The sequence below is a fragment of the Chitinophaga sp. OAE865 genome (genome assembly GCF_040546735.1).
Taxonomy (GTDB): domain Bacteria; phylum Bacteroidota; class Bacteroidia; order Chitinophagales; family Chitinophagaceae; genus Chitinophaga; species Chitinophaga polysaccharea_A.
Window position 1 is genome coordinate 3417612 of sequence record NZ_JBEPOF010000001.1, and the last position, 230686, is coordinate 3648297.

Annotated in this window: 182 protein-coding genes and 1 pseudogene (1 of these 183 running past the window's edge); 106 read left to right on the plus strand and 77 right to left on the minus strand. The window is 47.6% G+C overall.

Translation table 11 applies throughout. The features are described from left to right. Positions 1-227 precede the first annotated feature (227 nt). The 4 genes from ABIE50_RS13945 to ABIE50_RS13960 all read right to left on the minus strand — a co-directional run bounded on the left by ABIE50_RS13945 (position 228) and on the right by ABIE50_RS13960 (position 7685). A complete protein-coding gene (locus tag ABIE50_RS13945) occupies positions 228-1694 on the minus strand; it encodes a RagB/SusD family nutrient uptake outer membrane protein (RefSeq protein ID WP_209860553.1) in 1467 nt (488 codons plus the stop codon). 26 nt (positions 1695-1720) lie between these two features. Beyond that, positions 1721-4774, minus strand: a complete 3054-nt coding sequence (locus tag ABIE50_RS13950) for a SusC/RagA family TonB-linked outer membrane protein (protein ID WP_209860551.1) — start codon at positions 4772-4774, stop codon at positions 1721-1723. Between the two features lie 475 nt (positions 4775-5249). Continuing rightward, positions 5250-6695, minus strand: a complete 1446-nt coding sequence (locus ABIE50_RS13955; RefSeq protein ID WP_209860549.1) for an APC family permease — start codon at positions 6693-6695, stop codon at positions 5250-5252. Positions 6696-6785: 90 nt separating this feature from the next. Then, positions 6786-7685, minus strand: coding sequence for an AraC family transcriptional regulator (locus ABIE50_RS13960; RefSeq protein ID WP_209860548.1), 900 nt, complete (start codon positions 7683-7685; stop codon positions 6786-6788). Positions 7686-7875: 190 nt separating this feature from the next. Here ABIE50_RS13960 and ABIE50_RS13965 point away from each other — a divergent pair, with 190 nt between their 5' ends. From ABIE50_RS13965 to ABIE50_RS14000, 8 genes are all read left to right on the plus strand, one after another. Continuing rightward, positions 7876-10014: a S9 family peptidase gene (locus ABIE50_RS13965; protein WP_209860546.1), complete on the plus strand. Its 2139-nt coding sequence runs from the start codon at positions 7876-7878 to the stop codon at positions 10012-10014. Between the two features lie 3 nt (positions 10015-10017). Next, positions 10018-11748, plus strand: a complete 1731-nt coding sequence (locus ABIE50_RS13970; RefSeq protein WP_209860544.1) for a DUF885 family protein — start codon at positions 10018-10020, stop codon at positions 11746-11748. 252 nt (positions 11749-12000) lie between these two features. After that, positions 12001-15186: a SusC/RagA family TonB-linked outer membrane protein gene (locus ABIE50_RS13975; RefSeq protein WP_209860543.1), complete on the plus strand. Its 3186-nt coding sequence runs from the start codon at positions 12001-12003 to the stop codon at positions 15184-15186. A 19-nt stretch (positions 15187-15205) separates the two neighbouring features. Continuing rightward, entirely contained in the window at positions 15206-16777 is a 1572-nt protein-coding gene (locus tag ABIE50_RS13980; RefSeq protein ID WP_209860538.1) for a RagB/SusD family nutrient uptake outer membrane protein, read from the plus strand. Between the two features lie 21 nt (positions 16778-16798). After that, positions 16799-17470 carry a fasciclin domain-containing protein gene (locus ABIE50_RS13985; protein ID WP_209860533.1) on the plus strand — a complete coding sequence of 224 codons (672 nt, stop codon included), beginning with the start codon at positions 16799-16801 and terminating at the stop codon, positions 17468-17470. A 15-nt stretch (positions 17471-17485) separates the two neighbouring features. Next, on the plus strand, positions 17486-18445 hold the full coding sequence (locus tag ABIE50_RS13990) for a DUF5007 domain-containing protein (RefSeq protein ID WP_209860531.1): 960 nt from the start codon (positions 17486-17488) through the stop codon (positions 18443-18445). Between the two features lie 144 nt (positions 18446-18589). Further along, positions 18590-21004 (plus strand): glycoside hydrolase family 127 protein, encoded by a 2415-nt coding sequence (locus ABIE50_RS13995; RefSeq protein WP_354028006.1) that lies wholly within the window; start codon positions 18590-18592, stop codon positions 21002-21004. Positions 21005-21006: 2 nt separating this feature from the next. Next, positions 21007-23550, plus strand: coding sequence for an alpha-L-arabinofuranosidase family protein (locus ABIE50_RS14000; protein WP_209860524.1), 2544 nt, complete (start codon positions 21007-21009; stop codon positions 23548-23550). 68 nt (positions 23551-23618) lie between these two features. Here ABIE50_RS14000 and ABIE50_RS14005 read toward each other — a convergent pair whose 3' ends face one another. Beyond that, a complete protein-coding gene (locus ABIE50_RS14005) occupies positions 23619-24035 on the minus strand; it encodes a hypothetical protein (RefSeq protein ID WP_260607409.1) in 417 nt (138 codons plus the stop codon). An 84-nt stretch (positions 24036-24119) separates the two neighbouring features. Between ABIE50_RS14005 and ABIE50_RS14010 the strand changes: the two genes are divergently transcribed. Continuing rightward, positions 24120-24938 carry an alpha/beta hydrolase gene (locus ABIE50_RS14010; RefSeq protein WP_209860522.1) on the plus strand — a complete coding sequence of 273 codons (819 nt, stop codon included), beginning with the start codon at positions 24120-24122 and terminating at the stop codon, positions 24936-24938. Between the two features lie 29 nt (positions 24939-24967). Next, positions 24968-25753 carry a porin family protein gene (locus tag ABIE50_RS14015; RefSeq protein WP_209860520.1) on the plus strand — a complete coding sequence of 262 codons (786 nt, stop codon included), beginning with the start codon at positions 24968-24970 and terminating at the stop codon, positions 25751-25753. A 51-nt stretch (positions 25754-25804) separates the two neighbouring features. Here the strand turns inward: ABIE50_RS14015 and ABIE50_RS14020 are convergent, their stop codons facing one another. Further along, positions 25805-26521 carry a 3-ketoacyl-ACP reductase gene (locus tag ABIE50_RS14020; protein WP_209860515.1) on the minus strand — a complete coding sequence of 239 codons (717 nt, stop codon included), beginning with the start codon at positions 26519-26521 and terminating at the stop codon, positions 25805-25807. Between the two features lie 104 nt (positions 26522-26625). On the opposite strand from ABIE50_RS14020, the gene ABIE50_RS14025 reads away from it, so the two are divergent. Then, on the plus strand, positions 26626-27495 hold the full coding sequence (locus ABIE50_RS14025; RefSeq protein ID WP_209860514.1) for an aldose 1-epimerase family protein: 870 nt from the start codon (positions 26626-26628) through the stop codon (positions 27493-27495). Positions 27496-27539: 44 nt separating this feature from the next. On the opposite strand, the gene ABIE50_RS14030 is transcribed toward ABIE50_RS14025, so the two are convergent. From ABIE50_RS14030 to ABIE50_RS14055, 6 genes are all read right to left on the minus strand, one after another. After that, complete coding sequence (locus ABIE50_RS14030) at positions 27540-28055, minus strand: hypothetical protein (RefSeq protein WP_142685036.1); 516 nt, start codon at positions 28053-28055, stop codon at positions 27540-27542. A gap of 66 nt (positions 28056-28121) precedes the next feature. Further along, the gene (locus tag ABIE50_RS14035; RefSeq protein ID WP_209860512.1) at positions 28122-31256 is read right to left on the minus strand and encodes an efflux RND transporter permease subunit; all 3135 of its coding nucleotides are present in this window, start codon (positions 31254-31256) and stop codon (positions 28122-28124) included. An 11-nt stretch (positions 31257-31267) separates the two neighbouring features. Beyond that, positions 31268-32311 (minus strand): efflux RND transporter periplasmic adaptor subunit, encoded by a 1044-nt coding sequence (locus ABIE50_RS14040; RefSeq protein ID WP_209860511.1) that lies wholly within the window; start codon positions 32309-32311, stop codon positions 31268-31270. Positions 32312-32321: 10 nt separating this feature from the next. Further along, entirely contained in the window at positions 32322-33692 is a 1371-nt protein-coding gene (locus tag ABIE50_RS14045; RefSeq protein ID WP_209860509.1) for a TolC family protein, read from the minus strand. A 121-nt stretch (positions 33693-33813) separates the two neighbouring features. Further along, positions 33814-34425 (minus strand): TetR/AcrR family transcriptional regulator, encoded by a 612-nt coding sequence (locus ABIE50_RS14050; RefSeq protein WP_209860508.1) that lies wholly within the window; start codon positions 34423-34425, stop codon positions 33814-33816. 49 nt (positions 34426-34474) lie between these two features. Next, positions 34475-35347: a hypothetical protein gene (locus tag ABIE50_RS14055; protein ID WP_209860506.1), complete on the minus strand. Its 873-nt coding sequence runs from the start codon at positions 35345-35347 to the stop codon at positions 34475-34477. Between the two features lie 325 nt (positions 35348-35672). Here ABIE50_RS14055 and ABIE50_RS14060 point away from each other — a divergent pair, with 325 nt between their 5' ends. Then, positions 35673-36335 (plus strand): HAD family hydrolase, encoded by a 663-nt coding sequence (locus tag ABIE50_RS14060; protein WP_209860504.1) that lies wholly within the window; start codon positions 35673-35675, stop codon positions 36333-36335. Between the two features lie 77 nt (positions 36336-36412). Then, entirely contained in the window at positions 36413-37117 is a 705-nt protein-coding gene (locus ABIE50_RS14065) for an NUDIX hydrolase (protein WP_209860503.1), read from the plus strand. On the opposite strand, the gene ABIE50_RS14070 is transcribed toward ABIE50_RS14065, so the two are convergent. The 8 genes from ABIE50_RS14070 to ABIE50_RS14105 form a co-directional block, all read right to left on the minus strand. Beyond that, positions 37109-39862 carry a glycoside hydrolase family 2 protein gene (locus ABIE50_RS14070; protein WP_209860501.1) on the minus strand — a complete coding sequence of 918 codons (2754 nt, stop codon included), beginning with the start codon at positions 39860-39862 and terminating at the stop codon, positions 37109-37111. The genes ABIE50_RS14065 and ABIE50_RS14070 overlap by 9 nt on opposite strands. A gap of 262 nt (positions 39863-40124) precedes the next feature. Then, on the minus strand, positions 40125-41954 hold the full coding sequence (locus ABIE50_RS14075; protein WP_209860499.1) for an alkaline phosphatase: 1830 nt from the start codon (positions 41952-41954) through the stop codon (positions 40125-40127). A gap of 239 nt (positions 41955-42193) precedes the next feature. Beyond that, the gene (locus tag ABIE50_RS14080; protein WP_209860497.1) at positions 42194-42874 is read right to left on the minus strand and encodes an RBBP9/YdeN family alpha/beta hydrolase; all 681 of its coding nucleotides are present in this window, start codon (positions 42872-42874) and stop codon (positions 42194-42196) included. Positions 42875-42994: 120 nt separating this feature from the next. Continuing rightward, positions 42995-43753, minus strand: a complete 759-nt coding sequence (locus ABIE50_RS14085) for a hypothetical protein (RefSeq protein ID WP_209860495.1) — start codon at positions 43751-43753, stop codon at positions 42995-42997. A gap of 26 nt (positions 43754-43779) precedes the next feature. Further along, on the minus strand, positions 43780-45339 hold the full coding sequence (locus ABIE50_RS14090) for a RagB/SusD family nutrient uptake outer membrane protein (RefSeq protein WP_209860493.1): 1560 nt from the start codon (positions 45337-45339) through the stop codon (positions 43780-43782). 12 nt (positions 45340-45351) lie between these two features. Continuing rightward, complete coding sequence (locus tag ABIE50_RS14095) at positions 45352-48480, minus strand: SusC/RagA family TonB-linked outer membrane protein (protein WP_209860491.1); 3129 nt, start codon at positions 48478-48480, stop codon at positions 45352-45354. A 59-nt stretch (positions 48481-48539) separates the two neighbouring features. Beyond that, positions 48540-51389 carry a TIM-barrel domain-containing protein gene (locus ABIE50_RS14100; protein WP_209860489.1) on the minus strand — a complete coding sequence of 950 codons (2850 nt, stop codon included), beginning with the start codon at positions 51387-51389 and terminating at the stop codon, positions 48540-48542. Between the two features lie 487 nt (positions 51390-51876). Next, positions 51877-55890, minus strand: a complete 4014-nt coding sequence (locus ABIE50_RS14105; RefSeq protein ID WP_209860487.1) for a hybrid sensor histidine kinase/response regulator — start codon at positions 55888-55890, stop codon at positions 51877-51879. A gap of 455 nt (positions 55891-56345) precedes the next feature. Here ABIE50_RS14105 and ABIE50_RS14110 point away from each other — a divergent pair, with 455 nt between their 5' ends. Continuing rightward, positions 56346-57146: a DUF4350 domain-containing protein gene (locus ABIE50_RS14110; protein WP_209860485.1), complete on the plus strand. Its 801-nt coding sequence runs from the start codon at positions 56346-56348 to the stop codon at positions 57144-57146. Here the strand turns inward: ABIE50_RS14110 and queG are convergent. Beyond that, positions 57143-58057: a tRNA epoxyqueuosine(34) reductase QueG gene (queG, locus tag ABIE50_RS14115; protein ID WP_209860482.1), complete on the minus strand. Its 915-nt coding sequence runs from the start codon at positions 58055-58057 to the stop codon at positions 57143-57145. The two genes, ABIE50_RS14110 and queG, sit on opposite strands and share 4 nt — an antisense overlap. A 52-nt stretch (positions 58058-58109) precedes the next feature. Between queG and ABIE50_RS14120 the strand changes: the two genes are divergently transcribed. The 3 genes and pseudogenes from ABIE50_RS14120 to ABIE50_RS32235 all read left to right on the plus strand — a co-directional run bounded on the left by ABIE50_RS14120 (position 58110) and on the right by ABIE50_RS32235 (position 62054). Then, positions 58110-60140 (plus strand): transglutaminase family protein, encoded by a 2031-nt coding sequence (locus ABIE50_RS14120; protein ID WP_209860480.1) that lies wholly within the window; start codon positions 58110-58112, stop codon positions 60138-60140. Between the two features lie 3 nt (positions 60141-60143). After that, positions 60144-60782, plus strand: a pseudogene (locus tag ABIE50_RS32230) (DUF3857 domain-containing protein); the annotation flags it as partial. A gap of 924 nt (positions 60783-61706) precedes the next feature. Then, entirely contained in the window at positions 61707-62054 is a 348-nt protein-coding gene (locus ABIE50_RS32235; protein WP_502913960.1) for a DUF3858 domain-containing protein, read from the plus strand. Positions 62055-62150: 96 nt separating this feature from the next. Here the strand turns inward: ABIE50_RS32235 and ABIE50_RS14130 are convergent, their stop codons facing one another. After that, on the minus strand, positions 62151-63431 hold the full coding sequence (locus ABIE50_RS14130) for a DUF937 domain-containing protein (RefSeq protein WP_209860476.1): 1281 nt from the start codon (positions 63429-63431) through the stop codon (positions 62151-62153). A 276-nt stretch (positions 63432-63707) separates the two neighbouring features. Here ABIE50_RS14130 and ABIE50_RS14135 point away from each other — a divergent pair, with 276 nt between their 5' ends. The 3 genes from ABIE50_RS14135 to ABIE50_RS14145 all read left to right on the plus strand — a co-directional run bounded on the left by ABIE50_RS14135 (position 63708) and on the right by ABIE50_RS14145 (position 67347). Continuing rightward, on the plus strand, positions 63708-63845 hold the full coding sequence (locus tag ABIE50_RS14135) for a glycine betaine ABC transporter substrate-binding protein (RefSeq protein ID WP_209860475.1): 138 nt from the start codon (positions 63708-63710) through the stop codon (positions 63843-63845). Positions 63846-64158: 313 nt separating this feature from the next. Further along, on the plus strand, positions 64159-66759 hold the full coding sequence (gene clpB / locus ABIE50_RS14140) for an ATP-dependent chaperone ClpB (protein WP_209860473.1): 2601 nt from the start codon (positions 64159-64161) through the stop codon (positions 66757-66759). Between the two features lie 108 nt (positions 66760-66867). After that, positions 66868-67347, plus strand: a complete 480-nt coding sequence (locus tag ABIE50_RS14145) for a nucleoside deaminase (protein ID WP_142685057.1) — start codon at positions 66868-66870, stop codon at positions 67345-67347. A 31-nt stretch (positions 67348-67378) separates the two neighbouring features. Here the strand turns inward: ABIE50_RS14145 and ABIE50_RS14150 are convergent, their stop codons facing one another. The 4 genes from ABIE50_RS14150 to ABIE50_RS14165 form a co-directional block, all read right to left on the minus strand. Beyond that, entirely contained in the window at positions 67379-67732 is a 354-nt protein-coding gene (locus ABIE50_RS14150; protein ID WP_209860471.1) for an anti-sigma factor family protein, read from the minus strand. A gap of 17 nt (positions 67733-67749) precedes the next feature. Then, positions 67750-68331: an RNA polymerase sigma factor gene (locus tag ABIE50_RS14155; RefSeq protein WP_209860469.1), complete on the minus strand. Its 582-nt coding sequence runs from the start codon at positions 68329-68331 to the stop codon at positions 67750-67752. Between the two features lie 74 nt (positions 68332-68405). After that, entirely contained in the window at positions 68406-69479 is a 1074-nt protein-coding gene (locus tag ABIE50_RS14160; protein WP_209860467.1) for a zf-HC2 domain-containing protein, read from the minus strand. Next, complete coding sequence (locus ABIE50_RS14165; RefSeq protein WP_209860466.1) at positions 69469-70044, minus strand: RNA polymerase sigma factor; 576 nt, start codon at positions 70042-70044, stop codon at positions 69469-69471. The genes ABIE50_RS14160 and ABIE50_RS14165 overlap by 11 nt, the downstream gene beginning before the upstream one ends. A 92-nt stretch (positions 70045-70136) precedes the next feature. Between ABIE50_RS14165 and ABIE50_RS14170 the strand changes: the two genes are divergently transcribed. Then, positions 70137-70910 (plus strand): C40 family peptidase, encoded by a 774-nt coding sequence (locus tag ABIE50_RS14170; protein WP_209860464.1) that lies wholly within the window; start codon positions 70137-70139, stop codon positions 70908-70910. Positions 70911-71134: 224 nt separating this feature from the next. Here ABIE50_RS14170 and ABIE50_RS14175 read toward each other — a convergent pair whose 3' ends face one another. The 4 genes from ABIE50_RS14175 to ABIE50_RS14190 all read right to left on the minus strand — a co-directional run bounded on the left by ABIE50_RS14175 (position 71135) and on the right by ABIE50_RS14190 (position 74036). Then, the gene (locus ABIE50_RS14175) at positions 71135-71674 is read right to left on the minus strand and encodes an inorganic diphosphatase (RefSeq protein WP_209860462.1); all 540 of its coding nucleotides are present in this window, start codon (positions 71672-71674) and stop codon (positions 71135-71137) included. Between the two features lie 232 nt (positions 71675-71906). Next, entirely contained in the window at positions 71907-72389 is a 483-nt protein-coding gene (locus ABIE50_RS14180; RefSeq protein ID WP_142685063.1) for a DUF4878 domain-containing protein, read from the minus strand. A gap of 263 nt (positions 72390-72652) precedes the next feature. Beyond that, on the minus strand, positions 72653-73609 hold the full coding sequence (locus ABIE50_RS14185; RefSeq protein ID WP_142685064.1) for a PhoH family protein: 957 nt from the start codon (positions 73607-73609) through the stop codon (positions 72653-72655). Positions 73610-73796: 187 nt separating this feature from the next. Then, a complete protein-coding gene (locus ABIE50_RS14190) occupies positions 73797-74036 on the minus strand; it encodes an AIR carboxylase family protein (protein WP_354028287.1) in 240 nt (79 codons plus the stop codon). Positions 74037-74286: 250 nt separating this feature from the next. Here ABIE50_RS14190 and ABIE50_RS14195 point away from each other — a divergent pair, with 250 nt between their 5' ends. Beyond that, positions 74287-76938 (plus strand): PAS domain S-box protein, encoded by a 2652-nt coding sequence (locus ABIE50_RS14195; protein ID WP_209860458.1) that lies wholly within the window; start codon positions 74287-74289, stop codon positions 76936-76938. Positions 76939-76947: 9 nt separating this feature from the next. Then, positions 76948-77337 (plus strand): response regulator, encoded by a 390-nt coding sequence (locus ABIE50_RS14200; RefSeq protein ID WP_209860456.1) that lies wholly within the window; start codon positions 76948-76950, stop codon positions 77335-77337. Here the strand turns inward: ABIE50_RS14200 and rpe are convergent. From rpe to thrA, 5 genes are all read right to left on the minus strand, one after another. Beyond that, positions 77318-77983: a ribulose-phosphate 3-epimerase gene (rpe, locus tag ABIE50_RS14205; RefSeq protein WP_209860454.1), complete on the minus strand. Its 666-nt coding sequence runs from the start codon at positions 77981-77983 to the stop codon at positions 77318-77320. The genes ABIE50_RS14200 and rpe overlap by 20 nt on opposite strands. 34 nt (positions 77984-78017) lie before the next feature. After that, positions 78018-79028 (minus strand): tetratricopeptide repeat protein, encoded by a 1011-nt coding sequence (locus tag ABIE50_RS14210; RefSeq protein ID WP_209860452.1) that lies wholly within the window; start codon positions 79026-79028, stop codon positions 78018-78020. Positions 79029-79052: 24 nt separating this feature from the next. After that, positions 79053-80348 (minus strand): threonine synthase, encoded by a 1296-nt coding sequence (gene thrC, locus ABIE50_RS14215; protein ID WP_209860450.1) that lies wholly within the window; start codon positions 80346-80348, stop codon positions 79053-79055. Positions 80349-80369: 21 nt separating this feature from the next. After that, entirely contained in the window at positions 80370-81296 is a 927-nt protein-coding gene (locus tag ABIE50_RS14220) for a homoserine kinase (protein WP_142685071.1), read from the minus strand. 65 nt (positions 81297-81361) lie between these two features. Continuing rightward, the gene (gene thrA / locus ABIE50_RS14225) at positions 81362-83806 is read right to left on the minus strand and encodes a bifunctional aspartate kinase/homoserine dehydrogenase I (RefSeq protein ID WP_209860448.1); all 2445 of its coding nucleotides are present in this window, start codon (positions 83804-83806) and stop codon (positions 81362-81364) included. A gap of 882 nt (positions 83807-84688) precedes the next feature. Between thrA and ABIE50_RS14230 the strand changes: the two genes are divergently transcribed. The 29 genes from ABIE50_RS14230 to ABIE50_RS14370 all read left to right on the plus strand — a co-directional run bounded on the left by ABIE50_RS14230 (position 84689) and on the right by ABIE50_RS14370 (position 120075). After that, positions 84689-85846: a homogentisate 1,2-dioxygenase gene (locus ABIE50_RS14230; RefSeq protein ID WP_209860446.1), complete on the plus strand. Its 1158-nt coding sequence runs from the start codon at positions 84689-84691 to the stop codon at positions 85844-85846. Between the two features lie 49 nt (positions 85847-85895). After that, the gene (gene hppD / locus ABIE50_RS14235) at positions 85896-87026 is read left to right on the plus strand and encodes a 4-hydroxyphenylpyruvate dioxygenase (RefSeq protein ID WP_209860444.1); all 1131 of its coding nucleotides are present in this window, start codon (positions 85896-85898) and stop codon (positions 87024-87026) included. 551 nt (positions 87027-87577) lie between these two features. Further along, the gene (locus tag ABIE50_RS14240; RefSeq protein ID WP_209860442.1) at positions 87578-88411 is read left to right on the plus strand and encodes a hypothetical protein; all 834 of its coding nucleotides are present in this window, start codon (positions 87578-87580) and stop codon (positions 88409-88411) included. 48 nt (positions 88412-88459) lie between these two features. Beyond that, positions 88460-88648, plus strand: coding sequence for a hypothetical protein (locus tag ABIE50_RS14245; RefSeq protein ID WP_142685076.1), 189 nt, complete (start codon positions 88460-88462; stop codon positions 88646-88648). 25 nt (positions 88649-88673) lie between these two features. Next, complete coding sequence (locus ABIE50_RS14250; protein WP_209860440.1) at positions 88674-89423, plus strand: L,D-transpeptidase family protein; 750 nt, start codon at positions 88674-88676, stop codon at positions 89421-89423. Between the two features lie 176 nt (positions 89424-89599). Continuing rightward, a complete protein-coding gene (locus ABIE50_RS14255) occupies positions 89600-90175 on the plus strand; it encodes a gluconate 2-dehydrogenase subunit 3 family protein (protein ID WP_142685078.1) in 576 nt (191 codons plus the stop codon). A 31-nt stretch (positions 90176-90206) separates the two neighbouring features. After that, positions 90207-91904 (plus strand): GMC oxidoreductase, encoded by a 1698-nt coding sequence (locus tag ABIE50_RS14260; protein WP_142685079.1) that lies wholly within the window; start codon positions 90207-90209, stop codon positions 91902-91904. Positions 91905-91985: 81 nt separating this feature from the next. Next, entirely contained in the window at positions 91986-93683 is a 1698-nt protein-coding gene (locus tag ABIE50_RS14265) for a GMC oxidoreductase (protein ID WP_209860438.1), read from the plus strand. A gap of 255 nt (positions 93684-93938) precedes the next feature. Beyond that, positions 93939-94523, plus strand: coding sequence for an RNA polymerase sigma-70 factor (locus tag ABIE50_RS14270; protein WP_209860435.1), 585 nt, complete (start codon positions 93939-93941; stop codon positions 94521-94523). Between the two features lie 67 nt (positions 94524-94590). Beyond that, on the plus strand, positions 94591-95541 hold the full coding sequence (locus tag ABIE50_RS14275; RefSeq protein ID WP_209860433.1) for a FecR family protein: 951 nt from the start codon (positions 94591-94593) through the stop codon (positions 95539-95541). A gap of 48 nt (positions 95542-95589) precedes the next feature. Continuing rightward, complete coding sequence (locus ABIE50_RS14280; protein WP_209860431.1) at positions 95590-98937, plus strand: SusC/RagA family TonB-linked outer membrane protein; 3348 nt, start codon at positions 95590-95592, stop codon at positions 98935-98937. Between the two features lie 38 nt (positions 98938-98975). Next, positions 98976-100781, plus strand: coding sequence for a RagB/SusD family nutrient uptake outer membrane protein (locus tag ABIE50_RS14285; RefSeq protein ID WP_209860429.1), 1806 nt, complete (start codon positions 98976-98978; stop codon positions 100779-100781). Positions 100782-100810: 29 nt separating this feature from the next. After that, a complete protein-coding gene (locus ABIE50_RS14290; protein ID WP_209860427.1) occupies positions 100811-101776 on the plus strand; it encodes a BT_3987 domain-containing protein in 966 nt (321 codons plus the stop codon). A gap of 16 nt (positions 101777-101792) precedes the next feature. Further along, the gene (locus tag ABIE50_RS14295; protein WP_209860425.1) at positions 101793-102632 is read left to right on the plus strand and encodes an endonuclease/exonuclease/phosphatase family protein; all 840 of its coding nucleotides are present in this window, start codon (positions 101793-101795) and stop codon (positions 102630-102632) included. Positions 102633-102712: 80 nt separating this feature from the next. Continuing rightward, positions 102713-104527 carry a glycoside hydrolase family 35 protein gene (locus tag ABIE50_RS14300; protein ID WP_354028007.1) on the plus strand — a complete coding sequence of 605 codons (1815 nt, stop codon included), beginning with the start codon at positions 102713-102715 and terminating at the stop codon, positions 104525-104527. Between the two features lie 306 nt (positions 104528-104833). Continuing rightward, positions 104834-105277, plus strand: a complete 444-nt coding sequence (locus ABIE50_RS14305; protein ID WP_209860414.1) for a CBS domain-containing protein — start codon at positions 104834-104836, stop codon at positions 105275-105277. A 249-nt stretch (positions 105278-105526) separates the two neighbouring features. After that, a complete protein-coding gene (locus ABIE50_RS14310) occupies positions 105527-106009 on the plus strand; it encodes an NADH-quinone oxidoreductase subunit A (RefSeq protein ID WP_209860412.1) in 483 nt (160 codons plus the stop codon). 42 nt (positions 106010-106051) lie between these two features. After that, on the plus strand, positions 106052-106690 hold the full coding sequence (locus tag ABIE50_RS14315) for an NADH-quinone oxidoreductase subunit B (RefSeq protein ID WP_209860410.1): 639 nt from the start codon (positions 106052-106054) through the stop codon (positions 106688-106690). Positions 106691-106779: 89 nt separating this feature from the next. After that, positions 106780-108525 (plus strand): NADH-quinone oxidoreductase subunit C/D, encoded by a 1746-nt coding sequence (nuoC, locus tag ABIE50_RS14320; protein WP_209860408.1) that lies wholly within the window; start codon positions 106780-106782, stop codon positions 108523-108525. Between the two features lie 11 nt (positions 108526-108536). Then, on the plus strand, positions 108537-109001 hold the full coding sequence (gene nuoE / locus ABIE50_RS14325) for an NADH-quinone oxidoreductase subunit NuoE (protein ID WP_209860406.1): 465 nt from the start codon (positions 108537-108539) through the stop codon (positions 108999-109001). A gap of 2 nt (positions 109002-109003) precedes the next feature. Continuing rightward, the gene (gene nuoF, locus ABIE50_RS14330) at positions 109004-110284 is read left to right on the plus strand and encodes an NADH-quinone oxidoreductase subunit NuoF (protein WP_209860404.1); all 1281 of its coding nucleotides are present in this window, start codon (positions 109004-109006) and stop codon (positions 110282-110284) included. Further along, the gene (nuoG, locus tag ABIE50_RS14335; protein ID WP_209860402.1) at positions 110265-112958 is read left to right on the plus strand and encodes an NADH-quinone oxidoreductase subunit NuoG; all 2694 of its coding nucleotides are present in this window, start codon (positions 110265-110267) and stop codon (positions 112956-112958) included. The genes nuoF and nuoG overlap by 20 nt, the downstream gene beginning before the upstream one ends. Positions 112959-112962: 4 nt before the next feature. Then, positions 112963-113913 carry an NADH-quinone oxidoreductase subunit NuoH gene (gene nuoH, locus ABIE50_RS14340; RefSeq protein WP_209860400.1) on the plus strand — a complete coding sequence of 317 codons (951 nt, stop codon included), beginning with the start codon at positions 112963-112965 and terminating at the stop codon, positions 113911-113913. Positions 113914-113923: 10 nt separating this feature from the next. After that, positions 113924-114439: an NADH-quinone oxidoreductase subunit NuoI gene (nuoI, locus tag ABIE50_RS14345; protein ID WP_142685095.1), complete on the plus strand. Its 516-nt coding sequence runs from the start codon at positions 113924-113926 to the stop codon at positions 114437-114439. Beyond that, entirely contained in the window at positions 114436-114966 is a 531-nt protein-coding gene (gene nuoJ / locus ABIE50_RS14350; RefSeq protein WP_502913908.1) for an NADH-quinone oxidoreductase subunit J, read from the plus strand. Before nuoI ends, nuoJ begins: the two co-directional genes overlap by 4 nt. Then, positions 114963-115271, plus strand: coding sequence for an NADH-quinone oxidoreductase subunit NuoK (gene nuoK, locus ABIE50_RS14355; RefSeq protein ID WP_354028008.1), 309 nt, complete (start codon positions 114963-114965; stop codon positions 115269-115271). The genes nuoJ and nuoK overlap by 4 nt, the downstream gene beginning before the upstream one ends. A gap of 13 nt (positions 115272-115284) precedes the next feature. Continuing rightward, complete coding sequence (gene nuoL, locus ABIE50_RS14360) at positions 115285-117174, plus strand: NADH-quinone oxidoreductase subunit L (protein ID WP_209860398.1); 1890 nt, start codon at positions 115285-115287, stop codon at positions 117172-117174. 23 nt (positions 117175-117197) lie between these two features. Next, complete coding sequence (gene nuoM / locus ABIE50_RS14365) at positions 117198-118649, plus strand: NADH-quinone oxidoreductase subunit M (RefSeq protein ID WP_209860396.1); 1452 nt, start codon at positions 117198-117200, stop codon at positions 118647-118649. After that, the gene (locus ABIE50_RS14370; RefSeq protein WP_209860394.1) at positions 118636-120075 is read left to right on the plus strand and encodes an NADH-quinone oxidoreductase subunit N; all 1440 of its coding nucleotides are present in this window, start codon (positions 118636-118638) and stop codon (positions 120073-120075) included. Before nuoM ends, ABIE50_RS14370 begins: the two co-directional genes overlap by 14 nt. Here the strand turns inward: ABIE50_RS14370 and ABIE50_RS14375 are convergent. The 3 genes from ABIE50_RS14375 to ABIE50_RS14385 form a co-directional block, all read right to left on the minus strand. Next, positions 120072-122516, minus strand: coding sequence for an outer membrane beta-barrel protein (locus ABIE50_RS14375; protein WP_209860386.1), 2445 nt, complete (start codon positions 122514-122516; stop codon positions 120072-120074). The genes ABIE50_RS14370 and ABIE50_RS14375 overlap by 4 nt on opposite strands. A 53-nt stretch (positions 122517-122569) precedes the next feature. Next, the gene (locus ABIE50_RS14380; RefSeq protein WP_209860384.1) at positions 122570-122848 is read right to left on the minus strand and encodes a hypothetical protein; all 279 of its coding nucleotides are present in this window, start codon (positions 122846-122848) and stop codon (positions 122570-122572) included. A gap of 74 nt (positions 122849-122922) precedes the next feature. Next, on the minus strand, positions 122923-124191 hold the full coding sequence (locus ABIE50_RS14385) for an aspartate kinase (RefSeq protein ID WP_142685101.1): 1269 nt from the start codon (positions 124189-124191) through the stop codon (positions 122923-122925). A 139-nt stretch (positions 124192-124330) separates the two neighbouring features. Here ABIE50_RS14385 and fbp point away from each other — a divergent pair, with 139 nt between their 5' ends. The 5 genes from fbp to ABIE50_RS14410 all read left to right on the plus strand — a co-directional run bounded on the left by fbp (position 124331) and on the right by ABIE50_RS14410 (position 127924). Beyond that, complete coding sequence (gene fbp, locus ABIE50_RS14390) at positions 124331-125341, plus strand: class 1 fructose-bisphosphatase (protein WP_209860377.1); 1011 nt, start codon at positions 124331-124333, stop codon at positions 125339-125341. A 157-nt stretch (positions 125342-125498) separates the two neighbouring features. Further along, a complete protein-coding gene (locus ABIE50_RS14395; protein WP_209860375.1) occupies positions 125499-125987 on the plus strand; it encodes a CAP domain-containing protein in 489 nt (162 codons plus the stop codon). A gap of 71 nt (positions 125988-126058) precedes the next feature. Further along, entirely contained in the window at positions 126059-126823 is a 765-nt protein-coding gene (locus tag ABIE50_RS14400; protein WP_209860373.1) for an ABC transporter ATP-binding protein, read from the plus strand. A 3-nt stretch (positions 126824-126826) separates the two neighbouring features. Next, positions 126827-127354: a YfiT family bacillithiol transferase gene (locus tag ABIE50_RS14405; protein WP_209860371.1), complete on the plus strand. Its 528-nt coding sequence runs from the start codon at positions 126827-126829 to the stop codon at positions 127352-127354. A gap of 12 nt (positions 127355-127366) precedes the next feature. Next, a complete protein-coding gene (locus tag ABIE50_RS14410; RefSeq protein WP_354028009.1) occupies positions 127367-127924 on the plus strand; it encodes an NUDIX hydrolase in 558 nt (185 codons plus the stop codon). On the opposite strand, the gene ABIE50_RS14415 is transcribed toward ABIE50_RS14410, so the two are convergent. The 3 genes from ABIE50_RS14415 to ABIE50_RS14425 all read right to left on the minus strand — a co-directional run bounded on the left by ABIE50_RS14415 (position 127925) and on the right by ABIE50_RS14425 (position 131744). After that, entirely contained in the window at positions 127925-129214 is a 1290-nt protein-coding gene (locus tag ABIE50_RS14415; RefSeq protein ID WP_354028010.1) for a bifunctional folylpolyglutamate synthase/dihydrofolate synthase, read from the minus strand. It lies immediately after the preceding gene. 1 nt (position 129215) lies between these two features. Next, positions 129216-130754, minus strand: a complete 1539-nt coding sequence (locus ABIE50_RS14420; RefSeq protein WP_209860369.1) for a DUF5723 family protein — start codon at positions 130752-130754, stop codon at positions 129216-129218. A gap of 102 nt (positions 130755-130856) precedes the next feature. Then, entirely contained in the window at positions 130857-131744 is an 888-nt protein-coding gene (locus tag ABIE50_RS14425) for a hypothetical protein (protein ID WP_209860366.1), read from the minus strand. A 142-nt stretch (positions 131745-131886) separates the two neighbouring features. Between ABIE50_RS14425 and ABIE50_RS14430 the strand changes: the two genes are divergently transcribed. Together ABIE50_RS14430 and ABIE50_RS14435 are read left to right on the plus strand one after the other, a co-directional pair. Continuing rightward, positions 131887-133125 (plus strand): MFS transporter, encoded by a 1239-nt coding sequence (locus ABIE50_RS14430; RefSeq protein ID WP_209860364.1) that lies wholly within the window; start codon positions 131887-131889, stop codon positions 133123-133125. An 87-nt stretch (positions 133126-133212) separates the two neighbouring features. Then, the gene (locus ABIE50_RS14435; RefSeq protein WP_142685109.1) at positions 133213-134100 is read left to right on the plus strand and encodes an AraC family transcriptional regulator; all 888 of its coding nucleotides are present in this window, start codon (positions 133213-133215) and stop codon (positions 134098-134100) included. Between the two features lie 85 nt (positions 134101-134185). Here ABIE50_RS14435 and ABIE50_RS14440 read toward each other — a convergent pair whose 3' ends face one another. The 4 genes from ABIE50_RS14440 to ABIE50_RS14455 all read right to left on the minus strand — a co-directional run bounded on the left by ABIE50_RS14440 (position 134186) and on the right by ABIE50_RS14455 (position 138050). Next, a complete protein-coding gene (locus tag ABIE50_RS14440; protein WP_209860362.1) occupies positions 134186-134953 on the minus strand; it encodes a hypothetical protein in 768 nt (255 codons plus the stop codon). A 134-nt stretch (positions 134954-135087) separates the two neighbouring features. Beyond that, positions 135088-136383, minus strand: coding sequence for a radical SAM family protein (locus ABIE50_RS14445; RefSeq protein WP_142685111.1), 1296 nt, complete (start codon positions 136381-136383; stop codon positions 135088-135090). 19 nt (positions 136384-136402) lie between these two features. Then, positions 136403-136990, minus strand: coding sequence for a hypothetical protein (locus ABIE50_RS14450; protein WP_209860361.1), 588 nt, complete (start codon positions 136988-136990; stop codon positions 136403-136405). 16 nt (positions 136991-137006) lie between these two features. Then, a complete protein-coding gene (locus tag ABIE50_RS14455) occupies positions 137007-138050 on the minus strand; it encodes an agmatinase family protein (protein ID WP_209860359.1) in 1044 nt (347 codons plus the stop codon). Between the two features lie 239 nt (positions 138051-138289). On the opposite strand from ABIE50_RS14455, the gene ABIE50_RS14460 reads away from it, so the two are divergent. The 18 genes from ABIE50_RS14460 to ABIE50_RS14545 all read left to right on the plus strand — a co-directional run bounded on the left by ABIE50_RS14460 (position 138290) and on the right by ABIE50_RS14545 (position 157643). Beyond that, positions 138290-138688: a cytochrome c maturation protein CcmE domain-containing protein gene (locus tag ABIE50_RS14460; RefSeq protein WP_142685114.1), complete on the plus strand. Its 399-nt coding sequence runs from the start codon at positions 138290-138292 to the stop codon at positions 138686-138688. A 71-nt stretch (positions 138689-138759) separates the two neighbouring features. Beyond that, positions 138760-141243, plus strand: a complete 2484-nt coding sequence (gene ccsA / locus ABIE50_RS14465) for a cytochrome c biogenesis protein CcsA (RefSeq protein ID WP_209860358.1) — start codon at positions 138760-138762, stop codon at positions 141241-141243. 133 nt (positions 141244-141376) lie between these two features. Then, positions 141377-142378 (plus strand): alpha/beta hydrolase, encoded by a 1002-nt coding sequence (locus ABIE50_RS14470; RefSeq protein WP_354028011.1) that lies wholly within the window; start codon positions 141377-141379, stop codon positions 142376-142378. 79 nt (positions 142379-142457) lie between these two features. After that, positions 142458-143081 carry a DUF4294 domain-containing protein gene (locus tag ABIE50_RS14475; RefSeq protein WP_354028012.1) on the plus strand — a complete coding sequence of 208 codons (624 nt, stop codon included), beginning with the start codon at positions 142458-142460 and terminating at the stop codon, positions 143079-143081. A 45-nt stretch (positions 143082-143126) separates the two neighbouring features. Next, entirely contained in the window at positions 143127-143621 is a 495-nt protein-coding gene (locus ABIE50_RS14480; RefSeq protein WP_209860354.1) for a hypothetical protein, read from the plus strand. A gap of 35 nt (positions 143622-143656) precedes the next feature. Then, entirely contained in the window at positions 143657-144385 is a 729-nt protein-coding gene (bshB1, locus tag ABIE50_RS14485; RefSeq protein ID WP_209860352.1) for a bacillithiol biosynthesis deacetylase BshB1, read from the plus strand. A 775-nt stretch (positions 144386-145160) separates the two neighbouring features. Then, positions 145161-145715: a peroxiredoxin gene (locus ABIE50_RS14490; protein WP_142685120.1), complete on the plus strand. Its 555-nt coding sequence runs from the start codon at positions 145161-145163 to the stop codon at positions 145713-145715. Positions 145716-145811: 96 nt separating this feature from the next. After that, positions 145812-146399: a carboxymuconolactone decarboxylase family protein gene (locus tag ABIE50_RS14495; protein WP_209860351.1), complete on the plus strand. Its 588-nt coding sequence runs from the start codon at positions 145812-145814 to the stop codon at positions 146397-146399. 192 nt (positions 146400-146591) lie between these two features. Next, the gene (gene rpmB, locus ABIE50_RS14500) at positions 146592-146828 is read left to right on the plus strand and encodes a 50S ribosomal protein L28 (RefSeq protein ID WP_089759466.1); all 237 of its coding nucleotides are present in this window, start codon (positions 146592-146594) and stop codon (positions 146826-146828) included. Positions 146829-146858: 30 nt separating this feature from the next. Then, positions 146859-147041, plus strand: coding sequence for a 50S ribosomal protein L33 (gene rpmG / locus ABIE50_RS14505; protein WP_079468086.1), 183 nt, complete (start codon positions 146859-146861; stop codon positions 147039-147041). A 72-nt stretch (positions 147042-147113) separates the two neighbouring features. Further along, positions 147114-147287, plus strand: a complete 174-nt coding sequence (locus tag ABIE50_RS14510; protein WP_142685122.1) for a DUF4295 domain-containing protein — start codon at positions 147114-147116, stop codon at positions 147285-147287. Positions 147288-147690: 403 nt separating this feature from the next. After that, the gene (gene ftsY, locus ABIE50_RS14515) at positions 147691-148653 is read left to right on the plus strand and encodes a signal recognition particle-docking protein FtsY (protein WP_209860350.1); all 963 of its coding nucleotides are present in this window, start codon (positions 147691-147693) and stop codon (positions 148651-148653) included. A gap of 205 nt (positions 148654-148858) precedes the next feature. Then, positions 148859-149740, plus strand: coding sequence for a cupin-like domain-containing protein (locus tag ABIE50_RS14520; RefSeq protein ID WP_209860349.1), 882 nt, complete (start codon positions 148859-148861; stop codon positions 149738-149740). A gap of 214 nt (positions 149741-149954) precedes the next feature. Then, complete coding sequence (gene rimO / locus ABIE50_RS14525; RefSeq protein ID WP_209860347.1) at positions 149955-151268, plus strand: 30S ribosomal protein S12 methylthiotransferase RimO; 1314 nt, start codon at positions 149955-149957, stop codon at positions 151266-151268. 127 nt (positions 151269-151395) lie between these two features. Further along, on the plus strand, positions 151396-153162 hold the full coding sequence (locus ABIE50_RS14530; protein WP_142685126.1) for a DEAD/DEAH box helicase: 1767 nt from the start codon (positions 151396-151398) through the stop codon (positions 153160-153162). Positions 153163-153309: 147 nt separating this feature from the next. Continuing rightward, positions 153310-155280 carry a 1,4-alpha-glucan branching protein GlgB gene (gene glgB, locus ABIE50_RS14535; RefSeq protein ID WP_209860345.1) on the plus strand — a complete coding sequence of 657 codons (1971 nt, stop codon included), beginning with the start codon at positions 153310-153312 and terminating at the stop codon, positions 155278-155280. Positions 155281-155886: 606 nt separating this feature from the next. Beyond that, positions 155887-156795: a DUF4382 domain-containing protein gene (locus ABIE50_RS14540; RefSeq protein WP_209860343.1), complete on the plus strand. Its 909-nt coding sequence runs from the start codon at positions 155887-155889 to the stop codon at positions 156793-156795. A gap of 248 nt (positions 156796-157043) precedes the next feature. Continuing rightward, positions 157044-157643 (plus strand): toxin-antitoxin system YwqK family antitoxin, encoded by a 600-nt coding sequence (locus ABIE50_RS14545; protein WP_142685129.1) that lies wholly within the window; start codon positions 157044-157046, stop codon positions 157641-157643. Positions 157644-158284: 641 nt separating this feature from the next. On the opposite strand, the gene ABIE50_RS14550 is transcribed toward ABIE50_RS14545, so the two are convergent. Together ABIE50_RS14550 and ABIE50_RS14555 are read right to left on the minus strand one after the other, a co-directional pair. Beyond that, positions 158285-160681: a glycoside hydrolase family 31 protein gene (locus tag ABIE50_RS14550; RefSeq protein ID WP_209860341.1), complete on the minus strand. Its 2397-nt coding sequence runs from the start codon at positions 160679-160681 to the stop codon at positions 158285-158287. Between the two features lie 265 nt (positions 160682-160946). Continuing rightward, complete coding sequence (locus ABIE50_RS14555; RefSeq protein WP_209860339.1) at positions 160947-162047, minus strand: WD40/YVTN/BNR-like repeat-containing protein; 1101 nt, start codon at positions 162045-162047, stop codon at positions 160947-160949. A gap of 187 nt (positions 162048-162234) precedes the next feature. Here ABIE50_RS14555 and ABIE50_RS14560 point away from each other — a divergent pair, with 187 nt between their 5' ends. Both ABIE50_RS14560 and ABIE50_RS14565 read left to right on the plus strand, forming a co-directional pair. Next, positions 162235-165297, plus strand: coding sequence for a sensor histidine kinase (locus ABIE50_RS14560; RefSeq protein WP_209860337.1), 3063 nt, complete (start codon positions 162235-162237; stop codon positions 165295-165297). Between the two features lie 47 nt (positions 165298-165344). Next, a complete protein-coding gene (locus tag ABIE50_RS14565) occupies positions 165345-166013 on the plus strand; it encodes a response regulator transcription factor (protein ID WP_079468073.1) in 669 nt (222 codons plus the stop codon). A gap of 298 nt (positions 166014-166311) precedes the next feature. Here the strand turns inward: ABIE50_RS14565 and ABIE50_RS14570 are convergent, their stop codons facing one another. Next, on the minus strand, positions 166312-166461 hold the full coding sequence (locus ABIE50_RS14570; RefSeq protein ID WP_185937183.1) for a hypothetical protein: 150 nt from the start codon (positions 166459-166461) through the stop codon (positions 166312-166314). A gap of 338 nt (positions 166462-166799) precedes the next feature. Here ABIE50_RS14570 and ABIE50_RS14575 point away from each other — a divergent pair, with 338 nt between their 5' ends. Genes ABIE50_RS14575 through ABIE50_RS14590 form a run of 4 tightly spaced genes read left to right on the plus strand, consistent with a single transcriptional unit; the run spans position 166800 to position 172538 of the window. Then, positions 166800-168707, plus strand: coding sequence for a DNA topoisomerase IV subunit B (locus ABIE50_RS14575; RefSeq protein ID WP_209860335.1), 1908 nt, complete (start codon positions 166800-166802; stop codon positions 168705-168707). Positions 168708-168715: 8 nt separating this feature from the next. Further along, positions 168716-169582, plus strand: a complete 867-nt coding sequence (locus tag ABIE50_RS14580; protein ID WP_209860333.1) for a DUF1835 domain-containing protein — start codon at positions 168716-168718, stop codon at positions 169580-169582. Next, on the plus strand, positions 169579-169983 hold the full coding sequence (locus ABIE50_RS14585; protein WP_209860331.1) for a hypothetical protein: 405 nt from the start codon (positions 169579-169581) through the stop codon (positions 169981-169983). The genes ABIE50_RS14580 and ABIE50_RS14585 overlap by 4 nt, the downstream gene beginning before the upstream one ends. 17 nt (positions 169984-170000) lie before the next feature. Further along, positions 170001-172538 (plus strand): DNA gyrase/topoisomerase IV subunit A, encoded by a 2538-nt coding sequence (locus ABIE50_RS14590; protein WP_354028013.1) that lies wholly within the window; start codon positions 170001-170003, stop codon positions 172536-172538. Positions 172539-172603: 65 nt separating this feature from the next. Here ABIE50_RS14590 and ABIE50_RS14595 read toward each other — a convergent pair whose 3' ends face one another. The 12 genes from ABIE50_RS14595 to ABIE50_RS14650 form a co-directional block, all read right to left on the minus strand. Beyond that, the gene (locus ABIE50_RS14595) at positions 172604-173029 is read right to left on the minus strand and encodes a MarR family winged helix-turn-helix transcriptional regulator (protein ID WP_209860327.1); all 426 of its coding nucleotides are present in this window, start codon (positions 173027-173029) and stop codon (positions 172604-172606) included. A 12-nt stretch (positions 173030-173041) separates the two neighbouring features. Beyond that, positions 173042-173413 (minus strand): VOC family protein, encoded by a 372-nt coding sequence (locus ABIE50_RS14600; RefSeq protein WP_209860325.1) that lies wholly within the window; start codon positions 173411-173413, stop codon positions 173042-173044. Between the two features lie 401 nt (positions 173414-173814). Next, on the minus strand, positions 173815-174204 hold the full coding sequence (locus ABIE50_RS14605; protein ID WP_209860324.1) for a cupin domain-containing protein: 390 nt from the start codon (positions 174202-174204) through the stop codon (positions 173815-173817). Positions 174205-174213: 9 nt separating this feature from the next. Further along, entirely contained in the window at positions 174214-175185 is a 972-nt protein-coding gene (locus tag ABIE50_RS14610; protein ID WP_209860323.1) for a hypothetical protein, read from the minus strand. A gap of 26 nt (positions 175186-175211) precedes the next feature. After that, positions 175212-175733 carry a D-glycero-alpha-D-manno-heptose-1,7-bisphosphate 7-phosphatase gene (locus ABIE50_RS14615; RefSeq protein ID WP_209860322.1) on the minus strand — a complete coding sequence of 174 codons (522 nt, stop codon included), beginning with the start codon at positions 175731-175733 and terminating at the stop codon, positions 175212-175214. Beyond that, complete coding sequence (locus tag ABIE50_RS14620) at positions 175730-176425, minus strand: nucleotidyltransferase family protein (RefSeq protein ID WP_209860321.1); 696 nt, start codon at positions 176423-176425, stop codon at positions 175730-175732. Before ABIE50_RS14620 ends, ABIE50_RS14615 begins: the two co-directional genes overlap by 4 nt. Beyond that, the gene (locus tag ABIE50_RS14625) at positions 176422-177000 is read right to left on the minus strand and encodes a D-sedoheptulose-7-phosphate isomerase (protein WP_142685143.1); all 579 of its coding nucleotides are present in this window, start codon (positions 176998-177000) and stop codon (positions 176422-176424) included. Before ABIE50_RS14625 ends, ABIE50_RS14620 begins: the two co-directional genes overlap by 4 nt. A 27-nt stretch (positions 177001-177027) precedes the next feature. Next, positions 177028-178053: a GHMP family kinase ATP-binding protein gene (locus tag ABIE50_RS14630; RefSeq protein ID WP_142685144.1), complete on the minus strand. Its 1026-nt coding sequence runs from the start codon at positions 178051-178053 to the stop codon at positions 177028-177030. 111 nt (positions 178054-178164) lie between these two features. Continuing rightward, positions 178165-179301 (minus strand): glycosyltransferase, encoded by a 1137-nt coding sequence (locus ABIE50_RS14635; protein ID WP_209860320.1) that lies wholly within the window; start codon positions 179299-179301, stop codon positions 178165-178167. A gap of 29 nt (positions 179302-179330) precedes the next feature. Next, complete coding sequence (locus ABIE50_RS14640) at positions 179331-180329, minus strand: glycosyltransferase family 2 protein (protein WP_209860319.1); 999 nt, start codon at positions 180327-180329, stop codon at positions 179331-179333. Positions 180330-180344: 15 nt separating this feature from the next. Then, entirely contained in the window at positions 180345-180881 is a 537-nt protein-coding gene (locus tag ABIE50_RS14645; protein WP_209860318.1) for a DUF4199 domain-containing protein, read from the minus strand. Positions 180882-180886: 5 nt separating this feature from the next. Then, on the minus strand, positions 180887-182152 hold the full coding sequence (locus tag ABIE50_RS14650; RefSeq protein ID WP_209860317.1) for a dihydroorotase: 1266 nt from the start codon (positions 182150-182152) through the stop codon (positions 180887-180889). Between the two features lie 153 nt (positions 182153-182305). On the opposite strand from ABIE50_RS14650, the gene ABIE50_RS14655 reads away from it, so the two are divergent. From ABIE50_RS14655 to ABIE50_RS14665, 3 genes are read left to right on the plus strand one after another with little or no spacing between them, the layout of a single operon-like run. After that, positions 182306-183253: a hypothetical protein gene (locus ABIE50_RS14655; RefSeq protein WP_209860316.1), complete on the plus strand. Its 948-nt coding sequence runs from the start codon at positions 182306-182308 to the stop codon at positions 183251-183253. Between the two features lie 36 nt (positions 183254-183289). Continuing rightward, positions 183290-184813: a DPP IV N-terminal domain-containing protein gene (locus ABIE50_RS14660; protein WP_354028014.1), complete on the plus strand. Its 1524-nt coding sequence runs from the start codon at positions 183290-183292 to the stop codon at positions 184811-184813. Continuing rightward, a complete protein-coding gene (locus tag ABIE50_RS14665) occupies positions 184794-185459 on the plus strand; it encodes an alpha/beta hydrolase family protein (RefSeq protein ID WP_354028015.1) in 666 nt (221 codons plus the stop codon). Before ABIE50_RS14660 ends, ABIE50_RS14665 begins: the two co-directional genes overlap by 20 nt. 314 nt (positions 185460-185773) lie before the next feature. Here the strand turns inward: ABIE50_RS14665 and ABIE50_RS14670 are convergent, their stop codons facing one another. Further along, the gene (locus ABIE50_RS14670; protein WP_142685151.1) at positions 185774-186799 is read right to left on the minus strand and encodes a LacI family DNA-binding transcriptional regulator; all 1026 of its coding nucleotides are present in this window, start codon (positions 186797-186799) and stop codon (positions 185774-185776) included. A gap of 283 nt (positions 186800-187082) precedes the next feature. Here ABIE50_RS14670 and ABIE50_RS14675 point away from each other — a divergent pair, with 283 nt between their 5' ends. Beyond that, positions 187083-187943, plus strand: coding sequence for an OmpA/MotB family protein (locus tag ABIE50_RS14675; RefSeq protein WP_142685152.1), 861 nt, complete (start codon positions 187083-187085; stop codon positions 187941-187943). A 217-nt stretch (positions 187944-188160) separates the two neighbouring features. Here the strand turns inward: ABIE50_RS14675 and ABIE50_RS14680 are convergent, their stop codons facing one another. Next, on the minus strand, positions 188161-190851 hold the full coding sequence (locus ABIE50_RS14680; protein ID WP_209860314.1) for an outer membrane beta-barrel protein: 2691 nt from the start codon (positions 190849-190851) through the stop codon (positions 188161-188163). Between the two features lie 217 nt (positions 190852-191068). Between ABIE50_RS14680 and ABIE50_RS14685 the strand changes: the two genes are divergently transcribed. Both ABIE50_RS14685 and ABIE50_RS14690 read left to right on the plus strand, forming a co-directional pair. Then, entirely contained in the window at positions 191069-191287 is a 219-nt protein-coding gene (locus ABIE50_RS14685) for a hypothetical protein (protein WP_354028016.1), read from the plus strand. After that, on the plus strand, positions 191250-191540 hold the full coding sequence (locus ABIE50_RS14690) for a DinB family protein (protein ID WP_354028017.1): 291 nt from the start codon (positions 191250-191252) through the stop codon (positions 191538-191540). Before ABIE50_RS14685 ends, ABIE50_RS14690 begins: the two co-directional genes overlap by 38 nt. Positions 191541-191589: 49 nt before the next feature. Here ABIE50_RS14690 and egtD read toward each other — a convergent pair whose 3' ends face one another. From egtD to ABIE50_RS14715, 5 genes are all read right to left on the minus strand, one after another. Further along, positions 191590-192579, minus strand: a complete 990-nt coding sequence (egtD, locus tag ABIE50_RS14695; RefSeq protein WP_209860312.1) for an L-histidine N(alpha)-methyltransferase — start codon at positions 192577-192579, stop codon at positions 191590-191592. Positions 192580-192646: 67 nt separating this feature from the next. After that, on the minus strand, positions 192647-193798 hold the full coding sequence (gene egtB, locus ABIE50_RS14700; protein WP_209860311.1) for an ergothioneine biosynthesis protein EgtB: 1152 nt from the start codon (positions 193796-193798) through the stop codon (positions 192647-192649). A gap of 12 nt (positions 193799-193810) precedes the next feature. Further along, complete coding sequence (locus tag ABIE50_RS14705; protein ID WP_209860310.1) at positions 193811-195379, minus strand: ABC transporter permease/substrate-binding protein; 1569 nt, start codon at positions 195377-195379, stop codon at positions 193811-193813. A gap of 9 nt (positions 195380-195388) precedes the next feature. After that, complete coding sequence (locus tag ABIE50_RS14710; RefSeq protein WP_209860308.1) at positions 195389-196324, minus strand: ABC transporter ATP-binding protein; 936 nt, start codon at positions 196322-196324, stop codon at positions 195389-195391. 34 nt (positions 196325-196358) lie between these two features. Then, positions 196359-197747 (minus strand): mercuric reductase, encoded by a 1389-nt coding sequence (locus ABIE50_RS14715; protein ID WP_209860307.1) that lies wholly within the window; start codon positions 197745-197747, stop codon positions 196359-196361. Positions 197748-198074: 327 nt separating this feature from the next. Here ABIE50_RS14715 and dusB point away from each other — a divergent pair, with 327 nt between their 5' ends. Both dusB and ABIE50_RS14725 read left to right on the plus strand, forming a co-directional pair. Further along, positions 198075-199112, plus strand: coding sequence for a tRNA dihydrouridine synthase DusB (gene dusB / locus ABIE50_RS14720; protein WP_209860305.1), 1038 nt, complete (start codon positions 198075-198077; stop codon positions 199110-199112). A 66-nt stretch (positions 199113-199178) separates the two neighbouring features. Beyond that, positions 199179-199772, plus strand: a complete 594-nt coding sequence (locus tag ABIE50_RS14725; protein WP_209860303.1) for a nuclear transport factor 2 family protein — start codon at positions 199179-199181, stop codon at positions 199770-199772. A gap of 58 nt (positions 199773-199830) precedes the next feature. Here the strand turns inward: ABIE50_RS14725 and fusA are convergent, their stop codons facing one another. Beyond that, positions 199831-201870, minus strand: a complete 2040-nt coding sequence (fusA, locus tag ABIE50_RS14730; protein WP_354028018.1) for an elongation factor G — start codon at positions 201868-201870, stop codon at positions 199831-199833. Between fusA and ABIE50_RS14735 the strand changes: the two genes are divergently transcribed. Together ABIE50_RS14735 and ABIE50_RS14740 are read left to right on the plus strand one after the other, a co-directional pair. Next, positions 201869-202153, plus strand: a complete 285-nt coding sequence (locus ABIE50_RS14735; RefSeq protein WP_209861619.1) for a hypothetical protein — start codon at positions 201869-201871, stop codon at positions 202151-202153. The genes fusA and ABIE50_RS14735 overlap by 2 nt on opposite strands. 409 nt (positions 202154-202562) lie before the next feature. Further along, positions 202563-203396: an aldo/keto reductase gene (locus ABIE50_RS14740; RefSeq protein ID WP_209860293.1), complete on the plus strand. Its 834-nt coding sequence runs from the start codon at positions 202563-202565 to the stop codon at positions 203394-203396. A 283-nt stretch (positions 203397-203679) separates the two neighbouring features. On the opposite strand, the gene ABIE50_RS14745 is transcribed toward ABIE50_RS14740, so the two are convergent. After that, a complete protein-coding gene (locus ABIE50_RS14745) occupies positions 203680-204798 on the minus strand; it encodes an aminotransferase class V-fold PLP-dependent enzyme (protein WP_209860291.1) in 1119 nt (372 codons plus the stop codon). Between the two features lie 127 nt (positions 204799-204925). On the opposite strand from ABIE50_RS14745, the gene ABIE50_RS14750 reads away from it, so the two are divergent. Next, the gene (locus ABIE50_RS14750; protein WP_354028019.1) at positions 204926-207082 is read left to right on the plus strand and encodes a glycoside hydrolase family 3 N-terminal domain-containing protein; all 2157 of its coding nucleotides are present in this window, start codon (positions 204926-204928) and stop codon (positions 207080-207082) included. A gap of 206 nt (positions 207083-207288) precedes the next feature. On the opposite strand, the gene ABIE50_RS14755 is transcribed toward ABIE50_RS14750, so the two are convergent. Both ABIE50_RS14755 and ABIE50_RS14760 read right to left on the minus strand, forming a co-directional pair. Beyond that, a complete protein-coding gene (locus ABIE50_RS14755; protein ID WP_209860289.1) occupies positions 207289-208521 on the minus strand; it encodes a cation:proton antiporter in 1233 nt (410 codons plus the stop codon). A gap of 106 nt (positions 208522-208627) precedes the next feature. Further along, a complete protein-coding gene (locus tag ABIE50_RS14760; RefSeq protein ID WP_209860287.1) occupies positions 208628-208972 on the minus strand; it encodes a TfoX/Sxy family protein in 345 nt (114 codons plus the stop codon). Between the two features lie 18 nt (positions 208973-208990). Between ABIE50_RS14760 and ABIE50_RS14765 the strand changes: the two genes are divergently transcribed. Both ABIE50_RS14765 and ABIE50_RS14770 read left to right on the plus strand, forming a co-directional pair. Further along, positions 208991-209650: a Crp/Fnr family transcriptional regulator gene (locus ABIE50_RS14765; RefSeq protein WP_209860285.1), complete on the plus strand. Its 660-nt coding sequence runs from the start codon at positions 208991-208993 to the stop codon at positions 209648-209650. A gap of 71 nt (positions 209651-209721) precedes the next feature. Continuing rightward, the gene (locus tag ABIE50_RS14770) at positions 209722-210447 is read left to right on the plus strand and encodes an SDR family oxidoreductase (RefSeq protein WP_209860283.1); all 726 of its coding nucleotides are present in this window, start codon (positions 209722-209724) and stop codon (positions 210445-210447) included. Here ABIE50_RS14770 and ABIE50_RS14775 read toward each other — a convergent pair. Then, positions 210444-211682: a multidrug effflux MFS transporter gene (locus ABIE50_RS14775; RefSeq protein WP_209860281.1), complete on the minus strand. Its 1239-nt coding sequence runs from the start codon at positions 211680-211682 to the stop codon at positions 210444-210446. The genes ABIE50_RS14770 and ABIE50_RS14775 overlap by 4 nt on opposite strands. Positions 211683-211784: 102 nt before the next feature. Beyond that, positions 211785-214637 (minus strand): triple tyrosine motif-containing protein, encoded by a 2853-nt coding sequence (locus tag ABIE50_RS14780; RefSeq protein ID WP_209860279.1) that lies wholly within the window; start codon positions 214635-214637, stop codon positions 211785-211787. A 182-nt stretch (positions 214638-214819) separates the two neighbouring features. Between ABIE50_RS14780 and ABIE50_RS14785 the strand changes: the two genes are divergently transcribed. Both ABIE50_RS14785 and ABIE50_RS14790 read left to right on the plus strand, forming a co-directional pair. Continuing rightward, positions 214820-216559, plus strand: coding sequence for a cellulase family glycosylhydrolase (locus ABIE50_RS14785; protein ID WP_209860277.1), 1740 nt, complete (start codon positions 214820-214822; stop codon positions 216557-216559). 177 nt (positions 216560-216736) lie between these two features. Continuing rightward, positions 216737-217954 carry a family 16 glycosylhydrolase gene (locus tag ABIE50_RS14790; RefSeq protein ID WP_209860275.1) on the plus strand — a complete coding sequence of 406 codons (1218 nt, stop codon included), beginning with the start codon at positions 216737-216739 and terminating at the stop codon, positions 217952-217954. A 58-nt stretch (positions 217955-218012) separates the two neighbouring features. Here the strand turns inward: ABIE50_RS14790 and ABIE50_RS14795 are convergent, their stop codons facing one another. Next, a complete protein-coding gene (locus tag ABIE50_RS14795; RefSeq protein ID WP_209860272.1) occupies positions 218013-218684 on the minus strand; it encodes an MgtC/SapB family protein in 672 nt (223 codons plus the stop codon). A gap of 107 nt (positions 218685-218791) precedes the next feature. Between ABIE50_RS14795 and ABIE50_RS14800 the strand changes: the two genes are divergently transcribed. The 4 genes from ABIE50_RS14800 to ABIE50_RS14815 all read left to right on the plus strand — a co-directional run bounded on the left by ABIE50_RS14800 (position 218792) and on the right by ABIE50_RS14815 (position 222728). Continuing rightward, a complete protein-coding gene (locus ABIE50_RS14800) occupies positions 218792-219694 on the plus strand; it encodes a BPSS1187 family protein (RefSeq protein WP_209860270.1) in 903 nt (300 codons plus the stop codon). A 397-nt stretch (positions 219695-220091) separates the two neighbouring features. Beyond that, complete coding sequence (locus tag ABIE50_RS14805; RefSeq protein ID WP_354028020.1) at positions 220092-220802, plus strand: hypothetical protein; 711 nt, start codon at positions 220092-220094, stop codon at positions 220800-220802. After that, entirely contained in the window at positions 220768-221532 is a 765-nt protein-coding gene (locus tag ABIE50_RS14810; RefSeq protein WP_354028021.1) for a DNA/RNA non-specific endonuclease, read from the plus strand. The genes ABIE50_RS14805 and ABIE50_RS14810 overlap by 35 nt, the downstream gene beginning before the upstream one ends. A gap of 386 nt (positions 221533-221918) precedes the next feature. Then, positions 221919-222728, plus strand: coding sequence for a glycosyltransferase family 2 protein (locus tag ABIE50_RS14815; protein ID WP_142685177.1), 810 nt, complete (start codon positions 221919-221921; stop codon positions 222726-222728). Between the two features lie 54 nt (positions 222729-222782). Here ABIE50_RS14815 and ABIE50_RS14820 read toward each other — a convergent pair whose 3' ends face one another. The 3 genes from ABIE50_RS14820 to ABIE50_RS14830 all read right to left on the minus strand — a co-directional run bounded on the left by ABIE50_RS14820 (position 222783) and on the right by ABIE50_RS14830 (position 227019). Next, the gene (locus tag ABIE50_RS14820) at positions 222783-224603 is read right to left on the minus strand and encodes an ABC transporter ATP-binding protein (RefSeq protein ID WP_209860266.1); all 1821 of its coding nucleotides are present in this window, start codon (positions 224601-224603) and stop codon (positions 222783-222785) included. Positions 224604-224840: 237 nt separating this feature from the next. Beyond that, positions 224841-226376: a sulfatase family protein gene (locus tag ABIE50_RS14825; protein WP_209860264.1), complete on the minus strand. Its 1536-nt coding sequence runs from the start codon at positions 226374-226376 to the stop codon at positions 224841-224843. A gap of 40 nt (positions 226377-226416) precedes the next feature. Then, positions 226417-227019 carry a DUF1349 domain-containing protein gene (locus tag ABIE50_RS14830; RefSeq protein WP_354028022.1) on the minus strand — a complete coding sequence of 201 codons (603 nt, stop codon included), beginning with the start codon at positions 227017-227019 and terminating at the stop codon, positions 226417-226419. Between the two features lie 120 nt (positions 227020-227139). Between ABIE50_RS14830 and ABIE50_RS14835 the strand changes: the two genes are divergently transcribed. The 4 genes from ABIE50_RS14835 to ABIE50_RS14850 form a co-directional block, all read left to right on the plus strand. Continuing rightward, positions 227140-227799, plus strand: a complete 660-nt coding sequence (locus ABIE50_RS14835) for a PIG-L deacetylase family protein (protein WP_209860256.1) — start codon at positions 227140-227142, stop codon at positions 227797-227799. Further along, positions 227796-228941: a glycosyltransferase family 4 protein gene (locus ABIE50_RS14840; protein WP_209860254.1), complete on the plus strand. Its 1146-nt coding sequence runs from the start codon at positions 227796-227798 to the stop codon at positions 228939-228941. Before ABIE50_RS14835 ends, ABIE50_RS14840 begins: the two co-directional genes overlap by 4 nt. Positions 228942-228943: 2 nt before the next feature. After that, positions 228944-230128 (plus strand): glycoside hydrolase 100 family protein, encoded by a 1185-nt coding sequence (locus tag ABIE50_RS14845; protein WP_209860251.1) that lies wholly within the window; start codon positions 228944-228946, stop codon positions 230126-230128. Between the two features lie 82 nt (positions 230129-230210). Next, positions 230211-230686, plus strand: the 5' portion of a protein-coding gene (locus tag ABIE50_RS14850) for a hypothetical protein (RefSeq protein WP_209860249.1). The gene runs 148 nt beyond the window's last position; the window shows 476 of its 624 coding nt (coding positions 1-476); the start codon lies at positions 230211-230213; its stop codon lies off the right edge, out of view.

Here is a 230686-nt window from a genome sequence, read left to right on the forward strand (position 1 = left end):
GAAGTTTGTCTGACTCGGGATTAAACTGATTACGCTGATTACACTGATTTTATTTTTGAGATTTAGTAAATGATTAAGGGAGATAAAAGCGGGTATTGCTTTTATCTCCCTTAATTTTTTATTAATTCAATCCTTTAAAAATCCAAAAGATAAAATCAGTGTAATCAGCGTAATCAGTTTAATCCTGAGTCAGACAAACTCCGCGCGCCGCCGAAGGCGGCCCACCACTAATAGTTAGGGTTCTGCACGAGGATGCCTTTACTTCGATCGATCTCCTGCTGAGGCATCGGGAAGTAGTAGTTTTTGGGTTTGTTGAATTTCCGTGGCGCCCCGCCCCTGGTGATCACGGTACCGTTATACGCCAGCTTGGGTTTTTTGTACAGCTCCACGATATCCACCAGGTTGGCTTTGTCCCAGCGCAGCAGATCCTGGTGCCTTTCATTTTCCCCGCATAGTTCCACCCTGCGTTCATGCATCAGTGCGGCCATACCGGCATTGGTAACAGCAGGCAAAGTAGCTGAAGCACGTTTGCGGATGGCATTGATCTCCGCATCACCGGCGCCTGGTCCGTTTAGGCGGATCTTTGCTTCTGCTACCAGCAGGTAAATATCTGCTGCGCGCATCAGCGGTGTTTTAAGAGAGTAATCCAATCCGCCGGAGGGTTTCCAGCTGCAGAATTTCTTGTAGTGATAGCCACTCCAGGAAGCCGCCGCGTCATAGGTGGCAATGCCGGTACCGATGTTGATCTTATCGCCGGGCTGCATGATACAGATGTTTTTACGGGGATCGCCGGCTTCAAATTCATCTACCAGTCCTTTGGTAGGGTAGAAGAAACTCCATCCGTTCCAGTTGCGCGGAGCATGATAGGTAATGAAATCGGAGTAGCCATTTCCATCTACTGTTTGAACGGCCAGTAACATTTCCGGGTTATTGCCGGTGGCTACGCTGAAATTATCCGCATAGTTAGTCGCCAGTTTATAGTTAGCATTGCTAATTACTTTGTTGCCGTATTCAATGGCTTTGTCCAGCTTGGCCCAGTTCATATACAGTTTACAAAGCAGGCCCCATGCAGTGCCTTTGCTTACGCGGCCTTTATTGGCATCATCATAGCTTTCGGGCAGCTGATCGGCAGCCGCCAGCAGGTCGCTTTCAATCTGGGCGCGCAGCTCATCTGCCGTTACTTTGGGTTTGTTGTAGGAAGATTTGAGTACATCATCTTCCGTGATAATAGGAGCTTCGCCATAGATCAGCAGCAGGCGCCAGTAAGCGAATGCGCGGAAGAAGTGTGCCTCTCCCAGGCAGCGGTTCTTAATGTCGGCATCCATGCCTGCAATTTTAGGTACATAGATCAGTACATTGTTGGAGCGGTTAATGGTTTCATATTTCCATCTCCAGCCTACTCTTACGCTGTAGGTGGATGCATCATAGGTGAAATCCTCTATCACCCCATCGTAATCATGATCACCGCCGCGCACCTGGTCGTCCGAGCAGTTATCGAACACAAATTCATTAAAGCCGGTATAATCTTCTTCCAGTAAAATATTATAGATACCGGTTACGCCGTCCACAGCATCGCTTTGGTTACGCCAGTAGTTACCGGTACTGTACAATCCCTGGGGAGTTACATCCAGTACGCTTTTACAGCCGGTGAAAAGTAACGTCGTGAGTGCTAATATATATTTGATCCGTTGCATAGTAATTGATTTAAAGTTCCCGTGAATTAAAAGTTGAGGGTAGCGCCAAATGTAAAGGTCCGTGCCTGTGGATAGGCGGCTACGTCTACGCCTCTCTGCCTGTTCCCGTCGGAGGTACCTTTGCTGCCGTCTGAAGAGCCGCTATAGCCCAGTTGCGGGGTCAGGCCGGAATAGCTGGTAAGCATGAACAGGTTTTGTGCGGCTACATATACATGGATATCTGAAATGCCGCTGCGTCCCCATACTTTGGATGGGATGGTGTAGCCAAGTGCTGCATTTCTCAGGGAAAAGTAATCGCCGCTTTCCACGAAACGGTCGGAAGCGCGGTTGTTCTGGTTGGCATTGCCAAGGGTCATTCTGGGCACCGTGTTGCTGGTACCGGCGCCATGCCAGCGGTTCAGCGCATCTGCATAGAGGTTGTATGGATAGTTGGCATCCATTCCCTGCATTTTATCGGCGTTGTAAAGTTTTACGCCGCCTACACCGGCAAAGGAGAGGCTCAGGTCAAAGCCTTTATAGCCTGCGCTGGCCTGTATGCCATATACCACTTTAGGATTGGGGCTGCCCAGGTTTACGCGGTCTTTATCATTTACCATGTTATCGCCATTGGTATCCAGGAAGCGTACATCGCCTGGTTGGATATTGTCTTTGTTGGGATCTTTACTGATGTTGGGATCGTTATTGATCTCGTCCATCGTTTGGTAAATACCGCCTGTTTTCCAGCCATAGAAAGAAGCCAGTGGCTGACCCACATAGGTGCGGGAAATTTCCTGTCCCTGCCTGCCATAGGGGGTAGAGCCGATATAGGAAGAAGGGTCGTATAATTTAGTGACTTCATTTTTGATGAAGGAAGCGTTGGCGCTTACATTATAATGGAACTTATCGTTGCCGCCCTGGTAGCCTACTTCTATTTCCCAGCCCTTGTTGTTTAACTGGCCGAGGTTCCGGTCGGGGATAGCGGAGGTGCCATGCAGATCCATTTCAGGAGCTGGAACCAGCATATCGTTGGTATTTTTATTAAACCAGGTGATGGTGGCATTCAGTTTATCATGGAAGAACCCTGCTTCCAGGCTGATGTTGGTCATTTCGGCTTTTTCCCAGGTGATATCCGGGTTGGCCAGCCTGGAGTTCCAGATGCCGGTGTACGAGGTTTCCCCGAAATTATAGCGGCGGTCTTTATTGATCTGTGCGAGGTACTGGAATTCGGTAACATTCTGGTTACCCAGTTGTCCCCAGCCACCTGTTATTTTGAGGTTGCTGATTGCTTTGACATTGTCTTTGAAGAAGCTTTCATCGGAGATACGCCAGCCTGCGGAGAAGGCGGGGAAATAGCCCCAGCGCTGGTCTGGTGCAAACCTGGAGGATCCGTCGGCGCGGAAGGTAACGGTGAGCAGGTATTTATCTTTAAAGCCGTAGAAACCCCTGATAAACCCGGAGGCGATGGCATTGGCATTAAAGTAATTACCTTTTGCATCGTGGATGTCGTTACCATTGCTTAGTACCAGCTGGTCTTTTGATTCATCATTATATCCCCATCTTTCCGCCTGGTTCCAGGACCCGTTATAGGTTTGCTGGGAGTAGCCTCCGGTAACGGTGATGTGATGTATGTTCGACAGCACTTTGTTATAGGTGAGGAATATTTCACTCAGCTGGCTGTTGTAGCTTTCATTGCGGGTAAAAAGTTCAGCATGATCGCGGGCCCTGGTTTGGTCAAGGACTTTCGGGTTGAAGCCGAACTGGTTTACCAGGCTGCCATCGAAACCATAATTAGCGCGGAGGGAAAGTCCATCCATGATCTCCACTTCGGCATATACGCTGGCCAGCATGCGGTAGTTTTTGGTCCAGGTGTCGGTGGTTTCAGCAGTATATACGGGGTTATTGATATCGCCCAGTTCATTGCTGGCTTTAGAGCTGCCCCAGCTGCCATCGGGGTTGTGAACGGGGATAGCGGGGTTAAAGCGCAGCGCGCTGAAAATAAGACCGGTTTGCGAAGAATAGGTATCGGGTCCGCTGTTTTGTTTATAGGTAAGCTGCAGGTTTTCGCCCACTTTTACACGCTTGCCCAGTTTATGTTCTGAGTTGATGCGTACGGAATATCTTTTGAAGTAGGAGTTGGTGATGATGCCATCTTCATTATAGTAACCTGCGCTGAACATATAATTGGAAGTATTGTTACCGCCCCGCAGGTTCACATCTGCATTGGTGATATGCCCGGTGCCAAACAGTGCGCGTTGCCAGTCGGTGCGCTGGGTAGCATAGTACGGATCCTGCCATACAGCCTCTATAGGTACTCCATCGTTGGTATAGCGTTCCTGTTTCAGTTTTACCAGATCGGGAGCGGTGAGCAGCGACACATAGTGTGAGACGTTGGAAATGCCGCGGTATACATTCACCGATGCCTTCAGTTTTTCGCCATAATTACCCTTCTTGGTGGTAATGATCACCACGCCGTTAGCGGCGCGGGTGCCATAGATAGCAGAAGAGGAGGCGTCTTTAAGTATTTCCATGGAGGCGATGTCGTTGGGGCTTACATCGGCCAGGCCGCCTGCGGGCACGCCGTCAATAATGATCAGCGGGTCGGCATTATTAATGGTGCCGGTACCGCGTATACGGATAGAGGGCGTGCTGCCGGGAGAGGCGTCGGACCGGACTATATCCACGCCTGTAACGCGGCCCTGAATGGCCTGTGCGGCGTCTGATACAGGGAGGTTCTTAATATCTGATCCTTTTACGGAGGCGATGGTACCGGTTACATCGCGGCGGCTCTGCACACCGTAACCTACTACCACTACTTCTCCCAATCCTTTGGTGGCGGCGGCCAGGGCTACATTGATAACTGTTTTGTCGCCGATAGTAACTGTTTGGGGTTCGTACCCTATAAACGAGAACAAAACCGATTTAGCACCCGGTGGTAAAGAAAGGGTATAGTTCCCTTTTGCATCGGTACTGGCGCCGGCAGAGGTGCCGGTTACGATAACATTTACACCAGGCAGACCAGCACCATCTGCCGCCCCGGTAACTTTTCCGGTGAGGGTCTTTTGCGCAAAAGCCACGCTGCTGGCTGCGCATAGAAAGACCATCAGAAAGCATAATTTTCCAATTAATGAGTACCTCATAACAAATGAATAAGACGTGAATTTGAATAAACGTAAATGGAACAGATATACGGCCTGTCTTTATTGTTTTGTAGCCTAATGTTTTTTGGTTGTGATTAAATAAATTTGCTAAATCGTTATTGCACATCTGCCTGCTGCAGGGATCTTATATAATTTACTGCGTCCCTCAAAAAGAGATGAAACAAAGTTGGCTTTTCACATGATCAATATGGCACGTCGTATTGCTTAGTCAGAAAAGGAATTACATATCTACATCACATTGCATTGCATCATTTTCTGCTGGTAAGGTAACGAATTTTGTAAAAGTACGTGTATAGTTTTTTGCCCGGGTATGGTACTGGATTAATTATGTATTAATACTTTGAAAGGCGTAAGGGATACGCTTATGGGGAAAGTAAAGGAGGGGGACTTTTAATAGTCCCCCTGGTTGACATATCATTTAGTAAGAAGGATCGGTGGTGGTTATATTTTCCTTTTGGGAAACAGCAGGACGGTTACTGTTGGCTAAAAAGTACACGGGTATACCAGACAGGGTAATGAATAATCCCGGCCATGTAAATCTTGGTTTATATACAAACAGCAGTCCGCAGAAAGCAATGCCCATTAATATGTATAGCACAGGCAATACGGGGTATCCGAAAGCTTTGTAGGGCCTGTCGGCATCCGGGCGTTTCTTGCGGAGAATAAAGATACCTGCAATGGTAAGCATATAAAAAGCCACCACCACAAAAGAGATCATATCCAGCAGATCGCCGTAACGGCCGCTCAGGCACCATAAGCAGGCCACCACGCATTGGATCCATAATGCAAAAGAAGGCACCGAAGCGTGGTTTAGATGGCCGGCCTTTTTAAAGAACAGGCCATCCTTTGCCATGGTATGATATACGCGGGCCCCGGCCAGTATCAGCCCGTTATTGCAGCCAAATGTGGAGATCATGATCATAACGGCAATAATTATAGTGCCGGTATTTCCAAGTACCGCCTGTGACACGGACACGGCTACACGGTCTTTCGGCGCATGTGCAATCTCTGGTAAAGGGAGTACCGCCAGGTAAGTGATGTTGGTAAGCAGGTAGATAACAGTTACAATGGCTGTTCCCAGGAAAAGACTCAGCCCGATATTCCTTTTAGGGTTTTTTATTTCCCCGCCCACAAAGGCCACATTGTGCCAGGAGTCGCTGCTGAACACCGATCCAACCATGGCCGCCGCAATAGCGCCGAAAGCGGCAATGGTGGTGTAGGATGAAATGCTGCCGTCTGCAGTAAGCGGGTGCAGTTGCCATGCCTGTTGCCAGTTGGCCCGCCATACTTCGGGCTTCACAGCCAGCAGTCCGCAAATGATCAACGCGGCGAGGCTCACCAGCTTCGTAAGTGTAAAGGTGGTTTGAATAGTTTTACCTCCTTCAATTCCACGTGTATTCATATAGGTTAGTAAAACGATCACCCCAATGGAAAGCAGTTGTGCCGCAGTGATATTTAACGCGCCCACAGAAAGCAGCACATTTTCTTCACTGAATGCGGGCAGGAGATAGGCGGTGAATTTTGCAAAGGCCACGCCTACAGCGGCAATGGTAGCTGTTTGTATAACGGTAAAAAAGCTCCAGCCATACAGGAAGGCCGTCATAGGATTATATGCCTCCTTCAGGTATATGTATTGTCCTCCTGCCCTTGGAAACATCCCGCTCAGCTCCCCGTAGCTCAATGCGGCAGTAAGCGTCATGAAGCCGGTGATCAGCCATACCAGCAGCAGCCAGCCTGCGCTTCCGGTATGACGGGTAATATCTGCACTGACAATAAAGATCCCGGAACCGATCATACTGCCGGCCACGATCATCGTAGCATCCAGCAATTTAATGGATGGCTTAAAGGTAGGAGCGTCTGACATAGTAACTATCGTAGTTTGGTTGATTACAGGTTTATCTCCCCTAAAACTACAGTTACTTTGCTGGCAATTCTATTCGCTTTTTGATCAATACTATGCAGATTTTGTTGTAGCCCCGTTTTCGAGCTGTTCATACTCCCGCAGGTAACTGCGGGGCGATTTACGGGTAATGCTTTTAAACACCCGGTTAAAATTTGCAATACTGTTAAAGCCACAGTTATAGGCCACGGTAGCGATACTGTCGTACGAGCCCCCTGCCAGTTTCTTACAGGCTTCATTGATCCGCACCTCGTTCAGGAAGGAAACAAACGTAAGCCGCGTATGCTTTTTGAAATACCGGCAAAATGCCTGCGGCGTCATATGCGCTTCCCGGGCAATATCTTCCAGTTTTATTTCCGCATCATAATGCTGCATAATATAATTGTAGATATACCCGATACGGATACCTTCCTGCTCATTTACTGCAGATAACCTGGATCCTGTGATCAGCGGTTCCAGGTTTTTGATAGTGAGAAAGAAATTGATCAGCTCTACAAATGCGAGGAACTGTGCAATACCCTGCGACTGGTGTATCTTCAACAGCCGGCTGGATATATCCACCACATGCGCCTCCGGGATCTTGAACCCGTTCTGCGACTGATCAATAAAAGATTTTATCTTTTTAAATTCCGGTAAGCCAAACAAGGGCGCCAGCTTGCCTTCAGGGTTGAAGAAAAGCGTGAGGGCCTGCACATTTTTCTTGTTCTTACTCCCGAATGGGGATTCTTCACTTTTTAACACATGCGGCTGGTTGCTCCCGATCCAGTATATTTCATTGGACCAGAAAGTATGCATATTATTCTCCACTATCAATGTGCCATGGCCGTGCTGGATCCAGGTAAGCTGGATTTCTTCATGGCGGTGAAGATGCGGATAGAAAGCCGGCAACCGGTCTTGTTGTGTGATAATGGTTTTATCGTGCGCTACAGGTATTGTAAACTGCAATACTTTCATGTAATTACATTATTCTTTTTTTAACACCTTTAAAGAGATTGTAACCAAATTTAGGTGAAGATATGAGAACAAGTTATTAAAAAACGTTTAAAAACTAACCAATGCCTGGTGTACTTTTAAAAAATATCCGGTGAGCCGGATTATATTAATTGTCCATATTACATTTAATTATAGCGGATCAACACAACTTATGAAATATCAACGATTTCTTTACCTGCTGATTCTATGGAGCCTGCCAACGGGGCTGCTGCTCGCACAGCAAAACAAGCCAACGCCTTACCTGCCTTCACATGCGGAGATATTGCAGCGATACAGGAAAGTACAGCTGCTGGATAGTATTACCCGGAAAACTATTTCCCGGCATAATGTGGACGCCAACTGGCTGCCCGACGGGAAGTCGTTCTGGTACACGGTTACAGGAAAGGACAGTGTTAAAACAGCTTATCTTGTAACAGCTGCCACCGGGAAAAAAGAGCTGATCACTGATACCGCAAAAATTGCGCAACTGGCAAAGAACGAGACCAGGCTGTTGCCGCTGAGACAGCATGAGCCCAGTCGCTGGGAAGGATTTGCCACCGACAGTATTTCGCCGGATAAGCAATGGATAGCCACTACCATAGGCGGCAATGTATATATACGCTCGGCAGCCACCGGAGCGCTTACGCCATTCACAACAGACGGGAAAGCCGATGGCGATTTCTATGGGGCCTTTGCCTGGTCGCCCGACAGCAAATACCTTGTCGGGTACCGCATCCACCCCGTGGAAGATTCCGCGGTGTATTATGTGCTCACTGATGTGCCCGGCACTACCCGCGGGCAATTGCGCTCCCATCCCTACAAACAGCCGGGCGACCCTTTTACCACTTTTGATATGTACCTGTTTACCATGGAAGGGAAAACCACTACCCGGGTGAAAACAGACAGGATCGATTTCTTTGATGCACCGGTGCTGCACTGGCGCAACAAGGACCCGCGCTATTTTCTCTATGAAAAAGTGGACCGTGGCCATCAGCGCTTCCGCGTAATAGAAGTGGATGCCGCCAATGGCAACACCCGCACCATACTGGATGAACAAACACCGACTTTCATTTACGAATCCCGTCTCTATACCCATTACCTCCCGGAAACCGATGAACTGCTCTGGACCTCTGAAAAGGATGGATGGCGGCACATCTACCTGGTGAACACCCTCACCGGTGAGATTAAGAACCAGGTAACAAAAGGCGATTGGGTAGTGAGGGAAATAGACAGTATAGACGCGAAGAAAAGAGAGATATGGTTCAGGGCCGGCGGCAGGAACGCCGGGGAAGACCCTTACTTTGTTCACTACTACCGTACAGACTTTGCAGGAAAGCACCTGCTTGACCTGACACCTGCTGCGGGAAATCACCAGGTATTCTTTTCTCCCGACAGGAAATATTTCATTGACAAATACTCACAGGTAAATGTACCACCCGTGAATGAACTGCGCCGTACGGCCGACGGGAAACTGATCGCCGTGCTGGAAAGGGCAGACGTAAGCGGCTGGAAAGCCACCGGCGTGCCTTTCCCGGTTCCGTTCAGCGCAAAAGGCCGTGATGGCAAAACAGATATCTGGGGTATAATGTGCAGGCCAACAGATTATGATTCCACAAAAATGTACCCGGTAGTGGAAAACATTTATGCCGGTCCGCAGGATGCTTTTGTGCCCAAAAGCTTCATGAGCTATTATAATGATATGCAAAGCCTGGCGGATCTCGGATTTATTGTAGTGCAGATAGATGGTATGGGCACCGCCAACCGTTCAAAGGCATTCCATGATGTATGCTGGAAAAATCTTGCTGATGCAGGGTTCCCCGACCGTATCCTCTGGATCAGGGCGTTGGCTGAAAAATACCCGTTTGTGGATACCTCACGGGTAGGGCTATACGGAACTTCTGCCGGTGGCCAGAACGCCCTGGGCGGCCTGCTTTTCCACCCGGAGTTTTATAAAGCGGCAGTGGCTTCCTGCGGTTGCCACGATAACCGGGTAGATAAACAATGGTGGAATGAACAGTGGATGGGTTACCCCGTGGGCAAGGAGTATGAAGAACAATCCAATGTAACAAACGCCGGTAAATTACAGGGCCGCCTGCTCCTGATAGTAGGGGAGGCCGATACTAATGTGCCGCCTGAATCTACTTACCGGGTGATCAACGCGCTGATCAAAAAAGGAAAGTCTTTTGAATTCCTGCCGGTGCCCGGCATGGGGCATAGCGACGGTGGTCCTTACGGGCGCATTAAACGCCGTGATTTCTTTGTAAAAAATCTCCTGAATACCAATCCGCCAGACAGAAATATAAACGAGTAAATTATGCCTCTTTTGAAGAAATTATACCCGCTGCTCACCTGCCTGCTGTTGCAGCAGGGCGCAACTATCGCCCAATCGGCAGATAATGACCTGTATCTCCAATCCAGCGAAGTGAATAATATCATGGTGCAGTATGATGCAGATGCCGGTAACCTGCACCGTTTTTATTTTGTAGATAATTCACCGGAGCAGCTTTCCCGCATGACAGCCCTGGTGAAAAGTTACCAGCAACGGCTGGAAGAGCTGAACTATACCAGGCTGAATGTAGGTGCACAGGTAGATTATACGCTCTTCAAACGCCGGCTGTTGCAGGCACAGGAAGAGTTAACACTGGCACAACAGGAAAGTGCGCAGTTAAAAAAGTGGTTTCCCTTTGCAGAGAAGATCTACCAGGTGGAGCAGCACCGGCGCCGCGGGGAAAAACCGGATGCACCGGCGCTGGCTTCACAGCTGAGCGATATGGCAAAGGAAATTGCCCGGAGCAGGCAGCAACTGGAAACAGACAGCTCGCTCACCCTGCCACAGATCCGCAGGGGCATTTCCACTATCAAAGGTTTACGGGAAGCATTAAGCAGCGTGTTCACTTTTTATAATGGGTATGACCCGCTTTTTTCCTGGTGGGTGCCGGCCCCGTACAAACAGGTAGACAGCCTGCTGAAAACCTACAGCGCTACTTTCTACAATAAAGAAAAAAGTACTGCCCGCATGCCGGACGACGGAAGTGGCATTGCTGGCCACCCTATCGGAAGAACGGCGCTGATCAAAGGATTACAGGAGGAAATGATCCCTTACACGCCGGAAGAATTGCTCGCTATTGCCAATAAGGAATTTGCCTGGTGTGATGCTGAAATGGAAAAAGCCACCCGTGAAATGGGATTGGGGACCGACTGGAAGGCCGCTATGGAAAAAGTGAAGAACAGTTATGTGCCCCCGGCAGACCAGCCGGCGGCGATGATGAAACTTTATAATGAGTCAGTGGATTTTATAAAGCAGCACAACCTCATCACCCTGCCGCCACTGGCAGAAGAAACCTGGCGTATGATCATGATGACGCCGGAACGGCAGCTGGTAAATCCCTTCTTCACCGGCGGGGAGGAATTCAGTGTATCCTATCCCGTTAGCAGTATGAGCCACGAAGATAAAATGATGAGTATGCGTGGTAATAACCCGCATTTCTCCAGGGCCACGGTGCATCATGAACTGCTGGCAGGGCATGCCTTGCAGGAATTTATGCAGAACCGTTATAAAACATACCGGCATTTTGAAACCCCGTTCTGGATTGAAGGCTGGGCCCTGTACTGGGAGCGGCTGTTGTGGGACCAGGGATTTGCACAGTCGCCCGAAGACCGTATAGGTATGTTGTTCTGGCGCAAGCACCGCTGCGCACGTATTATCTTCTCTATTAATTATCATACCGGTAAATGGACGCCGCAGCAATGCATTGATTTCCTGGTAGACCGTGTAGGGCATGAGCGGGCCAATGCGGAAGGAGAGGTGCGCCGTTCTTTTGTTGGCGGGTATAGCCCCCTGTACCAGATTGCCTATATGATTGGCGGATTACAGTTTGAAGCCCTGAAGAAGGAGCTGGTAGACAGCGGTAAAATGTCTTTTAAACAATATCATGATGCAGTGCTCAGGGAAAATATGATGCCTATAGAAATGCTCCGGGCTATCCTGTTGAACAAGCCGGTGCCAAAGGATTTTACATCCAGCTGGCGCTTTTATAAGTTATAATCTTACGGGCCGTTGCCATTATAAACGGCGATGGCCCTTTTCTTTTTCTACCTGTTAAAATCAGCAACCTATCTGTTAATTTCCGGGAAGTAATATCCGGCCCTTTTAGATAGATTTGTAATAACAATTGTCAACAATACAATTAAAATAAGTCAACCGGAGTAAGATCTAATATCGCGTCAACGCACGGTGTGCGGGCCTGTAATAGCATATATCAACCAGAATTTTTCAACATTTCTTAAACCTAATCCCATGCAGAAAATTGTCATGGCCTTTATCGCCTTGTTGGCGGTCTTACCATCTGTTGCCCAGAACGTAAAAGTGACCGGCAAAATTACAGATGAAAGAAGCGGGCCACTTCCCGGCGCCTCGGTCAAGATCAAAGGGAACTCCCAGGGGGTAGTTACGGATGATAAAGGGGAATTTTCCCTGGCGGCACCACCCGATGCCACGTTAGAGATCAGTTTTATCGGCTACCTTAAACAGGAACAGAAACTGAAAGGCCGTACCCACCTGAATATTGTGCTTACCGCGCAGAGCGGCGCTCTGGGCGATGTGGTGGTGATCGGCTACCAGGCCGTAAACCGGCGTAAGGCCACTGCGGCTGTTTCCAGCATTAAAGGAAAAGACATTGAGAACATTCCCGCCGGTAGTTTTGAACAACTCCTGCAGGGGCGCATGTCCGGCGTGAATGTGCAGAACTTCACCGGTGAGCCCGGCGCTGCTCCTACTATTTCCGTAAGAGGCAATACGGCCATTGGTACATCTTACCAAAACAATCAGTATAAGATACTGAACAAACCACTGTATGTAATTGACGATGTGCCGCAGTTCAATGATGATATGGTAGGACCTGACATTGGTACGGGCACCAACAATATCGCTGGTTTAAATCCCAATGAAATTGAGTCGGTGGATGTACTGAAAGATGCGGCTGCAGCCGCCGTATACGGTTCCCGCGGCGCCAATGGGGTGATCATCATCAAAACAAAAAGGGCCCGCACCGGCGCGCCGCGCTTCAGCGTATCGGCTTATGGGGGACTAACGGAGATCCCTAAACTCCGCCAGGTGCTGGTAGGAGCAGCGGAACGCCGCGAGAAGATCCGCCTGTATGATGACAACTTTGAAGGGAACTACGACCGGCTTACACATAAGAACCTGATCATGACGGATAGCCTGAACCCGGACCTGGATAAGGCTACCGACTGGCAACGCCTGTTTTACCGCAAGGGAATGATCAGGAATGTAGACTTTAACGTATACGGGGGTACGGAGTATAACACGTATCGTTTGTCTGCCGGCCTGTATATGGAAGATGGTATCGTAAAAGCCTCCGGGTTTAAACGTTATACGCTCAACTATTCTTCTTCGATACGTACCAGGAACGGCGCGCTGGAAGTAGTGCCCAATATCAGGTTGGCCCGTATGGAAAGAGGGCGTGGCTCCGGTAGCGCCGACCTGTTTGGCGCAGTAGGGCAAAGCATGCCGTCGTCGTTGTTCGCAGCTGATGAGAACAGCCTGCAACGTGTGCTGGGGCGGTATTCCAGCAATATGGACATCAACGTGGATAACCAGGTGAACGGCGATATTTCCCTGCAGCTGAGGTTATCTCCCCAGTTGTCTTTCCGCTCCCGCAACTCCGTGTCCATGGTGATGAGCCGCCGCGACGTATCAGTGCCCGGTGAGCTGAATGCCGATCTTGGCAACTCTGCTTCTTCTACGAGTGGGCTGCAGCAAAGCTATACCACTTCCAACGACCTGAACTGGAACGCTGTATTCGGAAAAGGGAAAGAGCATACCATTAACGCTATCGTAGGCCAGGAAGTGCAGTACAGTACCTACCAGAACACCTATGCGCAGGGTTCCCGCGGCGCCAGCGACCAGATACAGGTAGTGAACGGTTTCCCGCAGGGGCCTTACCTGTATGGTAGTTCCGCTTACTCAGCCTTTGGTATCCTTTCGTTGTTTTCGCGGGTGAACTATGATTATAAAAGTACTTACCTTTTTTCTGCTTCCCTCCGCGGAGATGCAGCATCCAGCTTTGGCCCTGATAATAAATGGGGATATTTTCCCGCTATCTCCGCCGGCTGGATGATCAGTAATGAGCCTTTCATGCGGCGCTATGCCAGCTGGTTATCCATGTTGAAACTACGCGGCAGTTATGGTGTGCTGGGGAACCTGCCTGGTGATTACTACCTGCAGTACAGTCTTTATAACATTGGCGGCGCCGGCTATAACGGCAGCGGTTTGAATCCGAATACCTACAACGGCACCGTTACCATTACCCCGCAATTTGGTTCCGGTGGCGTGGCGCAGAAAGACATCAGCTGGGAGAAAACCGCCAGCTGGAATGGAGGTATAGAAGCAGAGCTGATGAATGGTAAATATTACTTCAGCGCCGATGTGTATGTAAAGAACAGTAAAGCGGGGTTAATAGATATGAACCTGCAAAGCACTACCGGTATCGCTACCGCCAAAACCAACGGTGCACAGTTACGCAATTCCGGTATTGACATCAACTTCCAGTTCAGGAATGTAATGCCGGAGAAAAGCGCCCTGCGCTGGGAAATACTCTGGAATGTGAGCATGAACAAGAATATAGTGGTTAGCATGCCTAATAATAATCGGGATCTTACTTTTGGTAATCTCTTTAACACCACGCATATCCTTACCCGCGGAAAAGCGGTGAATACTTTTTACCTGCTGAAAACACTGGGCGTATATAGTACCGATGATGATGTGCCGACAGATAAATATACCGGTAAGAAATTCCAGGTAGGGGCAGTGAATGACCCGAATTCCAACAATCCTTTCCGGGCAGGCGAGTTTATTTTTGCAGACCTGGATGGCGATGGTATCATAGATGCTTTTAACGGTGGTATTACCGGGGATAAAATCCCTTATGGCAATCCTAATCCTTTCCTCACTGGTGGTATCACGCAAAATTTTTACTGGAAGAATTTCACTTTCGGGTTCCTTTGCACATTTACATTTAAAAGGGATGTGCTGAACCTGTATGAATCTGATACCTATGGCCGTTATGGCTGGGATGCAAGTGGTAATGAATTTTCCAAGTATGCGGTGTCTGATCTTTCGTCTATGAACATCTGGCGTAAGCCGGGCGACAAGGCACAGTACGCAAGAATGGATATTGGTACTTATCGTTACTACTACCGTGCAGATCAGACCTTCTTCCTGGAGAAAGGAGATTATTTCAGGATCAAGAATATTTCATTTGGTTATACCCTCCGCGAAAAGGCATTGAAACCGCTTCACCTGAACCGCTTACGGTTCTATGGGCTGATGGACAACGTATACATCTTCCAGGCCTCCAAAAGATTACCGGATGCAGAGAATGTAAACCCTTACGGGGAGTATAACGGTGTAGGCTATCCGAGCCCGCATAAATACACATTGGGCATTGATGTAGGATTTTAAAACCAGCTAAACACTTTTTATGAAACGGACTTTAATTATCATCATCATAGTGGCGGCATCTTTATCAGGGTGTAAGAAGATGCTGAACCAGGAGCCAAAAGATACTACTTACGAAGAGAAGTTCTGGAAGTCGGAAAACGATATGAAGAAAGCATTGGCCGGCGCTTATGCATCGCTGCGCTCCAACATGCTGCAACAGGATTACCTGCATAACCTGGGCGATATGACGCTGGGCGACCAGTTTATCATTATCCGCGGCGCGCCTTATTTTTCAAACTCCGACTGGAACATCCAGGTGGGCAAGTTTGAAATGAACTACCTGGATGTATTCCGTAACTGGTCGAGGTTTTACAGCACTATCCTGCAAACCAACCTTATACTGGAAAAGCTGCCGCTGGTGCCGGACAATACTTTCCTGGACGACCCGGAAAAAGGACGGAAGAATATTGCAGGGCAAACCCTTTTTATCCGCTCCTATGTGTACTTCCAGCTGCTTCGCACTTTTGGTGATGTACCGCTGGTACTTACCCCGGACCCGGACCCTATTGGCAATAAGCCATTGGCCCGCACCGATAAGAACGTGGTGGTACAGCAGATACTGAACGATCTTGATTCTGCAGCCAACTGCCTGGATATGACGTACGAAGTAGATGCAAGCAGGGGTACGGTTCCCAATAAGGCCGTAGTGATGGCGCTGCAGGCGCAGGTGTATCTGTGGCGTGCCTGTGTGATCAGGAAACCGGCCTTTGAAGCCACCCCTGATATGGCAGATGTAGCCAAAGCATCCGCCCTGGTGGAAAGTATTGTAAGCAGTGGCTTGTATGGCCTGCCTGCGGCTGGGGGTAAGATAGACAGCATCCAGTATGCAAAGGTATTTATCGGTAACACCCGTGAGAGTATTTTTGAGCTGTATACCCGTTATGCATATAATGAAGGATCTAATAACCTGATGCCCATCAAGTTCCTGAGAATACCGGTGCTGGCAAAAACAGATTGGAGCGACCTGCTGCTGGGCAACAGTTTTGTGAGCAACCTGTACCCGCGGATTATTCAGACAGGACCCAATCCTGAAGACACTATACCGAATACGGATATACGAAGAGGATTATTTCTTTATGACGCAGACGGCGCCCAACCCATCTTTACAAAATACAGCAACATCATTTATAACAACCCTAATCAACAGGCAGAACCTTATCTCGATAATAATGTTTCCCTGATCCGTTATGCAGATGTATTGCTGAACCGCATGGAGATAGCCGTGTATAAAGGACAACTGGGTGAAGCCTATGCGCAGCTGCGGAGCTTCCGCCGTTCGCGTAACCTCCCGCAGATGGATTCAGCGCTGTATGTGAGCGAATCGCCGCTTACCTACAACAGCCTGCTGGATGAGATCATGACCGAGCGCTCGCGGGAGCTGTTTATGGAAGGACAGCTTTATTTCGACGATGTGAGAATGAAACGCTCTGTAGTCCCCTGGCTAACGCCCGCAAGGTACAACCAGGAAGGTTACCTGATGCCGCTGGATCCTGCATTGTTTAACAATAACAGGCTGCTGGTGCAGAATAAATACTGGGCAGGTAAAATTTAGTTTCCATCCAAATCATTTATCATGAAGATCATTCATCTGCTTCTCGGATCACTGCTGATCCTGGCTGCATGTAAAAAAGATAATTACCTCGTGAACGAGGGCGGTACCGACCGCGAAAGGATCAGGAAAATGTCGAGCTACGATTTCCTGAAAGAAAGCAGAGTGCTGGATACCGTGGTTATGCTGATAGATCGTGCAGGTATGAAAGAAGAGATCAATGGCGACATTACTTTTTTCCCGCCTACCAATGCCGGTGTCAACAATTTCCTGGCACAGCAAACACGTGCCTTGCAACGGAAATACAATAATGAGAACCTCAAATTTACGTTGGATAGCCTGACTGCCGACAGTATTAAGTTCTTTATGCGCCGGCATATCTTCAAGGGGGTGATAGATAAAAGCGCGCTGGGTTATACAAAGAAAAGTTTTGTCAATATTAACAGTGAAGGGAATTATTTCCTGTTGCTGGAAAAGTATTATATCGATGTAAGCGGTATCCGCTCTACCACCAACAGGATACAGATCCGGCGTGTATTCGGTTTGGCCGATGAAGATGTACCGGATGGCACAGAGAACAAAGAGCCGGATTTTTACGCCTATGTCCAAACCTCTGAAGTGCGTACTGCCACGGGGATGGTGCATGTGCTGGAGGCCAACGCCAACCTCGGATTTTACATTTACAGGGAAAACTAAAAAAATAAGATGACCATGAAATATATCTTATTCGTTGCTGCCGCATTGATGGGTATGACTGCCGCGTGTACCAAAGTGGAAGAAGGCTTTCTGAGCGATGGTATCCGCTATAAAAGTCCTGAAATATTTATTCCCAAAGGGATTACCGCCCGTTATCCCGGTATTTTATTTGATGGCTCCACGCCGCCGGTAACATTTGAAATGCTTGAAATACGCCCTGTGGGCGGGGGAAAGCTGCCGGGAGCATTTACAACCAGGTACCCGGTATGGGTATTTAAAGATAAGATGTCTTTTGACCCTGATACCGATACCACCGTTAAATTATTGCGGGCGAAGCAGGATAGTTTGCAGGAACTGCCTTTTGAGTTTAACCCGGTGAATGGTGGTTTCCTCTTTAAATCGCCTTCCGCCAATATTCCCAATGGCGTGTATGAGTTTGATGTGAAGGCCACAAATGTGAACGGCAGCAAGGTGTATAAGAACATTGCCCGTTTGCATATTGAAGACCCGGAATATATCCGGATGACGGAGATACCCGTGATACCCGGTTATGATTCTGTTACCAATACTTTTCCCGGTGAAGCTAAGGGAACGATGGAGTTAAAACGTATATCCACTACCGGTACTACGGTGATGTTAAAGATCATGGATAAGAACGGTAAGTTATTTAATCCGAAGAATGGGGAAGTGATCACGCGGGGCGATCGTCCTTCATTTACTTCGTATGCAAAATTTAACCCGGTGATCGTAACAGACACGGCGTTGATCACGGATTATGCCATTGCGCCCTATCCTGCGAAGCTGATCCCCGGCTATGTAAATTACCTGATCTATTACAGGATCCCGGCCTGGTTTATCAAAATGGACGGAGCCCCGGCCAAGGCCTGGGCTGCCAACCCGCGGTTCGGTTTCCAGATTTTGTTTGAAGGTACTTATGAAGTGACTATAAGATTGCCGAATGTGACGAAATTGTAGGTATAGAGAAGAGTTGAATGACCGGCCGGTTCACAGGGACGAAATCAGTAAAATCCGCTGCCGGACCAGAATCCTGGTTGTAACAAATAATTGTTATTTAGACAATTATAAAACATTATATTAGAAGGTAATAAAAAAAAGGGTATGAGATCATTTTGGGGAAAAGCGGCGCTGGCAGGCGCGTGGATGCTGATGGCCGGCTCTGCAGTGCAGGCGCAGCTGCAGAAAGATTATCCGATCAAACCGGTAGCCTTTACACAGGTAAGGGTGAACGATCATTTCTGGGCGCCGAAAATAAGGACCAATGCCACGGTAACAATTCCGTATACCCTGGAGCAATGTAAGAAAACAGGGCGCATTGATAACTTTCTGCGGGCGGCAGGAAAGCTGCCGGGCGATAAGCTTACAGAGTACACCTTTGATGATACCGACCTGTATAAAATAATAGAAGGGGCTTCCTATGGGCTACAGATGCAGCCCAATCCCGGGCTGGAGAAGTACCTGGATACGCTGATCAGCATTATAGGCGCCGCACAGGAAAAAGACGGGTATCTCTATACTTTCCGTACCGTAAAAGCGGCAAAGCCGCATCAATGGATCGGGAGTAAACGATGGGAGAAAGAAGAGGACCTGAGTCATGAGCTGTATAACTCCGGTCACCTTTTTGAAGCTGCCGTGGCGCATTACCAGGCCACCGGCAAAAGAACGTTGCTCGATATTGCTATCCGCAATGCGGATTTATTGGTGAAGGATTTCGGCTGGGGCAAAGAAGAAAAGTTCCCGGGTCACCAGATAGTGGAAACAGGGCTTACCCGTCTTTACAGGGTAACCGGCAACAAAGCCTACCTGGACCTGGCCAAATTTTTCCTGGATGTTCGCGGGCCGGGTACTCCATACAGCCAGGAATACAGCCAGTCGCACAAAAAAGTGACCGACCAGCATGAAGCCGTAGGGCATGCAGTACGCGCAACTTACATGTACACCGGCATGGCCGATGTAGCTGCCTTAACAGGCGACCGCAAATACCTGGCGGCCATCGACGATATCTGGGATGATGTGGTAGACCGGAAATTATATATTACCGGTGGCATTGGCGCTACCGGCGCAGGTGAGGCATTCGGCGCTGCGTATGAACTGCCGAATATGTCGGCTTATGCAGAAACCTGTGCAGCTATTGCCAATGTATACTGGAACAGCCGTATGTTCCTCCTGCATGGCGACGCTAAATATATTGATGTACTGGAACGCACCCTGTATAATGGTTTGCTCTCCGGCGTATCTATCAGCGGCGACCGTTTCTTTTATCCCAACCCGCTGGCCTCAATGGGACAGCACCAGCGAAGCGCCTGGTTTGGCTGCGCGTGTTGTATTTCCAATATGACCCGCTTCCTGCCTTCCATGCCTGGCTATGTGTATGCGCAGAAAGATAATGACCTGTACGTGAACCTGTTTGTGGGAGATTCTGCCACCATACAGCTGAAGGCAGGGAAAATACATCTTGTACAGCAAACGGATTATCCCTGGAATGGGAAAGACGAGATTACCATGAATCCGGTGAAGCCTACCTCCTTTGCCCTGCGGGTGCGTATTCCGGGTTGGGTGGAGAACAGGCCCGTACCAGGCAACCTGTATTTTGAAGAAGACAGTGCTGCTGTAAAGATACCCATCCTGCTGAATGGTAACCCCATCGACTATACGATGGAAAAAGGTTATGCTGTGATTAAGCGATCCTGGAAAAAAGGAGATAAGGTGACACTGGATTTCCCGATGGAGGTAAAGAAGGTGCTGGCTACTGCCGAAGTAAAGGATGATCATTCCCGCTTTGCGCTTGAGCGTGGCCCTATCATGTATTGCCTGGAGGGACCGGATAATAAAGACGCCACCGTACAGAATATCGTAGTGGATAAAGCGGCATTGATCTCTCCCGTATACCGTCCTGATCTGCTCAGTGGTGTAATGACCCTGCAAATGACCGGTACCGCCGCCAGCAGGCAGCTGAATTCCGATTCACTTATCAGCAGCCGGCAAACGGTAACGGCTATACCTTATTTTTCCTGGGCCAACCGGGGACCCGCTGAAATGACCGTATGGATCCCTTATGAAGCTTCTGCGGCCCGTCCCAAACCGGCGCCCACCATTGCCTCCAAAAGCAAGGTAACGGCTTCTGTGAAAAACCAGCGGATGTACATGGCGCTGAACGACCAGTATGAACCAAAGGACTCTAAAGATAACAGCGCGCTTTACCTGCACTGGTGGCCAGCCAAAGGCACTACAGAATGGGTGCAGTACACGTTCGATACTGCTCATACGGTAAGCAGCTCCAAAGTATACTGGTACGATGATGGCCCCTTTGGTGGCTGCAGGGTACCTGCTTCATGGAAACTGTATTACAAGGAGGGAACCGAGTGGAAGCCGGTGAATGCTAAAACGCCATACACCATAGCAAAAGATAAATACAACACCATCACCTTTGACCCGGTGACAACCACGGCGCTGAAACTGGAAGTGCAATTGCCGGCCGATAATGCCACCGGAATACATGAATGGATAGTTGAATAATTATGGATCGCATAAAACAGGGCTTTTGGGCCATCATCTGCCTGCTGGCGGGCAGTGGCCAGGCAATTGCCCAGAACAGGGCGGAGATCAGGGTAAATACCGCAGAAAGAGGGCCTCTTATTCCGTCTACCCTGCATGGTATTTTCTTCGAGGAGATCAGTCATGCCGGTGAAGGCGGGCTATATGCAGAAATGGTCCAGAACCGCGGATTTGAGGATCACCGTCTTCCTCCTGGTACCAGGCTGGAAAACGGGTGGCTGGTGCCTTTCCCGCGTAAGCCGCATTTCATGTTGAACGGGCAGGTATCCGACTGGAAAATGGAATGGCCCCTGAAGAGTCGGTGGCCGGCCTGGCATGCAGAAAATAATGCACAGCTTTCCCTGGTAACAGACCACCCGCTGAATACCATTACACCGCATGCCATACAGGTGAAAGCGGTAGAGAAAGGCGGGGCGCTTGTCAATGAAGGGTTCTGGGGAATGAACGTGGAAAAGAACGCCCGCTACCGTCTTTCTTTTTTTGCCAATAACGTGAAAGGTTATACGGGAAAAGTAACAGTTTCACTGCAAACAGCCAGCGGGCAGATATTGGCAGACACTATATTCCATGTAAGCGGGGCCGCTGCATGGAAGAAATACAATGCTGTGCTCACTGCAAAGGCAGGCGACTCTACCGCCCGCCTGGTGATTACCCTTCAGCAGCCCGGCACCCTCTTGCTGGACATGGTATCGTTATTCCCTATGCATACTTTCAGGGACCGCCCCAATGGAATGCGTGCAGACCTGGCCATGCTCATTCAGCAAATGAAGCCGGCCTTTATGCGCTGGCCGGGGGGCTGTTATGTGGAAGGGATTACGGTAGAAAGTGCGCCCGACTGGAAAACCACGCTGGGCCCGCTGGAGCAGCGCACGCCTACGTATAGCCCCTGGGGTTACTGGAGCAGCAATGGCTTTGGCTATCACGAATACCTGCAGTTCTGTGAGGATATCAATGCCGCAGCATTGTACGTTTTCAACGTGGGGATTTCCTGCGAATACCGCAGCGGCACATTTGTGCCGGACGACAGCGTAGCGCCCTATATACAAAGCGCGCTGGATGCCATTGAATATGCTATTGGCCCCATTACCTCAAAGTGGGGAAAACAACGCGCAGCCAACGGCCACCCGGCGCCGTTTCCACTCAAATACGTGGAAGTAGGCAACGAACAACATGGCCCGGATTATGCCAAACGCTATAACCGTTTTTATGATGCTATTCATAAAAAATATCCGCAGATAGGCATTATCGCCAGCATGGGTATCGGCGATGTAAACCGGCATACGCTCGACAGTATGCAACATACAGACATCGTGGATGAACATGCCTATAAAGCGGCAGGATGGAGCCAGCGCAATTTTGACCACTTCGATAAGTATAAGCGGGGACATTGGGATATGTATGTGGGAGAGTATGCCACGAATGCAGGCGTAGGAGCCGGCAACCTTCAGGCAGCCCTCAATGATGCGGTGTATGTAATGAGTATGGAAAAGAATGCAGACCTGGTGAAGATGAGCAGTTATGCGCCGCTGCTGGTAAATGAACATGATGTAGACTGGCCCGTGAATCTCATCCACTTCAATGCAGGCGCCAGTTTTGCCAGGCTCTCCTATTATGCGATTAACATGCTGAATGATCATAAGGCTACTTTTAATTACCCGGTAACCACTACCTTGTTCCCCGAAGAAAAGCCGGCGCCAAAGTTCGGGGGAGGTATTGGCCTTGCTACCTGGGACACAGAAGCGGAGTATAAAGACATCACCGTGATACAACGGGGCGATACCGTTTATAACAGCCGCCGTGATCCACAGCTGGCAGACTGGCACCCTGTAAGAGGCAGTTGGAAAAAACAGGCCGGTTTGCTTGCACAAACAGCAGAAGGCGCACAGCAACTGGCCATCCTGAAAGGGCATCACTTTAATGCCTATACGCTTTCGCTGAAAGCCAGGAAAACAGGCGGTGTAAACGCATTTATTATTCCTTTTGCGGTAAAGGATACCAATGCCTGCCTGCGTGCCCATATCGGTTCCTGGCTGAATTCCAATGCCATGTTTGAAAGTCTTACCAACGGGTATGATGTTGCCGGGATCAGCAACCCGGTGCGATTGAAAGCGCCGCTGGAATCAGGCCGCTGGTATAGTATCCGTTTGGAAGTGGATAATGAAGAAGTAAGATGTTATATAGATGATTCCCTGTTGATGACCTACCGTGAGCCGCCTTCATTATTTTCCATTGCCGGGAAAGATGAAAAGACGGGAGATATTATCCTTAAGATCGTGAATGCCGGAAACACTCCTGTAAAAGCAGACATCAGTCTTAATGGTATAGCAGTTAGCCCGGTAGCGGAAGTGATCACTTTAACAGCCGACAAGCCGGAAGCTGAAAACTCTTTTACAGCACCGGAAGCCTGCATTCCGCACAGCTCCGCTATTCATCATGCAGCAGCACAGTTCAGCTGGGAAGTACCTGCGCAGTCGGTAAACGTTATCCGTCTTAAACCGGGTGTATAACGCCGCCAATGATACATTGCCGTGGCAACGGTTAAACGCGGAAATACAGCGGTTACTGCATGCGCATCTTATTCAGTGATCACTTCAGTTTCTTCCTTATGCCTTGGTTGGTAATACAGGTAGTAATAAGCCAGTATCAGTATCCCGGTAACAAAAGGGATCAGCGCAAGATGTTTGTAAGTAATATCGCCGGTGATCACCATGGTATCAAAGTGGAAGAATTCGCTGATCATCCAGTAGGAATTGGCCGCAATCCATACGGTAATAGCTACATTGTGGCACAGCTCCGACATAAACTGGCGGGTGCGCCATGCAATGACGATGGATATGATCAGTGTAGGAAAGATCATCGCAAAGCCCAGCGGTTTCCATATCATACACCAGCTGATATCTTTCAACAGCCAGAAAACAATATGAAGGTTTTCCATCTTACGGTAACTTAAAGGAATGCTGTATACCGGCGAAGTGGTGGCTTGTTTGCTCATGTGTGTTGTTCAGTTAATTTTACCTGGTTGAAATCGGGCGTAAAGATATTCTTTATCTTCGTTTCTGCACCAGCACTTCCGGCTATGAATGAATTTTACTGGTTTTACCAGCGCACCAGGTTTCATGGTATTAACTGGATCCCCGCCAGTTTCGGGCGGGTTATGATCATTGTACATGGGATAGGGGAACATACGGGCCGTTATGATCATGTAGCTTCCTTTTTTATGAAGGAGGGATATGCCGTGATAGGCATCGATCATTATGGCCACGGCCGGAGCGATGGTGCGAAAGGCGCTTCCAGGGGCTTTGAGTTTATGTTTGATTACCTGCAGAGCTTTGTCCGCTATGTGGAAGACACTTACCGGAAGCCCGTGGTAATGTACGGTCATAGTATGGGTGGAGGCGTGCTCACAGGATTCCTGCTCCGCCGGCAGCCGGTGATCCTGGCGGCTGTTATTTCTGCGCCGGCGCTCATCATCGGTATGCGTCCCGGGGGCTTCCTGAAGGGAGTGCTGAAAGTGGCCAGTGCCATAGCCCCCAATCTCCGGATCAACCAGGGGCTGGACATCAATAAAATTTCACATGATAAGTCGGAGGTAGAGAAATTCAGGGCCGACCCGTTGCGTCATGGTAAGCTGAGCCTGCGGCTGGCCAATGATATGATCAGCAACGGCGCCTGGTGCCTGGAACATGCTGCTGAACTGTGTGTGCCCTGCCTGCTTATCCACGGGAACGCCGATGAATTTACGGCTGTGGAAGGTTCCCGCCTGTTTGCCGGAAGAGCGCCCTCCGCCTTGCTTACGTACCGGGAGTGGGAAGGGATGTATCATGAAATGCATAATGAGCCCGCAAAGAGGGACGTATTGCTGTTTATTGCAGGTTGGCTGAGTAATGTGAGATAATCAGTAAATTCGTTTTACAATTAATCACTATGAAATTCCACTGTTCTTACAAATGGTTGTTGCCTGCCATGCTGCTTTTGAGTTGTTTGCAGGCAAATGCCCAGGTTGACCTGGGCGCCCGCGGAGGCATCAGTATCCCCAATCTTACTGCCGGCGGCAGTGAGAGCAACCCGCTTAATACCGGCTACAGCTCGAGGCAGGGACCCGACTTCGGCATCTTTGGTGAATACCACATCAGCAAGCTCTTTTCTATTGAAGCCATGCTCTCCTATTCCTCGCAGGGGGGTAAGAAAAAAGGATTGCAGGCATTCCCTTTCCCGCCGGAAATGGCGCCCGCGTTGCCTCCCGGTATGCCCGCGCCTACCTACCTGTATGCAAATTTCGAAAGCCAGGCAAAAATGAATTACCTGATGTTGCCCATCCTGGCCAAGTTTGGCTGGAACCTGGGGGCCACTTCACCTTTACGCCTCTACGTAGATGCAGGACCGTTCCTGGGCTTCCTGGTAAGCGCCAAACAGGTGACCAGCGGCAGCAGCATACTTTACCTGGATGAAGAGGGGAAACAACCTATCACGCAGCAGCCGCAATCTTTCGATAAAACAACAGACATTAAGGACCAGCTGCATACTTTCAATGTGGGGGTAAGCGGAAACGTAGGACTGGCCTATATCTTTGGCCGCAACCAGGTATTTGTGGAAGGAGGAGGGAACTATGGCTTCCTTAACATCCAGAAAGGATCTGCCAACGGTAAAAATAATATTGGCGCTGCCACTGCTTCTATCGGGTACGCCTACCGTATCTGTAATAAAAAATAAAAAGGGCATTTGTTTCAGCAGGAACTTCCTGCTGAAACAAATAGCTGTCACTTACGGGTTGGTAGACCATAACCCGGCTGATTTCACCAGCACTCTTCTGTTCAGCTTCAGCTGCGCCACTACAAATTCCGCCAGGTCTTCCGGCTGCAATACTTTGTCGGGGTTGCCATCTGTCAGGTTCAGGTCCCTGGCCATATCCGTTGCAATGGTGCTCGGCGTTAAGGCGCTTACCCGGATATTATGTTTTCTTACTTCCAGCATCAGCGATTCGGTTAAGCCAAGCAGGCCGAACTTGGAAGCACTGTAAGCGCTGGTGAGCGGCGCGCCTCTTTGGCCCGCAGTAGAAGATATATTGATGATATCGCCTGTTTTTCTGGCTATCATACCCGGTAATACGGCCCGGGTTACATAATATACCCCCAGCAGGTTTACCCGGATGATCTGCTCCCATTGGGCAGGCTCCAGTTCCATGAAACCGCCAAAGGCAGCAATACCCGCATTGTTGATCAGGATATCCGGCTCACCCAGTTCTTTTGTCAGCAGGGTCACTGCCTCATTCACCGCCTGCATATCGCTTACATCAGCGGTGGCATAGGCCACTTTTACGCCTGTACTGCCAATCTCTTTTGCCACTGCCTCCAGCGAACCGGCACTACGCCCCAGCAGGGCAATATCTACGCCTTCCTGGGCCAGCGCCATTGCCAGCGCACGACCTATACCTTTGCCACCACCGGTGATCAGGGCCTTTTTTCCTTTTAATGATTCCATTATGCCTTCGGTTTATAAGTTTAAAAATACCTGGCAAAGGTACAAAGCTTTGTTCCATTTACGGGTTATCTTCGCATTGTTCTAGTTTATAAGACCCTCATATTATGATACAGATTTCCAATGAAAAACTCACCGTACTGGTGAGCCCCCAGGGAGCCGAACTACAAAGCATTGTCCGCAACGATACCGGCCTTGAATATTTATGGAGCGGCGACCCCGCCTTCTGGGGCAAGAAAAGCCCCGTGTTATTCCCTATCGTCGGCGGGCTGAAAGATAATACCTATCAATACCGCGGCGATCACTACACGCTGGGGCGCCATGGCTTCGCCAGGGAACAGCTGTTTGCCGTAACGGAGCAGGGAGCGGAACATGTAAGCCTCCGTCTTTCAGACAATGAGGCTACCCGCAAAGCATATCCCTTCCGCTTCGATTTTACCATCCAGTACCTGCTGCAGGACGACCAGCTCCAGGTGACTTACCAGGTGCTCAACCGGGACGACAAAACCCTGTTCTTTTCCGTAGGGGCGCACCCCGCCTTTAAACTGCCGCTGGTACCGGATACAACGTATGAAGATTATTACCTGTATTTTAATAAAGAAGAGGATGCAGGGATCTGGCCTTTGTCCGCCGGCGGGCAGGTGGAAACAGCTCCCGTGCCTTATCTTCAACACACACACGAACTGCCCCTGAAGAAATCCCTGTTTTACAATGATGCCCTGGTATTCAAACAGCTGGCATCCACCGCTATCAGTATTAAAAGCAACCGTACGCCGCATGGTTTAACACTGGCCTTTGAAGGCTTTCCCTATATGGGCATATGGGCGGCTAAGGATGCGGATTTTGTATGTATTGAGCCCTGGTGCGGGATTGCCGACAGCGTGGATACTAACGGGGAGCTGGAAGAGAAAGAGGGGATCAACCGGCTGGCGCCGGATGGATTGTTTGAAAGAACATGGACAGCAACGATATTTTAAAGAGATAAAAAAGCTGGTAGTTATTACTACCAGCTTTTTATTTGTTAGAAATTATATCCGGCTTTCAGGCCAAAGAACCCTCTTGTGCCGTCTTTAAACCATGCTTCATACTTGCCTTCCACGTCGAGGCCCAGGATACGGATACCGATACCGGGAGCTACCAGCCCGCCTATACCATTGTAGTTTTTACCGGTATACTGCACAGTACCGCCTTCTACTTTCACATACAGGATAGAGATCAGGTTGTACCGTAGTCCCAAACGGATAGGCACTACATTGTAATCCGCGTAGTCGCCGCTTACACCGTTTGTGTTAAAGCTTTTACCGCCAAAATGAAAGTAGCTTACAGAACCTACGGCTGTTAAACCTGCTACCAGTTTTACATCGGCGCCTAAACCAATGCCATAGCCGGTTTCGTGGGTGTCGCTGAACTTGCCCACAGGAAAGCCCGCTTCAACAAAAGGGCCGATACTGAATCGTTTCAATTGTGCCTGCGACGACTGTGAACTGATACAGATCATCAGCAGCATGGTTGCAAATGCCAGGAAGATTTTTTTCATAAGAACTAATTTTCAAAGGATTGGTGACTAGCTAATTAGCCGTAAAAGTAAGGAACTAATTGCTAATTACGAATTGTGAATTACCGCATGATGAGATAATACCTCTTCCTCTTCGTCCTGGCTTTGCCGTTTATGTGAGCCATACCCGTTGCTGTTAATGGCTTCAATCCGCGGAGGGATCAGTTTATATACCACCGGCGTAACGATCCTCGACAGCAGGGTGGAGCTGATAAGGCCACCGATCAGCACAATGGCCAGCGGTGCAATCAATGGGTTGGTGGAAACAGCCACCGGTATTAACCCGCCAATAGCCGTGAGGGAAGTAAGCACAATAGGCAGGAACCTTACTTCGCCGGCTTCCCGGATAGCGGCTTCCAGTGGTTTGCCCTGCATACGTAGCTGGTTGGTAAAATCTACCAGCAGGATCGTGTTCTTCACTTCAATACCTGCCAGGGCAATCAATCCTATGATCGCTACAAACGACAAGGAGTTGCCGGTGAGCCACAAAGCAGTAGCAGCGCCTACTATGCCCAACGGGATCACTGATAATACAATGAGCATGCTCTTGAACGTTTTGAACTGCAGTATCAGTACAGCTACAAAAAGGAAGACGGTAACAATGATCACGCTCATAAAACCACCAAAGGAATTTTTCCTGCTTTCTACTTCACCACCCATTTCGTAAGTATATCCGGCAGGGAGCTTCAGGGCATCCATCTGTTTTACTACGTCTGCTATTACCTGGTCGGTGAGGAATCCTTTCTTTATGAAAGCGCCTACTGCTACCACCCGGTTTTTCTCCTGGTGATTTATAGTCAGGGGAGATGTTTCCAGTTGCAGCTGTGCCACCTGTGAAAGCGGGATCGCGGTTCCCTGGCTGTTGTTCACGTACAGGTCCCTGAATACATCCAGTGTGGGTTTAGCCGTCTTCTGCTTGGTAAGCAGGATATCATAATCATTATCATTCTGATCGTTGTACTTTCCAAGGTTTATACCTGCTACGGCTAAACGTACCACCCTGTCGATATTGGCGGTAGGGATGCCCAGCTGTTGCGCTTTTTCACGGTCTATCCGTACACGGATATCCGATTTCAGGTTGCTCACAGGGTTGTTGATATAGATAGTACCCTGTGTTTTCTCCAGCATTTTTTCCACGTTGGCAGCCAGGGTCCGTAAGGTGTCCAGGTTATCCCCGAACAGCCGCACTTCTACCGGTGCTACCATGGGAGGGCCCTGTTCGAAGTTCTTTACTTCCACTTTGGCGCCGGGATAAGGCGTCCACTTTTTACGGAGCGATTCAATGAGCTTGTTCTTATCAGCCGGACTGGTATGCGGATCCAGCTGTACAAACAGTTGTGCATAATCGCTTTTTTCATTCTCCTGCGCCTCGTTGTAGTAGATGCGGGGATTGCCTTTGCCGATGTTGCTGGCGTAGGAAGCCACCATTTTTTCCTGCTTCAGTTCTTTTTCAATCTGCTGTACAATGCTGTTGGTGTAATTCAGGTTCGACTGTGGCGGTGTAAATACATTGATAAGGAACTGCGGTTTTTCTGAAGCAGGGAACAGGCTGAAACCGATCACTTTAAACAACCCGATGGAGGCGCCGAATATTACCAGTGAAACCAGGATGGTGATTACCGGGCGATGCAGGGCTTTATCAAGCAGCTTTGCATAACTGCCATGGATAAGCCTTTTGAGCAAACGCATAAACAGGTTGCCTTCCGGGTTGCCGGTATGCTCTTTCAGCAAACGGCTGGAGAGGAACGGGATGATAGTAAGTGATACCGCCATAGAAGCCAGCACACTAAAGATCACTGCCAGGGGCAAGCTCCGGATAAAGTCGCCGCTGCCTTCCGGCATAAACACCAGTGGCATAAACGAGATCACCAATGCAGCTGTACAGCCTATTACTGCCAGGCCTATCTGTGAAGTGGCTTTGAGCGTGGCCTCCATACGGCTATGCCCTTCCAGCATCCATCTTTCTATATTCTCTACTACCACAATACTATCATCTACCAGTAGCCCCAATGCCACTACCAGTCCTACGATGCTCAGCTGGTTCAGGTTGTAGCCAAACAGTTGCAGCAATACGATGCCAATAGAAAGCGACAACGGGATAGAGATCATCACGATGAGCGCCGGTCGCTGACCCAATGGGAGCAGGGTAAAGGCGACCAGCAGGATGGCAATGATAAAATCTTTCCCCAGGCCGCTCAGGCGGTTGTTCACTGCATCGGCCTGGTCGAAGTACTGCACCATATCGATGTTGGCAGGCAATGTTTTTTTGAACTTATCAATTACGGGTTTATAGGCAAGTTGCGTTTTAGTGATGTTCTCGCCGGATTTTTGCGCAGCGGATACTACTACGCAGCGGTGACCGTTCAACCGCACAAAGTATTTCTCATCTTCAAAGCCATAATATACACGGGCAATATCTTTCAGGAAAATATTTTTGCCGTTGCCGGCAGATACAATGGTGTTGCTGATTTCATCGAGATGCTGATAGTTGCCGCTGGTTTTGATGTTGAAGCTTTTTTCGCCGGCGTCAATGCTGCCGCCCGGGATATTGGCCATTTCGCTTTGCATGGCCGCCATCACGGTGCTTACCGGCAGGTGCAGCTGCGCCATTTTATCCAGCTGCAGTTCCACTCTTACCTGTTGTTCCGGCAAGCCATGCAGTTTTACATTTTTCAGAGAAGGTACTTTCTCCAGTTCGTCCTGCAGCTTATCGGCATAATAGCGGAGCTTGTCGCGGGAAGCGTTTTCAGAGATCAGCGCTATCTGCATAATGTTCACATCAGAGGGTTCCTGTCTTTGTACTTCTATGCTGTATATGTCGGCAGGCAGCTCCTGACGTTTATTGTTAACTTCCCTCACGAGCTCCTGGTATTTCTGGTCTACATTGGAGCTGTATTTATATTCCACGCGCATGACGGCCACGCCGTCGCTGATGGAGGTACGTACCCGTTTGATATCATCAAGTCCGTATATCTCCTTTTCCATAGGATCCACTACCAGGTCTTCCATATCCTTTGGACTGGTGCCGGGGTATACCACGATAACGGTATACTGCGGGGCTTTCATTTCCGGATCTTCCGAGCGGGGCATATTGAGTATGGTAGTAATACCCAGCACAATGATCATTATAAATATCACCAGGGTGAACTGGTAATTTTTTACGGCATATCTGGCTATTTTCATGATTACAGTTGTTATTGGATGATACGGATAGGTGATTGATCTTTCAGGTAAGCGCTGCCTGAAATAATGAGTGCTTTTGCCTGTTCCATGCCGGTGCTGATGATCACATTTTCTTTTTCCATACCTGCAATGGTAACAGGTATTTTCTGCGCGGTTTTATTGTCGTTGGTAACGAACACAAACCCGCTGCTGCCATTGCCATCCAGCAGGGAGGCGTAGGGGATGCTCCAGGCAGTGCTGCCGGTAACGGCGCCTGCGTGAATATGGCAACGGCCAAACATGCCGGCTGCGATAGCGGCGGGCTTGCTGCCGGTGAGCTGTACATCAATGAGAAAGGTGCCGCTTTGTGCATCAATACCTTCTGATTTACGTGTAACCATGCCAGTGAGCGTGTCGCCAGGAACGCCTGATATTTCAATGCTGGCTTTGTCGCCATTCTTTACCTGTGCCCATTCCCTGTCGCTTACGCCTACACGAAGCAGCCAGTGGGAGCTGCTGGCGCCGTTGGTTTGCAGCACCGGCGTGCCTGCGTTCACCATTTGCCCGCTGCTTACCAGTTTATGCAATACATAGCCATCCTGTGTGGCATGAATGGTGGAGTAGCTGCGGTTAAACTGGGTAGTGCTCAGTTGCTGCCGCGCCTGGTCCATGATGGTTTTACTGTTTTCCAGTTGTTCCTGTGTGGCTACGCTGTCGTTATGCAGCCTCACAATGCGCTGGTAATCGCGCTGGGCTTTTTCAAAGGCCAGCTGGTCTTTCTGCACCTGTGCATTTATTTCAGTGAGATTGAGCGTTGCCAGTAATTGTCCTTTATGTACTTTATCCCCTTCCTTTACCAGGATGCTGCTGATGATGCCATTGGTTTTGAAAGAGAGATATACTTCATCATCGGTAGTAAACTGCCCGGAGGCATTGATGGTAACGGCGGTGCCCTGTTTTTCCAGCGGCATGATCTTTACCGGGATAGTATCGGAAACAGTGATGGTAGCTGCCGGTTTACTGCCACAGGAGAACAGCAGTACAGAAAGAGGCAGCAGGAGCAATGTATTTTTCATGAGTATATATTTATTGGTTGTTGTGATTATCAGTGATATTGTAAGATGCCTGTGCACGTTCTACCGAAGCGTAGGCCGTTTGCACGGCGGCCTGTGCTACTGCGGTTTGCAGCTGTGCCTGTGTGAGCTGGTTCTGTGCATCCAGTAATTCTATATAAAGCAGTTGTCCTTCTTTGTATACTTTCATCTGGTCGCGGTAATACCTTTCCGCAAAGGATAGCTGGCTTTGTGCTGTTTTAAAGTTCAGTACGGATGTCTGGTAATTGTTTACCGCTTCGTATAGCTGTAGCTGTAGTTGCTGTGTTGTCTGGTCGGCGACATTGGTAATGGTAGCTACTTCATTGGCTGCCTGTTTTATTTTATACCTGTATTTATGTGAAGCAAAGAGGTTCCATTCCAGGTTTACGCCAAAAAGATAGTAGCGGGTATCTTTATCAAAGCGCGCGCCTGTACCCTGGGAGCCAAGGTCAATAAAGGTACTGAGCCTGGGTACCAGGTAGGAGCGCTGCAGTTGTTCGTTTAAGCGGTATACGTTAGTTGCGCTTTTATATTGCGCCAGTTCTTCCCGGTCGTTGATATCCCTGCCAGGCAGTTGTGCAGGCACCCGGAGGAGGGTACTGTCGAGTGTAATATTCTCATCCAGTCCGCGGTTGAGCAGGAAGTTAAAATAGGCTTTTGAGTTTTCCCTGGCGTTGATGGCTTTATTGATATCGGCATCCGTTTTCTGTTTCTCTGTTTGCGCGCGGTACAGGGCGGTATTGTTGCGAACGCCATTGCGTACCATGCTTTCATTGATCCGTATGTTTTCATTGATGAGCGAGAGCGCATTGTTGTAAATAGCTACTGCCTGAGACGCCTGGTAATACTGGTAGTAGGCTGTTTTTATATCGCGCACCAGTTCCCGTTTGTATACGTTCAGCGCGGCCTGTTGTTGTGTGATCTGTTCTTTGCGGATCTTCTGGTTGTAATAGATCTCTGCATTGATCAGCGGCAGGCTGGCCCTTACTTTTGCATCATAAAAATTGTCGGGGTTCAGCTGTACGGATACGTTGTCGATGTTTTTAAAATTGTGGCTGTTGGTAAGCTGGTTTAGACTATTGTACACCGGGTTCATAATATCACCGATGGGGAAGTCGATGGTACGGCCCCCGGCTGATTTGGTATAACTGCCGAGTACGGAAACATTTGGCCCGAACAGGCTTTTGGCTTCCTGTAAAGCCAGCATCGATTTAGTAAGCTGGAAGTTTTGATCCTTCAATCCTTTATTATTATCAAAGGCGGATTGTATGTATTGATCCAGTACGGAGCTTTGTGCAAAGGAGCTGAAGCCCGCTGCCAGTAATGCTATTAACAATGCTCCTTTTGTGATTGACGTGTACATAATGAACGGTGTTTATTAATGTCGAAAAAAATAAAGCCAAAGGCTTCTGTTAATCGATGTTGAGATACTGAACAGTGTTTAATTCTGGTCTTAAAAAAAAGCCGCAATGGCTTTTAGTAGTTTATGCTTTGATCATCCGCAGGTATTCGTCCACTGCTTTATCTATTACCTCGGGCATTTCTTCCTGTGACACAGCGGCTACTTTGCATCGTCCTCTCAGGTAGAGACTGATGAAGCCATGTGCAAAAGCCCAGACAGATAGCGTAGCAATGGTGGGGTCCTTAAATTTCACCAGTTTCTTTGCTATACATTCCTCCATCAGGTGAAACAACCCATCATATGAAGGATCCCCGTTCTTCCATTCTTCCTCATGTGTGGCATTCATCGGCGCTTTTATAATAAACATCAGGTCATACAGTTCAGGATGATCCCTTGAAAACTCTATGTATGCTTTTGCCAGTTGCTGCAACCGTTTAAATGGCTCCTTATGCGTAATTTTTTTCGCAAATTCACCGGCCAGCGTGGCAAAGGCCTCTGTCTGTACATCATACAGCAGCTGGTCTTTGTCTTTGTAATACAGGTAAATAGTTGCAGGACTATATTCTATTTTGTCGGCAATATTGCGGATGGATACTTTTTCATATCCTTCTTCCACAAACATTTTTATTGCCACGTCTACAATACGCCTGCGCATTTCTGCCTTTTCCCGCTCTTTTCTTTCTGTTATGCCCACGTTGAATTGTTTACAGTGCAAATATACTGAACGGTGTTAATTTTCCAAATTAATTTTTGAGAGGAGGGACGGATTGCTCCTGATCGCTGTCTTCAAAGATCCATAACCTGCCGCTTACCTGTTGGGTGTTAACAGGTAAACACGATACCATCAATGTTTTATGTTCCATCTCCCAGGTCCAGTTGCGGATGGAATTTTCCGGAGAAGAGAACAATTGCATCGCTTCCCTGTCGATTGCCACTATGTTAGCCGCTTTATTCCGCAACTGCATCATGGCGTCTGAAAGCACAGCCGGCAGCTGTTCTCCCGGACCGGCCAGCCCGAGAAGGGTAGCGCCTTCCTGGTTTATCCAACCGGAAAACCCATCGTTGTTGATGAACACCAGTGCATGGGGAATAGTATGCAGGATAGCGGCAAACCGGATGGCTACCCGCTGAAAATAGATCTGCTGCTGGGATTGCACCAGTATCTCTTTCAAACGTAAACGGATCGTTTCTATACACTCCAGGAAGCCGGCATCAAAGGATGGTGGTTCAGTCCAGCCTAAAATAAGGAGGCTGTTATTGGGACTGGTATTTACGGGCATGATAACGGCCGACGACAACGCAGGCATTATTTCACTGAACACATTTTCTTCTGGTGGCGGGACTACACGCCAGTAGATGGTTTTAAAGCCATTGGCGTACAATAGCTTTTTGATGGGTTCAGGGTTGAGCACAATTTCGTTCAGATGGAGCGGGGAAGCGCATTTTACCCTGGCTGTTTCTTCGTCTTCAAACTCCAGTTGCAGTGCGATATCTGCTTCCATCAGGTTTTTTACCAGGGAAATACTGAAGGCAAGAAAGGAGGAGATATGTTTTTCTTTATCCCATCTGCCGGTTTGATTGATAAAATTTAAAGCTTTACGATCCCAGTTGCTCACAAGTATGCAATTAAAAAGATGAATTAAAGAAACACTTGGATGGCAGCTACTGCTTCCTGCGGACTGTCAGGGTTACCGGTAACATGGATATTATTTCTTTGAATGATATCCATACTGCAACTAATATTTGAGATAATGAACTATAGCTGGTAAAAAGGTTATCCTGAGAAGCCGGGTCCATCCGGGTAATTTAAATGCCTGAAGCCACTGGCCGGAATGTCACAATTTTCAAATATAAGTAATTCCTTTCGAACTACGCGGTGGTTGTCTGACTCCCGAGTCAGACAAAATTCGTGTATCTTTGCGCCTTACAAAAAAAGGCATTATGACCCTGCAGCAAAAAGCATTTCTGTTTGACCTGAATGGTACTATGATCAACGACATGGAATATCACCTGGAAGGCTGGTATAACATGTTGAACAAGCTGGGCGCCAATCTTCCCAGGGAAATTGTAAGAAGCCATATGTACGGCAAAAATGAAGAGTTGCTGGTACGTGTGTTCGGGAAGGATCGTTTCACCGCCCAACAAATGGAGGAAATTGCCCATGAAAAAGAGGTATTGTACCAGGAAGCTTTCAGACCTCACCTGGAGCTGATTGCCGGGCTGCCCGCATTCCTTGAGAAAGCTGCCGCTGCAGGTATTCCCATGGCAATAGGATCTGCAGCCAACACTTTCAACATCAATTATGTGCTCGACAACCTGGATATCCGCCGCTACCTGAAGGCTATTGTAAGCGCCGATGATGTTGCCACCAGCAAGCCGGATCCGGAAGTTTTCCTCAAATGCGCAGCAGAACTGGGCGTATCGCCCAACAGCTGCATAGTATTTGAAGATGCGCCCAAAGGAGTGGAAGCCGCGCTGAATGCGGGTATGGAGGCAATTGTATTAACCACCATGCATACACGCGAAGAGTTTGCCGCCTACAGCAATATCAGGGCTTTTGTGGCGGACTATACCGATCCGGTGTTACAACAATTGTTCGTATAGACAAGGAATATTGCAATATAATTTCCAAATGTCGGCAGTGTACCATAAATTGCCGGGTTATATAAATAATTGCTGGTATGACACGTTATTCAGGGCAATCAAGAATGCTGGTAGCAGTTGATTGCATCATTTTCGGTTTCGATGGGGAAGAACTAAAGCTGTTGCTGATCAAGCGCGGGTTTGAACCGCAGAAAAATAAGTGGAGCCTGATGGGCGGATTTGTGCAGGCCGACGAAAGCTTTGAAGCGGCTGCTGCACGGGTGTTGCATAAGCTCACAGGCCTGGAAGGGGTATATATGGAGCAGCTCTTTGCCTTTGGTGAACCTACCCGCGACCCGGTAGAGCGCACTGTTTCCATCACCTACTTCGCCCTTATTGATATCAACCAGTACAAGCTGCAGATCAATGACGAGTACCATGCCGAATGGATCGCACTCGGTAAGCTGCCCGACCTCATCTTTGACCATACTGAAATGGTGAAGATGGCCCAGGAGAAGCTCCGTTATAAAGCAGCTATACATCCTATCCTTTTTGAACTGCTGCCGCAGAAGTTCACTATTCCACAGTTACAGCTGCTCTATGAAGCAGTATATGACGTTACTTTCGATAAACGTAATTTCAGCCGCAAGGTATTGTCCACCGGTCTGCTGATCAAACAAAAGGATAAAGACCGGCTCAGCTCCAAACGCGGCGCCTTTTACTTCAAGCTCGACAAGCGCAAGTACAACGCCAAATTCAATGCTTTCCTGAATTTTGTTACAGACCCCGGCAACCTACGGTAAGTCTATCCAGATAGTGCCCTTCACCGGCGTATAGTTCAGCATTATATTCTCCTGGCTTTCAGGCCCCATCTGTGCGGCATCCTGGAACTTGGTACCTATGGGCGCAATGGCGCTCAGGAAGCCTATATCACCGTCCGGGAAGGCTGGCGCAGTATAGTTGTTGGCTGCTCCTGCCGGCGCCTGTGGCCGGAATACCTGTAAAAACGTACCTTCCTGCCCGGTATAAAAGGTAAATGCCTGTTCCTTTGTATGGAAAGTGGCATGGTATACATTGGCATGATAACCCTTAAACTCCGGGTATTCCCAGCTTTCCCCCGTTACTGTATTGTTGTAGGCTTTATACCAGCTGCCAAATAATTGTCCCTGTAACCTGTTCTTCCACACGCGGTAAGGTCCTTCACCGGTCCATGACAGTCCGGTTACCTTTTCCTCCGGGTAGCGGAAAGTAATGCCGCTATAGGGTGTAGCGCCTTTAATGCTATAGCTGTAATCCAGTTGTACCGGCAGGCCAGGCTTAAAAGTCCATTTAACGTGAAGAAAGCCGCTGCCTTCGTACCTGGCAACGATAAAATAACCGCTGGAGTCGGTACCGGAGCTGAAAGCTTTCAATTCCTGGGAAATGCCTGCCAATACCGGGCCTCCGCTTAATGATATGTTGCCTTTGGGGGTGCGGATATGTAACAGCTGCCCGGTGGTGCGACTGAAATAATAGGTGCCTGCGCCATTGCTGACGGAAAGTGTATCATGATCCGTTACTACATCCAGCCGGCCCTTTGTTCCCTGAAACTGCCGCACTACACGGGAAGGCGGTTGCAGCGGCCAGCTGCGGGTAATGATACTGCGCCCGTAGCTGTCCTGCACATTCACATATAAAGCGTCTGCATCCTGCCAGCCATTGGGAAGGGATAGCTCCAGGAATCCTTTGGTATGAGGCGCCAGGCCGGGAGGAGTGATCCTGCCGGAGGCGATAGTATCTGTTTTATTATTTTTTCCGGGAGATGCAAACCGCAGCAGCTGCCATGTAAACCGGCACCTGGACAATGGCGTATAGTCGTAACGGTTCTCCACCGGGATACGGCCATCGAAGGTGTTGGGGTTTATAAGGGGCAGGGACATATGTACCGGCGACCAGATCTGGCGGATAGTATAGAAACTGCCCTCTTTTTCGCGGTGGGGCCCTACAATGCCGTCAGGAGCGTGGTTGCCATCGGTGTCGATGATGCCGTTTTTATCGGTACGTACCAGTCCTTCGTCACCGAATGCCCACAGGAACCCTCCCGCGCAGCGGGGATGTTGCAGCATGCGGTCCCAGAAATCGGCCAGGCCGGCGCCCATACCGCCGTCGTAAAGCCCATGCATAAATTCGGTAGGCATGTAAATATCCTGGTCGTAGAGACTTGAATTAACGATATAGTTGAAGTTGGGATAATGTTTGGTGTCTACACCACCGTATCTTTCCCAGGGATGCAGTACCGGGCGCAGCTGCGGATCGTACAGGTGATAGTCGCCATCCAGGGCGCGGTTAAACCCTCCTTCATTGCCATTGTCCCATGCAATGATGGATGGATGGTTCACATCGCGCTCCACCAGTTCTTTCACCAGTTTGCGGCCTACTACAGTATCGTATGCCGCCTGCCAGCCGGTGAGCTCATCCAGTACAAACAGGCCCAGGGAATCGCATACGTCCAGGAAGTGTTCATCCGGCGGATAGTGCGACATGCGCACAGCGTTCATGTTCATATCTTTCATCAGGTTCACATCCAGTATGCTGATATCCTTACTGAGCGTACGTCCTGTTTCAGGCCATGCACTATGGCGGTTTACGCCTTTCAGTATTACTTTGGTATCATTTACGTATATGCCATCCCGTGGTCTTATTTCAATGGTTCTGAAACCAAAGGGCTGGGATATGCGGTGTATGGTTTGGTTATCTTTTTTAATTTCCACCACTGCCAGGTAGCGGTTTGGAAACTCCGCACTCCAGGTAGCCGGGTGATCAATCTGTTGCTGCAACGTATAGGCGGCAGGGTGATTGGCAGTGGCAGGCAGGGTTACAGCAGGCTGCAGTGGCTGGCCGGTCATAGTTACCACCTGTGTACTGAGGGAATATCCTTCCGGCAAAGGGGAAGTGAATACCTGCGCTGTGAAAAGCCCTTTGGCAGTGGCATTAATGGCTACATGGTTAATATGGATCAGCGGTTTCACTTCCAGGAACACAGGTCTGTAAATACCGCCCAGGATCCAGAAGTCACCATTCCTTTCTGCACGGTTTACCCCTGCATTAGCCGACATTTTGCTCACCTTTACTTCCAGGAGGTTGCTGCCATTCCGTAACAATCTGCTGATATCATACCTGAACCGGTAGAAGCCACCCTGGTGTATTTCACCGGCAAGGTGGCCGTTTATTTTTACTTCGGCATCGGTCATCACGCCATCAAAAACAATATTCACCTGTCGCTCGCGCCAGTTGGCCGGAGCTGTAAAGCGATAACGGTAAAACCCCTGTTCATCGGCTTTAACTTTGTCGTGGCCGTAGTTATAGCTGCCGAATCCCTGTTGTTCCCAATTGGATGGAACGGGAATAGTGGTCCATTTTCCACTGCGCTGTCCACCGGAACAGCGGAAATCCCAGTTAACGGTATGGTCTTTATCTGTACCTGAAAGGTAGATGTATCGGGTTTCCTGTGCGAATGCTACGTGCAGGCATAACATGCCCGTGAGCAGCAATATCATTCTTGCTGGCATAACCGGAATTTTAAAATGCCTTTAAAAGTATAAAAAAGATGCGAATTTTGTCTGACTCAGGATTAAACTGATTACGCTGATTACGCTGATTTGATCTATTTGATTTTAAAAGATTCGGGGAGATAAAAGCGATATCCGCTTATATCTCCCCGAATCTTTTAAAATCAATTATAAAATCCCAAAAAATAAAATCAGCGTAATCAGCGTAATCAGTTTAATCCTGAGTCAGACAAAATCCGCGTGCGCCGAAGGCGCACCAACGCTACTCGCCGAAGCATGTCAGCATCTTGCGGAAGATCTCGTTGTTTTCATATACACCACGGAACAGCTGGGAGTTAGGGCCATAGGCGAATACCATCACAGGAATACCGGTATGATCGTTGGTGGCAAAATGGCCACGTAAAGTACCTTGTGAAATATCTCCATCCATCAGGGCAAGACCACCGGTTTCATGATCGGCGGTAACGATCACCGTGGTTTGTTTGTCGTGGTCGGCGAAACGAAGGGCTTCTCCTACGGCTTCATCAAAGTCGAGCATTTCCCGTACCAGGTAGTCCAGGTCGTTCATGTGGCCGCCGTGATCTATGCGGGAGCCTTCCACCATAAGGAAAAATCCTTTGCCGGAAGCGTTGAGTTGCTGTAACGCTTTTTTCAGTGCGGTTTTCAGATAATTGCCCCGGCCATTGCGCATCGAGCTAACTACTTTGTTGCTCAGGATCACGAGCGTACGGTTTTTCGTAGTGGCGTCCCAGTTATCCAGGTTATCGTAGATGCGGATGCCAGAGGAGGCGAGCTGCCGGCCGAAATCTTTATCCAGTTGTTCCCTGCCGCCGCCTACTGCAAGATCCAGCTTGCTGCCCAGCAATTGCTTTTCCAGTGTGTAGGTGCTGTCGCGATCGGCAGTATGGCCATAGAAAGAAGCCGGTGTGGCGCCGGTAATTTCTTCCGTAACTATAACGCCGCTACGGATGCCTTTGGGAGCGAGTATCTCAGGGATTACGGGGATGGACACATAAGTGTTATCCAGCCCGATGGCGCGGTTATGTGTTTTGACACCGGTGCCCATGGCAGAGCCACCTGCGGCAGAGTCGGTGTGGTAGTTATCGGTCGATTGGGTTTTGGATAAGCCCAGTTGTTTCATCTGGAAGATATTCAGTGCGCCCTTATTGGCGGTATAGCCTGAAAACATTTCCGCAAGACCGGTGCCATCACCTATCATCAGTATCACGTTCTTTGAGCGTACCTGTGTGGCATCTGATGCAAAGGAGGGAGTATATACTTCATGCACCGGCATGTTGGAGGCGGTAGTGCGGCTGGTGTTGTGGAGCACATCATACAATTCTTCCGGGTGGTCTGTACCGATCCAGTCGGCGCCCAGGTCCATCAGTTTGTAGTAGGTAGACCTGGTTGAGGGCGCGCCCCAAAAACGGAAGGGATGCCCCTGCCCGTGTACTTTGCTGATCACCGCCTTTACTTTTTCCAATTCATCCGGCACCAGTGTGCCCTTGCCGTTCCAGTGGCTGTAGGAGTGAAAATCCACGCTTACCATGGCAATGCGTTGTTGTAACGCTGCCGGGTATACGCTGTCGGGACGGCCATCAAAAAAGAAGATGGGATCATACTTTTGCCATTCTTCCATTGGCGGCACATTGCCGGATATCACCAGTTTTACGGCAGATGGATTGGTATTGCGGTCAAAATAATTCCGGTAAGGGAGCAATAGTTCCTGTAATGTCCGGAGGGTAGGAGTACCGGCTGTTTTCAGGTCGATGAGCAACTGCATGGGTGCATTGCCTTCGTATGGCTTGCCGTTGTAAAGAGAAAACTGGCGGAGCACCGGTTGCAGGTACATTTCCTTAAACGTGCGGAACGGTTGTATGGCAGTGGCATCGTGCGCTACGTATAAAACGCCGTTTTTAAGGTGTACATCCGCCTCGATAGACCCGAACTGCAGGGCCGCTGCTGCATAAAAAGGAGTGGCCCGCTCATAGTCGTTATGTGAGTGCGCCTGGGCCATGGTATACTGCTTTATTTGGGCAGATGCCCCGGCGGCCATCATTACACCGGATAAAAAGAACAGTGCTTTTTTCATTGTATGGTAAAAGATAGTTTTCAAAAGTTTCAGCGGGCAAAGGTGGTATAATCCTGTTAGCATGCAGTACCGCCTGAGTTTATCTTTATGTTAATTTCCGGCAGAAAAAATCGATTTAGTCAATACTTCCGGCGTTATATCTTATTTGCGCGGTAAGAAAAGTGGAATAAAGAAAAATGAAATAACAGGTTAAACGTTGCCGGCAGGCAATAAAATTTGATGAGATAAGCCCTGTGGCATCAGAGCGTTGGCCAGTTCTGCACCAGTTCTTTCAGCTGGTTCTGTCCTTCAGGCCAGTCACCCAGCCGGGATTCGCTGTTAATATGGCCTTTGGCGCCAGCGTTTACAAAGCGGCTTCCCCAGTGCCGGGCAAAGAAAGCAGCCCTTTCCAGTGAACAGAAAGGATCATTGGTGCTGGCAACAATGATACTTTCGAAGGGCAGTTTAACCAAAGGGATCGGCGTAAAGCCGGTCGCTTCCGGTGGGAAGCCTGGTCTTTCTGCATCTGCAGGCGCTACCAGTAATGCGCCGCGGATCTTCCTGGTGGTTTGCCCTGCCCAGTGCGCCAGCGCAATACAAGCCAGGCTGTGTGCAGCTATTACTACCTGCGGCCCGGCTTCGGTCACCGCTTTCTCTATCTGCGCTACCCAGTTGGCACATACCGGTGCATTCCAATCTGTTTGCTCAATCCGTTTTGTTCCTGGTATAGACTGTTCCCATAGTGTTTGCCAGTGTAATTCACCGGAGCTGCCCAGCCCCGGCGCGGTCAGTACTTTAATTTCCATGACATAGAGGCGTTGTGTCTTGAAAGGTAATAAAGAATCATCAAATAAGAAATTAAGTGAATGATGAAAGCCGGACAACAAAAAAAATAGCCGATGCTGAAAAGCACCGGCAACAGGTAACAACCAAAACAGCATTGATTAATACTGAGTATCTTAGTTATTTATGATATATGTTATCGCTTTTATCATCTTCTAAAAAATAATTTTTAAAAGGCCCGGCAGGGAGATCCCCGCCGGGGGCCATAATGTGGATTTTTAAAATACAAACCCTTTGCGCTTGAACAGCCAGAGATTACGCCAGCCATCGCCCTGCTGTACCAGCGTCAGTTCATTGTTGTTCAGCTTAATAATATTGTAAGTAACGTTATTGCCCCAGCTGATATCTGCTCCGTTGATCTTAATCGCCTTGTTCAGCGTGTCCAGTGCAAATGATCCTTTCGTAGTTACTCCTTTATGCAGGATAGTAAAATTTGCATTTTTGTTCAGATCAAATGTCATCTCATCATCCAGTACGCCCTGGTCTCTTAAGCCAGCTGTGCCTACAGTCCACCATGCCGGTTTATCTGCATTACCGGGGCCGTTGCCAAAGCAGTAGCCACCGGGAACATCAGTTGCCCATACCCAGGTTTTTCCGTCGGCGCCATTGGTGAGCAGGTTATATAATTCGCTGGCGAAAAATTTCGGATCGTTTTCACTCACGGTTACTTTTACGGAATCTGTTTTAGGGCCACCGGCGCCATAAGCAGAATATTTTATGAAGAAGTCGCCCGCAAAAGGAAGGATCACCACCGCTTTTGCGTTCTTAGTGGTGCCAAAGCCATAATCCCAGAAAGGGATCACATCTTTGGTTTTGCTTTCCAGCGTTACCTGGTTATCGTAACCAGGCGTTTGTGTAACAGAGAAATCGAGTTGAATGCCGGCAGGATCTGCGGGAGTGATCCTGTCTTCATAAGGACTGCATGCATAAAATAATGCAACAGTTAATCCCAGGAAATATATATGCAGACGTTTCATTTTCTTGGTTTTTAAAGTGAGCAATATCACCAGCCGGTGTTTTGTTTGAGTGTACCGTTAGATAAATTGATCTGTGTTTCAGGGATAGAGAATAAACCGTTTGTTTCTGTACGGAACACTACATTAAAGGCTGCCTGGGAAGACGGATTATCTATTGCCTGTTTGGCAACGGTCATGCCCTGCCGGAGCAGATCCCAGTACCGGTGTCCTTCCAGTGCCAGTTCCCATTTACGTTCCTGCATGATCTGCGTTTTGCTGCTAAGGGTAACGCGGTGGGTCTGATCGCCAAATGCGCGGTCGCGCACACGATCCAGGTATTCCTGTGCTTTGGCAGCGTTGGTTGTAAGGTTTAATTCAGCTCCCATCAGCAGTACATCTGCAAAGCGGATCACCACGTAGTTATCAAAATTGTCCCATTGGAAATTACCACCAAGGTCATCAGGATTCTTATCTTTCAGCGGTGTATATTTTTTTATAAAGAAGCCGGTGTATTGCGCCTGATCGCCCAGTGTATAGGTATCGGCAAATCCTTCCCCGTTAATGGAAATGATAGAAGCGGTTTGCCTGGTGTCGCCGGGTGCATAGGAATGAAAGAGCGCTTCATTTACAGTGGCGGCGCCCCATCCTTTGTAGTAGGGACCCAGTTCCTGGGAGCGTATACCGATCATTACCTGCATGCGGTTGCCGTTCTGCTGGTTCTGATCGCCCAGGCCGAGGTAGGTGTATTGGATGGTGAATACGCCCTCAGCATTATTCTGACCCGCATATGCAGCAGTGTTTTCTGCGGAGGCACGGAACAGGTTCCGGTATTTTGGAATAAGACTGTGACCGCTGTTATTGATCACATCGTCAACAGCGGCAATCGCATCTGCCTGTGAAAGCACGCCGGCAATATCAGGCTTGCTGTAGTAGCCGGTATAGTAAAGGAACACACGGCCCAGCAGGGCTTCGGCAGCCCATTTGGTAGCCCTGCCATATTCGCCGGTCGGAATACTGGCAAAAGGAGTGGCAGGAAGATTACCTGCCGCGAGCTTCAGGTCGTTGGCAATGAGCATGTATACGCTGTCGGGACTTGCCTGCAGGATATTATAATTACCGGGTTCCAACGGTGCTGTGAGCAATGGCACATGACCAAACATACGCACCAGGTCAAAATAGAAGTAGGCACGCAGGAAGTGTGCTTCACCCACATAACGCTTTTTGGTGGCGTCATCTCCTTTGAAATCTACTGCATCTATTTTCTGGATCAGTTTATTGGCGCGGTAAATACCGGTATAATACTTCTTCCAGGCATTGCTGTTAAGGTCATTCATTTTAATGCTCTTATCCCATTGGTTCCATCCGTTATCGGAGGTGCCGCCACCGCCAAAGCATTCATCAGATGCAATTTCTGAGGAGAGAGCAATATTCCCGTATCCATCCCAGTTTAACACACTGTACGCGGAAACCAATGCCTGGTAAGCATCTGCGGGTGTTTTATAAAAATCTTCTTCTGTTATAGTATTGATGGGCAATGTTTCCAGGAAACTTTTGGAACAGGAAGCCATTAACCCCGTTACGATGATAGCTGCAAATATTTTCTTCATGATTACCGGAGTTTAAAATTTAACGTTAAGGCCGAATAGAACAGTTCTGGGCTGCGGGAAGTAACCGAGGTCTGTGCCTGACGACCAGCTGTCGATACCATAACCCACTTCCGGATCCAACCCACGGTAATGGGTAAACGTAAATACATTCAGCCCGGATACATATAGTCTGAATTGCTGAAGCGGCAGGCGTTTCAGTAATGTTTTCTTGAAATCATATCCGAAGTTGATGCTCTTGATGCGGAGAAAAGCGCCATTGTGCACATACAGGTCTGAGAAGCGGGTATAGTTCTGGTTGGCTTCATTGTTCTGTGTTACACGGGGCATGCTGTTGGAAGTGCCCTCACCATGCCAGCGGCCAAATATAGCTGTGGTATAGTTGTTGGTGTAACGGTCGTAAGCCCTTGTTCCATCCACGATATCGTTGCCGCCTACACCGTTCATGAGCACACTCAGGTCAAATCCCTTCCAGCCGGCGGATAAAGAGATGCCATAGGTTTGTGTAGGATTAGGATCTCCTACTTTTGTTTTATCATCACCATTAATCACACCATCGCCGTTCATGTCTACAAAGCGTACATCGCCCGGTTGTGCGCCCGGCTGGATCTTTTGCCCGCTTTTGCTGGTGTAGGCATCTATTTCGGCCTGGTTCTGGAAAATACCGGCTGTTTTCAGTCCATAGAAAAAGCCGATAGGCATGCCGTTCTGCGCGCGGAAGTATTCATCCATATTGGACGACAATACGCCGTTGTAAGAAGGATGCAATACGCCTTCCTGGTTAGGAATATCTATTACGGTGTTTTTATTGAAGGCAATATTACCGCCGATACCAATGGTAACTTCTCCGAACTGGTGGTTGTAGTTAATGCCGAGTTCAATACCCTTGTTCCGGATATTACCGCCATTGATGGTAGGAGCGCCGGTGCCCACCAGGTCGGGGATAGGAGCTGTTACCAGCCAGTCGCGGGTATTTTTCTGATACCAGTCAAATGTTACGGTCAAGTCTTTGAACAGTGTTGCATCAAATCCGATGTCAATCTGTTCAGATGCTTCCCAGTGCAGATCGGGGTTGGGGATCTTATCAGGAGAAGCGCCGATGGCTTTTTGCCCGTTGAAGTAGTAATCGCGGTAAGTAGAATTGATAGTGGCCAGGTACCTGAAATCATCAATCCTGTCGCTACCGTTTTGTCCCCATCCACCGCGGATCTTCAGGAAGTTGATCCAGCTGCTGTTCTTAAGGAACGCTTCGTTGGTCACAATCCATCCTGCAGAGAAGGAGGGGAAGTAGCCATAGCGGTTGTTGGCGCCAAACTTGGTGGAGCCGTCGCGGCGTAATGTTGCGGTAAGCAGGTATTTATCGTCGTAGCTGTAAAACACCCTTCCGAAGTATGATTGCAGGGCATTCATAGTTCTTGCTCCATATACTTTGCGGGTAGAATCATTTCTGCCATTATCGATAATGGCATGATCAAAGTCGGCAATGATAAGATCTGTTTTGCTGCCGCTTACATTATATCCTTCAAATTTCTTTGCCGTGGTACCAACCATTACATTCAGGTTATGCCTGCCTGTTGTGAGCTGGTAGGTGAGGGTGTTATCCCAGTTCCAGGTAAGATTGCGGTACATTCCCTGGCTGGCAAAGGAATGATCGTTCTTATTATTGGTACCGAGACTGTATACCGGAATAAACGAGTTATTGTAATTATAGGAGATGTCGGCGCCGAAGTCGGTACGCAGGGTCAGTCCTTTGATGAGGGTAGCTTCTGCATAGATGTTACCGATGATCCTGTCGATGATGGTCTGGTTATTCTGTGTGTAGTCGATCATACCGATAGGATTGGGCTCTTCTGCATAGGGCGATTTGCCATAGCTGCCGTCGGCATTATACACCGGGTAAATGGGTGAGGCGTTCAGTAACCCCCGGATAGAGTTATTATAGATGTTGCCTGTACCGATACCCCGTTGGCGTGTATGCGCAAACGTTAAGTTCTCCCCTGTTTTGATCAGGTCCTTATATAATTTGTGCTCTGAGTTGATACGAAAAGAAGTTCTTTCAAAGTTAGATCTGCCGGGAAGCCCCATTACGCCTTGCTGTCCCTGGTAAGAAAGGGAAGAGGAGAACACTGAGTGCTCGTTGCCACCGGAGAGGCTCAGGCTGTAGTTCTGTATAGGTGCATTTTTGATGGTAGCTGCTTTCTGCCAGTCGGGTCCCGTACCCAGTTTCGCAATGGAATCCGATGTATAGATAGGTATGGAACCGGAGTTGATAGCTGCTTCGTTCATGATATGTGCATATTGTTGCGCATTCAGCAGGTCCAGTTTGCGGGCGGGATTCTGTAACCCGTAAGACGCATCAAAACTGACATTCATTTTGCCCGCGCGGCCTTTCTTCGTGGTGATCATTACGATACCGTTGGCAGCGCGTGTTCCGTAAATAGCTGTAGAGGCAGCGTCTTTGAGCACGTCTACGCTGGCAATATCGTTTGGATTGAGGAAGCTGATATCATCTGCCGGGAAGCCATCAATAATGAACAGCGGCCTGGAGTCGCCATTAGTGCCTATACCACGGATAGTGAATTTCAATGCATCACCGGGCTGGCCGGAGTTGGATGTTACCTGCACACCGGGGGCCTGTCCCTGTAAAGATTGTTCTACGCTGATGGCGTGATTTTTTATGAGGTCATCATTGTTGAGATGTACAGTGGCGCCGGTCACTACTTTTTTCTTTTGCGCGCCATACCCTACTACCACCAGTTCATCCAGACCAGTGGAAGCGGATTGGAGACGTATTACCATGGGGCCGTCCACTTTTACCGGCAGTTCCTGTTTGGTATAACCTACCAGAGATACCACGAGTACATCACCGGGATCTGCCTGCAGGGTGAAGATTCCTTCGACGTTGGTAACAGTGCCACGGGTGGTTCCTTTTATAACGATATTAACACCGGGCAGGGGAGCGCCGCCATTGGCATCAATTACCTTGCCCGTAACTGTTTGTTTTACAGGTTGCGTATATGCCTTCCCGTTATTATCAGCTGCATGCAGCGCGGGAGGCGCAGCGGTGGTCAGGCTGCATACGGCAAGCGCCTTTATGACGGTTTGCCGCGGAAAATAGTTGCTGATCGTGTACCAGATTTTCATGTTTAACGTGTTTTATTTAGGCAAAGGAGTTTAATGATTTTAAGAGAAAGTGGTCCAGGTCAGATGGCCCGGACCGTTTTTGCTATTCCATTATATGTTATCATTTTACCTGTCTTATTGCTGATATCCGGTCCTGCCGCATTTTCTTTCCCCACGAATGTTACGAGGAAGTACCTTTGCTGCAGCATACCCGGAAACCTGCCTTCCCGTTGACCTATAGTGAGTGTTTGCGCAGCTTCATTCCATTGGAAGGAAATGTTGCTAAAAGCGCCTTTCTCATATTGATAGTTATTATTTTCATCTTCATAAAGCGTGAATTCACCGTCTTTACCTGTATACACATACAGCTGTATGGTATCTGCACGGCGCTCACCGGTATACTGGAGGTCAGGGCCTACCGGCAGAATGGCGCCTTCCTTTACATATAAAGGCATTCTTTGCAAAGGCGCTTCGGCGGTAATATGCCGGCCACCGGCTTCGTATTTCCCGGTGTAGAAATCGTACCAGCCATTACCTGCAGGCAGGTACAAATCGCGGCTGCGTGCATGGTACTCCGTTACAGGATTTACCAGGAGAGAGGGACCAAACATGTACTGGTCGCTGATATTCAGTACCGCGGTATCCCTGCCATAATCCATTACCAGCCCGCGCATAATCGTATAGTCGTGGTGGTAAGTGCTGCCTGCAATGGAATAGATATAAGGCAGCAGGCGGTAACGCAGTTTGTCGTAGTACAGCATAGACTGGTACGCTACACTGCTGTCGGGAGCAATGTTGAACATCTCACGATAAGGGTATTGCCCGTGAGAACGGAACAGCGGGCAGAAAGCGCCATACTGGAACCACCTTGTATTGAGCTCTCTCCATTCTTCCAGTGCCGGCCCCTGCGGATTGGGACTGTCATATTTATCTTCCACAAAAAAGCCTCCTATATCTGTAGTCCAGTAGGGCAGGCCGGAGAGGCTGAAATTCAGTCCGCCGGGGATCTGCCTTTTAAACTCGGTAAAGGTGGCGCCTATATCGCCGCTCCAGGTGGCGGCGGCATAGCGTTGCAGTCCTGCATAAGCGGAACGGGTAAGAATGAACACGCGCTGATCCGGTTTTGCAGCTCTTTGTCCTTCGTAAATACCTTGCGCATTTACCAGTGCGTAGGTATTGAAGTATTGGGTAGAAGAGCCGAGCGCAGTGGGATCCATCAGTTTTTTGCGTTCTTCGATAGAGGCATTGGAAAGGATATCCGGCTCTGTGGCGTCCAGCCACCAGGCGTCCACACCTTTGCTGAGCAGGTTTTTCTGCAACAGGCTCCAGAATAGTTTACGCGCTTCAGGATTAAAGGCATCATAGAACGTAGATACGTAACCGTTACCTATCCAGTCGCGCTGCCTGTTTTTGATATTCTGTTTGTATAACCAGCCTTTGCTGTCGAATAATTTATAGTTGCTGATGCCTTCATAGAATTTCGGCCATACGGAGATCATGAAGTTGGTATGGTACTGTTTGTGCAGGCGGCTGATCATGCCGGCGGGATCCGGGAAACGTGCGGGATCAAACTGCTGGCTGCCCCACTCGTCCTGTTTCCAGTAGCTCCAGTCGAGTACGATATTATCCAGCGGGATCTTTCTTTTGCGGAATTCTGCCACGGTGCTTTCAATCTCCTGCTGCGTTTTATACCGCTCCCTGCTTTGCCAGAAGCCCAGTGCCCAGCGTGGTATCATGGTGGCTTTACCTGTTACCTTTCTATAACCGCTGATCACTTCGTCCATATTTTCTCCATACATAAAGTAATAGTCGAGCTTTTCACCTGCTTCGGAGGTTAGCTGCATTTTATCCGGTCCTTCTTCCGGGGTAGGAGGAAGGAATTTAAGGGAGATAAAAGATTGCGCGGTTTCCGGGATCCATTCTACTTTTACGGTAGCCGGTTCTCCTTTTTTAAGAAGGTGGCGGAATACAGAAGCGCCGGGATTCCAGCTTTCGCGCCATTTGTCCAGCTTCAGCTGGCCATTGATCCATACTTTGGTATAACCCGAAGTGGTCATGAAAAATTTATACTCGCCTGTTTCATCTGCATTCACGGAGCCTTCCCAGGTTACCTTTCCTTTTACCATTGGAAAGGAAGGAGGAAGCGACGATAAACGGTCCAGGAATTCGTAGTCGATCTTATCCTCTACCTTTTTTATATATACCGTATTATTATTACGGTCGCCATAGGTGGCACTAAAACCGCCTGTTTGTCCGTCGGCCGAGGTTAAGTGTAATTCAGACATTTGTTTATAGGGACGGTTATCACCAAAACGTGTAATGGAATAGTTATCCCATAAAATACCGTAGTTCCGGCTGGACACTACAAAGGGAACCGCCGCTACAGAATTGTACTGAGTGAGGTCTACATCCTGGTTTTTGTAGTTCATTAAGCCGGTCTGGTGCTGTCCAAGTCCATAGAAAGCTTCACCGGCGGGGGATTCAAAAATCTGCTGGATCCGGTATAGGGATTTGTTGCCAATAGTAACCGGGGAAAAGCGTTTGCCACCGCCGGCCTGTTCCTGTAATATAATATCGCCTGTTTTATCGCGAAATGTCACTTCCCCGGTATTCAGTGCTACTGTAGCGGTGATGCTGGTTGTTTTCAGCGTAACGCTTTCATTCCGTTCTTCTGAGTCCCATTTGATGGTATTACCGGTGGCATCTACGGCCATGAGACTTGGAGATCCCGTGAAATGATCGTCCGGGGTGGCGGTTACATGGATCACTTTATCAGAAACCACCTGTAGTTTCACCTGCCTGGCGCCGTTCCGGGCGGGGTTTTTTAAATGGATCAACAGCCCATCAGCCAATTTTTCCACCTGCCCGGCATAACACCAGGAAGTGAGGAACGTCATTAATACGATCGGTATCGCCCTCTTTATCTGCATATTTGAACGGATTTTTTCGTTGGTTGAACGTGGTTGTTACAAATACAGGTTGTGGTACCTGTACTCCATTTTTCAAAAACGTGTTACTTCAAAACGTGTTGAAACAAAAGTAAAAGGAGGTCACGAATCCGAGGGTACGGGTATGTTTTTGATGTGGGGCGATTATGTTAACTCCTGGTATCCGCAGGGTAACAATTTGATTTCGGTAAGGGCATTAAATGTTAACGTATGGCAAATGAAAGGGCTGGTTATAAAGCTGTTATAATAAGAAGATGCCGATGAGAGAACCTGTGATCAGGCAGTACAGCAGGATTTCAATCAACAGATACAGGCGATTGCTTCGTTTAAAGTTTTGCTTGAACATAGTAGGTTTGATAATCGATCCAACAAAATTATCTATTGCCCCCCTGAAACAGGGGGCGCATTTCGTTATTTCATAGGGCAGATTTGTTGTTTTGCAGGATGATGTACTTTTGAAGTAGGGGTATTATTTCTTCTTTCCGTAAACAGACGGAAGCACGTTGTATTCCATCTTGAAATATTTTGTAAAGTATTTGGGATTATTGAAGCCCACTTCATAGGCCACCTCTGCTACGGTAAGCTGGCTTTTTTCCAGCAGTTGTGCAGCCCGCTTTAAACGGATGCTCCGGATAAATTCGATGGGCGATCGCCCGGTGAGGGCCAGGATCTTTTTATACACGGATACCCGGCTCATGAAAAGCGCCCTGCTCAGTTCTTCTACCGAGAAGTCGGGATTGGCAATATTCTTCTCTACAATTTGCAAAGCCTGTTGTATGAATTGTTCATCTGCCGATGAAATGGCTATTTCTCCCGGGTTGGCTTCTATATATTGCTGGAATGTTTTCCTGAGAGATGATTGCTGGGAGATAATGTTCCTGAGCCGTGAAAGCAGTACCTCGAAGTTAAAAGGCTTTGTAATGTAATCGGAAGCGCCGGTTTCCAGGGCTTCCAGCTGCTGGGCTTCTTCGGCCCTGGCGGTGAGCAATACAATGGGAAGGTGCGCGGTGCGTTGCAGGGCGCGTACCTTTTTACATAATTCCAGTCCATCCATTTCCGGCATGGAAATATCGCTTACTACCAGGTGCGGGAGCGTGTGCTGCAGCACTTTCCAGGCGGCAAGCCCGTTCTCTGCTTCAATAATCTGGAAGTACTGGCTGAGATTATCTTTCAGGTAAAAACGGAAATCCTCGTTATCCTCTACCAGTAAAACCACCGGTTTTTTAGAGTTGGTGTTCACCGCAGGAGGCGCTGTAACGGTAACGGCAGTACGTATTGTTTCCTGCACATCGCCGGGAACAACAGCAGCAGCTGTTTTAACCGGGAGGTATACCGTAAAGCAGCTACCCATTTCCGGGGCGCTGTCTACCGTAATGCTACCCCCATGCATTTTCACAAATTCCTTTGTAATAGAGAGCCCGATCCCGCTGCCCTGGTTCACCATGGAGGCCGGTACTTCATGCTGGAAGAACCTTTCAAAGATATGTTCCTGTTTTTCCGGGGGAATACCGATACCATTATCTTTTACGGCAATTTCCAGTTGCCCGGCAGTTTCCTGGTAACTAACCTGAACGGATATACTGCCATTTTCGGGGGTGAACTTAAATGCATTGGAGAGGAGATTAAAGATGATCTTCTCTATTTTATCGGCATCATACAACATTTTCAGCTCCTGTACATTGCTCTGAAAGCCCAGCTGTATATGTTTTTTATCAGACAGGTCGGAAAAAGAGCCGGTGAGGTCTTTTACAAAGCTGATGATGTCTCCTTCTGCGGGATGCAGTTTGATTTCCTGGACTTCCATTTTACGGAAGTCGAGCAGCTGGTTCACGAGGTTGAGCAGGCGCCGAGCATTGCGCTGCATCAGCTCCAGCTGTACTTTCAAGGGGCCTTCGGTTGTTTGGCGCACAATTTTTTCCAGTGGCGTAATGATAAGGCTCAGCGGTGTTCTGAATTCATGGCTTACATTGGTAAAGAAGCGGATCTTCAGCGTATCCAGTTCGTGCATACGTGCAGCTTCCTGTGTTTGCTGTTCCATTCTGAACTTCAGTCTTTCCCGTTCCAGTATGATGCGGCGGGCCAGTAGCAGCGCCCCCAGTATGAGCAGTATATAACCGAGGAAGGCAGGCCAGGTTTTCCAGAAGGGTGGGAGTACTTTTATTTTCAGGGTAAGGCCTTTCTCATTCCATACGCCATCGTTGTTGGAAGCCTTTACGCGGAAAGTATATTCGCCCGGGTCGAGGTTGGTGTAGGTGGCCTTTCTTTGCAGGCCGTCGGTGTACAGCCAGTCTTTATTAAACCCTTCCAGCATATAGGCGTACCTGTTCTTTTCCGGGTGGAAATAATTCAGGGAGGCAAATTCAAGCGAAAATACATTTTCACCATGCTTCAGGGTGATGCTTTGTGTTTCCGGAATAGCAGCCTTCAGTAGTATGCGCCCGTTGATCTCCTCTCCCGGGAGCACGCTTTTGTTAAAGATCTGCAGATCAGTGAGCACCACCGGAGGGATATTATTATTGAGGGCAATGGCATCGGGGTAGAAGAGGTTGAAGCCGTTGCCGCCGCCGAAAATAAGCTCACCGCGACTGGTTTTCAGGGCGGCGTTTTCGTTGAAATCCTTTCCCTGCAGGCCGTCGGATTCGTCGTAATTTTTGAAAGTATAGGTATTACCCTCAATGGTCATATTACACAGGCCATTGGGAGTGCTCATCCAGAGGCGGTGGTCATTGGCTTCCAGGATGTTCAGGACGGAATTATCCGGGAGACCGTTCTCCTTGCGGAGGGTACGGAAGCCGTTGGTTTTCGGATCAAAGAGATCCAGTCCTTCCCTGGTGCCTATCCATATGAGGCGGCGGCTGTCCTGGAAAATACATACCACGTTATTGTGACTGAGGCTGGTGCTGTCGCCCGGGAGATTGTTATAATGTTTGAAAGTGCCGGTGGCGGGATTGTACACATCGAGGCCATCTGAGGTGCCTATCCAGAGCTTTCCCTGGTGGTCTTCCATGAGGGCGGAAATGTACCTGGACTTCACTTCCCGCCTGTATTGCCGGAACCGGCCTGTAGTGGGGTCCATCCGGTTAAGGCCGGCGCCGAGGGTACCTACCCACAGCTGGTGGCGGCTGTCTTCCAGTATTTCCCATATACTGTTATCGCTGATGCTGGAACTGTCTGCCGGGTCGTGTTTATAATGGATAAAACGGCCGTTGTCGAAGCGGTCGAGCCCACTGAAATAGGTACCTACCCATAGTTGTTTGTTGTGATCAATGCAGAGGCTCACGATCACATTGCCGGAGATGCTGTTATTATTGGCAGGATCGTGCCGGTACTGGGTGAAGGTGTTGCGGGCACGGTCAAAGTATATCAATCCGCCCCCATTGGTGCCTATCCATAAGTTACCGGCTGCATCTTCCACAAACCGGTTCACATCGTTATACGGCAAACTGTTACGGCTATACGCCTGGTACTGGTAGAGCGGGAATTTCACCATGTTTTCATGGTAAAAGTTCAGTCCTTTTTTGAAGGTGCCTATCCATATGATGCCGGTATTGTCTTTATAAAGCGTGGTGATACTGTTCTGGCTCAGGCTTCGGTTATCTTCACTGATATTCTCTATGTAACGGATGCTTTGAGTTTTCTTATTAATGATATTGATACCGCCATGATCGGTACCTATCCACACCAGGCCACTATTATCCGGAACGATGCCTCTTACAATATTGTTATTCAGCGCCAGCCCGGGAGTATTCTGGTCGATATGCCGGAAACGTTGTGTGCTTACGTCAAAATAGTAAACGCCGTTGTCCTCATTTTTGCTGAACATCCACAGGTCGCCGTCGGCATCTGCCACCATTCCCCAGCCACCGGTGGGGATTTCAGCTCTTACGAGTGTATTATCGCGGTAAACAACCTGGTGACTGCGGGCGTCCATTTTTTCCAGCAGGCCATTACTATGCAGCAGCCAGTAGATACCTGCTTTACCGGGCAACAGTACAGACACGCTGTTGGTACCGATGCTGCCCCCGGAACCGGTATGCGTAAACCGTTTTACCTTGTTGGCTGCACTTACCAGGAAAATGCCTGCGGAAGGGTGCAGGAACCAGTACCCGCCGGAAGGATCTTTCACGATATCTGTGACCGTGTTGCCGGGAAAGCCCCACTGGCCCAGGATCTTTTCAGGGCGCCGGTTAAAACGGGCGGTCACCGGGTCATAAATATTAATGCCAGCCCGGGTCTGGATCCAGAGCTGCTGTCCTGGCCCGGCCATGATCCTGCTGATATTATTATCTGCTACAGAGGTGGTATCGCGCAGATCGTGCTGGTACACAGTGAAATGATAGCCGTCGAACCGGTTCAGACCTGATACAGTCCCTATCCACATAAATCCTGTGCTATCCCTGAAAATACAGTTTACCTGGTTGTTAGACAAGCCCTGGTTGATATCAATCCGGTTGAACTGATAGGGGAGTGTTTGTCCCCGCATTATTATCGTAACGAGGAATAAAAAGATAAATATAAAGACCCGCTTCCGCATGTACACCTTACCTGGTTGAAAAATTGTTGGTCTGACAATTATAGTTATAACTATTGCGCAACAATATACCATAAAACGGAAATAAAAAAAGAAAGGTCGAAAGAATTCGACCTTTATTGCTAAAATTCCACGTTATGGCACTCAGGTCCATAAAAAGTTAATCAGCTAAAAATCCGGCAAGCCGGTATATGATAAATGATATTTGCGGTTTTATGGGGATAGCCAGCTTCTTGCTATACAAAAGTAGGTGAAGGTAAAACGATTGTCAAGAAATTAGCAAACAATATTTAAAAAAAGATTAAAATCACCCCGGAGCCTTATTTTTTTCTGCGGCTGGATAATTTCAGGATAATGGGTTATAATCTTTAAAGATTATTGAGTACTTTTTTGCCAATCTGAAAATCATGAAACGTATTACTTTATGTATGATGCTGTTAGCAGGAGCGGGATTGGCCGCCTTTGCGCAGCAACCGCCTGCAAAGGGGGGCACTGTTACGCTCGATTATTATTACAACAACGAGTTCAGAAAGGATAAAGCCGGTAACCCGGAAAGATGGCATTACATCTGGGGGGAAACGGATAACGGGGGCGTGTCGCTCTGGGGACATATTTTCGACTCCCTGGGAGTAAAAAGGGATAGCCTGTTAACGGCGCCCACGGCTGCCAACCTGAAAAATACAGGTATCTATATCATCATCGACCCTGATACAGAAAAGGAATCGCCCCGGCCTAATTATATGAATGAGAAGGATGCCCGCACCATTTACGAATGGGTAAAGGCAGGCGGGGTGCTGGTATTGCTGGAAAACGACTCTGCCAATGCCGAGTTTGCGCACTTTAACCGGCTGAGCGGGAAATTTGGTATCCATTTTAACGGCGACAGCCGCAACCGGGTGCAGGGCAGGAACTTTGAACAGGGCACTTTCCATATTCCTGCCGGGCATGAAATCTTTTCAGCGGGGCGGCAGGTGTATATCAAGGAACTATCTACTTTAACACTGAAAGCGCCCGCACGGGCGGTTTATAAAGACGGCGACCATGTGATTATGGCGGTGGCGGAAGTAGGAAAAGGAAAGGTATTTGCTGTTGGCGACCCCTGGTTTTATAATGAATATGTGGATGGAAAGAAGCTACCGGCATCTTTCCAGAACTATGAAGCCGCAACAGACCTGGCCCAATGGCTGGTTAAGGCGGCCAACCGCTAACTGTTCAGGAAATTGATGTTTCTCCGGATACCTTCAAACTTACTGCGCTTAAGCGGGGAATGGCGGAAGATGTTTTTAAAGGCTTCTTCCGTCAGCTCTTCCCAGTCGCGGGTGGAAAAATTAAGAATGGCCGGCACTGGCGTAAATGCCGCCTCCCGGTTGGCTTTGGAGAACCGGTTCCATGGGCAGACGTCCTGGCAGGTATCACAGCCAAACATCCAGTTATCAAATTGTCCCTTCATTTTATCAGGGATCAGCTGCTCTTTCAGTTCTATGGTAAAATAAGATATACACTTGCTGCCATCCACCACGCCGGGGGCTACCAGCGCCTCTGTAGGGCATGCGTCCAGGCAGCGGGTACAGGAGCCGCAGTAATCGGCCACGGGACCATCATATTCCAGTTCAATATCGGTGATCAATGTAGCAATGAAGAAAAAGGAGCCGGCCTGTTTATGGATCAGGTTCCCGTTTTTACCTACCCAGCCTAACCCGCTGCGGCTGGCCCAGGCACGCTCCAGTACAGGGGCTGAGTCCACAAAGCCCCGGCCCTGTACGGGGCCGATGCGTTCCTGCATCCGCAGCAGCATCGTTTTCAGTCGCGCCCTGATCACCTCATGATAATCCTGGCCATAGGCATATTTGGAGATGCGGGGGGCATCTGCACGTTGCTGTTCGGAAGGGAAGTAGTTAAACAGCAGCGTGATCACCGACCTGGCGCCATCTACCAGCCTGCGCGGATCTATTCTTTTATCGAAATGATTTTCCATATACTGCATGTTGCCATGCATGCCCTTATTCAGCCAGGCTTCCAGTCGCCGTGCATCGTCGTCCAGCTGCTCCGCTTTCGCAATGCCGCAATGGTCAAATCCTAATTCTTTGGCCAGCTCTTTTATGAATAATGTATGGGTCATCCGGGCAAAATTAGCATATTATTTATATCTTCGCCAGGCATATATATCCCATATGCCCGTTAACTGTATGCGCTATACCTTTTCTTTGCTGGCTCCCATTGCCAGCTGTTTGTTCGCCCTTTCCACCACTGCCCAGGATGGAAGTAAAATGAAATTTGGAAAGGTTTCCAAAGAAGAATTTGCTGTAAAAAGATCGGAGAAGGATACCGGCGCGCATGCTATCATCCTGTCTGAGATCGGTTCTTCCATTTTTGAGTCGGATGGAAATGATCTTCGACTGGTGTATAAGGTACACCGCCGTATTAAAATTATGGACAAGAATGGTTACGATGTAGCCACCGTACTGGTACCCATTTACAAATCCGGTTCCTCGGAAGAAAAGCTGCTGAACCTGAAAGCTGCTGCTTATAACCTTGAAAACGGGGAAGTAGTGGAAACGAAGATGGAGAGCAAAAATGTGTTCAATGATAAGCAGGATAAAAACCTGCTTGTCAAAAAGTTTACCCTGCCTGCGGTAAAGGAGGGTACCATCATTGAATACATTTACACGATTTCCTCCCCTTACTACCGGCATCTGCGCGCCTGGGATTTCCAGGGGCAATATCCGCGCCTGTGGAGTGAGTACAGTGTTGCTATACCTGAGTATTTCGATTATATGCTCATCCCCCAGGGGTATGAGCCATATGTGGTGAAAACAAAAACATTTTCCCGTACTACCTTTACCTTCCGTAATGAATCGAGCGGATCCACCGGCCCTTCCAACCTGGTAACTGTTACGCCTTCTGTAACAACCTACAAATGGGCGTTGAAAGATGTACCGCCGATTAACGAAGAGAGTTATATCACTACGATCGATAACTATGTTAACCGGGTGGAATTCCAGTTATCCGCTTACAACTGGCCGGGAGAGCCCCGTAAGCCGGTACAGAGCACCTGGGAGGAGCTGATGAAAGACCTGATGAAGGATGAAGATCTGGGTGGCGTACTGAACGCCAACAACGGTTTTCTTTCCGACCAGGTGGCCGAACTGGTAAAAGATGCCAAAACGGATAAGGAAAAAGTACAGAAGATATATACATGGGTACGCGATAACTATACCTGTACAGATCACAGCGCGTTGTGGATGGACAAATCGCTCAAAACCGTTTTTAATTCAAAGAACGGGAACGTGTCCGACATCAACATGCTGCTGGTGGCTATGCTGAAGAAAGCCGGCCTGTTTGCCACGCCGCTGTTGCTGAGCACCCGCAACAATGGATATGTATACCAGTTCTACCCGTTATATACCCACTTTAACTATGTGATTGCTGGTGTGAACCTGGGGGAAGAATATATTAAGCTGGATGCGTCAAGACCTCTTATGGGCTTCGGAAAATTGCCTGCGGAATGCTATAACGGTGCGGCAAGGGCCATGGACGATTTTGCATCGCCGGTGATATTGGGAGCTGATTCCCTGAAAGAACAGCAATTTACCAGTGTTATGCTTGGGAAGATAGAAAATGGCATGATAAGCGGAACTTTCATGCAGCGGCCTACTTACTTTGGTTCCTATAAAATAAGAACGAAAATAAAAGAAGAAAGCGCCGATGAGTTTTTTAAGCAGGTTACAAAATCATATACAGGGGATATAGAGCTGGAGAATAAATCGATAGAGGATCTGAAAGAACTGGAATCGCCCATAATGGTGAAGTATGATTTCAAACTGCCGGTAGGCGAGGGAGATGTGATATACATCAACCCACTCCTGTCTGAAGCATACAAGAGCAATCCTTTCAAGGCAATGGAGCGTAAGTTCCCGGTGGAGATGAACAGCGTATATGATGAAGTATATTCCTTTAACCTGGATGTGCCGGAAGGATATGTGGTAGATGAATTACCTAAATCTGCCATGGCGAACTATAATGAAAATGAGGGACAGTTCCAGTACCTTATCCAGCAAACGGAAAACCATATACAGCTGCGTTGTCGCGTAAAATTGAATAAAGCCAATTTTGATCCGGAAGAATATGCCACACTGCGCGATTTTTATGACCTGGTGGTAAAGAAGGAAGCAGAACAGATTGTCTTAAAAAAGAAAAAATAAGATATGCGCAAGCGGTTAATATTTAGTACCCTGTTGTTCCTGGTTGCAATATCATCAGTATGGGCCGGCGACCCGGTCTACCCCGCAGTAGCCATTCCTGATTCGTTGAAGAAAAACGCGCACCTGGTAAAAAGGATCGACGAGCAGACGGTGAAAGTAAACGATCTGACGGATATCCGCCTGGTATCGCATACGGTAGTCACCGTGCTGGATGAATCGGGTGCGGAAGAAATTAGCCTTGAGGCCTATTACGATAAGCTGCGGGAGATCCGTTCCATCAGTGGTGCATTGTATGACGCCGAGGGCAGGCTGCTGAAACGTTTGAAACAAAGCGATATCCGCGATGTGAGCGCCGTGGGGGATGGCAGCCTGATGTCTGATGCCCGTGCAAAACTGCACAATTTCTATTATAACGTATACCCCTATACGGTGGAGTATTCAATAGAAATGCGTTTCAGCACAATGAACTGGATACCGGACTGGCAGCCGCAGGATAATATTTCAACAGCTGTGGAAAAGAGCAGGCTTACCATTATTTTCCCTGAGAACTATGAATTGCGCTACCGCAGTTATTGTTATGAAGGCAAACCGGTAATCGCCACAGAAAAAGGCAGCAAAGCCATTACCTGGGAGGTTAACCAGCTGGCGCCCCTCAAACATGAAGATTACGCGGTGGAACTATACCAGCGTACCCCCAGCATTTTCCTGGCTCCAACTGATTTTGAGATGGGGCATTATAAAGGCAAAATGACCACCTGGAAGGATTTTGGGAACTTTGTGTACCAGCTGAATGAAGGCCGGGATGTACTGCCTGATAACATCAAAGCAAAAGTACATGAACTGACAGATGGGATCAGCAGCCGTCGTGAAAAGATCAGGGTGCTGTATAAATTCCTGCAGCAAAATAACCGCTATATCAGTATCCAGCTGGGAATAGGAGGATGGCAAACCTTTGATGCAACATCTGTGGCTGCAAATGGCTATGGCGATTGTAAGGCATTGTCGAATTACATGATGGCGTTACTGAAAGAGGCGGGGATCAGGTCAAATTGCGTGCTGGTAAAAGCAGGAAGGCATGAGCATACCTTGCCGGAAGACTTTCCGTCTGCACAATTTAATCACGTTATTCTTTGTGTGCCGGACGCAAAAGACACCACCTGGCTGGAATGTACCAGTAATACAGTGCCTACGGGTTACCTGGGCAGTTTTACAGACAACCGGCCGGTATTGCTGGTGGATGCGCAGGAAAGTAAATTAATCCATACCCCGGTGTATGGAATGGACAGTAATGAACAGTTACGCCATGTAGACGCTGTGATTGACAGTGCCGGAAATATTGATATTAAAGCTACCACCATTTACAGCGGGCTTCAGCAGGATGATTTGCATGACATGTTGCATTCACTGAGCCGGGAAAAGCAGCTGCAGGAACTGCGTAAAGGATTAAATCTTTCCAGTTACGATATCAATAATTATAACTGTACAGAACTGGAAACGCAAATACCTTCCATTGAAGAAAAACTGGGGATCAAAGGCAATAATTATGCAACGGTAACGGGTAAACGAATGTTCCTGGTTCCCAATATACTTACACGGGGCGGCGTGAAACTGGAAGCAGATGCCAGCCGTAAGTCGGATATTCAGTTTGATTTTGCCTACCGGGATGTGGATAGCGTAACCATCACATTACCGGCGGGATATAAGCCGGAATCACTGCCCGCGCCGGTAGCCTTAACCGCTAAATTTGGCAGCTACAGCGCTGCGGTGAGCATCAGGGGGAATACGCTGAACTATATACGAAAAGTAGAACGTAAAGCAGGAACATTCCCGGCGGCAGATTACCCCGAGCTGGTAAAGTTTTATGCTACTATACTGAAGTCCGACAGGAGCCGGCTGGTGTTGGTGAAAGAGTAAAAAAGCCAGATTGAGAAACGATAAATTCCGTCAGGTATTACACAAATAAAGAGAGGCTGCTCAGTAATGAGGCAGCCTCTCCATGTTTTGCGGGTGTTATTTCTCGCGTACACTTACCGAAATATGCCGGTCCTTTTTCTTTTCTTCTTCAGGCGCATCGGCAGCAGCCTTTGCAAACTGTGAGCCATAACCTTCAGCGCCAAGTAACTGCGCGGCGTTGGTATTGCTCTTCTTCAATGCAGTAACTACAGACTCAGCGCGTTCTTTGGAAAGACGAAGATTAACAGCGCTGTCGCCGGTGCGGTCTGTATAGCCTCCAATCTTTATTTTGGCTTTGGGGAAGGCTTTCATGATAGCCGCAATGTTACCCACTTGTTTCATACTTTCCTCTGTAAGCTCTGCGCTGCCGGTTTTGAAGTTGAGATTATCAAAATCAAACCATACATCTTTACCTGCAGGGCGGCTGTTGTCTTTAAGGAATACTACCAGCTGGTCTTCTATACCACCTTTGTATGCGTCCAGCACAACACCGTCGGGCAGCGTTACCTTGATGCTTTCACGTGTTATTACCGGACCGCCTTCTGTAACGGTCATAGTAGCTGAATCTGCCAGCTGGCTGGTAGTAACGCTGTCGGTAGCAGGTACGCTATCGCGTTTATTACCGCCACAGCCGCGCATCAGGTACCATAGCAGGATGATAGCCACCAGGATGAGCAGCAATGACCATATCCATTTGCTGCCACCGGATTTTGCCTCCGGCCGGATGTTTACAGCGCCGCCTGTAGTGGTAGCCGTGTCCATATGAAGCAGGCTGCCTAATTTTTTTCCCAGATCGCCAATATTGGCCAGGCCCAGTATGCCGGCAATATTTAACCCGCCGGGTATGGCGCCCAGTATTTTATCTTTTTGTGAATCAAGCAGGGAAAGGAAGGAATTTGGTGAGAGGTTGTTTTGAGCTGCGTATTGTCCTACTGTACCAAGTGTGGCCGGAGCGGCCGATTGCAGCAGTGTATTGGCGGATGATTCCTTGATGCCGGCGAAAGAAGATAACATGCCGGTAATAGCGCCCACCTTGTCGCCGAACAAACTGCGCAGCAGGTCGGCGCCTTTACTGAGCAATCCCCCCGCGCCGCCTTGCAGCGCACCGGAAACGGCGGATGGATTGGCGTCGCCTGCTGCTCCTTTTACAAGGTCGAGCAGGCTGCCGGCGCTTCCCGAGGACCCGGCCTTGTTGAGAAGGCCGGTTAATACAACCGGTATGATACCACTGATAGCTTTCTGAATGCCGCCTTCACTTTCTCCAAGTTGTGAGGAAGCCTGACTAACGACATTGCTGTTGAAGATACTTTTAGCGCTTTCCAGTAAATCGAAAGACATAATTGTAGGGTTTAGTGATGAAGAATTGGTGACCAGTTTTTGACGCTGAATCATCCGGCCGTAAGCAGGAAATGTACAGTTTGTACTTCAGGGACTTTTATAACAACGGAGCCTGCCGGGTTGTTTGATTCCCGTAAGAATAAACAGGGGATGTAAGTTTAAACACATAAATAGGTATTGATAAAATATTGATTTTAAAGAAGATGTAAATATTTTATTTGTTTTTCCCTGGTCGCCCGGTCATTACTTCGTACCATCGATGCAAAGCAACCGGTTGTGATCACCGGCTGGGCGCCGCATTGGATGTTTGCCCGCTATCAGTTGTGTTTCCCGGAAGATCCGGAAAGGTTTTCGGGGAAACAGAAGAAGTACAAACTATTGCCAATAATGAATTCAGTGTATCCGATACCGTAGCCGTTAACTTTTTCCGGAAATTCCGGTTGAACAGCGGGCAATTAGGTTCCCTGATGGGAGCGCTGGCAGATGCTGATAATAAGGAAGTGCAGCCATAAATGAATGGATCAGCGGAAATGAGCAGCTGGTAAAAGAATGGGGAGTAAAACAGCCGTTTTAATGAAAAAATTGCAGTTAGCTGGTTAGTATTCTGCTAAAAATGCAGTAATCCTTCCGCTTATATGTCATAATTGCCGGAGATACAACATTGGATCACGCTTTGTTGTTACCAGAAGACGTTTGATAACATCAAAAAGGAGAAAAACAAGCAGATATGAACTTGAATAATTTCACTATAAAATCGCAGGAAATACTGCAACAGGCCCAGCAACTGGCCTTTAATAATCAGAATCAGTCTATTGAAACAGGGCACCTGCTCAAAGCTTTATTAAAAGATGAAGACAGCCCGATTGAATACCTGTTGAAGAAGAATGATGTAAATACTTCATTTGTAAACAACAAGTTAAATGAGCAGATCAATAAATACCCGCGTATGGCAGGCGGGGAAGGCGGTCAAACGCTGAGCCGTGATGCCAACAACGTGATCCTCCGGGCCGGAGCGGCCATCAAAGAATTTAAAGATGAATTTGTAAGCGTGGAGCACCTGCTCCTGGGCATCCTGGGCGGTAACGACGATACTGCCAAATTGCTTAAAGATGCAGGTCTTACGGAGAAAGGGCTGAAAACCGCTATCAGGGAACTGCGCAAGGGCGAAACTGTGAATTCCCAAACCGGTGGTACCCAGTATAATACGCTGCAGAAATACGCCAAGAACCTGAATGAAATGGCCCGGGAAGGAAAGCTCGACCCGGTGATAGGCCGCGATGAAGAGATCCGCAGAACACTGCATATCCTTTCCCGCAGGTCTAAAAACAATCCTATCCTGGTGGGTGAACCAGGTGTGGGTAAAACGGCTATTGTAGAAGGGTTAGGCCACAGGATCATCAACGGCGATGTACCGGAGAACCTGAAATCAAAGATCATATACGCCCTTGATATGGGTGCTTTAATGGCGGGCGCCAAATACCGCGGTGAGTTTGAAGAGAGATTGAAAGGCGTGGTAAAGGAAGTTGCGGAAAGCAATGGAGAGATCATACTTTTTATTGATGAGATCCATACGCTGATAGGCGCCGGTGCTATGGAAGGCGCCATGGATGCTGCCAACATCCTGAAACCAGCCCTGGCAAGAGGTGAGCTTCGTGCTATTGGTGCAACTACCCTCAACGAATACCAGAAATATTTTGAGAAAGATAAAGCCCTGGAGCGCCGTTTCCAGAAAGTACTGGTAGATGAGCCTTCCGTAGAAGATGCGATTTCCATTTTACGTGGACTGAAAGAGAAGTATGAAAGCCATCATCACGTACTCATCAAAGATGAAGCAATTATTGCTGCGGTAGAATTATCGCATCGTTATATAACAGACCGTTTTTTACCGGACAAGGCAATTGACCTGATTGATGAAAGTGCAGCGAAACTGAGGCTGGAAATGAATTCCATGCCGGAAGAACTGGATGAACTTGAAAGAAGGATACGCCAGCTGGAAATTGAAAGGGAAGCGATCAAACGGGAAAATGATGAAGATAAGTTACGTGAGCTGGGAGAAGAAATAGCAAGACTGGGAGAAGAACGGAATACATTCAAAGCAAAATGGCAGGCAGAGAAAGAAGTGGTGGACCAGATCCAGAATGCAAAATCGGCTATTGAAAACCTGCGGCTGGAAGCTGAACAGGCAGAGCGTAACGGCGATTTTGGCCGGGTAGCGGAAATACGCTATGGTAAAGTAAAGGAACAGGAAAAACTGGTAACAGATCTGACAGAAGAACTGAATACAATATCAGCGAATCACAAACGTCTTCTTAAAGAAGAAGTAGATGCGGAAGACATTGCGGAAAATGTAGCGAAAGCAACAGGCATCCCGGTATCCAAAATGATGCAGAGTGAAAAAGACAAATTGCTGCATCTCGAAGAAGAACTGCATCAGCGCGTAGTAGGACAGGACGAGGCCATCATAGCAGTATCCGATGCAATACGCCGCAGCCGCGCAGGATTACAGGATCCGCGCAGACCCATCGGTTCATTCATCTTCCTTGGAACTACAGGTGTTGGTAAAACCGAGCTGGCGAAAGCGCTTGCTGAATACCTGTTTGACGATGAAAACATGATGACACGTATAGACATGAGCGAATACCAGGAAAAGCACTCCGTGAGCCGCCTGGTAGGAGCCCCTCCGGGATACGTTGGATATGATGAAGGCGGCCAGCTTACAGAAGCCGTACGCCGTAAGCCATATTCTGTAGTGCTGCTTGATGAAATTGAAAAAGCCCATCCGGATACGTTTAACATTTTGTTGCAGGTATTGGATGACGGCCGGTTAACCGATAACAAAGGCCGCGTGGTGAATTTCAAAAACACCATCATTATCATGACCAGTAACATGGGTAGCCATATTATCCAGGAAAATTTTGAAAGCATTGACGATACCAACAGGGAAGAGATAGTAGATAAAACGAAAGATGAAGTGATGGCCCTGCTGAAACAAACCATCCGTCCCGAGTTCCTGAACAGGGTAGATGAGGTGATCATGTTCCAGCCTTTAATGAGGAATGAAATTAAGGGAATAATTAACATTCAGTTGCAGCAACTGAAGGATATGGTAGCGAAGAATGGCATGATATTGGAATTTTCAGACTATGCGCTTGAATATCTTTCTGTACAGGGTTACGATCCGCAGTTTGGTGCAAGACCGCTGAAACGCCTCATACAAAAGGAAATCATTAACCTGTTAAGTAAGAAGATACTTGCAGGGGATATTGATAAATCCAAACCGGTGCTGATTGATGTGTTTGATGGCGTAGTAGTAATCAGAAACAAGTAATTCTAAATACGACGATACATAGTTAACGATAAGCCCCGCGATTCTTCGCGGGGCTTTTTTATGTGTGGTCAGCTTTCGTTAAATTTGAGCAGATCAAAAATCTTAAGTATGCCGGGAGAAAGAGAAAGAAGATTTATGCAGCATGCTATTGCCTTATCGCGTAAAGGAATGGATAACGGCGATGGTGGTCCTTTTGGCGCGGTGGTGGTACGGGGAGATGAAATTGTGGGAGAGGGATGGAACCAGGTGCTTACAGATACAGACCCTACTGCCCACGCAGAAGTAGTGGCAATCCGGGAGGCCTGCAAAAAGCTGGGCACTTTCCAGTTACATGATTGTGAAATATTTACTTCCTGTGAGCCCTGCCCCATGTGCCTGGGTGCTATTTACTGGGCCAGGCCGCAGCGCGTATACTATGCCAATACAAAAGAAGATGCTGCCGCTATAGATTTTGATGATTCGTTTATTTACCGGGAGATAGAAAAAGATCATGCAGATAAAAAAATTCCGCTGATCGCATTACCCGATCCTGAAGCTTTGAATGTTTTCCGGAGATGGAAAGAAAAGGGGGATAAGAAGTTGTATTAGTTGTTTATGGAGGGGAACGCATTCCCCTCCGCTAATGTTTTACAGAGAAATGGTATGCCCAGAACAATGCGAGCAGTAAGAAGAGAATGCAGACGATAATAACGGCAAGGGATATATAATTTTCTGACTTTCTCCTGGTCCTGTAGCGTTTGTGTAATTTTTTCAGCAGGCTCCATTTCATTTCAATAATCCACCCGGGAATTTTGTCTTTATCTTTTATGGCAGCCAGCCCTTCCAATGCATCGCTGCAAAGCTCACAATCAGACAGGTGCATTTCCACTTCATGTTGCTCTTCCGCAGACAGCTTGCCCTGCACATAGTCCAGCAGCTGCTGTTGCGTAGGACAGCCAGTAGTTACAAAGATATCGTTGAAATGCTCGTTCATATCACTATTGATGCAAATTAACTTTTGTTTGCGCGTTGTTGTTTTTCCAATAAAAGTTTCAGGTTCCTTTTTCCATTCTGAATATAGCTTTTTACCTGGAGGAGGCTATACCCGGTTTGATCGGCAATTTCCTGATAGGATTTCTTTTGCAGGTAAAACAGTTCCACACAGATCTTCTGTTCAGGGCTCAGCTGGTTCATAGCCTGCCCCATATTTTCCAGCAAGATATCCTTTTCCTGGTATACCTGCTTATCTTCCTGATCAGCGGCCATGCCGCCCATATGTTTGTCGGAGATTTCTTCCTTGTATTTCATATGTTTTTGCCGGAGCTGCATCAGGCAATAATTTTTTGTTACCTGGTAAATCCAGGCCCTGAAATACTGGATCTCATGTTTGTTGATGTCGGATAACATCTTGAGAAAGATCTGTTGCACGGCATCGCGTGCATCTTCTTCGTTCTTCAGGTATTTCATGCACATACCCAGCAAAAGCAGGGCATAGCGGTCAAACAGCACACCTATCCAATCACTGTTATTATCAGCTTTGAACCGTTGCAGTAGTTCCTGGTCTGTTAGTTGTTGTATATCTGGATTAGTCACAGGCTAATAAATAGAATGCTGCATATGAGATGCAGCATTTGCAAAAATCCATAATTATATTGATATTTTATTTTTTACATACTATCCAATGCCTGCTGGGCGGCATTTTTCAGGGAGCCGTTCATCCTGATCACTTCTCTGAACATGCGGCGGGCCTTGCCACCCTGGCCTTTGCTGCGATAGCAGATAGCGAGTTGATAGCGGGCCATTTCCACGTATTTGCCTGAGCTAACAGATTCGATTCTTTTGTACCTGTCGATAGCCTCGTTAAGGTTGCCCTGTTGCTGGTATACCATTGCTGCCTTGTACAGATATTCATCACTGTTCACCGCAGTTGGGGGTGTTTCTTTTTTAGCTGGTTCCGGTGGAGGGGCCTGTTCTTTTTCTTTAGGTTTTTGTTCAGGTTTAGGTTCCGGTTTTTTTTCCTCTTCTTTTGCTTTGGCAGCAGCTTTATCTGCGGCGTCCTTTTTAAGTGAGTCGGCTTGTTTTTGCAGGAGGGTTTGTTTCCTGATACTGTCTGCCGCAGCTTTCTTTTGCTGGGCTTTTAACGCTGCTGCTCTTTTTAGTGCGGCAGAGTCAACATGAACCGGGGTTGCAACCGGTTTTGCAGCTGTTCCTGCAGCCGGGGTTGCGGGCGCCGGCGTTGGAACCGGATCATTCTGCGCGGCTGTAACCAGTGGAACACCGGTGGCTACTTCTTCCTCTACGGAATCTTTCTTGGGTAGCGATGCCGCCATAATCCGCACGGGTGGCTGATTCCGCATATGCCCGCGCAATACATACACACTGCCTATACCCAAGCCAATAAAAGCAACGATCCAGAAATAGGTGAGCATATGCTCCTTATTCTTTTCCTTGCGGGTATACTGCGCCACTTTTTGTACATGTGAAACGGGTTGTATACTGTTTTGTACGTAGCGTTGAAGTTTATTGGTGAAGTCCTGGTATCTCTCGGTACCTTCTTCTTTTTCCAGTGCATTTAATGCGTCGTAGCACAGGTCGCAGTCGGTAAGATGCTGTTCCACCAGGTGTCTTTCCACGTCGGTCAGTCTGCCTTCCATATAACGGGGCAGCTGATCCCTGCTGAGGCACCGGATAGCAGAAAAGATCTTCAGTACTTTGTCATTATTCGGTTTATTACTTAACATATCCCTGGTTCATAAATAGCTTGGCAAGTTTTCCTTTGGCGGCTTTGAGTTGCGATCTTAACTTTTCGCGGGAAAGTCCGGTGGCAGCTGTAAGGTCGGCAAAGGATTTATTTTCGAGATAGAATTGCGTGATGAGTGCATTATCGTCGGCACTTAAGCGCTGGAGCGCCTGTTCCAGCCGTATAATGAGGTCCTGGCGGTCAATGATGTTGGTTGCGGCTTTGTCGACCGTATTCTCGATATGCAGCAGGTCTCTTCCGTCGCGGGATGGATAGAAGGGGGTATTTTTTTCGGGTTTCCCCATATAACCTTTTTGTATATGCAGCAGCCACTCATTGACTTTATAAATGGTTTGTGTTTTAAGGCTGGCGCTTAATCTTTGCAGCAGGGCAGGAAAAACAACATTGGGGTCGAGATTCGGTTGGCTGTTCAGATAAGGAATGGTAATAGCAACCAGTAGATGACTGTACCTGTCCATCAATACCCCTTCTGCCTCGCGGTCAAGTTGTTTCCTGGCGCGTGATATTAACTCCTTGTCTGATAAATTGGTTAACTGTTGTTGCATAAACTTATTACTTTATATTTACGTACAAAAGCAGAAAAAGTTCATTCAGCGCATAAGATTATTGAATAATAAAACGGATTTATACAATTAATATGCCATACGCCATTGTCATTGTGCCAGTTGCGCCATTAAGGAGTACTGCTTCACATAAAAGCGAGATGATCTCCCAGTTGTTGTGGGGAGCCGGAGTGGAAATTATTGAAACGGCTGCCGATGGTTGGGTGAAGGTAACAAATCAATACGACGGTTACTCCGGCTGGGCTACGGCCGCTCACCTGGAACCGGTGGAAGAGGAGCTGTACCTGTCGCCGGCAACGGGTTATTTTCCCGGCTGGGTAAACCGGGTTAATATGAACGGCAGGCTCATGCTGGTGCCATTTGGCTGCCTGGTGAAGGGCAACAACGATACTGCCACGCAATGGGGAAATATTACGGTAAAATTCGAAGATAATCCGCTTCCGCTTACCCATGTTGTCAATACGGATATGGAAGCGTTAAAGGCCGCCGCAATGCAGTTTTTGAATACCGGGTATCTCTGGGGAGGCGTAAGTGTGTTTGGAGTGGATTGTTCCGGCTTTACCCAGCAGGTATTTAAATTGTCAGGTGTCCCGCTTTTGCGGGATGCGTATCAGCAGGCTACCCAGGGACATATTGTAGACTTCCTGCAGGAAGCGCGCCTGGGGGATCTGGCATTTTTTGATAACGAGGAAGGGAGGATTACCCATGTGGGCATTTTGCTGAATGATCATGAAATCATTCACTCCTCCGGCAAAGTGCGTATAGACCCGGTAGACAATGAGGGGATCATCAATGCGGATTCAGGGCTGCGCACGCATCACCTGCGCATTATAAAGCGGTATTTTTAAGGATCGCCTTCGGCGATTTTGTCTTGGAACACTGATTACGCTGATTTTGCTGATTAGTTTGATTTTATTTTTGGATTTTAAAGGATTAAGGGAGATAAAAGCATACCCGCTTATATCTCCCTTAATTATAATTATCGCTATAAAAATAAAATCAAACTAATCAGCAAAATCAGCGTAATCAGTGTTCCAAGACAAAATCCGCGTATCGCCGAAGGCGATACACTTTAGCTTTGCCTGAAGATCTTGCGGTAGTCCTCAAAAGACTGGAGGATAATCTGTTTAGCTTTTTCCTTATTCTGGAATTCTTCCACCACAACTGTTTTCTTTTCCAGTTTTTTGTACTCTTCGAAGAAATGGCGCATTTCATCAATGAAGTGAGGAGGTAATTCGGTGATATCGTTGATGTGGTTTACGCTCATGTCGTTGGCTGCTACCGCGATGATCTTGTCATCAGCTTCGCCGCCGTCTATCATTTGCATTACACCGATTATTTTGGCGTCTATGATACACATGGGCACGCATTCTATCTGGGAGATCACCAGGATATCCAGCGGATCATGGTCATCGCAGTAAGACTGCGGAATAAAGCCATAGTTGGCAGGATAATATACAGAAGAATATAAGACCCGGTCCAGTTTCAGCAAACCGCTTTCTTTATCCAGTTCATATTTAGCTCGGCATCCCTTTGGAATTTCAATAATTGCATTTACAACATTTGGCACTTCAGAGCCGGGGCTTACACTGTGCCAGGGATTTGTCATCATAATAATCTACTTTACTTTAAGGTTTATTGTTCAATATTGGATTAATGTTGAAAAGTGAATAAAAGTACTCACCTCACTTTTCATGAAGATATGGTCAGGTTTCCGGTAAGTAAAAACAGGAATAAGCCACACATCCGCATCATTAATGCGTGGCAAAATTAAGGGAACTAGCCGTTAATAGCTAAAAATTATCCTTTCCTTTTTATGTAAAATACAAAGAAGAGGTAATTATTCAGCTCCCCGGCACCGTCAGGCCGTTGGCAGGTGCGCTATCGGCAGGTACGGTAGTAGAGTCCAGGGCTGCGTTACCACCGGTTTGGGGTGTGTAATTCGGGATGATGCTATCGAAGGTCAGGGAAATTTTCCATTGACCGTTTTCTTTCACCATCTGCAGGACTTCTTTCTGATGGGCGGAGGAATTGAGTATAGTAACCGCTGCTTTGTCGCCGTTTTCTTCGATATTGACTACCTCGATATGGGCGTTTTTAATTTTTTCTCTTTCAGCACCGCTGCGGCGGCCGTCAAAGATGGCATAGATCTGTAGTACCTGTTGGGATTCTTTCGTGGCATAATCCCTGGCCTGGTCGTAGTTCGAATCCTGAATCGCATGCATAAACGCCAGCGCCACCTCTTCCGGGGAAGCCCTTTTCTTACAACTGCCTAACAGCAAGGTTGTAATCAATGCCAGTGTCATGATTCGAAAAAAATTGGTCATGCGGTCGATAAATTATAATATATCACAACAAAAATAGGGGTAAACTTCAATACTGCAAAGTCGATCAACTATAGCTCAGCACATTCACAGGCTTCAGACTGAATGTTTCCCTCGGATAAAAACAGGTGAACTTACGGCAATCGCCGTTAACAAAGAGTTAAATATTCAGATTATTGCTATTTTGATACCTGGTTATCCGCCTGGTGGCTGTTTGCGGCCGGGCGGATAACCGGATATCAAAAATAGCAGGATATCAAAATGCCTTATTTTTCTTTATTGGCTTCATAAGCCTTGATGATGGCTTTTACGAGGCGGTGTCTTACCACGTCTTCCTCATCAAGTTCTACATGTCCGATACCATCGATATTACGAAGGATACGGGTAGCCCTTTCCAGACCGGATTGCTGATTTTTGGGTAAATCTATCTGTGTAAGGTCACCGGTGATGATGGCTTGCGCAGATGCACCGATACGGGTCAGGAACATTTTGATCTGCAGGTCGGTGGCATTTTGCGCTTCATCGAGGATAATAAAGGAATTATCCAGGGTACGTCCACGCATATACGCCAACGGTGCAATTTCAATGACGCGGTTGGTCATGTAGTAACTGAGCTTTTCCGCAGGGATCATATCATCCAGCGCATCGTACAATGGCCGCAGGTATGGATCGATCTTTTCTTTGAGATCTCCCGGGAGGAACCCCAGGCTTTCGCCGGCTTCCACCGCAGGGCGGGTTAGAATGATCTTTTTAACTGCCTTGTTTTTGAGGGCACGAACCGCCAGGGCTACGGCGGTATAGGTTTTACCGGTACCGGCAGGACCTATGGCGAAAATGATGTCGTTCTTTTCCGCCAGCGCCACCATTTTTTTCTGGTTGGCTGTACGGGCCCTTACGGTTCTGCCGTTGGGTCCAAACACCAATACTTCGTTAGGGTTACGCTCGCTGAAGTTGTCGATTTTGGTGCCTTCTTCATCTCCAAGAATCTGTTCAAAATAGTTCTCCGTCAGGTTCCCGTTCCGCTCCAGGTATTTAACGATCTGACCGATTTTTTCCTCCGCTGTAGCCACTTCTTCCGGTGCCCCACTCAATTTTAACTGGGTACCCCTGGACAGGATCTTAAGCAATGGGAATTTCTTTTTCAGCAGATCGAGCTTTCCGTTGTTAACACCGAAAAACTCAATGGGATTAATACTGTCTAAATTGATAATGGATTCAGTCAATGATTCTAAGGTTTAATTGTCCAGGAAATGCTCGGTATTTTCAATCCGAATATATTTAAATCTTGTATAACCTGGAAGACGTAATTGTTAAGCTATCACTAAATTCTGTACCCGTTCTGTTTGAAGGTGTTGCTTTAGCGGCGATATCTTTATCAGCATTACCTGTTAAACCACCATCTAAAGAAACTCAAATAACAGGCAGCGAAGTGTAAGCTGATACAACTCCCGGTAAGGCCACTGCCATGTCCGCTGCGGCAGTAACTACGCCAAAACCCTTTTCCTGGGCGGTTATACACAACTCTCTTGCTTTACCAGGATAACGATGAGCAGAAGCCACGATCACTTCATTCTCAATACCGGAATATTGTAAATGCTTTACAGGCTTGTTACTCCCGAACCCATGATAATCGAAATTTCTATCTATGATATTTAAAAAACAATAATATCATAAGTTATGCCAAAGATATTGATCGTTTAACAATTTCAGAAAACTGAAAATCCACAACAGGTGGATAAATGACCAGCCTGATTCACTGCTTCCCTTGTTAATACTACATTTATAGGGAATTGACCTTTATCCAACATTTTATTACTTTTACCCGTCCGATAGTGTTTTTTGTTATATAATGCCTACTTTAGGTGTTTCCTGACACAACGATTTTAGATTCTGCCATCATATGAATGTAGTTATGCTGGAACAGCATTACAGCCACTTACAGCATCTTGAAACCGCTATTAATGCCTTTGCACTCTCTGTTACAATAGATGCGGCAGGTGGGGTAACTGCGGTGAACACGCAGGTGGTAGCTGCATTGCAGCCGTTGGAAGGACCGTTTACCGGCCAACTGTTTACCGCGCTCTTCCGGCCCGCCAATATGGAACACTGGCAAAACGTGTGGAAGACCCTGACGGAAGGAAAGCAGGTGCAGGAACAGCTTTGCTTTTTCATTGACACCGCAGATACACCATTGTGGCTGGAAGCAGGCATCACTCCATTCTTCAGTGAAGCGGGCGCTTTTACACACTGCATGCTTATCGGCATCGATATCACTACCCGCAAACTCACAGAGATCAAACGTACCCGGAACGAAGCCTACTACGGTCAGGTACTGGAAAACCTTCCCCTGGGGCTACAGCAGTTTTCACCGGAAGGCGATAACATGGATATGAACAGCCGGCAACGCCAGATCTGGGGCGACAACCACGCTTTCTTTACTGATCCCGGTTATAAATGGCTGGAGGATCCGTTCTACCGGCTTAACGGGCTTGCAGGGATGTTTGAAGAAGCCCGTAAAACAGGGAAAACCATCAAACGTGAAATACTGCTCAGCTACCGGGAAAAACACCACGAAAATATTACCAGGCTTTATCCCGTATACTTTGAAGCTACCATATTCCCGCTTACAGACCAGCAGCGGAATATGGACAATATCTTCCTGATACTGGATGATATCACGGAAAAAAAATTATCAGAGCTCAGTCTTCAGAAAAGCGAAAGGCTCCTCGACAATATCATTGAGAACCTGCCGATCGGTTATATCCAGTTTGATAATTTCGGCTTTATCCGCCGGATCAACCAAACACAACGCTTCTTCTTTAATTCGCCACACCCCGTCAGCCGCCAGCCTTTTAATGTAATGAACGATCAGCTGGCCACTATGTTTGAACTGGACAAACTGTTTGTGCAGGCGCTGGAACAGCATAAATCGCTGCGGGTGGAGAAGCGGATCGATTTTTCGCAGGACAAACGCTGGACTACCGTAGGGAGGGAAGTGTACCTGGATCTTACCGTATTTCCCGTGGTAGAGCCGGTTGACAAGGAGATGATAGTGGTGGCGCTGGTGAATGATATTACCGATAAGAAACTGCAGGAACTGGAGATCAAGAAGAACCAGGAGTTCCTGCAGCAAACAGGCACGCTGGGTAAAATAGGCGGTTGGGAACTGGACATGGACAGCGGTAAAGTGAGGTGGACGGACCAGTCGTACCACATCCACGACTGCCCCCCGGATACTCCTGTTGATCTTGAAAAGGCAATGGGATACTATACTGCGGAAGCAAGGGCACAACTTGAAATGCTGATGCGGCAATGTATTGAAACAGGGAAGCCATTTGATGCGCAGCTAACTATCACTACTTCAGGCCAGCAGGTGAAAAGGGTACGATCCATTGGTCAGCCTGGTTATGTAGACGGAAGGCTGGTACGTATGTACGGCGTGATACAGGATATTACCGAGCAACTGGAAATAAGGGATGCGCTCACCCGGAATACAGAGCTGATGCGGCTTTTCTTTGATACCATTGATATGGGTTATGCCGCCATGGAGAAAACAGGTAACCTGAACTTCCTGAACCGAAAGGCGGAGAAAATGATAGGGCACCCTATGGCAATAGGCAGCAATATTTTCGAAGTGTTTCCCCGGCTGAGCGGCACTGTGTTCTATGCACGACTGCAGGAATGCATCCGGCAGCAGGCTTCGCAGTCGTTCGGTATTTATTTCCCCGGGGTCGATAAGTGGTACGACTTCCTGCTTACTCCCATGCAGGATGGGGGCATTTCCGTGTTTATGCGCGACATTACCGACAGCCGTAAGATGCAGAAGGAGCTGAGGAAAGCGAATGAACAGTTGTCGAACCTGAACAAGAACCTGGTGAACCAGAACAAGCAACTCGAAGATTTTGCTCACATTACCTCCCATAATCTCCGGGCGCCTATTGCCAACCTGAAGGCTTTGATGCAGATGCATAACGAAGCTGCCGCCCAGCAGGAAAGGGATCTTTACCTGGGGATGGTTCATGAGGTGATCAAGAAGATCGATGAAACGCTGAATGACCTGGTAGAAGTAGTGCAGATCAGGAAGGATGTGAACGTGGAGAAAGAGAAGCTGTTGTTTGCCGACAGGCTGCAAAAGGTAAGGGATATTTTGCTGGTGGATATTGAAACCAGCAATATCAGGATCACTTATGATTTTGATGAGGAGCCGGTGATTGAATACCCGAGGGTATATCTTGACAGCATCTTACAAAACTTTATTACCAACGCTATCCGTTACCGCTCGCCTGAACGTACGCCTGCATTACATCTGCGAAGCTGGAAGGAAAATGATAACATTATCCTGAGCGTGGAAGACAATGGGGTGGGGATAGATATGGAGCGTTTTGGCAACAAACTTTTCGGCTTCCGTAAAACCTTTCATAAGAATAAGGATGCAAAGGGGATCGGCCTGTTTATTACTAAAACGCAGGTAGAAGCGATGGGTGGTAGTATAAGGGCAGAAAGCCATCCCGGAGAGGGAACCAAATTTATTATTACTTTTAGGTCAGAATAAACCCCCTTTATGAAGTTAATCAATACGATTTTTATTGTAGATGATGACCCGATTCACCAGCAGATTGCGAAAATCATGATTGAACGTCAGGCTATCAGTAGTCATATCCGTGTATTTTCAGATGCACAGGATGTACTGGATTTTCTCCGTGAAAATGCAGGAGATGTACAGGCCTTACCGGATCTTATTTTGCTGGATCTCAATATGCCTGTGATGGATGGCTGGGAGTTCCTGGAAGAATATGCCATGTTCCAGGATCAGTTACCGAAGCAGATCAGGATTTTTGTACTGACTTCGTCCATAGATGAAAAAGACAAGGAGCGTGTGAACGCTTACAGCTTTGTTACAGGGTATCTGACGAAGCCGCTGTCAAAAGAAATTATTGCGCACCTGTCTTGAGCAAATGAATGGTTTTTGCAGGATCGGCAGCTGAGAAGATAGCGCTGCCGGCTACCAATACATTGGCGCCTGCCTGGATGAGCTGCCCGGCGTTATCTGTGCTGATGCCGCCATCCACTTCAATGAGCGCATGTGCATGATTGTCTGTGATCAGCTGGCGCAGCTGCCTGATCTTCTGATAGGTTTGTTCAATAAACGTTTGCCCGCCAAACCCGGGGTTCACGCTCATAATCAGCACTACGTCTATATCCCTGATCACGTTTTCCAGCAGGCCAACGGGTGTATGGGGGTTTAATGCAACGCCTGCCTTCATACCCAATCCTTTGATCTGTTGTATATTCCGGTGCAGGTGGATACATGCTTCAAAGTGTACGGTGAGTATATCTGCTCCCGCTTTTTTGAAATCAGCTGCGTATTTTTCCGGTTCTTCGATCATGAGGTGCACGTCGCATGGTTTCTGTGCCTTTTTCTTGATCTGCGCAATTACGGGCAGGCCGTAGCTGATATTGGGCACAAAACGCCCATCCATTACGTCGAGATGGAACCAGTCGGCTTCGCTGCGGTTCACCATATCCACTTCTTTTCCCAGTTCGAGGAAGTTCGCTGCCAGTAAAGATGGCGCCACTAAAACAGGTTGTTGTTCCAAATGCTCTATTTTTGAATGATGTAAATTTAAGTAATTACGGGTTCAATCTTTTAAGTGCTGCTTTTGCTTCGCTGAAATCTTTCTTAAAGGAAGCAGCTTTGGTATAATCTTCCACAGCCAGTTTTTTATTACCCAGTTGTTCCTGCGCGGTAGCGCGGTAATAATATGCCCATGCGTCCGTTGGGGCCGATTTGGCTGCCAGGTTGTAATAGGTATAGGCTGTTTTCCAGTCTTTTTTATTGCTGTATATTTTACCCAGTGCGAGGTAGGCGGGCTCAAATCCGGGGTCTGCCACTATACATTTATGATAGGCGCTGAGTGCTGCCGGCTGGTTGCCCAGTTCTTCCTGAAACTGTGCGGCTTCATATAACGGGTAAGCGTTAGTAGTGTCCAGTTGCCATGCCTGCTGGTAATAATCGAGGGCTGCAGTAGCTTTCCTGGCCCGGAGCAGGTCGCCCAGTTCCATTACGGCTTCAAATTCGGGCTGGTTCCCGGCGGCCCGGATGGCCGCGGTCAGATGACGTATAGCCGTTGTAGTGTCCTGTTTGTCTTCCGCCATGCGGGCTTTCAGGTAGTATGCCTTATCGCGGGCATCCGTCGTTTCTGCCAGCACGTTGGCAAGGCTGTCTGCTTCTGGGTATTGTTTATTTTCCACGAGGGCCGTTGCCAGGCGGTATTGCAGGTACGTATAGCCGGGAGCGGTAGTCAGTGCTTTCCGGAAATTTGCGGCAGCCTTTTGAAAATCATTCACGATCAGGGCAGCTTCGCCTGCGCCTGCCCAGTAATCGGTGTTCCCCGGCATAAGGGAAGCAGCTTTTTCAAAGTCGGCCTGCGCCAGTGCAGGGTTGGTATTAAACAGCAGCAGTGCGCGGTGGTAGTACAGGTCGGGATGATTGGGAAACCGGGAAATGGAATCCGTTACCGGCCGGATAATATCGCTGTACAACGCAGAGTCCGGGCGACTGGCAGCTTGCTGCTGCCGGGTGCCGGCATTGTTACATGCCTGCGCACCCGCAAATAACAGGAGGATAGGTAAATACTTCATACTGGCGCCAAAACTACAGAATCCTTATTGCATTAACCAGTTTTTGAAAGCGGGGTAGTCTGCCGCCAGCAGGGTGGCTTGTTTTTCTTTACCGTATAAAGACATCACTTTTGCGGGCGTATATATTTCTTCCCGTATAGACTTAGGAGCGGTATCTTCAAATTTTACCGGGTGGGCGGTTTCCAGGAAAACGCCTGTCAGTTCCGGCGAACGTTCCAGGTAGCGTTGCAATCCCATGAAGCCCACGGCGCCGTGTGGATCCAGCATATAATGGTTTTCTTTCCACACTTGTTCCATGGTCTGCGCGGTTTGTTTATCGTTAAAGCTGTAGGCGGTCAGTTTTTCCGCGAGAGAAGGAAGGCTGTTACCAAACAGTTCCAGGATCCGTACAAAGTTGCTGGGATCTGCCACATCCATGGCATTTGAAAGCGTAGGAAAAGCTTTACCCGGTTCATATTTACCGCTTTCCATAAAGCGGGGCACGGTATCGTTGATATTGGTGGCCGCTACAAAATGCGCCACCGGCAATCCCATGGCAGCAGCCATCATACCTGCGCAGATGTTGCCGAAGTTGCCGCTGGGCACAGAGAACACCAGTTTCGGATGGGCTGCTTTCATTTGCTTATAGGCCAGGAAATAGTAGAACATCTGGGGCAGCCAGCGGGCCACATTTATGGAGTTGGCGCTGGTAAGCGGGCGCCGGGCCTGGAGCTCGCTGTCAAGGAAGGCGGTTTTCACCAGTTGCTGGCAGTCGTCGAAAGTACCTTGTATTTCCAGGGCATGAATATTATTGCCGAGCGTAGTAAGTTGTTTTTCCTGTAGCGTACTTACTTTATTGGAAGGGTAGAGGATCACAACTTCCACACCTGGTACATTGTAAAATCCACTGGCCACTGCGCCGCCTGTATCGCCGGAAGTGGCTACCAGCACAGTTACTGGTGTGGTGCTGTTGCGCCGGAAATAACCGAGGCAGCCGGCCATAAAGCGTGCGCCTACATCTTTGAATGCAAGGGTAGGGCCATGGAATAATTCAAGTGCGTAGGTATGACCGGTTACTTTTTGTACCGGGAAGGGAAAGTGTAAAGTGTCTCTTACTATCTTCTTTAATGCTTCTTCGGGTATTTCGTCGCCTATGAACGGGCGGATTACTTTTAGTCCGATCTCGTGGTCCGTATATTGGTGCAGGTTAGTGATGAATTCTTTTTCCAGTACCGGTATCTGCTCCGGGAAGTACAACCCTTTGTCCGGTGCCAATCCCTGTACTACTGCTGTTTCGAAATTTACCTGGTGCTGCTTGTTCTGTAAGCTGAAATACTGCATGAATAAAACGTTGTTAATAAGTTAGTCAATCACTTTTACACCGGCGGTGTTAATCTGGGAAACGTAGATCTTATAATCCACGCCAAGCGGTGCGTAAACGCTATCCATTGTAGCCGCAACTTTGCGGGCATTTTCTTCTCCTTTGCTGAGCATAAAAACAGAGGGACCGGATCCGGATATACCGCCGCCGAGGGCTCCGGCTTCTTTGCATTTCAGTTTCAATTCGTGAAACGCCGGGATGAGGATGGAACGGATAGGTTCCACGATCACATCTTCGAGTGAACGGCTGATCAGGTCATAATCATCCTGGTAAAGTGCCGCTACCAGCGCGCCTACGTTGCCCCACTGACGGATGGCATCTGTCATCAGCACCTTTTGTTTCAGTATTTCGCGAGCGTCGGAAGTTTTTACTTCTATCTGCGGATGTATAACGGTTACCCATAAATGTTCCGGCGTATGCAGGGTGGTGATGTCCAGCGGGCGATAGCTTCTTACCAGTGTAAAACCGCCGAGGATGGCGGGCGCTACGTTGTCGGCATGCGCGGAGCCGCAGGCCAGCCTTTCTCCTTCCATGGCGAACCTCACCAGTTGTTTTTTGGTAAACGGCTCTCCCAGCAGGTGGTTTACGCCCACCACTGCGCCGGCGCTGCTGGCGGCACTGGAGCCGATACCGCTGCCGGGGTGAATATTTTTGAAGATCTCTATTTCTATGCCGGTATCCGGATGATCGTATTTTTGGAGGAGGGCCTGAACGGCAACTCCGGCAACATTACGGGATGTTTCCAGCGGGAGGTCTGCACCGTGAATGGCGGTGATGCGAACGCCCGGCTGGCTGCTTTTCCGGAGGATCATTTCATCTCCGGGCGCATTCAGCGCCAATCCTATCACATCAAAGCCACAGGCTACATTGGCCACTGTTCCCGGCGCAAATACTTTTATACTGTCCATATCACCTTTAAGTTAGTTTAATTTAATAATTGATTGTCAGGATTGCAACTGAATTCATGGAAAGTTTACAGTCTTGCGCTCCGGATGATGTCTGCAAATATGCCGGAAGCGGTAACGTCTGCACCGGCGCCGGCACCTTTTACGATCAGTGGCTGATCTTTATACCGGCTGGTGGTATACAGCACGATATTATCCTTGCCTTCCAGTTTAAAGAACGGGTGATCGGGAGCTACGCTTTGCAAGCCTACAGAAGCTTTGCCATCTACATAACGGGCCACGAACTTCAGGCGTTTGCCTTCTGCGTCTGCCACTTCGCGCAATCCCTGGAAATGGCTGGCATGTACGTCCAGTTGCTCGTAGAAAGCAGGCACGGATGGTGCATTGAGGCATTCATCAGGAAGGAACGAGTAATTGGTGATTTCGTCCATTTCAATGGCAGCGCCGCTTTCACGGGCAAGTATGAGGATCTTTCTCATTACATCTTTGCCACTGAGGTCGATACGCGGATCCGGTTCGGTGTAGCCTTCATCCTGCGCTGCTTTCACCACTTCGCGGAAACTGGTGCCATTCAGGAAATGGTTGAACACAAAGTTGAGGCTGCCGGATAATACGGCTTCTATGCTGTGTACTTTGTCGCCGCTGCGGATCAGGTCATTCAGTGTATTGATGACCGGTAGTCCTGCTCCAACATTGGTTTCAAACAGGAAGGATGCATTGTATTTGCGGGCCAGGTCTTTCAGTTGTTTATAATAGGCGTAATCAGATGAGCAGGCAATTTTATTGCAGGTCACCACGGAGATGCCATGCTGGAGGAACTCGTGGTAAACCGCTGCAATGTCGCTGCTGGCGGTATTATCCACGAATACGCTGTTGCGGAGGTTCATGGCTTTGATCTGTTGTACAAAATCAGCGGTGCTGATATGTTTGGCCTGTTCCAGTTGTTCGCGCCAGGTACGCAGGTTGATACCGGTGTCGCTGATGAGGGTATGGCGGCTGTTGGCCAGCCCGGTTACCCTGATCTGAAGGCCCAGTTCGTGCTGAAGATAGTGTTGCTGTTGTTCCAGTTGTTCCAGTAGTTTACTGCCCACGTTGCCGGCGCCGGCGATAAAGAGGTTTACCTGTTTGAGCGGTGTTTCAAAAAAGGTTTCGTGCATTACGTTCAGCGCTTTTTTGATATCGGCTTTGTTGATCACAGCGGAGATATTTTTTTCGGTAGATCCCTGTGCGATAGCCCTTACGTTAACACCGTTCCTGCCCAGGGTGCCAAAGAGCTTACCGCTGGTGCCGTGATGGTTTTTCATTTTATCACCTACTACGGCCACTATGCAGAGGTCTTTTTCCACCAGGAGGGGCTCTATGCTTTTTTCACTTATTTCCTGCGAGAACTCACTGTCGACCGCCGTTTTGGCTTTCAGCATATCTGCTTCATGAATGCCCACGGTGATAGAGTGCTCAGAAGAACTTTGAGTGATGAGAATAACGTTGATCCGTTCCCGTAAGAGGGATTCGAACAGGCGTTTAGAGAACCCGGGGATGCCTACCATGCCGCTTCCTTCGAGGGTAAGCAGTGCAATGTTGGGGATACCGGAGATGCCTGTTACCGGGAAGTTGCGGTCGGCGCTGTCCTGTATAAGGGTGCCATGATCTTCCGGGGTAAAAGTATTTTTGATCCAGATGGGAATGCGTTTGCTCATTACCGGCTGAATGGTGGGGGGATAAATGACTTTAGCGCCGAAGTGCGATAGCTCCATTGCTTCCACATAGGAGATATGTGAGATGGGAATGGCCTGTGATACGATGCGGGGGTCGGCGGTCATCATACCGCTTACGTCTGTCCATATATCGAGTACGGATGCGTTTACCGCAGCGGCAATAATGGCGGCGGTATAGTCGGAGCCGCCGCGTCCGAGGGTAGTGGTTTCGCCATCGGGAGTAGCCGCTACGAAGCCGGGGAATACTACATAGTCGGCGGGCGACTGTGCAAAGAACTGTGTAATATGGTGATTGGTGGCAACAAAATTAACGGCGGCGTGGCCGAAGTTGTTATCGGTAACGATCAGTTCGCGACTGTCTTTACAGGAAGCGGAGAACCCCTGCTGTTTTAATTTTTCGGCTACTATCACGCATGACATGAGCTCGCCGTAGCTCATTATTTTATCGAGGGTACGGGGGCTCAGTTCCGCCACCTGGAAGATGCCATCGCACAGGTTTTCGAGTGCGTTGAGTTTTTTCTTCAGCTGGCTTATTTGCCCGCTTTGCGCGGTAATAGGGAATAGCTCGCGGATAGTATCCAGGTGCCGCGCTTCAATTTCCTGGATAACATTTTTATAGTCTTCGTTGCCTTGTTCTGCCAGTTGCCCGCAGCGTATAAGCTTATCCGTTATTCCGCCGAGTGCAGATACCACGATAGCATATTTACCGGCCGGTTTATATTGCTGAAGGATTTTGCAAACCTGTTCTATTGCTTTGGCGCTTCCTACTGAAGTGCCGCCAAATTTTAATACTTGCATATGGAGAATTTATACGTAGATAAGTCCGGGTCCTCCCGGTTATGTACCACCCTTGTGGTCGTCGGATCATATGTGAAAACTAACCCCGCAGTGGGGTTGTAATAATGGTGGTCGTGGTCGCCATAGTGCCCGCTATCTGCCTGGAGGCAGAAACAGAAGAGAACTGGTATGTATAAAACGGTATCACTATTGAAATATGACGATTATGTAACAAAAGTCTATAATTACACTGGTAAATAAAAGTGTGGTGTCTATTTTTAGAAATGTTTTAAAATTATGCTTTTTTGTTGATTTTTTATTTGTATTATAAAGATAATTTAGAAATATATTCAAAATTGGATGCCTGTATTTGCGATTTTGTGATTGACTATATTTTTTAATGATAATGATTGTATGACAATGTTGTGACTTATTGACTCGGGGAACATGTAAAAAAGAGTGGGATTAAAAGGAGGATTCCCGGTTATTTATCTCCGGAAAAAAGATGCTTTACTATTCCCGCTGATCATCGCCCGGTATAAAAATATTTTGGAATCGCAGTTTTTCCTTACCTTAGTCACCTAAACAATTGCCACTTGTCCATTTCACTGAAATATACAAGCAATAGTCAGCTTAACTACTACTTCCTCATGGCCACGCTTGCCATGGATTCGACTTTGGCATAACCTTTCCCAACGGCCGCTGCCGGCCATTCTTCATGTGTTATATACCGTAACTTTGTAATAGTATTCAGTTGCTATTCCTGCGCATGTGTATTTAAGTTTTCAGCTGTCATCTGCAGGTTGCACTGTATGTAAAAATATAGATCATACACCGGTACAAGGAATCATACACCATTCAATTTTAATCATACACCGGAACAATTTTTTCAAACCACCCGTCATGCCACATTATTATAAACTCGGACAGATACCGCATAAGCGCCATACCCAGTTCCGTAAACCGGACGGCCAGCTGTATTCGGAACAGTTGTTTTCAACGGAAGGCTTTTCTTCCCACTCCAGCCTGCTGTATCACTGTCACCCGCCTACGGAGATCGTGAAAGTAGATGAACCTTATTCCGTTGCACCAAAAGTGGCGGAAGAGAAGATGCTGAAGCACCGCAGTTTCCTGGGCTTCAATATTAAGCCGGAAGATGATTTTTTGGAAAGCCGCAAAGCCGTGCTGGTAAACAGTGATCTCCATATAGTACTGGCATCTCCCCGTAAAAGTATGGAAGGATACTTTTACAAAAATGCCGATGCCGATGAAATGATCTTTGTACATGAAGGCAGCGGCGTGCTGAAAACGCAGTATGGGCAACTGGAGTTTGGCTATGGCGATTACCTGGTGATTCCCCGTGGGACTATTTACCAGATCACTTTCAACAGCGATGGCAACCGCCTGTTTATTGTGGAATCGTTTAGCCCTATCCGTTATCCGAAAAGATACCTGAGCAAGTATGGCCAGCTACTGGAAAATTCTCCTTACTGCGAACGGGATATCCGGCAGCCACAGCAGCTGGAAACCATTGACGAGGAAGGCGATTTCCTGATCCGCATTAAAAAGAAAGGGGTAATTTACCCGATACATTATAAACACCATCCGTTTGATGTGATAGGATGGGATGGATGCGAATACCCGTTTGCCTTTTCCATCCACGATTTTGAACCGATCACCGGGCGGGTACATCAGCCGCCACCGGTACACCAGACCTTTGAAGGCAGCAACTTTGTGGTATGCTCTTTTTGCCCCCGCTTGTTTGATTACCACCCCCTGTCCATACCGGCGCCTTATAACCACAGCAACATCGACAGCGATGAGGTGTTATATTATGTAGACGGCGATTTTATGAGCCGTAAACATGTGGAACGGGGAATGATCACCCTGCATCCTGCGGGCATTCCGCACGGGCCACACCCCGGTGCAGTGGAAAAAAGCATCGGTGCAAAGGAAACAAAAGAACTGGCAGTGATGGTAGATACTTTTCACCCGTTGCAGATCACGGAAGCTGCACTGGGCATTGAAGACAGCGGCTATGTAATGAGCTGGGCAGAATAACGATTAAACAAAAACCAACCAACTTATAAAACCAAAACAATTGAATGTTATGGAAACAGCATTAGTGAATGCAGACAACTTAACCGGTCAGCAGGATTTCTTACCTCTCAATGGTACCGACTATGTAGAGTTTTACGTAGGCAATGCCAAACAGGCGGCACATTATTACAAAACTGCTTTTGGCTTTCAGCCGGTGGCCTATGCCGGTCCTGAAACCGGGGTGAAAGACAGGGTATCTTATGTACTGGTGCAGAATAAGCTGCGCTTTGTACTTACCACTTCCCTGTTCCCTGATACGGAAATAGCCCGTCACGTAGCCAAACACGGAGATGGCGTGAAAGTGCTGGCACTATGGGTAGACGATGCCCGCTCCGCTTATGAAGAAACTGTAAAACGCGGCGCTACGCCTTACCTGGAACCTGTGGTGGAAAAAGATGAATCCGGCGAGGTAGTGCGCAGTGGTATTCACACCTATGGCGATACCGTGCACCTGTTTATAGAGCGAAAGAACTACAAAGGATTATTCATGCCAGGCTATAAGGAATGGAAAACAAATTACCGGCCAGTTGAAACCGGCCTGTTATATGTAGACCATTGTGTAGGCAACGTGGGCTGGAACGAGATGAATACCTGGGTAGAATTTTACGAACGGGTAATGGGTTTCAGAAACCTGATCTCTTTCGACGACAGTGATATTTCCACGGAGTATTCTGCCCTGATGAGTAAAGTGATGAGTAACGGTAACGGCCGTGTGAAATTCCCGATCAATGAGCCGGCAGAAGGCAAGAAAAAGTCGCAGATCGAAGAATACCTCGACTTCTACGGCGGACCGGGCGTGCAGCATGTGGCCATTGCCACCAATGATATTGTGCACACAGTGACAGAGCTGCAGAACAGGGGCGTAGAGTTCCTTACCGTACCGCCGGTATACTATGAAACGCTGCTGGATCGTGTAGGCAAGATCGATGAAGACATAGCGCCGCTGCAAAAGTTGGGCATACTGGTAGACCGGGATGATGAGGGATATTTGCTGCAGATCTTCACCAAGCCTATCCAGGACCGACCTACTGTCTTCTTTGAAATTATTCAGCGTAAGGGCGCGCAGTCTTTTGGTAAGGGCAATTTCAAGGCGCTGTTTGAATCTATTGAAAGAGAACAGGCGCTGCGGGGGAATTTGTAACTCTCCCTTGTCGCCTTCGGCGACGCGGATTTTGTCTGACTCAGGATTATGATGATTTCAATGATTTTTCTGAGTTTTTCTTTTGGATTTTTAGGGGGAGATATGAGTAAGATCTTTTCGCTTATATCTCCCTTTGAGCTTAAAGCCGTGAATAGGATACTGATATTTTGATTTGACCACCTTTTGATTTTAGAATGAGAGGGAGATAGAAGCGGATCGCTTCTATCTCCCTTTCTGTTTTAAGAAACGTTGTGTATGTTAAGATCTGCATTTTGATCTTACAATTACAATAAGAGAAGCGGTATCACCTCTCCCGATTCTTTAAAAATCTAAAAGAAAAACTCAGAAAAATCATTGAAATCATCATAATCCTGAGTCAGACAAAATCCGCCGAAGGCGGCCAAAACATATATGCGAATGTTAACAATATGTAAATGATTTGTTATTTGAAACCATTCTTTTAAAAAGCGCGTATATATTGCATCTTTTCCCATATTAGCCACACTTTATTGATTTTTATATAGTATATTTATAGTTAATATTTATAACCTATGCTCACAACTTCCATAGCCCGCGGGGCTATCTATGCCACTTTGGTGACATCGTTCACCATCCTTACTGCTTTCCGTAGCGAGGGCAACCATTCAGCACTCCGTAACGGGGGCGATCAGCAAACATACCTGCATAAGGTGGTATCCCCGGCCGGGCAAACCCTGCTGGAATACAACGCAGATAAGTCTATCCGCAGGATTATACAGCTGCATAAGTCGGAAAATGGTACCTACAGCGACATACAGCTGCCGGTATATGAAAATGGCCGCCTGGTAAAGTGCCTGTCGGCTGCCGATGAAAAAGCCGTGACAGGCGATCCTTACCTGTCGTTTGAGTATAACAACGACAAGGTGTCGAAGATCAGCTACTTCCGGGATAATGACATGTATGCCTATGATTCCCTGTCATATGACGAAAGCGGTAGAATAACCCGGCGTTACCAGTTTGGCCTTAATGCCGCCAAAGCTGCCTGGGAAAACAACGGATACCTGCAGTACACATGGAACCAGGACGGTGACGTGGAAAGAATGGATACCTATGGCAGGCAACCTGGGTATAGCAAGTTCGTGTATACGTCTTCTGTCAGCTATACCTACGACCGTAAACAAAACCCACAGCAACAACACCCTGAGCTGGCCATTTTAATGGAAGCAGGCGCCGGCGGCCTTTCAGCTCACAATGTGCTTACAGAAAACATCAGCAGTCCCAATACTTCCAGGGTGGTTACCAATACCTATACCTACGCCTATAGCGGGAAATACCCTGTGCGTGCCACTTTCAGCTCTGGTATGGATGAGGCAACCGTAAAACTGGAATGGATAAAGCTACAGTAAAGCAATAAACGCGTAACTTTACAATATTAAAATCAGAGTTCCGTTTTTATGAGGATGCAAACGCTGTTCGGTGTATTGTTCCTGCTGGGTGGGATTTTCCAGGCCTTTACGGCTATATTGATCTACCAGGGGCATACACACTATATATTGAAGGTAGCCAACAGGAAAGTAAGTATGATAATATATTTTATTATTGCCCTGTTATTGTTTTATCTTGCTTATATAAACCTGGTTTAAATATTAAAATTTTGTTGAATAGTTTATGAAGCGACTTGTTGTAATCGTCCTGATGATGTTGGGTGCCGGTAAAATTTTTGCCCAGCAATCTTTCCTCGACAACCAGAAAATGTTTCCCAAAGTAGGAGAGGCATACCGTGAAAAGGAAGAGTTGCTGAAAAAGGAGTTCGAAAAGAAAGGGCTTGTTTACCCGGCGAAGTATATGTTTGTCCGTTCCTTTAAACTGGACAGTGAAATGGAAATCTGGGTGAAAAATAATCCCCAGGATACTTTCCGCTTGTTTAAGTCTTACCGGGTATGCACGCTTTCCGGTAAAATGGGGCCCAAACGGAAAGAAGGCGACCGGCAGGTACCGGAAGGCTTCTACTATATCAACGATTTTAACCCGAACAGCAATTATCACCTGTCCCTGGGCATCAATTATCCCAATTTCTCCGACCGTATCCTGAGTGATCAGAAAAACCCGGGCGGCGATATCTATATCCATGGTAACTGTATCACTGTTGGCTGTATTCCTTTAACCGATGAATTCATCGACGAGGTGTATATTTTAGCGGTGAATGCCAAGAATGCAGGCCAGGATTTTATACCGGTACACGTATTCCCCGTTAAATTCGGTAACCCGGGCTCTATGAACTACCTGGGCACTTTTTCGCTGACCGACAGTTCTTCCAAACAATTCTGGGCGGAACTGAGAACAGCTTATGATTATTTCGAAAAACACCACCGTTTGCCGGTAGTACTGGTAGACGATAAAGGAAAATACATCCTGTAACAGCCGTTATGCCGTACAGGCCGATGGGTAGATGGAAGTCGCAGAACCGGCTTACATCTACCCATCTTTTTTTATTCCCTGTTATTTTCAGCCACGGCTGATATTTCATCCTTCTTTATTTGGTTTTTAGAAGAATTTTTTCCAACTTGTTCGGAGGTCAAATCAATTTACTATTTATGCACAGAAGAGACGCAATAAGGAATGTGGCTATTTTGTTGGGTACTGCCATTTCCGCTTCCACGTTATCAGCCCTGGAAAGCTGTACAGGATCCGCTCCTAAGAATTACGATCTGCAAAAGCCGGAAACCAAAGCTTTGCTGGCGGAGATAGCGGAAACCATCATACCCAAAACCAGTACTCCTGGCGCGAAGGATGCCAAAGTAGAAGACTTCATCATTGTTATGATGAACGATTGCTACAAGAAGGAAGACCAGCAGATATTCCTGGATGGATTGTCAAAAATTGATGAGGCAAGTAAGAAGCAATTCAAAAAAGGCTTCATGGATATTACCCCCGAGCAGCGCACAGAGCTCCTCACAGGGATTGAAAAAGAGCGCGTAGACTACAATAAGCGCAAAGACAAAAAAGAAGGAGATCCAACTCACTACTTCCAGTACCTGAAAGAATTAACCCTGCTGGGGTATTTCACCTCCGAACCAGGCGCCACGAAAGCGTTGCGTTATGTTCCGGTTCCGGGTAAATACGAAGGCTGCACTCCTTATACCAAGGGAGAAAAGGCCTGGGCAGTGTAATCTTCTTCTTACTTTTTAAATCCTCATTAAAATGAACCTGAATATAAAAGCGCAGGCAGAAAACACCTATGATGCCATTGTTATCGGCTCTGGCGTGAGTGGTGGATGGGCTGCCAAAGAACTGACAGAAAAAGGCTTAAAAGTACTGATGCTGGATCGTGGCAAGCCGCTGGAACATGTGAAAGACTATGAAACAGCTACTAAAGATCCATGGGAATTTAAACACCGCGGCCGTATTACGGTAGACCAGCGGGAAACACATCCTAAACTGAGCCGCGACTATCCATACAGTGAGCACAACGAAAAATACTGGATCAACGATTCCGAAAGTCCATATAATGAAGTAAAACGTTTCGACTGGTACCGCCCGGATATCGTGGGTGGTAAATCCATTATGTGGGGCCGGCAGTCGTACCGCCTGAGCGATATTGATTTTGAAGCCAACCTGAAAGACGGTATTGCGGTTGACTGGCCTATCCGTTATAAAGACATTGCTCCCTGGTATGACTATGTTGAGAAATTTGCCGGTATCAGCGGTACCCGTGAAGGGCTGCCCCAACTGCCGGATGGCCAGTTTATGCCAGCCATGGAAATGAACTGCGTGGAAAAAGATGTAAAGGCTGCCGTTGAAGGAAAATTCAAAGGCCGTATCATCACCATGGGACGCGTGGCCAACATCACGCAACCGCTTCCCGGCCGTGAGAAATGCCAATACCGTAATCTCTGCAGCCGCGGATGCCCGTTTGGCGCTTACTTCAGCACCCAATCGTCTACATTGCCTGCAGCAATGGCTACCGGTAACCTTACACTGCGCCCCGACTCCATTGTAAATTCTGTTATTTATGATGAGAAACAGGGAAAAGCCACCGGCGTAAAGGTGATCGACAAGCACAGCAAAGAAATGGTGGAATACTACGCGAAAATCATCTTCATCAATGGTTCTACCCTGGGCTCCACCTTTGTAATGATGAACTCCACTTCTTCCCGCTTCCCTAACGGATTGGGTAACGACAGCGGCGTACTGGGAAAATACCTGATGGATCACCATTTCCGTACAGGCGCTTCCGGTACCGCTGAAGGATATGAGGATAAATACTATTTCGGCCGCCGAGCCAACGGGATCTACGTTCCCCGCTATCGTAACATCGGCAGTGATAAACGCGATTACATCCGTGGATTCGGTTACCAGGGTGGCGCCAGCCGCAGCGGCTGGAGTCGTGGTATCGCTGAAATGGGTGTGGGTAAAGACTTTAAAGAAATGCTCACCGAACCAGGTCAGTGGAGCATTGGTTTGGGCGGTTTCGGAGAATGCCTGCCATATGAAGCTAACCAGGTAACCCTGGATACTTCTGTGAAAGATGCATGGGGCCAGCCGGTGCTGAAATTTGATGCAGAGTTCAAGGAGAACGAAAAGAAAATGCGCGTAGATATGATGAACGATGCTGCAGAAATGCTGGAAGCAGCCGGTATTAAAAACGTGAAAACATACGACAACGGATCCTATCCGGGTATGGCCATTCACGAAATGGGTACTGCACGTATGGGCCGCGATCCTAAAACATCCGTGCTCAATGGCTTTAACCAGATGCACGCTGTAAAGAATGTATTCGTAACAGATGGCGCCTGCATGACCTCTGCCTCCTGCGTAAACCCTTCTCTCACTTATATGGCCTTAACTGCCCGCGCAGTAGATTATGCCGTAAAAGAGTTAAAGAAGGGCAATATTTAAAGAAACAATAAGTACGTAGCGGTCAGGGATAGCTTTTGAAAAGCTGATCCCTGGCCGCTTTTAGCTTCAATACACAACAACATGAATCTTAATATCAAGGCAGAGAAGGAAAACACTTATGACGCCATCGTGGTTGGTTCCGGCATCAGCGGCGGATGGGCCGCCAAAGAGCTGAGCGAAAAAGGACTGAAAACGCTGGTGTTGGAAAGAGGGCGTAATATAGAGCATGTCAAGGACTACACTACCGCTATGAAAGCTCCCTGGGAGTTTCCACATCATCTTCATACTTCCGACGAAATGAGGGAGAATCATCCCATCCAGAGCCGCTGCTACGCTTTTGATGAAGCTACACAACAGTACTGGGTAAATGATAACGAAAATCCCTACAATGAAATAAAACCTTTCAACTGGCTGCGTGGCTACCATGTAGGTGGCCGCTCCCTTATGTGGGGCCGCCAGGTATACCGCTGGAGCGACCTGGATTTTGAAGCCAATGCCAAAGATGGCCATGGTGTTGACTGGCCCATCCGCTATAAAGATATTGCTCCCTGGTACAAGTATGTAGAAGAATACATTGGCGTAAGCGGCCAGGCGGAAGGCCTCCCACAGCTGCCCGATGGCGTGTTCCTGCCACCCATGGAAATGAACTGCCTCGAAAAGCATGTAGCGGCGCGTATCAAAGAAAAATACAACGACCGTATTATTACCATTGGCCGCGCGGCACATCTTACCAAGGGATTAAAAGATCGCGGTCCCTGCCAGTTCCGCAACCTGTGCGCACGCGGATGCCCGTTCACCGGCTATTTCAGCAGCAACGGCGTTACCCTGCCGGCAGCAGCCAGAACCGGCAATATGACCCTGCGCCCGGATTCCATTGTACTGGAAGTATTATATGATAAAGATAAAAGCAAAGCTACCGGCGTAAGAGTAATGGATGCACATACCTTGCAAACGGTAGAATATTATGCGGATATTATTTTCCTGAACGGATCTACATTGGGCACCAGCTGGATCATGCTCAATTCAGTATCCGACAGGTTCCCGAACGGGTTTGGCAACGACAGCGGTCAACTGGGACATAACCTCATGGATCACCATTACGGTGTAGGCGCCGGCGGCGATTATGACGGGTTTGAAGACCAATACTACAGTAGCGGCCGCAGGCCAAACGGTATCTATATTCCGCGTTTCCGCAACACCAACGCCAATACCATGCAAAAAGACTATGTGCGCGGATTTGGCTACCAGGGCGGCGCCGGAAGAGGCCGCGGCACAAGTATGGAAGGCATCGGCGTTCAGCTGAAAGAAGCCCAGGGCGAACCCGGTAAGTGGACAATGGGAATAGGCTCCTGGGGCGAGCACCTGCCGTATTTTGAGAATAAAGTAACGTTGAATAAAAATAAAAAAGATAAGTACGGACTGCCCACGCTTGACATCGACTGTGAATTTAAAGAGAACGAGATGGCCATGCGCAAGGATATGCAGGCCAGTGCGATAGAAATGCTGGAAGCAGCAGGACTGAAAAATGTACATGGCTACGACGGCGCCCCTCCGCCGGGACATTGTATTCATGAAATGGGTACTGCACGTATGGGCCGCGATCCTAAAACATCTGTGCTCAATGGTTTCAACCAGGTACATGCCGCCAAAAATGTGTTTGTAACAGATGGCGCCTGCATGACCTCTTCTTCCTGCGTGAATCCTTCTATCACTTATATGGCGCTTACTGCGCGGGCATGTGATTATGCCGTGAAGGAACTTAAAAAAGGAAATATTTAAATAACCCAAAAGGAAACCGGTGATCAGTGCCGGTTTCCTTTGTTTTTTTATCAGGCAGAAAAACCTGTTCCCCTCCAAAAAAATCCACATACTTTTCCCGGGACTCCCCGTTGAAATTTCTTTCTTCCCAAGGATTATTTTTATTAATATTGATGGACGAATTCCACCAGACGAACAATGAAAAGTAATCGACCACAGGCTGTTAATCATATCATAACCTTACGTTAACAATGGCTTATTAATTTTGTCTCCTGCATGGACAATTCTACTACTTCTATTTCACCATTCCTGTTGCGTCGCTTCCGTGAAGGCGATGAAGAAGCGCTCAGCTCCCTGCTGGAACTGCTGGGGCCAAAGGTATTGGGTTATTGCAGGAAAAAGGTGGGGATTGAGGAAGATGCAGAAGAATTATTGCTGGATATTTTCCTCAAGCTCTGGCACTTCCGTAGCAAACTGGATGAGACTGCTGATGTGCAGGTGTTGCTATTCACTATTGCCAGGAATCATATCCTGAATTTTATCCGTAATAAAGTGAACCGCCGGCTGATGACCACCGACCCGGAAAATGCATTGCTGCAACCGGCAGACGGAATTTTACAGCAGCTGGATTACAATGAGCTGTACCGGCAGTACCAGGATGTGCTGGATTCGCTGGGAGATAAGCAGCGCGCGGTTTTCAGGATGAGCCGGGAAGAAGGATTGTCGCACCGCGAAATCGCCGACAAACTGGGCATCTCCGTACGTACTGTGGAATCCCACATTCATAGCAGTCTCAAAGTAATAAAGGCAGAACTGAAAGATTCCTATATCATCTTACTGATCTTGTTCTTTCTGAAATAATTTTTTTTCTTCCACTAAGTAGCCCCTCTTTTTTTAGTGTATATATAGACAGAAGTTAACTGTATATATGATAAAACGTGACGCCGGCCTGTTGCAGGAGCTGATAGATAAAGTACAACATAATACCGCCAGCCAGGAGGAGCTCCGGTTACTTTTACAGTTACTTGAAGAGCAGGACCATCGTGTATTAATGCCGGCGGAAGAATGGTGGCAAAGTGAGTCACAACCCCTGTCTGCCGGGTTAAAAAGTAAAGTGGTAAAGGCAGCGGTGCAAAAAAGCACAACGGTGAAATATGGTTACTTCCGTCGCTGGTTGCCGTATGCCGCCATGCTGCTGGTTTTGGTTGGACTGGTATTTTTATGGCCACGCCATCAACCGGTGTATACCACCATTGCAGCAGCCGACGGCGAAATAAAACGTATAGCCCTTCCCGATAGTTCTGTGGTTGTGCTGAATGCCCGGTCCGTTATCCATTACAGCGATGCATATGCAACAGCCTCCAGGGACGTAATGCTGGAAGGGGAAGCGTTTTTTGAAATACATCCCGACAGGCAGACGCCTTTTATTGTACATACCGGTAACGTACAAACGAAAGTATTGGGCACCTCGTTTAATGTGAAGCGTTATCCTGGTGAAAAACTGGTAGTAAGCGTGGCCAGCGGAAAGGTAAAAGTAATAGCGCCGGCGGGGAAGGAGATTTTGCTTGGTAAAGGAAGCAAAGCCAGCTACGACAGCGCCGCCAACCAGTTTGCCAGCTTCCGGGAAGAGCCGCATAATATGAATTCATGGCAGCAGGGAATTATCAATATGAATAACCTTACGCTGGCGGAAGTAACTACAGTACTGGAAAGATGGTACAGCGTCCGCATTATGCTGGATGCACCGGAAACAGGACGGCATGTGTTGTCCGGGCAACAGACCAATGCATCGCTGGAATCAGTACTGGAATCCATCTGTTTTATTTATCATTTGCAATATCATCGCCAGGGAAATATAATCCGTATCAATAAAAAGTAAACTGCTTTAATCCTGTTTAATACATACTACGCTAACAAAACCTAACGTATGATCCTAATTTTATTATCCGCTTCACGCGGCCTGCAAAAGGCCGTGAGGGTCATCCTGTGCTCATTCCTGGCGACAGCCGTTTATATGTCGCCTTTACACGCGCAGGTGCAGGACCCGAAAACAAAAACTGTTACCATCCAGCTGAAAGATGCAACAGTGACAACCATTTTCCGTGCTGTTGAAAAACAAACCACTTTCCGTTTTCTGTACGACAAATCGCTGGAGGCTTTTGGAAAGAAGTTAACGGTGGACTACAAAAATGTGGCTGTAACAAGGTTGTTGCAGGACATAGAAAACCGTACCGGCCTGCAGTTCAGAACATCAGGCCAGAATATTTCAGTGGCTGCAAAAGAACAGTTGCCGGTTACCAACCAGTTGGCAGAAGGCCAAAGAGAGGTAACAGGTATCGTGATAGATTCCATCGGCCAGCCAATGGTAGGTGTAACTGTTGCTGTTAAAGGTACCCGCCTGGGTACAGGTACTGATGCCAACGGGAGATTTATTTTATCGGTAGATGATGATGCAGTACTGGTATTTAGTCTTATCGGGTTCCGCAAACAGGAGATCCCTGTGCATCAGCGGGAAAAGATGTATGTGGTATTGCAGGAAGCATCTTCAGCCCTGGAAGAAGTGGTGGTAGTAGGTTTTGGAGAACAGAAAAAGATCAGCCTGGTAGGAGCACAGGCTACTATTTCACCAAAGGAGCTGAAGCAGCCGGTATCCAATCTTACACAATCATTAGGCGGCCGTGTGGCCGGTATGGTATCTGTACAACGCAGCGGGGAGTTAGGTTACAACGACGCCAATATTTATATCCGCGGTATCTCTACTTTTACACAGGGGTTCAGTGCTCCGCTTACCCTGGTAGACGGAGTGCCCAGGAGTATCTCCAACGTAGATCCCGAAGATATTGAAAGTTTTTCCGTGCTTAAAGACGCATCCGCTACAGCAGTGTACGGAGTACGTGGCGCGAATGGCGTTATCCTCATCACCACAAAAAGTGGCAGGCCGGGAAAGCCTGCATATAACCTGCGTTATACAGAAGGCATCACACAGTTTACCAAACTGCCTTCCTTTGCCGACGGACCTACCTATATGAAATTATCGAATGAAGCGCTGACCACACGTGGCAGCGCGCCGGTATATTCCGACGAAGCCATACAGAAAACAGCCGATGGCAGCGATCCTTACCTGTATCCGAATGTTGACTGGTTTGCAGAGCTTTTTCGTAACAACGGAAAAGTGAGGAATGCAAATGCAAATATCAGCGGCGGTTCGGAAAAATCAGTGTACTATATTGGTCTTGGTTACTATGATGAGCTGGGAATGTATAAAACAGATGAGCTGACGAAGTATAATTCTTCTATTTTCCTGAAGCGTTATAATGTTACCTCCAACATTACGCTGAAACCATCTTCTACTACTACCGTTAAGCTGGGAATACAAGGTTACCTGAGCAACGTGAATCTGCCTACAACAGGCGTATCGGAAATTTTTACCGATGCATATTTTATGACGCCGGTACAGATCCCTACCCGCTACCCCGACGGTAAGGTGGCAGACATACGCTCCGGCAGTTTATCCAATCCATGGGCAAGTCTTACCCAGGGCGGCTATGCCAACCAATGGAGAAGCCAGGTGTATTCCAACCTGCGGCTTACCCAGGAGCTGCCTTTTCTTACAAAAGGATTGTCTGTAACCGGAATGTTTTCATTTGATGCCTATAACTATACCAGTAACCGCTATACGAAAATACCCGATACCTGGCTGGCCAACGGCCGCGATGCTGATGGAAACCTTACCTACGATCAGGTGGCTATAGGCACCGAATTTCTCCAGTATACAAAAAGCAACCAGGGAGAGCGCACCTTTTATTCTGAGCTTGGCCTGAACTATAACAGGAGCTTCGGCAAACACGATGTATCCGGTATGTTGCTCTACAACCGCAGTGATAAGGCCAACACTTATGCCGGCGACCTGGAAACATCTTTACCCTATCGCTTCCAGGGATTGGCAGGGCGTTTCACCTATGGCTTTCACAACCGGTATTTTGCAGAAGTGAACTTTGGTTATAACGGGTCGGAAAACTTTTATCCCGATAGCCGCTATGGCTTTTTCCCTTCCGCCGGTTTAGGTTGGGTAGTATCTGAAGAAAATTTCTTCTCCGGTATAAAAAATACAGTATCACTTTTCAAGATCCGCTTCTCGCACGGTATTGTCGGTAACAGCAACATAGATGGCAGAAGGTTTGCCTACCTGGCTACGGTAGCTAATACCAGCGACTATTATTTTGGCAAGAGCATCAACCAGAAATTTACCGGTAAGGAAATTGGGGAATACGCCGTGGATGTGCAATGGGAAACGTCCCGCAAAACCAACCTGGGCTTTGATATCGGGCTGCTGCACGACGACCTCACTTTACAGGTGGATCTGTTCCGGGAATACCGCAGCGGCATTTTCCTGCGCCGCAAATCCCTCCCCGGTTATGTAGGTATGATCAATGCGCCGTTTGGAAACGTAGGCGTGATCGATAATAAAGGGGTAGATGCTTCTGTGACCTATAACCGCCGCATCGGCGCCTTCTCCCTGCAACTGCTGGGCAATTTCACCTATAACAGGAACAAAGTGGTGGAGAACGATGATCCCAGCTGGAAATACCCATGGCTTGACAATAAAGGACTGCGCGTAGGACAACGCTTCGGGTATATTGCGCTGGGCCTTTTTGAAAGCGATAAAGAAGTGCAGAACTCACCATGGCAGCCAGGCGATGTACGCGCCGGCGATATTAAATACAAAGACATTAACGGTGATGGCGTGATCGACTCTTACGACAAGGCGCCCATTGGCTATGGCGATATACCTGAAATTGTATACGGCTTCGGTTTTACACTCGGGTATAAAGCGTTTGCACTCTCAGCGCTTTTCCAGGGCGCAGCCCATGTAGACGTGCTGCTGAACGGCGAAGGTACCATGCCTTTCCAGCAGGGCCTCAGCCGGGGCAACCTGTTTAGTAATATCAACGACCGATGGACAGAAGAAAATCCAAAGCAGGATGTTTTTTATCCCCGCTTGATGGCCGGTTCGCTGAACGATAACTATGCAGCCAGTACCTGGTGGATTAAGAACAGCGATTATATCCGTCTGAAAACACTGCAGCTGAGCTATAACCTGCCCGGTGCCTGGATGAAACGTATCAAACTTAAATCCGCCAATATCTTCCTGCAGGGAGTTAACGTCCTTACCTTCTCACCGTTCAAGCTCTGGGACGTAGAAGTAGGAAATGGAAGAGGCGCGGCCTATTCAAGTACCAAATCATATTCTGCCGGGGTTGCTGTCAACTTCTGATAAGAAACGATCATTCAAAAATTATTAATTCTCTACCGATGAAAATAAAAAAGATCGCACACGTTTTATTGGTGAGTGCGTCCATGCTAACGGTTTCCTGTAACAGTAAATTCCTTGACCAGGTACCCAGCGATCGTATTACCATTGAACAGGTATTTAACCGGAGAAGATATTCCGAAGAATACCTCGCTAATATCTACATCACTATTCCCAATGAAGCTTACCGCAATACCTCCGCATGGGAAGGTTGCTCCGATGATGCCGATATCACCTACGACAGGCCAGGCTCCGGCTACAACACCTATCCCATGAACCTGGGCAACTGGAGCGCCGCTTCAGACTATATGAATAACTGGACGAAGTTTTACCAGGGCATCCGTTCTGCTACTTATTTTATGCAGCATATTGACGGTAACCAGGAAATACTGGCGCTTCCCAACGGGCAGGATCTTATTGACCAGTATAAAGCTGAAGCGCGTTTCCTGCGCGCATTCTTTTATTATGGCATCATACGCCAGTACGGGCCTGCTATTATACTGGGTGATATTCCCATTGCAGGAGACCTGCTGCCTACGGATGAAGAAATGCAGAAACCGCGCAATTCATACGACGAATGTGTGAACTATATTGTTTCAGAGCTGGATCTTGCTGCGCAGAAATTACCCAAACACTTTACTGCACAGGGTGAAAACGATTATGGCCGTGCTACACAAGCCGCCTGTAAAGCCATTAAAAGCCGCGTATTACTATTGGCGGCCAGCCCGCAATTCAATGGCAATGCAGACTATGCCGGTTTCCGCAACCTGGATGGTAAACAACTCATCAGTTCACAATACGACCGTGAAAAATGGAAGCGTGCTGCCGATGCCGCCCGTGATGTGATCACCGGTTTCAACTTTGCCCTGTACCGTAAGAATGATACCAGTGGAACTTTTGATCCTTATTTGTCTACCCGCGATGTATTCCTGGACCCATGGAATTCAGAAGTGATCTTTGCCAGGACTACGAACAACCTGAAAGACTGGGAACGTTCTGTAACACCGCGTTTAGCAAGTGGATACGCGGCAGTTGCCGTTACACAACAGCTGGTGGATGAATTTGAAATGGAGAACGGGAAAGGCATTTATGAAGCAGGGTCGGGCTATGTGGAAACGGGATTTTCTACTGCTGCGACCAAATACACTACTGCCGGGACTTACAACATGTATGTACACAGGGAGCCCCGCTTTTATGTGAATGTTAGTTATAACGGAAGCCTCTGGATCAATAAAAGTGAAGGGGATAAAGTGATACAAACGTATTTCACAGGTAACACCGGCAAGAAAGGTTCCTGGGATTTTCCCCGTACCGGCTATATAGCCAGGAAAAACGTGCACCCGGACAGCAACCCGAGGATCTCCCAATACGTGGCGCGGCCGTTTGTACTGGTGCGTTACGCGGAAATATTGCTCAACTACATAGAGGCATTGAATGAGTATGAACCGGGTAACCCCGACATCCTGAAATACCTGAACGAGATCCGTAACAGGGCAGGATTACCGGATGTTGCTGCCGGTTTGGGACAAGCCACCATGCGCACAAAGATCAGGCATGAAAGAAGGGTGGAGCTGGCGCTGGAAAGCCTCCGGTATTTTGATACCCGCCGCTGGAAGATCGCCGAACAAACAGATGGCGGTAACTTCTACGGGATGAATGTTGATGCAGGTACCAAACTCACGGATCTCGTGTTTTACCAGAGAACTGTATTTGAAAGAAGGGTTTTCCTGAAGAATTATTACCTGTTCCCTATTCCTCAATCGGAAATAGACCGCGACAGGAAACTGGTACAGAATCCCGGATGGTAATTTATTTCCTGATGATCAATTTTATGAAGATGAAAATAAAGTTATTGATATGCTCCCTTGCTGCGGCCACTTCCTGGAGTAGTTGCAGGAACAACAGTATGGAACTGAGAGATATTTCCGACAGCACCGCTGTAGTATACATGCCGCAGGCAGTTACTTCTCCCGCCGTATATTCATTTGAGATATCCGGAAAAGCAGACAGCATTGTGTACGGCGCCTGCTACGGAGGCCCGCATTCACCGGCATCAGATATCCCCGTAAAGTTCAGTGTGGATGCCTCGCTCACAGATCACTTCAACAGTAACAATTTCACCAGTTATCCCATGTTGCCGGAAGGCAGCTATGAACTGGAGCAGTCCAGCGCAGTAATCCCCGCCGGCAGGTATAGTACGGCTCCTTTAAACCTGGTAGTGCATGTGGATAAACTGGATGGAGTAGGCAGTTACCTGCTGCCGGTAACCATTGAAACGAATATGAACGTAAACGAAAAGCTGCGCACCGCTTATTTCCTGATCAACGGGCATTATGCTTCCAATCCGTTTCCTGCCATAGACCGCAGCAAATGGAAAGTGACCGGCTTCTCCTCTGAAGAGCCCACCGGGGAGGGCGCCACCAACGGTCATGCTATTCATGCATTTGATGGTGATGTGAATACTTTCTGGTCCACACAATGGAAAGCTGCCAAGCCCGGGCCACCGCATTATATCAAGGTAGACATGCAGGAGAGCAGGAAGATCCATGGCATCAGCATCACCGGCAGAACAGACAAAAATACGGGGGAAGTAAAGGCTACAGGTAATCCTAAAAACATTATCGTGGAGCTGAGCACAGATGGCAGCAACTGGACCTATTCAGAAAGCTTTACCCTGGCCAATGATAAAGTGAGTACAGTTTACCTGGCATATGCGCACGAAGCCAGGTTTGTAAAATTAACGGTCAATGCCAGCCAGGGTGATAGTTACCTGACCAATATGGCGGAGATCAACGCATTCTGATCAACAGAGCAAGGCTATGATAAAGAAACTTCTATGGTCCCTATGCCTGGCAGGCGTTATGTTTTCGTGTAGCAGGTCTGATAAAGACAGTGCCACACCGGGGGAGCCGGTGCGTCCTAAAACAATGGTAAGAGTGATGACTTACAACATTTACGGCGCCCGCGCTTCCACCGGGGCGCCTGCCAACCTGGAAGCCCTGGCCAGGATCATTAACCGGGAAAAACCGGACCTGGTAGCCCTGCAGGAGGTTGATGTATATACACGCCGCACCGGTGTTAACGTGCACCAGGCGCAGGAGCTGGCCCGGCTTACCGGTATGGAATGGTTCTTTACAAAAGCCATTGACGTGGCAGGAGGGGAGTATGGAGATGCGGTGCTGTCGCGCTTACCGGTCCTCGACAGTAAGCGTTATGCTTTGCCCGTATCGGCAGACATAGGCGGGGAATTCAGGACCGTTGCAATGATCCGTGTAAAGAAAGATGATCATGAGTTTTATTTTGCAGCCACCCATCTTGACCACCTGGCGCAGGAAGACAGCCGTTTACTACAGGCAGCGGAGATTAAAAAGATAGTGGCTGGCCTTTCGTTGCCGCTAATACTGGGCGGCGACTTCAACGCCGTTCCCGGCTCGCGTACCATAGATATTATGCGCAGTTTTATGAGCCCCGGTTGCCTGCAGCAATGTGCTTTTACTTTTCCTTCCGATAATCCGGTCCGCACGATCGATTACATTATGACCACGCCGGTAAACCGTTTTTCAGTAACCCGTTACAGTAGTGTTACAGGGTATGACGAAGTGCTGAAAGCCTATGCTTCAGACCACCGGGCAGTTGTGGCCGACATCAGTGTTCAATAAGAAAGCAGCAGGCATGTAAAAAGTACCCGGAATCAAATTTTTGGCGTACTTTGGACGCTTATCTGCAATTTATCTGAACAATGAAGAAAGTAATCCTAAGCGGCATGCTGGCGTTATCCTGTTGGATGGGGCAGGCAGTGCAGGCACAAAGCAAACATTCTTTTGCATTGAGTAAAACTGATTTTATGCTGGATGGAAAGCCATTCCAGATAATCAGCGGGGAAATGCACCCGGCCCGTATTCCGCATGAATATTGGCGTCATCGTATCCAGATGGCAAAGGCAATGGGTTGTAATACCATTGCTGCATATGTTTTCTGGAATTATCATGAGCCTGTGAAAGGGCAGTTTGATTTCAGTACCGGCAATCACAACATCGCAGAATTTATTAAGATAGCCCAGGAAGAAGGCATGTGGGTGCTGCTGCGGCCAGGCCCTTATGTGTGCGCTGAATGGGAATTTGGAGGCTTGCCACCGTATCTTCTGCAAACACCGGATATAAAAGTGCGTTGCATGGACCCGCGTTATATAGCTGCGGTAACTACTTATGTAAACCATTTGGCTGCAGAAATAAAACCACTGCTGGTAACCAATGGCGGACCAATTGTAATGGTGCAGATTGAAAATGAATATGGCAGCTACGGCAACGACAAAGAATATTTAAATACGCTGAAAGAGATGTGGGTGAAGAATGGCATCAATGTACCATTCTATACTGCAGATGGCGCCACCGCCTATATGCTGGAAGCGGGTGGTGTGGAAGGCGCAGCCATAGGGCTGGACTCCGGCGGATCTGAAGCCGATTTTGCCGCTGCTAAAAAACAGAACCCCGATGTACCAGCCTTCAGCAGCGAATCTTACCCGGGTTGGTTAACCCACTGGGGTGAACAATGGCAACGGCCTGGCATAGATGGTATTGCTAAGGAAGTGAAGTTCCTTATGGATACCAGGCGTTCCTTTAACCTGTATGTAATTCACGGGGGTACCAATTTCGGTTATACTGCCGGCGCCAATTCCGGCGGAAAGGGTTATGAGCCGGACGTAACCAGTTACGACTATGATGCGCCTATCAATGAACAGGGAAATGCTACGCCTAAGTATGAAGCGCTGCGTAAACTGATCGGTTCATATCTCCCGAAGGGCAAAAAATTACCAGCTATTCCAAAACCAGTTCCTGCAATTACTATCCCTGAATTTAATCTCAGCCCTTTTACTTCCGTTTGGGACCATTTGCCCCAGCCGGTTAAATCGCCGCAGCCAAAGCCATTTGAGGCTTACGGGCAGGACTATGGTTTTATGGTGTATAAAACCACGCTGATAGGGCATAAGAGCGGCAGGCTGACTATAAAGGACCTGCATGATTATGCTACTGTATTCCTCAATGGCAAATATATCGGGAAAATAGACCGCCGTCTTGGAGAAAGAACAATTGACCTGCCGGTAAGCGATGTGAAAAATCCTGTACTGGAGATCCTGGTAGAAGGAATGGGCCGCATTAACTTTGCAGATGCGCTGATAGACCGCAAAGGCATCACGGATCGTGTAGTCCTTAATGGTATGACGCTGATGAACTGGGAGGTGTATGGTTTGCCTATGACAGAAAAGTTTGTGCAGGAACTGAGTGCATCTTCCAATAACGCCACCAAGCCCGGGCAGTTTTTTAAAGCCACTTTTAACCTCGATAAAACCGGCGACACCTACATTGATATGTCTGGTTATAAGAAAGGGATTGTTTGGGTAAATGGCCACAACCTGGGCCGGTACTGGGAAATAGGGCCACAGAAGAACCTATATTGTCCTGCGCCATGGCTGAAAAAAGGCGCCAATGAAATTGTAGTGTTCGATCTGCTCCAGGAAGCGCCTGCTCCGGTGAAGGGTGTATTGAGTTTGTTATAAGCGAATAATGTCTGACTCAGGATTATGATGATTACCGGAGCTTTGTTCTGCGTTTATTGATATAAGCGAATTATGTCTTTTCCGGGACAGGAATTTTTTCCCGCCCATTATATTATATCATATTGAATTACATTAATTAACGTGGAGGTCGGAAAAATATATCACAGTAATAATCCTGAGTCTGACATAATCCTTTGCGTACTATTTACACAAACGATTTATTTTCACTGCCTTGCTTTTAACATTCAAAATTGGTAACTTAGGAATGGTGGTTTTTCATTTATTTACTATTCTAAAAGTCTTGCCATGGGAAAGGTACGTAACATCCTGCAGGTTAAGGGTAATGCAGTATTTTCCATAAACCCCGACAATACCGTTTTTGAGGCCCTTCAGCTCCTTGTTGACCATAATATCGGCGCATTGACAGTAGTTGATGAAGATGAACATTTTATGGGAATTTTTTCTGAACGTGACTATGCCCGCCGCGTGATCCTGAAGGGACGTGCTTCCAAGGAAACGCTGATCCGTGAAATCATGACAGAGCGGCCTATCACGGTTACTGAAGATGATTCTATCGAGGACTGTATGGGATTGATGACAGATAAAAGGATCCGTCACCTGCCGGTGGTGGATCAGCAGAACAGGCTGGTGGGTTTGATTTCTATCGGGGACGTGGTGAAGTTTATTATTGACGACCAGCAGCACATCATTACCAGTCTCGAATGTTATATTACAGGCACTCATACCTGAGTATCGCATTTTAATCTTTGTTTAATCGTTGTATTTTTTGTAACTTCAGTTTCATATAGTCTTTACCGTATTGCGGCAATTGAAACGTTATGAAACCGGGCTCATACCCGGTGTTCCCTCTTGATTCGCGGTTTACAGACTAGCATTACCTAACAGACATGTTCAGTAGATTGGAAAGCAGACTACTGGTTTTTATCAGACAGACTGGCAAAACGGACTTTTAAGTAAATCGCTCGGAGGGCGAACACTTTGAAAAGCGCTGTTTCTGACATCACTCCCATCTGGCCATTTTTAGCATATGGCGCTATCGTTGTGGTACTCATCGGTATCATACTGGGGCTTTCATATGTACTGGGGCAACGGCATAAAGACCGTGCCACCGGCGAGGCCTATGAGTCCGGTATCATCTCCACCGGCTCTGCACGATTGAGGTTTCCTTCCCAGTTTTACCTGGTTGCGATGCTCTTCGTTATCTTCGACATTGAAACGGTTTTAATTATCTCCTGGGCAATTGCCTATGAAGAAGTTGGCTGGGCCGGCTTCCTGGGCGTTGCTGTTTTCATTTTTATATTACTGGCTGTACTTATTTACGAATGGCGTAACGGCGCATTGGACTTCGGGCCCGATGGTAAAAGAATTTTACGCGCATATAAGAAAATGCGGAAGAAAAACTCCACTAACGTTAACGGTTACACGGACATTAAGACTCCAGCACCACAGGCACTGATGTAGCAATAGCATGTTGATTTTATGATGCAGTAAATCAACTCTTATATGAAATGGTGGCTAACCAACGCAAATGATGTAACGGGTAAAATATCCGGCAATACTTCTATGGAAGAAGTGATACAGCAGAGTGTGATGCTCACTTCTGTAGAAAGCCTGCTGGCATGGGGACGGAAAAATTCACTCTGGCCCTTTCACTTTGGCCTTTCCTGTTGTTTTGTAGAAATGGCTACCGCTATGACCCCTAAGTATGATATGGCGCGCTTTGGCGCGGAAGTAATCAGAGGTACTCCCCGCGAAGCAGACGTTATGATCATAGCAGGCACCGTATTCATAAAAATGGCGCCCGTCATTCAACGTTTGTATGAGCAGATGATGGAGCCCCGCTGGGTAATATCCATGGGCTCCTGTGCTAACTCCGGTGGTATGTACGACATCTACAGCGTGGTACAGGGAGTAGATAAATTTTTGCCGGTAGATGTGTATGTGCCTGGTTGCCCGCCACGCCCCGATGCATTTATGTCCGGCCTCGTGATGCTGCGCGACAGCGTAGGCAGAGAGAAACGGCCGCTCAGCTGGGTGATCGGCGAACAGGGCGTGGTACGACCGGAAAAGATGTCCATGAAAGATGCCCTGTATGAAAAACGGCAGCAAATGACCCAGTTTAAAACACCCGACCAGATATGATGAACCTTACTAACATTAATGGATATATGAAAGATTAAACCGGAAAAGACCACAGTATTTATCTTATCCCCATCTAAACTTAATACGCCATGCCAGAGTGCATTGCAGCGGAATTAAGCTCCCGTTTTGGTGATATCACCTTCGAACCTCAGGTTACACGGGATGGGACGCCCACCTTCTGGACGCCACAGGAGCATATTGTGGCCGTACTACAGTTCCTTAAATCTGAAATACAAATGCCCTACCGCATGCTCTATGACCTCACGGCCATTGATGAGCGTGCGTATAAACGGCAGCAGAACGGGCATAAACCCTATGACTTTACCGTTGTTTACACACTTTTTTCCTTCGACAGAAACGAATTCCTGCGCATCAAGGCCGGTCTCCACGGCGAATACCCGGCGCTGGATAGTATCACTCCCATCTGGACGGCCGCCAACTGGTATGAACGCGAGGTGTACGATATGTTCGGCATCCGGTTCAATGGCCATCCCCTTTTGAAACGCATTCTTATGCCCTCCACCTGGGAGGGGCATCCGCTCCGTAAGGAGCACCCCGCACGCGCTACTGAAATGGGGCCGTTTAAGCTCTATGATGAGAAGCAGGACAGGGAGCAGGAGGCCCTGCGCTTTAAACCTGAAGAATGGGGCTTAAAACGCCATAGCGAGGACGCCGACTTTATGTTCCTCAACATCGGTCCGCAACACCCGGGTACCCACGGCGTATTGCGCATTATTCTCCAGCTGAATGGCGAAGATATTGTAGACGCCGTACCCGACATCGGCTTCCATCACCGCGGCGCTGAAAAGATGGGAGAGCGCCAGTCGTGGCATACCTATATTCCGTACACCGACCGCGTAGATTATCTCGGCGGTGTGAATAATAACCTGGCCTACCTGTTATCTGTTGAGCAGCTGGGAGGCATAGACGTGCCGCTGCGTGCCCAGGTGATCCGCATTATGCTCTGTGAACTGTTCCGTATTGCCAGCCACCTGGTGTGGTATGGCACCTTTGCCCAGGACCTGGGGCAGCTGTCGCCGGTATTCTATATGTTCACCGACCGTGAGCGTGTTTTTGAGATCATAGAAGCCATTTGCGGCGGCCGCATGCATCCCAACTGGTTCCGCATCGGCGGCGTTGCGCAGGACCTTCCCAATGGCTGGGACCAGCTGGTGAAAAACTTTATCAGTTATTTCCCCAGGCAGCTGAAGGAATATGACAGCATGGTCATGAAGAATTATCTTTTTAAAGCCCGTACAAAAGGCATTGGCATTTATACGCAGGAAGAAGCTATTGAATGGGGCGTAACCGGCCCCGGGCTGCGGGCCTGCGGCCTTGAATGGGATATGCGCAAGAAGCGCCCATACAGCGGGTATGAGAATTTTGCTTTTGAGATACCGGTGGCGCACAACGGGGATTGTTACGACCGTGCAGTAGTACGGGTAGAAGAAATGCGGCAAAGCCTGCGCATCATTGAGCAATGCGTGGCCTACATGCCGGAAGGCGATTATAAATCACATCACCCGCTGGCTACCCCGCCGGTAAAAGCACGCACCATGCAGGATATCGAAACACTTATCCATCACTTCCTCAACGTAAGCTGGGGACCGGTAATACCCGCCGGGGAAGCTGCTGTATGCACAGAAGCCACCAAAGGATGGAACAGCTACTACCTTATCAGCGATGGTAATACGGCTTCCTACCGCACCAGGGTACGGACGCCGTCTTTCCCGCATATGCAGATGATTCCGCTGATCAGCCGCGGGTACACCGTGGCGGACCTGTTATCGATACTCGGAGGAATGGATTATGTACTTGCAGACATTGACAGATAATACAACAATATATGCTTTCTGCTATTGAAATAGAACAGATCACACATGAAATACAGCAGGTGCCTGTGAAAAAAGCAGTCTGTATTGAAGCCCTGAAAATTATACAGGGCCAACGCCGCTGGGTATCTGATGAAAGCGTGGCAGATATTGCCGCTATACTGGAAATGAGCACAGCAGAAGTAGACAGCGTAGCTACTTTTTATAACCTCATCTTCCGGCGCCCGGTAGGACGGCACGTGATCCTGCTGTGCGATAGTATCAGCTGCTACGTGATGGGCTATACGGAAATTAAACAGCAACTGATGGAACTGCTGCAGATCAGCTACGGACAAACAACGCCGGATGAGCGCTTCACCTTGTTGCCCAACGCCTGTTTAGGTACCTGTGACCACGCACCGGCCATGATCATCGACAACGACCTGTACAGGGATCTGACAACAGCTTCCCTTCCACAAATACTGGATCAATATTTATAAAGATGGAAAAACCGCTCACACAACATATCCCCGCATCCGGAGCGCCCCTTCACCTGAAGGAGTATGAAGCAGTGGGCGGCTATGCCGCATTACGCCAGGTATTGCGGGAGCTGACGCCTGCTGAAGTAACAGGCAGGGTGAAGGATGCTAACCTCAAAGGCCGTGGGGGAGCGGGTTTCAGCACCGGTATGAAATGGAGCTTTGTTCCTGCAGAAGTGACCGGGCCCCGCTACCTGATCTGCAACGCTGATGAAATGGAGCCCGGCACCTTTAAAGACCGGTGGCTGCTGGAAGGCAACCCGCATCAGCTGCTGGAAGGAATGATCATTTCAGCATACGCCATACAGGCTACACAGGGCTTCGTGTTTATGCGCTGGGCCTATAAGGATGCCGCGCGCATCATGAGCCAGGCTATTGCAGATGCTTATGCCGCTGGTTATCTCGGTAAAAATATACTCGGTAAAAATTACAGCCTGGAAATGCAATTGCATACAGGCGTGGGAAGGTATATGTGCGGAGAAGAAACCGCCCTGCTCAATTCGCTGGAAGGTAAACGCGCCGTACCTCGCGCCAAGCCTCCGTTCCCGCAGGTAAGCGGACTGTTTGGAAAACCTACTATTGTCAACAACGTGGAAACATTGTCTTACATACCGCATATTCTCAGCAAGGGCAGCGATTGGTTCAAATCACTGAGCTATACCGCCGACGGGGGTACGAAAATATACGGTGTAAGCGGAAGAGTAAACAAGCCCGGTGCCTGGGAACTACCTATGGGCGTTACTATGCGGGAATTACTGGAGGAACATGCGGGCGGCATGAAAGCGGGATACCGGTTCCGCGGTGCGCTGCCCGGAGGTGCTTCAACTGATTTCTTAACCGATGCCCACCTCGATGTAAAAATGGACTTCGCAGGAGTAGCTGCCGCGGGAAGCCGCCTGGGTACCGGCACTATGGTGATACTGGATGACCGCACCTGCCCGGTGGGGTTTGTACATAACCTGGAGCATTTCTTTGCACAGGAATCGTGCGGCTTTTGCACGCCCTGCCGCGAAGGACTGCCCTGGACAGAAAAGATATTATACGCAATGGAACAGGGACAAGGGACTTATGCAGACCTGGAGCAACTGGAAATGCATACCAGGCTGTTAGGTCCCGGAAATACTTTCTGCGCACTGGCGCCCGGCGCTATGGAGCCCCTGCAAAGCGCGCTGAAATATTTCCGGGAGGATTTTGAACAACACATCAAAGAAAAAAAATGTCCATATGCCAATCATACACATTGATAATAAAACCTACGAAGTAAAGGAAGGCAAAAACCTGCTGGAGGCTTGCCTGTCGCTGGGGCTAAACCTTCCTTACTTTTGCTGGCACCCCGCCCTGGGTGCAGTAGGGGCCTGCCGTCAGTGCGCCGTTAAGGTGTTCAAAGACGAGGAAGATAAAAAAGGGAAAATCATCATGTCGTGTATGGAGCCGGTAAAAGACCAACTTCGTTTATCCATCGACGATAGGGATGCCCGCAATTTCAGGGAGCATGTGATCGGCTGGCTGATGACCAATCATCCGCATGATTGCGCCGTATGTGATGAGGGCGGCTCCTGCCACCTGCAGGATATGACAGTGATGACCGGCCACTCTTACCGTGACTATCACTTCACCAAAAGAACTTATAACAACCAATATCTCGGACCATTCCTTAATCATGAAATGAACCGTTGCATCCAGTGCTACCGCTGTGTAAGATTTTATAAAGATTTTGCAGGGGGAAAAGACCTGGATGTGTTTGCCGCTCACAACCATGTGTATTTTGGCAGGCAGCAGGAGGGCACGCTGGAAAGTGAGTTCAGCGGCAACCTGGCGGAAATTTGTCCTACCGGTGTATTTACAGACAAAACCCTGAAGCAGCACTACACCCGTAAATGGGACCTTACCTCCGCTGCCTCTGTGTGCCAGGGCTGCGGCCTGGGATGCAATATCATTGCCGGTGAGCGCTATGGTGCAGTGCGGCAGATCACCAACCGGTTTAATGGCGCGGTAAACGGTTATTTCCTTTGCGATCGTGGCCGTTATGGCTACGAATTTGTAAACAGCAAACAACGGATCAAAACGCCCATGGTGTATCATGGGCCCTCGGATAAAGCAAACGGTATCCCGGTGTTGCAGCATGTACAGCAACGGATGAAGCCGGGAAGAACGATCGGTATAGGCTCACCACGGGCCTCACTGGAATCAAACGCTGTGCTGAAGGAACTGGTAGGAGCAGAAAACTTTTACCTCGGTGTATCCGCAGCAGATCATGACCTGGTGTCCCTCTCCTTAAAGATACTGCAACAGGGGCCGGTACGCAGCGCTTCCCTGCAGGATGCGGCTGCGGCTGATGTGGTGCTTATTCTCGGTGAAGACGTTACCAACACGGCGCCGATGCTGGCTTTGTCGGTACGGCAGGCTATCCGCCGCATCCCGGTAGCGGAAGTGATCAATCAGATCCATATGCCTGCCTGGCAGGATGCCGCAGTGCGGGAAGCCGTGCAGGACAACAAAGGCCCCCTGTATATTTTAAACGTGCAGGAAACAAAACTGGATGAACTGGCAAAAGGAGCCTATCATACCGCACCGGACAACATTGCCCGTATAGGCTTTGGCGTTAGTCACCTGCTGAGCAGTAAAATGCCGGAAGTAAAAGGGATGTCCGAGCAGGGAAAAGCTATTGCCGGAGAAATAGCAGCGGTGCTGAAAACGGCGAAAAAACCGCTTATTATTGCCGGCTATGGCGGCGGCAGTGAAGCCATCATCAAAGCCGCAGCCAACGTGGCATGGTCGCTGCACGACATGGGCATTGATGCCATGCTTACCTATACGGTGCCGGAATGCAACAGTGCAGGACTTGAAATGCTGGGTGGCCATCGCCTGGAATCGGCGGTAGACCGCGCACTCAACGATGAAGCTGACACGGTGATCGTGCTCGAAAATGACCTGTACCGCAGGTTAAACCAGCACCGCGCGGAGCAGTTTTTCGGCAAAGTAAAAGATGTGATCCTGCTCGATCATCTCTATAATCCCACTGCTGAAAAGGCTACTATTATTCTGCCGGCAGGAACCTTTGCAGAGTCAGATGGTACGCTGGTAAATAATGAAGGCCGTGCCCAGCGCTTCTTCCAGGTGTTTTCTCCCGATTCCGCGGTACAGGAAAGCTGGCGCTGGTTATTACAGATAGCAAAAACAACCGGGCATGCGACTTTATCTGCACTGGAACATCTTGATGATGTGGTAGATCATATTGCCCGCAGCTACAAAGTATTTGAAGGTATTGACACACTTGCTCCGCACGCTGGTTTCCGTATTGCCGGTCAGAAGGTACCACGGGAGCCGCACCGCTTCAGCGGCCGTACAGCCATGCAGGCAAATGTTAATGTAAGCGAGCCACGGCCGCCACAGGATATGGATACCGCATTGTCGTTCACCATGGAAGGATACCGGGGAGAACCACCTTCCTCCATGATCCCCTTCTTCTGGGCGCCGGGTTGGAATTCTGTACAATCTGTAAACAAATTCCAGGTAGAAACAGGAGGACCGCTGCACGACGGCAACCCGGGCCGGCGGCTTATTGAGCCTCACGTTAACGGGCATACGCCGTTTTATACCGAGGTGCCGGAACCTTACCTGCCGCTCAGGGAACATTTATTATTGGTGCCACTCTATCATATTTTCGGATCGGAGGAGCTGAGCATACATACGCCCGGTATTGCCGAGCGCATTCCTGCACCTTACATCATGCTGCACAGCGAAGATGCCAAACGGCTGCAGGTTACTGAAGGGCACCTGTTACATTTTACGGATAACGGGCATCACTACACGTTGCCGGTGATCGTTAACAATACATTACAGGAAGGTGTTGCCGGGATCCCTGTAGGCCTTCCGGGCATGCAGATTTCAGAGGCGCCGCAACTGATAAAAGTATAATGCTATGATAAACTTCTGGTGGATAATAGGCGGGGTGCTCTTTGCACTGTTGAATACGGCGGCCGGGCTTATCTGGGTGGAACGCCGGATGCTGGCGCTGTGGCAGGACCGCTATGGTCCTAACAGGGCCGGGCCTTTCGGCTTGCTGGTGGTGCTGGCAGATACAATAAAATTGTTTTTTAAGGAAGACTGGATCCCACCTTTCGCTGATAAAGTAGTGTTTGTATTTGCGCCCGGCGTGGTGATGCTGAGTGTGCTCATGAGCTTTGTGGTGATACCATTTGCGCCCGGTATCATAGTGGCCGATCTGAATATAGGACTGTTGTTTTTCCTGGCCATGTCGTCACTGGGCGTATATAGCGTGGTATTGGGCGGCTGGGCTTCCAATAATAAGTATGCCTTACTGGGCGCCATGCGCGGGGCTTCGCAAATGATCAGCTATGAAGTATTTATGGGACTGGCGCTGATGGGAGTGGTGGTATTGAGCGGTTCTTTCAATCTCGGTGAAATAGTGGAGGCGCAGCGGAAAGTATGGTTTATTATTCCGCAGTTTATCGGCTTCCTTATTTTCCTGGTAGCAGGCGTAGCGGAAACGCACCGTTTGCCATTTGATATCCCTGAAGCAGAAAGCGAACTGGTGGCAGGGTTTCACTCTGAATATTCAGGAATGAAGTTCGGTATGTTTTTCATTGGGGAATACCTGGGCGTAACGCTGATTTCCGGTATGCTGGTAACGCTTTATTTCGGCGGATGGCTTGGCCCTGCATTTTTACCGCCGGTGTTGTGGTTTGTGATAAAAACATTTGCATTTATAATGCTGTTCATCCTGTTCCGTGCTTCCATGCCACGGCCACGGTATGATCAGCTGATGGAATATGGCTGGAAAGTATTGTTTCCTTTATCGATCCTGAATCTGATGGTAACAGCTGCCATTAAGCTGTGGTTAAATTCTTAAAACAACGAACATGTTTAGTCTGGTAAGAAGTATGTGGTTGATATTCCTGCATATGTTTCATAAGCGGGAAACATTTCAGTATCCTGAGCAGAAGGCGCCGTTGCCGGCCCGCTGGCGGGGCCGCATTGCGTTAACCCGCGATCCGGATGGAGGCGAGCGCTGTGTGGGCTGTTACCTGTGTGCAGCGGCCTGCCCGGTCGACTGCATCTCCCTGCAGGCAACAGAAGATGAGGCAGGCAGAAGGTACCCGGAATTTTTCCGGATCAACTTTTCCCGCTGTATTTTCTGCGGTTTCTGTGAAGAAGCCTGTCCTACCTACGCGATACAGTTGTTACCCGATTTTGAAATGGCAGAATATAACCGCCAGAACCTGGTATATGAAAAGAAAGACCTGCTCATCAACAGCGAAGGCAAGTACCCAGGATACAACTATTACAATGTGGCCGGTATAGCCATTCGTGGAAAGGATAAAGGAGATGCGCAACAGGAAGAGCCACCGGTAGATATTAAAAGCCTGATACCATGATGGGGATTGCATTTTATATCGCTGCGTTCATCGCGGTACTGGCTACAGTGATGGTGATCACCCGGTATAATATTATGCACGCCTTGCTGTACCTGGTAGTGTCTTTACTGGCCGTAGCAGTGGTGTTGTATCTCTATGGAGCGCCTTTCATGGCTGCATTGGAGGTGATTGTATACGCTGGCGCCATTATGGTGTTGCTCATCTTTTTTGTGATGATGCTGAACCTGGGGAAGGAATCCGCTGCACAGGAAAAGCTGTGGCTGAAGCCGCGTATCTGGATCTTCCCTTCCCTGCTTTGTATCATATTGCTTGGAGAGCTTGTTTTCCTGGTATTGCAGAACCATCAGCCGGTATCAGAAGTGAAGATGGTGAATCCCAAAGAAGTTGGTATTGCTTTATTCGGGCCTTATATCATGGCAGTGGAGCTTACCGGGATGCTGCTGATGGCGGGCATTGTAGGCGCTTATCATTTAGGACGGCAGAAAGAAAAAACGTTACACCGGTTCCTTGAAAATAATCAATCATGATAATGCATCCTACCACAGCGGGCATGCTGCTCGCCGGCGTTTTATTTGTGCTGGGACTCATAAGTATCCTGGTTCGCCGCGACATTATTTTTATGTTGCTCTCGGTGGAGATCATGCTGAACGCGGCAGGACTGGCCTTTGTAGTGGCATCGTCACACTGGGGCACAGCAGATGGACAGGTGATGTTCATCTTCATACTGGCGATGGCGGCAGCTGAAGTTTCGGTAGGACTGGCACTGATCTTACAATTATACCATCAGCTCAAAACACTGGACAGCGACGAAGCAGCAAAAATGAACGGATAAAATATTCAATTCTATGTTTCCTGCACTCATACCACTCATACCTTTTATAAGTGCGCTTCTGCTTATGGCTGGCTGGAAGCGGTTTAGCCGTATAGGCGTTACCGTAATAGGGTGCGGCAGTATCGGGTTAGCTGCAGTGGCAGCCATAATTATTGCTATGCAGTTTAGCGCAAACGGAGAACAGGCTATTGTGCAGCATGCCGGCAACTGGCTGGAAGCCGGCGGTTTTAAAACGGGCTTCGATTTCAGGATGGATGCCTTATCGGTGGTATTTGTGCTGGTGATCACTATAGTGGGGTTCCTGATCCATGTATATGCTTCCGGTTATATGCATGAGGAACCGGATTATGCCCGCTTCTTTGCCTGTATGAATTTATTTGTAGGCGCAATGCTGACACTGGTGATGGCTGATAATTTATTGCTCCTGTATTTAGGCTGGGAAGGCGTAGGGCTTTGCAGCTACCTGCTTATCGGTTTCTGGTATAAAGACCCGGCCAACGGGTATGCCGCGCGGAAGGCTTTCATCGTAACGAGGGTAGGCGATACTGCTATGGCCATCGCCTTGTTCATGTTGTTTCAGTATACCGGTACTTTAAGCATTCCCGGCATACTGGAAAACAGTACACATGTATGGTCAGTGAACGACGGCATGATCACCATAATAGCCCTGTTGTTGCTGGGAGGCGCCGTTGGCAAATCCGCGCAGCTGCCCCTGCAAACCTGGTTGCCTGATGCCATGGCAGGGCCAACACCGGTGAGCGCTTTGATCCATGCGGCAACCATGGTTACTGCCGGCGTTTATCTTATTGCCCGTATGCATACTTTATTTGAACTGGCGCCGGCAGCACAAACCATCACTGCTGTAATAGGCGCTGTTACATTGATACTGGCTGGTTTCAGCGCATTGGTACAAACGGATATCAAAAGAGTGCTGGCCTATTCCACAGTGAGCCAGATCGGGTATATGTTCCTGGCGCTGGGTTGTGGCGCCTGGTCGGCCGCCGTATTTCATTTTGTTACACATGCCTTTTTTAAGGCGTTATTGTTCATGGCGGCAGGAGCCATCATTGTGGCGTTGCATCATGAGCAGGATATGTTTAGGATGGGAGGGCTGAAGAACCGGCTGAGAGGCGTTTACTGGGTATTTTTGATCGGTTGCGCTTCCCTGGCAGCTATCCCCTTTGTAACGGCGGGGTTCTATAGCAAAGACCAGATCATCTGGTTATCCTGGTCCGCGGCGGGAGGCCATGTTGGCCTCTGGCTGGCAGCCCTGCTGGGCGCGCTGCTCACCGGCATGTATACCTTCCGTATGTTCTTCCTGGTATTTTACGGGGAAGAGAAAACAAAGGTGCATCATCAGCCGGGGAATAGTATGATGATCCCCCTGTATATACTGGCTGTATTATCCACAGTGGCGGGTTTTATAGAGCTGCCTCATACCATGGGACATGTAACCCTGTTCAGTAACTGGTTGCAGCCGGTATTGCCTGCGGTGTCGGTATTGCATGAAAGCATTGCTATGGAATGGACCTCGCAGGCGTTGTCTGCTTTGCTGGCGCTGAGTGGTATCGGGCTGGCCTATGCCTGGGTGGTGAAGCATCCGAAAGGAATGTCCGATTTCCTGGAAATGCCTGCCATCATGTGGTTGCGGGGTTACTGGAGCAGGGGATGGGATTTTGATGAATTGTACAATGTATTGCTGGTACGCCCTTTTGGGTACCTGTCGCGCATCAACAGGAGGGATCTTATAGATACGCTCTATACCGGGCTGGGAGCATTTATGGAATGGTGCCATAACGTGCTTGCACGTACGCAGAGCGGTTTGCTGCGATGGTATATACTAAGCGTGGTACTTGGAGCAGTAGCTATATTATCTGTACTGATCTGGCGGATCTACTTATAACTGGAACGATTAAACGAAAAGTTATGATATTGCTGGTATTGATATTGGTTCTTTTTGGCGCGGCGTTATTGTCGTGGGTAGCGGGCGTGAAAAGCCATGCAGCCAGTCGCTGGATAGCTCTTTGCAGCCTGCTGGTGAACCTGGGAATTATCACCGGGATATGGCTGGAACATACGCATAGTAACAGCCGTTGGTGGTATCAGTTCCGGATGGACTGGGTACCGCATTTCGGTATCAGCCTGCACCTGGCCATGGATGGTTTAAGTATGCTGATGCTGGCACTTACATTTTTCCTGGGAGCGCTGGCTGTACTGATCTCCTGGAAGGAGATACAGAACAGGGTAGGGTTCTTTCACTTCAACCTGTTGTTTGTGCTTTGTGGTATTACGGGTGTTTTTCTTACCATGGATCTTTTTTTATTTTATTTTTTCTGGGAGATGATGCTGATACCCATGTATTTCCTGATAGGGATCTGGGGACATGAGCACAGGGAGTATGCAGCCAATAAATTTTTCCTGTTTACCCAGGCGGGAGGGCTGCTGATGCTGCTGGCCATACTCGGTCTTTATTTTGTACATAAAGCTAACACTAACGTATACACGTTTAATTATTTTGAATTACTGAATACGCCTATGACACCTTTCATGGAGCGCTGGCTGATGCTGGGCTTCCTGATCGCTTTTCTTGTAAAGCTGCCGGCAGTGCCTTTTCACACCTGGCTGCCGGATGCACATACAGAAGCGCCTACGGCAGGGAGCGTGGTACTGGCAGGACTGCTATTGAAAACAGGGGCTTATGGTATACTCCGTTTTGTATTGCCGCTGTTTCCCACAGCGGCGGCTGATATAGCGCCGGTGGCTATGCTGCTGGGAGTGGCTGGTATCCTGTATGGAGGTATGCTCGCTTATGCACAAACTGATCTGAAAAGACTGATCGCCTACACCAGTGTAAGCCATATGGGTTTTGTACTGCTGGGCGCTTTTGCTTTCAATGAAATAGCGTACCAGGGGGTAGTGATGCAGATGATCACACATGGTATCAGCACTGGCGCATTGTTTATCATTGCCGGGGCATTGTATGAGCGTATACATACCCGTAACCTGCGGCAGATGGGCGGCTTGTGGCTACGGCTTCCAATGTTGGGCAGCGCCGCCATGATCTTTGTAATGGCTTCCCTGGGTTTGCCCGGACTGGGCAATTTTGTAGCGGAGTTCCTGGTGCTGCTGGGCAGCTGGCAGGCCAGTCACGTGTTTACCATTCTGGCTACTATTGGCCTGGTGGTGGCAACGGCGTACTCGCTGCGTATTATGCAGAAAGTTTTTTTCGGTCCCTGCGACAGGCAGTATGCCATGCCCGATCTGAACGGGCGTGAGCTGGTGATCATCATAGCATTGGTAATAGTGATATGCTGGCTGGGCTTCCATCCGCAACCGGTATTGAATACATCCCAAAACATCGACTATGTCATTCGCTGATTTTTTAAGTCTTGGTCCGCTGATCACCCTGTGCGCTGCAGCGGTGGTAGCCATGCTGCTGGTAGCGGCCTGGCGCAATCACCGCATTGTATACAGCTTTTCGCTTGTTGCTTTTGGTATGGCTATGGCAGCGGTGATCCCTGCCATCAAATATATTCCGCACCCGGTGCCGCCTTTACTGGTTATCGATGAATTTTCCCTTTTTAATTCCGGGCTGATCCTGGTTTCGGGGTTTATAATCCTGTTGTTGTCGTTTAACTATTTCGAGGAAAGGGAAGAGCGTAAGGAAGAGTATTACATCCTCCTGTTACTGGCTACCATAGGTGCTTTGGTACTGGTGGTGAGCCGCCATTTCATGTCGCTGTTCCTTGGACTGGAAATACTGAGCATCAGTTTGTACGGCCTGATAGCGTATCTCCGTGCCCGTGAGCGCTCTGATGAAGCGGGCATTAAATACCTGATGCTGGCGGCTTTGTCTTCGGCTTTCCTGTTGTTTGGTATGGCGCTGGTATATGCCTTCACGGGCCACATGGATTTTCCGGGCATAGGCGCTGCCTTGCGGGAAGCTGGTTACCTGCCGGTGAGCGTGATGGCTGGTTTTGGCCTGATGCTGATAGGTGTGGGCTTTAAACTCGGCATTGTTCCATTTCATATGTGGGCGCCGGATATTTATGAAGGTGCGCCGCTGCCGGTGGCTGCTTTTATTGCCACTGTTTCCAAAGGGGCCATGCTGGTGCTGCTCATCCGTTTTTACCAGGATATTCACGGTAACGACTACCCGATGTTGTGGTGGATTGTAGCTATTATAGCGGTGGCTTCTATGTTTGCCGGCAACTGGCTGGCGCTTACCCAGCAAAATATTAAACGTATCCTGGCTTATTCTTCCATTGCACATATGGGCTATATCCTCGTGGCTTTTTTATCGGGGGTGCAAACGGGGCTGGAGGCACTGGCCTTTTACCTGGTGGCTTATTTTATTACCAGTATCGGCGCCTTCGGGGTGGTGATTGTTATGTCGAGCAGTTTGCAGGATGCAGAAACAATTGCCGATTACAGGGGGCTGTTCTGGCGCTATCCCTGGGTGGCTACCGTATTTACGGCCATGCTGTTATCGTTGGCGGGCATCCCGCTTACAGCCGGTTTTATCGGCAAGTTTTACGTAGTGTTGGCGGGGGTGGACGGGCACCAGTGGTTCCTGCTGTTTATGCTGGTGATCAACAGTGTGATAGGGTTATACTATTATATCAGGCTGGTGGCAGCTATGTTTGCCGTGCCTGCAAAAGGGCAGCAAACAACGGTGGTACCAGCCTTGCCCATGGCCGGTAATATTACCCTGGGTATCTTAACTATACTGTTAATAGGGCTGGGTGTATATCCTACTGCTATGATGGCGTTGATCCAGCAAATGATGCGGATCCTTGTTTAGCCCGCCCTGTTCTGTTCATCGCTGGTACCGGTTTTTCTTTCACGGGCCGCTTTAATGGTGGCGCTGCCGAACTTGTAGCTGAAGGAAAGATTCACAGTGCGGAACTGCCAGGTATTGAAAATGCTCATATTCAGGTTGGCAAATTCTGCAGCCCCGCGATAGCTTTCATTCCGCAGGATATTGTTATAACTTAATTTCACCGTAGCGTTTTTATTCAGGAACATTTTCTGAACGCCCAGGTTCAGGTTATACTGTGCATAGCCCCTGAAAATACCGAATATAAAAGGTGAGTTATAGTACCCCATCACTTCTACCTTAAAATCCTTGGGAAGAGTAATAGTATTGGTGCTGCTGATATAGTAGTTAAAGTTATACCGGTAGTAAGGATCATTGGTGGTGGGGTCTTCAAAGCGGTATTTGTTATACGAAAAATCTGCATTGTTATCGCTGGTCCACCACTTTGTGAATTGGAACGGTAAGGTAAACAGGATACTGTAGATATCTGTATTATCATAGTTCCGCTCCGTACTGATAGAGGCTTTGGTGCTATCATCCTGGGTAATGAATTCTTCCATCATGTCTTTGATCCGGCTATAGCGGAAGGTGGCAATGTACTTGTCTTTAAACGTATAGGCCAGTTCTGCAATATTGCTGTACTGTGGCCGCAGGTAAGGGTTTCCCCTGAAGTAGGTGTACTTGTCAAGGTAAAACATAAACGGGTTCAGCTGCCCGTATTGCGGTCTTTCTATCCTGCGCGACATGGCCAGGCTTACCTTGTTTTTATCATTCAGCTTTTGTTCGATGTTAATATTGGGAAAGAAGTCGGTATAGGAACGTTTCACATTGGTGCCCGTTGTGTAGGAAGTACCGTTGGATTCGGTGTTCTCTACCCTCAGGCCCAGCTGCACGTTCGTTTTCTTTATTTGTTTTTTGTAAGTGGCGTAAGCGGCATAAATATTTTCCTGGTAGTTAAAACGGTCGCTTAGGGAAGGGGATGGTTTATAACTGCCATGATATAAGGAGTCAAACTGCAACACGTTGGTGGTGGTTACAAAGCTGGTTTTAGCACCGGCTTCCAGTTTACCTTCCTTTCCGAGGGGCCAGCTCAGGTCGGCCTTGAGGCTTTTGATAATTACCTGCGTGCCGCCTGTAGTACGGATGCTGTTAGGATTGCGGTTTAACTGTGTTTTAGCGTCATACAAACTGTCGTTCAGCTGCATAAGGCGGTGGTTATTGAACTGGGCATAGTCGGCATCAAAGCTGATCTCCCGGCCGCCGGCAGTGTCCAGGATCACTTTATAGTTCAGGTTGAGCGCAATGTTGTCGAATTTATTATCATTGGTGGTAAGGGAGTTCACGATGGAGTCTGCCGGCATATTGATACGGCCAAGATTTGCATCGCTGTAGATCTGGTTGGTGAAGGCGTTTTTATAACCATTGGCCAGTATGCCGATGGTTTGTTTATCATTGATAAAATAATCCATTCCCACCTTCAGGTAATTATTCTTAAAGCGGTTGCGTTGAAATATGTTTTGCTGGAGATAGGTGGAGCTGCCGTCGCTTTCCTTTACGTTGCGTTTGTATTCACGGGTCACCTGCCGGGGATAGTCGCCCTGGTCGAAATTACCGAACAGGTTGAATTTTTCTGTTCTCCAGTTAATATTACCGGAAATGCCATAGCGGCCGTATCTCGACTGGGTAAGGGTAGCATTCACGTTACCGTTTATTCCTGTCATTTTTCCCTTTTTTGTTTTTATGTTGATGATACCGCCATTACCGGAGGCATCATATTTGGCGGAAGGACTGGTCAGTATTTCAATAGAAGCGATGCTTTCGCCGGGTGTTGTTTTAAGGAGATTGGTTAATTGTTCGCCACTCAGGTAGGTCAGTTTACCGTCGATCATCACAGTTACGCTCTGCCCTTTCAGGGTTACGTTTTCGTTGTTGTCTACCTGTACGCCCGGGGCGCGGCGGAGCAGGTCCAGGGCGGTGTTACCGGCAGCGCTCACACTGTTTTCAATATTCATCACTGTTTTGCCGGCAGAACTTTCAATAAACGGTTTCTGGGCGGTTACATTAACTGCCTGGAGGTTTTTACCTAAGGTATGCAGCCGGATCGTGTCCAGGGTAATGGCTTTATGGGCGGCGCTGAGCTGGAAGTTTTTGCTATAGGTGGTATTATATCCCATTTGGGATGCCTGTATGAAATAATGGCCGTATGGTATTTTTTCAAAGGCGCAGTTGCCGGTGGCAGTGCTCAGTTCCCCCTTCACAAGGGTGGAATCCTTTATATTCCTCACCATTACGCTGGTAAAGGGCAGCGGCTTACCTTCGTGGTCTGTAATTGTCAGTGTAATTTTTCCTGTGGAGTTGGGTTGTTGTGCCAGGGTAGGGTGCGCAACAACAAAAAGCATTCCCAGGGCTACGATGATTGTTCTCATACTATCGTTTCCGTTGTAAAATTCTCAAAAGCTGATTCCAAAAAAAGGGGCTGTTATTTCCTGCTGCAGTTTTCCTGATAGTATTGAAGCGCCGATCTTAACACGTCCTGTATTTTACCAAGGGGCATATTTCCTGTTTCGTTCATTACACACGACGATGGAGTAGTGGAACAGGCGGGCGTTTCCCTGAAATTTCCGAGGGTGATCAGGTAAATAGGCAATTCATCCGGGTTACTGGCGGAAAGGTAGCCACGGTTGACCATTGTCCCTCCGCATGCAATGATCAGCATTACTACGGTACTCAGGCTTAAAACGATAGCAACTTTTTTCATACCACAATTTTACTAAAGACGGACGGGTACGAAAAAAGTTGCACGAAAGGGGGGAATAATTTTACTGGATAAATTTATTTTTTGAGTAAACGCTGTATGGTAGCGGGCGAACGTTGTTCCAACAATATAGTGCGGCCGTCGCTCAGTTCCTCCAACAGGCCGTTTTGATAGTAGCGTACGGTAAGCAGCTCCAGCCCCTCGTTATATACGATCTTGAACTGCTGGTGGAGGGTTTTAATCAGGAGCTCTATCTTCTCCGGGTTATTATCTATGCAGCAGGAGAAATTGATCGCCCCGTTCTGCATCAGGTTAATTTTCACCTTCAGCCCGTGGAAGATCTCATAGATATCGCTGATCTTATCTTCCGTAATAAAAGAATAGTCTTTGGAGGTAATGTTCAGTAATACCTGGTTCTTTTTGAGCACAATAATAGGAGGCAGCTGTTTTATATCAGCGGTTTCCTTAATCACGGTGCCGGGCAGATTTTTATCGAGAAAGCACTTTACCAGCAGTGGGATCTGTTTGTTCTGTAACGGCTTAATGGTTTTTGGGTGGATCACCTGGGCGCCATAGTAGGCCATTTCTATCACTTCCCCGTAGCTGATCTCCGGTATGTTTACGGTATTGGGGAATAGTTTGGGATCGGCATTTTTCAGTCCTTCCACATCTTTCCAGATGGTTTGACTTTCCGCGTCCAGCATGTTGGCGAAAACGGCGGCGGAATAATCACTGCCTTCTCTGCCCAGGGTCACGCTTTCGTTCTGGTCGGTACTGCCTATAAAGCCTTGTGCAATCACAATATTGGTGCTGTTGAACAGGGGAACCACCTTTTCGGTTACCTGGCGCTGGGTATAGGTCCAGTCGATATTGGCATCGCGGAAGTTATCATCTGTACGGAAAACGTCTCTCACATCCAGCCAGGTATTATGCAGGCCTATGCTGTTAAAAAAGGCGCTTACGATGGCGGTGCTGAGCAGTTCGCCCAGGCTCACCAGCTGGTCGTAGTAGTAATCGTAAGTGCGTAAAGGTTTTTCACCCAGCGTCCATTCCGCCTCGGTGAAGAACTGCTGCAGTTGGGTAAACAGCGGATGCTCCTTTGTACCCAGCAGGGCTTCGGCTACATTTATGTGTTGTTGCTCGATATTATACAGGAGTTGTGCGGCTATTTCCCTTTTGCGCTGGAAAAAGTTCTGTACCACCTTTTCCAGCTCGTTGGTGGTTTTAGCCATTGCAGAAATAACAATGAGGAGTTTTTCGTCCGGGAATGACTGTACAATCTGAGCCACCTGCCGGATACGTTCAACACTTTCTAAACTTGCGCCACCAAACTTGAAAACCTTCATATGATAGTTTATCTTCTTTTAAAAAATTATTCGGCAAAGTAAGACAAGTTTAGAATTGTTTTAAAATCTGTTTGCAGATAAATGACAGTTCTGTTAAAATAATTTCAATTGCCTAATTTCGTCCGTACAACCTAACGTTATGAATCTTAAGCAAAAAGTAATGACACTGGATGAATTTACCATCCAGGAGTTACGGAATTACCCGGGCGCTACCGGTCAGTTATCCGGTTTACTGCGTGATATCGGTCTCGCTGCTAAAAGGGTAAATGTGGAAGTAAACAAGGCCGGTATTGCTGATATCCTGGGGGAAGCCGGCAGAACCAACGTGCAGGGGGAGTCAGTAAAGAAGCTCGATGAATTTGCCAATGAGCAGTTCATTGATGCCCTGGAAACCAGTATTTACTGCTGTGGCGTAGCCTCGGAAGAAAATGAAAACTTCATCCCTTTCCACGATGAACATTCCAAAAAGTCGAAATACGTGGTATTACTGGACCCGTTGGACGGTTCCAGCAATATAGACGTAAATGTATCCATCGGTACTATTTTCTCCGTATACCGCCGGCTTACCCCGGAGGGATCGGAATGTGAGCTGGAAGACTTTCTGCAGCCGGGTACCCGGCAGATCGCGGCAGGCTATATCATCTACGGATCTTCCACGATGATGGTGTATGCTACCCGCCGCAGCGTGCAGGGATTCACCCTGGATCCGTCTATCGGGGAATTCTGCCTGTCGCACCCCAACCTGAAATGCCCGCCCGACAGTGATATTTTTTCTGTAAATGTAGGCTACTACCACCTGTATGAAGCTAAAACCCGTAAGTCGATCGACTACTTCATGGCGAGGAACGAAAACGACCGGATCTACCGCCATCGTTTCGTGGGCTGTATGGTGGCTGAAATACACCGTACCCTCATCCAGGGAGGTATATTCATGTACCCGGCATTTGGTAAATACCCGGCCGGCCGTTTAAGGCTTTGTTACGAATGCAATCCCATGTCTTTTATCATGGAAAAAGCCGGGGGCGTGGCGATGGCCAATGGCAAACAGCGGCTGCTGGAACTGAAGCCTGTACAGCTGCACCAGCGCATGGCCATTTTTATTGGTTCCAAAACCATGATGGACACCTGGCAACGGATCATCAACGAATAAGCGTAAAAAAATAACATAAAAAACGGTGCACGGCGGATACAAAAGATCCCCTGTGCACCGTTTTTAATTTCCGCACCAGGCTTGATAAACCTGGCCCGATTTTAATAGTCATATTATTATTCTTTACTCATTTTTAATTATTAACCATTTAATTGCTATGTTGATTTTGAAGAACCAGCGGATCATTGCATTATTAGTAGCCCTGTTGGCCGTTATCCAGGTTAGCGCGTGTTCACGTGCCACTCATGCGGCAGACAGCAGTAATGCAGGCGCCGGCATGGATGAACAGATCCTTTATTACACCAACAAGTTCCGTGCATCTAAAGGCCTGAAGCCCTTACAGCTGGATGCTACCATCAGCCAACAGGCCCGCCGCCACAGCCGGGATATGGCTAACGGCAGCACCGGTTTCGGTCATGAAGGGTTTGAAGAACGGGTAGCCAACGTGTCTAAAAAAATGGGCCGCGTAGCCAGTGCCGCTGAGAATGTGGCTTATGGTACTCTTGATGCAGAAGCTGTAGTAAACGGCTGGATCAAGAGCCCGGGGCACCGTAAAAATATGCTGGGCGATTATACGCTCATAGGGATCGGCACCGCGGATAAAGGGAGGATCACCTTCTTTACACAGGTGTTTATCAAACAGTAACTTAAAAAGATGGGGGACAGCAGCAAGCTGTCCCTTTCCTTTTTTTCGCATTCTTTCTGTAATTTGGCCCCATGGAAAAGAAAAAGATCATTGAGGTAAGTAACCTGGTGAAGAAATACGGGGAATTTACCGCGGTAAAAGGAATCAGCTTTGAGGTGTTCGAGGGAGAGATCTTTGGCCTGCTGGGGCCTAATGGCGCCGGTAAATCCACCACCCTGGAAATTATTGAGACCCTCCGGGAGAAAACATCCGGTAAAGTGATGGTGGGAGGTTATGACCTCGATAAAGACCCAAATGATATCAAGAAGATCATCGGCGTACAGCTCCAGAGCTCCGGTTACTATCCAGGGCTGAACCTTACAGAGCTCATCGAAATGTTTGGCGGCTTATATAACCAACCCGTGCAGCCGATGGAGCTGCTGGCGATGTTTAACCTGGAAGATAAGGCCAAAGCCAAGTTCAAGGAGCTTTCCGGCGGCCAGAAACAACGCTTTTCCATTGCTACCACCCTTATCAATAAGCCACAGATCATATTCCTGGATGAACCTACTACCGGCCTGGATCCGCAGGCCCGCCGCAACTTGTGGGACCTTATCCAGCAGGTGCAACGCCAGGGCACTACCGTGGTGATCACCACGCATTATATGGATGAAGCGGAGTTCCTGTGCGACCGCTGTGCTATTGTAGACAGTGGTCTTATCATTGCCATTGATTCACCGGATGCGCTGATCGATAAACTGGTTTCTTCCGGTTTTGAAAGAAAGAAAGAAGTGAAGAAAGCAAACCTGGAAGATGTGTTCATCCACCTGACCGGGAAAGATTTACGCGAAGAATAAATCATGGAATCACTTAAATATCCTATCGGCCGCTTTGAAGCATTACCGGATTATACCCCGGAAATGTTGCGCGGTTTTATCAACGACATCCGTTACCTGCCCCAGCTGGTGGAAATTGCGGTGCAGCACCTGGACGAGTTCCAGCTGCAAACGCCTTATCGCCCCGATGGATGGACGGTAGTGCAGGTGGTACACCACCTGGCAGACAGTCATCTGAACGGGTATACCCGCATGAAACTGGCCCTCACGGAAGATCAGCCGGTAATAAAACCCTACGAGGAACAGCTGTGGGCGGAACTGCCGGACGTAAAATTTACGCCCATTAACGTATCCATTACCCTCTTACATGCGCTGCATCAACGTTGGGTAAGCCTGATGGAACATCTGACAGAAAGTGAATGGGAACGCACTTTTATACACCCGGCCAATGGCACCCGGCATAACCTGAAAACCCATGCCGCCAATTATTCCTGGCATGGAAAACACCACCTGGAGCATATCCTGCGCCTGAAGGAACGAATGGACTGGTAAAGCATTGTTATTATGAATATGGATTGGAAATTATTGTCGTCGGAATATCTTTTTAAAGACGCATGGCTCACAGCACGCATAGACACCTGCGAAACGCCTACCGGCAAAATTGTTGCGCCTTATTATGTACTGGAGTATAACAACTGGGTAAACGGGATGGCCCTGCGGGAAGACGGGCAGGTGATCATGATCCGGCAGTTCCGGCAGGGAGTGGGCAGAACATTGCTTGAAATCCCCGGTGGTACTATGGATCCCTCAGACCCGAACCCTTTATTTGCCATGAAACGCGAGATGCTGGAAGAAACCGGCTATGCGTTCAAGGAATGGGTATCGCTTGGCACCATTGCTCCCAATACCGCTTCCAGCAATAATTATACGCATATGTTCCTGGCAACGGGAGGAGTAAAGGTACAGGACCAGCAACTGGATCACAATGAAGAAATTGAAGTGGTGATCATGCCGCTGGAAGAGTTACAGCAACTGTTACTGGACAACAAGATAGTACACAGCCTGCATACCACCTGTATCTTTTACGCCTTGCTGTATCTCGGTAAAATGACAATGAAATAATTACATCACCTCTGCTACAATAAAAAAGCTGCCGCAAACAAGGATCATATCATCCGGTTGCGCATGTTGCCTGGCTGCCTGCAATGCTGACTGCACAGAAGAGTATGCATGGCCATGTAACCCGCTGGTGGCGGCCATTTCCGCCAGGGCCACTTCATCCATCGCACGGGGGATCTGTGCCTTACAGAAATAATAGTGTGCGGTGGGAGGGAACAATGGCAGCACTTTCTCTACTTCTTTATCTTTCACAAATCCTGTTACAATATGTAGCTGCTGGTAATTAACATGGCCCAGCTGCTGCATCACTTCACGGATGCCGGCTTCATTATGGCCTACATCCAGGACAGTGAGCGGATGCCGCTGAATGATGTCCCAGCGCCCGCGTAGGCCCGTTAGTTTTTTTACATGGGAAAGCGCGTGTATGATGTGGTCCCAGGTAATATGCCAGCCGTTTTGCTGTAATATCTTTACGGCAGACAGTACGCCCATTACATTTTTTTCCTGGTAACGTCCGTTCAGGTCCAGTTGTAAACGGCGCATCTGTTGTTGTCGTGTATCCAGTAGCGTTATAGTGAACTGGTTGCTTTCAATGGCGCCGGAGGCTTCCAGCCATTCCTGGTCGGCAAAGTGGATGGGAGCGCCCAGTTTGTTGGCGGTATTGATAAACACATCCTGTACTTCCGACTGTGTTTCACTGATCACTACCGGTACGCCGGCTTTGATGATCCCGGCTTTTTCAGCGGCAATTTGCGGGAGGGTATCTCCCAGAATATTTTTATGATCATAGCTGATATTGGTGATCAGCGATAGTTCAGGAATAATCACGTTGGTACTGTCCAGCCGGCCGCCAAGGCCCACTTCAATAATGGCAATGTCCACTGCTTCCTGGTGGAAGTAGCTGAATGCCATGGCTACGGTAAGCTCAAAAAAAGAAGGCTGGATGTTGGAAATATGGGTACGCATCTTTTCTGTAAAGTCAACTACAAAATCTTCAGGCACCATTTGCCCGTTGATGCGGATACGTTCCCTGAAATCCAGCAGGTGGGGAGATGTATATAGTCCCGTTTTATAACCGGCCTGCTGGAAAATGGCAGCCAACATATGGCTGGAAGATCCTTTGCCGTTGGTACCGGCTACATGTATGGTTTTAAAATGTTTTTGCGGTTGGTTCAGCTGTTCCAGTAATGCAATGGTATTATGCAGATCTGTTTTAAACGCGCTGGCGCCTACCCTGGTAAACATGGGCAGCTGTGCATAGAGATAGTCCAGCGTTTCTTTGTAAGAGGCCATATCAGTAATTATTAACTACCGGGCAATCCAACTGGTTGTTACGTTTTTTAAATAAGCCACCACCGTTGCCCCGTTCAAACATGCTTGAATTTAAGCGCAAAGCTACGAAAGCATTTGCACGATCGATATGTCTTTGAAAGAGGTTGGTAAAAATTGTGCCGGAGCCGATCAGGAGCGGGCCTATGCGTATACCGGCCCCTACATCGGCCTGACCGTTGCGGTTAATGGTGAATGGCATATAGGCGCCGAAAAGGTAGGTTTCGTACCGTGGAGTAATACTGAATTGTGTTAATGCATACGTTTTGGAGATGTCCCTGTTTCCTGCCGTTAATGCGATTACCGCATGAGCGCTGATAAAGAAGCGGCTGTCGATGTTGTAATCTCCCATCAGGTTCAGGGCGGTGGGCAGCATCATGTTGAAAGTAGAGTCGGTCCCGATTGGTGTGAAGTAATTGTTGAGCCGCCGGGAATATTGCTGCAGGCTTTCATTTTTTTTATACTGGATGGCTTTCGGATCCACATTATCTTTTACCAGGCTGAGGTTTGTATTGACCGGAGACCTGTTATATTTTATCCTGCCGATGTCGGTAACGGAAGCGCCTATACGGAATTTGTAATCATCTGCATCGGAGCCTTCATAGGCGCCAAAGCCGCCGTTATCGGGCCGGTATTCATAGATCACGCCGATGTCTGCGCCTATACCGTTATTCTGGAACAGCTGAAGGTTTTTTTGCGCGGGCGACTGCCAGTCGTCCATTTCCTTATTATAGCCGTAGTACAAAGTACCGCTGGTGATAGCGGCATTACGGGATGAGTTGAGCCGGAAGTCTACACCTTTAACGGCAGCATAGCCTGCCGCTACGCCACTGAGCAGTTTCAGGGTAACGCCTGCTTTCCACCGGCCGCTATAGGTTTCCTTAATGGTGCGTGCATAGCTGAAGCCCAGCTCATGCCATATATGCGAAGAAACGCCTGCTCTGGGAATACTCAGGTTACTGTTGAGATAACCCGGGTTGGGAAAATCAACCCCGAAGAAATTGGCGATGGGAGTGGTGATGTTACCCCCGCTGCTGCTGCTGCGCATGCGCCATACAAAGGAAACGGATTGTTTTTCATCGATAGCATATAATACAGATGGTAACGCAATTTCGGCCATTTCCCAGCCCATTTGTTTCCTGTTGGCGCCTTCATCGAGGAAGTAGTCACGGTTGCGTACAAACGAATCCGGGATATTGAATAATACGGATTTGGGAAAGCTTGCATAAGTGTTGCCGGCATTTACATCTGCCCCGATAATATTTACATCCCATTTATAGCGATACCCGGCGGCGCTGGCCGGGTTGGAGAATACGCCGTAAATACCCGCATAGTTACTGTTGTTGTAACCCGGGAAAGTTTGTGCCACAGCGGCCTGCATCAGCACAAGCAATATTGCAGTGCCGGAAAAGATACGGTTAAGTTTTACAATCATCGTTGGCGATAAAAAATAGGTTTCTCGAAATGGCACAAAAAGCTTGCTCTTGTCTGTTGTTTCAGTCATAGGTAGAGATGTAGGAGCGGTCTGATTTACAGATGAAGCTATTTTGTTCCGGATCAGTTTCTGGCCCGGTAAAACAAACAGCTTCTTTTAAACCTGTATATATTATTCTGCTTTGAAAAAGAAGCGTATTACCCCAAACTGTTCTTCAGGTGCGTCGGGGTTAGCATTGTATTTCAGTTGCCCGCTGGAGGCAGCCTTTTTGGCTATCTCTATCAGGCGGGGATTACTGATGGTAGATCCTTTCATGCTAAAGGTGGCAGATGTCACATTCCCTTTCTGATCTACTTTTATATTGATGGCTACATAGCCTGTTTCAGTGCCGTCGTAAGTAACCTGCGGCCTGCCTATGAGGCTTCTTCCGTTCAGGTGGAAATCTGAGCGTCCGCCGCCGAGGCCACCGCCCGTATATCCGCCGCCGTTAGGGTTGCCTCCCAACTGGCCCCTGTCGCCGGGTTTGCCGGTATTGCCTTCTCCGGTGGCATTGTTGGAGCCATTGGCGCTGTTACCGCTATTGGCACTGTTGCCTGTACCACCGGAAAATACGGCTTTAGGCTTTGGTGTTGGCGGTTTTGGCGCCGGCGGTGTTTCTACAGGTTTCTTTGTTGGTTTAACAGGTTTTGGTTCTAATTTCTTTGGAATTTCTTTTGGTTTCTCTACAGGTTTTTCCGGTTTTTTTATTTCCGGCGCCTCTTCCTCATCCTGGGTGGCAATATCCTGCTGGGGCTCGGTGTTGGCGGGCGCTGTGGCTGCCGGGCTTTCCGCAGCTGCAGGCTCCGGGGCTGCCGCACTGGGCGGGTTGGGGTTCAGCGGTTGTTCATCCCCCATGCCATCATCTGAAGTACCAAGGTTCACTTCCATGCCCAGATCCTGGTCGGGCAGGGGCGGAGGAGCGGAAAAACCGGTAAATACCAGCGCCACTAACAGCAATGCATGTACGCCGACAGTGATCCCTAATGCCTGTATATTTTTTTTACCATTTTTTTCCTCCATGATAACCTTGTTGAACGCGTGTTTAGACCAAAGTTAATGTTTTGATCCAGAAAAAATAATGACTCATCAAAAGATGAATTCCGGATCTTTGCAAAAACTGTGCTGTTAATCCAATTACAGGAAAATATTTTTCACCGATTTTATGAACCTTGTCCGGCAAACGATCCGTCTTTATCAAAATGCTTATACCGGTCTTGCTCCCGCTACCTGGTGGTTGTCGCTTGTATTGCTGATCAACAGGAGTGGCACGATGGTCATTCCCTTTATGACCGTGTATCTTACCCAGCATCTTCACTTCAGCATTGCCCAGGCAGGCCTGGTAATGGCCTGTTTTGGTACCGGTGCCATTGTTGGCGCCCTTTTGGGCGGATGGCTGTCCGACAAGATCGGTTTCTACCAGGTACAGTTCTGGAGTCTTTTCTCTAACGGATTATTATTCATTTTATTGGGTCAGATGCGCACCTTTGAACAAATATGTGTGTGCGTATTTGTGATGAGCTCAGTGGGCGATGCCTTCCGGCCGGCCAACAGTATTGCGATTGCCGCCTACAGCGCCCCGGAAAACCGGACCCGGTCGTATGCCCTGAACCGGCTGGCAGTGAACCTTGGCTGGTCGGTTGGCCCTGCCATTGGCGGTATCCTGGCCAGCTTCAGCTACCAGCTCCTGTTCTGGGTGGATGGCTTTACCTGTATGCTGGCCGCCGCCCTGATGCGGATTTTCCTGCCACCTGTACCGGCGCCGCCAAAAGCGGTTAAAACTGCCGTAAAGAAAGAAGATAAGGTGTGGAGGGATCATATTTACCTGTGGTTCCTGCTGTTTGCCACTGTGAACGCCATCTGCCTGTTCCAGTTCTCCAGTATTGTGCCCCTGTATTTCAAGGAAGTAATGCACCTGGAGGAATGGGCCATCGGGCTCAATATGTCGGTGAACGGGATCCTGATTGCGCTGGTGGAAATGGTAATGGTATATCGCCTCGACGGGAAGATGCCTAACCTCGCATTTGTAGCCCGGGGCGCTATGATGGTTTGTTTTTCCTATATGCTGCTTTGCTTTCTGCCGCCGGTATGGGCGCTGGCAGTGGTGTTTATGGTAGTGATCACTTTCGGGGAGATGTTCTGCCTGCCTTTTATGAACAGTTTCTGGATCGGCAGGAGCCGGGACCATAACCGGGGGCAGTATGCTGCGCTCTATACCATTTCCTATTCCCTGGCCAATATAGTATCGCCTACCACGGGGGCTTTCGTGGTGCAGCATCTTGGGTTTAAGCCCTGGTGGGGTATTACGGCGCTGGGATGTGTGTTGTCGGGAGGCGGTTTTCTGTGGTTGCAGAAGAAGATGGGGATGGACAAAAAGGAAGTAAATGATACCAGGCTGGCATAACCGCCTGGAATTTGAGATATTGTCCAACACTTTACCATTATTGCCACATTATTCCTTATTTTGCAGATAAAGTAGTAAAATTGGTTAATGAAAGTAATTCAATTTACTGTCCCGGTTGCCGATGAAGGTGCTGTAGTGATACAGGAAGATATACTCCCTTACTTCTATAACTACCTGCATCGTCATAAGGAGGCGCAGGTAACACTTATTATAAAAGGGGAAGGCACCCTGATTGCCGGAAACTATACCCAGCCGTTCAAAGCAGGAGATATTTACGTGATTGGCGCCAACCAGCCGCATATGTTTAAAGGGGATGCCCGTTATTTTGAGAATTTACAGGAGAAGAATATTCACGCTATCCATATCTTTTTCGATCATGAACATGCCTTACAGGGCTTGTTTTCACTGAAGGAGATGGACACCGTAAGGAAGTTCCTTCAACTCACGGCAAACAGTTTGCAGCTGCCTGCAGAATATGCAGAGAAAACAGCTGCAGATATTTTAAGGATTGCACGGCTCAGCGGAGCAGAAAGATTGCTCGCATTTGTAGGAATGCTGGTGTATTTCTCCAAACAGGTGAAGGACTGGAAGTCTTTATCCACCGGCTTTTCCAGGCACTCTTACAGCGAATCGGAAGGATTGCGGATGAATGATATTTACCAGTACACCCTGGAGCATTATGCGGAAAATATATCACTGGGCCAAATTGCCGGCGTAGCGCATCTTACCACCTATGCCTTCTGCAAATACTTTAAAAAACATACGCGCAAAACATACCTGGAATTTCTGAATGAGATCAGGATCAATGTGGCCTGCAAAAATATCATTAACGGCGATTTCGACAGCATTGCGGCTGTAGCCTATGCTACCGGATATAATAATCCCATTACGTTTAACCGGGTGTTCAGAAAAGTAACGGGGATGTCGCCCTCCGCGTATGCGAGGCAATACCGTTTTGCGGAAGAACTAAAGTAGCGTCCTCCGGCCAGCAGGCGCTGTAGTGCAATGCCTGCAGTCCTTTTTTAAGAATTACCAGGTGAGTGCTGTATTAATCACAGTATCAGGCCTGCGGTTGTTCAAACGACCATCCTGCCTCCAACAACGGCGCCACCTGCGGGTGCAGGCCGATTATATCATCATTATTCTCCTTGATATCTTCCTGCTTCAGGTAATTTTTGACATACCTTGCTACCAGGTAGCCGATACCTACGCCCAGCAAGCCAAAGATGATGAGACCGCCAGTGAAGGCGCCGATAACAACAAACAGTATCACAATGCCTACCCAGGTGAAGTGGTATTTATTAGCCAGCGTATCATGTTCATTGGCACAGCGGCCGCAACGCGGTACCTTTAATTCCAGTACAGAAAACTTTACCTTGCGGGCAACGATGTAATTGGAACGGTCTTTCTCTATATATAATTTCTTTTCCAGAGCGCTGTTATTATCATGTGGCGCGCCTGCACAAAAATAACAGATGTCTTGCCCTACATGTTTCCCGTACAGTTCTTCCAGCTGTTTTTCATACACCCAGATATTCTGGCGCAGCTCATCAGAAATATACAGGCCCAGTGCCCATTTCACCAGTGTGGTGGCGCTGCCCAGGTCCCTGTCTTTGTTCCAGGCAATCAATGCAAAGGCTGTTAAGGCTGTGGCAATGTCGTCTTTTACTGCCGGCTCATAAGCGTATTTGTCGTTGACTGCATCCACATTAAAAACTTTCTTAATTGCCGTTATGGCTTCACGGGAGAGGAGGTTACTTTGCTCCACATCTTTTTGCAATTCTTCTATGCGTATCGCAATGTTGTTGCGCTTTTGCAGGTGTTCCATAGGTAGGTGATAGTGTATTGGTCAGGCTAATATATATAGAATATTTGTATTTTAATAATACAGGGTAGGGCTAACCGGAAACAAAAGAGGCGTCTCAATATTTGAGACGCCTCTTTTTATTATCTGTATTATTTTCAATGCGCAAAATCGCTCATATAATCGCCGGTAATACGCTCTATAGGAGGATTGAAGTAACCGAACTTCAGATCCGGGAATTCTTCATGGATTAACTCCTGCAGTTGTTTTACACCTAAGCATTCTCCTGTTTCCGTGATACCCAGCTTGCCAAGGTACCAGTCGGGATCAATATTGAAATTGCGCCACTGGATCATGTTCAGCCCTGTTTCCCGGATCAGTTTGCGCAATGCTTCGTATTCATCTGCGCTATCTGTCATACCCGGGAACACGAAATAGTTGATGGAGGTCCAGCCGCCGAATTCACGCACCACTTTCAGGCTTTCAATGATGTCTTCAAAAACGTAGTTGTTAGGACGGTAATACGGGGTGTAATATTTTTCCTGGGCAGAGTTCAGGCTTACGCGGATGCTGTTCAAGCCCGCTTCGCAAAGCGCTCTTACAGCATCGGGCTTACTGCCGTTGGTGTTAATATTGATACTGCCTTTAGGCGTATGCTTACGTATTTCCAGGATGGATTCGCGGATGGTTTCCCACATGAGCAGGGGTTCACCTTCACAGCCCTGTCCGAAGCTCACGATAGGGAAGGGCGCTGTTTCCAGATGAGGTACCGTGTATTCTACAATTTCTTCTGCAGTTGGTTTAAAACGGAGACGGTCCTGCGTTGAAACAATGCTTTCTTCTTCCGGCTGGAATGAAATACATCCAACACAATTGGCATTACATGCAGGAGAAGAAGGAATAGGGCATTCCCATCTTCCCATAAAATAATTACGGGCGGCAGGGCACTCATAAGTAAGCGCGCAGTTTTCCGCAAGATGTTGTACCAGCCTATTATGCGGGTATGCTTCTACCAGGGTTTTTACGCCCTGTTTCACTTTTTTATCGTCAAATCCTGCGCATTCCTGGCGGATGTCTGCTTCAATGCGGGTAGCAGGCACATAAAATTTACCATCCAGCCAGCCTACTGCGGTATAGCAGAACAGTGGCAGGGTAGGTGCGTCCGGCATGGTTTCGTAGGCAGCCAGGTAAAAGCCGGTATGCGCCGGCGGTATGAAGGCAGCTACAGCCCATCCTTTATCGCACAGCTGCATATCGCCGGTGGCAGCGTTAATACCGATCCCACGGCGGCCGGGCAACTCATACAAATTACCTCCTTCCGGTAATTCAATCCATTCATCTGCTTCTACCGGCCATGCATCCCAGCCGCTGCGGCCGGTTACGTACATGGAGGTATCTTCAAAAATATTACCGTTACCGTCTGAGTATAATATGTAAGGTGTTTGTTTCAGCATTTTTTGTTTTTATGTACTGTTATTGCACCCTGCTTTGGAAGAAATTATTCAGGGCTTCCCTTTCTGCTGCGCCTGGTTCATCCAGTACTTCCAGTTGCAGGATCCTGTTATTTTTAAAATCGATCGTAAGCAGGTCGTTCCGCAAAATTACGTTATTCAGTTCGTTCCAGCCAACCAGCCTTTTGGAAAAGGTGCCCGGGAGGGTAATTCCGGTGGTATCCATTTTTACATAAGAGGGCTGGAAAATGCGGTATTCCATCCAGCCTACATAGGCCAGGCCTGCACCTACGAGGAACAGCAGCAAGGCGGTAACCGGGTTCAGGTGGGAAAGAAAGTACAAACTGCCGGTAAAGCAGATCAGCGCTTCTATCATCCTGGCAACGGTATTGGCCTCGGTAAATTTCTTAAACTTCCTCATGGTAAAAGGAAAGCCGATACAGGCGATCCCTGTTACAAGAAAGAACACTGCCAGGAACCAGTTTGGCTGCAGACTGCGGTAAATACCAATCGCATTAAACAGGAACAGTATGCCGGTAAGCCCATGCATTACCGGTAATAACCGGATTCTGCTGGGGGTATTCGGATGCAGGATGCGCAAACTATGCATGTGCAGGAATGTAAGGTTAGGAATTTGAACTGATCAGCAGGTTGCAAAGTTTGAACAGCACCCGGGCGCCTACGTTGGCATCCCATTCATCGTGTGAAGTGCTTACTTCATTCAGGTCGAAGCCAATCAGTTTCCTGCCGCTTTCAAGTACTTTTTTGAAAAGATAGTATACCTGTTCTGCTTCAAATCCGCCAGCCACCGGGGTTCCCGTATGCGGGCATAATTTGGGATCGAGGCCATCGATATCAAAACTGATATATACCTGTTGCGGTAAAGTGGCTATAATACTGTCGCAGATAGCTTTCCAGGATTCTCCTTCAAATTGTCTTTCCTTGATTTGTTTATCGAAGAAGGTTACAACACGGCCTCCGCTGTTATTGATATAATCCACTTCTTCTTCGCAGTAGTCGCGGATCCCTACCTGTACCAGCCTGGAGAGCTGTGGTACTTCTGCCAGCGCATTGAACATGATGGAAGCATGTGAGTATTTGAATCCTTCGTATGCGTCGCGCAGATCGCAGTGTGCATCTATCTGGAGGATACCAAACTCACCTTTGTTCTCGCCAATGGCTTTGAAGAAGCCCAGCGGCGTGCTATGATCGCCGCCTACAAGGCCTACCAGCTTGCCTTTTTCCAGCAGGGCTTTGGTTTGGGTGTATACCCATTCATTCATGGCCCTGGTACCGTTGCTTACATCTACCAGTGTTTTTTTCAGGAATTCATTTTCAGAAATATCTCCCCCTTCAGTCAGAAATTTCAGGTACAGCTCTGCTTCCTTACGCAGGTAATCGCTGCGGAGCAGCAGGTGCTTGTCTGGTTCCCGCATATAGAAACCCTGTTTCCAGCCGTCTTTCACATCTGCATCGTACAGGTCTACCTGGAAAGACGCCCTGAAAATATGTTCCGGGCCGCGGGCGGTACCATTATTATAAGAAACGGTTACTTCCCAGGGAACAGGTAATAATACCAGTCTCGCCTCTTCTTCGGAAAAAGGCAAGCCAAAAACGTTGTTGGACAGCAGGCCAACCGAGTTAGGGTCAAATTGAGATAAATCTGCCATGATAAAGTCGTACTTTTCTAAATTCCGCGCAAAGATAGGATTATGTTTACTTACAGCCTCCCTTCTCATAAAAAGAATTGCCTTTTATATAAATTTTGCCGGAAGAAGGTCATTTTGACTTAATTTTGCCGATTAATCGGAAACAAATAAAGTAAGGCAAAAAGGGAGGAGGTGTTGAAGTTGCGCTGGTAAAGGGTTTTTGCAGCTTGTGTCTAATCAATAGGGAAGATAATTTTCATATGAAAAAAACAAATATTATTCTGCTGGTGGTGATTGCGGTGGCAATTGGAGTGATAGTGACTATGGTGGGTGATTTCAGTACCTATGAAACTTTTGCAACAGCCCGCGAGAAGGAAGGAAAAGAGTTCCACGTAATTGGTACGCTCGATACCTTAAAAGCTATGAACTACGATCCGATCAAAGATGCCAACCTGTTTAGCTTCTATGTCCACGATAAAACCGGGGAATCCCACAAAGTAGTTTTCTACGGCGCCAAACCTACCGACTTTGAAAAGGCCGAATCCATTGTGCTCACAGGTAAAATGGAAGGCAATGAATTTCACTGCAGTAAAATACTGATGAAGTGCCCGTCCAAATATAAGGACGACCAGGTTGCTGTAAGCAACAAACAGTTGTAATAGCTATATGATATGATTGTCCATCGCCGGATAATCCATGCCACAATATTTATATCTCTCAGAGGAATTTTATGAAGTTTGTAGGGGAACATTTACTGCCAGGCCAACTGGGCCACTTCTTTGCCATACTGGCATTTGTAGCATCTATGGTAGCCACCGTGGCTTATTATAATGTAGTTAAAGGAAAAGAACCGCTGATCAGGGACTCATGGAAAAAACTGGCCCGCTGGTCCTTTATTATCCAGTCGGCCGCCGTGATAGGTGTTTTCAGCTGCCTGTACTTTATCCTGTATAATCACTATTTCGAATATAAATACGCCTGGCGCAATACCTCGCGCGACCTGCCCATCCAATACCTGTTGTCCAGTCTCTGGTCCGACCAGGAAGGAAGTTTCCTGCTCTGGAGCATCTGGAACAGTATCCTGGGGGTTATTCTGATCCGCACTTCCAAAAACTGGGAAGCACCGGTGATGACAATTTTCTCCCTGGCACAGCTGATCATGGCCAGTATGCTGCTGGGCATTTTCATCCTGGGCTATAAAGTGGGCAGCAATCCTTTCATGCTGCTGAGGCAGGCGGCCGAAAACCAGGCTGCGCCAATATTCCAGACGCCGGATTATATGCAGCATATCCACGATGGGAATGGTTTGAACGTTACGTTGCAGAACTACTGGATGGTGATACATCCACCCGTACTGTTCCTGGGTTTTGCTTCCATGATCATTCCTTTTGCCTTTGCCTTTGCAGGCTTATGGGTAAAAGATTATACCGGCTGGGTAAAACCGGTGCAGCCATGGAGCCTTTTTGCCGTAATGATGCTGGGAACCGGTATCATGATGGGCGCCGCCTGGGCATACGAATCACTGAACTTCGGTGGTTACTGGGGATGGGACCCCGTAGAGAATGCCTCACTGGTACCCTGGCTTACCATGGTAGCAGGCGTGCACACACTGCTGGCTTACAAAGCCACCGGGCACTCGCTGAAATCCACCTTCTTCTTCTTCTTTATTTCCTACGTACTGATCCTGTATTCCTCTTTCTTAACAAAGAGCGGGGTATTGGGAGATACTTCTGTACACTCCTTTACAGATATGGGAATGACTGCCCAGCTGCTGTTCTCCATGCTGGTGTTCACCGTTCCTTCTATCGCCCTGCTGATCATACGCAGAAAGGAAATTCCTTCTGTAAAGAAAGAAGAGAACAGCTACTCCCGCGAGTTCTGGCTGTTTGTAGGTTCCCTGATCCTGCTGATTGCAGGTATCCAGATCACCTTCACTACCTCTATTCCGGTTTGGAATAAATTACTGAGCGTAACGGGTCTGAAATCGCTGTTCAATATGAATGATATAGCGCCGCCGTCCGACAGTATCTTCCATTATAACAAGATCCAGATCTGGATCGCCATTGTACTTGGCGTGTTAACCGCCATTGTACAGTATATGCGCTACAAGGATACTCCCCGTGGAGAGATCTCCAAAAAGCTGCTGGTGCCTACCGTGGTCACCTTATTGCTGACCGGGCTGGTAGCCTGGAAAGGCACTATCACTTATGATAAGTATGGCGCCGGCTTCCTCACTGCTATTTACCTGATGTTATTTGCCAGCATTTATGCTATTGTGGGCAACTTCTTCTATATCTTCTCCGGCCTGAAAGGTAAGCTGAAAAATGCAGGCGCTTCTGTGGCCCATATCGGCTTTGGTATGGTGTTGCTGGGCGTGCTGATCTCTTCTGCCAAAATGGAAGTGATTTCACTGGACCGTATGAAGATGCTGGGCGATGGTATTTTTACAAAGGAAAGCAAACAGAATCCAAGGGAGAATATCATGCTGCCAAAAGATGTACCGGTGGAAATGGGTGAATATCATGTTACCTATACAGGCGATTCTGTGGCACAGGGAGATCCTAAAACATACTATGTAGTGCATTATGAGAAAAAGGATAAACAAACCGGCAAAGCGCTGGAGCGATTCACCCTTTATCCTGATGCTTTCGTGAATAAAAAGGAAAATGCGCTTTCTTCCAACCCGGCTTCCAGGCATTATCTCACAAGGGATATCTTTACCTATGTGTCTGCCGCGCCTAACCGCGATGAGGCAGCCCAGGCAGATACCACGCCTTATGTAACCCATGAAATGAAGCAGGGCGATTCCGTATTCTTCTCCAAAGGGTTCATTGTGCTGAAAGGGTTGAACACGAACCCGCAAAGCCGCAATTATGTTCCGCAGAGCGGCGACCTGGCAGTAGGCGCGGAGCTGGAGGTATACACGCAAACAGATGATCACTTTAAACTGCAGCCTATCTATTTTATCCGCGACAGCAGCTACCAGTACAGTGTGGAAGATACCCTGGCGCCGTTGAACCTGAATGTAAGGTTCTCTAAGATCATGCCTGCGGAAAATAAAATAGAACTGAAAATAAAAGAGGCCACCAGCTTCAACGATTATATCGTAATGAAAGCGCTGATATTCCCTTATATCAATGTGCTATGGCTGGGTATCGTGGTGATGATAGTAGGTACCGCTATGAGCATCTTCCAGAAAGTAAGAAGAAGATAATCTCCGGATATTTTTTTAAAAAGAATCCTTCAATGGCATTGCTGTTGAAGGATTTTTTCTTGGTTAAATCCTTTCACAGGAGGCGGCATTTCAGAATTCTTCTCTACATTTAACCCGAATAAATATCCTGATGATGCCTAGGTGGTTACGTATATCCCTGATCCTTATAGCCACGCTTGCCGTGGTGTATTTTCTCGGCCCTTCACCCGGAGCGCCGGTATACGAGCATGTTTTACCCGCGGTACCGGCCGCCGGCCCTGCACTGGATGCCTATATAAAGCATAAAGAAGCGGCATTCCGACTGAAGCCCGATAATGAAGCCCGTATTGTATGGCAGGACACCGGTTTTCATAAAACGCCTTATTCGGTGGTATACCTGCACGGCTTTTCCGCCAGCCAGGAAGAGGGGAACCCAGTGCACCGCAATTTTGCCGCGCGCTACGGATGCAACCTTTTCCTGTCGAGGCTCGACGGGCACGGGATAGAAACCAGCGATCCGTTACTCCATATGACGGCCGCAGGTTTGTGGAAAGATGCAGAAGAGGCATTGAGCATAGGCAAGGCGCTGGGCAACAAGGTGATCCTGATGACCACCTCCACCGGTGGAACGCTGGCGCTGAAACTGGCCGCCGCCTATCCCAATGATGTATATGCCATGATTAATATGTCGCCCAACATTGCCATCAACGACAACCTGGCCTTCCTCGCCAATAATCCCTGGGGATTGCAGCTGGCCAGGGCCGTAAGTAAAGGGGATTTCAGGCGCAGCGATGACAAGAACCCTGAAATAGCAAAGTACTGGTATAATAATTACCGCCTGGAAGCGGTAGTACAGCTGCAAAACCTGTTGGAGTCCAGCATGGTGGATGCAACCTTTGAAAAAGTGCATCAGCCGGTGCTCAATTTATACTATTATAAAGATGAGGCGAACCAGGATGGAACGGTGAGGGTATCTGCCATCCTTGAGATGGAAAAGAAGCTGGGCACGCCCGATTCCTTAAAGGAGGCTGTGGCGATTCCCGGGGCGGGCAATCATGTAATGGGATGCGCGCTCACCGGGCACGACATTCCGGCGGTGGAAAAAGCGATCGATCATTTCGCTGTGAATACCTTACATATGAAGCCAGTTCGTTAACACTTTTTAGTTAACACTGAATCTGAAATCTTTTTATAACTTGTGGTAACATTCTATCAATAAGCAACGTTAGTTAACTATGCGTATCCGTTTTAAACAGATCATCGTTTCACTGTTCCTGGTATTGGGCATGTCTCTTTACCACGGGGCTGCGATGGCCCAGGAGGCGCATGGGGCGGATGTGATACCATTGCATGCCATTGTAGTGGGGCAGGATACCGTGCCGGTGATCACCCTGGCGATATTTGATGTAGTGGCAAAAATGCCGAAGGCCTTGCGTAAGGAACGCGAGCGCTGGAGCCGTTTACGGAACGCGGTATATGTAACTTACCCCTATGCCAGGTCGGCAGCAAGGGTGCTGAAAGATGTGAACAGCCGCCTGGCCACCATGAATAAAAAGGAACGTAAAGCCTTCCTGGCCACCAAAGAAAAGGAGCTCAAGGCCCAGTTCGGCGATAAATTGGAAAACCTCTCCGTATACCAGGGAAAAGTGCTCATGAAACTGATCGACCGCGAAACGGGTCAGAACTGCTTTGAAATTATCAAGGAGCTTAAAGGCGGCTTTAATGCCCGCGTATGGCAAACCGTTGCTTTCTTTTTTGGAGGCAACCTGAAAAGCGACTACGACAAGCAGGAAGACCACGATATCGAGGTGATTGTACAGGAGCTGGAAATGTACCAGCAATACCGCGTCTACAATTAATTGGGCTATCTTCGTAATATTCGCCTGTTTTGAAAAGGGTATATTATGAAAGCAAGGATCTTACTTACCAGCTTATTATTTATTTCCATTGGAGCCATGGCACAGGTAGCCGGGGATGATCCGGTGTATGTGCTGGACAGCGTAGTGGTAAACCAGGCCGCTATAGGGCAGGTATCGCCTGACCGTATAGGGGTGATCACCATTGCCAAAGGCGCCAAAGCTGTATTGAAGTATGGCAGCCAGGCAGAAAACGGCGTGGTATATATTGAAACCAAACCCTTTGCCCGCAAAAGGGTGAATATGCTGCTGAGCAGTGAATCCCCCGCATACGACAGTCTGTTACGTAAGTATGGCAACGACAGCAGCTTTTACTTTATCGTAAACGGCAAACCCGTTACCCCCACCAATGAAACCGGTTTGATGACCCTGGACCGGAAAACCTTCCGTTCCGTTAGGGTTATTTCTGATAAGGAGGTGCAGGATAAATACCAGGTGATGGACCGGAAAGCCGGGATCGTTATCACCAGTTCAGAAGAGTAAATATTTTCCCATCTTTGCACCTCAATTTACAGCATATGAAACTAGATATACTGGCTATAGCGGTGCACCCCGACGATGTGGAACTGGGTTGTGCCGGCACCCTGATGATACATGCGCAACAGGGAATGAAGGTAGGCGTTGTGGATCTTACCCGCGGGGAGCTGGGCTCCCGTGGAACTCCTGAACTGCGGGCGCAGGAAGCGCAGGCCGCAGCAAAAATCATGGGACTGGAAGTAAGGGAAAATCTTGGGCTGGCCGATGGCTTTTTCAGGAATGATACAATGGAGCAAATGGCTATTATTACCGCCATCAGGAAGTACCGGCCGGAAATTGTGCTGGCCAATGCAATGGACGACCGTCACCCTGATCATGGCAGGGCCGGCAAACTGATTGCCGACAGTTGTTTCCTTGCAGGATTAAGAAAAATAGAAACTACGGCAGATGGGCAGGCACAGGAAGCGTGGCGCCCTAAACAGGTTTTTCACTTCCTGCAGGACCGTTATCACCAACCCGATTTTGTAATAGATATTACCCCCGTAATGGAGCGCAAGCTGGAAGCGATCAAGAGCTTCAGTTCACAGTTCCTGGCGCCGAAAGACCATGAGCCGCAAACCTATATTTCCGGTTCCGGCTTTTTTGACAGCGTTATTTACCGTGCGAAAATGCTTGGTAAGATGGTAGGAGTGGAGTATGCCGAAGGGTATACTTCTGCCAAAATGATCGGTATCCGGAGCCTGGCAGATGTGATCAGTGAGAATACCTGAGTGGCGTAGTAAACGAACAGAAGTTGCATAGCGGATACTTAGCGCCTGCTTATGGCATGCAGTAAAAGAGGACCTGATGCGGAGAGGAGGTGGACTTGATCTGTAAACCTGGGCTGGATAAGCATCAGAGAGGAAAAATTTATATCCCGTTACACACTTGAAAAAGGTTGGGAGACAATGGCGAGAGTATTCGCGGTTGTCTCCCAATTTTTTTTATCGGTTGAAAATCAACTATAAGGTGTGTGTGAAAGCGGATGTCCGCTGTAAAGTTGAAGGGGTGGGAGCGTAACCTGGCTGCATCATTATTTGCCGGCACATAAAAACCCAACCCCACTCTTGGGGGTATTTTCAGAAACGGTCAATGGGACCCGCTAAACACTAAATGAACAGATCTCGGGTAGCGTCAAATTCATCGTGTTTAATGATGCTGTTTTTAATAAACGGGATCAAAGCAAGTCCAATCGTGATAACCACCAGTAAAAAGTATTTTTTCTTCATTTCCATGCTAATTCGATTAAAAAGTCTTACTATATAACTAAATAACGTGCCAAAATGTTACAGAAATAGCATAAAAATGTTAAGCCCGGAACATTTTTTTTGATTATATAGGCGCCACCCCCGGTTAGCGGTATCACCGCAGTGGAAAACGATATATATAGAGAAACTCAATGCCACATTCTTAAAATCTATTTGATTAATAATGAATGTAATGTGATCTTTGCGCCGTCAAAGAATAAAATCATTAGTCTGTAAATCAAAAAGAGAATTAGTTATTATGAAAAATGTTATTTTATCCGTAGGGTCAGAGTTTCCCGAATTCAAAAAAACGGCTGTAGTATCTATTGAAAAGGGTAAAGAATTTTATGAACTGTCTTCAGAAGAACTGAAAAACTCCGGCAAATGGATGGTGATGTTCTGGTGGCCTAAAGACTTTACTTTCGTATGCCCTACTGAAATAGCTGAATTTAACAAACATGCGCAGGATTTTGCGGATCGTGATGCGGTATTGATCGGAGCATCTACAGACAGTGAGTTTGTACATGCTGCATGGAGAAGGGATCATGAAGATCTGCGCGGACTGCAGTTCCCTATGCTGGCTGATACTTCCAAATCCCTGGCCACTGAGCTGGGTATCCTGGAAGCCAATGAAAAAGTGGCTTACCGTGCTACTTATATTGTAGATCCCCAGGGTATTGTACGTTGGGTTTCCCTGTACGACCTGTCTGTAGGCCGTAGCGTGAAAGAGGTACTGCGTGTGCTGGATGCCCTGCAAACAGATGAGCTGTGCCCTTGCAACTGGACTAAGGGTGAAGCTACGCTGTCTGTTTAATTAATCAAGTCATTTACTGTTTTATTACGGGGGAGAAGCGGTCCTGCGGGATTGCTTTACCCCGTAGTGAAATAATTAAATAAAAAATTACATATTATGTTTGCAACAACAAATCAGGATACGGCTGTTCAGTTACTGGAGGCGGTGGGATTAGCGGCAGGTGCGGTGTCCGGTAAACTGCAATCCCTGGTGAATGTGGATGCGCGTTACCTGAAGGATCTGAAGATCAATGTGTCCAATTCGCTGGCAGCACCTACGCTGCAAAAGAAGGAAGCATATCTGATCGGGCTGGCTGTAGCGGTGAATGAGAAGCATGTGGAGCTGCAGGCGTCGTTTGAGAAGCTGGCGGCACAGGAAGGTGCAACGGACAAGGAAATAGCAGAGGTGATCAGTTGTACTTCCCTCATGAGCGCCAATAACGTGTTTTACCGTTTCAGGCATTTTGTGAACAAGGAGTTTTACACAAACACCCCGGCAGGTATCCGGATGAGCATTATGGCGAACCCGGTGCTTGGGAAAGAGTTTTTCGAGTTGCTGAGCCTGGTGGTTTCTGCGCTGAATGGTTGTGAAATGTGCGTTACTTCCCACGAAGAAGCGTTGCTGAAGCACGGAACAGATCAGCAAAGAATATTGGAATCGGTAAGATTGGGAGCCGTTTTGCGTAGCCTGATCGTGCTGTTGTAAAAAAATATTCCAGCAAAAGACAGATGTAAATCTGCCATATAATTATTTGGTTGTCAATCTTTTGCATTGTGTTCACATCTTAAGGAAGCACTTTTTACAGGTGGCTTTTATGCATTTGTGAATAAATTCATTTAATAATATTTGCAAAATCCACAAAAAAATTGGACTTTTGCATTCCTAAATTTTTAGATCATGGCAAGAGTATGTCAGGTGACAGGAAAGAAGCCGATTACAGGTCACCATGTTTCCTTCTCCAACATTAAGACAAACAGAAGGTTTCTTCCTAACCTGCAAAAGAAACGTTTTTTCCTGGCAGAAGAGGACAAATGGATATCATTGAAAGTATCTGCTGACGGTTTGAGAACCATCAACAAGAGAGGTTTGTATGCAGTTGTGAAGGAATTGCGTGCAGCTGGTCAGGAAATCTAATTCTAAGACTCACTTAATTTGTAATACACAATGGCAAAAAAAGGTAATAGAGTACAGGTAATTCTGGAGTGCACAGAGCACAAAGCTTCTGGTCAGCCCGGAACTTCCCGTTACATCTCTAACAAGAATAAGAAGAATACTCCTGAGCGTCTGGAGTTGAAGAAGTACAATCCTATTTTAAGGAAAGTGACTGTACACAAAGAAATCAAATAATAATTGTTGATGGTGAATGGCTGTATCAGTATACTGCCAATAGCCATTAGACCATAAAAACAATAGAATACCATGGCAAAAGTAGCTTCAAAGAACGCGAAAGTAAAAGATGCTAAAGCAGCAGCTGAATCAAAGGTATGGACCAAAGTTATCAGAGCCGTACGCTCTCCTAAAACCGGTGCATACACCTTTAAGGAAGCTATCGTGCACAAGGACAAGATCCAGGAGCACATGAACCAAAAGTAATTCGGCTTTACTAATAATACTGAAAGGCTGTCCTGATAAGGGACAGCTTTTTGCGTTTGTGCGGATTTTGTCTGACTCAGGATTATGATGATTACAATGATTACCTGACTTCTTTTTAATTTTTTGAAAGAGATAGTTGAGAGAGATAGGGAGATTGCATCTTTCAAATTCTTAAATCATTGAATTAAATATCAGACAGGATATAAATGGATAATAAGCAAATACCTGCGTTTGTCCCCCTGAATCTTTTTAAATCCAAAGTAATTAATCAGCGAAATCATCATAATCCTGAAAAAGACAAAATCCGCGCAAAAGACGTATTTTAGCACCCTATTGCAAATGCTGTCACAAAAGCAGCCGGATAACTCAAAAAAGAACCGGAACATACCGGGCCCAATTAATTATGAGCTTTTTCAATAAACTATTTTCCAGGGAGAAGAAGGAGAATCTGGATCAGGGATTACAAAAAACAAAAGAGAGCTTCCTGGGTAAAATAGGACGCGCCATTGCAGGAAAATCCACTGTAGATACAGAAGTATTGGATAACCTGGAAGACGCCCTCGTTTCTGCCGATGTTGGCGTAGATACTACGGTAAAGATCATTGACCGGATAGAGCAGCGGGTGGCTAAAGATAAATACCTGGGAACCAGCGAGTTGAACAGGATGTTGCAGGAAGAAATTGCAGCCTTGCTGGTGGATGCGCCCGATAGCGGTTTCCGGGATTTCGATATACCGGAAGGCAAAAAGCCTTATGTGATCATGGTGGTGGGCGTAAACGGGGTGGGTAAAACCACTACTATTGGTAAGCTGGCCTACAACTTCAAGAAGGCAGGCAAATCGGTGATGCTGGGCGCCGCAGACACATTCCGTGCAGCGGCAGTAGATCAGCTCACTATCTGGAGCGAGAGAGTAGGCGTGCCTATTGTAAAGCAGCAGATGGGATCCGATCCCGGTGCAGTAGCTTTTGATACCGTACAGAGCGGCGCTGCAAAAAATGTGGATGTAATCATCATAGACACCGCCGGCCGTTTGCATAACAAGCTTCACCTGATGGATGAACTTGGCAAAATTAAACGGGTAATGAAGAAAGTAATCCCGGACGCACCGCATGAAGTGCTGCTGGTACTGGACGGTTCTACCGGGCAGAATGCGCTGGAACAGGCCAAACAGTTTACAGCTACCACCGAGGTGACAGCCCTGGCCATTACCAAACTGGACGGTACAGCAAAAGGCGGTGTTGTGCTCGCCATCGCCAACCAGTTTAAAATACCAGTAAAATACATTGGTATAGGAGAGAAAATGGAGGACCTGCAGGTGTTTAATAAAGAATCTTTCGTAGATTCATTGTTTAACATAAACTCCTGATTTATTTGTTGTTGTGAAGTTTATTTATCAATCAGAATAAATCTTGTTTAATATTTTACTTTAGGTAAAACCATCGGGCTCCAACAGGGGCCCGGCTCGTTTTTTGATTAACATTAAAGCGCTTCGTTTGTAGTTATAAAATAACACCGCATTTATTAAATTTGAATATTGTTCCCTTTTTGTACCCTTTTAACAATTCGTAAGTATGATAGTACAGCACATAGATCGAGTTGAAGATATTACACCAGCGGAATTCAAGAAAAACTACTACCATCCACGTAAACCTGTAATTATCCCGGCATCAGCACTTAGTCAACACTGGCCGGCCTACAACAAGTGGACATGGGATTATTTCAAATCAATAGTCGGGCACAAGACGGTTGGGGTATATAATAATGAGCGCGCCAACGAGAATACCCTTGTAAACGGAGCGGATGATTACATTACTTTCGGGGCCTACCTCGATATGATACAGCAGGGGCCGGTGGCACTCCGGATATTCCTGTTCAACATTTTTCAGCATGCCCCCCAGCTGGTGGAAGATTTCACTTTCCCGGATGAATTGGCTTCGGGATTCCTGAAAAAGTATCCCATGTTGTTTGTAGGAGGCGCGGGATCCGTAGCGCATATGCACTACGATATAGATCTTTCGCATATTTTCCATACCCAGTTCATTGGCCGTAAAAGAGTGTTGCTGCTGGAAAATAACCAGTCGCCCCTCATTTACCGGATGCCTTTCACCGTAGAAAGCGCAGCCAACTTCGTGAACTGGAACGAGCGGCTGGATCAGGACCAGTTCCCGGCGCTGAAACATGCAAAGGGATACACCACTGTACTGAACCATGGTGATACCATGTTTATGCCGGCCGGCTACTGGCATCATATGGAGTACCTGGATGGCGGTTTTGCGATGAGCCTCCGCGCCCTGGATCCTTCTTTCTTTAACAAGCTCAATGGGCTTTATCACCTGGTGGGCCTGCGGGGAATGAATAACCTTATGATCAAGATGGCGCCTAAATGGTGGTATCATTATAAAAGACAGAAAGCCCGCGAGCGCGCCGAGAAGGCCATGCAGATGTTGGGCTAACCTGGTTCCAACGTTATGCTAAGTAACTAATCGACAGTTACTTAGCATTAATTTCAGATTGTCAAATCTTTTCTTTACCTTTGCACCTTCCTTAACCCCCACTAAGACTCAAGTCACATACAGTAAGTCTGCTGTTACATTCAATCAGTGTCTGTGTGTCTTCGTGGCGGTAGCGGCTCAGCAATAATTGACCGCTTGTTTAAAACATTCGCGCTTGAAGACAAAAACTTTAAAGAAAGACAAGGTTAATATTATTACGCTTGGTTGTTCCAAGAACATGGTGGATTCAGAAGTGCTGAGCGGACAGCTCATGGCTAATGAAATCGATGTAGTGCATGAAAGTGTAAAACGCGACCACAACATTGTTGTAGTGAATACCTGCGGGTTTATTGACAAGGCCAAAGAAGAATCGATTAACACCATCCTGGAGCAGGTAGAGCTGAAGCAACGCGGTAAACTGGATAAGGTTTATGTAACGGGTTGCTTAAGTGAGCGTTACCGGGGCGACCTGGAGTCAGAGATTGCAGGAGTGGATGCCTGGTTTGGAACCATGGAATTGCCCCTGATCCTGAAAAAGTTTGATGCAGATTATAAAGCAGAACTGATTGGAGAAAGATTACTGAGTACTCCCTCTCATTATGCTTACCTGAAAATAGCAGAAGGTTGTAACCGTACCTGTTCTTTTTGTGCCATCCCGCTGATGCGGGGAGGACATGTTTCCAAACCTATTGAGGAACTGGTAACAGAGGCACAGAAGCTGGTGAAATCCGGTGTAAAGGAAATTATGCTCATTGCGCAGGAACTAACCTACTATGGCCTGGACCTGTATAAGCAGCGCCGTTTGGGTGACCTGATGCGGGCGCTGGCCGGAGTGGAAGGACTGCAATGGATCCGTCTTCATTATGCTTACCCTACCAAGTTTCCGATGGAGATCCTGGATGTGATGAACGAGTTCCCGAATATCTGCAAATACATCGATATGCCGCTGCAACATGCTTCCAATGCCATGTTGAAAGCAATGAAACGCCAGATCACCCGCGAAGAAATTGAGCAGCTGGTACACGACATCCGTGCGAAAGTACCTGGTATCTGTTTACGTACCACGCTCATTGCCGGTTTCCCTGGTGAAACGGAAGATGATGTGGAAGAACTGAAAGGATTCCTGGAAAGAATGCGCTTTGATCGCGTAGGGGTATTTACCTACAGCCATGAAGAAGGCACCAGCGCTTATGAGCTGGAAGATAATATCCCTGCAGAGGAAAAGGAGAGAAGGGCGCAGGAAATTATGGAAGTACAGCAGGAAATCTCCCTGGAAAAAAACCAGGAGAAAGTAGGGAAGATCTTTAAAGTAATCGTAGACAAAAAAGAGGCAGGCAGATACCTTGCCCGTACCGAGTTTGATTCGGTGGAAGTAGATAACGAGGTGATCATAGACACCACCAAACGCCTGAAGCCAGGTGATTTTGTGGAAGTACGCATCACCAGGGCGTTTGACTACGACCTCGAAGGAGAACTGGTAGCCGGTTAACGACCGAAGCCACCAACACAGCCGATAGCTAACCGCTGGAAGCTGAAAATAATATTTCTAACAGCTGATAGCTAACTGCTAAAGGCTATATACACAGCTCCCGACGGAGCTTGATTAATGCAAATCAATGACTACATTTGAATCACTGGGCTTACAAGAGCCTATTTTAAAGGGAATTACGGACCTGGGCTTCGTTTCCCCAACTCCCATCCAGGAACAGGCAATACCAGTATTGTTAGGAGGCGACCGCGATTTCGTAGGTCTTGCCCAGACGGGCACCGGTAAAACTGCCGCATTTGGCCTGCCACTGTTGCAGCAACTGGATCTGAAAATAAATAAACCACAGGGCCTGATCTTATGCCCTACCCGTGAACTCTGTTTGCAGATCACCAATGATCTGAAAAACTTCAGCAAATACCTGGGCGATGTGAGCATCGTAGCGGTATATGGCGGTTCCAGCATTGTTCAGCAGCTGCGTGAACTGAAAAGAGGAGTACACATTGTGGTGGCTACTCCCGGCCGTTTACTGGATATCATTGACCGTGGCGCGGTTAACTTTGAAAACGTGCGCTACGCCATACTGGATGAAGCAGATGAAATGCTGAACATGGGATTCCAGGAAGATATCAACAGTATCCTGTCCAACACACCTGAAGGTAAAACCACCTGGTTGTTTTCTGCTACCATGCCACAGGAAGTTCGCCGTATCGCCAAGAAATACATGGAAGATCCGTTTGAACTGACCGTAGGTAACAAAAACAGCGGTAATGTTAATATTGAGCACGAATACTATGTAGTGCGCCCGCGCGATAAATACGCGGCCCTCAAACGTATCGTGGATTTCAACCCTGAAATTTTTGGTATCATCTTTACCCGTACCAAAATTGAATCACAGGAAATCGCCGAATCACTGATCAAGGATGGTTACAATGCGGATGCCCTGCATGGCGACTTAACCCAGCAACAGCGTGATAAGGTAATGAAACGCTTCCGCGAAAGAGCGCTGCAGGTGCTGGTAGCAACCGACGTAGCTGCACGTGGTATTGACGTGGACAACGTAACGCACGTAATCAACTACGACCTGCCGGACGACGTGGAAAACTACACCCACAGAAGCGGCCGTACAGGAAGGGCTGGTAAATCAGGTATCTCTATTGCTGTGATCAGCAGCCGCGATATCGGGAAGATCCGCCAGATTGAACGTGTGATCCAGAAAAAATTTGTGAAAGCTGAAGTACCCGATGGTTTTGCAGTTTGTGAAAAACAACTGTTCGGCCTGGTGCATAAAGTACATAACGTAGTAGTAAATGAAGAGCAGATTGAACCTTACATGGAGCGCATCAACGAAGAGTTTGCATCCATGACCAAGGAAGACCTGATCAAACGTTTTGCTTCCCTCGAATTCAACCAGTTCCTGGAATACTACCAGGATGCGCCGGATCTGAACGCGAAAGACGACAGACGCGGTGCGATCGGGGAAGATAAAGGACCACGCAGAAGCGATGGTAAGTTCACCCGTTTGTTCATCAACCTGGGCTCTGTAGACGATTTCAACCGCGGCGATATGCTTCGTTACCTCTGTGACAATACCGGTTTACGTGGCAATAAAATTGGCCGTATCGATCTGAAAGGCGTTTATTCCTTCTTTGAAGTAGAGAATGATGAACTGGCAAAAGTAACCGAGGCTTTCAAGAAAGTGGAATATAATGGCCGCAGTGTGAGGATTGAAATGTCACAGGATGGCGACAGACGTCCACGTTCCGGTGGTGATTACGGTCCGCGTAAAAGAAGCTGGAGCGCTGAAGGTGGCCGCCCGGGTGGTAGCCGCAGCGGTGGCGACAGACGTGAGTCTTTCGGCAGTGGTGGCAAGCCTCCGTTCCGTAAGAAGTACTAATCCGCGTACCGGAATAGCTATATAATTGAAAAAGGTGTCCATGGGGCACCTTTTTTGTTTTCATGAAAATATCTGTTTCATCCTTGCTGTCATTTTCCCAAAAATTAAACTATCTTGTTAGTCAAGACACCCAATTCACACGTTACTATGACCGGAGATACAAATCGCGCTTTACAGTATGTAGAACCATTCACCCTGTTTTCTTCCAGTGATATTACCCTTTTCCAGGCAGGCTCACATTACCGGCTATACGAAAAGTTCGGGGCGCATGCCACAGAAGTGGAAGGCGCCAGTGGAACATACTTTGCCGTTTGGGCGCCGGATGCCGCATTTGTGGCCGTAATGGGTGATTTTAACGGTTGGGATCATTATAGCCATACCCTTTATCCTCGGTGGGACAGCTCCGGGATCTGGGAAGGCTTTGTGCCCGGGGTGAAACCCGGGGCCCTCTATAAATATTTTATCCGTTCCAACAGCGGCGAAGAGCTGATCAAAGGAGACCCTTACGCCAATCACTGGGAGGTGCGCCCTAAAACCGCGTCCGTAGTATACCCGCTGGATTATGAATGGGATGATAAGAAATGGATGGATAACCGCCGGAACAATAATGCATTGGACCGTCCTTTTGCCGTATACGAGGTGCACCTGGGTTCCTGGCGCCGCCCGGATACTGCTGATCCTGAGCGGGTGTATTCTTACCAGGAAATAGCCGAAATGCTGGTGCCGTATGTGAAGGAAATGGGCTTTACCCATGTGGAGATAATGCCCGTGATGGAACATCCTTTTGATGGTTCCTGGGGCTACCAGATCACCGGGTACTTTGCACCTACTTCCAGGCATGGCACGCCACAGGATTTTATGGAAATGGTGGAGGCGTTCCACCTGGCAGGTATCGGCGTAATACTGGATTGGGTACCTTCCCATTTCCCGTATGATGCGCATGGATTATTCCGGTTCGACGGATCGCATGTATATGAGTATGCGGATATGCGTAAAGGCTATCACCCGGACTGGAACAGCTATATTTTTAACTATGCAAGGAATGAAGTACGGTCGTTTTTGCTGAGCAATGCCATTTTCTGGTTCGACCGCTTTCATGTAGACGGAATACGTGTAGATGCTGTAGCTTCTATGATCCACCTGGATTATTCCAGGGAGAGAGGCGCCTGGGAACCTAACGAAGTGGGAGGCAATGAGAACCTGGAAGCCATCAGCTTCCTGAAGAAACTGAATGAAACGGTGTATGCGCTGTTCCCCGATGTACAAACCATTGCAGAGGATTCCACCTCGCATTACGGGGTATCAAGACCAACCTTTATGGGAGGTTTGGGCTTTGGGATGAAATGGATGATGGGATGGATGAATGATACCATTGATTATTTCAAAAGGGACCCCATTCACCGGAAGTGGTACCAGAACGATCTGACCTTTAGTATGGTATATGCGTTCGGGGAGAACTTCATGTTGCCGCTGAGCCATGATGAAGTGGTTCATGGGAAATCGCCCATGCTGTATAAAATGCCTGGCGACGACTGGCAGAAATTTGCGAATCTCCGTTTATTATACAGCTACATGTACACCCATCCCGGTACAAAGCTGCTGTTTATGGGGGATGAGTTTGGGCAAACGTCTGAATGGAATTACCGTGGGGAGCTCGACTGGCACCTGATGCAGCATGCCACCCACCAGGGATTGAAAACGTTTGTAAAGAAGGTCAATGAATTTTATACAGGTTCCACCGCTTTGTATGAGCAGCAATTCGATCCTGCGGGGTTTGAATGGATCACGGTAAATGATTATGATAACTGTGTGCTGGCTTATACACGGAAGGGAAAGGCAGTAGATGACATCCTGCTGGTAGTGCTTAATATGACTCCCGTAGTGCGTGAGAACTACCTCATAGGTCTTCCTGTGGGAGGGGAGTGGGAAGAAGTATTAAACAGTGATGCACCGGAGTATTATGGCAGCGGCGTGCTGAACACGGGTGTAATCCGGACCACTAAACAGATATATAACGGCAGAGACTATACGATTTCTTTGCGTCTGCCTCCTTTGGGTGCAACGATACTTCGGCTTATCCGCAGGTTGCCGGAGGCGGATTTTGTGTTGGGACACTGATTATGATGATTTTGATGATTTCGCTGTTTTTTTTATAAAAACCAAGGGAGAAAGAAGTGATATATCCACTTCTTTCTCCCTTAATTTTTTAATCTATTAACAAGACATCAATGAAATCCTCAAAATCATCATAATCAGTGTTCCAACACAATTTCCCGGTCGAACGGGGTTAGCCTTCCAGGGGTTTGGATGATCATATAGCGCGGAATTGGTAAGTTCGTTTGACTGAATTTTATAAAAAAAGATTCCGGGGAATAGCAGTAAATATTTTCGCTGTTATCTCCCGGAATTTTTTATTACGATGGTAGCTATGTATTGAATACTTTATAATTTTTAAAGATTTTATTTTGTTTCATCTTTATAAAAGACAAAGAATAAGTTCTTTATAAAATCTCAAAGAAAGCCTCCTGCTAATCAGCATAATCATCTTAATCCCAGGTTAGAAAAATCCGCACAGGGTTAAACTTTTCCTTATTTCCGCCGTCTATTAGCTGTCTGATCCCTTTGGCAATAACCGGTGATGGTGGTACGTTTTATGTGGTATCGGTATTTCAACCAGATCAATTTGTCCATATTTTTATTTAGTTACATAAAACCGTTCTTTTTATGAAAAACTACCTCCGCAAACCGGGGCCTGGTTTAGTGATGGCGATGTTGGCTGCTGTTACATTGGTGGTATCCTGCAAGAAGGATAATTCCACATCTACCACGCCTGTTCCGGACAATAAGCAAAAAGTAAGTCTTTATTTATCAGATGATCCGGGGTACTTCGATAAGGTATTACTGGATATCCGCAGTGTGGAAGTACTGGTGGATACCTGCGGTAAAACGGATGATGATAACTGGCCCGACAGGGACCGTTGCTGGTGGGATGAAGACCGCCACGACCGGAACAGTGGCCCGGATAGCTGCCAGTTGTGGGATTCACTGGATATTAACCCGGGTGTTTATGACCTGCTGACTTTAAGGAACGGCGCCGACACACTGCTGGCCGGCGGCATAGTGGCGAAAGGAACCATGGAACGTATCCGTATCACTATCGGCGACCAGAACTCACTGGTTAAAGATGGCGTTACCTATCCTGTAAAATCGATCGCGGGACAATCCAAGATCATTGTAAGAGTGCGTCATAACGAATGGGATGAGCTGAGTGCAGACAACCTGCAGCTGTGGCTTGATTTTGATGTACAGCGCTCCATCATCAGAACCTGGAATGGAAAATTCATCCTCAAACCCTACATTAACGTATTCACCATTCTCAAAATGGGCAGCATTTCCGGCAAGGTAACCCCATGGGATGCCTACCCCGTGATTTCTATCTATAACAGCAGTAGCGATACTTTATACGCACTGCCGTGGAGAAGCGGGGAATACAAGGTGCGTGGCCTGAAAGCAGGCAACGACTGGAACGTTTTTGTGAATGCTTCCAACGGTTACCAGGACACCACCGTTACCGGTGTGAAAGTAGAGCGGGGCAAGGATACGCGGATCGGCAATATACAGCTGCATAAATAAGGCGTCGCCAATGCGGATTTTGTCTGACTCAGGATTATAATGATTAGTTTGATTTTACTATTTATTTTTTGAGTGATTAAGGGAGATAAAGCGGTAAAAAATCCGTTTCTGTCTCCCTTATCCTTTTTAAAAATATTCAAAAGTATAAAATCAAACTAATCATTATAATCATCATAATCCTGAGTCAGACAAAATCCGCGTAGGTAACTATACGCTTTAAATATTTAACTTGTGGCAAAGTGCTATCGATGAAAAGAGTATTGTTTTTATGTTTATCGCTGTTACTGTTTTGGAGTAACGGAATGGCCCAGGCGAAAGTGAACCAGCGCGATGCGCAAAACCGTAAGCAGGGCCGTTGGATAGAAGAAGTGGGAGAGCTACGGGGGGAGCCGGGGTATACCTGGGAGGGCGTTTATAAGAATGGCCGTAAGGAGGGTGTATGGAAAAAGACTTCTGCCATTGGCAATTTGCTGGCGGAAGAAACCTATAAGAACAATGTGCTGGACGGGTATTGCAAATATTATTTCCCCAATGGGAAACTCAGTGAGGAAGGAGCTTTCCTGGCTACAGAAATTGAAGGACAGCGGGATACCATCATGATCATTGACCCGGTCACCAACGCTGAAACCCCTACGGAGATTGTAAGACAGGGGAATTCCGTTCGCAACGGGGTATGGAAATTATATGATGAGGAAACAGGGAAGATGGTAAAGGAATATTACAAAAGAGGTGAAACCGTGAGCGCAGATGAGTTGGGCGACAGCACGGAAACAGCCACCCCGGCGGTAAAGAAGGCGCCATTGCAGCTGCCGCATGAAAATGCCGGCAAGCATAAAAAGAAGAGCTGATTAAAATGAATAGGAAGCAGGCTAAAATGAACAAAAAGATTTTATCTGTTTTAGCTTTTTTTATGTAATTTCATTGAAGGATGTGATTTATAGAACCCGTAAATCACCAATAATCTTTTATTGCAAAATCCTTTTAACTTGTTTGTATGAAAAGCCTAAGTATCAACCACGCAGAAAATCCTCAGGAACTACACGGAATAGAATATACGACCGATAAGATGGAAATCCTTTTCAGAGCTGTTTTTATCTTCCTGGTATTTTGTGCATTGACATCTATTTTCTTTCTGTCTATTTTTTATTGAGCATAAACAATAATCATCAACATTAAAAAGGCTCAGGGATGAGTGTTCATCTTTGAGCCTTTATGTTTTTGTTTATTTGCTAAATTGATTTTCTATGATATAACCCTTACTCATAAAGGATCTACAGGCTTTATACCGTTGTAATTGCTTTATAGACCCTTAATTCAATGTTAAGAAGTTATTCATTTTGTTCATTCTGTATTTACGGCAGTTGAACATTTTGTACAATGATATTTAGCATCTATTTTTATATTTCTAAAGTTGGCATAGGTTATGAAACCGGCGCGAGATCTCTATCTGAAGTGCCTTTTTTCTTTTTACCACTTTAGTTGTTTATAGCTACTTCATTGATATTTCTTCAAAGTTTCTTGGTACCACGAAAGACACCGTATTATCTGCCGGCAGGTTTCCGGGCAGCAGGGCAACGGCTTGTCCGTCTACCAGCAGGGTAGTAGGTTTGAACGGCAGGCCATGTATAATGATCCTATGATTTTTATAGGAGGTTTCGTAATTGATATAGAATTGTTTTTTGAGATAAAACTGTTGTGCAGTAGAACGTTGCTTGAAGCGGATCACATTATACTGGCCGTTCTTATAACCGTAGTGATCGCCGGCGTCTTCATACAATACGCTTTTTACCTCTTCTTCCCCAAAGTAAACATGCAGCAGCATTTCAGTAACCGGGGTTTGCTGGGTGTACTGCATTTCCGGGTATTCCGGTAACACGGCGCCCGCTTTTACAAACAGCGGCATTTCATCCAGGGGTGTTTTTACTTTTACTTCTTTGGCGCCGGCGTATTTCTGGTCGTTCCAGAAATAGTACCAGTTACCGGCAGGGAGGTATACACCTTTTTCCTGCATTCCTTTTTCGCTTACATGACTGATGAGCAGCGAATCGCCGAACATAAATTCATGTGAGCAGTTGTGCGTGGCCGGATCCGTTTGCGCAACAAAAGCCAGCGGGCGCAGCATAGGCGTGCCCTGAGAGGCATACTGCCAGAAGGTGGTATACAGGTAAGGGAGCAGCTTATATCTTAACGTAATAAATTTAGTCACTACCTTTTCATACTCTGCCCCAAAGCTCCAGGGCTCCTGGTTAAAACCTGTTTCATTGCTGGCGGAGTGGGTACGCATGAGCGGGTGGAAAACCGCCAGCTGTATCCAGCGGGTATACAGTTCGCCATCGGGCTCACCGATGAAACCGCCTATATCGCTACCGGTGAACGATATCCCCGAAACGGACAAACGCTGGCACTGTACGCTGGCCAGCCAGAGATGCTCCCAGCTGGAAACATTGTCGCCGGTCCATACGGAAGACCAGCGCTGGGCGCCCGCATAGCAGGAGCGGGTAATGAGGAAGGAGCGGTTGGGCATCAGGTATTTCTTCATACCGGCTGCAGTGGCCTTGCTCATAAGATGGCCGTATACGTTGTGTGCTTTACGGTGACTAACCTCTTCGCCATCGTAATCGTGGCGCACATCTTCGGGGAAGGAGCCCATTTCAAACACGGCAGGTTCATTCATATCGTTCCAGACGCCGCGCACGCCAATTTCGGCCAGGCTTTTGAAAAGGCTGCTCCACCACTCCCGTACTTCGGGGTTGGTATAGTCGGGGAACACGCATTTACCGGGCCATACATCTCCTTCCATGAGCGCGCCATCGGCGCGTTTACAGAAGTAATTGTTTTTGATGCCTTCCTGGTATACGGCATAGTCGGTATCCACCTTAATGCCTGGATCAATGATCACTACTACCTTGAATCCTTCTGCGGCCAGGTCTTTGATCAGTCCTGCCGGATCGGGGAACCATTCCTTATTCCAGGTAAAGCAGCGGAAGCCATCCATATAATCGATGTCCAGGTAAATAACATCGCAGGGGATCTTCCGTTTCCGGAATTCTTTTGCGATCTCTTTCACGCGGGTGTCGGGGTAGTAGCTCCAGCGGCATTGATGGTAGCCCAAGGCCCACAGGGGAGGCAGTTCCGGCGTACCGGTAATTTTTGTATACGATTCAGCCACTTCCAGGAGGTCGGGGCCGTAAATAAAGTAATAGTTCATTTCTCCGCCCCGGGCCCAGAAACTGCATGCATCTTCCCTTTCCTTACCAAAATCGAAAATGGTACGGAAGGTATTATCAAAGAAAATACCATAGCCTATGCCATGATGCAGGCCGTAATAAAAAGGGATGTTCCGGTACAGCGGGTCTGTATCTTTCTGGTAACCATAGGCATCAGTTCCGTAGTTCTCCAGCCGTTTGCCGCGGAGGTTCAGTTCAGTAGGCTTATCGCCCAGGCCGTAAAAGCATTCCCCTTCCTGTACTAACTTGCTGCAATACTGGATCTTACCGCCTTTGAGGAGGTAATGCTGCCAGTGATAACCCATTTCGTCCTGGTTAATCACTCTGCCTTCTTTGTCTGAAATGGTGATGCGGAGGTTATCGCGGGCAATAAATACTTTCAGTTCATCTGTATATATCTCGAAAGTTTCTTCCCATTCCTTAATTCCGAATGCGATGGGCGATTCTTCCAGCGTATCACTGGTGGCATAGGAAAAGTCCCTTTGAAAAGTGCCTTCAGCAGCATATCTGAAGCGGATGATCTTATCAGCGATCACCCTTATTTCGAGAATCGTTTCTGTAGTATAAAAACAAAAATAATTTCCTTCTTTTTTCCAATCCCTGATCCCATCAGGATAATGTTTGGCGCCGTATTTACTTGACGAGGTTTCAACTTGCATAATCTCTTTTTCTGGATACGCGGTAATCCGTTACCGAGGTCTTAAATTACATAAAAAAATCAGAGTAGTGATGGTCCTTTTGCGTTAGATGCTCCTTTTCCGGCGTTTACCCTGTAAATCGGCAGCTTTGCAAAAAATCCCGGCAAGTAAATGAATTACTTATTAACTTCATATCAATAAATTTACTTTTTGCTTTAACCTATTTTAGTGGTGCACCTTTCCAGGAGCACCTTTTTATTGATGTTAGCCTGTAATACTGTTTGGATCAATGGTTTACCAGTTCCCCGATCTCTTTCCGGGCCATATATACCTTTGTACCCTTCCTGGCTTTTGCCGCCACATTGAATCCTTTCCCGATCGTTTCCCAGTGATGCCCGCCGTCTGTTGAAATATCCGTGCCGGATGTACCGGTAGCGATGAGCAGCTGAGGGCCGATCCAGGCTACACAGGAGCGGTATCCGCCCGGCGGAGTGGCGGGTGCTTCCCAGCTGCGGCCTCCATCGGAAGTGAGCATACAGTTGCCTTTACGCAAGGTATCCTGCTTATAGTCGCCCCCCACGGCAATACCATTGGCCGCATCCCGGAACGCAATGGAAAATACGCCGGTAGTACTGCCCCCCTGCACCAAAGGGATCGTATATGCCTCCCCGTTACCGCTGCTTTTAAAGAGCCGTGCTACCTGGCCACCGGTCGCAAAGTAAACGTTATTTTCCGGAAGTAATACCATACTGGTGCCACTGGCGGCAAAGATGGCTTCCCCTTCTGCTGCGCGGGGCAAAGTGGCAACAGGATCGGCTTTCCAGCTATGCCCGCCATTATGTGTCCGGATGACAGTAAATCTTCCATCTATCGGATCGCCGATGGCGATGCCTTCCTGTTCATTAAAGAACTGCATGGCATCAAAGAAAATGCCTGGCCTGTTATCATAGAACACCTGTTTCCAGGAATTGCCTCCATCTTCGGTTAAAAAAATCAACGCCGGTGCGCCGGCATTTAATACAATGGCTTTACGATCGTTAAAGGCATACAACGAACGCCAGTCGCAGCTGTCGCAGCCGCTTACCGTGGCCCATTTCCAGTGCCTGCCCCCGTCTGTGCTGCTGCCTACCTGGCCGCCGGTACCGGAAGCCCATACAATATCATCGGTTACTACGCTGAGCCCCCTGATACTTTGAACCGGAGTTGCCGTAAGGATGTTTATATGATAACCGGCAGCATCCTGTTGGGCGGCGGCCGGTGTGAAGGCAGATAATAGTGCAAAGCATCCGGGCAGGAGCGGGCGCAGCAGGAATGAGGCACAACGTGCAAAGCAGCGTTGACGGATGTTTGAGCCTGGCCGGCCGGATGTTGCGTTGACTGTATTCATAAAGCATTTCATTTATTCCCAATCTGTTACCGGGAAGAAAATTACAAAATTGCTACAAAGTGTGACACAGATTTATATATTTGCAGATTACCTGACCTGCTTACACAATAACAATATTCCAGTGCATCGACCGTATCGCTTAAAAATGTTTATCCTATGCTGCTGTATTTGGGGACTATTCCCCGGAATGCTCCATGCACAGGACAAGCCATACATTTTTGACAGTTACAGCGTTAATGAGGGCCTTTCTCAAAGCACTGTATTTGATATTACCCGCGATGACCAGGGATTTATGTGGATTGCCACCCGCGATGGGATCAACCGCTTCGATGGTTATACCTTTAACGAATACCGCTATAAACCAAGCTCGCTCTATAAGGCCGGCGAAGGGAAAGGGGAGCTGGTAGCCCGTGGCGCTACAGGCAACCGTGCGGTGATCAATCGTTTTGATCTGAAGGGATACAAAGGTTTTTCTTTTTATAAGGACAGCCGCTCTCAACTGCTGCTGGCCCATAACAACGGTATTAGCGTATACGATAAATACAAGAACAACTTCAGCAGGCTGTTTGAAGATACCACCGCTGTAAACGCCGCAGAGCGCGATGCCAATGTGAAATTTGTGATCCTGGGAGAAGACACGGCCACCAATACGCTGTGGGTATGGCGCCCGATGAAAGGCATTTATGTACTGGACAATACCACTTATGTTACCCGCCGTATTATCCTGTACCCGCCCCAGTTCGTGCAAAGAGGCATATTACCTTCCGCGGTGATGAAAGACGGGAACACTATCTGGATGAACGGGGACCAGGGGGAGCTCTTTTCCCTGAATATTAAAAACCTTCGCATCTCCACCTATTGTTTACCGGGAGTTGGCAGCAAACCTTTGTTGCGTAACCTGAATAAAGATTCGATGCTCATTATCAGCGCAGGGCATATTACGTTGTTTAATAAACAACGCAATAAATTCAGCGACCTGGTTTTTGATATGAAGAACGAGAAAGGGGAGCCGTTCATCCCGGCAGTGTCTGAACTGGACCAGTACGGCAATGTATGGATCGGCGGAAGCGATGGCGTGCTGATTTACAGTATTGCCCATAATGAAATTATGCGGCATATTGTGAGCTTCAATACATTTGAAACGCGCTCATTCAACGATGTATCCTGGCTTTACCGCGATGTGGCCGATAATATGTGGGTAGGCACAGATGGTGACGGATTAAAAAAATATTCCCCTCATAAAAAAGTATTCAATCTTTACCGTTCTCCTTATATCACCCATAACATGGTGCAGGCCGTATACAAGCATGATGATGGTAAACTGTATGTGGGATTGATGCGTGATGGAATGAATATTTATGAAGATGGGGGAAAATTCCTGGAGCGTATTTCAAATGAATTATATCCCGGGAAGTTTCCCGGAAATGACCTGGGAGCTATTTGCCGGGAGAACGGAGATCAGCTGTGGCTGCACTTTGCAGGCATGCACATCGGGTTGTTCAATGTACAAACCAAATCCTTTACTGACCTGACCGGGAAAGTAACCGCATTGGGCTTACCTACACAGCAGGCTCCATTTCCTTTCCTGTTCAAGCGTACTAACGGACAGCTATATTTTAACTATGGAGGTTACCTGCTGATGTTTGACGAAACCGAGAAAGGACATGAGGCCGCAGTGGTACATCATTTCAAGGATGAGATATTATCTGCTTTCTACGAAGACTATATGGGTAACCAGTACGTGGGTACGAAATCGGCGCTGTATGTAAAGCGGGTGGCCGACTCGCGCTGGAGAAGCGTATTCATTCCTTCCGGTACCACCGTTAAATCCATCAATAAAAATGCGCACAAGGAGTTGCTGGTAGCTACCAACAAAGGATTATTCATCCTTGATGATGCGGGCCGTATTAAAAAGCATTACAACAGTTACGATAATCCCAAGCTGATCAACGATTACATGTATGGTGTGCTGCTGGATGACAAAGACCGGATCTGGGTGAGCCACAACAAGGGCCTGTCGCAGATCAACCCGTTAACAGACGAGATCACTACTTATAACAACGAGGATGGGTTGCAGTCGAACGAGTTTAATACAGGCGCATTTTACAAATCCATCGACGGCGAATTATTTTTTGGCGGTATCCGTGGCGTAAACGGTTTTTATCCAAAAAATTTCCGGGACAATCTGTCTAATGCAAAAGTGATCATCCGCCGTATGGAGGTACTGGACAAACCGTATGAGTCCGACACTGCGATTTCCTTGCTCACGAAAATTGAATTGCCGTATAACCAGAATACGATTGCTATAGAATTTGTACCGCTGGAGTATACCAACCCGTTGAAGAACAAGGTGCAGTACAAGCTGGAAGGCGCGGATGAAGACTGGGTACAGGCCGGCACTTTCCGGATGGCGCGTTATACGAACCTGCACCCGGGCAGTTATGTTTTTAAGTTAAGAGGATCTAATAATGATGATATCTGGAGCACGGTGCCTACCACACTGGAGATAGTAATTAAAATTCCTTTCTGGCAATCGCTGTGGTTCCGGTTTTTGTTATTGCTGTTGCTACTGGGAATTGCCTATTATTTTTCCACCTTGTACCTTGATTATAAGATAAGGCATGAGAAGCTGAAGCTGGAGAAAGAGCAGGCGGTAGACCAGGAGCGGGCGCGTATTTCCAGCGATATGCATGACGACCTGGGCTCAGGGCTATCCACCATCCGCCTGCTGAGCGAAGTGGCAAAAAGAAAGATCCAGGACCCTTCGCAGACGAGGGAAGTGGAGCGTATTTCAGAAACGGCCGGAGAGATGGTAGACAAAATGAGTGAGATCATCTGGGCAATGAGCTCCTCCAACGATTCACTGGCTAACCTCATTGCTTATATGAGAAGCTTTGCAGCCGAGTTCCTGGAGCATGCACACATCACGCACCAGTTCTATATTCCCGAAGTGATCCCGAACATCAAGCTGAGCGGGGGAACGCGAAGGAATATTTATTTAGCGGTGAAAGAATCGTTGCATAACGTAGTGAAGCATGCAAAAGCAACAGAAGTAATTGTGGAAGTGAAGGTGCATAAAAATATGACGATAATGATCAAGGACAATGGCAAAGGATTTGACCAGGAGAAGGTTAGATTATTTGGCAACGGCCTGAAGAATATCCAGAAGAGAATGATGTCTGTAGGCGGAAACGCTGATATCAGCTCAAACAACGGCACAATAGTTTTTCTCGATATCCCACTAAATTAACATACATTTGTTTTTAATAACATTTAAGTGTTATAATTTCCTTTAAAATGACTGTATATTCAAAGAAGAAGTCCCAGGATAATATGGATACTATCACCATTGCGATAGTGGAAGATAATCATGATATCCGCACGGCTATGGAATTGCTGATTAATGGTTCTGACGGTTATGCCTGTGTAGGGACATTCAACAATGCGGAAACTGCCGTGGAACAGATCCCCCAGCTGATGCCGAATGTAGTGTTGATGGATTTCAACCTGCCGGGTGGAATGAATGGTATTGAATGCATTGCACAGTTGAAGCGTGAGCATCCCGACATGCAGTTTATGATGCTGACAGTGTATGAAGATGATGACAAAATCTTTATGGCGCTGGAAGCAGGGGCAAGTGGTTATATTCTTAAGAAAACATCGCCAGGAGAATTACTGGAAGCCATCCGTGACTTATACGACGGCGGTTCCCCGATGAGCTCGCAGATAGCGAGGAGAGTGGTTGCATTTTTCCAGAAACAGGCGAAACCCAATCCTGCATTGGAGGCGCTGACTACGCGGGAAAAAGAGATCCTTGACCAGTTGTCCAAAGGATATCTGTATAAAGAAATTGCCAGCAACTTATTTATCAGCATTGAAACAGTAAGACGGCATGTGCATAACATTTATGAAAAATTACACGTGCGCAGCCGCACGGATGCCGTCAATAAATACTACAACAGGTAATTGATAATCAGGGATCTTACCGTTTCATACAACTATGAAGCAATAAGGTCCCTGATTATTTTTTTTAGCGTTGTCCTGTTTTCGGTTTGAACAACAGGTGCACAGTCAATACCACAGCAGCAATCAACAGACAGGCAAGTTTAAATACGAGACCAGTTTTCATAGGATAGGGATTATACGGTTAATAGATAATATGGTTAAGTTCCGAACATAACACTCCCTGATGGCTATTGCCAGGCTGATGTGACCAGTGATAGAATATTGTATAAAAGCCGTTTGCAGAAAAGAGATGATGTGATCATCGCATCATCTGCCACGAATCAAATTTCCGGATGAGGCGAAGGAATTTATTTCCAATGCTGTTATCCTGTTCTTTTTTAATAAAGTAGGTAGCTGCAATAGCGGCCAGAAAAACTGCAGTAAGCAGGAGTAGAAATAGTATTTTCATAAGGACATAGGTTAGGATATCTTAAAATAGTTGACTTATGTAAATATAAAGAAATTTTTGATATAAGGATTCAATCACATTATATTTTTTTATACCATTTTCATGTGATACTTCCCGAAAATCCCCAAAACTGTTCATTATCTCCCGGAAATATAAAATTTAACAGTCTTAATACATTGGTAACAAATAAAATAAGCATAGTGTATAACTTATACTTGGGATGATTCCCTGAATCCTTTATTTTTGCCAGCAATCCGATTTTGCTAAAAGATTTAGTATCCTTGCAAAACATTGGATGACCTTGTGAAACAATAGTATTTAGGAAATTATAATATATTATGGCAAATACGGACAAAACGGATAACAAAGATCTATTTGCTTCCTATACGGAAGACTCCATACGGTCGCTGGACTGGCGGGAGCATATCCGCCTGCGGCCTGGTATGTATATCGGTAAACTGGGAGATGGTTCCAGCATGGATGATGGTATTTACATCCTGCTTAAGGAAGTAACGGATAACTGTATTGACGAGCATACCATGGGTTTTGGTAAGCAGGTCGATATCAAGGTAACGGAACACCATGTTACAGTGCGCGATTTTGGCCGTGGTATTCCTTTGGGAAAAGTGGTGGACGTAGTGAGTAAGATCAATACCGGTGCTAAATACGACAGCAAGGCCTTTCAGAAATCGGTAGGTTTGAACGGGGTGGGTACCAAAGCAGTGAATGCTTTGTCCAGCTACTTCAAGGTAACATCTGTCCGCGACGGACGTATGAAGGCCGCCGAATTTGAGAGAGGAGTGCTTGTAAAGGAATATAAAGAAACTGCTACCACTGAACCTAACGGTACACAGGTTACATTTACGCCGGATGATACGGTATTTAAAAATTATCGTTTTATACCGGAATTCCTGGAGAACCAGATCTGGAACTATTGCTTCCTGAATGCGGGGCTTACCGTTAATTTCAACGGCAAGAAATACATTTCAAAGAATGGTTTGCTTGACCTGCTGCAGCGTAAAACGAACGAAGAGGATCTTCGTTATCCCATCATTCACCTGAAGGGAGAAGATATTGAAGTGGCTATTACCCATGAAAGCCAGTATGGGGAGGAGTATTATTCCTTTGTAAACGGGCAGCATACCACCCAGGGCGGTACGCACCTGGCGGCTTTCCGTGAAGCGTTTGTGAAAACGGTGCGCGACTTTTATAAGAAAGATTATGATGCTACTGATATCAGGGCCTCTATTTGTGCGGCCATATCCATCAGGGTACAGGAGCCGGTGTTTGAATCGCAAACCAAAACCAAGCTTGGCTCACAGGTAGTGTATGAAGGCGGACCGTCTGTAAAGGCGTTTGTACTGGAATTCCTTTCCAAACACCTGGACGATTACCTGCACCGCAACCCGGCCATTGCCGATGCGCTGAAGAAACGTATTGAGCAGAGTGAGCGTGAACGTAAAGAACTGGCCGGCATTAAGAAACTGGCCAATGAAAGAGCGAAGAAAGCCAATCTTCATAACAAGAAGCTGCGCGATTGCCGCCTGCACCTGAACGATGAGCTTACCGGTAAAGATAAAGCAGAACAGGAAGCCCGGCGACTGGATTCCACTATCTTTATTACAGAGGGTGATTCCGCCAGTGGTTCCATTACCAAGTCCCGCAATGTGGAAACACAGGCCGTGTTCAGCTTGCGTGGTAAACCACTGAACAGTTTTGGTCTTACTAAAAAAGTGGTATACGAAAATGAGGAGTTCAACCTGTTACAGCATGCGTTGAATATTGAAGACGGACTGGAAGGGCTGCGCTACAATAACATTGTAGTGGCTACCGATGCTGATGTGGATGGTATGCACATCCGTTTGCTGCTGCTTACTTTCTTCCTGCAATTCTTTCCTGACCTGGTAAAGAACGGTCACGTTTATATTCTTGAAACGCCGTTGTTCCGCGTACGCAACAAGCAGCAAACTATTTACTGCTATAATGAAGACGAGAAACAGAAGGCTGTAAAGAAGCTGGGCAGTAAACCGGAGATCACCCGCTTTAAAGGGTTGGGTGAAATTTCGCCGGAGGAGTTTGGCCGTTTTATCGGGGAAGACATCCGTATTGAGCCCATCATTTTATCAAAAGATATTCATATCCAGAAATTGCTGGAATACTATATGGGTAAGAATACCCAGACCCGCCAGGAGTTTATCATCAACAACCTGCGGTATGAAAAGGATTTAGTTGAAGAAACAGTATAGAAAGGCATATGGGCTTAATACACATTGTTTTTGGTCAGTCTTCAGTGCCGGTGTTGGCGGAAGCGGTAGCCATGGATGAGAAAATGAACGGAGAGATCCGCTGTTTTGAAGATGATTTGTCCGTTGGTCCGTTATTTATCCTGGACACCAAAGAAGGCCGTGCCGGCCGTCGCCTGTTCTGGCAGCAGCTGGCGGGTATTGAACCGGCAGCACCTGCAGAAGGGGAAGCTCCCGATGCAGCAGAAGCAGCCGGTGATCCTGATGATGCTGATCTTTTCAAATCCCTGAAAGCACAATTAAAGGAAGACCCCGAATTGGAAGTATGGATATGGGCCGGGCAAAACGCCCGCGATGTATGCGGGTATTACTGGCTGGTAAGTCAGCTGTACGACTTTGCAGGGCGTATCCATATAATTTACCTCAACAACCTGCCTTTCCTTAATGAGAAGGGCGCTGTGTTTTATCCTACTCATCTGCATCAGATATTGCCAAAGGAATTTCTGAAGGCGAAGAAACTGGCGCGACCCATTTCACTGGCGGAATATGAACTGGATGGTGATGAATGGCATCGGCTGATGAATGAGAATGCAGGTATCCGTTTACTAGAAGGTGGTAAGAAGATTAAGGGCGAGCCAACTTTGTTTTATGACAAGGAATTACTGGCACAGAGCGGAAAAGAGTTTGTAAAAGCCTGGAAGGTAGTACAGCAGGTAACCGGTAAACTGAAATATCCTGTAATGGACCAGTTCCTGGGCTGGAGATTGAAAGAGCTGATCCGTGAAGGTAAGCTGGAAAGCCGGGGCGATCTGAAAACCATTCGTGATTTTGAAGTGAAGCAACCGGGTGAAACCATTGAAAATCCAACAACCGTATGATAAAGGTAACGCCACTGGAGCTGATGGGCGCTGATGACCGCGGCAGTGGTTATTTCTGGGATTGCAACCGCACGGGTAATTTCCTGGTATGCTACCGGAATGCCGGAAGCAGCAGTGGGCAGCATTATCACGAAGGCAAAAGCGATCATAAAAACCCGGAGGTACTGTACCTGTTTACCGGCAAGGCTGCCATTCACTGGTGTGCATTAGATGGGCACGAAATAGTAACCACGGAAGTAACAGCGCCGGCAAGGGTAGAAGTGCCCGTGAATGTTTGGCATCAGCTGGTAGCCGTTACTGATTGCTGCTTTATAGAACTGAATTCCCTGGAGGATGTACAGAAAGACAGTGTACGTATATGGAGGGAGGATTTTGAAAAAATGATTAACGTAAAACCGTAAGTGTATTATACATGGATATGGAAAATAAAACATCAGACGAATCTCTGCACAATGTCATCCACGTGGGAGGCATGTATGAGAGCTGGTTCCTGGATTACGCCTCTTATGTAATCCTGGAGCGGGCGGTGCCCAGCGTGGAAGATGGGTTGAAGCCCGTACAGCGTCGTATCCTGCACGCCATGAAAGAAATGGACGATGGCCGCTATAATAAAGTGGCTAACGTGATCGGGCAAACGATGCAGTATCACCCGCATGGGGATGCTTCTATCAGTGATGCTATTGTTAACCTCGGACAAAAAGACCTCCTTATTGATACCCAGGGTAACTGGGGAGATGTAAGAACAGGCGATGATGCCGCAGCAGCCAGGTATATTGAGGCCCGCCTGTCGAAGTTTGCACTGGATGTAGCCTTTAACCCAAAAACCACTGCATGGCAGCTTAGTTACGATGGCCGTAAAAATGAGCCGCTGGCCCTGCCGATGAAATTCCCGCTGCTGCTTGCACAGGGAGCAGAAGGTATTGCCGTTGGTTTATCTACCAAAATATTACCACACAATTTTATAGAGCTGATAGACGCATCTATAAAATACCTGCGTGGCAAGAAGTTTGAGCTTTTTCCCGATTTCACCACCGGTGGCATGATCGATATTGCCAACTATAACGATGGTAAGCGTGGAGGTAAGGTAAGGGTACGCGCACATATTGAAGAGAAAGACAAAAAGACGCTGCTGATAAAGGATGTACCTTATGGTATCACCACCACGCAGCTGATGGAGTCTATCGTAAAAGCCAATGACAACGGTAAGATCAAGATCCGGAAAGTAGTGGACAATACCGCTGCGGAAGTGGAAATTGAAGTGCAGCTGGCGCCGGGTATTTCCCCGGATATTACGATAGATGCGTTATACGCATTCACCGACTGTGAAATATCCATTTCGCCCAATGCCTGTGTGATCGTAAATGATAAACCGCATTTCCTCACTGCATCAGATCTGCTGAAAGCTTCTACCGATTATACCAAAGACCTGCTGAAACAGGAACTGGAGATCAGGCTGGCGGAACTGCAGGAAAAATGGCACTATACCTCCCTGGAAAAGATCTTCTTTGAAAAAGGGATCTACAAGGAACTGGAGCAAAAGCATAAGGACTGGGAAACCGTACTGGACGCCATTGATAAAGGATTTACGCCGTATAAGAAACAACTGAAACGCGAGATCAGCCGCGAGGATATTGTGAAACTAACGGAGAAGCCAGTACGCCGTATTTACCGGCTGGATATCAATGAACTGAATGAACAGATCAAAGGTATTGATGCCGAGATCAAGGAAGTGAAGAACAACCTGGCCAACCTTACCGATTATACCGTTGCATATTACGACGGGCTGCTGAAGAAGTATGGTAAGGGCCGCGAGCGTAAAACCGAGATCAAAACATTTGATAATATCCAGGTAGCGCAGGTGGCAATTGCCAATACAAAAATATATGTGAACCGTGCAGATGGTTTCATAGGTACTTCCCTGAAGAAAGATGAATTTGTGGCAGATTGTTCGGACCTCGATAATATCATCGTTTTCCGCCGTGATGGTAAAATGCTGGTGACCAAGGTGGCCGACAAAACCTTTGTGGGCAAGGACATTATTCATGTGGACATTTTCCGCAAGAATGATGAGCGTACTACTTACAACATGATCTATGTAGAAGGTAAAACGGGAGTAAGCTATGCCAAGCGTTTCAATGTAACGGGTGTTACCCGCGATAAGGAATACGACCTGGCGCATAAGGGAGAGAAGAATTCCAAGGTGCATTACTTTTCCGCTAACCCTAACGGGGAAGCTGAAGTGGTAACCATCAAGCTGAGCCCGAACTGCAGTGCGCGTAACAAGGAGTTTGATATGGCCTTTGAAACCATTGCTATCAAAGGACGTAATTCCATGGGTAACGTGGTAACGAAATACCCAATCCGCAGCGTGAAGTTTAAAGAGAAAGGCGTATCCACCCTGGCAGGGCAGAAGATCTGGTATGATACAGAAACCGGCCGTTTGAATACGGAAGAGCGTGGGGTATATATCGGAGCCTTTGAAGGAGACGACAAGATCTTTGTTGCCTTTAAAAACGGTACCTATGAACTAACGAACTATGATCTTACGAACCGCTATGAGTCGAACGACGTAGTATATATTGAGAAGTTCAACCCGGAAAAGACCGTCACGGCCATTTACTTTGATGCCGATAAAAAGCAATTCAATGTAAAACGTTTCCGCATTGAAACGCAGACGTTGAATAATAAATTTAACTTCATCAAGGAGGGTGCGAATAACTACCTGGAAATGGTAACTACGCATACCCAGCCTGTTATCCTGCTGAAAACGGGTAAGAAACGCAGTCCGGAAGAAGAGGAAATCGATCTTTCCGAATTTGTGGAAGTAACCGGCTGGAAGGCGGTGGGAACAAGGATTGCAGGGGAGGACCTGATCAGCGCTGAGTTATTGTCTGAAGATGAGGATCCTGATCCAAATGAAGAAGGGCCCGCAAGTGCGCAGGGAGAATTATTCTAACTGCTTTGCAGAAAATATAAAGCGGATAGCGTTTTGCTATCCGCTTTTTTTGTTTTGTAAGATGATTATACTTTACCACCCAGGTTCCTGATCAACTTTTCCAGGAAGTTGATAGCGGTAAGATATTCTTCTTCTGAGATGCCTTCCATTATCTTTTCGCGGTTTTTCAACTGGAGGGCTTCAATAGCTGCATACTCCTGTTTGCCGGTATCCGTAAACGAATAAAGATCGTTTGTGTGGCAGATCCAGTTACGGGTGAGCAGTGCTTCCAGTACTTCGTCCAGTTCCGCTATGGTGAGGAACCGGCTTACCTGGTGGTAGTAGAGTTCTTTGCTGATCTTCCCGTGTGCATCTATATTTTTCAATACCTGCCAGTGAAACCTGTTGATGCCAAAGGATTCAAAAGCTATGTTGGTGAAATGGGTGATCAGGCAGTCGGCCTCCTTCAGGTACCAGCCGATAGGAAGCTTTTCCATTATTCCGGATTGCATAAGTTTGTTGTTTTAAGCTTTGATGGGGGTGGTTACCTCCACCATAAAGGTGTCAAAAGTGAAATAAAAGCCGAAGGTTTTGCGCATGATCTGCGGCGCCTGTTCCGGTTCGATACCCCCGTTTTTCAATCGGTCCCACATTGTTTTTACGGCTGTTTCATCTTCCAGGTAAAATCCTATATGAAAAACATCCGGGTAAGTATGATTTTCACTCTCATTCATACGCTGGTTCATCAGCACCAGGATAAATCCATCGGAACCGTTTAAAACGGATAGGGTATCGTTCAGCTTTGGGTCGTTGCAGGTAAAGCCGAAATAGGTTTCGAATAATGCACGGGTTGCCGGCACATCTTTTACGCTGAGGTTTAAGTGATTGAGTTGCATTATAGTGTAGTGAGTAAATGAATGTTCGCTCTTTTATAGTGCAAATATAGGAGAATGATTGTTCTTTTAAAGAATTTTTTTTTTGCCGGGAAGGGAAATTTTGCGAAGGTTGTCTGACTCAGGATTATGATGATTTAGCTGATTACGCTGATTTTGTCTTTGGGATTTTTTGGGGGATTTGGGAGATAGCAGTGAAGATCGCCGGGAATGTTGTCTGACTCAGGATTATGATATTTTTGCTGATTACACTGATTTTGTGTTTTGGATTTTTTAGAGATTAGGGGAGATCTACGCAATCCTATTCGCTTTTATCTCCCTCAATTATCTCAAATTCTAAAAAATAAAATCAGTGTAATCAGCGTGATCATCATAATCAGTGTTCCAAGACAATTTCCCGCCGACTAAATACTATCCCGTATGAAATGAGGATCATTCCCCGGTTCCAGGGGAATATAGATCCGTTCCCATTCGTTGCCATCCGTTACTTCCCAGGTATGACCGGGGCCGCTGGTGTCCTCTGCCAAGAGGATAATGCCGGGTTCCAGGATAAAGGTATCGCCATTGGTGACGGTGAATTTCAGCCGGCCTTTCAGCGTTACCACAAACTGCCGCCGTGGAGCCGGGTGGGGAATATTTTCGAGATCACCCGTGCCCGTCTGGCAAAAGAAGTAGTTTGCTTCAATTTTGTTCCGGGTCTGGATCTTACCGGTTTCAAAAGAGCAGTCTGTTTCATTGGTATTGAATAGTCTTATAGCCCTGATAAATGTTGATTCGTTATCCGTTGCTGCCATGTGATGGGTTTATTGTTTTTTCTTTGCCGGTTTCTTTGGTGCTTCCTGTTGAAAATCTTCTGCTGATTTGGGCTGGGTCATGCTTTTCTTCTTCTGGTCCAGCGGTTGCGGTGTGGGAGCGCCTTTCCCAAGAGGGATGGCATCATGGAAAATTTTATTGACGTGCATCCACTTACCCGCCTGCCATTTAAAGCCTTCGTAGTCCATATCGGTTACGTAGGTGAATTTTTTCATGGGCTCATTGGTTTCAGAGATGAGGTGGTCGAACACGATCATATCTAATTCCTTATTGTAATTGAGCGTGGCAGTGCTTTCTTTTTTGTATTCAATGATAAAGCGGTTGCGGGTAGGTTTGGGAGTGCTGTCTTCTGCAAAACTGAAAAATGGCCCGCCCAGTACAGGAACACCGTTTTTAAAAGTCAGCATTTCCACTATTTTCTTCTGGCTGCGGGGATTGTTGGCATCCCAGCCAAAGAGGGTATAATATTCCTTATTGAAGTAATGCCGGTGAACGATGTTATAATACAGGCAACCGAACCAGGATTTATTATCGCTGATGGTATCGGTATTGGTCATATAATCGGAGGCGTCGAACAGGGGGAAGAGCTTGAGCTGTCCGTCGGCGGTATTCATCTGTATAGCACCATAATGCCGGTAGAAGCCATTTTCACGTTCCAGGGCCCAGGTAAAGATCCGGAAGGCGCTATCCTGGGGATACTGGATAGATATTGTTTTCAGGGAATCGAACCTGAAGCGGAAAGAGTATTTTGTTTTCAGGGTTCTTACCAGCAGGGGGATAAATGCTTCAGTAGCGCGTTGCCGGCCATCGTCGCCTTTCCCGTTGAAGATATCTTCGCTGAGTGCCTGTAGCGTGTCCTGGTTAAGGAGCAGCTGTTTCATTCCAGCCGCGTCCGGCTGCTGGGCGAGCGCCAGCAGGGAGGTAATGACCAGGAGCAGTGACAGTAATGGTTTTTTTGCCATATCTATTATACGGTTGCAGCTTATAATTATTGTACAGCCTGTGCAAACTGCAGCAGGTTTTGATATCGCTGATCGATCAGTGGGTGGGGGAACGGCGTTTCAGGCCGGGTAGAGGGGATGAATACGGTTTGCATGCCCAGGCTTTTCCCGAACTGCATATCGCTTAAGGTATTGCCTACCATCACGGAAGTAGTGAAATCAATAGCGGGGAAATCCTGCTTAGCCTGTAACCCCATGCCAGTGGCCGGTTTGCGGCATGGGCTGCTGCTGTCTACATCGGGACAAAAATAAATAGCGTCAATTTTGCCGCCGTTCCTTTCAATTTGCTGCCGCATTTGAGCATGAATTTCCTGTAATCCTTCGGTAGTGAGCAGTCCCCGGCCGATACAACGCTGGTTGGTGATCACAATAATGCGCTCGAAGCGTTTTGCGAGTATGGGCATAGCTGATAACACGCCTTCGCTGAAGTGGAACATATCCGGTCGGAGTACGTACCCGTCGCGGATCTCATCGTTGATTACACCGTCTCTGTCGAGGAATAGGGTCATGATACCAATACTTTTTTTGCTGCTTCGTAATCTTCCGGGATCCCGATATCAATGAAATATGTGTTGCTGATATAGCCGTATAATTTCCCTGCCTGTGCGCCAGGCTCCAGTACTTCTTTTTCAAAGGAAAATTTCTCCGGGAGTGGCAGGCTTTGGAGGAATCCTGCGGAGGTCCGGTAAATACCTCCATTGATCAGTCCTTCTTCCATGAATTTCTTTTCATGAAAATGGGTGATCTGCTGGTGCTCATCCAGTTGTATGCTGCCGTAGCGGTCGAACTGTTGCATGGGTTTCAGAGCCAGCGACAGGGGGCTTTGATGCGATTGGTGGAAATTATTGAAAGCCGCCAGGTTTACATCAAAATAGGTATCGCCGTTAACGATGAAAATTTCGTTGCCTTTCACTGCCTGTAAGGCGTTGATGATACCCCCGCCGGTGCCCAGTGGTTCCTGTTCCACGGTAAAGGATACACGTAAAGGGAGCGATGTGTTGTTGCACCAGCTGATCACCTGTTCAGACAGATAACCGAGCGATAGCACTGCATGTTGAATGCCTTGTTTGTGCAGGTATTGCAACAGGTAATATAAAAAGGGATGCGGCCCCAGCGGAGCCATGCATTTGGGCTTGTCGGCCACTACGCTTCTGAGCCGGGTTCCGAGGCCCCCGGCGAGTACGATACATTCTCCCGTCATGCGCCAAACAGGTTGTTTTCCACTATTTCGCAAATAATATGTCCTACGGTGATATGCGCCTCCTGTATACGCGGTGTATCAGCAGAAGGGATATTGATCAGGTAGTCGCTTCCCTCTTTCATTTTTCCACCGGTACTGCCGGTCATGCTTACCACTATCATTCCCTGTTCCTTTGCCACTTTCATGGCTTCCAGTATATTGGCCGAATTACCGGAGGTAGAAATGCCTACCAGCACATCGCCTTCACGGCCAATACCTTTCAGGATGCGGGCGTATACCTGGTCGTACCCATAGTCGTTGCCCACGGCCGTCATATAAGAAGTATTGCAATGCAGGGCTTCCGCATACAGCGGCATACGGTCTTTATAAAACCGGCCGGAAAATTCTGCGGCCAGGTGTTGCGCATCTGCTGCGCTGCCGCCGTTACCGCAAAAAAGGATTTTATGATCGGTTTGAAGGCTGTGCGTAATCGCTTCCGCTACCAGTTTGATGGTATTTAGCAACGGCTCATCCTGGCAAATGGCTTCCTTCACAGTGATGCTTTCCCGGATCTTATTGGCAATGAATTGTTTCATCAGCAGAAATTTTTGATTTGTTAAACCTTAAATGCTCCACGTTTGAATGCCGTGATTGGTAAAGGTATATCGTTTTACATCTCCGCCAAAACCGCTAAGTGCATCTACCACGGCAAAGCGGGTATTTTTCGGGCAATAGAAGATCATGAACCCGCCTCCGCCTGCACCTGAAATTTTACCACCGCTGGCGCCGGCTTTGCGGGCTGCTTCGTAAATTTCATCGAGCTGGGGATTGGTAATGCCATGGGCCATCTTCTTTTTATTTTCAAAGCCATAGTTCAGGATCTCACCGATCTTATCGATAGTCCCCCGCAGCAGTGCTTCTTTCATCATTATTGCCTGCTCTTTCAGCTGGTGCATGGCTTCTATGGAATCATCTTTTTTATCCGTAACATTTTTTTGTTGTTCTGAGATGATGGTGGAAGATAAACGGCTGGTAGAAGTATAAAACAATACCAGGTTATTTTCCAGTTCGTGGAGGTTTACTTCTTTGATGCGCAGCGGGTTTACAATCACCTTATCGCCTTTATAAAACTCCATGAAGTTAACGCCTCCGAAGGTAGCCGCGTATTGGTCCTGTTTACCACCGGCCTGGTTCAGGTCTTCCCGTTCAATAGAATAGGCGAGATGGGCCAGGTCGTATTCTCCCAGTGGCAGCTTCAGCCATTCCGCAAATGCGCCCAGCACGGCCACCACGAGGGTGGAAGAGGTGCCGAGGCCGGAGCCGGCAGGTGCATCTACAAAGGTGGTAAGTTTAAAACCGGTAGCCGGTAAGGAGCCATAATCTTTTTGCACGCGGTTGATCACGCCTTTCAGGATATCCAGTTTACCGTCTAACGGCAAAGGGTATACGGCATCGTAGGTGGCTGTTTCCCTTCTGTCGGCGCAATCGAACACCACCTGCCCATTTTGCAGGGGCTCTATGGATGCGCGTGCATAGAGGGAGATAGTGGCGTTGAGGATGGCGCCACCATATAAATCCGAATATGGACTTACATCTGTGCCACCACCGGCAAGGCCTATACGTAAAGGTGCTTTGCTTCTGTAAATCATGCTGCTTTGTTTTAAGCAGGAGGTTGAAAGCAGAAAGCTATTGAAGCGACTAACAGTGTTAAACAATATCTACAATTATCAATCGCTTCAATAGCTTTCTGCTTTCTGCTTTCAACCTTCTGCTGCTAAAATATGAATTTCTTTTGCCAGTCGCGCCCAGGAATACTGCAGTTTTTCTTTCCGGAGGGCTTCCACCATATCAGCTTCGCGGTTCTCCACGAAGTATTTTTCGATGGCGGCGGCAATAGATGCCGGGTCCGGTTCTGCCTGGAAACCCACTATGCCATCGGGCACCATTTCCACGAGGCCGCCCACATTGGTTACCACCATGGGTTTTTCAAAGTGGTAAGCGATCTGCGAAATGCCGCTTTGGGTGGCGCTTTTATAGGGTTGTACCACCAGGTCGGCGGCACAGAAATAATTCTTAACGGCTTCGTTGGGAATGAAATCGGTATGCATCAGCACCCGGTCGCCCAGTTGTAATTTATTCAGCAGGTCCAGGTAAGGCGTGGCATCTTCATAGTATTCTCCGGCTACAATGGCATGAACATCCAGCTTTTTCAGTCTTTCGTCTGCCATTGCCTGCAACAGCAGGTCCAGCCCCTTATACTGGCGGATAAAGCCAAAGAAGAGAATGTATTTTTTGCCCGGGATAAGTTTCAGCTGTGCACGGGCTTCTTCTTTGGAGATAAGGGCGCCGTAGTTATCGTAAATAGGGTGGGGAATGAGCGATGCCTTTTTTACCGGTTCAAATACCCGCAGGTCGTTGAGCACCGACTGGCTCATGGCAATAAAAGCATCTACCGGTTTCAGGAAATACTTTGTAAAGGCCACATCCCCGGGTCTTTTTTCATGGGGTACCACGTTATCGAGCACGGCAATTACCCTGGTATGTTTACGCTTGCCCAGTCGCAGGAGAGAACCTAATGCAGGCCCCATAATAGGCAACCAGTATTTAGTGATGATGATATCGGGGTTCATTTTCCGGATCTTCCGTCCTGTAATTAACCAATTCAGTGGATTTACGGAATTGATCAGCCGTTTGATGCGCAGATGCGCCGGAGCGGGATCTGTAGAGAACTGGCTTTTCCCCGGAAAAAAGAGTTTGGGGTACTGGATGGTAAAGGTCCATATTTCCACGTCGTCTGTTTGCTGGAGCTCTTCTGCCAGTCGCTCGTTATAAGCAGCCAGCCCACCCCGGAAAGGGTAGGCTGTTCCCAGAATAAGTATTTTCTTTTTGTTAGCCATAGATTAGATACGAAATGTGAAGGAGAGGATCAGTGTCTGCGGTTGTGTTGGTGCGATAACTGCCATTCCTCCTCCGTAACATTGCTGGTATGGTCCATCCGTTCTTCCACCAGGTAGGAGTTGCGTTCGGTGGCATTACGTGTTACCAGCTCGCCGATAAAACCGGTGAGGAATAACTGTGAACCGATGATCATACAAAGCAGCCCGAAATAGAACAGGGGCCTGTCTGTCATGTTTACCTTGTCAAAGAATATTTTCGCCAGCGCCAGGTAAGCGGCTACTACAAAACCCACGAAGAAAGAGAGAGACCCAAGTGCGCCGAACAGGTGCATGGGGCGTTTACCAAATTTACCGATGAACATAATGGTGGCCAGATCCAGGAAACCGTTGATAAAACGTTCCAGTCCGAATTTGGTGACGCCGTATTTACGGGCGCGGTGCTCCACTACTTTTTCCCCTATTTTACGGAAGCCGTTCCATTTTGCAATAACAGGAATATAGCGGTGCATTTCGCCGTATACTTCTATTGATTTCACTACTTTTTTACGATAGGCTTTTAGACCGCAGTTCATATCGTGCAGTTTTACGCCGCTCATGCGGGTAGTAGTATAGTTGTATAATTTTGAAGGAATGTTTTTGGTAAAAGTATTATCGTAACGTTTCTTTTTCCATCCGCTCACCAGGTCGAAGCCTTCCTCCACGATCATGCGGTAGAGCTCCGGTATTTCGTCGGGGCTATCCTGCAGGTCTGCGTCCATGGTGATTACCACATCGCCCTGTGCCGCATTGAAGCCTTCGTTGAGGGCGGCCGACTTACCGTAGTTGCGCTGGAACTTGATCCCTTTGATAAGAGGGTTCTGCGCAGCCAGTTGTTGTATAACAGCCCAGGAGTCGTCGGTACTGCCATCATCTACCATCCATACCTCGTAGGTAAAGTGGTGGGCATTCATCACTCTTTCGATCCATGCGGCAAGTTCCGGTAAGGATTCTTCTTCGTTTTTTAAAGGAACGATTACGGATATGTTCATCTTTATAGAATAGTATTATTGTAGTGGTCTTTCAACTGGTTTTTTGCGAATGATCAGTGAAATGATCGCTGCTATCGCAAAATAGAATATTATTCCTTTCAGGAAGTCCATGAATGATTTTTTAATCCCGACGTTGAAGTCGGTTTTACTTAATTCATCCAGCTGTTTATCAATTTCTTCCTGTGGTGCTTTGAATCTGTGCATCCATTTTTCTGTAGATTCCAGCAGATTATCTTTCAATGCATCCACGAGCTTCGGATCAATATATTTATAGAGCACATACTGGTAAACAGTAAGGATAGCCGTTCCGATGATAAACGTTGTAAATATAGGTTTCAGTGCTTCTTTGAAACTGATATATCCTCCCTGTTGTTTTTTTACCTCAAGGCCGGCGAATATGGCAATGACAATAAAAACGGCCAGCTGCAATACGCTGTTCCACCAGGAAAACAATACAGATGGTCCGGCGATGTAGGTGATAACATTCAGGAATATCAGTGATATACCGCCCACTACGCCCCATAACAGGCCCGGGTTAGAACTTTTCTGCATATAGGTTAATTATTTATATGAAAAACAGGTCCATTCACTGTGGCATGTACTTTCCCCTTCAGTTGCTCGCCAATATACGCTGAATTTTTGGACCGGGAAGCGATGTGGGCTTTAGTGAACTGCCAGCTGGTTTCCGGGTCGAACACAGTAAGGTTGGCTGCGGCGCCTTCCTGCAGGGCAGGTTGCGGCAGGCCGAATATTTTTCTCGGGTGGGTAGTAAGCATATTGATCAGCTGTTCCAGCGGGAGCTGTGGCAGGTATTGCCGTAACACGCCGAAAGCGCTTTCCAGGCCGATCATTCCATTTTTTGCGTATTCAAATTCCACCTGCTTGGCGTCCCAGTCCTGTGGTATATGATGTGTAGCGATGCAGTCGATAGTGCCGTGTAAAACTGCTTCCTGCAGGGCTTTTACATCGTCTGCACTGCGCAGCGGCGGGTTTACCTTCAGGTGGGTATCGTAATTAATGAGTTGTGCATCTGTTAATGAGAGATGGTAAGGCGTTACAGAGCAGGTAACTTTGATACCATCAGCTTTTGCCGCAGCGATCAGCTCCACTGATTTGCGGGTACTGATGCCGGTAAAGTGGATCCGTGAATCAGTGTATTTGGCCAGTTCCAGGTCGCGCTGAATAATCAGTTCTTCCGCCAGGGCGGGTTTACCGGGCATTCCCAGCTGCGTGGAATAGATGCCTTCGTGCATCAGTCCATGCGCAGAAATGCTTTGATCGTCCGGCAGTTGTATGAGGGTACCGTCGAATGCCTTGATGTATTGCAGGGCTTTGAGCATTAGGCCGGGTGATTGTAAAGCTTTGAAGCCATCAGAGAATGCAATGGCCCCTGCCTGCTGCATTTCATACATTTCTGCAAGGCCGGCGCCTTCCAGGTTTTTGGTGGCTGCGCCAATTGGCAATACCGTGGCTGCCGAATGACGGGACCTGCTCAGCACGTATTCGATTTGCGGTTTGGTATGCAGGGCGGGCTGGGTATTGGGTACTATCATTACGGTGGTGAATCCGCCGGTGGCAGCAGCCCTGATGCCGCTTTGCAGGTCTTCTTTATGTTCCTGGCCGGGATCGCAGAAATGAGCGAAAACATCCATCCAGCCGGCGGAAACATGCAGGTTGTTACCTGAAATGACCGTTGCCCGGGCATCTTCGAGGTTATTGCCAACCTGCTGAATGATCCCGTTCTGGATAGAAATGTCTTTTTGCTGCCCGTGCAAAGGTGAAGAAGGCGCTATGATCTTAACGTTCTTGAGTAGTATGTGCATGCTTTACGTTCTATAACCGGTCCTAAAATACAGGGGCAAATGTAACATAAAACTGTTAATTGTTGAAGACGCCGCGCCCCTGCTTTCCGGGAGCGTTGTTCAGGTTGGTATGATAATTGAAAATGCAGGGGTAGCAGATCAAAATTACTACTGATGATTGACTATCTTTCTAACCTCGTAGCCCGGATATGCGACCGCTCAGATCAATTGCATAACGGCCAGACAACCAGCTGGCAGGCCCTTCGCGAAGCAGAACAACTCGCTAATCACGCTTATATACCCCTACTTTATCAATACATTGAGCAGGAGCCCGACAAAGATAAGCGCCGTGCCGCCTGTTTTATTATCACTCAACTTTCCAGGAATACCAACGATCCCGAAGTAATACGTTTTTTGCTGGACAGGATAAGGATAGAGCAGGATGCAGATATGATCACTGCCATGCAGCAGGATCTCGAACGCGGACTGGCCATACCGGGTTATATTAACCTGGAACCCTTGTTTAACAATACCCTTTCACTTAACAATAATATACGCAGGTCGGCGCTCCTGGCCCTGAGAGGCACCCGTCATCCTTCCGTGGAAGACTGGGCCCTGAACCTGCTCAAGCGCACCGTAAATGAATATGATATCTATTATATCACCCTGCTGCTCCATAAAGTAGGTACCCAGAAAAGTGTGCCCGCACTGCGCAGGCTCCTGGAATATCACCGGCAGGATGTAAAAAGCCTGGCCTTTGCGGCTATCGCGGATATTGAAAAAGAGAAGGAAGCAATGTTTTATACCCGCTGCCTGATGCGGGGACAACTGAAGTTTGAAGCGATGGAGGCTATTTATAAGTATGCCGACGAAAACGCTATCCAGGCAGTAACTGCGCGTATTACCGAATTGTTATCAAAAAGACGTAGTAACGCCAGGATGACCATAGAAACCGTCAAGAACGGGTTTACAGACCTGATGCTGGGCATGGAATTCCTGTTCCGTTTCCGCACGGTGAAAGCAGATGTGAAAAAAACATTCTCCTGGATCACAGAAAAAAGGGCCGATTACCTGCTACCCGAAGAAAGGGAATGGGTGAAAAAACATCTTGTGAGCGCTTAACGGGTAAAACCTTAATTTAGCTCTCCAAAAAGAAGGATGAAGAAAGCTTTCCTATTGCTTTTGACAGGATGGATAACGGGCGGGCTGCAATACACCTATGCACAGCAACGTCAGTATACAATGGCCGAAGCCACCAATGGTCTCCGCCAACAGCTGGCTCCTGAACGGCTAAAACAGTTTGAATGGATTCCAGGCGAAAATGCCTACACAAGGGTATTATCTGAAAAAGATAATTATGTCTGGATAAAAGTGACCCTTCCCGCCGGCAAAACTGATACCCTGCTTACACTGGCTCGCCTCAACGAACAATTATTTTCTTCCAGGCCATTGAGAGGCATACCTCCGCTTCAATGGATCTCCGCTACCAACGCCTGGTTTGCCATTGGCAATACACTTTATAAAGGACAACTGCAAAATGGGCGCATGCTGTTCAGCCAATGGTGTGAATTACCGGAGGACGCAGAAAATGTAACCGTGAGCCCCAAGGGCGGGCAGATTGCCTGGACCGAAAAAAACAACCTTTTTATCCGTACTGCTGAAGGCAATGTGCAGGCCGTTACCAACGACGCCGATATCAATATTGTGAATGGAAAAAGCGTTCACCGCGAGGAATTTGGCATCGATAAAGGTATTTTCTTCTCCCCGAAGGGCGATCAGCTGGCCTTTTATCGCATGGATCAGCGGATGGTAGATGATTATCCTGTTATCGACTGGTCGGTAACCCCTGCGCGTAATACCAATATCAAATACCCGATGGCAGGTGGTAAATCCCACGAAGTAACACTCGGTATTTATCAGCCATCTACCCAAAAAACTATTTTCCTGAAAACCGGCGGACCGGCAGATCATTATCTCACCTGTGTTACATGGGCCCCCGATCAGCAATCCGTATATATAGCGCTGCTGAACCGCGAACAGGATCATTTATGGCTGAACCAATACAGCGCCGTTACCGGTGAACTGGTAAAAACGCTGTTTGAAGAAACAGATCCAAAATATGTACATCCTACTCACCCGCTGACTTTTATTCCCGGCACACCAGACCAGTTTATCTGGTGGAGCGAAAAAAGCGGCTATAATCATCTCTATCTCTATAATACGAAGGGGGAGCAGCTGCGGCAGATCACCGCAGGTAATTGGGTGGTGAATGAAATAACAGGTTTTAATACGAAGAAGAATGAGATCATCTTTACGGCTTCCAAAGAAAGCCCGATGGAAAAGCATCTCTATAAGACCAGCTATAAACAGAAAACGTCAGATCTTACCCGGCTGGATAAAGCCGCAGGGTGGCACGATGCACAAGCCAGTGAAGATGGCAGTTATGTGCTGGATGCTTACAGTTCCGGCACCACACCTTATATGGCAGGAATAACTGCTACCAATGGTAAGTTTGAACAAAATATAATCACTGCGGCCGACCCGCTGAAAGATTTCCTGCGCCCGCAGATCAGGCAGGTAACCCTGAAAGCAGACGATGGCACGCCTTTATATGGTAAACTGATCCTGCCGGTGAATTTTGATTCCCACCAAAACCTACCCGGTGATCGTATACCTGTATAACGGTCCTAACGTACAACTGATCCGCAATACTTACCCTTACAGCGGCAACCTTTGGTATGAATACATGGCGCAACATGGTTATGTGATTTTTACCATGGATGGACGGGGTAGTGATAACCGTGGAAAAGCATTTGAACAGGCTACTTTCAGACAGCTGGGCACCGTGGAAATGAACGACCAGCTACAGGGAGTGGCTTATCTGAAATCGTTGCCATATATTAACCAGCAGAAAATGGGTGTACACGGATGGAGCTTCGGTGGTTTCATGACCACATCGCTGATGCTGCGTCATCCGGGAGTGTTCCAGGCTGCAGTGGCCGGGGGACCGGTGATCGACTGGAGCATGTATGAAGTGATGTATACCGAACGTTATATGGATACGCCGCAGGAGAACCCGGAGGGCTATGCTAACTCCAACCTGCTTACACAAACGAAACATCTGCAGGGAAAACTGATGCTGATACATGGCACCAACGATGACGTTGTGGTTTGGCAGCATTCGCTGAAGTTCCTGAAAGCTTGCGTAGACAATGAAGTACAGGTAGATTATTTTGTTTACCCCGGGCATTTACATAATGTTTTGGGAAAAGACAGGGTTCACCTGATGCAGAAGATCACTGATTATTTTGACGCGAACCTGAAATAAATTTTTTCATTTTTGAGTAAAGCGAAGATCATAGCTATGATCTTCGCTTTACTGTTTTATACGGAGGAGGTATTGAACAGATGGGTGTTGCAACAATGATCAAAACAGCTGAAAACAGGCGTTACGCAAACGCTTGCGCGGATAACGCAAGCGTTTGCGTATATGGAATTCCAAAAAAATCATGTAGAATCGTTGTAGCAATTAATCAGAAAGTGAACTAAGCTGGAAAAGCAGCAATTATAGACAGCGAACAATGAAGTCGAGTAACCTGCCACGGTGAACAGCTGTGGCAAGGTTATCGATAAGATAATACCTCACCGGTGATGTATCACCAGCTGCGACTCCATGATAGTGCGTTGATAATCATTCAAGGCATGTTCCCCGTTCAGGAGTGACAATAACATATTAGTAGCCGCCTGGCCCTGTTCATAAGGGAACTGCTCCACAGATGCAGCAGGGGGGAAGGCCGTATACCCGCTTACCGGTGTATTGGCGTAAGATACAAAAGTTATATCCTTATTTATTTCCAATTTTTGTTTCAGGGCATATTGTACGGCATCCATGGCTACATAGTCGTTGAAAGTAACGATAGCGGTTACCTTTCTTTTGAGCGACAACAGGTATTGCATGGCTTGTTCCGTACCGGCGGTAGTGAGGTCGGCATTGACGATCATTTTGGGATCGTATTTCAGGCGGTGTTTCTGCAGCGCCCTGATATAGCCGGTAGCCCTTTCTTTGCTGGCCACCATGGTTTCGGGGCCGTTGATCATACCAATTACGCGGTGGCCTTGCTTCAGCAGGAAATCTACTGCCTGCACGGTGCCCGATTCCAGGTTAATAGACACTGAATGCATATTCGGAAGGGCGGGAATACGGTCAAAGAAAACTACCGGGATGCGCGCCTGTTGCAGCATTTCAAAATGTTCATAGTTGCTGGTATTTTTCCCGATAGATACAATACAGCCATCCACCCGGTGCTGTTTCATGCTCTGGATGATCTGTTTTTCACGGGCCTCATCGTCGTGCGACTGACCCAGCAATACAGTGTAGTTATTGCTGTATGCGGTGTCTTCAATACCACTGATAGCGCTGGCAAAAAATGCTTCCGACAGTTCCGGTAAAAGGATGCCTATAGTAAATGTTTTACCCTGCTGGAAGTAGATCGCCGTTTGGTTGCGCTCATAATTCAGCTCCGCAGCCAGTTCCTTTACCCTGGTTTTGGTTCTTAATCCAATACTGTGATGATCATGTAATGCCCGTGATACTGTAGATACAGAGATGTTTAGCCTTTTTGCAATTTCCTTTATTGTTGGTTGACCCGAAGAAACCACCTTTCTCATACATTTCAGCAATTAATAGAAAATAGATACAGCGTATACTCTGCCGGACAAGTTACTTAGATATTGGAAAACATTAACTTTTTTTTATGAATAAGGCTTCTTGTAAGACAACGGCTATAATATTTTATATGTGTCAACATCTATCCTCTTGTGAATTCTAACAATGTTCTAACGGACTGAGGGGGGCTTCGGCCTGCTATTTGCTATGGAGGGGTTGCTTTCCCATTGTATCCCCCACTGTTTATATATGCTTAATTATTAGATTATTAAAAAGTGTAATTTTATGAAAATAGCACAATTAGCCTTGCCGGTAGCTTTAGTAACCATTTTTGCTTCCTGTTCTGCTCCCCGGAAATTAAGGGAGTCGCAGGCGAGGAATGCGCAACTCGATAGCCTTTACCGGGCTACATACGGTAAGTTGAGAACCTGTGAAGAAGATGCTGCCCGTGCCGCTGCCTCTTACAAAGAAAAAGTGACGAATTTAACCGAGCAACAGGAGCAACTGAAAACCAATAACTCCCAGATGCTGGATCACCTGAAAGAATTATCCGTTATCTCCAACTCCCAGGCTGAAAGTATCAAGAAATCGCTGGATAACATCGGCGCTAAAGACGCCTATATTAAAGACCTGCAATCTGCCATTGCCCGTAAAGACTCTCTGAATATGCAGCTGGTAATGAACCTGAAGGGCGCTATTGGCAATATGGATGATAAAGACATTAATATTAAAGTGGATAAAGGCGTAGTATATATAGATATCTCCGATAAACTGCTGTTTAAAAGCGGTAGTTATGAAATCAATGAAAGAGCCAAAGAGGTACTGGGTAAAGTGGCCAAGGTGCTGATTGCCCAACCGGATATTGAGTTTATGGTGGAGGGGCATACCGACAATGTGCCTTACCGTCCGAATGTATTGCTCGACAACTGGGATCTGAGCGTGAAGAGAGCTACCTCTGTGGTTCGTGTGCTTCAGAACCAGTATAATATTCCCCCAGCCCGTATGACTGCCGCCGGCCGGAGCGAGTACCTGCCAATAGCTTCCAATGATACCGCAGAAGGTAAGGCAGCGAATCGCAGAACAAGGATCGTGATATTACCACAGCTGGATCAGTTTTTCAAATTACTGGAAAAACCGGCGAATTAAGCTGGTTTTGCCTGACGCGGATTTTGTCTGACTCAGGATTATGATGATTTTGCTGATTTTTTTATAAAATAATAAGGGAGATAAAAACGGTGGTCCATCCGCTTTTATCTCCCTTATCTGTTATTAAACAATCGTAAAAAAGTAATCAGCAAAATCATCATAATCCTGAGTCAGACAAAATCCGCGTCAGACAAAATCCGCATATCGGCGAAGGCGATCAAAGCTTACTTTTTTTACCAAAGAAGTAAGAAAGGCTCAACATATAATACTGTGTAAGAACGGCATTGCGCTGCTGTTCTATATAGGTAGGCGATTGCATGGTGAGCAGCGATTGATTTTGCCTGGTGAGATCATAGGCGTAAAGTTTCGCCTGGAAGCTTTTGTTTTTCCCGAAAGTTTTAGCCACCCAGCTGTTGAGCACCACGAACTGCTGGTGCTGGCTGGTGTTGTTAAAATAAAGAACAGCGCTGCCGATACTGATATCTGCCGGAAGAAAAGCATTCGCGGAGAGAGATACATTATACATCAGGTAATCGCTGTGTTTATTATCCTGGATAGCATAAACGCTGCTGATGTATAGCATGCTTACAAATCCTTCCAGTTCAAGCACTTTTTTATACATCCAGGAGCTGTTCAGCATTTGAGTGACCGTCAGATCACTGGTGCGGTTTTTTTCCTGGTTGATAAACGAATTACTGCGGTTGAAATAATAGGACAGGGAATAGTTGACCGTTACCGCAGGTTTGTTAAACCGTTTGCCTATTGAAAAGTCCTGATTGATACTGAAGTTGCCTTCTGTATTTACAGGTTTACTGATCTGCCGCCCGGCGGAATCAGAGTAAACCGATTGTGAAATGGCATTATTGGGCAGGTCGCCGCCGATGCTGGTACTGAAGGTAATTCCCGTTACGCTGAATGAACGGTAACCAAAAGACGCGGAGTTATAAATAGATGGCTTCAGATCCGGGTTGCCAAGTTGTATATATAAAGGGTTCCGGGTGGATACTACCGGCAGGTACACACTTGGCGGAGGGATACGTGTTTCCCTGTTAATTCTCAGATCCAGGCTTTTGTAATTATCAATTTTATAGGAAAAGGAGAGGTTGGGCGACAGGTAATTTATTTTTTGCAGGAAATTGTTTCCGTTAGTGAAGTTATTGCTTTTAGAATCGGTGATGTTATAGGCAATATTCAGCTGGCCCTGTATTTTTGTTTTATTAAGAAAGATACCGGTACCTATCGATTGCTCAGTGATCTCATTTTTAAACCGGTAGCTGAGATCATTGTTTACAATATCATATCCCTTTTTTTCATTGTCGAAGTCAAATGCATCCTGGTTATTTTTTGTCCGGTTGTTGGTGATCTTATAAGATACATTCAGATATATAGAAGGGAAGAGCGGATACTGGTAGTTAGCCCGGGCCATCAGTTTCCGTACATTGATCTTCATGTTCACCTGCTGGTTGAGCGTATCCGACAGGTTCGCTGCAGCAAGGGTATTCAGCGTAATATTGTTTTGATCACTTCTGGAATTATTCTGTTCAACATTGAGCGAAAGGCTTACGCTTCCTGCCTTTGGACTGAACTGATGATTATACTGTGTGGTTATATTGAAATTACTGTTCCTTCTTTTTTCCCTGTTGCTGGTGTTACCAAAATTGATGGTGTCGTTACTTTTCCCGCCGGTAGAAATATATTTATTCAGGGCATTGTAGGTATTGGTTTGCCGGTTGACCGACATATCTACGGAAATAAAATTTTTTTCATCCGGCTGTATGGTCATGTTGGCAAACATGATGTTCAGGTCGGCGGTGCTTGTGGAGGTATTGTTATTGTTGTACCGGAAGTTACTGTCCGGAAGGATATTATCGCGTTGCTGCCATTGGTGGTTGTCCGTGTTATGGCCCTGGTGCACAAAATTGGCGTTTAGTTTTATTTTTTTGGAGATATCAGTAGCAAGGTTGGCGCTGAGGTTGTTCCTGTGGGAAATACCGCCCATCATGGCTTCCGCCCTGCTCAGGTTTTCGTCGGTAGAGGAAGGGCCGCGGGAGGAATTGATGTTATTGATATAACCCATTACCATTGCCTGTTTGGTATCCCTGAACATGTTTGCACTGGCAGCTGCGCTGTATCGCTTGCCGGTAGCGTAGCCCGCGCCGGCAGTACCATTGATCCCTTTTTTATATTCCTTTTTAACAGTGATGTTGATCACCTTTTCATCTTTGCTGCCCTCAATGAGCCCATCTACTCTTTTCCGGTCGATGACCTGTATTTTATCGACAATATCTGCCAGGAGGGTTTGAGTGATTTTTTTTGTACTGCCTGAGGAGCCACTGGCATCCTGAAACAGCGGCCTCCCGTTCACCAGGATGGTCTTTATGGCCGTACCCTGGAAAGAAAGATTACCTTCCGCATCGATAGTGATCCCGGGAAGTTTATTCAGCAGGCTTCTCAGGGAAGCATTTTCGGCCGTCTGGAAATCGCCGGCGGAGAATTCAACCGTATCTTTCCGTATGGTGAAGGCCGATTTGTTTACCTTTACATTAATGCTGTTCAGCTTTATGGGATTGCGCTGCAGGCCTGAATTGCGGAGATCCAGCTGGAATATCTTGGCAGATCTTTCCGAGATGATAACAAGCGTGGTGACGGCATCATATCCCATAAAACTGATCGTGAGCCGGTAGTTGCCCACGGGTATTTTTTTGAGAACAAAATCCCCTGCATCGTTGGTGATGCCTTGGGCTATAAGAACGGATCTCTCTGCGGTATAAAGCAGCACGTTGGCTGCCGATAATGGTTTCCTGGTGTCTTTATCATACGCATGGCCCTTTATTTCTCTTTGTGCTGAAAGTGTTAAATGAATTCCTATCAGCAATACGGTTAACGTTAATGCGTAGTATTTTGCCATGCGGAGGATATTGGTTAATTCGGTACAATATCGCATTGAACCATTCTCATTCCGTTAACCAATACCAAACATTGTCGTTCTGGTTAAATAATTATTAATAAGATAAACAGATTAACAATTTATTTACAATTATGGAAAGATGATTACTGGAGTATTTTTTGATGGTTGATTTTCTTTTTGTTTTAAGAATCCTGGTGAAAAATTAAATTACTATTTTATGAATACAGCTCCGTTAGTAAAATCGTTGAAGGACATGCTGCTCAAACCTAATGCACACGTAACTTTCAGCGATTCGGTAAAGAAATTGCCTGCCAATCTCAGGGGAGTAGTGCCTGAGGGCATGCCATACAGCATCTGGCAACTGGTAGAGCATATCAGGATCACGCAGTACGATATCCTTGATTTCTCCAGGAACCCCAATTACAAAAGAAATTGAGTGGCCGAAGGATTACTGGCCGGAAGAAACAGCTCCCGGGAGCGACGCTGCCTGGAAGCATAGTGTGGAGCAGGTAGAGAAGGATCTGCATGCTTTTATTGAGCTGCTGGAGAAGAGCGACGACCTGTTTGCTCCTTTCCCGCATGGCAGCGGACAGCATCTATTCCGGGAAGCCGTATTATTGCTGGACCACACCAGTTATCATACCGGTGAAATTGTGACACTCAGGCGAATGCTGAATGCCTGGCCTTAATGCATTCCGTATGAAACAATGACGCCCGGGCAATGCCGGGCGTCATATCTTAAATACATTTCCAAAGGCAATCGGTGAACCAATGCTTGTGGTCGAAGAAGCGGGCCACCGGCCTGAAGCCGGCAAAGGCTGCCAGCTGGTCTGTTTCTTCCAGGCTGTACTTCTGCGAAATTTCCATGTAAATGGATTCATTTTCCTTGAAGGTAATAGTTACGTCTTCCCCGATATGCACCTGCTGGTTTTCCAGGCTTATCAGGTAGCTTTTACAGGCGCCTGTAACCGGATCGTAGGTGGGGAAATGCTCAAATTTTGATACATCAAAATCTGCATACAGTTCCCTGTTGATCCGTTGCAGGAGGTTGAAATTAAATGCACGGGTGATCCCTGCGGAATCGTTGTAGGCATTCAGGATCACCTGCGGATGTTTTTTAAGATCAAAGCCAGTCAGCAGCAGGTCGCCGGGCTGCAGGTATTGCCGCAACTGCTGGCAGAAGCTGCGGGCGGCGCTCACACTGAAGTTGCCGATATTGGCGCCCATAAAAAGCAGCACTTTCTTTTTAGCGGTTACCTTATTGGCCTGCTGCAGCATATGGAAATACTCGCCGTTCAGGCCATGCAGTTGCAGGCCGGGCACCTGCGCGGGGAGATTTGCTTCCAGCTGCGCAATTACATTGGCGGATATATCGATCGGAAAATACGTATAGTCGATATTGTTACTGATCAGCTGTTGCAGCAGGTGAATGGATTTGGTGGCATCGCCTGCGCCCAGTTCCACTACGTCAAACTCGCCGGCATATAACTGTAACGCCTGTACTATTTGTTCAGATTGTTCGCGAAGGATTTCCATTTCGCAACCCGTTAAATAATATTCATGGCATTGCATGATCTGCTGAAAGAGCGCATCTCCCGCTGCATCATAAAAATATTTCGGGTCAAGATATTTCTGTGGTGCGCTGAGGCCCTGCACCACATCATGATAGAAGATACCTGTGGCTGGTTTACGCCTGCCTGGTACAAGTACACTTGGAATTACAGTCATACCTATTTTTTGATGTACTGAATGTAGATCTCTGGAGATCCGGATCATTTTCATAACGGTGTCTCAATCATCCTGCCAATCTTATCCCGGTAAACTGCCATCTCAGTGAAGGATGGAAAAAATTACGGTAAGTGATGCGGCTGTGGTTGGGAGAAGTGACCTCAGAACCACCACGCAGCACCATCTGGCTGATCATGAATTTTCCGTTATATTCCCCAATGGCGCCGGGCGCCTTCGCAAAACCAGGGTAGGGCAGGTAGGCGCTTTCACACCATTCCCAGCGATAACCCCATGACAATTGTGGTGCAGCCACCTCCCATTCAAACTCAGTGGGCAACCGCTGTCCTTTCCAGGCTGCATATGCTGCCGCTTCATAGTAGCTCACATGCGTAACAGGCGCATCGGGCATTAAAGGCTGCAGCCCCTGCCAGGTATAATGCATCCATTTGCCATCGATGTTATACCAGTACATGGGCGTACTTACCTGGTTATTCTTTACCCAATCCCATCCTTCTGCATGCCAGTAACGGAAATCCTGGTAGCCTCCGGCCTGGATAAAGTCAAGATACTCCGTATTGGTTACCAGTGCGGTGCTGATCTTATAGTCTGCCAGGTATACGCTATGCCTGCCCAGTTCATTATCAAAGCAAAATCCATCTCCCGCAAACCCGATATCATACACACCGGCACGTATATTTAACCACGGATCCCCGGGATTGTTCACTACCGGGATATCTTTATGGTGTATATCGTATGCAGGGAACAGCGGGTTATGTCCCAGGATATACTTTATGTCTGTATACAGCAGTTCCTGGTGCTGCTCTTCATGGTTCAGACCGAGAATAAACAGCTCCTGCAGCTCGGGCGACAGCTCATCTTCCAGGAATTCCATCATGGCATCATCCACATATTTCCGGTAACGCATAATATCTTCCACGGCCGGCCGGCTCAGGTTACCCCTGTTGGTACGGATCACCCGTGCGCCCACAGATTCATAATAGCTGTTGAATACGTAATTGTATTGAGGATCAAATACCGTATATCCTTTAGCGTTAGGAAGGAGAATGAAGGTTTCAAAGAACCAGGTGGTATGCCCCAGGTGCCATTTAGGCGGACTTACATCCACCACCGGTTGCACTACATAGTCTTCCGTTTTTAGCGGGGCGCATATTTTTTCGCTTCTCCGCCGTACTGTTTCATATTGTTCTTTCAGTAACATAATTACAGGTGATTACTGTTGATTCACATATTTGGTAAAATCCGAAATGGTTTTGATGTGCAGCTCCTGTGCTGCTGTTCTGCGCATCATTAATGCGTAGGTATTATTAAAACCGATGGGCTGCAGCCATTTGATGTGGTATTGTTTTGCAAATGCTGCGCTTACATAGTCATACACTTTGCGGCTATCGCTGATAATACTGTCTGTTACCTGTTGCGGCGCCTGGAGTAATACCAGCAATCCTGTGCCGGTATATTCGGGATACATATCGATCTGGTCATTTACCAATGCGTCGAATACGATTTTTGTACCGCCTAATCCTGTTTTGGTAACTACCGTAAGACCGGTATGTCCTTCTATCAGCATTTTATACATCGCGGCAAGAATATAGCCATCGCCAAATATTTTTGAGCCGATCCGGATGCTGCCTTTATCGCCTTTACCGGCGGGTTTCCAGAGTCGTTTGGCCACCAGGAAATCCTTTGCCACTTTCTCCGGGTTTTGTTTGAGATAATCTACGCGATAGTTCAATTCCGTCATGATGCTATCATTAATTGTACCAACCAGCAGGTTGAGTGCCGGCTCCAGTTCAGGATATTTCTGCAGGGTTTCTTCCCGCACAATGGGAGCTGCATAATAAGGTGGGAAGATATGTTTATCATCTTCCAGTACAACCAGGTCAAATGCTTTTACCCTTCCATCTGTGCTGCTGCCGCTTATCACGTCCAGTTTCTTTTCATAGGCGGCCTTATACATGATCATATCGCTGATCACAAGCGTGCGGATATGCAGGCCATATACGGATTTTAACCCGAGGTCGCCATCTTTCCTGCCCATAAATTCGGGGGTAAATCCTGCCAGCATTTTGCCGCTATAGGTGTTTGGCAGGAGATAGAACGAAGAGAGAAGGAGGAAGGCAACAGGCAATGCGTACAATGTTTTGCGGGCTTTGCGGATATTGATATGCTGCAGGAGCGACAGTAGCCAGTCGAACAGCAACGCCAGCAGGGCAGCGGGGATAGCGCCCGCCAGCATCATATTCGTATTGTTCAGGGCGATGCCACCGAAAATAAATTCCCCCAGTCCGCCCGCCGCAATATACGCTGCCAGTGTGGCTACCCCCACGTTGATCACAGTAGCCGTGCGGATGCCTGCCAGTATCACCGGCATAGCCAGCGGCAGTTGTACTTTCAGCAGCATTTGCCGCCGGCTCATTCCCATGCCGGTAGCGGCTTCTGTTACGTTGGGATCAACTCCCCTGATACCGGTGTAGGTATTGCGTACAATAGGGAGCAGCGCATAAAGAAATAAGGCCACTATGGCTGGCTTGGGGCCTATGCCCAGCAATGGGATCATGAATCCCAGCAACGCAATACTGGGAATGGTTTGCATTACACCGGCAAAGCCGAGCACAGGTGCTGCCAGTCTTTTTTTCCGGGAGATAAGGATACCGGCAGGTACGCCTATGGCCACGGCCAGCAACACGGATATAAAGGTAAGCCCCGTATGCGTGAGGGTTTGTTCCAGCAGTTTACCGGCTTGTTGTTGTATAAAATCAAATAAGGTTTCGGTGGATTCCATGCCGTTATATTAATTTTTATAGGCGGCTATTGCCTCCATCAGTCCATTCCCGTCGATCATTTTTTGTTCCTGTTCATATACCACGGTAACCGGTTCATGTGTGATGGCTTCCAATGCATCCCAGCAGGTGCTGGCTGCGGTTAATTGCCCGCCTGCCGCTTTGGTGGCCGGTGGCAGCCATTGCCAGAGATCTTTTATGCGCAGCGATTTCAGTTCCAGCTGCAGCCGTTGCGGATCAAGGAACGATCTTACAAAATCATTTACCGGGTGGAAGATCAGTTCAGCAGGTGTGCCTAACTGCTGAATGCGTCCTTCATTCATGAGGCAGATACGATGCCCCAGTTCAAAAGCTTCTTCCACATCATGCGTTACGAGGATGATGGTTCTGTGACTGATTTCATCGAGCGATTTAAATTCCTTCCTGACGCTGATACGGGTGAGCGGGTCCAGAGCGCCGAAGGGCTCATCCATTAAAAGCACCGGCGGATCTGCCGCCAGCGCGCGGGCCAGGCCTACCCGTTGTTGCTGCCCCCCGCTGAGTTGCTGCGGATATGCAGTGGCATAGGCCGCCGGCAAATGAAGTTTATCCATCAGCGTGATAACCCTGTTGTGGATACGTTCTTTATCCCATTGCAGTAATGAAGGCACGAGGCCAATATTATCGCTCACCGTATAATGGGGGAATAACCCGGTGTTTTGCAGTACATAGCCAATGTTGCGGCGGAGTATTTCTCCGGGCAATCCCTGTATTTCCTGTCCGTTGATGAAGATCCGGCCGCTGTCTGCCTCCAGCAGGCGGTTGATCATGCGCAGGGTAGTGGTTTTACCGCAACCGCTGGTGCCAAGCAGCACAAGTGTCTCCCCTTCCTTTACCTCAAAGGAAATATCATCTACCGCTTTTTTTTCCGGGCCAAAAAATTTGGAAACATGTTCCAGTTTAATCATCCTGTATATATCAGATTGTGGAAAAAATTGCTCATTATGGAGCGGGTTTCTCCAGTGTCATAAAGAGATTATTCAATGATTCCGCATAGAGCGGGTGAGCAAACACCATTTCGCGTAGCTGCGTGGCCGTGATATTGCCCAGCATGGCCATTTGTAACATAGACATGATCTCGCCGCCTTCTGTGCCTATGATAGCAGCTCCCAGGATCTTATCAGTATGTTCGTGTACAAGGGCTTTCATAAATCCTCTTGTTTGCCCTGTTTCTATAGCCCTGGCCACTTTATCCATGCCCAGGCAGGCTACTTTAAACGGGATGCCTTCCTGCCTCGCTTCTTTTTCCGTGATACCAATGCGGCCGAGTTGAGGATCGGTGAACATGCAATAAGGAACCTGCCGGTCTTTTATACCAACGTTGGCGTTTTCAAAAAGGTTTTTATAAATAATAAGATGATCGTTATAGGAGATGTGTGTGAATGCAGGACCGCCCTTTACATCGCCGAGTGCGTAGATGCCTGGTTCAGATGTCTCGAGCCGGTCGTTTACCTGGATGAATCCTTTTTCATCGGTAAGCACATTGGTTTGCTGCAGCTGCAGCAAACCGGTTTGCGGGGTACGGCCGGTGGCCACCAGTATATGCGTGCCTGTTATAGTGTCGCGGTCGTTGCCGGTGGTAATATCCACGCTGATCTTCTTTCCGCTTACAGATACATGGGTAGCCTGTGTACCGGTATGGATCTGCATATTCTCCGATTCCAGCATTTTTTTTATGACGGCTGCCACATCAGGATCTTCTTTTGATACCAGTTGGGAAGCGGATTCTATAATGGTAACGTGACTGCCTAAACGCTGATACAGCTGTCCCATTTCCAGCGTGATGTAGCTGCCTCCCAGGATGATCAGTTCTTTGGGAATGCTTACTTCATCAAGCAGGGTGGTGGAGGTAAGGTAAGATACTTCTGCCAGCCCTGGTACAGGCGGAATAAAAGGTTTGGTGCCTGTATTGATAAAAATATGATCTGCAGTTAAGATGGTTTCTTCTCCATTATGCCCGGTAACTGTAATGGTTTTATTGCCGGTGAAAGCAGCTGTGCCCATAAAGAGCGTAACGTTTTTTGATTGTAACCCTTTTATTGTCCCTTCGCGGAATTCTGTGACGATATTGTTTTTCCTGGCTACAATAAAGGGAAGGTCTACCATGAACCCGTGACTGTGAATGCCCCAGTCCTTACTATGAAAAACAGTATGTGCTACTTTTGCGCAGGCGATCATTGCCTTGGTTGGAGTGCAGCCATCATTAATGCAGGTGCCGCCGGGATAGCGTTGTTCAACAACAGCAGTCTTCCAGCCTTTTTCTTCCATTTTCTTTGCCAGTGGGTTTCCACCCTGACCAGATCCGATTACAATTGCGTCAAATTTCTGCATACGGAAAGATTTAGGATGCGGGGCCAAAGATTATACCAACGAAAAGTAAGCAAATTTTGCGAATAACGCGGATTTTGTCTGACTCACTGATTAGGATGATTTTGATGATTTATTTGATTTTATTTTTTACATTTTATTATAATTAAGAGAGATATTTAATAAACCAGTGTGATCCTGTAAAAGACAGTATCCGCTATAAAGTAAAACGCAGGGCAAGAACTCAGACAAATCCTCAAAATCATCCTAATCCTGAGTCAGACAAAATCCGCTTATCGCCGGAGGCGATAAATTCTTTATCTTTGCGGCTGCCATGAAAAATTATAGATTTTGGTAAAGATTGATAACATAACGCTTCCTGATTTCCCTTTGCTGCTGGCTCCTATGGAGGATGTGAGCGACCCTCCCTTCAGGGCGGTGTGCAAGGATGCCGGCGCCGACCTCATGTATACGGAGTTTATTTCCAGTGAAGGGTTGATCCGCGATGCCATTAAGTGCCGTAAAAAGCTTGATATTTTTGAATACGAGCGCCCCGTGGGGATACAGATCTTTGGCGGCGACGAAGACAGCCTGGCAATGGCGGCGAAGATCGTGGATGTTACGAACCCCGACCTGCTGGATATTAATTTTGGCTGCCCGGTAAAAAAAGTGGCTGGAAGAGGCGCCGGGGCCGGTGTGCTGAAAGATCTTGACCTCATGGTACGGCTTACGGCAGCCTGTGTAAAGGCTACCAAACTGCCTGTTACGGTGAAAACGAGGCTGGGTTGGGACGACGACTCAAAGAATATTGAAGAAGTGGCGGAACGGTTACAGGATGTGGGTATCAAAGCCCTCGCCATCCATGGCCGGACCCGCTGTCAGATGTATAAAGGTGAAGCCGACTGGACCCTTATCGGCAAAGTAAAAAATAACCCCCGTATCCATATTCCCATTTTTGGCAACGGGGATATCAACAGCCCGCAGAAAGCCCTGGAGTATAAGAACCGCTATGGTGTGGATGGTATCATGATCGGCCGCGCTGTGATCGGCTATCCGTGGTTATTCCGGGAAATCAAACATTATGTGAATACCGGCGGGATCATGGCAGGGCCCACCCTGGAAGAACGTATTGCTGTAAGCAAGAAACACCTGCGCCTGTCTGTGGAATGGAAAGGCCCCGTACAGGGGATCAACGAGATGCGTGGTTGCTATGCCAATTACCTGAAAGGTTTACCGGATATCAAACAGTTCCGTCCACGGCTGGTGACCCTCAAAACCGTGGAGGAAGTAGAAGAAGTGCTGGATGAAATCGAAACCTACTACAAAGGAATTGAGCTGGCCAATACCCCGATTGAGCTGATCGATTATCACCAGAAGTGCCCGTTATAAGCTGATATTTTGTGATATAGTAAAACTATTTATGCGTTTGTTTTGTTATATCACAAAATTTATAAAATGTCCAGATTTTTCCCGATAGCCACTGCACTTATTCTTGGCATCACAGGCTTCCTTGCCTGTCACACATCTCCGGAAAAAAAGCCGGTGGGCGACAGCACCGCTGCTGTTATACCGGCCCCTGATCCTAATGAACTGGAATACCGCGACCAGCAAAAGATTGAAAAAGTAATTTATGGTTTTTGTGAACATTTCGACAATGGAGACCTGGCGAAATGCGTAGAGTTTATGGATGATAACATCCGGGGGGAAATTGATGGCGTAAAGCTGAGGGGAAAGGAGAACTGGACTGCTAAAATAGATTCGCTTTTACTCAGTACCCGCAACAGTCATTTTCTCTCAAGGCACCTCATTTCCAATATGCAGTTTTACCCCGCCGTAAATGATACCGTGCGGGTAACCATGTATGCCAGTAATCTCTGGACAGACCTTACAGACGGTCAGATACAGCTGATGTCTGTTGGTTATTATAAAGGAAAAGTTGTGAAGAAAGATGGGAAATGGCTGATAGCCGTATTGAATTCATTACCCGATAGCAGGTTTGTAAAGAAATTTTACCAGGATGTTCATGGTGGTAATGAAGAACTGAAATAAGAAAAGGTTTTATTGTTAACAAAAATGGTGAAGGTTATACTCCTTCACCATTTTCATTTTATTTAGCCAGCACATTGCTGGTGATGTTACCGGGAACGGCCTGGTAGCTGTCGAATGTGAGCGAAGCAGACGCCCTTCCGGAAGAGAGTGTACGCAACACCGTTATATACCCGAATAATTCTGATAAGGGTACCATAGCAGTGATGGTTTGCACGGGCCCATCCATCTCTATGTGCCTGATCACCCCTCGCCGCCTGTTCAGGTCGCCGGTAATGGTGCCGGTAAATTCTTCCGGCATGGTAACTGTTACCTTCATCCAGGGTTCCAGCAGGCGGGGAGCTGCTTTAGCAGCTATGCTTTTGAAACCAATGATGGCAGCGTGTTCAAAATCCGGTGCATGGGAGTCGTTGCTATGCACGGAACCATCCAGTAACCTCACCCGCATGGACTTCACCGGGTAACCAGCCAGTACGCCATTGTGCATGGCCGATTCGAAGCCTTTACTGATCGAAGGGATGAATTCTTTTGGAATGGCGCCGCCTTTAATTTCGTTGATAAACTCCAAACCTGTTGCCTGTTCATCGCCGGGTGATAATTCAAACTGTATGTCGGCAAAGTTACCGGAGCCGCCATTTTGTTTTTTATACACTTCACGATGGGTAACCGCCTGCGTAAATATTTCCTTGTACGCAATCTGCGGCTGTCCTTTGTTGATGTCCAGGTGATATTGTGTGGCCAGTTTTTCCAGCACCACTTCCAGGTGAAGCTCCCCCATGCCTTTCAGGATCGTTTGCCCGGTAGCGTTATCTACAGTTACCGTGAGCGTAGGATCCTCTTCCTGCAGCCTGTTCAGGGCATCGCCCAGTTTGTCGTTATCTTTCGCCGATTTTGCTTCAATCGCATAACCGATCATCGGTTCGGGGAAGCTGATTTGTTCCAGCAGCACCGGGTGATCCGGGTGAGAAAGGGAGTCGCCTGTTTTTACGTCTTTTAGTCCCGCTACCGCGCCGATGTCGCCGGCGCCTATTGCTTCTACGGTTTCATATTTATCAGACATGATCCTCATCAGGCGGCTGATCCTTACTTTACGGCCGGTGCGGCTGTTCCATATGGTGTCGCCATTATGCAATACACCTGCATACACGCGTACTAACGTTAACCTCCCTACGTAGTCGTCGGTGATGATCTTAAACGCTAGTGCTGCCAGCGGCGCATTTTCACTAACGGGGATCGCTATGTCCGCATCTGTTTCTGAATTGACGGCTTTTACATCGCCAATGTCTGAAGGAGCAGGCAGGTAGGTGGTTATTGCATCGAGCAGGGGCTGAATGCCTTTGTTCTTATAGGCAGCGCCCGCCAGTACCGGCACGGCTTCCATGCGGATGGTAGCGCCGCGCAGCGCCGTGTAAATATCCTGAGGAAGGATGCTTTCCGGTGAAGTAGCATATTTGTCCAGCAGGGATTCATCCAGCAGCGATAATTCTTCCAGTAAATAATTACGCGCTTCAATGGCTTCGTTCAGTAAGGCAGCCGGTATTTCCTGTGTTTCATATGTTTTGCCGTCGGTTGTGTTCCATACGAGCGCTTTCATGGTAACCAGGTCTATTACACCGCTGAAGTCGTCTTCTGCACCGATGGGTAATTGTACCGGCAGTGCATTGGCGTTTAGTCGTTGACGTATGTCGCCTACAACACGCCGGAAATCGGCACCCTGTCGGTCCATCTTATTGATGAACGCAATGCGGGGAATATGATAGCGATCCGCCTGGTGCCATACTGTTTCCGACTGCGGTTGTACACCGGAGCGGGCGCAGAATACGGCTATAGCGCCATCGAGCACGCGCAGGGAGCGTTCCACCTCCGCGGTGAAGTCAACGTGGCCGGGCGTATCAATGATATTGATCTGCCAGGTATTATCCTGGTGTTTCCAGTAGGTAGTGATAGCCGCAGAAGAAATGGTGATACCTCTTTTTTCTTCCTGTGGATCACTGTCCATTACGGTGTTACCATCGTCTACATTACCTAATTTATGTGTGAAGCCGGTGAAGTAAAGCATTCGTTCAGTAAGCGTTGTTTTACCTGCATCGACGTGTGCCATGATACCTATATTTCTAAAATCTGCTAAGCGTTTCATATTTTCTTCTTTAAAAGGAATTAAAAAAGGCCGCTCAGCTGGTAATGAGCGGCCTTTGCTTTACGCAACAGGAAGTCTGCATTACCGGACCAGCCGTGTAAATGACATTGATGCTTTAATAATAAATTTCCTGTTGCTGCTCATAATGTTATTGTTTGCTAAAAGAACCGGGAGCATGGGGGAAGCAAATAAAAAGGCCTCTTCGGATGAAGAGGCCCATGAAAAGATTTCAGGAGTTATATATTAACCTCTCATATCCGGGATGGATTTGCCTCCCCGTCTTGAATTAAGACAATGCGGGTACTTGCAATTACCGCTCTGATTACGGTTGCTGCATGATTGCCTGCCTGATATGTGAGATAGTTGTTCATATACTTTTAAAAGTGCTCCGCAAAGATAAGATGTTTTTAAATAATAAACTAATACCAGAGGGAATGTCCCCGGGTCCTTTTTCTCTTATTTGTACAAAAATATCTGTGATATTTACCAATACGTCTATTTTGTTCCACCGTACCTTTGCAGCTGTAAATCTGTAAGCACTGAATGTGCGATGAAGGAATTACCGGAGCCCGGTCATCCTACCCGGCTTATACCCGGGCAGGATGGCAGACGCGCAGCCGGGCGGGCATTTCAAACAATAAATAAACCTCCATTATATGAATATTACAGACATTAACGGTACTGTGCAATTATCGAATGGTGTGCAGATGCCTTATTTCGGATTAGGTGTTTTTAAAACAAAGGAAGGCCAGGAAGTGATCGACTCAGTAACCTATGCACTCGACGCGGGGTACCGCCATATAGATACCGCGGCTATCTATGGCAATGAGGAAGGGGTAGGTATTGCCATTGAGAAAAATGCGACCGACCGTAAGGATATCTTCCTGACTACAAAGGTCTGGAATGCCGACCAGGGTTACGACAGCACCCTGAAAGCATTTGAGACCTCATTGGAAAAACTGAAAACGGATTATCTCGACCTTTACCTGATACACTGGCCGGTGAAAGGCAAATACAAAGAAACCTGGCGCGCATTGGAAAAACTCTATTCAGATGGCCGTGTGAAAGCGATCGGTGTCAGCAATTTCCTGCAACATCAGCTGGAAGACCTGTTCCAAAGCGCAAAGGTGATTCCGATGGTGGATCAGCTGGAATTCCATCCTTACCTGGTACAGCCCGTTCTGCTTGATTTCTGTAAAAAGAACAATGTGCAGTTCGAAGCCTGGAGCCCCCTGATGCAGGGTAAAGCATTTGAAGTCCCTTTGCTGAAACAACTGGCAAAAAAATATAACGTATCAGTGGCCCAGCTGGTATTAAGATGGGATCTGCAGAAAGGAGTAGTTACCATTCCTAAAAGTATCCGCCAGGACAGGGTGATTTCCAATGCGCAGTTATTCAGTTTTGAGATCAGCAAGGAAGATATACAGCAGATAGATGCCCTGGATCGCGGAGAAAGAGTAGGCCCGGACCCGGATAACTTCAACTTTTAAGGAAGTGTGCAGATTTTGTCTGACTCACAGATTGCGCTTATTATACTGATTTGTTTGATTTTATTTTTTACGTTTTATTTATAATAATTAAGGGAGATGTAAGCATGTCTTATATCTCCCTTATTATTTTAATTCCGCTTGTTACAACAAAGCAGGTTAAACATTCAGTGTAATCATCCTAGTCCTGAGTCAGACAAACTCCGCTTATTAAAACATAAGCACAGGTTAAACCCTCAATTTAATCATTATAATCATCCTAATCCTGAGTCAGACAAACTCCGCTCTATTCTCCCAGCACTGCGAACAACCTGTCTATGTCAGCTTTATTGTTGTAGCAGTTAAGGGCTACGGTGAGCCGGTTGTTCTTATACCTTGCCCGGATATTATTCTTCACTATTTTTTCATTCTGTTCCGGCGTGATTTCCAGCAGCTGTATTGCAGAAAGATGCTCAGCAGGGTAAGCGGAGAGAAGTGTGATATGATGTGCCGCAGCCTGTTGCCCCAGGTATACAATAAGCTCCTGAACATAGGACTCAATAACGAGAACACCCGTACGTTGGATATACCCCAGCGCTTCTCCCAGTAAAAGGATATTGATAAACGGGGGCGTGCCGGTTTCAAATACGGTGGCGTCCTTTTTGGGAGTGAACTTTGTATAGTCCTGTACCAGGTCAAAGTCGGGCTTTTCGTAATCTACATTGTACCAGCTCATCATTTGCGGCGGATACCGGTCCAGTATTTCCTGTGATACATACATGGCGCCTGCGCCATAACCGGCGCCGGCCCATTTGTAAGCATGGAAAATGAGTATGTCTATGTTGTATTCCTGTACATCAATATTGTTTACACCAAACGATTGTGTGGCGTCTACAATGTGGATCAGCTGATGTTGTTTGCACAATTCACCGATAGCTTTCAGGTTCTGACGGAAGCCGGTTCTGAACATCACATGGCTGGTGATCAGGATACGGGTAGCTGGTGTGATTTTAGCGGCGATGTCTGCCACTGAGATCACATTATGCTCATCACTATCAACAAAGTGAACAGTGTACCCGTTATGCATCCATCCCACAAAGCTGCTGGGAAATTCATCACGCATGGTGATGATTTCGTACTGTTTTGGGAACATACTATACAGCAGGATCATAGCCTGGGAGGTATTGGTGATGAAAGCAATTTCACTGGCTTTTGCATGGATCATGCCGGCGATAAGGCCTCTTACTTCACGGGTCTGCTGATCCCATCCCGGCATTACCCCCCGGCCTTTTTCACTGAGCTCAGTGAGTAGCGCAGTTGCCTTTTGTACAAGAGGAGTGCTTACCGGTCCGCCGCCGTTGGTGAAAAAATAAGTACAGTTATTACATACCGGATAGTCAGCCCTGATCTTTTCCCAATTAGTCATACTATTTTATTATTTTCTTCACGATAATAAACAAAATAAACCATTGTGGCGAGACCGCCATGCGATTATGTTTTTTATATGATAACTTGCGGGAACATAGCATCTCTTATAGAAAAAATGGTTTAGCATGTGGAGAAAACAGGTCTTCTTTTTTAGCGCTTTAATGTGTTTGTTTACTTTAAATGCAGCTGCACAGCAGCCGGCTCTCTTCCGTAAAACGGATGCCCCACTGAATGAGCGGGTGAACGACCTGCTGCGTACCCTTACCCTTCCCGAGAAGATATCGCTGCTGGGTTACAACAGCCCGGCCATCGACCGTTTGCAGATCCCCGCCTATAACTGGTGGAATGAAGCGCTGCATGGTATTGCCAGGGGCGGAGAGGCCACTGTATATCCGCAGGCCATCGGGTTATCGGCCTCCTTTAATGCGCCACTGGCCAGGGAAGTAGCCAACACTATTTCTACAGAGGCCAGGGCTAAATATAACCTCGCGGTACAACAGCACAGGCATGTACAATACCTGGGACTCAACTTCTGGACACCTAACATCAATATCTTCCGCGATCCCCGCTGGGGCCGGGGACAGGAAACATACGGGGAGGATCCTTACCTCACCGCTACCATGGCCGGCGCTTTTGTACAGGGGCTGCAGGGCGATGTACCGGGCATGCTGAAAACCGCTGCCTGTGCCAAGCACTTCGCAGTACACAGTGGCCCCGAGGCCGACCGGCACAGCTTTAACGCCATCGTCGATGAGAAAGACCTGCGGGAAACCTATCTGTATGCTTTTAAGAAACTGGTGGATGATAAAGTAGAGTCGGTCATGTGCGCTTATAACCGTGTTAACAGCCAACCCTGTTGCACCGGTAACACATTGCTGCAGGATATCCTGCGGCATGAATGGAAATTCGGCGGACAGGTAGTAACCGACTGCTGGGCGCTGGATGATATCTGGCTGCGCCATAAAGCTATTCCTACCCGTGAAGAAGTAGCCGCGGCCGCGGTAAAAGCAGGTGTAAACCTGGACTGCGCCAATATTTTGCAGGATGATGTGATGAAAGCCATAAACAAAGGATGGCTTACCAGTGCGAATGTAGACAGTGCACTGAGCGCTACACTGCGTACCCGTATTAAACTGGGATTAATGGATGCACCGACTGCAAGCCCTTACAGCCGGTATGGGGAAGACAGTGTAAACAACGACTATCATGCCCGGCTGGCGCGTGAAGCCGCACGTGAAAGCATGGTACTGCTTAAAAATGATGGGGTGTTGCCGCTGACCGGGGATAAATATGCCTCCATGCTGGTAACCGGCTCCAACTCTGCATCGCTGGAAGCGTTGATGGGCAACTATCACGGCGTATCAGGCAATATGGTGACCTTTGCTGCAGGTTTAGCCAAAGCCGCCGGGCCAGGTATGGCCATGCAATACGACCAGGGATGCGACTTTACCGACACCCTGCATTTTGGCGGCATCTGGGCTTCGCAGAACTGCGATGTAACCGTAGCCGTAATTGGCTTAACACCATTGCTGGAAGGGGAAGAAGGCGATGCCTTCCTGTCGCCTTCCGGTGGCGATAAAAATACGCTGAGCCTGCCCCGTTCGCAGATCCTGTTTATGAAGAAATTAAGGGAAGCGCATAAGAAGCCTATCATCGCAGTGATCACTGCAGGCAGCGCTGTAGATGTGGACGCCATCGCTCCCTATGCAGATGCTATCATCCTGGCATGGTATCCCGGCGAGCAGGGAGGTAATGCCCTCGCTGATATCATCTTCGGAAAATATTCGCCCGCAGGGCGGTTGCCGGTTACGTTTTATCAATCCCTGAACGACTTACCTGATTATAAAGATTACAGCATGAAGAACCGCACTTACCGTTATTTTAAAGGAAAAGCGGCATATCCGTTCGGCTACGGTCTCAGCTACACGAAGTTTGATTATAACTGGCATACACTGCCGGCAAAGGAATACCGCAGTAAAGACACGATACGTGTATCCGTATCCGTTAAAAATACCGGCCCGTTTGATGGCGATGAAGTACTACAGGCCTATATCACTTACCCTAACATGGAACGTATGCCGGTAAAGGAACTGAAAGCCTTTAAACGGGTGCATGTGAGCAAAGGCGGCGAAGAAACTGCAATACTTGAAATACCCGTAACAGACCTGCAGAAATGGGATTTACGACAACATAACTGGAAATTATACAAAGGCAGGTATAAAATAAATATAGGAAAAAGTTCTGCCGACTTCGTACTGTCTCAGGAGTTCTCACTCCGTTAATGCACGCGGGTTTTGTCTGACTCAGGATTAAACTGATTACACTGATTACGCTGATTTTATTTTTTGGATTTTATAAATGATTTTAACAGATTCGGGGAGATTTAAGCGAAAATATCCACTTAAATTTCCCCAAATCATTTAAATCCAAAAAATAAAATCAGCGTAATCAGTGTAATCAGTTTAATCCTGAGTCAGACAAAACCCGCTCAGATCATCCGGTCCACCACTTTCTTCAGGGTGAGGCCCTGTACGATGATAGAGAAGAGGACTACAAAGTAGCTCGCGGAGAGGATCAGTTCTTTATACGGCGACTCCGGCAACGACAATGCCAGCGCCACGGAAATACCTCCCCGCAATCCGGCCCAAACGAGGATACCAATGCTTTTATAGTTTGTTTTCAGCGAGCGTTTTAATACAATTGCCGGAATAGTGATACTCAGCGCTCTTGCAATGAGCACAAATACAGTGGCCATCAGGCCGGTGAACCAATAATTTTTCAGGAATGGCATGATCACGATCTGCAGCCCTATCATTACAAACAAAATCGTATTCAGCAGTTCATCTATCAGGCTCCAGATGTTGTGAAAGTAATGCTGTATTTCTTCTGCATTTTTAGTACCAAGGGAGGTGTTGCCCAATATTAAACCGGCTGAAACGGCCGCCAGTGGAATAGACACATGTAACATGGCACCTAAAACAGAAATCACCATTACCATAGATAAAGACACCATAACAATAATATTGAAATCGTCTACACGTTTCATAGTCCTGTAGGCAACAATGGCGGAGATAACACCCAGCACAATACCGCCGAATACTTCCTGTGAAAACACGGCAACTGCATGCGATAGCGACACATGAGTATCGGCCTGGCCTGCTACTTCTTTAAGGATCACAAATAACAGGATGCCGGTGCCATCATTTAGCAAAGACTCTCCACCAATGATAGTTTCAAGTGCAGGCGGTACTTTTGATTTTTTTAAGATAGATAATACTGCTACAGGATCTGTGGGTGAAATGAGCGCTCCGAATAACAGGCAATATACCAGCGGCACATCTATATACAACAGCTCAGTGGCCCAGTACAGCAGGAATCCGAATATAAAAGTAGAGCCTATCACGCCCACAGTGCTCAATACCAGTACGGGATACCGTTGCGCTTTCAGCTTATTGAAATCAAAATGCAGGGCGCTGGCAAAAAGCAGGAAGCCTAACATCACATCCAGCAGGGTGCCGGTAAAGTCGATGCCATTGGTCACATCTTTGATAAAAGTAAAAGCATCAGGGAAAATTTTACCCGTCAGTGAAATCAGTAAAGATAGCAGGAGCGAAACCACTATCACACCTATGGTTCCGGGGAGCTTGATGAATCGGTTGTTGATGTAGGAAATTAATGCACTAATGGTAACTAAAGCCGTTATCAGCGTAAATGTGTTCATAAGTAATCGAATAATGCCGGTTATAAATCAGGTTCCTAAAATTGCTACAGTGGTTTTAAAGATAGAAAAAAATGCAGCAAATCAAGGACGGACCGGCATTATCAGGTTATTTTTTCCTGGAAGATTTAGCATTTACGTTAAATTCTAATGCCATTTTAATCCAGTGCTGTAGTTGTTTTTTGGTGTGTAACTCATTTTCATCTACAAAAATATATCCTTTCATTACCCGGTTGCCATGCACCATTGCTTCTGCACCGGTGGCGGATTCCAGTACCTCTCCGGATTTTTCAGGGTCAATACGGACCATTATTTTATCGGTTTTTACGCCCACGCACATTTTATCATTTACCATAAAGCAAAGGCCGCCGAACATTTGCTTTTCAATGATGTTATCGGTAGCAGCAGAAAGGATTTCACGTACACGGTCTGCGAGTAATTCATTATATGCCATTGAAATATTTTTTGGGAGATGTTAAAGATACAATTTCCTTCGCTACTGCAGGTATTGTCAGCTACTATCTATAATATTGTGAAGAAATTGCGCACTATGAACTGTATGGATACTTTTTACCGTTTTCTGCAACACCTTCATCCTATGCCGGGCGAGCACTGGCAGTTGTTATCCGATGGGTTGTGCGTACAGGAGGTAAAGGAAGGAACAGTACTGCTTGCGCAAGGGAAAATTGCGCGGGAGCTGTTCTTTATCTGTGAAGGTGTTGTACGACTGGTAAAACATACCAGTGAAGGGGAAGACATTACCATGTTTTTCCTGAAAGAGAACAGGTGTGCTACGGTGCTCGATAGTTTTTCAAAAAATATGCCGTCGGATTACACACTGGAAGCTGCCTGTGATGCCAGGGTGATCGCGTTGCACAGGGAGTACCTGCTGCGGCTATACGAAGATATCCCTTACCTGGAAGCCTTAATAAATACTATCACCCAACAGGGGCTGCTGGAAAAGATCCAGACCCGCAATGAATATATGGGCCTGGATGCTTCGCAACGCTACCGTCACTTCCTGCAAAAGGAACCGGATATCGTATCCCGCGTACCATTAAGCGCTATTGCCTCTTTTCTTGGCATTACCCGGCAATCGCTCAGCAGGATCAGGAAGAATGGCCGTTCCTGATACTTTTTACCATTTGTTAAATGAGGTCAGCTGCCGGCGTCCGAATTTTGTGTTCATAAAAAATAATATTTATGAATACGGATCTTACAGGAAAAAAAGTATTGGTTTTGGGCGGTTCGGCCGGCATTGGATTGGCTACCGCAAAGGCAGCAGCTGCGGCAGGAGCAACGGTGGTGATTGTTTCCAGTAACCAGGAGCGGATTAACAAGGCATTGACCACTTTGCCGGCCACCGCCAAAGGCTTCGCCGTGGATCTTGGCAATGAAGCAGCAGTGCGCGATTTCTTTACCACATCAGGCACTTTTGATCACCTGGTGTTTACCGCCGGCGGCGCTTTTCCTTTTGGCCAGGTGTCGGATCTTACCAGTACAGATATGCAGGCGGCTTTCGGGTTACGTTTCCTGGGAGCGTTCAACGCTGTGAAATATGGCAGTAAAAATATACTTCCCGGAGGCTCCATAGGGCTTACCACGGGCATTGCCAGCCTCCGGCCGCAAAAGGGCTGGGCAGCAGGCGCCTGTATTTGCGGAGCTATGGAAGGCTTTACCCGTGTACTGGCTATGGAACTGGCGCCTATACGTATAAACGCCGTATCACCGGGTATTGTAAAAACCGGTCTCTGGGCGGAAATGTCTGCCGCCGACCGTGAAGCCATGTATCAGCAGGCGGCCAACACGCTCCCGGTGGGCCGTGTAGGCGAACCGGAAGATATTGCGCAAACCTTTTTATATCTTATGCAGAATGGGTTCAGCACCGGGCAGGTAGTGGTGGCCGACGGCGGTGCGGTATTGGTTTAATGCGCTATGGCAGCAGCGCCTGGCGTTGCTGCTACAGCCGTTTTAATATTACGCCGGCATATCAGCAATATGAACAGTGCCAGCAACGATGTGCCGCACATGGTAATAGCCATCGGCGTTGCGGTGTGTGTATTGTATAAACTTACTACTGTAGAGGCAAGCGCTCCTATTCCCATTTGGGTAGCGCCCATCAGCGAAGAGGCGCTGCCTGCATTTTTACTGAATGGAGCCAGCGATAATGCGGAGGTATTGGGATTGATAAAGCCCAGGCAGCAGAGATATATGAACAGTAATGCGATGATACCGGGCAACGACAGGAAATTATTCCAGGCGCATATGATAAAAACAAGCCCAGTAATAGTTTGACAAACCAATGCTACCGGTACTATCTGCTGACTGCTGAACCGTTTCAACAGCAGGCTGTTCACCTGGCTGGAGCCGATCAATCCTACGGAAAGACCCGCAAAGATCCACCCATAGGCTTTATCACTGAGCTTATAAATATCCATGAATACCTGTGGCGAGGCCGATACATAAGCAAACAGGCCGGAAAAGGAAACGGCGCCAGCAAAAGTATAGGTGTAAAACTGTGGCTCGCTCACCACCTGCAGGAAGTTACTGATAATAGGACCAGGCTTTAACGACATCGACGTGTCAGGCTGGTAGCTTTCCGGCAACCAGAGCACAGTAGCCGTAAGGATCAGCGCACCCATAATACCCAATACCAGGAACACCGCGTGCCAGGTAAAGGCGCTGGTAACATAACTGCCTGCAGTAGGCGCAATCATGGGAGATGTACCCACCACCAGCATCAGCAACGCAAATACTTTTGCATTGTCTTTAACCGGGAAAAGATCGCGTACCATGGCTACAGAAGCCACCGCTGCGGCACAGCTGCCTATGGCCTGCACAAAGCGTAATACGATCAGCCCGTTCAGTGATGATACGTACATACAACCAATAGAGGAGATCACATACAGCACCAGCCCTATATACAATGGTTTCTTCCTGCCAAACCGGTCCAGCAGCGGGCCATACAGCAATTGCCCGGCGGAGATGCCGATGAAAAAACTGGAAAGCGACAGGGCCACCCTGGCAGGATCTACTCCCAGATCCTTTCCTATAGCCGGGAACCCGGGAAGATACATGTCGATGGAAAAAGGCCCTAATGCTGTAAGCGTGCCGAGGATCAGGATTAAAAAGAAGTATTTCGATTTAGAAAGTTCGCTGGTCAAAATAATATATCGTTTAAAAATCTCTCCGCAAAAGTAAGAAGAATTATCGCCCTTAGCCTGATGTGTATGTTATCTTCTCCTGATTTTACAGGGAGGCGACAACTACTCCCCGGTAATATTCGTGAGGAAATCATACAATCCTGTTTCACCGGGTATACAGAGTTTTTTGCGAAGGCGGTACCGGCTGGTTTCTACGCCTCTTACGGAAATGCCCATGGATTGCGCTATTTCCTTTGTAGTAAGATTAATACGCAGGTAAGCACAGAGCTTAAGATCCGTAGTGGTGAGATCCGGATAGCGTTTCTTCAGCGTGCGCAGGAAATTGTTGTGTACTTCATCAAAATGCTGTGCAAATTGTGCCCAGTCTTCTTCGTTATTTTCTGCTTCTTCAAATAACCGCATTACTTTTTTGAAAGAAGGAAGCACTTCGGGGTCATTGGTTTTCTTTACGCTTTGTATCAGCTCTTCCCGGATATTGGAAATCAGTTTGCCTTTCTGCACCAGGTGCATGGCAGCGGTGGCCAGCTCTTTATTTTTATGTTGTACGTCTGATTCCAGTTTTTCATTGCGCAGCTGGATCAGTTGTTTTTCATTCCTCTCCAGTTCCAGCTGGTGCTGGAAAATAAGATGCTGCTGTTCCTGTTGATGTATATCTTTCTGCGCAGCAAATTTTTTTTGCTGGCGCCGGTAAAGATACCAGATCATGCCTGCCAGTAACAGCAGGTAAACTGCTCTGGCGGCATAGGTTTGATACCAGGCAGGTAAAATGGTGAAAGAATAGCTGGCCGCCGCCGAAATATTGCCCAGGTTATCCTTTGCTTTTACGGAGAACGTATAGTCGCCATAAGGAAGATTGGTATATTCTTTTTCTGTTTTCACCGTCCAATCACCAGGCTGTTTATCAAACCCTGCCAGTTGGTAGCTGTAAGTGATATGATTGCCCTGTTCCGCAGGCGGAGCGGTGTATTCAAAATGGAAGCTGTTAAATGCGTTGGGCAATACCACCGGTTGCAGCGGCTCTGTGGTTTGATAGCCTCCATACAGGAGCGTATCTTTACGGCTGCTGGCTTTTACCTGGCCAAGCAGCACCGACAGCCCGGCATTATGACGGGAATATTTTTTATAATTGAGATGATAAATGCCTTTATCTCCGCCAAAAAAAATATTCTCTTCATTAAACGGGTAAATGAATTCGAAACCGCTTACTATTTTTCCTGTCAGCTCAGGAAACCAGGTAAGGGTTTGTTGTTTGGGATTTAATACGCCGGGCTTTTTATCCGCCACCAGCCAGATGTTGCCGCTGCTGTCTTCCGAAAGATATTGCACAGGTATATTTTTCAGCGGTGTAAATATTCCCTGGGCCGGGATAAATTGCCCGCGGCTTTCCACAAATTCATAAATACCTTTCATAGTAGCGGCTACGATCTGTTGCCGGATACGGAAAACATAGTTATTGTTGGTGGCGGGAAGCCCGTCCTTTTGGGTGAACAGCCGGTAATCCACAGCGGTATCGTTCTTCAGGGTAAACCGGTAAATCCCGCGGTAGGGGTGCGACGACCAGATGTGTTGCTGCCCGTCGGCTGCCAGGAAACGCAGCGATTCATAGAGGCCGGCCAGGTGCCGGGTAACGCTCACCCGGGAATTGTTATAGCGGATCAGGGCCAGGCCATTGTAACATCCGGTAATTATTTTGCCTGAAAGCGGCAGGTATGCCCAGCAGCCCAGGTCTTTCAGCAATGGGGTGGCCTGGTTGCCGCTGATTTCAAAGGTACCTTCCTGGTGAGCCATGAGCAGGTGGGAGCCAATCGTAGTGAGGTTCCATACCTGTCCGCGGGTATTGGCCACCGGCTGGAAGTTGCCTTTTGAATAGCTGAGATCCGTTACGGTATCCAGCGGAGTGCTGTACAACCCGTCGGACGTACCGATGTAAAGCTGCCGGTTAAATACCTTTGCGGCGTAGGTAGTAAGGGAATTATGTTTGGCCGGCAATATCTGCTTAATAGCAGTGTTGTACCGCAGCTGGTCGATGCCATTGTCCAGTGCCAGCCATATATTATGGCGGGCATCGGCAAACAGCCTGAGCACATTATTATTCTGCAGGCTTTCATCCATGCTGAATTGCTGGATCACTTTGCCGTTGTTGGTATTAATCATAAAACAACCTTTGGAGAAAGTGCCTACAGCCAGTTGACCGTTGCCCAGCGGGATGGCGCAATAGATCCTGCTGCTCCTGAAAATGGCATCCGCTTCTGTTGGCAGGGGGATCAGCTGCCGGTTAACAATGCGGAAAAGGCCGTCTTTCAGTGTGGCTACCAGCAGCGTGTCATTTTTTTCTTCCAGGAAAGCAGTGATCAATATATGTTTGGGATTAGTGCAAACGGGTTGCCAGCGGCCGTTTACCAGTTTCAGTAGGCCTTGCTGCAAATCCTGTGCATATACGCCCCCGGCGGTGCTGCCCATTATTTTCCATTCGGCGGGGGCATTGTATACCTGCATCCGCCGGTTACGCCATTCAAATATTTTATTATTGCTTTTGAAGTAAACACCGTTGTTATAAAGTGCAATGTTCCAGATGTCCGCAAATTCTGTTTGTCCTGCGGGAATATATTTTTTGAGAGAAGTATATTCCAGGACACCGTTCCTGTTGGGCAGGTAATACCCGAAATCGTCCTGCGCGCCTACATAGATCTTCCCGTCGGGCGCCACCTTCACAGCCCGCAGGCGGGTATTGTTGGGAACAGGATAGCCCTTCCAGTAGTTGCCGTTGAAAGTAAGCAACCCTTCATTGTTAGCGAAATACAGGATACCCCTCGTGTCTGTATCGATGTCCCAGGTTTGGCCATTTCCCTGGTATTGGGCTTTGCTGAAATTCACTACAGCGGGTAGTCCGATCGTATTCTGGGCTGATAATATTTTTCCGTGGAATAAAAGGGCCAGCAACAACAAATGCTTCATTTAAAAGCGTTTTACTAAATGTAAAATTTTTTTGCTGATGTAGGTAAGAAGTAATGAAGATAGATTAACAATCAATATTTTAATGTTGGTTGAAGTAGAAATGACGTAGTCCAGGAAATGAATTTTACCGGTTAAATACAGATCTTGGCTATCCTTATTTTTCTTTTTAAAGACGTATATACATGCCATCATTGCTAAAATTCCACGTTATCGTATTCAGTTTATTATCTGCCGTTATGCCCCGGGCCAACGGGCAGGGCTATCTGAAAACACGCGGGCCTCTTATTGTAAATGAAAAAAACGAAAAGGTGATCCTCCGGGGAATGGGGCTAGGCGGCTGGATGCTGCAGGAGGGATACATGTTCCGTCTCGGTAATATCGGCCAGCAATACAGGATCCGCGAAAAGATCCGGGAGCTGATAGGACCGGAAAGAACACAGGCATTTTATGACGCATGGCTTGGCAGTCATACCACCAGGAAGGATATTGATTCCATGGCCGCCTGGGGATTTAATTCCGTGCGACTGCCCATGCACTTCAATCTGTATACCCTGCCGGCAGACGAAGAGCCGGTACCGGGACAAAACACCTGGCTGGAGAAAGGGTTTGCACTTACTGATTCCCTGCTGAACTGGTGCAAGGCCAATCATATGTACCTGATCCTTGATCTGCACGCCGCACCCGGAGGCCAGGGGAACGATCTGCCTATTTCCGACAGGCACCCTGAAAAACCATCTCTCTGGGAAAGCGAAGCTAACAGGAATAAAACTATTGCCTTATGGCGCAAGCTGGCAGCGCGTTACGCCAATGAACCCTGGATAGGCGGCTATGATATCATTAATGAGCCCAACTGGGGATTTGAAGACCCGGAAGATAAAAAAGGGACAAAGGAAACAAAGAATATTCCCCTGAAACAACTTATGAAAGATATCACCAAAGCTATCCGGGAAGTGGATCAGCAGCATATTATCATTATTGAAGGCAATGGTTTCGGGAATAATTACCAGGGTATTTTACCTGCCTGGGACAGTAACATGGTGATCAGTTTTCACAAATATGGCAACTTCACACAGGTATCTTCCATCCCGAATTTCCTGGATTTGAGGGAGAAGTATAATATCCCGTTATGGCTGGGGGAATCAGGGGAAAATTCCAATAACTGGTTTACCAATACCATCGCCATGGTGGAAAGCAATAATATTGGCTGGGCATGGTGGCAGCTGAAAAAGATGGGTATCAATAACCCCCTGGAAATAAAGCTTACACCGGGGTATCAGGCCATCCTTGACTACTGGAATGGTAAAGGACCGGCGCCCTCTGCCAATGAAGCTAACCAGGCACTGATGGAATTTGTAAATAATACCCGGCTGGAAAATAATATTTATCATAAAGATGTAACAGATGCCATGTTCCGGCAGGTGAGCTCCGGTAAGGCAATTCCCTTTAAAGAACATATCATAAAAGACAGGGCTGTGATCAGGGCAGTGGACTATGACCTGGGCAGGAACCTGTTTGCCTATAACGACCTGGATACCGCCAGTTATCATTATACGCCCGGTGTAAATACGCAGGGAAACCGTGGCTATGCCTACCGTAATGATGGCGTGGATATCAGAAAGGATAATAATGAGTTTGTAGTGTTTCACATTGAAAACGGCGAATGGCTGCAATATACCGCGTGGGTGGCATCTGCCGGGAATTATACGCTTACTATAAAAATAAAGACAGAGGCAGATAGTACGTCTGCAAAGTTTAATGTCAGCAGCAACGGGAAGGCACTCGTCACAAATGTGGAAGTGCCGTCTTCCGGCGCTGGGGTGATCCTTAAAAATATCCGTTTCCCCCAGGGCGAGAACCGTATCCGTATCACATTTGTGAAGGGAGGAGCTGTATTCAGTGAAATGATCTTTGAACGGAAGTAGCATCAATTGCCTTACCCGGAGCAGAAAGGGTAAGGCAAATCACCACGAAGTATATTTGACGTAGCCCTGAATTTTGTTAGCCCGGCTACAAACGGCATATTTACTCCATAAGATAAAATCAGTTCCACGTTGATCCATTAGCCTTATTTGTTCACCTTTTTATTAATTGTAAATTCCATGAAAGAAAAACTGATCTCCATTAGCATAGGTTCCTTCCTGTTAATGGTTACCATCACCGCCTGTAAAAAAGAGGCGCAAACAACCAATAATCTGCAATCTTTGGATGCCCGGCCTGCTACTGCCGTAGCAGCGCAGGCAGCAGCAGCTTACCAGCTGATCTGGTCCGACGAATTTGACGGCAACAGTGTCAACACTTCCAAATGGTCTTTTGAAACCGGCCCCGGTGTTAACAACGAGAAGCAGTATTATCAGTCGTCCAATGCCAGTGTAAGCAACGGCAACCTGGTGATCACTGCCAGGAAGCAGTCCGTTAACGGCTGGCCGTATACCTCCGCGCGTATGAACACCGCAGGCCACTTCACTACTCAGTATGGCCGCATTGAAGCGCGCATTAAACTGGCCTCGGGGCAGGGCCTGTGGCCTGCATTCTGGATGCTGGGCAATAACATTGGTACAGCTGGCTGGCCAAAATGTGGGGAAATTGATATTATGGAGCAGGTAAATACCAGCAGTACTATTTATGGCACTATCCACTGGGACGCCGGCGGCCATGTTTCCTATGGCGGCACTTCCAGCACTACTATTACGGATTACCACGTATATGCGGTAGAGTGGGACGCCAGCTCCATCCGCTGGTACCTTGATGGCAACCAGTATGCAACGGCCAATATCCAGAACAATATCAACAGCACGGAAGAATTTCACAACCAGTTTTTTATTATCCTCAACATGGCAGTGGGAGGTGATTTCCCCGGGCAAACGATCGATGAAAGTAAACTGCCCGCTAATATGTATGTAGACTATGTAAGAGTGTACTCCATTACCAACAACGGTGGTGGAGCGCCCATTGGCAGCACTATCACCCTTAAAGGATTTAACAATGCCTATGTAAGCAGCGAGAACGGTACCCAGGCTATGACCTGCAACCGTGCTACTGCGCAGGCCTGGGAGCAGTTTACCGTGGAAGACGCCGGGGCCGGCAAAGTAGCGCTGAAAAGCCAGGGCAAATATGTGTCTTCGGAGAACGGCGTTAACCCGATTACGTGTAACCGTACCAGTGTGGGCGACTGGGAGAAATTTGACTGGATCGTGAATACAGATGGCAGTATTTCGCTCAGGGGCAATAACGGCCGGTATGTGTCCTGCGAAAACGGCACGCAGCCTATGACCTGTAACCGCACCACCGTTTCCGGCTGGGAAGCATTTCACTACTGATTGATAAAGGTTGATGGATCCCGCCGGCTGTATTTACGGCCGGCTTTCTTTTATAAGGCTAACTGTTCCAGGACACTTCTTTTACGCCGGCATCTGCCTGTATATCGGCGATCAGCTTTCCTACAATGGCTCTATCCATGCTTCTGAAACGGATAGTGATAAAGAAGAAGTTGTCTGTTTGCTCAATGTTGCAGGAGGTAATGCTCAGAGCAGTGTTTTGGAACAGTTTATCAGTTATTTCGATAGATTTACTCCGTTCAAACGTAATGATGCGGATTGTTTTCTGTTCAAACCGGTTGAGGAATCTTTTCTCCACCGGTTGTAGCAGCCACAGGATAACAATGGCAATAGCTGTAGCAATAAAGGCAGCGAAATACATCCCTCCGCCGGTAGCGAGGCCAATGGCAGCCACCGTCCATAAGCCTGCTGCAGTGGTGAGCCCGCGCACTACGCCTTCTTTCAAAAAAAGAATAGTGCCTGCGCCGATGAACCCGATACCGCTGATCACCTGTGCAGCTACCCTGGAGGGATCCAGTACAACGTTCGGATGGCCCAGGATATCGGAAAAGCCGTAAGCAGAAACCATCATGGTTAATGCAGCGCCTACCGAAACCATCATATGTGTTCTTAAGCCCGCTGCCCAATCCTTCCGTTCCCTTTCCAAACCTATGATGCCGCCAAAAACCGCTGCCAGCAATAATCGTATTAATATTTCCGTCCAGGGTATCATACTACTAATTTACAGAATAAATTTTCTTTCATTCCGGTTTACGTATAGCCGTACTGTTAAAGAAGATCAAAATTTGTATCTTAACACCCACTCATTAATATCTACATATGCACAAGATAAAACACCACGTACTTGTTTTAAGCGCGCTGCTTTCTTCCGCTGTAAGCCAGGCCCAGGTGAAGTTCCGGGCTGTAACGCCAGGAGAAACCCAGGAGGGGCTGAGAATGGTGCACACGCCACATCTGGCCGCAGAACCTGCTGCAGGAAATAACCGTCATCAGCTGTTGGTGATGATCCCTGGCACCAATGGAAAGGCAGCTGATTTCCGGACAATCGACAGCTGTTTTGCTGCAATGGGCTATTATGTTATAACCCCTGATTATATAAATACGGTGATAACAACGGCCTGTTCCAAAAGCGAAGACAGTACCTGTTTTGATCATTTTCGCCAGGAAATTATGTTTGGTACAGCCGTGAGTGATAAGGTAGAAGTGGATTCTGCCAACAGCTTAGTGAACCGGGTTACAAAGCTGCTGGTATACCTGGCCGCACAGGATAAAGGCTGGCGTGAATTTGTGCACAACGGAAAGGTGCAGTGGGATAAGGTTATTGCCGCAGGTCACTCGCAGGGAGCGGGGCATGCAGCGTATTTCGGGAAACAGTTCCGCTTGCGTGGCGTACTGATGTTCTCCGGTCCGCAGGATTACCTGCAGTATTTTAATGCTCCTGCTCACTGGCAGCGGGAGCGGGGCCGTACGCCGGCGAACAGGTATTATGCCTTCCTGCATACAAAGGATCCATTTAATTACCAGTACCAGGTGGCAGATGTAAGTGCGGTAAGCCACCAGGCGGGAACCGATACCACCATGGTGCAACCGGGAATGCCGGTACGTCCCGGAAAAAGTATCCTTGTAACGGATATAGACCGGAAAGATAAACACGGATCAACATTGGGCACGGAGTTTACAGCTGTGTGGAAATATATGATCAGCAGCGCCACAGCGCATTAAAAATAAAGGCCGGTTCTGCACTGAGAACCGGTTTCTTTTTTATCCTACTCAACACACTTCACTGCAGGAATTGTTCCTGGCATGCTTCCGTTTCCCTGAAAGCGGGCCTCCCACATTGCAGGCGTTGATATATTCAGCCTGTTCTTCCCAATATCAGGCGTGTGAGCAATTCATAAAGTTTTTCGGGGCACTATAACTCCGGCGGCTATACGCCGTAGCCGGGATATTTGAAAACGGTTGTTTGCCTCACACCGGCCCAATAACGGAGTAACCTGCATGAAACAAAAGGTCAGTGTATTATTCCAACCCTTTTATTAAACGTTGTTAAAAAACAGGGGAAACCGGAAATCTTCTCTGTTGTTTATTCTTTATCTTCGCCACCGTTCGTTACCATTCTATGTCAAAGAAGAAGAGGAAAAAAAAGAAGCAGCAAAAGGGATCCAGCAGTTTAGCCTTCATCGTTATATTGATCATCGCTGCATTTGCGGTGACCACCTGTTCCCGAAAAATCACCGGAGACAAACCAACGTCTCCTGCGAAAAAATCATCTCACAAAAAAAATACTACAACCCGCACCGGTATATTTTTACTGGCAGAAGATTTTGAGTCTGGTTCCAAAACAAATTACAACAGTGGCGACGTGGAATTATCCAGCGGTACCTGGAAGTTTAAGGATGCCGTAACCGGCAACCTGGAGGAGGATCATAAAACCGGTATGCAGGCATTGCGTATCCGTGGTAATGGTATGGCCGGGATGAAATTCGATATTCCGGTAAAGGGAACGGTAACGGTTACACTAAGGTACGCCGGTTACGGAGCGGATAAAGCTGGCACCTGGGAACTATGGGCATCGGTGAACCACGGACAAAGCTATTTTCGTGCAGGTGATCCCGTTAGTGTTACCTCCGGTGTGCTTAAAACAGCCACATTTACCGCAAAGAGTACAGGTATCATCCGTTTTGATATTCGTAAAACAGATGCCGGCAACAGCCGTATCAACTTTGATGTATTCAGGGTAACCGCCGGGGGAAAGGTAATACCGGCAAAACCGGAGGGAAAGCCTGCCGGCGGTGATGATGACAAATATGCTGCTGGGCAACCCCAGTAATGCCGGTGAGTCGCTGGTAATGGCCAATAATTACCTGATGGATAAGGGGTATTACGTGCTGTCTTATAACCGCGACAAGGGCGCGCCCAACTGGGTTTCCTGGCACCTATCGCGTAAGGATCTCGGGAAAATGTCCAGGGCCAATGATTTCCGGCCCGATGCCGATATTCCCGGCAGCTGGTACCAGGTATCCCAAACCAGCTATATGGGCAGCGGCTTCGACAGGGGGCATAATTGTCCTTCCGGGGACCGCACCGCGACCCGTGCAGCCAATGAATCCACTTTCCTCATGACCAATATGATTCCCCAGGCGCCCAACCATAACCAGCACTTATGGAAGAACCTGGAAGAATACACCCGTGAACTGGTAATGAAGGGCAACGAGGTGTACGTGATCATGGGAAGCTATGGGAGCGGGGGCACCGGCAGCAGGGGGCTGGCCAGAACAATAGATGGCCGTAAAGTGACGGTACCGGATCATATATGGAAAATACTGGTGGTTTTACCAGAGGGAAACAACGACTTGCAGCGTATTAATAAGAACACGCGTATCATTGCTGTGAACACACCAAACAAAAATAATGTTAATATAAGGTGGAGCGCATACCTGACATCCGTGGAGGAGATAGAGAAAGCCACCCGTTATAGGTTGCTGGATAAAATACCACAGGTCGTACGACAGGAACTGGTAAAAAAAATAGATAACGGACAGCAGGCAATGTATCCATAAAAAAAATATTATGTCGTTATGGCAATTAAATTATAAATTGCATTTAATTATTATGTTTTTGTAGTTTGTAAACTGATTATCCGGAAAAAGTCATGATAAGTTCCTATAAAAACCAGATTGGCACAATTTTATTGAAAGTACTGCAGCAATTGTAACTTATTGAAGCTTTGGATCGTTATTATAATTACAAAGCTAGCTTAAAGTATAAATGGCCGATTATTAATGGAGAAGAACCTACACTTTTCTTGATTATATGCACATATAACAAGAAATACTGTGCACACAACGAAAGGGAATGGAGTAAAATAATTAGGGATAAAATGGCGTTATACTTGAGAAGCTTAACAATATGAGCTTTTTAAACATTAATTTTATATCTAACTAATATGGGTGAAAGAGTGTCGGTGGCCTTACTTGTAACTACATACAACTGGCCGGAAGCATTGAAGCTGGTGCTGGATAGCGTACTGGTGCAAACCGTCCTCCCCGATGAAGTCATTATAGCAGATGATGGCTCCGGAGAGGCTACCAGGGAGGTTGTTGAAGCATTCAGACGAAAAACCACTATCCCGGTAAAACATTTCTGGCACCCGGACGAGGGTTTCCGCAAAACGATCATCATCAACCAGGCTATTACCGGTACCTCTTCAGACTATATCATCCAGATTGATGGCGACATTGTGATGCATGAGCTTTTCATCAGGGACCATATCAGCGAGGCGGAAAAAGGATATTTTATCCGTGGCAGCCGGGTGTTACTGCAGGAGGAGATTACCAGGAAATACCTCAACAACGGGCAGTTTGAACGGGTATCATCTTTCAGTAAAAATGTAAGGAACCGGATCAACTCGCTTCGTATCCCTTTCCTGGCACCTTTACTGATAAAAAAGAGCCAGCGTTCCCGGAACTGGATCGGGTGTAACTGTGCTTTCTGGAGAGCCGATTTTCTGAAAGTGAATGGTTATAACAACGAACTTAAGGGCTGGGGACATGAAGATATTGAACTGGCGGCACGTTTTATTAACTCGGGGCTCTATCAGAAAAAAGTGAAGTTAAAAGCGGTGTGCTATCATTTACATCATCCTTTTAACTCCCGTGTACATGAGAACATCAACTACAGGGTTTACCTGGATACTTTACATCATGGAATTGCCTATTGTTCCAACGGGTACAGGCACCATTTAACAACGGAGTAACTAAACTAACTTAAGAAGATATAAGAAAAGGCCACCGTCAGGTGGCCTTTTTATTTAGTTACCAAACGTCTGCATTTCAATGAGCCGTTTATAAATGCCGTTGTGTTCAAGCAGTTGCTGATGGGTACCCTGTTCGGCCACCCGGCCATTGTCAAGTACAATAATGATATCCGCATTCTGAATGGTGCTGAGGCGGTGGGCAATAACCAGGGAAGTACGGTTCTTCATCAGGTTGTTGAGCGCGTCCTGCACCATTTTCTCTGATTCTGTGTCCAGCGCGGAGGTGGCTTCGTCCAGCAGCATCAGGGGCGGATTGGAAAGCACAGCACGGGCAATACAGATACGCTGCCTTTGCCCGCCGGAAAGCTTGGAGCCCTTATCCCCGATATTAGTGTCGTAGCCGTTTTCTGTTTTAGTGATAAATTCGTGCGCATTGGCAATCCTGGCCGCAGCTTCCACTTCTTCTATAGTGGCAGAGGGCTTGGCAAAGGCAATATTGTTGAAGATGGTATCATTGAAAAGGATGGACTCCTGGTTTACCACACCCATTAATGCCCTTAAAGATTCCATAGTAACGGACTTCAGGTTTTTGCCATCTATCAGGATGCTACCCGATTGGGGGTCCATAAAACGGGGGATCAGGTCCATCAGCGTGGATTTACCACCGCCCGACGGGCCTACCAGCGCCACTGTGGAGCCTTTGGGTATGCTGATGGTAATATTATCCAGCACCTTCTTCTCGCCGTAGGCGAAAGAAACTCCTTCAAAACGGATCTCCTCTGTAAAACCGTTTAATGTAATGGCATCCGGCGCATTGGTAATAGCAGGTTGCTGATCGATCAATTCCAGTACCCTGTCGCCCGCCGCGATCCCTGAATGAATATTACTGAATGCGGTGGAAATAGCTTTTGCCGGGCGCATGATCTGGGAGAAGAGGGCGATATATACCACAAAGGTGGATCCGTCCATATTTCCCTGGTTATTGATAATAAGAGACCCGCCATAAAACACGATACCCGCCACCATCAATACCCCAAGTGTTTCAGAAACGGGTGAGGCCAGCTGTTGCCTTTTAGCCATAGATCGCGCTATTTTGGAATAGCGGCGGTTTTGCTCATCAAAACGGCCGGTGATAAATCCCACTGCATTAAAAGCTTTTACGATACGGATGCCATTCAGCGCCTCGTCAAGATAACTGATCATCATGCCATAGGTTTGATGGGAGGCAGTTGCCTGTTCTTTCAGCCTTTTCACGATCCGGGATATAATTAAACCGGCTACCGGAATAACCAGCATGGATACCAGCGTTAATTTATAGGAGATGAGGAACAGGATCACCAGGAAAGAGATCAGCTGGGCCGGTTCTTTGAATAACACCTGTAAAGTGCCGGTTACAGTGTATTGTACCACCTGCACGTCGGAAGCGATCTTGGAAATGATATCTCCCTTTCTTTCATTGCTGAAATAGCCCAGGTGCAGGTTCATTACATTGTTGAATACTGTTTTACGCAGGTTCAGTAAGGTTTGTATACGCAGGCTTTCCATAGTGCGGTCCGCGAAATAGCGGAACAGGTTGCCCAGTAAAACAGAGGCAGCGATACAGGCGCAAACAAATTCCAGGCTTTTGATCTTACCATACTGACTGGCAACCGAGGTGGTATAATGCTTAAAAACCTTAAAGATATCAAAATAGTTGTCCGGCATGGGAGCTACTGTCTCGTGCAGATCCTTGTTAAACAACGTTTCCAGCAAAGGCGCCAGCAACGCAAGATTCAGTGTGCTGAATATTACAGACAACAGGGTGCAGATGATATAGGGTATGGCGAATTTATTAATAGGTTTGGCAAACGATAAAAGTCGGAAGTATGTCTTCATATTTAATTATAATCGTATAATGATTAAGACGTGCATAAAAAAAACCGCATCGTTGCTGATGCGGTTCCTTAAGTTTTTAATTCCCTTTTTATCAATAACTTAAAGAATATTTTTCAGATGCACATTCAAGCCCGCAGATCATCAGTAAAAACTGCAATCAGGGCTCAAAAATAGCCCTTTTGGCTTAATTGTCAAAAGATTTGATAGCCGCACCGGCGGGGGAGCGGCTACCTTTAATTATTGTTGTGCCAGGATTTTCAGTGCTTCCGTGTCTTTGTATTGTACCATCAATTGTTTCAGGTGGGCTTTTAAGGTATCAGTGAGCTTTTCATAGCCTTTCCGGCCATAGAGATTATTTACCTCATGCGGATCCTGCTTTAGGTCGTACAGTTCCCAGCTATTGGACTCGCCGTAGAAGCGGACCAATGTATATTGTTCTGTACGGATACCGAAGTGAGGGTATACATGATGTGGCTCGGGGAATTCGTAGTAATGATAATATGCTTCTTTTCTCCAGGAAACATTTTTACTATCCGCTTTCAGCAGCGGTAAAAAGGAGGTGCCTTGTATATCGGCAGGCGCCTTTACGCCGGCGATATGGAGGAAGGTGGGGGCCCAGTCGATGTTGAGCATCAGCTGATCGATAGAAGTGCCGGGCTTCACTACGCCAGGGTATTTAATGATAAAAGGCGTACGCAATGATTCCTCATAAATAAAACGCTTATCGAACCAGCCATGTTCCCCCATGTAGAAGCCCTGGTCGGAAGCATACACCACTACGGTATTTTTTGAGAGGCCTGATTTATCCAGGTAATCCAGCAGCTGGCCGATGTTCCTGTCGAGCGATTTTGCGGTGGCCAGATAGTCTTTCAGGTAACGCTGGTATTTCCATTCCACCAGGGCATCGCCTGAGAGCTTTTGCTTATCAAATTCTTTGCTGATCTTATTCTCGTAATAATCGATGTAGGCCTTTCTCTGTTCCGGTGTAAAGCGGCCATAGATCCCTTTTTCGTAATTAGCATGTACCTTCAGGTCTTCTTTCAGGCGCATGGTTTTATCGATGGTCATATCCTGGTTCTGTGCGGCCAGGCGGTTTTTATAGTCGTCTTTAAATGTTTCCGGAAGGGGAAATGTTTTATCATCATATGCGCCGAGATCCTGTATATCCGGCAGCCATTCGCGGTGTGTGGCCTTTTCGCCTACCACCAGGAAAAAAGGTTTGGTGGTATCCCGTTTTTCTATCCAGTTAACAGAAAGGTTGGTGATGATATTGGTAACATATCCTTCAATGCGGCTGGTATCATTAGGCCCGATGATATCCGGGTTGTAATATTGGCCCTGGCTGTTGAGGATACGCCAGTAGTCGAACCCCTTTGGCAGGTTACCCAGGTGCCACTTCCCGATCCATGCTGTCTGGTAGCCGTTCTGCTGCAGAAGGGCAGGGAACAGTTGCTGTTCCACGTCGAACTTTTTCTCATTCAACGTATAGCCGTTAATGTGACTGTACTTACCGGTAAGCAGGGTAGCCCTGCTGGGACCGCAAATGGAGTTGGTGACCAGCGCGTTTTTGAAAACAGCACCCTGTCGGGCGATGCGGTCGATGTTAGGTGTTTGTACCAGTTTGCTGCCATAGGCGCTGATAGCCTGGTAAGCATGGTCATCTGAGAAGATGAATATGATGTTGGGTCGCTGCGTTTGTGCGTAGCTGTTAGCGGTGAAGAGGAGTAGCGCTCCACAGATTTTTCTAAGATAGTTTGCGGAAAAAATTTTCATGTTCAGTGTTTTATCTGTTTACCTATTGCCGCCCTCCGCATCACTTCTCCGCCACCACCTTAAAATCCTCGAACACCACATCAAACGGCAGCTTCCCCGGCGCTGCCGCCACTGGTCCTATCTGCACTTTACCGCCAGGAGGAAAATATGCCAGCCGCAGCATATCAAATTTCTTATTATCAAATGAGTATTCAATCTGCACATAATCCCCTTTACGCAATAATTTCAACCACATGCTTTTGGGGCTGTCGTGCCGCGGTACTACAGACCAATCGGATACTTCACGTGTAACCACGGCGCTTACATTCTGCACGCCGTCTACATATTCTATCCCTGTTTTAATCCAGTTTTTGGCATCCTTGCGGATCATCAGGCCGGCCTGGTGAAACAGCTCTTTATACTGACCGGAAATTTTTACGGTAGCCGTAAAATCACCTTCCTGTTCCTGGTAATAAAAAGGACCGTTATCACGGATGAAGCCATAATGTGTTACCTGCCAGTAATCGGTACCGGGGTCAACGGTCACATTGATCTGGTTGTGGTTTGCCGACCATTTCTGAGGAGCGTTATACCATTGCATTGTTTGTGCTTTTAATCCCATACTTGCTGCTATGAAAGCAGATAATGCTACAATTCTTTTCATAATGTTCCCGTAAAAATTTTATGTAAGATGATAAATATTCCCCGTAATAAGTAATTTTTAGTGATGGGCAGCTGCCCGGGATTTGTTAACTTTAAGAACCCTCATTAACCTGTTATGAATATGCGTGAAGAAAACCCACACACCAGCAAAAGAAAATCCGTTGCCGTTATAGTAGCCCATCCGGACGATGAAACTTTATGGGCGGGAGGCACCATTCTGTTTCATCCGCAGTGGAACTGGACCATCATCAGCCTGTGCCGGGCGGCTGATCAGGACAGAGCCCCTAAATTTTTTAAGGCATTACAATTGTATGGAGCACAGGGAGTAATGGGGGATATGGATGATGGTCCGGAACAAACACCTTTGCCGGATGAAGTAGTGGAAAACCAGGTGCTTGCTTTATTGCCTGTACAACATTACGACCTGGTGATTACCCATCACCCGCAGGGGGAATATACCCGGCATCTCCGCCATGAAGAAGTAAGCGCCGCCGTTATCCGCTTATGGCAACAAGGCCGTATCAGTGCCGGGGAGCTTTGGGTGTTTGCTTATGAAGACGGGTTGAAGTCCTATTTTCCCGAGGCAGTGCCTGAAGCTACCATTTATCATGTGCTGGATAAAGATATCTGGCAAAGGAAATATGAGGTGATCACCCAAACGTATGGATTTAAGACCGATAGCTGGGAAGCCGCTACAACGCCGCAGGCGGAATCGTTCTGGTGTTTTAATAGCAGCGGGGAAGCCCACCAGTGGCTAAATAATTTACCGGTTGAGTTATGAAAGTGCTTTTATTGTTTGATTATCCGCCAGCACCCGGGGGACTGGCAACACAGGGAAACTTATTGTACCAGGGTTTGCTGGAAGCAGGTGTGAATGCCCTGGCAGTACATTACGATTCACCATTGGAAAAGGAATGGTATTACAGCTGGTTTAAGCCGGATGTAGTAGTAGGGGTAGGTTACTGGGGATATTGCCCGCAGCTGGTGCTGCATCCGCAGCGTTTTGGCGTACAGCCGGTACCGTGGCTGGTGGCCGATGGGTATATTGCCAACTACCACGATGTGTTAAACCAGCTGCCGCTGATCCTGGTTACCTCACAGTGGGTTAAGGAAATGTATATAAGGGACGGTATCAATGGCGATAAGATTGCCGTATTGCCGGTAGGCTGTAATACCAACAGGTTTATACCAATGTCTCAGCAACATCCAAGGGTGAAAGCCATCCGTGAATCAATGGGCGTTGCGCCGGATGAGCTGATGCTTCTTACTATTGGCGGGGACGCCTGCTCAAAAGGCGCGAGGGAAGTGATGTATGCGTTATCACAGTTAGGCGGCGAAGTGCCGGATAACTGGAAGTATATCTGCAAAGTATGGCCCCAGGAACGCAGCAACAAACAAAATAAAGCCGACCTGGAACTGGCAGATGAACTGGGACTGATTGATAAGGTAAAATATGTTACCAGTATCGTTTCACGGGAACAGATGCCTTACCTCATCAACGCCTGCGATATTTATGTGGCGCCTTCACGCCTGGAAGGCTTCGGGATGCCCCAGGTAGAAGCAGGCGCCTGCGAAAAACCGGTGATCGGCATCCGCGCCATGGGTATGCTTGATACGCTGGTACACGGTGAAACCGCTTTGCTGGCAGGTGTGGCAGAAGAAATCGTAACCAGCGAAGTAATAGTCGGTAAAGAATCCGGTTTTGATACCAGTCAGAAGGTGGTATTTTCCACGCCACGCACGGTAGACTACAGGGCAGATGTAAATGATATCAGGCAATACCTGCAGCGGTTAATGACAGATGCCGCCTACAGGGAACAATTGGGTAAAGCAGCACGTAAAAGAGTAACCGCAAATTTTGACTACCGGGTGATAGCAAGGCAGTTTATCCAGTTGATGCATGAAAAACTTAATATCCGTTAAATATGGAAGCTTCCTCCTGGTCAACCATCAATGCAGCCAGGGATGCCGCACTGAAGGTATTGCTGCATAATGTGAACGGCCCTTTTCACGGGCTTCCCCGCACTGCCGGGTGGGGATACCCTGAGCCATATACACGGGACCTGTTGCTGTCTTTTTTTGGTATAGGCGTTACCGGTAACGAGGTGCTGATAAAAAGTATCAGGAAGGTACTGGAAACACTGGCAAAAAACCAGACGCCGCACGGGCATATTCCCTCCCTTGTGCATGATAAACAGGACCTCGGCGCCAGCGACTGTACCCCGCTCTTCCTGCTGGTAACCGGTATGTACCGGAAACTGTCGGAAGAAGAACAGTTCCTCGAAGAGGCGGTGAACAGATCGTTGCAGTGGATGGAGTATCAAAGTCCCTCAGACCGGTACCTGGTAGCGCAGCAGCCTACCAGCGACTGGCGCGATGAACAATGGGTACTGGGCTACGGCCTGTTTGTAAACACCCTTGTGTACAGTTATCTCCGTATCCTGGGGCATCATGAGCGGGCGGAAAAAGTAAGACAGGCCATGGGAAGATTTACCATCACCGGGGGAGTACAGCACCGGCATGTACATGAAGGGCTGGTGGTGAAACACAAACCCTATTATGCTATGTGGTCTTACAAAGTGCTGAGCAGCGAAAGGTTCGATCTGCTGGGCAACAGCCTGGCAATACTTTCCGGCATTGCAGCACCTACAAGGGCGGCAGACATGGTGGCATGGATTGAAGAGGAATGTGCTGAGCTTATAAAGAACGGACAGCTGGGCGTGAAACTACCTCCTAACTCCTTCCCCTATACGAAACCGGGCGATAACGACTGGCATGAACGCTATGCTTTTTTTAATCTCCCGGGAGAATATCATAACGGCGGTATCTGGCCCTTTATCTGCGGCTTTTATGTGGCGGCGCTGGTTGCTGCCAGGAAATACCGGCTGGCGGAAGAAAAACTGCTGGAGCTTACCAGGATCATCACTATTTCCAACAGCGGCAAAGTAGATTATGGATTCAATGAATGGCTGAAAGCACAGGATGGCACTGCAAAAGGGCAGGAGTGGCAAACCTGGAGCGCCGCTTTGTACCTGTATGCCGCCAAATGCGTAGAGGAAAGAAGAACCCCTTTCTTCGACGAAATGAGAATGCGGCAGCCGGTTGCATGATAAGTTAATAAAAGATTAGTCCGGCTGATGAGTGAATTAATGTAACTTCGTGCACAATTATCCCGTGTAATAACTTATGAAGATGAACATTTACAGATCCCTGACCCTGGTAGCAGTTTTGGCTACTATGCTTACTGCCTGTGGAAGTCTTGAAATGGCCGGACCGGATATCGTTACCCCCGTAACTCCGCCTCCCACAACACCACCCGTAACAGGCAACAATAAAATTGAAGGCAACTGGAATTTTGTAGGTACCACCATGACAGGCACCAGCACCGTGTCGGAAGACAATGCCAAAGTCATTTCCTACAATGATTATACAACATTCAATAACAAGGGCACCTGTGTGATCGACGGCAGTTCGTTCAGGTTTAATGCGCTCAGCTATTCCATTGATACCATGCTCAGGATGGTGATGTATGTGGATGGACAACTGCTGACCGATATGGACGTCCCCTTCCAGGTGACCATGGCGCCTTACAGCGCAGTAAGTCCCTATAAACTGGTGGGCGCCGATTCCATTTACTTCAGTAATGGAATGGTCGAAACTCCTTCGGC

What these genes read in the sequence shown, in the direction of transcription:
- ABIE50_RS14610 (WP_209860323.1), bottom strand. Translation starts at nt 175,185, where the DNA reads ATGGCAAAAAAACCATTACTGTCACTGCTCCTGGTCATTACCTCCCTG.
- ABIE50_RS14475 (WP_354028012.1), top strand. Translation starts at nt 142,458, where the DNA reads ATGCGTATCCGTTTTAAACAGATCATCGTTTCACTGTTCCTGGTATTG.
- thrC (WP_209860450.1), bottom strand. Translation starts at nt 80,348, where the DNA reads ATGCAGTATTTCAGCTTACAGAACAAGCAGCACCAGGTAAATTTCGAA.
- ABIE50_RS14455 (WP_209860359.1), bottom strand. Translation starts at nt 138,050, where the DNA reads ATGGCAGATTTATCTCAATTTGACCCTAACTCGGTTGGCCTGCTGTCC.
- ABIE50_RS14630 (WP_142685144.1), bottom strand. Translation starts at nt 178,053, where the DNA reads ATGATTTACAGAAGCAAAGCACCTTTACGTATAGGCCTTGCCGGTGGT.
- ABIE50_RS14470 (WP_354028011.1), top strand. Translation starts at nt 141,377, where the DNA reads ATGCCTAGGTGGTTACGTATATCCCTGATCCTTATAGCCACGCTTGCC.
- ABIE50_RS14370 (WP_209860394.1), top strand. Translation starts at nt 118,636, where the DNA reads ATGTCATTCGCTGATTTTTTAAGTCTTGGTCCGCTGATCACCCTGTGC.
- ABIE50_RS14510 (WP_142685122.1), top strand. Translation starts at nt 147,114, where the DNA reads ATGGCAAAAGTAGCTTCAAAGAACGCGAAAGTAAAAGATGCTAAAGCA.
- ABIE50_RS14245 (WP_142685076.1), top strand. Translation starts at nt 88,460, where the DNA reads ATGAGGATGCAAACGCTGTTCGGTGTATTGTTCCTGCTGGGTGGGATT.
- ABIE50_RS14555 (WP_209860339.1), bottom strand. Translation starts at nt 162,047, where the DNA reads ATGAATACAGTCAACGCAACATCCGGCCGGCCAGGCTCAAACATCCGT.
- ABIE50_RS14745 (WP_209860291.1), bottom strand. Translation starts at nt 204,798, where the DNA reads ATGACTAATTGGGAAAAGATCAGGGCTGACTATCCGGTATGTAATAAC.
- ABIE50_RS14180 (WP_142685063.1), bottom strand. Translation starts at nt 72,389, where the DNA reads ATGACCAATTTTTTTCGAATCATGACACTGGCATTGATTACAACCTTG.
- ABIE50_RS14160 (WP_209860467.1), bottom strand. Translation starts at nt 69,479, where the DNA reads ATGTTAAGTAATAAACCGAATAATGACAAAGTACTGAAGATCTTTTCT.
- nuoI (WP_142685095.1), top strand. Translation starts at nt 113,924, where the DNA reads ATGTTTAGTCTGGTAAGAAGTATGTGGTTGATATTCCTGCATATGTTT.
- ABIE50_RS14070 (WP_209860501.1), bottom strand. Translation starts at nt 39,862, where the DNA reads ATGCCAGCAAGAATGATATTGCTGCTCACGGGCATGTTATGCCTGCAC.
- nuoF (WP_209860404.1), top strand. Translation starts at nt 109,004, where the DNA reads ATGGAAAAACCGCTCACACAACATATCCCCGCATCCGGAGCGCCCCTT.
- ABIE50_RS14030 (WP_142685036.1), bottom strand. Translation starts at nt 28,055, where the DNA reads ATGAAAAAAATCTTCCTGGCATTTGCAACCATGCTGCTGATGATCTGT.
- ABIE50_RS13985 (WP_209860533.1), top strand. Translation starts at nt 16,799, where the DNA reads ATGAAGATCATTCATCTGCTTCTCGGATCACTGCTGATCCTGGCTGCA.
- ABIE50_RS13980 (WP_209860538.1), top strand. Translation starts at nt 15,206, where the DNA reads ATGAAACGGACTTTAATTATCATCATCATAGTGGCGGCATCTTTATCA.
- ABIE50_RS14085 (WP_209860495.1), bottom strand. Translation starts at nt 43,753, where the DNA reads ATGAAACGTCTGCATATATATTTCCTGGGATTAACTGTTGCATTATTT.
- ABIE50_RS14170 (WP_209860464.1), top strand. Translation starts at nt 70,137, where the DNA reads ATGCCATACGCCATTGTCATTGTGCCAGTTGCGCCATTAAGGAGTACT.
- egtD (WP_209860312.1), bottom strand. Translation starts at nt 192,579, where the DNA reads ATGACTGTAATTCCAAGTGTACTTGTACCAGGCAGGCGTAAACCAGCC.
- ABIE50_RS14300 (WP_354028007.1), top strand. Translation starts at nt 102,713, where the DNA reads ATGAAGAAAGTAATCCTAAGCGGCATGCTGGCGTTATCCTGTTGGATG.
- ABIE50_RS14110 (WP_209860485.1), top strand. Translation starts at nt 56,346, where the DNA reads ATGAAACGTATTACTTTATGTATGATGCTGTTAGCAGGAGCGGGATTG.
- glgB (WP_209860345.1), top strand. Translation starts at nt 153,310, where the DNA reads ATGACCGGAGATACAAATCGCGCTTTACAGTATGTAGAACCATTCACC.
- ABIE50_RS14065 (WP_209860503.1), top strand. Translation starts at nt 36,413, where the DNA reads ATGACACGTTATTCAGGGCAATCAAGAATGCTGGTAGCAGTTGATTGC.
- ABIE50_RS14260 (WP_142685079.1), top strand. Translation starts at nt 90,207, where the DNA reads ATGAACCTGAATATAAAAGCGCAGGCAGAAAACACCTATGATGCCATT.
- ABIE50_RS14565 (WP_079468073.1), top strand. Translation starts at nt 165,345, where the DNA reads ATGACTGTATATTCAAAGAAGAAGTCCCAGGATAATATGGATACTATC.
- ABIE50_RS14200 (WP_209860456.1), top strand. Translation starts at nt 76,948, where the DNA reads ATGAAGTTAATCAATACGATTTTTATTGTAGATGATGACCCGATTCAC.
- ABIE50_RS14820 (WP_209860266.1), bottom strand. Translation starts at nt 224,603, where the DNA reads ATGAAGACATACTTCCGACTTTTATCGTTTGCCAAACCTATTAATAAA.
- ABIE50_RS14095 (WP_209860491.1), bottom strand. Translation starts at nt 48,480, where the DNA reads ATGAAAATCTGGTACACGATCAGCAACTATTTTCCGCGGCAAACCGTC.
- ABIE50_RS14120 (WP_209860480.1), top strand. Translation starts at nt 58,110, where the DNA reads ATGCCCGTTAACTGTATGCGCTATACCTTTTCTTTGCTGGCTCCCATT.
- ABIE50_RS14800 (WP_209860270.1), top strand. Translation starts at nt 218,792, where the DNA reads ATGCACAAGATAAAACACCACGTACTTGTTTTAAGCGCGCTGCTTTCT.
- ABIE50_RS14250 (WP_209860440.1), top strand. Translation starts at nt 88,674, where the DNA reads ATGAAGCGACTTGTTGTAATCGTCCTGATGATGTTGGGTGCCGGTAAA.
- ABIE50_RS14835 (WP_209860256.1), top strand. Translation starts at nt 227,140, where the DNA reads ATGCGTGAAGAAAACCCACACACCAGCAAAAGAAAATCCGTTGCCGTT.
- fbp (WP_209860377.1), top strand. Translation starts at nt 124,331, where the DNA reads ATGAATCTTAAGCAAAAAGTAATGACACTGGATGAATTTACCATCCAG.
- ABIE50_RS14795 (WP_209860272.1), bottom strand. Translation starts at nt 218,684, where the DNA reads ATGATACCCTGGACGGAAATATTAATACGATTATTGCTGGCAGCGGTT.
- ccsA (WP_209860358.1), top strand. Translation starts at nt 138,760, where the DNA reads ATGAAGTTTGTAGGGGAACATTTACTGCCAGGCCAACTGGGCCACTTC.
- ABIE50_RS14090 (WP_209860493.1), bottom strand. Translation starts at nt 45,339, where the DNA reads ATGAAGAAAATATTTGCAGCTATCATCGTAACGGGGTTAATGGCTTCC.
- ABIE50_RS14660 (WP_354028014.1), top strand. Translation starts at nt 183,290, where the DNA reads ATGAAGAAAGCTTTCCTATTGCTTTTGACAGGATGGATAACGGGCGGG.
- ABIE50_RS14165 (WP_209860466.1), bottom strand. Translation starts at nt 70,044, where the DNA reads ATGCAACAACAGTTAACCAATTTATCAGACAAGGAGTTAATATCACGC.
- ABIE50_RS13975 (WP_209860543.1), top strand. Translation starts at nt 12,001, where the DNA reads ATGCAGAAAATTGTCATGGCCTTTATCGCCTTGTTGGCGGTCTTACCA.
- egtB (WP_209860311.1), bottom strand. Translation starts at nt 193,798, where the DNA reads ATGTTACTGAAAGAACAATATGAAACAGTACGGCGGAGAAGCGAAAAA.
- ABIE50_RS14655 (WP_209860316.1), top strand. Translation starts at nt 182,306, where the DNA reads ATGATTGACTATCTTTCTAACCTCGTAGCCCGGATATGCGACCGCTCA.
- fusA (WP_354028018.1), bottom strand. Translation starts at nt 201,870, where the DNA reads ATGGCACACGTCGATGCAGGTAAAACAACGCTTACTGAACGAATGCTT.
- ABIE50_RS14040 (WP_209860511.1), bottom strand. Translation starts at nt 32,311, where the DNA reads ATGAAAAATACATTGCTCCTGCTGCCTCTTTCTGTACTGCTGTTCTCC.
- ABIE50_RS14605 (WP_209860324.1), bottom strand. Translation starts at nt 174,204, where the DNA reads ATGGCAGCAACGGATAACGAATCAACATTTATCAGGGCTATAAGACTA.
- rpmB (WP_089759466.1), top strand. Translation starts at nt 146,592, where the DNA reads ATGGCAAGAGTATGTCAGGTGACAGGAAAGAAGCCGATTACAGGTCAC.
- ABIE50_RS14825 (WP_209860264.1), bottom strand. Translation starts at nt 226,376, where the DNA reads ATGAAAATTTTTTCCGCAAACTATCTTAGAAAAATCTGTGGAGCGCTA.
- nuoL (WP_209860398.1), top strand. Translation starts at nt 115,285, where the DNA reads ATGTTTCCTGCACTCATACCACTCATACCTTTTATAAGTGCGCTTCTG.
- ABIE50_RS13965 (WP_209860546.1), top strand. Translation starts at nt 7,876, where the DNA reads ATGAAATATCAACGATTTCTTTACCTGCTGATTCTATGGAGCCTGCCA.
- ABIE50_RS14755 (WP_209860289.1), bottom strand. Translation starts at nt 208,521, where the DNA reads ATGAACACATTTACGCTGATAACGGCTTTAGTTACCATTAGTGCATTA.
- ABIE50_RS14585 (WP_209860331.1), top strand. Translation starts at nt 169,579, where the DNA reads ATGATAAAGGTAACGCCACTGGAGCTGATGGGCGCTGATGACCGCGGC.
- ABIE50_RS14830 (WP_354028022.1), bottom strand. Translation starts at nt 227,019, where the DNA reads ATGAAAAGAATTGTAGCATTATCTGCTTTCATAGCAGCAAGTATGGGA.
- ABIE50_RS14285 (WP_209860429.1), top strand. Translation starts at nt 98,976, where the DNA reads ATGAAAATAAAAAAGATCGCACACGTTTTATTGGTGAGTGCGTCCATG.
- ABIE50_RS14760 (WP_209860287.1), bottom strand. Translation starts at nt 208,972, where the DNA reads ATGGCATATAATGAATTACTCGCAGACCGTGTACGTGAAATCCTTTCT.
- ABIE50_RS14265 (WP_209860438.1), top strand. Translation starts at nt 91,986, where the DNA reads ATGAATCTTAATATCAAGGCAGAGAAGGAAAACACTTATGACGCCATC.
- ABIE50_RS14080 (WP_209860497.1), bottom strand. Translation starts at nt 42,874, where the DNA reads ATGCTGTTTTGGTTGTTACCTGTTGCCGGTGCTTTTCAGCATCGGCTA.
- ABIE50_RS14725 (WP_209860303.1), top strand. Translation starts at nt 199,179, where the DNA reads ATGTCCAGATTTTTCCCGATAGCCACTGCACTTATTCTTGGCATCACA.
- ABIE50_RS14025 (WP_209860514.1), top strand. Translation starts at nt 26,626, where the DNA reads ATGATACAGATTTCCAATGAAAAACTCACCGTACTGGTGAGCCCCCAG.
- ABIE50_RS14230 (WP_209860446.1), top strand. Translation starts at nt 84,689, where the DNA reads ATGCCACATTATTATAAACTCGGACAGATACCGCATAAGCGCCATACC.
- ABIE50_RS14735 (WP_209861619.1), top strand. Translation starts at nt 201,869, where the DNA reads ATGATACCTATATTTCTAAAATCTGCTAAGCGTTTCATATTTTCTTCT.
- ABIE50_RS14130 (WP_209860476.1), bottom strand. Translation starts at nt 63,431, where the DNA reads ATGTCTTTCGATTTACTGGAAAGCGCTAAAAGTATCTTCAACAGCAAT.
- ABIE50_RS14815 (WP_142685177.1), top strand. Translation starts at nt 221,919, where the DNA reads ATGGGTGAAAGAGTGTCGGTGGCCTTACTTGTAACTACATACAACTGG.
- ABIE50_RS13945 (WP_209860553.1), bottom strand. Translation starts at nt 1,694, where the DNA reads ATGCAACGGATCAAATATATATTAGCACTCACGACGTTACTTTTCACC.
- ABIE50_RS14635 (WP_209860320.1), bottom strand. Translation starts at nt 179,301, where the DNA reads ATGGCTAACAAAAAGAAAATACTTATTCTGGGAACAGCCTACCCTTTC.
- ABIE50_RS14765 (WP_209860285.1), top strand. Translation starts at nt 208,991, where the DNA reads ATGTTAAAGATACAATTTCCTTCGCTACTGCAGGTATTGTCAGCTACT.
- ABIE50_RS14145 (WP_142685057.1), top strand. Translation starts at nt 66,868, where the DNA reads ATGCCGGGAGAAAGAGAAAGAAGATTTATGCAGCATGCTATTGCCTTA.
- ABIE50_RS14175 (WP_209860462.1), bottom strand. Translation starts at nt 71,674, where the DNA reads ATGATGACAAATCCCTGGCACAGTGTAAGCCCCGGCTCTGAAGTGCCA.
- ABIE50_RS14015 (WP_209860520.1), top strand. Translation starts at nt 24,968, where the DNA reads ATGAAATTCCACTGTTCTTACAAATGGTTGTTGCCTGCCATGCTGCTT.
- ABIE50_RS14615 (WP_209860322.1), bottom strand. Translation starts at nt 175,733, where the DNA reads ATGACCCTATTCCTCGACAGAGACGGTGTAATCAACGATGAGATCCGC.
- ABIE50_RS14060 (WP_209860504.1), top strand. Translation starts at nt 35,673, where the DNA reads ATGACCCTGCAGCAAAAAGCATTTCTGTTTGACCTGAATGGTACTATG.
- ABIE50_RS14315 (WP_209860410.1), top strand. Translation starts at nt 106,052, where the DNA reads ATGAAATGGTGGCTAACCAACGCAAATGATGTAACGGGTAAAATATCC.
- ABIE50_RS14560 (WP_209860337.1), top strand. Translation starts at nt 162,235, where the DNA reads ATGCTCCATGCACAGGACAAGCCATACATTTTTGACAGTTACAGCGTT.
- ABIE50_RS14410 (WP_354028009.1), top strand. Translation starts at nt 127,367, where the DNA reads ATGAATATGGATTGGAAATTATTGTCGTCGGAATATCTTTTTAAAGAC.
- ABIE50_RS14305 (WP_209860414.1), top strand. Translation starts at nt 104,834, where the DNA reads ATGGGAAAGGTACGTAACATCCTGCAGGTTAAGGGTAATGCAGTATTT.
- ABIE50_RS14460 (WP_142685114.1), top strand. Translation starts at nt 138,290, where the DNA reads ATGAAAAAAACAAATATTATTCTGCTGGTGGTGATTGCGGTGGCAATT.
- ABIE50_RS14680 (WP_209860314.1), bottom strand. Translation starts at nt 190,851, where the DNA reads ATGGCAAAATACTACGCATTAACGTTAACCGTATTGCTGATAGGAATT.
- ABIE50_RS14490 (WP_142685120.1), top strand. Translation starts at nt 145,161, where the DNA reads ATGAAAAATGTTATTTTATCCGTAGGGTCAGAGTTTCCCGAATTCAAA.
- ABIE50_RS14595 (WP_209860327.1), bottom strand. Translation starts at nt 173,029, where the DNA reads ATGCAATCCGGAATAATGGAAAAGCTTCCTATCGGCTGGTACCTGAAG.
- ABIE50_RS14685 (WP_354028016.1), top strand. Translation starts at nt 191,069, where the DNA reads ATGAATACAGCTCCGTTAGTAAAATCGTTGAAGGACATGCTGCTCAAA.
- nuoK (WP_354028008.1), top strand. Translation starts at nt 114,963, where the DNA reads ATGATAATGCATCCTACCACAGCGGGCATGCTGCTCGCCGGCGTTTTA.
- ABIE50_RS14415 (WP_354028010.1), bottom strand. Translation starts at nt 129,214, where the DNA reads ATGGCCTCTTACAAAGAAACGCTGGACTATCTCTATGCACAGCTGCCC.
- ABIE50_RS14105 (WP_209860487.1), bottom strand. Translation starts at nt 55,890, where the DNA reads ATGCGGGGACAAACACTCCCCTATCAGTTCAACCGGATTGATATCAAC.
- ABIE50_RS14805 (WP_354028020.1), top strand. Translation starts at nt 220,092, where the DNA reads ATGTCAAAGAAGAAGAGGAAAAAAAAGAAGCAGCAAAAGGGATCCAGC.
- ABIE50_RS14385 (WP_142685101.1), bottom strand. Translation starts at nt 124,191, where the DNA reads ATGAAGGTTTTCAAGTTTGGTGGCGCAAGTTTAGAAAGTGTTGAACGT.
- ftsY (WP_209860350.1), top strand. Translation starts at nt 147,691, where the DNA reads ATGAGCTTTTTCAATAAACTATTTTCCAGGGAGAAGAAGGAGAATCTG.
- ABIE50_RS14405 (WP_209860371.1), top strand. Translation starts at nt 126,827, where the DNA reads ATGGAATCACTTAAATATCCTATCGGCCGCTTTGAAGCATTACCGGAT.
- nuoH (WP_209860400.1), top strand. Translation starts at nt 112,963, where the DNA reads ATGATAAACTTCTGGTGGATAATAGGCGGGGTGCTCTTTGCACTGTTG.
- ABIE50_RS14005 (WP_260607409.1), bottom strand. Translation starts at nt 24,035, where the DNA reads ATGAGCAAACAAGCCACCACTTCGCCGGTATACAGCATTCCTTTAAGT.
- ABIE50_RS14010 (WP_209860522.1), top strand. Translation starts at nt 24,120, where the DNA reads ATGAATGAATTTTACTGGTTTTACCAGCGCACCAGGTTTCATGGTATT.
- ABIE50_RS14705 (WP_209860310.1), bottom strand. Translation starts at nt 195,379, where the DNA reads ATGGAATCCACCGAAACCTTATTTGATTTTATACAACAACAAGCCGGT.
- rpmG (WP_079468086.1), top strand. Translation starts at nt 146,859, where the DNA reads ATGGCAAAAAAAGGTAATAGAGTACAGGTAATTCTGGAGTGCACAGAG.
- nuoG (WP_209860402.1), top strand. Translation starts at nt 110,265, where the DNA reads ATGCCAATCATACACATTGATAATAAAACCTACGAAGTAAAGGAAGGC.
- ABIE50_RS14675 (WP_142685152.1), top strand. Translation starts at nt 187,083, where the DNA reads ATGAAAATAGCACAATTAGCCTTGCCGGTAGCTTTAGTAACCATTTTT.
- ABIE50_RS13950 (WP_209860551.1), bottom strand. Translation starts at nt 4,774, where the DNA reads ATGGTCTTTCTATGCGCAGCCAGCAGCGTGGCTTTTGCGCAAAAGACC.
- ABIE50_RS14670 (WP_142685151.1), bottom strand. Translation starts at nt 186,799, where the DNA reads ATGAGAAAGGTGGTTTCTTCGGGTCAACCAACAATAAAGGAAATTGCA.
- ABIE50_RS14845 (WP_209860251.1), top strand. Translation starts at nt 228,944, where the DNA reads ATGGAAGCTTCCTCCTGGTCAACCATCAATGCAGCCAGGGATGCCGCA.
- ABIE50_RS14780 (WP_209860279.1), bottom strand. Translation starts at nt 214,637, where the DNA reads ATGAAGCATTTGTTGTTGCTGGCCCTTTTATTCCACGGAAAAATATTA.
- ABIE50_RS14575 (WP_209860335.1), top strand. Translation starts at nt 166,800, where the DNA reads ATGGCAAATACGGACAAAACGGATAACAAAGATCTATTTGCTTCCTAT.
- ABIE50_RS14645 (WP_209860318.1), bottom strand. Translation starts at nt 180,881, where the DNA reads ATGCAGAAAAGTTCTAACCCGGGCCTGTTATGGGGCGTAGTGGGCGGT.
- ABIE50_RS13990 (WP_209860531.1), top strand. Translation starts at nt 17,486, where the DNA reads ATGAAATATATCTTATTCGTTGCTGCCGCATTGATGGGTATGACTGCC.
- ABIE50_RS14150 (WP_209860471.1), bottom strand. Translation starts at nt 67,732, where the DNA reads ATGAACGAGCATTTCAACGATATCTTTGTAACTACTGGCTGTCCTACG.
- ABIE50_RS32235 (WP_502913960.1), top strand. Translation starts at nt 61,707, where the DNA reads ATGTTCCTGGTTCCCAATATACTTACACGGGGCGGCGTGAAACTGGAA.
- ABIE50_RS14240 (WP_209860442.1), top strand. Translation starts at nt 87,578, where the DNA reads ATGCTCACAACTTCCATAGCCCGCGGGGCTATCTATGCCACTTTGGTG.
- ABIE50_RS14740 (WP_209860293.1), top strand. Translation starts at nt 202,563, where the DNA reads ATGAATATTACAGACATTAACGGTACTGTGCAATTATCGAATGGTGTG.
- ABIE50_RS14450 (WP_209860361.1), bottom strand. Translation starts at nt 136,990, where the DNA reads ATGCATAGTTTGCGCATCCTGCATCCGAATACCCCCAGCAGAATCCGG.
- ABIE50_RS14770 (WP_209860283.1), top strand. Translation starts at nt 209,722, where the DNA reads ATGAATACGGATCTTACAGGAAAAAAAGTATTGGTTTTGGGCGGTTCG.
- ABIE50_RS14785 (WP_209860277.1), top strand. Translation starts at nt 214,820, where the DNA reads ATGCCATCATTGCTAAAATTCCACGTTATCGTATTCAGTTTATTATCT.
- ABIE50_RS14035 (WP_209860512.1), bottom strand. Translation starts at nt 31,256, where the DNA reads ATGAAAATAGCCAGATATGCCGTAAAAAATTACCAGTTCACCCTGGTG.
- nuoM (WP_209860396.1), top strand. Translation starts at nt 117,198, where the DNA reads ATGATATTGCTGGTATTGATATTGGTTCTTTTTGGCGCGGCGTTATTG.
- ABIE50_RS14000 (WP_209860524.1), top strand. Translation starts at nt 21,007, where the DNA reads ATGGATCGCATAAAACAGGGCTTTTGGGCCATCATCTGCCTGCTGGCG.
- ABIE50_RS14290 (WP_209860427.1), top strand. Translation starts at nt 100,811, where the DNA reads ATGAAAATAAAGTTATTGATATGCTCCCTTGCTGCGGCCACTTCCTGG.
- ABIE50_RS14255 (WP_142685078.1), top strand. Translation starts at nt 89,600, where the DNA reads ATGCACAGAAGAGACGCAATAAGGAATGTGGCTATTTTGTTGGGTACT.
- bshB1 (WP_209860352.1), top strand. Translation starts at nt 143,657, where the DNA reads ATGAAACTAGATATACTGGCTATAGCGGTGCACCCCGACGATGTGGAA.
- ABIE50_RS14590 (WP_354028013.1), top strand. Translation starts at nt 170,001, where the DNA reads ATGGAAAATAAAACATCAGACGAATCTCTGCACAATGTCATCCACGTG.
- clpB (WP_209860473.1), top strand. Translation starts at nt 64,159, where the DNA reads ATGAACTTGAATAATTTCACTATAAAATCGCAGGAAATACTGCAACAG.
- queG (WP_209860482.1), bottom strand. Translation starts at nt 58,057, where the DNA reads ATGACCCATACATTATTCATAAAAGAGCTGGCCAAAGAATTAGGATTT.
- ABIE50_RS14545 (WP_142685129.1), top strand. Translation starts at nt 157,044, where the DNA reads ATGAAAAGAGTATTGTTTTTATGTTTATCGCTGTTACTGTTTTGGAGT.
- ABIE50_RS14435 (WP_142685109.1), top strand. Translation starts at nt 133,213, where the DNA reads ATGAAAGTAATTCAATTTACTGTCCCGGTTGCCGATGAAGGTGCTGTA.
- ABIE50_RS14650 (WP_209860317.1), bottom strand. Translation starts at nt 182,152, where the DNA reads ATGCACATACTACTCAAGAACGTTAAGATCATAGCGCCTTCTTCACCT.
- ABIE50_RS14275 (WP_209860433.1), top strand. Translation starts at nt 94,591, where the DNA reads ATGATAAAACGTGACGCCGGCCTGTTGCAGGAGCTGATAGATAAAGTA.
- ABIE50_RS14580 (WP_209860333.1), top strand. Translation starts at nt 168,716, where the DNA reads ATGGGCTTAATACACATTGTTTTTGGTCAGTCTTCAGTGCCGGTGTTG.
- ABIE50_RS14840 (WP_209860254.1), top strand. Translation starts at nt 227,796, where the DNA reads ATGAAAGTGCTTTTATTGTTTGATTATCCGCCAGCACCCGGGGGACTG.
- ABIE50_RS14075 (WP_209860499.1), bottom strand. Translation starts at nt 41,954, where the DNA reads ATGAAAAAAGCACTGTTCTTTTTATCCGGTGTAATGATGGCCGCCGGG.
- ABIE50_RS14810 (WP_354028021.1), top strand. Translation starts at nt 220,768, where the DNA reads ATGATGACAAATATGCTGCTGGGCAACCCCAGTAATGCCGGTGAGTCG.
- ABIE50_RS14480 (WP_209860354.1), top strand. Translation starts at nt 143,127, where the DNA reads ATGAAAGCAAGGATCTTACTTACCAGCTTATTATTTATTTCCATTGGA.
- ABIE50_RS14375 (WP_209860386.1), bottom strand. Translation starts at nt 122,516, where the DNA reads ATGAGAACAATCATCGTAGCCCTGGGAATGCTTTTTGTTGTTGCGCAC.
- nuoC (WP_209860408.1), top strand. Translation starts at nt 106,780, where the DNA reads ATGCCAGAGTGCATTGCAGCGGAATTAAGCTCCCGTTTTGGTGATATC.
- ABIE50_RS14045 (WP_209860509.1), bottom strand. Translation starts at nt 33,692, where the DNA reads ATGTACACGTCAATCACAAAAGGAGCATTGTTAATAGCATTACTGGCA.
- ABIE50_RS14790 (WP_209860275.1), top strand. Translation starts at nt 216,737, where the DNA reads ATGAAAGAAAAACTGATCTCCATTAGCATAGGTTCCTTCCTGTTAATG.
- ABIE50_RS14395 (WP_209860375.1), top strand. Translation starts at nt 125,499, where the DNA reads ATGTTGATTTTGAAGAACCAGCGGATCATTGCATTATTAGTAGCCCTG.
- ABIE50_RS14625 (WP_142685143.1), bottom strand. Translation starts at nt 177,000, where the DNA reads ATGAAACAATTCATTGCCAATAAGATCCGGGAAAGCATCACTGTGAAG.
- ABIE50_RS14640 (WP_209860319.1), bottom strand. Translation starts at nt 180,329, where the DNA reads ATGAACATATCCGTAATCGTTCCTTTAAAAAACGAAGAAGAATCCTTA.
- thrA (WP_209860448.1), bottom strand. Translation starts at nt 83,806, where the DNA reads ATGCAAGTATTAAAATTTGGCGGCACTTCAGTAGGAAGCGCCAAAGCA.
- nuoJ (WP_502913908.1), top strand. Translation starts at nt 114,436, where the DNA reads ATGATGGGGATTGCATTTTATATCGCTGCGTTCATCGCGGTACTGGCT.
- ABIE50_RS14270 (WP_209860435.1), top strand. Translation starts at nt 93,939, where the DNA reads ATGGACAATTCTACTACTTCTATTTCACCATTCCTGTTGCGTCGCTTC.
- ABIE50_RS14420 (WP_209860369.1), bottom strand. Translation starts at nt 130,754, where the DNA reads ATGACTGAAACAACAGACAAGAGCAAGCTTTTTGTGCCATTTCGAGAA.
- ABIE50_RS14400 (WP_209860373.1), top strand. Translation starts at nt 126,059, where the DNA reads ATGGAAAAGAAAAAGATCATTGAGGTAAGTAACCTGGTGAAGAAATAC.
- ABIE50_RS14600 (WP_209860325.1), bottom strand. Translation starts at nt 173,413, where the DNA reads ATGCAACTCAATCACTTAAACCTCAGCGTAAAAGATGTGCCGGCAACC.
- ABIE50_RS14540 (WP_209860343.1), top strand. Translation starts at nt 155,887, where the DNA reads ATGAAAAACTACCTCCGCAAACCGGGGCCTGGTTTAGTGATGGCGATG.
- ABIE50_RS14280 (WP_209860431.1), top strand. Translation starts at nt 95,590, where the DNA reads ATGATCCTAATTTTATTATCCGCTTCACGCGGCCTGCAAAAGGCCGTG.
- ABIE50_RS13970 (WP_209860544.1), top strand. Translation starts at nt 10,018, where the DNA reads ATGCCTCTTTTGAAGAAATTATACCCGCTGCTCACCTGCCTGCTGTTG.
- ABIE50_RS14220 (WP_142685071.1), bottom strand. Translation starts at nt 81,296, where the DNA reads ATGGACAGTATAAAAGTATTTGCGCCGGGAACAGTGGCCAATGTAGCC.
- ABIE50_RS14570 (WP_185937183.1), bottom strand. Translation starts at nt 166,461, where the DNA reads ATGAAAATACTATTTCTACTCCTGCTTACTGCAGTTTTTCTGGCCGCT.
- ABIE50_RS14495 (WP_209860351.1), top strand. Translation starts at nt 145,812, where the DNA reads ATGTTTGCAACAACAAATCAGGATACGGCTGTTCAGTTACTGGAGGCG.
- ABIE50_RS14295 (WP_209860425.1), top strand. Translation starts at nt 101,793, where the DNA reads ATGATAAAGAAACTTCTATGGTCCCTATGCCTGGCAGGCGTTATGTTT.
- ABIE50_RS14710 (WP_209860308.1), bottom strand. Translation starts at nt 196,324, where the DNA reads ATGATTAAACTGGAACATGTTTCCAAATTTTTTGGCCCGGAAAAAAAA.
- ABIE50_RS14715 (WP_209860307.1), bottom strand. Translation starts at nt 197,747, where the DNA reads ATGCAGAAATTTGACGCAATTGTAATCGGATCTGGTCAGGGTGGAAAC.
- ABIE50_RS14425 (WP_209860366.1), bottom strand. Translation starts at nt 131,744, where the DNA reads ATGGAGGAAAAAAATGGTAAAAAAAATATACAGGCATTAGGGATCACT.
- ABIE50_RS14750 (WP_354028019.1), top strand. Translation starts at nt 204,926, where the DNA reads ATGTGGAGAAAACAGGTCTTCTTTTTTAGCGCTTTAATGTGTTTGTTT.
- ABIE50_RS14430 (WP_209860364.1), top strand. Translation starts at nt 131,887, where the DNA reads ATGAACCTTGTCCGGCAAACGATCCGTCTTTATCAAAATGCTTATACC.
- ABIE50_RS14020 (WP_209860515.1), bottom strand. Translation starts at nt 26,521, where the DNA reads ATGGAATCATTAAAAGGAAAAAAGGCCCTGATCACCGGTGGTGGCAAA.
- ABIE50_RS13960 (WP_209860548.1), bottom strand. Translation starts at nt 7,685, where the DNA reads ATGAAAGTATTGCAGTTTACAATACCTGTAGCGCACGATAAAACCATT.
- hppD (WP_209860444.1), top strand. Translation starts at nt 85,896, where the DNA reads ATGGAAACAGCATTAGTGAATGCAGACAACTTAACCGGTCAGCAGGAT.
- ABIE50_RS14530 (WP_142685126.1), top strand. Translation starts at nt 151,396, where the DNA reads ATGACTACATTTGAATCACTGGGCTTACAAGAGCCTATTTTAAAGGGA.
- ABIE50_RS14550 (WP_209860341.1), bottom strand. Translation starts at nt 160,681, where the DNA reads ATGCAAGTTGAAACCTCGTCAAGTAAATACGGCGCCAAACATTATCCT.
- nuoE (WP_209860406.1), top strand. Translation starts at nt 108,537, where the DNA reads ATGCTTTCTGCTATTGAAATAGAACAGATCACACATGAAATACAGCAG.
- ABIE50_RS14620 (WP_209860321.1), bottom strand. Translation starts at nt 176,425, where the DNA reads ATGACGGGAGAATGTATCGTACTCGCCGGGGGCCTCGGAACCCGGCTC.
- ABIE50_RS13955 (WP_209860549.1), bottom strand. Translation starts at nt 6,695, where the DNA reads ATGTCAGACGCTCCTACCTTTAAGCCATCCATTAAATTGCTGGATGCT.
- ABIE50_RS13995 (WP_354028006.1), top strand. Translation starts at nt 18,590, where the DNA reads ATGAGATCATTTTGGGGAAAAGCGGCGCTGGCAGGCGCGTGGATGCTG.
- ABIE50_RS14195 (WP_209860458.1), top strand. Translation starts at nt 74,287, where the DNA reads ATGAATGTAGTTATGCTGGAACAGCATTACAGCCACTTACAGCATCTT.
- ABIE50_RS14100 (WP_209860489.1), bottom strand. Translation starts at nt 51,389, where the DNA reads ATGCAGATAAAGAGGGCGATACCGATCGTATTAATGACGTTCCTCACT.
- ABIE50_RS14445 (WP_142685111.1), bottom strand. Translation starts at nt 136,383, where the DNA reads ATGCTGAAACAAACACCTTACATATTATACTCAGACGGTAACGGTAAT.
- ABIE50_RS14210 (WP_209860452.1), bottom strand. Translation starts at nt 79,028, where the DNA reads ATGAAGTATTTACCTATCCTCCTGTTATTTGCGGGTGCGCAGGCATGT.
- ABIE50_RS14380 (WP_209860384.1), bottom strand. Translation starts at nt 122,848, where the DNA reads ATGAAAAAAGTTGCTATCGTTTTAAGCCTGAGTACCGTAGTAATGCTG.
- ABIE50_RS14520 (WP_209860349.1), top strand. Translation starts at nt 148,859, where the DNA reads ATGATAGTACAGCACATAGATCGAGTTGAAGATATTACACCAGCGGAA.
- ABIE50_RS14440 (WP_209860362.1), bottom strand. Translation starts at nt 134,953, where the DNA reads ATGGAACACCTGCAAAAGCGCAACAACATTGCGATACGCATAGAAGAA.